The sequence below is a fragment of the Streptomyces sp. NPDC028907 genome, from assembly GCF_055564995.1.
Genome location: NZ_JBVHVE010000003.1, coordinates 1 through 226,813 on the forward strand (window position 1 = coordinate 1; position 226,813 = coordinate 226,813).

Here is a 226,813-nt window from a genome sequence, read left to right on the forward strand (position 1 = left end):
GGCTTTCCTCCGGGCGCTTCCCTTCGGTCTTGCGTTTCCGACTCTATCAGATCCTTTTCCGATCCGATTTCCTCGGTGCTTTCCAGGTTCCCGCTTCCGCGTTTCCCTTTCCGGCGACTCCGACTCTATCAGATCCTTTCGGGCCTGACCCCCAGTCAGCGGGGCTTGTCTTCGCGGCCGTTGGGCCGTTCCGACGAGTGAGACTTTAGCGGATTCCCTGCTCCCGAGCTAATCGGGGGCGGCGTTCTGTCGAACGCGGATTCCTCATTCCGTAAATACGCATACCAATGAAACGACGGCAGACTGATCGACTGTCGTCGAATGGTGGTTGGTACTTGCGGAGTGGCTGTCCGGGGACCGACCGAAGTCGGCGCTCACGTCGGACAACTCGGAGAACACTACGGACCGGGTCAGGGCGTGTCAACTTCACGCCGGGCGGCACCCTCGGGGCGTACTCTGGGACGCATGACGACGCGTACGTGCACCCAGCTGTGGTGGGCCGCCTGACGGCGGCCGTAGTCACGTATGCACTCAACGGCCGCCGCCTCGGCGGCCGTTCTCGTTTCTCCCTCCAGAGGTTCTGAGGGTCGGCCGGCCGGGGTCGGCGGCCTCGACCAGGAGGTGGAGAGATATGAAGCGGGTTTTCAGTGGGGTCAAGCCGACCGGGCATCTGACGCTGGGGAACTACCTGGGGGCCATGCGGCGGTGGGCGACCGTCGATCAGCACCAGGCCGACGCGCTGTTCTGCATCGTCGATCTGCACGCGCTGACCGTGGACCACGATCCGGCACGGGTGCGCAGGCTCAGTCGGCAGGCGGCGACGTTGTTGCTTGCGTCGGGGCTGGATCCGGAGCTGTGCACGGTGTTCGTACAGAGTCATGTGGATGAGCACGCGCGGCTGTCGTACGTGCTGGAGTGCGTGGCCACGGACGGTGAGATGCGGCGGATGATCCAGTACAAGGAGAAGGCCGTGCGGGAGCGGGAGCGCGGGGGGAGTGTGCGGCTGTCGCTGCTGACGTATCCCGTGCTGATGGCGGCGGACATCCTGGCGTACGGGACTGATGAGGTGCCGGTCGGGGACGATCAGACGCAGCATGTGGAGCTCGCGCGGGATCTGGCGGTGCGGTTCAACCAGCGGTACGGGCATGCGTTCGTGGTGCCTCGGGCGACGCCTCCGCAGGTCGCGGCTCGGGTGATGAATCTGCAGGATCCGGCGTCGAAGATGGGTAAGAGCGATGACTCCGGGCCCGGGATCGTCTATCTGCTCGATGAGCCGGATGTGGTGCGGAAGAAGGTCATGCGGGCGGTGACCGACAGCGGGCGGGAGGTCGTGTACGACCGGGCCGCGCAGCCTGGGGTGGCCAATCTGCTGGAGATCCTGGCTGCCTGTACGGGTGGGAACCCATCGGAGCTGAGCGGTGTATATGAGTCGTACGGCTCTTTGAAGTCGGCCACCGCGGAGGCCGTGGTCGAGGTTCTCAGGCCCGTGCAGGAGAGGCACAGGGAGCTGTGCGCGGATCCTGGCTATGTGGAGGGGGTGCTGCGGGATGGTGCGGAGCGAGCTCGGGCGATGGCCCGGCCGACCGTGGATGCCGCGTATCGGGCGATCGGTTTGCTGCCGGCGGCAGCAGCCGATACGGGGGCGGCTGCGACTGCGGCTGCCGATATCGAGATGACCGTCTAGGGGTGTGCTTGGGCCGCCCCTGGGCTGGGGCGGCCCTGGGCGTTACTTCGTGTTGCTGCCGGCGGCCAGTTCGCGGCTGCGGTCGCGGGCGGCTTCGAGGGCGGCGATGAGGGCGGCTCGTACGCCGTGGTTCTCGAGTTCGCGGATGGCGTTGATGGTGGTGCCGGCGGGGGACGTCACGTTCTCGCGGAGCTTGACGGGGTGTTCGCCGCTGTCGCGGAGCATCGTCGCGGCGCCGATCGCGGACTGGACGATCAGGTCGTGGGCCTTGTCGCGGGGCAGGCCGAGCAGGATGCCGGCGTCGGTCATGGCTTCGACCAGGTAGAAGAAGTACGCCGGGCCGGAGCCGGAGAGAGCGGTGCAGGCGTCCTGCTGTCCCTCGGGGACTCGGAGTGTCTTGCCCACGGCGCCGAAGATCTCCTCGGCGTGGGCGAGGTCGGCTTCGCTGGCGTGGCTGCCGGCGGAGATGACGGACATGGCCTCGTCGACGAGGGCGGGGGTGTTCGTCATGACGCGGACGACCGGGGTGCCGGCGGCGAGGCGGGACTCGAAGAAGGAGGTGGGGATGCCTGCGGCTCCGCTGATGACCAGGCGGTCGGCGGGGACGTGCGGGGCGAGTTCGTCGAGGAGGGTGCCCATGTCCTGCGGCTTGACCGTGAGGATCAGGGTGTCGGCGGTCTTGGCGGCTTCCGCGTTGGTGACCGGGGTGACTCCGTAGCGGGTGCGGAGTTCTTCGGCTCGTTCCGCGCGGCGGGCCGTGACCAGGAGGTCGGCCGGGGCCCAGCCGCCGCGGATCATTCCGCTGAGCAGGGCTTCGCCGATCTTGCCGGTGCCGAGGACTGCGACTTTCTGGGTCATGGCTGGGGTGCCCTCCGGGGGTTGCGTCGTCCGGGTTCATCCTCGCACCGGGGGCGGCTTCGGAGGGGGCGTGTCCGCTGGGCGGGACGAGCACGCCACCGGAGCGGTCATGACGTCCTGCGCCTCAGGGTCGCCGCGCCGAGCCCGAGGACCAGCAGGGCGCAGCCGGCCACGATCAGGACGTCGCGGACGAAGGCGGCGGTCATGTCGGTGTGCTTGAGGACTTCGTTCATGCCGTCGACCGCGTAGGACATGGGGAGGACGTTGGAGATGGCTTCCAGGGCGGGGTGCATGTTGTCGCGGGGTGTGAAGAGGCCGCAGAGGAGGAGCTGGGGGAAGATCACGGCCGGCATGAACTGGACGGCCTGGAATTCGGAGGCCGCGAACGCCGAGACGAAGAGACCGAGCGCGGTGCCGAGCAGTGCGTCGAGCAGGGCCACGAGCAGGAGCAGCCAGGGACTGCCGGTGACGTCCAGGCCGAGGAGCCAGAGAGCGAGTCCGGTTGCCAGGGCGGACTGGATGATCGCGAGAGTGCCGAAGGCCAGGGCGTAGCCGGCGATCAGGTCGCCCTTGCCCAGGGGCATGGCGAGGAGGCGTTCGAGGGTGCCGGAGGTGCGTTCGCGCAGGGTGGCGATGGAGGTGACCAGGAACATCGTGATCAGCGGGAAGATCCCGAGGAGGGAGGCACCGATGTTGTCGAAGGTGCGCGGGCTGCCGTCGAAGACGTAGCGCAGCAGGAACAGCATCACGCAGGGGACGAGGAGCATCAGCGCGATGGTGCGCGGGTCGTGGCGGAGCTGGCGGAGGACCCGGGCGGCGGTGGCGGCGGTGCGGGCCGGGTTCAGCGCGCCGGTGGGGGCGGGCCGGAGTGTGGTGGTCGGGCTCGTCGTCGTGGTCATCGCGTGGTCTCCTTCGCGCCGGCGGCCGCGGTGGCCTCGTCGACCAGGTGCAGGAAGGCCGCTTCGACCGTCTCGGAGTTCGTACGGGTGCGGAGGGCGTCCGGGGTGTCGTCGGCGAGGATCCGGCCCTCGCGCATGAGAAGGAGGCGGTGGCAGCGCTCGGCCTCGTCCATGACGTGGGAGGAGATGAGGAGGGTGGCGCTGCGGGAGGCGGCGATGTCGTGGAAGAGGTTCCAGAGGTCGCGGCGCAGGACGGGGTCCAGGCCGACTGTCGGTTCGTCGAGGACGAGGAGTTCGGGGGTGCCGAGTAGGGCGACGGCGAGGGAGACGCGGCTGCGCTGGCCGCCGGAGAGGTTGCCGGCCAGGGCGTCGGCGTGGCTGGTGAGGTCGACGTCGTCGATGGCGCGGGTGACGTTTTCGTGGCGGCGGTCGCCTGCCGCGCGGCCGGGGTCGAGGATCGCGGCGAAGTAGGCGAGGTTCTGGCGGATCGTCAGGTCGTCGTAGACGGAGGGGGCTTGGGTGACGTAGCCGATGCGGGTGCGCAGGGTGGGGTGGCCGGCGGGGCGGCCGAGTACGTCGAGGGTGCCGGTGACCTTGGCCTGGGTGCCGACGATGGCCCGCATGAGAGTCGTCTTGCCGCAGCCCGACGGGCCGAGGAGGCCGGTGATCTGGCCGCGGGGGACGGTGAAGTCGAGGTCGCGGAGGACCTGGCGGGTTCCGCGTACGACGTTCAGGGTTTCGGCTCGGATGGCGGCCTCGTCGGGAGGGTCGGATCGGACGGCAGAGTAATTCATCATGCGATGAATAATCCTCCGATGGGTGGGCGGCGTCAAGCGGCGGGCATGGGCTGGGGGCCGAGGTATGGCGAGACATGGCTCGCCCGCCGTCGCCGGGTCGTGGCGGGGCGGGCGGAGGCGAGAAGAGAGCGGCGAGGGCCGGTGTCGCTGGTCGAGAGGGTCAGGAGGTGGTGGCGACCAGGAGGTCGACGTCGTAGGTCTCTTCGATGATTCCGTCGGGGAAGGCGCCGAGGAGGTGTTGCTTCTCCTCGGTGAGGAAGGCGGTGCTCGCCTCGGTGCCGTGGACCAGGAAGATCGAGTGGCTGCCGAGGTTCGCGAGGTGCATGTCTATGGGGACGCGGCGGCTCCAGCGGACCTTGCGGCGGGTGAAGTCGAGGCGGCCGGTGGGGTCGGCCAGGGCGGCTCGGGCGCCGCTGCCGTTCTGTTCGACGACGGGATGGTTGCCGAAGCGACGCTCGATGCGCTGGGCCTGCGCGATGTGCCAGGGGATGTCGAGCGGGGTGGTGTTCCACCACAGGGCCAGTGCGCCGCCGGGGCGTAGGACGCGCAGGGCCTCCGGCGTCGAGCGGGTCGGGTCGGTCCAGTGCCAGGCCTGGGCGTAGGTGACGAAGTCGGCGGAGGCGGTGGCCAGGGGGAGGGCGTTGCCGTTGCCGCGGACGATCGGTATGTCGGGGTGGTTGAGGCGGAACTGGGCTGCCATGCCGTCGCCGGGCTCCACGGCGAGTACGTCGGCGCCGCGCCCGCGCAGGAGGGCCGTGCCGATGCCGGTGCCCGCGCCGACGTCGACGACGCGTGCGCCGGTGAGTGAGCGGCCGGCCAGTTCCTCGATGGCGTCGAAGAGGGCGGACGGGTAGGAGGGGCGGTTCGCCGCGTACTGGGCTGCGGCAGCGTTGAAGGAGTGGGCGCGGTCGGTGTGGGAGGGGGCCGTCATAGGGCCATGGTGACCCTGGTCGGTGCGACGTGCACCGAGTTTGGCGGGAGGGGGTCGGAGGGGGCGCGGCGGTGTGAGGGGGTGAGGGTTGGGCGCGGGGTGCTCTTGCCCGAGAGCAAGGGGGAGGGCGCGACTGGGCGGGAGGCGGCGGGAGCTCAGGGGATGAGGAGAGGTCGGGTCGTCGGCGCTAGGGGGTGTTTCGAAAGTCCCGCGCGGTGCCCGCGCCCGCCGCGGCAGCGGCTGATGCCACAGCCGGTGCGTGCCCTCGGCGCGCCGCACGAAGGCCCTCGTGCTGGACGTACTTGGGCCTTTGGCCGGTGCGGCGCGTGGGGGTGCCCCCTCTGGGGGAGCGTGCCGGGCGCCGTGGGTGCTGTGCGGGACTTTCGAGACACCCCTAGCTGCGGCGGCGCTTCTTCGAGGGGTTGCCTGTGCGGCGGGTGGTGCGGTTCTCGTGTTGCTTGCGTGCTGCCTCGTATTCCGCGCGGTGGAGGTTCTCGCCGGGGGCCTCGGTGAGGGAGCGGAAGAAGTAGGCGAGGAGGGAGCCGACGAAGCCGACGGCCAGCAGGCCGCGGAGGGAGGCCTGGCGGTCGGGGTCGGGGCGCTTGCTGAAGCCGTCCCAGGTGTGGCGGTAGGCGAGCGCGCTGCAGACCGCGAACATCACGACCATCAGGACGGTGACGAAGCCGCCGATGTCGGAGAGCTGGAGCCCGTCGTAGGCGAGGCGCAGCACCAGGCAGGAGACGGCGGCGGTGATCAGCGATCCGACGGACACCGCGATGCGGCGGGCGGTGTAGCCGTTGTCGTGGTCGACCCAGGTCGTGCCGAAGAAGCGGAGGGGCTCGGGGCTGGGGCCGCTGGAGCCCGCGGGGGTGGCCGGGGTGCCGTTCTTCTCGCTCACGCGTCGATTATGGCTCCGGCGTGTCCGCGGGCTCCTTTCGGGATGCGTACGTGTTTGCTACGCGGTCCGGCGATCAGAAGGAGCAGCGCGGGCGGACGTAGCCGTCGCTGCCCGTGTGCACGTAGGCGTCCGAAACGAACTCGCCGTCGTCGATGTTGTCCCAGATGTTCGAGGTGCCGTACGGACCGGTCACGTTGGTGCCCGGTGTCTGGCAGAAGATCTGGATCTGGGCGCCCTCGGGCAGGACGCGGACGACGGAGTAGTTGGTGCCGGGGCCCCTGCGGACGTTCAGGCGGACGCCCGGGGCGACCGAGTAGTAGCGCAGCTCCGAGGCGCTCGCGGTGGCCGTCATCGTCGCCACGGCCTCCTCGGTGTCTGCGCCCCCGACTTCTTCGGCTCTTTCGACACCTTCGACGCGATCTGCGGACATGGCAAAACCTCCCCCGTTGATCCCCATGGCTGCCATGGGGTCCCGTTGATTCCCCTAAATCACGCCACGCACACATGTGCGTGTTGGGAACACGGAGGCTAGCAAGTCGCCTCTGTCTCGTACGAGTCATCGACTAGGCTCCGTGCGTCGCGCGAGCGGACGAACAGCACGGGGGTGGTCCCATGGCGCCACAGCAGAACGCCGGAGCGGGCGCGGAAGCGGAACTTCCCGAGTACGCCGGTCACTACCGCCTGGAGTCGCGCCTGGGGTCCGGCGGCATGGGCATCGTCCATCTGGCCCGGAGCACTTCGGGCATGCAGCTCGCGGTGAAGGTCGTGCATGCCGAGTTCGCCAGGGATCCCGAGTTCAGGGGGCGGTTCCGGCAGGAGGTGGGGGCGGCGCGCCGGGTCAGCGGGGCCTTCACCGCGCCGGTCGTGGACGCCGACCCCGAGGACGCACGGCCCTGGATGGCCACGCTGTTCATCCCCGGTCCGACGCTCTCCGACCATGTGAAGCGGAACGGGCCGATGGAGCCCGCGCAGTTGCGGCGGTTGATGGCCGGACTGGCGGAGGCGCTGCGTGACATCCACCGCGTCGGCGTCGTGCATCGGGACCTGAAGCCCAGCAATGTGCTGCTCGCCGACGACGGGCCGAAGGTCATCGACTTCGGCATCTCTCGGCCAAAGGACAGCGAACTGCGCACCGAGACCGGGAAGCTGATCGGTACGCCGCCGTTCATGGCGCCCGAGCAGTTCCGGCGGCCGCGTGAGGTCGGGCCCGCAGCCGATGTCTTCGCGCTCGGGTCCGTGATGGTGCACGCGGCGACGGGGCGGGGGCCGTTCGACTCGGACAGTCCGTATGTCGTCGCCTACCAGGTCGTCCATGACGAGCCGGATCTGACCGACGTACCGGCGAATCTCGCCCCGCTCATCGCGCGTTGTCTGGCCAAGGAGCCCGAGGACCGGCCCACGCCCGACGAGTTGATGCGGGAACTGCGGTCGGTTGCGGCGTCGTACGACACCCAGGCGTTCATACCGGCGCAGCGGAGCACCGAGGAGCAACCCGTGCCGGGCGTCGAACCGGGCATCGAACCGGGGGCCGTGTCGGAGTTCGAGTCGAGGGCCGAACCGAGGGCCGGGGTGAAGGCCGAGCGGAAGCCGCGTGTCGAGGGGCAGGCCGGGCGGCTGCCCGGCGAACGCCGCCGCCGGAGAAGGCTGCTGGCCCTCGCGGCCGGGAGCGTCGCGCTCGCCTCGGTCGCCGCGCTCGTCTCCGTACAGTTGCTCGACGGTCTGGAGCCGACGCCGGAGCCCAGAAGCTCGCGGACCACGGCCGCTTTCGGCGGGTGGGCGACGCCGGGGCCCGAGAAGGACACGCCGCTGTGCTCCCACAGGGCGGGCAAGCTGGTGTGCGCGCAGGACGGGCTCGTCTTCGCGCTCGACCCGCTGGACGGCCGGCTGCTGTGGCGGCACCCCGTCGACACGTCGCAGGTGGGCGGCGCGCCGGCCGTGGCGGGCGGCCTCGTCCACCCGTGGTCCGGGCAGGGGCGGCGGCTGGAGGCGCTCGATCCGGCGACGGGCAAGGCGCGTTGGCAGCGGGACGTGCCCGCGCACGGCGATTCGGTGGCCGTCGCAGGCATGCTGCTGCTCACCGGCGCCGACGGCACGGTCACCGGCGTGGACGCCGGGTCGGGGGAGACCAAGTGGAGCCGACGCGTACCGGGTGTCCAGGCGCCGAACTTCGTTTCGTTCGCCGGAGACTCTCTGGCGTACGCGACGAGCGCGTCCGTCGACGGTTCGGGCACGCGGGTCGTCGCGGTCGATCCGGCCACGGGTGACGTGCGTTGGGACGCCCGGCTGGAGGGGACGCTGGAGCCCGTCGGCACGTCGGACGGCTCGGTCTTCTTCGTCTCCATCGAGGGCGTCTACAGCGATGCGCGGGCCCTGGTCCGCTACTCCCCCGCCGACCGGACCTCGCGACGGGTGCCGCTGCCCCTGCCGCTCTCGCGTGTGCACGGCACCGTGCGCGGGGATGTCGTCTACCTCGTGGGCGGCGAAGGGAAGGTGAGCGCCGTCGACATGGAGGCGGGCAAGCAGCTGTGGAGTCTGGAGACGTCCGTGCTGCGTACGTCGTCGCCCGTCAGTGACGGCCGTCATGTGTACGTCAGTGCCCCTGACGGCCGGCTGCTCGCCGTGGACGCCGACGACGGTCGGCTCGTGGGCCAGACGCCCCCGCGGCTCGGTGCGAGCTCGGACCGGGTGGCGGCCGATCTGCCCGAACCTGTGCTCGACGACGGCCACGTCTACGCGACCGCCCCCGACGGCACCGTGTTCGCCGCCGACACCGAGGACCCGTCGGCCTGGTGACAGACGCAGGGGCCGTCCCCTGAGGAGACGGACCCTGCGATACGTGCGCTTACGTCAGCCCAGCCAGGTCATCAGCCCAGCTTGGTCACATCCCGGACCGCGCCCTTGTCCGCGCTGGTCGCCATCGCGGCGTAGGCCCGCAGTGCCGCGGACACCTTACGCTCGCGGCCCTTCGGGGCGTACGCCCCGTTCAACGCCTGCTCACGGCGGGCGAGTTCCGCGTCCTCGACCAGCAACTCGATCGAGCGATTCGGGATGTCGATGCGGATACGGTCGCCGTCCTCGACGAGGGCGATCGTGCCGCCGGACGCGGCCTCCGGGGAGGCGTGACCGATGGACAGGCCGGAGGTGCCGCCGGAGAAGCGGCCGTCGGTGATCAGGGCGCAGGTCTTGCCGAGGCCGCGGCCCTTGAGGAAGGACGTCGGGTAGAGCATCTCCTGCATACCGGGGCCGCCCTTGGGGCCCTCGTAACGGATGACCACGACATCCCCGTCGGTCACCTGCTTGTTGAGGATCTTCTCGACGGCCTCTTCCTGCGACTCGCAGACGACCGCCGGGCCCTCGAAGGTCCAGATGGACTCGTCGACGCCCGCCGTCTTCACCACGCAGCCGTCGACGGCGAGGTTGCCCTTGAGGACCGCGAGGCCGCCGTCCTTGGAGTACGCGTGCTCGGCGCTGCGGATGCAGCCGCCCTCGGCGTCCTCGTCGAGGGCCGCCCAGCGCTCGGACTGCGAGAAGGCCTCCGCCGACCGGACACAGCCGGGGGCGGCGTGCCACAGCTCGACGGCCTCCGGCGAGGGCGAGCCGCCGCGCACGTCCCAGGTCTTCAGCCAGTCCGCCAGGGAGGGGCTGTGGACGGCGTGGACGTCCTCGTTCAGCAGCCCGGCGCGCTGCAGCTCGCCCAGCAGGGCGGGGATGCCGCCGGCTCGGTGCACGTCCTCCATGTAGTACGTGCGGTCCTTGGCGACGTTCGGAGCGACCTTGGCCAGGCAGGGGACCCGGCGCGAGACCGCGTCGATCTCGTTCAGCCCGAAGGGGACGCCCGCCTCCTGGGCCGCGGCCAGCAGGTGCAGGATCGTGTTGGTGGAGCCGCCCATCGCGATGTCGAGGGCCATGGCGTTCTCGAAGGCCGCGAAGGTGGCGACGTTGCGCGGGAGGACGGTGTCGTCGTCCTGCTCGTAGTAGCGGCGGGTGATGTCCATGACCGTGCGGGCGGCGTCCTCGTACAGGGCCTTGCGGGCCGTGTGCGTGGCGAGGACCGAGCCGTTGCCGGGCAGGGAGAGACCGATGGCCTCGGTCAGGCAGTTCATCGAGTTGGCGGTGAACATGCCGGAACAGGAGCCGCAGGTCGGACAGGCGTTCTCCTCGATACGGAGGATGTCCTCGTCCGAGATCTTGTCGTTCACGGCGTCGGAGATCGCGTCGACCAGGTCGAGCGTGCGGACCGTGCCGTCGACCAGCGTGGCGCGGCCGGACTCCATCGGGCCGCCCGAGACGAAGACGGTGGGGATGTTGAGCCGCAGGGCGGCGTTCAGCATGCCCGGGGTGATCTTGTCGCAGTTGGAGATGCAGATCAGGGCGTCGGCGCAGTGTGCCTCGACCATGTACTCCACGCTGTCGGCGATGAGATCGCGGGACGGCAGGGAGTAGAGCATGCCGCCGTGCCCCATGGCGATGCCGTCGTCGACGGCGATGGTGTTGAACTCGCGCGGGATGCCGCCGGCCTCCCTGATCGCCTCGCTGACGATCCGCCCGACGGGCTGGAGGTGGGTGTGGCCGGGCACGAACTCGGTGAACGAGTTCGCCACCGCGATGATCGGCTTCCGGCCGATGTCCGCACCGGGTACACCGGAGGCGCGCATAAGGGCGCGGGCGCCCGCCATGTTGCGGCCGTGGGTGACTGTGCGGGACCTCAGCTCGGGCATCGTCGCTCGCTCCTTAGGGACTGCAGAGACTGCGATCAGAGACTTCTGACTGCTAACGAGCGTACGCCGGTCATCCAGAGGGCGGGACGAGGTGTCCGTAATACGGGACGAATGTCTCGCGGAGCAGCCATCCGGGGTCGGCCGACCGCCGAAATTCCCCCGGCAGCGCAGGGCGAGACCGGCCTGCCGCGCCGTCACCGCCCGGTGAGATGCCCCTGCACCACCGGCGCCACCCGCCCGATGATCTGCTCCACGTCCACCGAGGCGATCGGCTCGATCTTGATGACGTACCGCATCATCGCGATGCCCACCAGCTGCGCGGCCGCCAGCTCGGCGCGCAGATCCGCGTCCGGGGCGTCGATCTCGCCGGCGATACGGCGGAGCAGCTGAGCGGAGACGAGGCGTCGGAAGACGGCGGCCGCGGCGTCGTTGTTGACCGCGGACCGCACGATCGCCAGCAGCGGCTTTCGCGTGACGGGGTTCTCCCAGAGCCCGAAGATGACGCGGGTCATACGTTCCCCGACATCATCGAGGGGTCCTTCCAGCACGACGTCCCGCACCTTCAGGGCGGGCGCGAAGGCGACCTCCACCGATGCCTCGAAGACCTGCTCCTTGGTGCCGAAATAGTGGTGCACGAGCGCCGAGTCCACCCCGGCCGCCTTGGCGATCCCCCGCACGGACGTCTTCTCGTAGCCCCGCTCGGAGAACTCCTCGCGGGCCGCGGCCAGGATGCGGTCGCGGGTGTCGGCGGATTCCGTACGCGGGGGTCGGCCGCGGCGTCGGGAGCTCACCCCGCCCGGTCCGGAGGTGGTGTCGGTCACGGCCGGGGAACCTTCACCGCGGAGGCCAGGTGCAGCCGCGTGAAGGCGAGGGCCTCGGCGAGGTCGGCCTCACGTTCGGCGCTGGACATCGCGCGGCGGGTGTTGACCTCGATGACGACGTGCCCGTCGAACCCGGTCAGGGCGAGCCGCTCCAGCACCTCGGCGCAGGGCTGGGTGCCGCGGCCGGGAACGAGATGCTCGTCCTTGGCCGACCCCCTGCCGTCGGCGAGGTGGACGTGCCCGAGCCGGTCGCCCATGCGGTCGACCATCTGGAGCGCGTCGCTGCGGGCGGTGGCGGTGTGGCTGAGGTCGATCGTGAAGTGCCGGTAGTCGTCGTTCGTGACGTCCCAGTCGGGGGCGTACGCGAGCATCTCGCGGTCGCGGTAGCGCCAGGGGTACATGTTCTCGACGGCGAACCGCACATCCGTCTCGTTCGCCATCCGCCAGATTCCCTCGACGAAGTCGCGGGCGTACTGGCGCTGCCAGCGGAACGGGGGGTGTACGACGACGGTGCCGGCCCCCAGCTTCTCGGCGGCCGCCTGGGCGCGCTGGAGCTTGGTCCAGGGGTCGGTGGACCACACACGCTGGGTGATCAGCAGGCATGGGGCGTGGACGGCGAGGATCGGGATGCGGTGGTAGTCGCTGAGCCTCCGCAGGGCCTCCATGTCCTGGCTGACCGGGTCGGTCCACACCATGACCTCGACGCCGTCGTACCCGAGGCGCGCCGCGATCTCGAAGGCCGTCGCCGTCGACTCCGGATAGACCGAGGCCGTCGACAGGGCGACCTTCGCATCCGGGATGCGCACCACTGGTTCTGCCACGGGGACAGCGTACGGGGCGGGGGTGGGGGCGGGGGAACCGATGGCTTTGTGGCTGGGGGGAGGGGTTGCAATCGGCCAAGGGTGCGAACTGGGGTTATGCCGGGGGTGGGGGTGGAGCGGTGCGGGGTGGTGTGTGGCGGGCCTCACGCGCCCCCCGGCCCCCGCTTTCCTCGCCCCCGCCGCCCCTACCCGTCCCATCCCCAGGGGCTCCGCCCCTTCGACCCCGCCAAGGGGCTCCGCCCCCTGGACCCCCATCGGCCTCAACGGCCTCGTCCTCAAACGCCGGACGGGCTGAGGGGTGCCTTGGGCAGCGAAGCCCCCTGCGGGTGGGTGGGGGCTTGGGACGGCCTTGTCCTCGGACACCGGGTGGGCTGAGGGTCACTGGAGACCGGCGAAGCCACCTGCGGGTGGGTGGGGGCCTGGGACGGCCTTGTCCTCGGACACCGGGTGGGCTGAGGGTCACCGGACCGGCGAAGCCACCTGCGGGTGGGTGGGGGCCTGGGACAGCAATGGCCCGTCCTCGAATGCCGGGCGGGCTGGGGGTGCCTGGGGTGGCGTAGCGCCTGTGGGTGGGTGGGGGTCGGGACGGCAATGCCTCGTTCTCGAATGCCGGGCGGGCTGGGAGCGCCCGAACCGGCGTGGCACCTGCGGGGGGGCGGGACGGCAATGGCCCGTCCTCGAATGCCCGGCCGGCTGGGACGCCCGGACCGGCGAAGTCCTGCGGGGGGCCGGGCGGCAATGCAACGGGCCGCCGCAGGCATCAATCCACTGACAAGTGATCCAACTTCCGCAGGATCACGCCCTCCCGCAGCGCCCAAGGACAGACCTCGAGCGTCTCCACCCCGAACAGATCCATCGCCCCCTCGGCCACCAACGCGCCCGCCAGCAGCTGCCCCGCCCGTCCCTCGGAGACCCCGGGGAGTTCCGCGCGCTGGGCCACCGTCATCCCCGCAAGGCGCGGGACCCACGCCTCCAGGGACTCCCGCTTCAGCTCGCGCTGGGTGTACAGGCCCTCCGCGGAGCGGGCGGCGCCGGCGATGCGGGCCAGTTGTTTGAAGGTCTTGGACGTCGCGACCACATGGTCCGGCGCACCGAAACGGCTGAATTCGCCGACCGTGCGAGCGATCTGCGCCCGGACGTGCCGCCGGAGCCCACGTATGTCCTCCGCCTCCGGCGGATCGCCCGGCAGCCACCCCGCCGTCAGCCGTCCGGCCCCGAGCGGCAGCGACACCGCCGCGTCCGGCTCCTCGTCGATGCCGTAGGCGATCTCCAGCGACCCGCCCCCGATGTCCAGCACGAGCAGCTTCCCGGCCGACCACCCGAACCACCGCCGAGCAGCGAGGAAGGTCAGCCGAGCCTCCTCGGACCCGGTGAGAACCTGCAGCTCAACGCCGGTTTCAGCCTTCACGCGCGCGAGCACGTCATCGGCGTTGTCGGCCTCCCGCACCGCGGACGTCGCGAACGGCAGCACTTCCTCGACGCCCTTGTCCTCGGCAGCCTGGAGCGCGTCGTGAATGACGCCGATCAGCTTGTCGACCCCCTCGGGACCGATGGCGCCGCTGTCATCGAGGAGTTGGGCAAGACGCAGCTCCACCTTGTGCGAGTGCGCGGGCAACGGGCGCGCGCCAGGGTGCGCATCCACCACCAGCAGATGCACCGTGTTAGATCCCACGTCGAGGACACCGAGTCTCATGTACGGAACGCTACTGCCACCGGCCGTTCCTCCGACCCTCAAGGTCCTCGAAGCCGCAGGTACGGACGCCGTACCCTGGACCCGTGCCAAAGACGAAAAAGGCGAAGAACGGTAAGACGCCCAAATCCGACAAGGGTTCTTCGCAGGCGAAGGCGGCCACCAAGGCGAAGAAGCCCCAGAAGGACTCCCCGGAACCGGACGAGAAGGGGCTCGACTTCGCCCGCGCATGGGTGGAGTTCCCTGATCCGGCGGACGACGAGCAGGTCTTCCGCTGCGATCTGACATGGCTGACCTCCCGTTGGAACTGCATCTTCGGCAGCGGCTGCCAGGGCATCCAGGCGGGCCGCGCGGATGACGGCTGCTGCACGCTGGGGGCCCATTTCTCGGACGAGGACGACGAGAAGCGCGTCGCGGAGCATGTGGCGAGGCTCACGCCGGAGATCTGGCAGCACCATGACGAGGGCATGGAGCACGGCTGGATCTCGGAGGACGAGGACGGCGACCGCCAGACCCGCCCGTTCAACGGCTCGTGCATCTTCCAGAACCGCCCCGGCTTCGCGGGCGGCGCGGGCTGCTCGCTGCACATCCTCGCCCTGAAGGAGGGCCGCGAGCCGCTGGAGACCAAGCCGGATGTCTGCTGGCAGCTGCCGGTCCGGCGGACGTACGACTGGATCGACCGGCCCGACGACACCCGTGTGCTCCAGGTGTCGATCGGTGAGTACGACCGCCGAGGCTGGGGTCCGGGCGGCCATGACCTGCACTGGTGGTGCACGTCGGCGACCTCGGCGCACGGCGCGGGCGACCCGGTGTACGTGTCCTACCGGCCGGAGCTGACGGAGCTGATGGGCAAGGCGGGATACGACCGCCTGGTCGAGCTGTGCGAGCAGCGGCTGGCCTCGCAGCTGCCGATGGTGGCCCCGCACCCGGCGGATCCCGTCGACTAGCCACCCTGGCCACCCAGCGGATCCCGCCCACCCGGCGGATCCCGTCGACCACGGCCTCCCTGGCCACCCGGCGGCACCGGCGCCTACGACCCCGCCGGGCTCGGGTCGCCGCTCCCGCTCGGCGGCGGCGTCGAGCCCCCCGGGCCGGACGGACCTGACGGACCTGACGGATCCGACGGGCCGGACGGCGACGGATCGTCGGCCGTGGGCGACGGATCGGGGTCGGGAGACGACGGCGGCGGCTCGCTCGGCGTCCCAGGGTCGGTCGGGGCCGGAGTCGTCGGCGTCGGGTCGGGTCCGGAGGACGAGGGCGGCGGCTCGCTGGGCGTCCCGGGGGCGGTCGGGTCGGTGGGGTGTGGGGCCGGACCGGGGCCATGGCCCGGGTCGGAGGGGCTCGGGGCGGTGCCGTAGCCCTCGATGGAGACGAGGGCGCCGGCCGGTGAGATCGCCACGCGCGCGCTCCAGTGCCCGGACGGCTCGCGCAGATGGTCGACGTACACCCTGATCGTCAACGACTCGCCGGGCGCCAGCGTTCCCGCCGACTGGCTCAGATAGAGCCAGTGCGCACCGGTGCTCGCGGACCAGCGCACCGGCGTACGCCCCGTCGCCGTGAGGGTGACGGACGTCGTGTCACCGCTGTTGCCGGCCGACACCTCCAGCCGCCCGGCGCCCGCCGCGTGCGCGCCGCTGACGCTGATGACCTCCACGGAGACGTCCGGTGTGCCGCGCTCGCCGAGACTCTCCCCCCGCTTGGCGCTCGCGTTCCCGGCGTTCTCGTAGCCGTCGCCCGCGGCGTCGCCGTCGAGGGCGCCCGGGCCGTGTGCCTCGCTCGCGCTGGCCGAGTGTCCGTCGACGCCTTCGCCGGTCGCGGTGCCCCGGTAGGCCGCCCACAGGGCGAGGACCGGGGCGGCGACGACGGTGGCGACGACGGTCGTGGTGACGGCACGCGCGCGCAGACGGTCCCTGCGGGCGGCGCGGTCCTTCGGATCCATCGGGAAGCCGCGCCGGTCGAAGCGCGGTACGGCCACGCCCCGCGCGCGTGGGGCGTGCGCGAGAGCCATGTGGAGGGCCGCGCGAGGTGCCTGGAGGACGGGCAGTTCGGCGGGGGTGACGGCCGCGCCGGGCCACCGGCCCGGGATGGCGCGCTCGGCGGTGCGGCGGCAGCGCGGGCAGTCGTCGACGTGCCGGACGAGTTCGCGGCGCAGGGCGGTGCCGAGGACGACCTGGTTGTCGCCGGTGAGGCGGGCGACGCTCGGACAGGCTCCGGTCTCGACGACGGCGAGAGCCGCGCGCGTGCGCTCGACCTCGCAGGCGGCGGAGGCGAGCAGCTCGCGGGCTGCGGCCAGGTCGAGGCCGAGGACGGCGGCGACCTCGTGGGCGGCGAGGTGGTGGCGTACGGCGAGTTCGAGGGCCTCGCGCTGCTCCGGGGTGGTCCCGGCGGCCTCCGGCCAGGCCAGCAGGGCCAGTTCGCGGCGCCGCTGCTCCTGGACCTCCTCGGAGACACCCGGCCGGGCGGACTGCGCCCCCGCCTGCCGATGGACGCCGGGGCGGCCCGCCGCATGGCTGCCCTGACGTTTCTGCTTGGCCTCGGCCAGCTTCCGCAGACACGCCCAGCGGGCCAGCGCGTACAGCCAGGGCCTGCGGTCCGCGGCGGTCTCCGGCACCCGCTGCCCGCGCCGCTCGGCGAGCGCGAGGGCGTCGCCGAGAGCGGCGGTCGCGGTGTCGTGGTCGCACAGCACGGACAGGCAGTAGGTGAACAGCCCGTCCAGATACGGCTCGTAGCGCGCGGGCGGCCGCTGCGCCATGGTGCGCGCCGCCGCACGATCACGCGCCTCCCGATGCGCCCGATGCGCGCCGGCGGTGCGGGTCGAGGTCTCCGGACTGCTGCTCGTCATTGGTGGACCGTAGGCGGCCCGGCGTGGCGCCTTCTGCCTGCTTGAGCAGTTTTAATCCGTACGGGTGAAACGATCCCTCAATGGGGTACGGGAACCCGGGATTCCATGGCTTGTGCATGACGAGTGGCCCCCGCGGAAGCGCGCCGAGCGCCCCCTGCGCCGTCCCGGAGAGCAGCGGTGTGCGCGACCGTACGGCGTTGTCAGTGGGCTCGGTTACGGTTCTTCGCATGGCTGCCCGTACCAAGACCACGAAGGACCGCCCGTCCTACCGCTGCACGGAGTGCGGCTGGCAGACGGCCAAGTGGCTCGGCCGCTGCCCCGAGTGCCAGGCATGGGGGACGGTCGAGGAGTACGGCGCGCCCGCGGTCCGTACGACGACACCGGGCCGGGTGACGAACTCCGCGCTGCCCATCGGACAGGTCGACGGACGGCAGGCCATCGCGCGGTCCACCGGCGTGCCCGAGCTGGACCGGGTGCTCGGCGGCGGCCTGGTGCCCGGCGCCGTGGTCCTCCTCGCGGGCGAGCCCGGCGTCGGCAAGTCCACCCTGCTGCTGGACGTGGCGGCCAAGTCGGCGAGCGACGAGCACCGCACCCTCTATGTCACCGGTGAGGAGTCGGCGAGCCAGGTCCGGCTGCGCGCCGACCGCATCGGCGCCCTCGACGACCACCTCTACCTCGCGGCCGAGACCGATCTGGCCGCCGTGCTGGGCCACTTGGACGCGGTGAAGCCGTCGCTGCTCATCCTCGACTCCGTGCAGACCGTGGCCTCCCCGGAGATCGACGGTGCGCCCGGCGGCATGGCCCAGGTCCGCGAGGTCGCCGGCGCCCTCATCCGGGCCTCCAAGGAGCGCGGGATGTCCACACTCCTCGTGGGACACGTCACCAAGGACGGCGCCATCGCCGGGCCCCGGCTCCTGGAGCACCTCGTGGACGTGGTGCTCCACTTCGAGGGCGACCGGCACGCGCGCCTGCGCCTCGTACGGGGCGTCAAGAACCGCTACGGCACGACGGACGAGGTCGGCTGCTTCGAACTGCACGATGAGGGCATTACGGGCCTTACCGACCCAAGCGGACTTTTCCTGACCCGTCGCGCCGAACCGGTCCCAGGGACCTGCCTGACGGTCACGTTGGAGGGCCGCCGCCCCCTGGTGGCCGAAGTCCAGGCACTCACCGTCGACTCGCAGATCCCCTCCCCCCGCCGTACGACGTCCGGCCTGGAGACCTCACGCGTCTCGATGATGCTGGCCGTACTCGAACAGCGCGGGCGGATCAGCGCGCTCGGCAAGCGGGACATCTACTCCGCGACGGTCGGCGGGGTGAAGCTCTCGGAGCCCGCGGCGGACCTCGCCGTCGCCCTCGCGCTGGCCTCCGCCGCGAGTGACACACCTCTCCCCAAGAACCTCGTCGCGATCGGCGAGGTCGGCCTCGCGGGCGAGGTCAGACGGGTCACGGGCGTGCAGCGCAGACTGGCCGAGGCGCACCGGCTGGGCTTCACCCACGCCCTCGTACCGGGCGACCCGGGCAAGATCCCTCCGGGCATGAAGGTGCTGGAAGTGGCCGACATAGGGGACGCGCTCCGGGTCCTTCCGCGGTCGCGTCGGCGAGAGGCCCCACGGGACGAGGAGCAGCGCCGGTAGACTTTGCCCTGGTCTCGCCCGTGCGTACGAACCAAGTGTGCGAAACGGGAGCGCCCCAGAACCTGCGACCGGAGGAGTGCAGTGGCAGCCAACGACCGGGCAGCAGCTCCCGGAAAGTCCGGTGGGAGCTCCGGTGCCGATGGCCTGATGCGCGCCTCACTGAGCGCCGTGGCACCCGGCACGGCCCTGCGCGACGGCTTGGAGCGGATCCTCCGCGGCAACACCGGCGGACTCATCGTGCTCGGCTCCGACAAGACCGTCGAGGCGATGTGTACGGGCGGATTCGTCCTGGATGTCGAGTTCACGGCGACGCGGCTGCGGGAGCTGTGCAAGCTCGACGGCGGCATCGTGCTGTCGTCGGACCTGTCGAAGATCCTGCGCGCCGGTGTCCAGCTGGTCCCGGACCCGACGATCCCCACGGAGGAGACCGGCACCCGGCACCGTACGGCGGACCGGGTCAGCAAGCAGGTCGGCTTCCCCGTGGTGTCCGTCTCCCAGTCGATGCGGCTCATCGCGCTCTACGTCGACGGTCATCGCCGCGTCCTGGAGGACTCGGCGGCGATCCTCTCCCGCGCCAACCAGGCCCTGGCGACCCTGGAGCGCTACAAGCTCCGCCTCGACGAGGTCGCGGGCACGCTGTCGGCGCTGGAGATCGAGGACCTGGTGACGGTCCGCGACGTCTCGGCGGTGGCCCAGCGGCTGGAGATGGTGCGCCGTATCGCGACCGAGATCGCCGAGTACGTGGTGGAGCTGGGCACCGACGGCCGTCTCCTGGCACTCCAACTGGACGAGTTGATCGCGGGCGTGGAGCCCGAGCGCGAGCTCGTGGTGCGTGACTACGTGCCCGAGCCCACGGCCAAGCGCTCCCGCACGGTCGACGAAGCGCTGTACGAGCTGGACGCCCTCACCCACGCCGAGCTCCTGGAACTGCCCACGGTGGCACGGGCGTTGGGCTACACCGGCTCCCCGGAGGCGCTGGACTCGGCGGTCTCCCCGCGCGGGTTCCGGCTGCTGGCCAAGGTGCCGAGGCTGCCGGGCGCGATCATCGACCGTCTGGTGGAGCACTTCGGCGGCCTGCAGAAGCTGCTCGCCGCCAGCGTGGACGACCTCCAGACGGTGGACGGCGTCGGCGAGGCCCGGGCGCGCAGCGTGCGGGAGGGGCTGTCGCGGCTGGCGGAGAGCTCGATCCTGGAAAGGTACGTCTGATAGGCACCCGGCATTGACGCCGAGGCCGGGGCGTTGCGCGGACCAGCGCTGCGGGGTGCCGCCTTTCCTTTCTGCGGGCCGGGAGCGGCCCCCAGCGGCACGACTGCCCGCAGACTGCGCCTGTTACTAGTCGTTCTCCAGTACGAACGACGTCTGTGCCGTCCCGAACCCCGGCGCTTTCGCCTCCACCAGGTAGGTGCCCGCTGCGGCGGCCCCCGCGGGCGGTGTCGCGCACTGCGGGGCGCTCGCCTTGCGGTCCCACTTCACGGTGTAGGTGATCCTCTCCCCGGCGGGCACCCGGAACTTCAGGCTGCCGGCCACCTTCGGGCAGTCGGCGGAGGACCAGAAGTCGTCCTCGGATCCCGCCTGAGTGACCGTCACCACCGTGTTCTTCGGGCCGAGATCGATCTTGCAGTCGTAGCTGGAGGAGTTGGTCGCGGTCAGCAGGAGGGCGGGCTTCTCGCCGGGCTCGTAGGCGTTGTGGAGGCTCTTCACCGTCACCTTCACCGCGCCCGCGACACAATCGGGCAGCGCGGAGCCGGCGTCGACCGTGTCGTCCACCCCGACGCCACTGCCCGAGCCGCCGCCCGCGGATCCGCCGCCCGAGCCGTCCGAACCGCCGGAGTCCCCGGAACCGTCCCCGGACCCGCCGTCCTCACCGGACCCCGTGTCCGACCCGGAGCCGCCGCCGGCTCCCGAGCCGCCGGGCGACTCGTCGCGCCCGCCCGGCGCCTGACTGATCGCCGGACCCGAACCCGAGGGTCCCGGGGTGATCGTCGAGGGCGCGGGATTCTTGCCGTCGGACCCGCCCGCGTTGTTGTTCTTTCCGCCACCGCCGCCCGAGGTCAGTACCCAGGTGACCAGTAGCGCCAACAGGGCGACCACAGACAGCAGTACGACCCTCCGTCGCCAGTAGATGGTGGAGGGAAGCGGCCCGACCGGATTGCGCAGAGATCCCACGGCGCAAACTGTACGAGAGATCGGTGCGCCAACAGGCTCCACCCGCCGCCCTGGGCCGCAACTTTTCCGGATCATCATCCTGGAAACCGCCCCGTGAGGTCCGCGCCACCCCTGTCTTCCGTCAGGTGCGGCCCCTGCCGATCGCAGGATGTGACGGGATCGGCCCGCCGCCTACGGTCCGTGACCATGGACTTCGAGGACGCCGAGCTCTACCGCGACATCACCGACTTCGCCCGCGACACCCCAACGTGGGTACAGCACACCGCCGAGACAGGGACGGAGGCCGGGCTGCTCCTGTTCGGCGCGCTGTTCGTCACCACCTGGTGGCGGGCCAGGCGGGGCACCTCCCGGGCGTTCGCGATAGCGGTCCTTGCACCTCTGGCCACGGCTGTGGCGTATGTGTGCAGTGAGCTCCTCAAGTCGGTTGTCACACAGGAACGTCCGTGCCGGGCGGTACCGGGAGCGACCGCCTCGCTGACCGCCTGCCCGCCGCCCGGCGACTGGTCCTTCCCCAGCAACCACGCCACCATCGCGGGCGCCGCGGCGCTCACCCTGGCCCTGGCCAGGCACACCCTCCTGTGGCTGACGGCTCCCCTGGCCCTGCTGATGGCCTTCTCCCGCGTGTTCGTCGGCGTCCACTACCCGCACGACGTCGCCGCGGGCCTCGCCTTCGGCGCGCTGGTCGCGGTGGCGGCCGTACGACTGACGACGGGCCCGGCGACTCGGCTGGCCGAGGCGATGCGCACCACGTCGATGCCGGCGTTCGTACGGTGGCTGACGGGGCCGGAGGGGTCCCGGCCGCCGTATCGCCGCTGACCAGCACGGCCGCTGGACGCGACTACTCCACCAGCCCCGCCTCGTACGCCACGATCGCCGCCTGTACCCGGTTGCGTACGCCCAACCGGTCGAGTACCGCGCTCACATACGCCTTCACCGTGCCCTCGACGAGATGCAGCCGGGCGGCGATCTCCGGGTTGGACAAGCCGGTGCCTACCAGGCCGAGCACCTCACGCTCGCGCGGGCTGAGCTCGGCCACGCGTGCGCGTGCGGCGGCCTCACGGCCGAGTCGGCCGTCGCTGCCGCCCAGTCCGTCGATGACGTACCGGGCCACCCTCGGCGACAGAAAGGCGGCGCCGCCCGCCACCGCCCGTACTCCCGCGATCAGTTCGTACGGGTCCCCGGACTTCAGCAGGAAGCCGGTGGCGCCACCGCCGAGCGCGCGGGCCACGTAAGCCTGTTCGGAGAAGGTGGTGAGCATCGCCACGGCGGTGCCGGGGACGGTCCGTACGATCTCCTCGGCGGCGGCGAGCCCGTCCAGGCGGGGCATACGGATGTCCAGCAGGGCCACGTCCGGGCGGTGGGCCCGGGTCAGCTCGACCGCCTCGCGCCCGTCACCCGCCTCGGCGACGACCTCGGTCTCCCCGCCGCTCGTCAGGATCGCGCGCACACCGGCCCGCACCATCGCCTCGTCGTCGGCCAGCAGTACGCGGATCACTGTGCGAACTCCTCATTCGGGGAGGGGTGTTGGGAAAGGCCCGCCCGCCCTCGGGATCACGTCCTTGGCGACGAGGTGTCCCTCGCCGTCGAAGCACAGCCTGAAGTGGTCGACGGAGACGAGGAGTTCGCCGCTCGCGCGGTAGTAGCGGCAGTCGCTGCCCGGCGGGGGCGGCGCGGGGGCGCGCTCCACGGGCGCGTCCCGGACGGTGCGGTCCGGCAGGACGCCGGCGAGGTCGTGGTCCGACATCCCGAGCCGCAGCCCGGCGTAGGCGGCCGGCGACAGTACCGAGTGGGTCTCCGTGTACGCGTACCAGGCGAAGGCTCCGCCGACGAGCACGACGCCCGCGCCCACGGCGGCCGCGGCGGCGAGGGCGACGCGGCGGCGGGCGTGGGTGAAGGGGGCGTACGGCGCCGGGGACGGCCGTACGGCCACGGCGGCGGGCTGGTCGGGGACGTAGGCCCGGACGCGGAAGCCGTCCGGGTGCGGGCCGGCCTCGAAGTCGCCGCCGACCGAGGTGACGGCGGCCCGCATGGCCTGCAGGCCGGTGCCGCCGGAGGACGGGGCGGGGGCGTCGCCGCGCCCGCTGGTCACCGTGACCGTCGTGCCCTCGGCCTCCCGGCCCGCCGCCACGGTGACCGAAGCGCCCGGCGCGTGCCGGGCCGCGTTGGTGAGCGCCTCGCGGACCACCCGGTACAGGACCCGTTCGGCGACGCCGCCCGGCTCCGGCACGGCGCGGACCGCCTCGTCCCACCGCACGGGCAGCCCCGACTCCGCGGCACGGGCGACGAGTTGCTCGACGGTCTCCCCCGGCGGGGCCAGGGGCACCGGCTCGTCCTCCTCCCGCAGGACGCCGATGACGCGGTGCAGCCGGTCGGTGGCGTCGGAGGCGGCCGCGCGCAGGTCTGCGGCGGCGGCGCGATGGTGGTCCGGGAGGTCGGGCGCGATCTGGAGGGCGCCCGCGCGCAGCGCGATGAGGCTCAGCTCGTGGCCCAGGGAGTCGTGCATGTCCTGGGCGATCCTGGCCCGCTCGCGCAGCCGGGCCCGCTCCTCGGCGAGGCGCTGCTCGCCCTCCAGCCGCGCCGCCCGGCTCCAGCCGGCCTCGGTCAGCCGACGGCTCTGCCGCCAGTAGCGTCCGCCGAGCCACGGGAAGACGCACCCGAACAGCAACGTGCCTGTCAGCACGGCCCATTCCGGCACCGGGTCGACCCCGACGAGCGCGATCCGCGCCGTGCCGAGACAGCCGACGGCCCCGAACAGCACCGCCGCCGCTCGCACGCCGTCCGCGCGCAGCCCGAGCAGCAGCGCGAAGACGCTGAGCGCGGGACCGTAGGAGACCGTGAACAGGGCGGGGGCGGCGGCCAGACTCAGTACGGCCGTCAGCGCGAACGCCGCGGGCGGCTGCCGTCGGCACACGACGACCGCGGCGGCGAGCACGACGAGCCCGGTCGCCTGCTGCCACCCGGCACGCGGCTCGTTCATCCCGAGGCGGTCGGCCGTGAGCGCGGGCAGCGCGAGGGCGGCCCAGAGCAGACAGGCCCGCCAGGTGCGAGGACGTTCCATCCGTCCGACGCTACAAGCGAGGGGCGGGGCGCCACTGCTGCCGATCGTCAGGTGGGGCGCGACCTTTCTGCCGTGGAGGTGCACCCCCGAGGCCGCAAAACGCACCGCCACCGCCGCCTACCCACCCGGCCGCCACCGGCATGGCAGGATCGGAAGGCCATGACTGCGCCCACAAAGCCCTCACCGAACAGTCCCGACGCTTCCGCCGACGCCGCCTCCTGCGGCTCCGCTGTCGGAGCGGACCTACACAGCCCCGTAATCGACTGGTTCGACGAAAACGCCCGCGACCTGCCCTGGCGGCGCCCCGAGGCGGGCCCCTGGGGCGTGATGGTCAGCGAGTTCATGCTTCAGCAGACGCCGGTGAACCGGGTCCTGCCCGTCTACGAGCAGTGGCTCGCCCGCTGGCCCCGCCCCGCCGACCTGGCCAAGGAGGCCCCCGGCGAGGCGGTCCGGGCCTGGGGCCGGCTCGGCTATCCACGCCGCGCGCTGCGGCTGCACGGCGCCGCCGTCGCCATAGCGGAACGGCACGGCGGGGACGTACCGACCGACCACGCCCAGCTGCTCGCGCTGCCCGGCATCGGCGAGTACACGGCCGCGGCGGTCGCCTCCTTCGCCTACGGTCAGCGGCACCCGGTCCTGGACACCAACGTCCGCCGGGTCCTGGCCCGTGCCGTCAGCGGCACGCAGTACCCGCCGAACGCCACGACCGCCGCCGAACGCAAGCTCGCCCGCGCCCTGCTCCCCGAGGAGGAGCGCACCGCCGCTCGCTGGGCCGCGGCCTCCATGGAACTCGGCGCACTGGTGTGCACGGCGAAGAACGAGTCCTGCCACCGCTGCCCGATCACCGCGCAGTGTGCCTGGCGGCTCGCGGGCAAGCCGGAGCACGAGGGCCCGCCGCGGCGCGGTCAGACGTACGCCGGTACCGACCGTCAGGTGCGCGGCAAGCTGCTCGCCGTCCTGCGCGAGGCCCATGTGCCCGTGCCGCAGACCGCCCTGGACCGGGTGTGGCACGAGCCGGTGCAGCGGGCCCGTGCGCTGGACGGCCTGGTGGCGGACGGTCTGGTGGAGCCGCTGCCCGGCGGGATGTACCGGCTGCCGCTGAGCTGACGCCAAGACACATCACAGCCGTGGGGCCTCCGCAACATCCAGACGCACAGCCACCCTAGGGACAACTCGGACAAACCATCACATACAACCCTCAACTCCCTTGTCGTTTTACCCCTTTCCTTCTTCCGTTACACAACCGACGGACAGCCGAGCGCTAGCCGCAGGCTGCTTCGGACAGCCCCGTGACAACGCCTCCGTAGCTTCATTTCCGTACCCGACAGACGGGGACGACTACGAACCACAGGCAAGTGACACCGACGGCGAACGAGCCGGCCGGGAACGGGGAATCGGGAGGCGGTCAGCATGGCGCAGGGAGAGGTGCTCGAGTTCGAGGAGTACGTCCGCACCCGGCAGGACGCGCTGCTGCGCAGCGCCCGCCGGCTGGTCCCGGACCCGGTGGATGCCCAGGACCTGCTGCAGACCGCGCTGGTACGGACGTACCACCGCTGGGACGGCATCGCGGACAAGCGGCTCGCCGACGCCTACCTGCGCCGCGTGATGATCAACACGCGGACCGAGTGGTGGCGGGCGCGGAAGCTGGAGGAGGTGCCGACCGAGCAGCTCCCGGACGCCTCGGTCGACGACTCCACCGAGCAGCACGCGGACCGCGCCCTGCTGATGGACATCATGAAGGTTCTGGCGCCGAAGCAGCGCAGCGTCGTGGTGCTGCGACACTGGGAGCAGATGTCCACGGAGGAGACGGCCGCCGCCCTCGGCATGTCGGCCGGAACGGTCAAGAGCACGCTGCACCGGGCGCTCGCCCGGCTCCGCGAGGAGCTGGAGAGCCGCGATCTGGACGCACGCGCGCTGGAGCGTGAGGAGCGGGAGCGTTGCGCGGCCTAGGCACGACAACGGGCGGCACCGGGCACAGGGACAGGGGTGACAGGCACAGGCACACGGACCCGGACGGGGACTCCGAGTCCGCGGACACGGGCTTCGCCCCGCCCGGACCCACGCGGGTCCGGGGGAACTTGCAGGCGGCGTTCACGGCGGTGGCCGTGGTCGTCGCCCTCGCCCTTTTCGCCTCCGCCTGCGCCACCGGCGGCACCGGCGCCCGCGACGAGGGGCCGGCCCACGCCGACTCGGTGAGCGGCGCGGACGCCTTGTCCTCGCTCGCCCCCACGCCCGCCGCCTCCGCGTCGGCCTCGGCGGTCCCGGACCGGAGCGAGGCCGTCCGGCTGGTCAAGGCCGATCCCGCGGTCTCGGCGGAGGTCAAGCGGGCGCTGCGACCGTGCGTGTCGGACGACTATCCCGTCGACGTGTCGTACGGCGATCTGACCGGCGGGCCGGTCGACGACATCGTGGTCAACGTCCTGTCCTGCGGCGACGCGGTCAGTGTCGCCTCGTATGTGTACCGGGAGCAGGGCGGCGCGTACCACAATGTGTTCAAGACCGAGGAGCCCCCGGTCTACGCAGAGATCGACCGTGGCTACCTGGTGGTGACGAAGCAGGTGTACGCCAAGGATGATGCGTTGTCGAACCCGTCCAGCGAGAACGTGCTGTCGTACCAGTGGGTGTCCGGCCGCTTCGTCCAGCGGGACGACACACGCACCGACTACGGCAACCTCGGCGGCGACGAGGAGTCGGCGGCGCCCGACGGCTGAGGACCGGCCGGGGCGTCAGTGAACGCTTCGCCCGGTCCACGCGTCCCCCAAGTGGGCACCCTCCATGGACATGTCCCACGCACCCCCAGCAGAACACGAGGACTGAGAGCACCGGGATGGCAGACCAGACCCACGTCCTGTTCGTCGAGGACGACGACGTCATCCGCGAGGCCACCCAGCTCGCCCTGGAGCGGGACGGCTTCGCGGTCACCGCCATGCCCGACGGGGTGTCGGGCCTGGAGGCGTTCCGGACGAACCGGCCGGACATCGCGTTGCTCGACGTCATGGTCCCCGGCATGGACGGCGTCAGTCTGTGCCGCCGTATCCGCGACGAGTCGACCGTGCCGGTGATCATGCTGTCGGCGCGCGCCGACTCGATCGACGTGGTGCTCGGCCTTGAGGCGGGCGCGGACGACTACGTGACCAAGCCGTTCGACGGTGCCGTGCTGGTCGCGCGGATCCGGGCGGTGCTGCGCCGGTTCGGGCACGCGAGCGGCGGCGACCGGGGTGTGGACCAGGGCGACGCGGCCGCCGCCGGCGGCGTGCTGGCCTTCGGGGACCTGGAGGTCGACACCGAGGGCATGGAGGTGCGCCGGGGCGGGCAGCCGGTCGGTCTCACGCCGACCGAGATGCGGCTGCTGCTGGAGTTCTCCTCGGCGCCGGGCACCGTGCTCTCGCGGGACAAGCTGCTGGAGCGCGTGTGGGACTACGGCTGGGGCGGGGACACGCGGGTCGTCGACGTCCATGTGCAGCGGCTGCGGCAGAAGATCGGCCAGGACCGGATCGAGACGGTCCGTGGCTTCGGCTACAAGTTGAAGGCCTGAGCGGGGCGGCATGAGGGGGATGTTCAGACGCGCGGCTCCGTCCGGGATGGCGCACGCGGCGGGCCTGACGGACGCGACCGACGTGGGCGATGCCACGGGCGGCGCCGCTGTCGCGGGCCGACGCACAGGGGTCCGTACGCGCACGGACACGGGCGGTGACATGGGTGACCGGAGGGGCGCGGGCCTCGGCACGAGTGGTCGCACGGGCCTGCGGGTACGGCGGCTCAGGGGCAGCCGGGTGGCGATCCGCACGGGTCTGCGGTGGAAGCTGAGCGCGGCCATCGCGCTGGTCGGCGCGCTGGTGGCGGTCGTGCTGAGCCTGGTGGTGCACAACGCGGCCCGGGTCTCGATGCTCGACAACGCGCGCGACCTCGCCGACGAGCGGATCCAGATCGCCCAGCGCAACTTCGAGCAGTCCAAGCGGCTGAACTTCCCGAACGCCACGATCGACGACCCGGAGCTGCCTCCGGCGCTGCGGGAGAAGGTCGAGGAGGGCCGGCGGGCCACCTACGTGGCGGACTCGCCGAACGGCACACCCGACATCTGGGCGGCCGTGCCGCTCAACAACGGGAAGGTGATGTCGCTGCACACCGGGTTCACCGACCGCAGCGAGGACATCCTCAAGGACCTCGACCAGGCGCTGATCATCGGCTCCATCGCGGTGGTCCTCGGCGGCAGCGCGCTCGGCGTGCTCGTCGGCGGGCAGCTGTCGCGCCGGCTGCGCAAGGCGGCGGCCGCGGCGCACCAGATGGCGAGCGGGGAGCCGGACGTCCGGGTGCGGGACGCCATCGGGGGTGTCGTACGGGACGAGACCGACGACCTGGCGAGCGCGGTGGACACCATGGCGGACGCGCTCCAGCAGCGGCTGGAGGCGGAGCGCCGGGTGACGGCGGACATCGCGCACGAACTGCGGACGCCGGTGACGGGCCTGCTGACGGCGGCGGAACTCCTTCCGCCCGGCCGGCCCACGGAACTGGTCCTGGACCGGGCCAAGGCCATGCGCACACTCGTCGAGGACGTCCTGGAGGTGGCCCGTCTGGACAGCGCTTCGGAGCGGGCCGAGTTGCAGGACATCCTGCTGGGCGAGTTCGTCAGCCGGCGGGTCGCGGCGAAGGATCCCGCCATCGAGGTGCGGGTCGTCCACGAGTCGGCGGTCACCACCGATCCGCGGCGGCTGGAGCGGGTGCTGTTCAACCTGCTGGCGAACGCCGCGCGGCACGGAAGGCCGCCGATCGAGGTCACCGTCGAGGGCCGGGTCATCCGGGTCCGCGACCACGGGCCCGGTTTCCCCGAGGCCCTGCTCGCCGAGGGCCCGAGCCGCTTCCGCACGGGCAGCAGCGACCGCGCGGGCCGCGGCCATGGCCTCGGCCTGACGATCGCGGCAGGTCAGGCCCGGGTCCTCGGGGCCCGCCTCACCTTCCGCAACGTACGTCCGGCAGGCGCCGCCGACCATGTCCCGGCGGAGGGCGCGGTGGCCGTCCTCTGGCTCCCGGAGCACGCGCCGACGAACACGGGCAGCTACCCGATGCTGCCGTAGCGGCGCCGGGGCGGGCTCACCCGAACGACTTGGAGAAGTCGAGCTCCGCGCTGCGCTCGGTCAGCGAGTACCAGTTGCCGTTGTCGTCGCGGAAGATCGCCTCGATGCCGTAGGGCCGCTCCTGCGGCTCCTGGATGAACTCCACGCCGCGCGCCTTGAAGGTCTCGTAGTCCCCCCGGCAGTCATCGGTCCTGAACGCCCCGGCCCCGATGACCCCCTTCCCCACGAGCGTCTTCAACGCCTCGGACGACTCCGGATCGAGCCCGGGCCCGTCCAGGCTCATCAACGCCAGCTCGACGTCCGGCTGGTCCTTGGCGCCCACGGTGACCCACCGCATATCGCCCATCGAAAGATCGTTCCGCACCTCGAAGCCGATCTTCTCCGTGAAGAACGCCTTGGTGCGCTGCTGGTCGAACGTCCATACGGTGGTGATGCCGAGACCCTTGATCATGACCCTGCTCTCCGTACTCCTCCGCCTGCCGCCTCTTGCGGTTGCTTCCTGCCGCCAAGGTAGGCAGAGGCGCTCTCAGCGCGCTTCTCCGGAGTTGCTCTCCCGCCGCCGGAACCCCCCGGCCCACAGCATCGCGTAGCACCCCGGAATCAACGCCGCCCCACGCCCGACGTGCTTCTCCCGGTACTGCGTCGGCGACAGCCCGGTCCGCGCCTTGAACTTCGCCGAGAACGTCCCGACGCTGCTGAACCCGACCAGATGGCATATCTCCGTCACGGTCAGATTCGCCCCCCGCAGATACTCCTCGGCCCGCTCGATCCGCCGATGCGTCAGGTACTGCCCCGGCGTCTCCCCGTACACCGCCTTGAACGCCCGCACGAAGTGATACCGCGAATACCCCGCCCGCCCGGCAACGGCATCCAGATCCAGCGCTGAATCGGCCCACTCCCGATCCATGGCGTCCTTGGCCAACCGCAACTGCCGCACCTTGCCCATGGCTCCGATGGTGGCACGGGCCACTGACATTCCAGCGGGTAGGGGCGGCGGGGGCGAGACAAAAGGCGGGGCCCCGGGCGAAACTCCACCCGAAGACCCCGCCCGCACCACCGACTCAGACGGCCTCCACCACCGAGACCTTGGCCGCGACCCCGGCATCGTCCCCCTTGGGTCCCGCCCCCCTCAGCGGCACCTCCTTCACGAACACAGCCGCGACCAACGCCACCACAGCCACCGCAGCCCCCAACAGAAACGCCGAATGCGTCCCCGCGGACACCGCATGCTGATACGCCTCCCGCACAGCCGCCGGCAACTGCGCCAACCCCGCCGCGTCCACCTGCGCCGACTGCTCGGTCACCTTCGCCCCCAGCTCACCGCCCCGCTCGGCCATGACGTCCTGCACCCGGCTGTTGAACAACGCCCCCATGATCGCGACCCCGAACGAGGACCCGAGCGTACGGAAGAGCGTGGTGGACGACGACGCGACCCCCATGTCCTTCATCTCGACACTGTTCTGCGCGACCAGCATGGTGATCTGCATCAGACAGCCCATGCCGAACCCGACCACGGCCATGTACACCCCGGAGGTGAACCGGCTCGTGTCGGTGTCCATCAACGACAGCAGATACAGCCCGACGACCATCAGCACACTGCCGACGACGGGGAACGCCTTGTACCGCCCGGTGTTCGTGGTCACCCGGCCCGCGACCATCGAGGTGACGAGCATCGCCCCGAGCATCGGCAGCAACAGCAGTCCGGAGTTCGTGGCGGAGGCACCCTGCACCGACTGCTGGTACAGCGGCAGGAACAGCGTCGCCCCGAACATCACGAACCCGGTGATGAACCCGATCACGGACATCAGCGTGAAGTTCCGGCTGCGGAAGATGTGCAGCGGCACCACCGGCTCCGCCGCCTTGGTCTGCCAGAACACGAACCCGACGAGCGCCGCGACCCCGATCCCGATGAGCTCCATGATCCGCGCGGAGGTCCACGCGTACTCCGTACCGCCCCAGGTGGTGACCAGCACGATCGCGGTGATGCCCACGGTCAGCAGCGCCGCACCGAGATAGTCGATCCGCGCCTGCGCCCGCTTCTTCGGCAGATGCAGTACGACACTGATCGCGGCGAGCGCCACGACACCGAGCGGCAGGTTGATGTAGAACGCCCAGCGCCAGCCCCAGTGGTCGGTGATGGTGCCACCGACCAGCGGCCCGGCGATCATCGCGAGCGCCATCACGCCGGCCATCATGCCCTGGTACTTGCCGCGCTCCCGCGGCGGAATCAGATCGCCGATGATCGCCATGACGCCGACCATCAGACCGCCGGCGCCCAGCCCCTGCACGGCCCGGAACGCGATCAGCTGCCCCATGTCCTGCGCCATGCCACTGAGCGCGGACCCGATCAGGAACAGCACGATGGACGCCATGAAGACGCCCTTGCGGCCGTACATGTCACCGAGCTTGCCCCACAGCGGAGTGGAGGCGGCGGTAGCCAGGGTGTAGGCCGTCACGACCCACGACAGATGCTCCAGGCCGCCCAGCTCACCCACGATCGTCGGCATCGCGGTGCCCACGATCATGTTGTCGAGCATGGCGAGCATCATCGTGACCATCAGCGCGAGCAGGACGACCCGTACGTTCTTCGGCTGTTTCGCGCCGCCGGGCTCTTCGGCCCCCGGTCCAACTGTCTTTGTCTCCGCCATCGTTCCCACTCCCCCGGCCGCTCCCCGGCCACTTACTCGCACTTACTTGCCGCCCGGCTAGTTGTCTACACTCAGGGAAGGTAGATGCGTAACTAGCCGGGCGTCAAGTAAGTTTTGTGGAAAGTCAAGAGGTACGAGGATGGGCGGCACCATGGACGGCACCAAGCAGCGGCGCCGCGGGAACACCCGCCAGCGCATCCAGGACGTAGCCCTCGAACTCTTCGCCGAGCAGGGCTACGAGAAGACCTCCCTGCGCGAGATCGCCGAGCGCCTGGACGTCACGAAAGCGGCCCTGTACTACCACTTCAAGACCAAGGAAGAGATCATCGTCAGCCTCTTCGAGGATCTGACGCAGCCGATCGAGGACCTGATCGAGTGGGGCAGGCGCCAGCCGCACTCCCTGGAGACCAAGCAGGAGATCGTACGGCGTTACCACCAGGCCCTGATCGATGCGGAACCACTGTTCCGGTTCATGCAGGAGAACCAGGCGACCGTTCGCGAACTGAGCATCGGCGAGATGTTCAAGAACCGCATGATCGGCATGCGCGACATCGTCATCGACCCCGACGCCGACCTGGTCGACCAGGTGCGCTGCATCAGCGCCCTGTTCACGATGCACGCCGGGATGTTCGTGATGAAGGACGTCGAAGGCGACCCCGAGGAGAAGCGCAAGGCCGTCCTCGAGGTCGCCATCGATCTGATCACCCAGGCGCACAAGGGCGCCTGACCGACTCCGGGTCTCAGATCTTCAGACCCTTGGCCCGCAGGAAGGCCACCGGGTCGATGGCGGAGCCGTAGTTGGCGGTCTTACGGATCTCGAAGTGCAGGTGCGGGCCGCTGGAGTTACCGGTGTTGCCGGAGCGGGCTATGTGCTGGCCGGTCTTGACGACCTGGCCGATCTTCACGTCGATGCGCGACAGGTGGGCGTACTGGGAGTACGTGCCGTTGCCGTGCTTGATGACGATGGCGTTGCCGTACGCGGGGCCGTCACCGGCGCCGTTGCCACCGGCCTTGACGACCGTGCCGCCGTGCGCGGCCATGACGTCGGTGCCGCTCGGGACGGCGAAGTCCTGACCGCTGTGGGTGGACTGCCACATGCCGCCGGCCTGCGCGAAGCTGGCGGACTTCGTGTACTTCTTCACCGGGCTGACCCAGGACGCGGCCTTCTTCGCGGCGGCGCTCTGCGCCTGCACGGCGGTGGCGGCACCGGGGGCGGAGGTCATCTCGGCGGCGACCGCGCCTCCGGCGCCCAGCACGACCGAGGCCCCCAGGCCGGCGGCCAGCACAGCGGCACGGGTGCGGAAGGTGGACGTACGGGACGAACGGAAGGAGAAGCGCGGGGACATGCGAAACCTCATGGGGAAGACGACAGAGGGAACCACCCGACGCACAGGCATTCGCCGGATGGCCATCCCTTGGTAACCCCGACCCCGCCGCTGACCAAAACCCTCTATCTACGACGGAAGCTAGTACTCCCCCATAAAAATCGCTGCATCTTGACAGGGCAGCCATTCCGGACGAACCAGTACGGATACCGAAACCTACGGACGACTTCGGCGTAAAAAGTCCGTTTTCTCCCGGCGGCCGTTTCCACTATTCCCACTAGTAACGGACAAATCGCCTGTGCGGCATGTCACCGCTGAGTGCAATCGCGGGACCCCGGAATGTGACGGGCGCTACGCCGCCGAACGCGGCTCCCGCAGCGCCCCCCGCGGCAAGTTCAACGACGTCATGTGACGCACGCCTCTAGCGACTTACCGCCCAGTAACCCTATCTTTCCCCTCACGCCATCCCCACCCACGAACATGCACGCGACAACAACACAGCGCACCGTGACGTGAGAGGACCCCACATGACTCTTCGCCGCCCCTGGGCGCGCCGGATAGCGGTCGGCACCGTCTCCGCAGCCGCCCTCGTGGCCCTCGCGGTTCCCGCCGAGGCCGCGACGACCGCCAGCGCGACGAGCACCTCCACCGCCACCACCACGGCCGCCACGGCGTCCTCGGCGGATGTCGACTACGACACCTGGCAGAAGGACTGCCAGGCGGTCATGGACCAGGCGCTGCCCTATCTGAAGCAGCGGATCGCCGACACCGCGCCGGGAGAGAAGCAGGCGATCGTCTTCGACATCGACAACACCACCCTGGAGACGGACTTCGGCTTCAGCTACCCGCAGCCGGCCAACGGCCCCGTCCTGGAGGTCGCCAAGTACGCCCAGGAGCACGGCGTCTCCCTGTTCTTCGTCACCGCCCGCCCCGGGATCATCTACTCGGTGACCGACTACAACCTCAAGCACGCCGGCTACCAGGTCTCCGGCCTGCACGTGCGCAACTTCCTCGACCTGTTCAAGAACGTCGCCGACTACAAGACGGCCCAGCGTGTCGCCATCGAGAACAAGGGCTACACGATCATCGCGAACATCGGCAACAGCGCCACCGACCTGTCGGGCGGCCACGCCGAGAAGACATACAAACTCCCGGACTACGAGGGCCAGTTGTCCTGATCCACGAGCGCTGGATCCGCTTCGGGCAGAGCGTGTACGCGCACGTCGTGGGGCCGGTACCTTCGGGTACCGGCCCCATCACGCATTCCGGCAGGAAGAGGATCCATGAGCGCTGCGGACGAGTCACGCATCGAACTCGCGGACGCCGTACAGACCATCCGCGACGAACTGCTGACCGCGACCCGGCGCTCCGCGGGACAGGACGTCGTCTTCGAGCTCGGCGACATCCAGATGGAGTTCACGGTGGAGATCCGTAAGGAGGTCAAGGTGGGCGCGAGAGTGAAGGCCTGGGTGGTCGACGCGGGCGCGGACGGCGCGAGGACCGACAGCCGTACCCACAAGGTCTCCTTCACTTTGCGCGCCCAGGACGCCCGCACCGGCGCTCCTCTGAAGGTCGGCAACGAGACCGAGGGAAGCGTCCGGGCCTTCGGCCGGGGCACCCCCGCGTCGCGGTGATGCTGCGCTCGGCGGTCGAGCGATCCGTGGTCGTGCTGGCCGGATCGCAGGGCAGCGGAATCATGCTGTCGCCCCGGCTGGTACTGACCAGCGCCCACGTGCTGCGCGACAAGGAGTGGATCCGCACGGTCCACCCCGAGAGCGAACAGCCCCTGCCCAGCCGGGCGGTGTGGCAGGACGAGGAGAGCGACGTGGCTCTCCTGCTCACCGGCGAGGAGCTGGTGGATCCGGAGCGGTGGGCACTGGCCAGGCTGCGGTGGGGGGTCGTCGGGTCGCCCGATCCGCTCCCCGGCTGCCAGGTCGTCGGGTTCCCCGCCGTCCAACGCTACGGTCCGGACGGCCAGTTGGAGTACGACCAGCTCACCGGCACGGTCCTGCCGATGGCGGGACGGCTCAGATCGATGCTGGTCTGCGAGTTCGACCGGGCCCCGGTCGCCGCCCCGAGGCCGGGCGAATCACCGTTCGCGGGACTGTCCGGTGCCCCGGTGTTCGCCGGCTCCGTGCTGATCGGTGTGGTCACCCAGGTGCCGGAGGGCCGGGACCATCGCCGCATCGAAGCGGTCCCGGTACAGCGCATTCTGGAGGCGCATGGCTTCCCCCAGCATGTGATGGGTGCCGAGCCGGGCCATGTGCCCCCGGTGCTCGAGAACGTCGTATGCGGTCATCACCTTGCGGACGAAAGGTTCGAGCGGCACTACGCACGGGCTCTGAAGACCCGGTACCGCAAGATCGAGATCTTCGGGATCGACGAACTGGGCACGACCGAGACCAACTGGGACCTCGACACCGCGTATCTGAGTCTGGAGGCCCTGTCCGTCTCGGAGGCGAGGGACGACGCACCGGTGTCCAAGACCGTCTCAGCACCCCGCCGGATCAACGACCTGCTCGCCGACCGGCCGCGGGCGGTACTGCGCGGGGAGGCCGGCGCGGGCAAGACCACGCTGGTGTGGTGGCTCGCCTCCCACGCCGCCTGTGGTGCCCTCGACCACGAACTCGCCGAGCTGAACGGCCTGGTGCCCTTCGTCATCCCCATGCGCAGCCTGCTCGCCCGGACGATGGCCTTCCCCAAGCCACACGAGCTGGCCGCGGTCGCCGAGCTGCAGATCGACGAGATCCCCGAGGGCTGGGCCCGACGCGTCCTGGAGGCCGGGCGGGCTCTGCTCCTGATCGACGGCATGGACGAGGTGCCGCCCGCGGACCGGGAGGAGGCCCGCCACCGCCTCGCCGATCTCCTGGCGATGTATCCGCACAACCGCTGCCTGGTCACCGTACGGCCCCTGGCAGTGGCCGCCGACTGGCTCGCCGCCGAGAACTTCGAGGAGTTACGGCTGCTGCCCATGCGGGACGAGGACGTCCTGGCCTTCTCGAAGGCCTGGCATGCCGCCGCCCGCCTGGAGTGCGCGGGCTTCCGCGACCCGCATCGGGCCGCCGCCGAGGACGAGAACCTCCATGCCCTGGAACTGGCCCTGGAACGGGAACTGGGCCACAATCCGACCCTGCTGAACCTGTCCCGTACTCCGCTGCTGGCCGCCGTGGTCTGTGCGTTGCACCGCCGCCGCCGCGGCTTTCTGCCCGAGACTCGCTGGTCGCTGTACAACGCGGCGCTGACCATGCTGCTGGGCAGCAGGGACATCCTGCGCCGGGTGGCGGCGCCCGAGGGCATCACCCTGGGGGTCGAGGAGCACCAGCAGTTACTCCAGCGGATCGCGGCCTGGCTGGCCCGCAGCGGCTACGCGGAGTTCAACCACGAACAGGCACGGCATCAGATAGAGCTGGCCATGCGGGGCATGCCCCAGGTGCACCGTCAGGGCTCCGCCGAGGCCGTGCTGACCCATCTCCTCAACCGCAGTGGTCTGCTGCAGGAACGCAACGACACGGCCATCCAGTTCATCCACCGCACCTTCCAGGACTATCTGGCGGCGAAGGAGCTCCAGGAGAGCGATGGTCTGGGGGAACTGCTGAGCCACGCGACCGACGAGGAGTGGCAGGACATCATCCTGCTGGCCGTGGGCCACTGCCACCGGGGCGAGGTGCGCAGGCTGATCGAGGCGATGATCGCCAAGGGCGACCAGTGCGCGGATCTCCGCACCCGTGGCGACATCCACGTGCTCGCCGCGCGGTGCGCTCTCAGCGCGGTGGTACTGGAGGAGGAGATACGGGAGCAGATCGCGGACCGCATCCGGGCGCTGATACCACCGCCCGACGACACCGCTGCCGCCAAGCTGACGTCTCTGGGCTCCTACGTCCTTTCCCTGGTCCCGGGTCCGGAGGGGCTCACCGACCGGGAGGCGAGGGCGGTCGTCCAGGTGATCCGGGACGTAGGCGGCCTTGCATCCCTGCCGCTGCTACGGCGCTTCGCCGGGCACCCGTCCCGCGACGTCCGCGGAGTTCTCCTCACCGCCTGGCCTCGTCATCCAGCCGAGGAGTACGCGCGTGAGGTCCTCTCGCATGTGCCGCTGCACGACGCCCAGATCATCGTGGTCAACCGGGCGGAGGCTGCGGCGCTGCGGTACTGCGTTCCGCTCGGCCACGTGATGATCGACATGCCCATCAGCGGCACGGATCTGGCAAAGCTGCTGCCTGAGCAAGGCATTCATGCCCTGACGCTGATCGGCAACTCCCTGCTCGGCGACCTTTCCTTCGCTCGCAAGCTGTCCGGGCTGACCGCCTTGGCCCTTACTCTCTGCCCCAGGGTCCGGAGTTTCTCAGCGCTGGAAGGGCTGCCTCTCACCTCACTCCGCCTGGAGCTCAACGAGATCGAGAAGTCCGAACTGGGCTCTCTCCAGCGACTCGACCGGCTGACCGATCTGTCCCTGGACGGGACGCTGTTCGACAGCAGCATCCCGCTGCCCTCAGGGCACCCGACCGTCGAGCGGCTCCAGGTGAGCAGTCCGACGAAGATGATGATCAACGACCTGTCCCAGTGGCCGGCCCTGCGCGAACTGGCCGTCCACGGCGACTGCCACGCGCATTCCCTCCTGCTCGCGGCCTCGCGGGCCCCGTCGCTGAGCAGTCTGGAGTTCTCCATCACCTCACTCCACCTGCCCCGCCAGATCGTGCCGCCGGCCGTCGACAAGGACGGACGGCTACGACGCCGCCCCCGCGAGCTCGAACCCCTGCCGACGATCCGCAGCCTAACGCTGCGGGAAGTGAGCCGGGGCGGATCCACGAGGGATCTCGCGCGGGTGTTCCCCAACCTCACCTTCCTCGCCCTGGAGTACGCAGAGGACACCGCCCTCGATCTGACCCCGTTGCGCCACCATGCCGGGCTGTCGATCGTGGTCAACGGCCGACAGGTGCAACCGGAGGAGCTCTCATAGCGTTGGACATGGCGAAAGGGGCCGGTACTCGAAAGCACCGGCCCCTTCAGCTGTTGACGCCTACGCGTCCTTGCTCAGGTTCGGACCGCCCGAAGGACCGGCCGCCTGCTCGATCGGCGGGACGTCCGGCAGGGCCGCCTTCTCCTCACCGCGGAAGGTGAAGGTCTTGGTCTCGCCCTCGCCCTCGGTGTCCACGACCACGATGTGACCGGGGCGCAGCTCGCCGAAGAGGATCTTCTCCGACAGGGAGTCCTCGATCTCGCGCTGGATGGTCCGGCGCAGCGGCCGGGCGCCCAGCACGGGGTCGTAACCCTTCTTGGACAGCAGCTCCTTGGCGGACTGGGAGAGCTCGATGCCCATGTCCCGGTCCTTCAGGCGCTCGTCCACCTTGCCGATCATCAGGTCGACGATCCGCAGGATGTCGTCCTGGGTCAGCTGCGGGAAGACGACCACGTCGTCGACGCGGTTGAGGAACTCGGGACGGAAGTGCTGCTTGAGCTCGTCCGACACCTTGTTCTTCATGCGCTCGTAGTTGGTCTTCGTGTCACCCGAGGCCGCGAAGCCCAGGTTGAAGCCCTTGGAGATGTCCCGGGTGCCGAGGTTGGTCGTCATGATGATGACCGTGTTCTTGAAGTCCACGACCCGGCCCTGGGAGTCGGTCAGGCGACCGTCCTCCAGGATCTGCAGCAGCGAGTTGAAGATGTCCGGGTGGGCCTTCTCCACCTCGTCGAAGAGGACGACGGAGAACGGCTTGCGGCGGACCTTCTCGGTCAGCTGGCCGCCCTCTTCGTAGCCCACGTAGCCGGGGGGCGAACCGAAGAGACGCGAGACCGTGTGCTTCTCGCTGAACTCCGACATGTCGAGGGAGATCAGCGCGTCCTCGTCGCCGAAGAGGAACTCGGCGAGCGCCTTGGACAGCTCGGTCTTACCGACACCGGACGGGCCGGCGAAGATGAACGAACCACCCGGACGCTTCGGGTCCTTCAGACCGGCACGCGTACGGCGGATCGCCTTCGACAGCGCCTTGACGGCGTCGTTCTGGCCGATGACCCGCTTGTGGAGCTCGTCCTCCATGCGCAGCAGGCGGCTGGACTCCTCCTCGGTCAGCTTGAAGACCGGGATGCCGGTGGCCGTGGCGAGGACCTCGGCGATCAGCTCGCCGTCGACCTCGGCGACGACGTCCATGTCGCCGGCCTTCCACTCCTTCTCCCGCTTGGCCTTGGCGGCCAGGAGCTGCTTCTCCTTGTCGCGCAGGGAGGCGGCCTTCTCGAAGTCCTGCGAGTCGATCGCGGACTCCTTGTCGCGGCGCACGCCGGCGATCTTCTCGTCGAACTCGCGCAGGTCCGGCGGCGCGGTCATCCGGCGGATGCGCATCCGGGAACCGGCCTCGTCGATCAGGTCGATCGCCTTGTCCGGCAGGAAGCGGTCCGAGATGTACCGGTCGGCCAGGGTGGCGGCCTGGACCAGCGCCTCGTCGGTGATGGAGACGCGGTGGTGGGCCTCGTACCGGTCACGCAGACCCTTGAGGATCTCGATCGTGTGCGGCAGGGACGGCTCGGCGACCTGGATGGGCTGGAAGCGGCGCTCGAGGGCCGCGTCCTTCTCCAGGTGCTTGCGGTACTCGTCCAGCGTGGTCGCACCGATGGTCTGCAGCTCACCGCGGGCCAGCATCGGCTTCAGGATCGAGGCCGCGTCGATGGCGCCCTCGGCGGCACCCGCACCGACCAGCGTGTGAAGCTCGTCGATGAACAGGATGATGTCGCCGCGGGTGCGGATCTCCTTGAGCACCTTCTTCAGGCGCTCCTCGAAGTCACCGCGGTAGCGGGAGCCGGCGACCAGCGCGCCGAGGTCCAGGGTGTAGAGGTGCTTGTCCTTGAGGGTCTCGGGCACCTCGCCCTTGACGATGGCCTGGGCGAGGCCCTCGACGACGGCGGTCTTGCCGACGCCGGGCTCACCGATCAGGACCGGGTTGTTCTTGGTACGGCGGGACAGCACCTGCATGACCCGCTCGATCTCCTTCTCGCGCCCGATGACCGGGTCGAGCTTGGACTCACGAGCGGCCTGGGTGAGGTTCCGGCCGAACTGGTCGAGGACCAGGGACGTCGAGGGGGTGCCCTCGGCAGGCCCGCCGGCGGTGGCGGTCTCCTTGCCCTGGTAGCCGGAGAGCAGCTGGATGACCTGCTGCCGCACCCGGTTGAGATCTGCGCCCAGCTTGACCAGGACCTGGGCGGCGACGCCCTCGCCCTCACGGATCAGGCCGAGCAGGATGTGCTCCGTGCCGATGTAGTTGTGGCCCAGCTGAAGGGCCTCGCGGAGCGACAGCTCCAGGACCTTCTTGGCACGGGGGGTGAAGGGGATGTGCCCGGACGGGGCCTGCTGCCCCTGCCCGATGATCTCCTCCACCTGCTGGCGGACCGCCTCGAGCGAAATCCCGAGGCTCTCAAGGGCCTTGGCGGCGACACCCTCACCCTCGTGGATCAGGCCCAGGAGGATGTGCTCGGTGCCGATGTAGTTGTGGTTGAGCATCCGGGCTTCTTCCTGAGCCAGGACGACAACCCGCCGCGCGCGGTCGGTGAACCTCTCGAACATCGTTAATCGCTCCTCAGAGCGGTCAGGCAGTGGGGGGAACTTCCCCTCCCTGTCCTTCCGCAGCTTAGTCCCGCAAGCGGGGACCGCTCATTCCAACTGCCGACACCGTCGATGGCCTCCTGACCCGTGACGCCGACATCTGCTCCAACCCGATGGTGCGAGACGATGTTCCCGCAGGCCAGGTGGTTACCCTCACCATCAGTACGCCGATGGCGAACGTGAGACCCACTGTCCTGCGTGTCGCCCCCTCCCACTAGGGATGTCTTACCCGCTGGGACTGACACTCCATGCCGCGCCCCCCGGTTCCCTCCGCTACGGGCGAACAACCTTGCGCCACCCCACACCCCCGCGCGCCCCCGCTTTCAATACTCTGCGCATACGCCAGAACACCCAGCGTAACCCGTACGCCTTTTCGGTGGTTTCACTTGGCATGGCTGGCACGCGCCCCGCGACTCTCACGGACTCCGCCACGATCCCCCTCCCCCGTCCGCCGCTCGATCCGAGCGATCAGGTCCGCCGGTGGTACGAGAACGAACTGGGCTGGCCGGTGGTGCCCGGTGCACCCGGATCGCCGCCGCTGCTTCACGTGGGCCCGTGTTTCGACGTCCTGGACGTCCCGACCGAGGCGGGCCTCGCGGCACTGCGGCATCTGACGGCGCGGTCGCCGGTGGCGGTCCAGGGCGACCGGATGCGGCTGCTCCTGGCAGCGGGCAGCGCGCAGGAGGTTCCGGGGGTGCTGGACTGGCTGGAGTGGGGCGCACTGCCCCTGGACCTGACGGCGCTCGGCGAGGGCGATCTCATGGACGCGCCCCTGCCACCCGAGCAACGGCCGCTGTCGGCCTTACGGCGTCCTGTCGACCAGGCGCCGAGGGGGGCCGTACGGCAGTGGCGGGCCGGCCTGCCGGGGCCCCGCGGGGTGCGGCCGCTCCCCCTGGACCGGTCCGCTTCAGTACAGGGGGCCGCCGTGTGGCTGCGACCCCCCGAGCCTGGGGGCGAGGTCGAGGCCTCGCTGCCGACGCTGTCGGCCCTGGGGGGCGGTGGGGGCGCCCCCGATCTCGTGCGGGTTCTGGACACGGTGGCAACGCGGTGCCACCGACTGTGGCTGCGACGTGCGTGCGCCCAGCCGTCGGCCTGTCCGTAGATCAGGCGTTGGCCTTCTCGTACGCCTCGCGAATGGTCGCCGGGACGCGGCCGCGGTCGTTGACCTCGTAACCGTTCTCCTTGGCCCACGCGCGGATCTGCGCGGTGTCCTGGCTGCCACCGGAAGCGGCGCGCGCCTTTCCACGCCCACCCGAAGCGCGACCTCCGGTACGACGGCCACCCTTCACGTAAGGGTCGAGAAGGCCGCGGAGCTTGTCCGCATTGGCAGTCGTGAGATCGATCTCGTACGTCTTGCCGTCCAGCGCGAACGTCACGGTCTCGTCCGCCTCGCCGCCGTCGAGGTCGTCGACAAGAAGGACCTGAACCTTCTGTGCCACCGGATTTCCTTTCATCGATAACTTGAGGGCCGGGGGTCTGCGGCGTCCGCCGTTTCGCCGTCCCCTGTTATATGCAGTACTGCAGTACGTCGGAAAGCAAACCGCTTTTGCTGGAAAAACACAAACCCCCGGGAGAGACCCACAGGCCGAGTGCGGTCCGGAAACATACGCGTTTCGGACATAGGGCACCTGGGCACGGGCGGCCCGGGCGGAATACGCCTTCCGGAAGCTTGACGAAGCTTCCGGAACCCTTGGCGAAGGGGTGGTGAAGCTTGCGGACGTTGCGGAACGTCGAGGAACCTCGGCGATCACAGATGCAGAAGCATGCGGCTGTTGCCCAAGGTGTTCGGTTTCACTCGTTCGAGACCGAGGAACTCCGCGACGCCCTCGTCATAGGAACGCAGCAGCTCCGCGTAGACATCGGTGTCCACCGGTGTCTCGCCGATCTCGACGAAGCCGTGCTTGCCGAAGAAGTCCACTTCGAAGGTCAGACAGAAAACCCGTCGAACGCCGAGCCAGCGCGCGGTGTGCAGCAACTTCTCCAGCAACTGATGACCGACGCCGGCGCCCTTCAGGCCTGGCTTCACCGCGAGAGTGCGGACTTCCGCCAGGTCTTCCCACATCACGTGCAGGGCGCCGCAGCCGACGACCTCGCCGTTGTCGTCCCGTTCCGCGATCCAGAACTCCTGGATGTCCTCGTAAAGCGTCACCGTGGCTTTGTCGAGCAGGATGCGACGCCGGACGTACTCGTCAAGGAGACGACGCACCGCGGCGACATCGCCGGTACGGGCCCGCCGGACGGTGATGGCTTTAGCGGTGACTTCCGGGCTCTCCGCCGCGGGGCTCTCGGCCGAGTGACTCTCTGCTGACATGAGCGGACGCTATCGCCCGTCGGGCTCCTGCGCCGAGGCGGGGTTCTCATGGGCGGTATCGGGACGGGTATCCGGGGCGGTATCGGCGCGGGTATGCGCGGTGGCCGTATCGGGCCCGGTATCGGCGCCGCGCGTATCCGGCCTGCCCGTATCTGCGCTGCCGGTATCCGGCCTGGCGGTATCCGGCCTGCCAGTATCCGGCCTGGCGGTATCTGCGCTGCTCGTATCGGTACCGCTCGTATCCGTACTCGTAACGCCTCGTGTATCGGGCGGTTCCGTGGGCTCGGGTGTTTCGGGGCCCTGGACGATGCGTACGGCGTCCCGCAGGGCGTTGCGCTGTTCGTCGCTCATCATGCCGAAGAAGGCGACGAGTGCCGCTGCGGGGTTGTCGCTCTGGGACCAGGCGTCGTTCATCAGGGCCGCGGCGTAGGCGGCTCGGGTGGAGACCGCCTCATATCGATAGGCCCGGCCTTCCGCTTCGCGGCGTACCCAGCCCTTCTGATGGAGATTGTCCAAAACGGTCATCACCGTGGTGTACGCGATGGACCGTTCCTGCTGGAGATCTTCCAGGACTTCTCGAACGGTCACCGGGCGGTTCCACTTCCACACCCGCGTCATGACCGCGTCTTCGAGTTCTCCCAATGGGCGAGGCACAACTCAGCACAATAGTGGGAGATCTGGGTGTTGGCGTGCCGGACGGGCACTTTCTCCAGAAAACAGGAACAAAAAGGGCGTACGACTCGGAAAGCGTTGCGGCTTGAGTCGTACGCCGGGTTCGGGCGCCTGGGTCTGGGCGTCCCGGTCTGGGCGCGCCGGTCTAGGCGTCCGGGGTCGGGGAGGCCTGACGGGGGGCCTCCACGCGCGCGAGGGCGGCGTCCACGACCGCGTCCTCCTTGGCCTTGTTGGCTCCGCCCTGCGTCTTCACGATCACCCTGATCACACCGATGAAGAACACGGCCATGACGACCGGGGGGAGGAGTGCGGAGACGTAGTCCATGCGTCCAGAGTAGCCAGGGCTCAGCCTGCGGCCAGCTGCTGGGGCGGGGTTTCGGAGGGTGGGGTCGGTTTGCGGCGGGGGAAGACCTCGCCGGGGGTGGGGATGGGGCGGGGCGGTTTGGGGGCGGGCTGGGTACCCGGGCCTGGCCCTGGGGCCGGGGAGGGCTTGGGGGCGGCCGGGCGTTCGGCGGGCTTCTTGCGGGGCTGCTTGGCGGGGTCCTGGCCGCCCGCGGCCTGGGCAGGGAGGTCGACCGGGGGGTGGGGGGTGGCGGTCGGCTCGGAGAGGCCGCCGGGGAGGGCCAGGAGGTGCGTACGGGACGCGGGGATGGCCGGGCGGGCGGCGCTGGGGGCGCCGGGCGCGAGGCGGGCTCGTACGTCCTGGAGGAGGGTGGCCGCGGTGGGGTTGCCGCGCAGGGCGCGGAGGGCGGTGAGGTCGGCGGAGTGGGGGTGGTAGCCGGCGCCGAGGGCCTCCTCGAGGAGGGCGAGGTAGCCGGCCGCGGTGCCGGGGAGGGCGGCGCGGTAGCGGGCGAGGTCGGCCACCAGGAAGGCACGCAGCCGGGCGCCCTCGCGCATCGCCTCGTCGAGGGACTCGGCGAGGCGGAGACAGGCCTGGACCTCCTCGGGGGAGGCGGGGCTGGGGTTGAGGGCGAGGGCGAGAGCGCGGCGGAGCACACGCAGCTCCTCCGCGCCGAACGCCATGCCGCCGCGGGATCCGTAGGGCGTGGGCATGCGGTGACGATACGCGCTAATCAGACAAACGCGGCATAGGGGGGTGGGTGTGGCGTGGGGTGCCACTCGGGTGGAGGCGGGATGCCTGCGGCGGCCTGCTGATGTTGGGTGGGGTTCGCGTAGCGCGGTTCGGTGGGGTGGTGGGTCGGGGCCGTGGGCGACCGCCGGTTCGCGGGGTACGCGATCCAGCGCCGCACGCCCTCCAGCCCGTCCGGCGTTTGAGGACGAGGCCCCTTCAGGGCCGACAGCGGGGCCTGGGGCGGCAGCCCCGGTGGGGTCGAAGGGGCGGAGTCCCTGGGGGTGGGACGGGCAGGGGCGGCGGGGGCGAGGTCACATTCGGGAGACGTTGCGTTCGTAGACGAGGCGCAGGCCGATCAGGGTCAGCCACGGCTCGTGCTCGTCGATGACGGAGGATTCGCCGAGGACCATGGGGGCCAGACCACCCGTCGCGATGACCGTGACCTCGTCGGGATCGTCGGCCAGCTCGCGGGCCATGCGGTTGACCACGCCGTCGACCTGGCCGGCGAAGCCGTAGATGATGCCGGACTGCATGGCCTCGACCGTGTTCTTGCCGATGACGCTGCGAGGACGGGCCACCTCGATCTTGCGGAGTTGGGCGCCACGGACGCCGAGAGCCTCGACGGAGATCTCGATACCGGGGGCGATGACACCGCCGATGTACTCGCCGCGCGCGCTCACCGCGTCGAACGTCGTCGCCGTACCGAAGTCGACGACGATCGCCGGACCGCCGTAGAGGTCGACGGCCGCCACCGCGTTGATGATGCGGTCGGCGCCGACCTCCTTGGGGTTGTCGGTGAGGATCGGTACGCCCGTCTTCACCCCGGGCTCCACGAGCACCGCGGGGACGTCACCGTAGTAGCGGCGGGTGACCTCGCGGAGTTCGTGGAGGACCGAGGGGACGGTCGCGCAGATGGCGATTCCGTCGATGCCGTCGCCGAGTTCGTCGCCGAGGAGCGGATGCATACCCATCAGGCCCTGGAGGAGGACCGCGAGCTCGTCGGCGGTGCGGCGGGCATCCGTGGAGATGCGCCAGTGCTCGACGATGTCCTCGCCGTCGAACAGGCCGAGGACGGTGTGCGTGTTGCCTACGTCGATCGTGAGGAGCATGCCCGTTCCTACTCCGCCGCTCGCAGGTCCAGGCCGATGTCCAGGATCGGCGAGGAGTGGGTGAGGGCACCGACGGCGAGGTAGTCGACGCCTGTGTCGGCGTACGCCTTGGCGTTCGTGAGGGTCAGGCGGCCCGACGCCTCCAGGGCTGCCCGGCCGTGCACGATCGCCACCGCCTCCTCGCACTCGCCCGGCGTGAAGTTGTCCAGGAGGATCAGGTCCGCGCCCGCGTCCACCACCTCGCGGAGCTGGTGGAGGGTGTCCACCTCGACCTCGATGGAGAGGTCGGGGAAGGCTTCGCGGACCGCCTCGAAGGCCGCCGCGACGCCGCCGGCGGCCACCACGTGGTTGTCCTTCACCAGGGCCGCGTCGGACAGGGACATGCGGTGGTTCACACCGCCTCCGCAGCGCACCGCGTACTTCTCCAGGGAGCGCAGGCCCGGCGTCGTCTTGCGGGTGTCGCGGACCCTCGCCCCGGTGCCGTCGAGTACGTCCGCCCACGCGCGCGTGGCCGTCGCGATGCCGGAGAGGCGGCAGAGGATGTTCAGGGCGCTGCGTTCCGCGGTCAGGAGGTCACGGGTGCGGGTGGTGACGGAGAGGAGCTTCTGGCCCGCCTCCACCTTGTCGCCGTCCTCCACGTGGCGCTCCACCTCGAACTCGTCCTCGCAGACGATCGAGACGACCGCTTCGGCGACCCTGAGGCCCGCCACGACGCCCGCCTCGCGCGCGACGAAGTCGGCGGTCGCGGTCGACTCCTCCGGGATCGTGGCGACGGTCGTGACGTCCACGCCGTGGGCGAGGTCCTCCTGGATGGCCACGTTGGCGATGTCCTCGACCTCGACCGGGTCGAGACCGGCGTCGGCCAGGAGCTGGGCGAGCGCGGGGTCGAGCCCGCACTCCAGGTACTCCTCGTCGGCACCGCAGGCGCAGTCGTCGCCGCAGCCGCCGCTCGAGGCGAGGGGAAGGTCGGGGGTGGTCACTTCTGTCACTGCTCCTGCTGTGGCTGCCGGGTCGGGGGGAAGTCTGCGGTTTCGGTGGTGTGCACGGCCAGTGTGCGGTCGGGGTTCAGGCGTACGACGATGTGGCGCCGCCAGGTCGCGTCGTCGCGGTCGGGTTCGTCCTCGCGCCAGTGGCAGCCTCGCGTCTCCTCGCGGAGCTGTGCCGCGGTGACCAGGACCCGGGCCACGCACAGGAGGTTGGTGGCCTCCCAGGTGTCGACGCCGGGCTCGGCCGTCTTGCCGTTCTCGGTGAGGGCGTCCCGGGCCTCGGTGTGCAGCTTCTGGAGCTGGTCGGCGGCCTGGGCGAGGGAGGTCGCGGAGCGCAGGACCCCGGCGCCGTTGGCCATGATCCGCTGGATCGTGAAACGGGCCTCGGGGGCGAGCAAGGGGTGCTCGGGGGTCTCGGGGTACGGCACCGGGTGCGGCACGCGTGCGTGGAGGCCGTTGGCCGCGCGGGCGGCCGCGATGTCGGCCACGATGCGCTCGGCGTAGACCAGGCCTTCGAGGAGCGAGTTGGAGGCCAGGCGGTTGGCGCCGTGCACGCCCGTGCAGGCGACCTCTCCGCACGCGTACAGCCCGGGGACGGTCGTACGGCCGTGGGAGTCGGTGCGGACGCCGCCGGAGGCGTAGTGGGCGGCCGGAGCGATCGGGATGGGGGCGGTGACCGGGTCGATGCCGTTGGCGCGGCAGGCGGCCAGGATCGTCGGGAAGCGGTGCTCCCACATGTCGGCGCCGAAGTGGCGGGCGTCGAGGAACATGTGCTCCGCGTCCCGCTCCTGCATGCGGCGCATGATGCCCTTGGCGACGATGTCCCGGGGGGCGAGTTCGGCGAGTTCGTGTTGGCCGAGCATGAAGCGGACGCCGTCGGCGTCGACCAGGTGGGCGCCTTCGCCGCGCACCGCCTCGGAGACCAGGGGCTGCTGGCCCTCCGCGTCCGCGCCGAGGAACAGGACGGTGGGGTGGAACTGGACGAATTCGAGATCGCTGACCTCGGCGCCCGCGCGGAGCGCGAGGGCCACCCCGTCGCCCGTGGACACGGACGGGTTCGTCGTCGCCGAGAAGACCTGGCCCATGCCGCCGGTCGCCAGGACCACGGCAGGGGCGTGGACCGCTCCTACGCCGTCGTGCTGGCCCTCGCCCATGACGTGCAGGGTGACGCCCGCGGTACGGCCCTCGGCGTCCGTCAGGAGGTCGAGGACGAGCGCGTTCTCGATCGTGCGCAGCCCACGCGCGCGTACCGCCTCGACAAGGGCGCGGGAGATCTCCGCGCCGGTCGCGTCGCCGCCCGCGTGGGCGATACGGCGGCGGTGGTGGCCGCCCTCGCGGGTGAGTTCCAGGCCGCCTTCCTCGGACTCGTCGAAGTGGGCGCCGGTCTCGATGAGGCGGCGTACCGCGTCGGGGCCCTCGGTGACGAGGATGCGGACCGCGTCCTCGTCACACAGCCCCGCGCCCGCCACCAGGGTGTCGTCGAGGTGCTGCTCGGGGGTGTCGCCCTCACCGAGGGCCGCGGCGATGCCCCCCTGGGCCCAGCGGGTGGAGCCGTCGTCGAGACGGGCCTTGGTGACGACGACCGTCGTCAGGCCCGCGGCCTCGCAGCGCAGGGCCGCGGTGAGGCCCGCGACGCCGGAACCGACGACCACGACGTCCGCGGAGATTGACCACCCGGGCGCGGGCGCGTGCAAACGGGGGCGAGCGCGAAGCGCTCTCGTTTGAGGGTGGTGGCGGGCGACGGGCGGGCGTATGCCTGTGCTGGTCACGAGGCGGCTCCGAAGGTGAGGGGGAGGTTGTCGATCAGCCGGGTCTTCCCGACCCGGGCGGCGACGGCGAGGACGGCCTCGCCGGTGAAGCCGTCGTCGATCTCGGTGAAGTCGGACGGGTCGACCAGCGCGAGGTAGTCCAGTTCGAGCGGCGGGTCGAGGCGGGCGGCCTCGTCGAGGACCAGGCGGGCGGCGGCGCGAACGGCCGCCGGGGAGCCGGGCACGGCCTTGGCGACGGCGTGCGCGTCGGCGGCCGCGCGGGACTCCCCTATGGCGCTGAGCGCCTCGGCACGCGCACGCGTGGCGGGCACTTCGCGGGCCCGCGCGCGCAGTGCCTCCTGTGCCGCGTGCCGGTCGCGGCCGGCGAACAGGGACTGGGACAGGGCGAGTGCCGTGCGCCGCTCCTTGGGCGCGAGGTAGCGGTTGCGGCTGGACAGTGCGAGGCCGTCCTCCTCGCGCACGGTCGGGACGCCCACGATCTCGACGCCGAAGTTCAGGTCGCGCACCATGCGGCGGATCAGGGCGAGCTGCTGGGCGTCCTTCTGTCCGTACAGGGCGACGTCGGGGCGGGTGAGGTGGAGCAGCTTGGCGACGACGGTGAGCATGCCGTCGAAGTGGCCGGGGCGGGAGCCGCCTTCCAGGCGCTCACCCATGGGGCCGGCGCTGATACGGACCTGGGGCTCGCCGCCCGGGTAGACCTCGTCGACCGAGGGGGCGAACACGGTGTCCGCGCCCGCCTGTTCGGCGATCTTGAGGTCGGCCTCCAGGGTGCGCGGGTAGCGGTCGAGGTCCTCGCCCTTGCCGAACTGCAAGGGGTTCACGAAGACGGTGACGACGACCTCGCCCTCCGGTCCGGCGATGGTGCGCGCGGTGCGGATCAGGGTGGCGTGGCCCTCGTGCAGGGCGCCCATGGTCATCACCACGGCACGGCGGCCGGTACGCGTGCGTGCGTGCAGTTCGTCGGCGGTGCGCAGCAGGGTGGTCGTCATCGGGCCCCTCCCTCGGCGCCGTCGGATCCATGGGCGAGTACCCCGAGGAGGTCCTCGGCGAGCTCCGGCTTCAGCAGCCCGTGGGCGAGCGCCCGGTCGGCGGTAGCGCGGGCCATCGCGAGGTAGCCCGCGACGGTCTGCGGGGCGTGCCTGCGCAGCTCGGTCACGTGCGCGGCGACGGTGCCCGCGTCCCCGCGCGCGACGGGGCCGGTCAGGGCGGCGTCACCGGAGCGCAGAGCGTTGTCGAGGGCGGCGCCGAGCAGCGGGCCGAGCATGCGGTCGGGGGCCGTGACGCCCGCCTCGCGCAGCAGCTCCATGGACTGGGCGACGAGCGTGACCAGGTGGTTGGCGCCCAGCGCGAGCGCCGCGTGGTAGAGCGGGCGCATGTCCTCGGCGACCCATTCCGGTTCGCCGCCCATCTCGATGACGAGGGCCTCGGCGGCCAGTCGCAGCTCGTCGGGCGCGGTGACCCCGAAGGAGCAGCCGGCCAGGCGCTGGACGTCCACGGGGGTGCCGGTGAAGGTCATCGCCGGGTGCAGGGCCAGCGGCAGGGCGCCCGCGCGCAGGGCCGGATCGAGCACCTTGGTGCCGTAGCGCCCGGAGGTGTGCACCAGGAGCTGCCCCGGCCGGACGGCCCCGGTGTCGGCGAGGCCCTCGACCAGCCCCGGCAGGGCGTCGTCGGGGACGGTCAGCAGCACCAGTTCCGCGCGCGCGAGGACTTCGGCGGGCGGCACGAGCGGCACGTCGGGGAGCATCTGCGCGGCTCGCCGCCGGGAGGTCTCGGAAACCCCGGAGACGGCCACCGGACGGTGCCCGGCGAGCTGGAGGGACGCGGCGAGCGCGGGGCCCACGCGGCCGGCGCCGACGACGCCGACGGTGAGGCGTGCGGGGCGGTCCCTGGGGTCTGGCTGTTGGCTTGTACTCACTCGACGGCGGCCTTCCCGTTCCAGTCCGCTCTGGGTACCGGACGATTTCTCGTCATGTTAACGCGATCGGTTCGGGAGGGGTTCGGTTGTCCACAGGCTGTGGGTTATCGCACGGACCGGACTGTGGAGAAGATGCGGGCAGGCGCACGGAAAATGCGAGTGCTTGGGCGCGCCCATGCGAGGCATCATCCGGGGATGAGTGATACGGCGCCGCAGAGCGGCCACCAGCTGGATCAGGCGTCCGACGAGGAACGGCGCGGGCAGCTCCGCGACCGGCGCATCGCCGCCCAGCGCAGCGCCCGGCGGGTGTTCGCCCGCCACGGTTTCCAGAAGACTCTCCGCGAGCGCCTGGCCCTGCTGGACGACGCCAAGGACGTGTACGACCTGGACGAGCCGTCGGACATCTACGGCAACGGCGTCGTCGAGGTGCTGGAGGAGAAGGTCGCCGCACTGCTCGGCATGGAGGCGGCCGCCTTCTTCCCGACCGGCACGATGGCCCAGCAGGTGGCCCTGCGCTGCTGGGCGAGCCGGACCGGCGACCCGACGGTCGCCCTGCACGCGCTGAGCCACCCCGAGGTGCACGAGCGCCACGCGTTCAGCCAGGTGAGCGGCCTGCGTCCGGTGCGGGTGACGAGCGAGCCCAGGATGCCGACCGCCGCCGAGGTGCGCGACTTCGCGGAGCCCTTCGGGACGCTCATGCTCGAACTCCCCCTGCGGGAAGCCGGTTTCGTGCTGCCCACGTGGGAAGAGCTCACCGAGGTCGTGGAGGCGGCGCGCGAGCGGGACGCCGTGGTGCACTTCGACGGCGCCCGCCTGTGGGAGTCCACCGTCCAGCTCGGCCGCCCGCTGGAGGAGATAGCGGGCCTGGCGGACAGTGTGTACGTGTCGTTCTACAAGTCGCTCGACGCTTTCGGGGGTGCGGCCCTGGCGGGCCCGAAGACCCTGGTCGAGGAGGCCAGGACCTGGCGGCACAGGTACGGCGGCCAGGTCTTCCAGCAGTTCCCCACCGCGCTGTCGGCGCTCGTCGGCCTGGACAGGCAGCTGCCCCGGCTGCCGGAGTACGTGGCGCACGCGCGCGTGGTGGCCACCGCGCTTCGCGAGGGCTTCGCGAGGGCCGGCCTGCCGTGGGCGCGCGTGTACCCGGAGGTGCCGCACACCCACGACTTCCAGATCTGGCTGCCGTACGAGGCCGACGTGCTCACCGAGGCGGCGGTGCGCCAGGCCGAGGAGACCGGCACCATGCTGTTCATCTCCCCCTGGGACCCACGCGGGCCCGGCCTGTCCTTCACCGAGGTCCATGTACGGGCCCCCGGCCTGGAGTGGAGCGAGGAGGACGTGAAGGCGGCGGTCGCGCGGTTCGTGGCCCAACTGCCCCCGCAGATCACCCCGTAGAACGCCGCAGCCCACGCAGCCACCGCCCCAGGGCCTCCCGGGCCGTCCCCCGGGCCGGCCGCCCGGCGACGACGGCCGCCCTGAACTGCCGGTGGTCGCGCCACTCGCGGACGACCTGCCAGTCGTGCGCGCCCGGCGCCGGAGGGGCGGGCTCGCCGAGCTGCCGGGTGCGGTAGACGTCGAGGAGGTGGTGCTGCGTGATGCTCATGGTGGATCGCCTTCTCGGGACGTTGGAGACATGACGTAGGGATCGGGCTCCGCGGCTGCCCCGGTGGTCCCAGGCTGCGTCCGATGCCCTGGTCGCGTCGCGTGGATTGACGGCCGCCGTCAATCGACGGCCGCGTTGTCAGTGGCGGGGTGCACCATGAGGGCATGAGCGTGAGCATCGACATCGCGGGGCTGCGGCCGGAGAGGGTCGTCGTGGTCCCCTCGCCCCTGGCCGAGCTCGGCACGGCGCTGCACGCGCTGTCGGAGTCGGGGCATCATCCGGGGCTGCGGGGCTGGGCCACGAGCGTCACCACGCGGCTCGATCCGCATCTGGCCGACCGGATGTGCGAGGCCGACTTCCTGTGGCGGACGACGTTCTCGGATCTGTTCCTGCCCTACGCGGGCGTCCCGGGCGGGGCCCTGCCCGGGACGACGCTCGCCGAGGAGCTGGATCTGCTGGACAAGCTGACGGACGAGCAGTTCGTGGACGCGGCCCTGGAGTTCACCTGCGCCCTGCCCTACGCCACGCCGAGCCGGGACGTGCTGGCCGACGGGGAGCTGCGCCGCCGCGCCCTGGAGCTGGCCGCCGCGCGCGGCCCGCAGCAGTTGCGGTTCAGTCAGCGGCTGCTCGACGACCCACCGCGGATCCGGGCCTGGCTGCGGCAGTTCCTGGAGGACTGCGACAAGGCGTTCTTCGCCGACACCTGGTCCCGGCTGCGCCACCAGCTCGCCGCGGACGCCCGTCACCGGACCGACCTCCTGCGGCACAAGGGGCTGGCCGAGGCGCTGACCTCGATCTCCGCGGCGGTGGTGCTCGACGAGGCCGCCGGACGGATCACCATCGACAAGCTCCGCCAGGGCCACAGCCTGATCAGGAACGGCAGTCTGCTCCTGGTGCCGACAAGCCTGGGCTGGCCGCATCTGATGGTGCTGCACCGGCACGGCTGGCAGCCCGTGCTGCACTACCCCGTCAGCTCCCCCGAGCTGGCGTCACCGCCCTCGGTCGAGCAGCTCACCCTGCGTATGACCGCCCTGTCCCACCCCGTGCGGATGCAGCTGTGCCGCAACCTCGCCCGCAGCACGTACACCACGAGCGAGCTCGTACAGATCCACGGCATGACCGCCCCGGAGATATCCCGGCACCTGAGCGTCCTCAAGAAGGCGGGCCTGATCAGCACCCGGCGCCGGGGGCGCTACGTCCTGTACCAGTTGGACGTCACCGCGGTGGCCCGGCTCGGCAGCGACTTCCTCGAAGCGCTCCTGAGGTGACCGTCAGTCGAACCGGATGTGCCTGATCCCGACCCGCACCTGTCGCAGCCGTGTCCGCAGCGCGCCCTCGTTGTTGGGCCGGAGCCTCAGTCCGGCCAGGACGGCGATCCGGTCGGCGATCTTCGGCACGGTCGAGTGGTCGGTCCACAGATGCTCGGCGAACTCCGGCTCGCTCAGCCGCTCCAGACAGTGGTCGAGCTGCTGCACGGCCCAGCTCTCCCGGCGCAGCCCGGCGTTCTTCCCGGCGACGACCTGCGCAAGGTGCCCGAAGCCGCGCTCCCGAAGCCGGTTCAGGACGGTCTCGCGCTCGGCGAGGAGGGTGAAGTGCCGTACGTCGTGGCCGAGTTCACGCAGTCGGCCGACGGTCTCGGCGAAATGGCCGGAGTTCGTGACCGTCATGGGCGCGATCACCACACCCTCGTGCTTGGCGAGGGCGAGGTCGAGGACCTCCACGACGCCCTGCCGCCAGGACAGCAGGTCCTGGAAGTCCCCGCGCAGGTCGGGCGGGAGCATGCGACGCAGGCCGAAGCCCGGGTGCTCGGGGTCGCAGATGACGCTGCCGGGCAGGCGCCGCTGGATCTCGTGTGCGGTCTGTGTCTTGCCGCCCCCGAAGGGGCCGTTGATCCACAGGAGCATGCGCAGACCCTAGTGGCCGCGGGTCACGCCCGTGTGACAAGGGCGGGTTCAGCCGTGCCCGCCGGCCCGCACCAGCCCCGTCTCGTACGCCAGGACCACCACCTGGACCCGGTCGCGCAGCCCCAGCTTGGTCAGGATGCGGCCGACGTGGGTCTTCACCGTCGCCTCGGACAGGACCAGCCGGGCGGCGATCTCGCCGTTGGACAGGCCCTGGGCGACCAGCACCATGACCTCGCGCTCGCGGTCGGTGAGCCGCTCCAGCTCCTTGTGCTGGGGCTCCTTGCCGGCGGAGGGCAGCATGGGCGCGAACCGGTCCAGCAGCCGCCGGGTCGTCGAGGGGGCCACCACGGCGTCGCCGCTGTGCACGGAGCGGATGGCGGCGAGGAGTTCGCCGGGCGGCACGTCCTTGAGCATGAAGCCGGAGGCGCCGGCCTTCAGCCCGGAGAAGGCGTACTCGTCGAGGTCGAAGGTGGTGAGGATCAGCACCTTCGGCGGCTCGGGCTCGGAGCAGATGCGGCGGGTGGTCTCCACGCCGTCCAGCTTCGGCATGCGCACGTCCATCAGCACGACGTCGACGGGGGTCTCGCGCAGCACCTGGAGGGCCTCGACGCCGTCGCCCGCCTCCGCGACGACCTCCATGTCCGGCTGGGCGGCGAGCACCATCCGGAACCCGGTGCGCAGCAGCACCTGGTCGTCGACGAGCATCACGCGGATCGTCATCAGGTCCTCTTCCGTGTCTTCCGTATCCGTCTACTTGGCCGTTCTACAGGGCCGTCGGCACGCCGTGACAGGTGTCAACGAGGGGCATGCGCAGGCGTCAGTGTGCTGGTTTGAGCGGCAGCAGCGCACTGATGCGGAATCCTCCGCCCGGGCGCGGTCCCGCGTCCAGGGTGCCGCCGACCATGCCGACGCGCTCGCGCATCCCGATCAGGCCGTGCCCCTCGCCGTCGGCGCCGCCGTCCTCGTACAGCTCGTGCGGGGCGCCCTTGCCGTCGTCCTCGACGAGCAGGCCGAGCCCGTCGTCGAAGTAGACCAGGCGCACGCTGGCGCCCGCGTTCGGTCCGCCGTGCTTGCGGGTGTTGGTGAGCGCCTCCTGCACGATGCGGTACGCCGTGAGTTCGACGCCGCTGGGCAGCGGGCGCGGGGTTCCCTCGACCTTGAAGTCGACCGGCAGGCCGGAGCTGCGGCACTGCTGGACGAGGTCGTCGATCTGTTCGACGTCGGGCTGCGGGACGTACTCGCCGCTCTCCTGGTGCTCGCCGGTGCGCAGCACGCCGAGCAGGCGGCGCATCTCGGCGAGGGCCTGGCGGCCGGTGGAGGAGATGGTCTCCAGGGCCTTCTTGGCCTGGTCCGGGGCGGAGTCGAGGACGTAGGCGGCGCCGTCGGCCTGCACCACCATCACGGAGACGTTGTGCGCGACGACGTCGTGCAGTTCCCGCGCGATCCGGGCGCGTTCGGCGGCGACCGCGACCTTGGACTGCGCCTCGCGCTCCTTTTCGAGCCGGGTCGCGCGCTCCTCCAACTGCTCGTAGTAGGCGCGGCGGGTGCGGATCGAGTCGCCGAGCACCCAGGCGAGGGCGAAGGGCACCGATGTGAAGATCATCAGGACCACCGTGCCCAGGACGCTGGAATCCTGCTCCGGCCAGCGCAACTGCGCCACGGGCGCCGCGCACAGGCCGACGGCCAGGGCGACCCGGGAGGCCCAGCGGGCGCCGGTCGCGGCCACGGTGTAGACGATCACCAGGAAGGCGAAGTTGGCGGCCGTGGTCGCCACGTCCAGCGCCAGCTGGGCGAGCCCGACCCCGATGGCCAGCAGCAGCATCTTCTCCGGCATGCGCCGGCGCAACGCGATCACCAGGCACAACAGGAGGATGACCGGGACGATGACCGCCTCGGAGCGGATGCCCGGAACGTCCTGCCCGCCCTCCTCCTGGACGGCCACGGTCAACACAGAGATCCCGAACAGGAAGACGGCCCAGAAGCTGTCGACCCCTGTCGGGTGCCTGCGGAGGAAGTCATAGAGGCGCTGCACGTAACCCAGCGTAGGGAAGCGAGATGCGTGCAGGGGTCAACCGGAGGGCCGATCCGCACCACCCGCGTGTACTCCGCAAGGTGGAGGCTGCGTTCCCCTGTGCGCTTACGCCCTGTCTAGCCTGGGCCGGTGAGAGCAGAGGCGACGGGTGAGTGGCGCGGGTGGCGTGCGGCGGCGGAAGCCGCTCTCTACGGTCCGGACGGCTTCTACCGCCGGCCCGAGGGACCGGCCGGCCACTTCCGTACGTCCGTCCACGCCTCGCCGCTCTTCGCCGGTGCCGTGGCCCGGCTGCTGTGCCGGGTCGACGAGGCGCTGGGCCGGCCCGGCTCGCTCGACTTCGTCGACATGGCGGCGGGGCGCGGCGAGCTGGTGACCGGCGTCCTGGCCGCCCTGCCCGCCGAGGTGGCGGCACGCACGCGTGCGTACGCCGTCGAGCTCGCCGACCGGCCGGAAACCCTCGATCACCGGATCGAGTGGCTGCCCGAGCCGCCGCGCCGGATCACGGGCCTGCTGTTCGCCAACGAATGGCTGGACAACGTGCCGCTGGAGGTCGCGGAGGTGGACTCCGCGGGCGTGCCGCGCCTGGTGCAGGTACGGCGGGACGGGGCCGAGCGCCTCGGTGAGCCGGTCAGCGGTGCGGAGGCGGAGTGGCTCGCGCGGTGGTGGCCCTCGGCGAACGCCCCGGAGGGCACGCGGGCCGAGATCGGGCTGCCCCGGGACGAGGCCTGGGCCGGCGCCGTGTCGGCCCTCGACCGGGGCCTGGCCGTCGCCGTGGACTACGCGCACACGGCGGCGACGCGGCCGCCTTTCGGCACCCTCACCGGCTTCCGTGAGGGCCGTGGGACGGCGCCCGTGCCGGACGGCTCGTGCGACATCACGGCGCATGTGGCGCTGGACGCGTGCGCGCTGCCCGGGGCGCGCCTGCTGTCCCAACGCGACGCCCTGCGCTCCCTGGCCCTCACGGGCGCACGCCCCCCGCTCGAACTGGCCTCGACCCGCCCCGCCGAGTACGTACGAGCCCTCGCGACCGCGGGTGAGGCCGCCGAGCTGACGGCGACGGGCGGACTGGGGGACTTCGGGTGGCTGGTACAGCCGGTTGGAATTCCGGACCTACTGGCGGACTGAGGGGTCGAGCCGGTTGGAATTCCGAACCGACCCCTACTTACCGAACGGGCGGACCCCTGCTTTCCGAACGGTCGGACCCCTACTTGTCGATGTCCCCCACCACGAAGAACATCGACCCCAGGATCGCCACCATGTCCGCGACCAGCGTCCCCGGCAGCAGCTCGACCAGCGCCTGGATGTTGTTGTACGAGGCCGAGCGCAGCTTCAGCCGGTACGGCGTCTTCTCGCCCTTGCTGACGAGGTAGTAGCCGTTGATGCCGAGCGGGTTCTCGGTCCACGCGTACGTGTGGCCCTCGGGTGCCTTGAGCACCTTGGGCAGCCGCTGGTTGATCGGTCCGGGCGGCAGCTCGGCGAGCCGGTCCAGGCAGGCGTCGGCGAGGTCGAGGGCGTTGTGGGTCTGCTCCAGCAGGCACTCGAACCGGGCGAGGCAGTCACCCTCGTCCCGGGTCACCACCTTCAGGACGTCCCCGAGCTCTCCGTAGCCGAGATAGGGCTCGTCCCGGCGCAGGTCGAAGTCCACGCCGGAGGCGCGCGCGATCGGCCCGCTGACGCCGTACGCGTGCACGGCCTGCGGCGTGAGGGCTCCCACGCCCCGGGTGCGCCCACGGAAGATCTCGTTGCCGAGGACCAGGTCGTCGAACCGGTCCATGCGGGAACGCACGTCGGCGACGGCGGTACGCGCGCGTGTGGTCCACCCGGCCGGGAGGTCCTCCTTCAGGCCGCCGACCCGGTTGAACATGTAGTGCATCCGGCCGCCGGAGACCTCCTCCATGACGTGCTGGAGTTCCTCGCGCTCGGTGAAGGCGTAGAAGATCGGCGTGATCCCGCCCAGCTCCAGCGGATACGACCCCAGGAACATCAGATGGTTGAGCACCCGGTTGAGCTCCGCGAGCAACGTCCGCGTCCACACCGCCCGCTCGGGCACCTCCATGCCCAGCATGCGCTCCACGGCGAGCACGACGCCCAGCTCGTTGGAGAAGGCCGACAGCCAGTCGTGGCGGTTGGCGAGCATGATGATCTGGCGGTAGTCGCGGGCCTCGAAGAGCTTCTCGGCGCCGCGGTGCATGTAGCCGATCACCGGCTCCGCGTGCTGGATGCGCTCGCCGTCCAGGACGAGCTTGAGGCGCAGCACGCCGTGCGTGGACGGGTGCTGGGGACCGATGTTGAGCACCATGTCGGTGCTCTCCGCGGCGCCGCCGATACCGACCATGGTCTCCGTCGTAGGAGTCATGGACACAGTCTCTCCTACGTACGCTGGCCTCATGGAGACGGGGAGCCCACAGAACACGGGGACGACGGGGGACGAGCGGGCGGCGGACGAGCCGGGGTGGACCGGGCTGCCACCGGGGCTGCTCCGGATGCGCCGCCTGCTGCTGGTGGTGTGGCTGGGGCTGCTGGCGGTCGGGCTGGGCCTGCTGCTCGGTCTGCTCGTCGGCCCGGGCTGGGCCGCCTTCGCGCTGCTGCCGCTGGCGCTGATCGCCTGGGGCTGGGTGATGCTCGGCCGCAACTGGCGTTCGTGGCGGTACGCCGAGCGCGCCGACGACCTGCTGATCAGCCGGGGCGTGCTGTGGCGCGAGGAGACGGTCGTGCCGTACGGCCGGATGCAGCTGGTCGAGGTCACGTCGGGGCCCGTCGAGCGGCACTTCGGACTGGCCAGCGTGCAGTTGCACACGGCCGCCGCCGCGACCGACGCCACGATCCCCGGTCTCGACCCGGCGGAGGCGGAACGGCTTCGCGACCGGCTCACCGAGCTGGGCGAGGCCCGTTCGGCGGGCCTGTGACGGCGCCGGGCGTCGATGACGCCATGAGCGGGAAGCGACCCGTGACGGATCGGCGGCTGCACCCCGTGACACCGCTCAGACGCGCGTGGGCGCCGGTCGCCGTGCTCATCGGGTGGGCGGTGCACGACCCCGACCAGGCGCAGCGCCAGCTGACCCGGCTGACCACCACCACGATCCTGATCGCCCTCGCCGTGCTCATCCCGGCGGCCGCCCTGTACGGCTTCCTGACCTGGTGGTTCACGCACTTCGCGGTGACCGACAGCGAGCTGCGGATCCGTACCGGACTGGTGTTCCGACGCACCGCGCACATCCGGCTGGAACGCATCCAGGCCATCGACATCACCCAGCCGCTGCTCGCGCGCGTGGCGGGCGTCTCGAAGCTCAAACTGGACGTCATAGGAACGGACAAGAAGGACGAACTCGCCTTCCTGGGCGCGGACGAGGCGCGTGCGCTGCGCGCGGAACTCCTCGCGCGCGCCGCCGGTTTCGCGCCCGAGACGGCGCACGAGGTGGGCGAGGCCCCGGCACAGGAGCTGCTGCGCGTGCCGTCGGGCGTCCTGGCCGTCTCCCTCCTCCTGACCGGCGCCACCTGGGGAACGCTGGCCGCCGCGGTCGTCGTACCGACGATCCTCTGGCTGATCACGGAGAGCCCGTGGTCGGTCCTGGCGACCGCCGTACCGCTGTTCGGCGCGGCGGGAGCGAGCAGCGTGGGGCGGTTCGTCGCGGAGTACGACTGGACGGTGGGCGAGTCCCCGGACGGGCTGCGCCTCGACCACGGTCTGCTCGACCGCGCCCACGAGACGGTGCCGCCCGGCCGCGTCCAGACCGTGCGCATCGTCGAGCCGCTGCTGTGGCGGCGGCGCGGCTGGGTTCGAGTGGAGCTCGACGTGGCGGGCTCGTCCAACTCGGTCCTGCTGCCGGTCGCCCCGCGCGAGATCGCCGCCTCGGTCGTCGCACGCGTGCTGCCCGGCGCGACCGTCCCGCCGCGCGCCGCCCTGTCGCGTCCGCCGCGGCGGGCGGGCCGGTGCGTGCCGGTGTGGTGGCGCGGGTACGGCCTCGCCGTCACGGACGCGGTCTTCGCCGCCCGGACCGGCCTCCTGCGCCGAAGCCTGGCGCTCGTGCCGCACGCGAAGGTCCAGAGCGTACGACTGTCCCAGGGGCCGTGGGAGCGGCTGTGGGGCGTCGCCGACGTCCACCTGGACACCGGGGCCGACAAGACCGTGACCGCCCGTCTGAGGGACACCCAGGAGGCCGCGGAGCTGCTGCGGGCGCAGGCGGAGAGGTCCCGCACGGGCCGCAGGGACGCACGGCCGGACCGGTGGATGGCCTAGGGCCGGCCGGGGACGTCAGGAGACCGCGCTGCGCAGCCCCTGCACGTCGATCTGTTCCGTCTCGTCGTGCGCCGTCAGATCGATGACCTGGCCGATGCCCCGGGACTCCTCGTCCGCCGGCTTGAACTCCGCCTCGGCCTCGGCCTTGTGGAGCGCGAGGGCCTCCTGGCCCACGACGTCGGCGAGGTCCTCGTTCTGGACGGACTCCAGCGCGGAGGGCGCGGCCCCCTTCTTCGTACCGAAGAAGTCGAAGTCACCCTCGACCGCCGGACGCCGTGCGGGCGTCGCCGGTACGACGGCCACGGCGGTCGGCGCGATGAAGTGCCCCGAGGGCTGCTGGGCCGCGGGCAGGGCGGGCTGGGCGGCCGGGGTGGGGGTGCCTGCCGGGGTGATGGCGGCCGCGCGCTCGTGCCCGTCGACCGCCTCGGGCTTCCCCTGGGCGTCGTCCTCCAGTGCGGGTTCCTTCTCGGACTCGCCGGTGCCGGCGGGCTCGGTGGCGCGGACCTCGGTGGCGCCCGGACCGGCCTTCACGGACTCGCCGTCGGAGGGTGCGTCGCCCTTCGGGGGGTCGTTCTTCGGCGGGTCGTCCTTCGGGAACTCGCCCTTGGGGCCGTTGGAGTCCTTAGGAGCGTTCGAGCCCTCCGGCTCCTTCGAGGACTCGGCGTCCCGCTCGGAGCCGTCCTGGTCGGAGCCGTCCTGGTCGGAACCGTCCTGGTCGGAACCGTCCGCCTCCAGCGTCACCGGGGCCTCGTCATCGAACCGCGCCAGCGCCTCCTTGGCCCGCAGGAACAGCCGGGACCCCTCCGGGGAGAAGACCGCGGGAGCCGCCGCCTTGTCCTCGGCGTTCTCGGCGCTCTCAGCGCTCTCGGAGACCTCCGCGTCGCCCCCCGCGTTCTCGGCGACCTCGGTCACCTCGGCGGCGTCCGCCGTCTCCTTCACCGTCCCGGCGGAAGGCTTCGCGGCGACCGGAACCGGCGGCAACGCACGCGCGGGCGTGGCCGCCTCTATCTCCAGGACCCGGCGCTCCTCCAGGACGCTCGCCCGCTCGGTCTCCGCGGTGGCGTACCGGCGCAGCAGCGACGCGTGCTCGTTGCGCAGCCCGGCGAGCTCCGTCCGCTTGGCCCGCAGCCGCTGCTCCAGCTTCACGCGCAGTTCGCGCGACTCGTCGAGGTCGCTCTCCAGCTCCGCGACACGCTCCTCGTGCCGCCACTCGTCGCTCGCACGCGCGCGCGTGAGGTCGGCGACCTGCTTGCCCGCCTGCGTGTCCCAGCGACGCATGACGACCGCGCCGACGACCGCCGTCGCCGCGGCGGCCGCGGCAAGGCCGCGCAGCACCAAGGGCTCGGTGAACACCCACGGCGCAAGGGCGCAGACGACGGATACGCCTGCTATCGCCGACGGGGGCAGCAGCCTGTGCAAGGGCGGTGAATGACGGTGACGTCCACGTGGCATGGCCAGAAACTTACCGCGCGTAGGCGAATCTTGGCGCCCCGCCCCGTAAAAACACAGCCATCCCGAGTCGTTCATCCGGCATCAGGAATCAGATCTGTCCTCGAATTGACCAAGAACCAAGATCAAAAAGCCTCGCGGGCCGGGTCACCTGCCGCCCAGCCGCCCGCTCATCCACTCCAGCGTCCCCGGAATCTCACGCCGCCAGGTGTTGAAGTTGTGCCCTCCGCTTTCGAGGATGATCGACGAGATCCGCGTCAGCTTCGTGGCCTTCACGCGTTCAATGAACTTCAACGTGGCCTTGTAGTTGGATTCTCCAACTTTGCTGCTGCTGACAAGCAGTGAAGTGTCCGGAGCCGGCATGTGCTTGAGGTACCACCACAGGTTCGCGCGATTGCGCAGTTCCTTGTCGCCGTGGAAGAGATCGCCGGTGGTGGGGTCGATCGGCGCGTTGTAGTAGGCGGAAAGACCCGCCCCGGCGGCGTACACACGCGGGTGGTGCATGGCGAGCTTCAGCGCGCAGTAGCCGCCCGTGGAGTCGCCGATGATGCCCCAACTGCCCTGCCCGCGGGCCACCCTGTAGTGGCCGCTCACGGCATCGGGCAGGTCCTTGGCGAAGAACGTCTCGGTCTGCGGGCCGCCCGGAATGTCCACGCACTCCGTGTCCCTGGGCGGCGCCACCGTCGGCCGCATCATCACGAGGATCATCGGCTGCATACGGCCGTCCTCGGCGAGCTTCGCGGCCGTACGCGGATAGTCGAGCTTGTCCACCAGCGCCTGGGCCGTTCCGGGATACCCGGTCAGCACGACCGCCGCCGGGAACGTGCGGGTGCGGTACCGCGGCTGGAAGTACTCGGGCGGCAGATACACGTACGCGGGCGTGGCGATGTGTGTCGTACGGCCCACGACGGCGATCTTCTGGATCTGTCCGCCCGACTGCGGCCGCGCACTGGCCGCCCCCGGGACCCGTCGGGTCTCCACGACCTTCAGCGGCGCGTCGGTCGGCGTGTGGTCCACCACCACGCCCTGGCCCTTCTCCTGCCCGAACAGGTCGGCCCAGGTCGCATAGAAGCCGAAGGCCTGGTTGGCGGCGAGACCGACCGCCGTGAAGAGCATCAACTGTGTGGACAGCAGCAGGCCGACGCGGCCGCTCACGGCCCGCCAGCCGCGCCGCGCCAGCCGTGGCCACAGCCAGACCGTGCCGACGAACAGCCCTAGGGCGGCCAGCACCGCCAGCGCCAGCACCTTGTCGCTCGTGAGACCCATCGATGGTTACCTGTTCGCGCTTTCCGCCCGGTCCCACGCTTCCCCCGCGCTGCCTCCCCTGCTCCTTCGCAAGGGCTTGCCCCGGACTTTCCTTGGCCTTTGAAATGGTTTTGGGGAGCCGAGTGAACCTCTCCCCTCCAGACACCGTCCTAGAGGGCGCAATGTCGCCGGATGCCCGAATCGGCACCGGATCCAAGGTCTCTCGCAGAACTAATGGGATGCGATGTCTGTCAGGACAGATGTGGAAATGTCGGGTGTGGTTCCCCAGCGATCAAGTCAGACGCGGCACCTGCCGGGCCGAGTACGGCATCTGCTCCGCGGCCCGCGCCCGGAGGCCGTGCCGGTCCTCGTCGGCAGGGCCTGCGCCCTGGTGGGGCTGCTGGACATCGCCGCGGGCGTCTTCCCACGGTTTCGGCACAGCCGTATGCACGCCATCGCCGAGGTGCTGCCGGGCTCCACGGGCCCGTTCGCGGCCGCGCTGTCGCTGAGCGCCGGTGTGCTGCTGCTCCTGCTCGCCCACGGCCTCAAGCGGGGCAAGCGGCGGGCCTGGCGGGCCGCCGTCGTCCTGCTGCCGGCCGGCGCGGTGGCACAGTTCACGTACCGCCACTCCGTGGTGGGCGTCCTCATCTCACTGGCGCTGCTGGCCCCCCTGCTCATCCACCGCGACCAGTTCAGGGCCCTGCCCGACCCGCGCAGCAGGTGGCGGGCGCTCGCCAACTTCATCCTCATGAGCGCCGGTTCGCTCGCCCTCGGCCTGATCATCGTCAGCGCCCACCCGAACACCCTGGTCGGCGACCCCAGCCTGGCCGACCGCATCACACACGTCCTGTACGGCCTGTTCGGCTTCGAGGGCCCCGTCGACTACCAGGGCAACACCTCCTGGACCGTCGCCTTCTCCCTCGGCGCCCTCGGCTGGATCACCGCGGTCACCACGATCTACCTCGCCCTGCGCCCCGAACACCCCGCCGCACGCCTCACCGAGGACGACGAGGCACGCCTGCGCGCCCTGCTGGAGAAGCACGGCGCCCGCGACTCCCTCGGCCACTTCGCGCTGCGCCGCGACAAGGCCGTCGTCTTCTCCCCCAGCGGCAAGGCGGCCGTGACCTACCGCGTCGTCTCCGGCGTGATGCTCGCCAGCGGCGACCCGATCGGCGACGTCGAGGCCTGGCCCGGCGCCATCGAGCGCTTCATGGACGAGGCCCGCGCCCACTCCTGGACCCCGGCCGTCATGGGCTGCTCCGAGACCGGCGCCGAGGTGTGGACCCGCGAGACCGGGCTCGACGCCCTCGAACTGGGCGACGAGGCGGTGGTGGACGTCCCGGATTTCTCGCTCACCGGCCGCGCGATGCGGAACGTACGACAGATGGTCAAGCGCATCGAGCGCGCCGGTTACGAGACCCGGGTACGGCGCGTCCGTGACCTCGGCGAGACCGAGTTGGAGCGCATACGCCTCGCCGCCGACGACTGGCGCGGCACCGACACCGAGCGCGGCTTCTCCATGGCGCTCGGCCGCATCGGCGATCCCACCGACGGCGACTGCCTCATCGCCACCGCCCACAAGGCCGACGAGGAGCCGGGACCTTACGGCGACCTCAAGGCGATCCTCCACTTCGTGCCCTGGGGCACCGACGGGGCCTCCCTGGACCTGATGCGCCGCGACCGCTCCGCCGACCCCGGCATGAACGAACTGCTCATCGTGGCCGCCCTTCAGGCCGCCCCGAGGTTCGGCATCGCGCGCGTGTCCCTCAACTTCGCCATGTTCCGCTCCGCCCTGGCCCGCGGCGAGAAGATCGGCGCGGGACCGGTCCTGCGCGCCTGGCGGGGCCTGCTGGTCTTCCTGTCCCGCTGGTTCCAGATCGAGTCCCTGTACAAGTTCAACGCCAAGTTCCGGCCCCGCTGGGAGCCCCGCTTCGTGGTCTACCGGGCCTCCGCCGACCTGCCCCGGCTCGGCTTCGCCGCCATGCAGGCGGAGGGCTTCGTGAACCTGGCCCTGCCCCTGCCGCGCTTCCTGCGCCGCCGTACGACCGCCCCGCACCCATGCGCCCACGCGGTGGCGGAACGCGACGTCCGGGCCGCATAGTGGCAGACCGTTCGGCAGCGTCCCGAAGGGGCGCGGGGCTGTGTCTGACGTGCGGCTCCACCGCGTGGGCGCGACCAGCACAACGGGCCCGCAGCCGCCCACCGACCTGTTCCGGCACCTACAGTGGAGCGCTCAGCCCCCCAGCGGAGCGCCTACGCTGAACGTATGAGCAAGCAGAGCGGACGCGGGCGCGTCACGGGCCTTCCGCAGTGGGACCGGTGCGCGGTCATGGGAGTCGTCAACGTGACCCCCGACTCCTTCTCCGACGGCGGCCGCTGGTTCGACACGACGTCCGCCGTCAAGCACGGCCTCGCCCTGGTCGAGGAGGGCGCCGACCTGGTCGACGTCGGCGGCGAGTCCACCCGCCCCGGCGCCACCCGGGTCGACGAGGACGAGGAACTGCGCCGGGTCGTCCCCGTCGTCCGCGGCCTCGCCGCCGAGGGCGTCACCATCTCCGTCGACACCATGCGCGCCTCCGTCGCCGAGCAAGCCCTCGCCGCCGGCGCCGCCCTCGTCAACGACGTGAGCGGCGGCCTCGCCGACCCCGCGATGATCCCGGTCGTCGCGGACGCCGGCGCCCCCTTCGTCGTCATGCACTGGCGCGGCTTCCTGGAGGGCGGGAACGTCAAGGGTGTCTACGCCGACGTCGTCGCCGAGGTCGTCGACGAACTGCACGCGCGCGTGGAGGCCGTGCTGGCCGGCGGCATCGCCCCCGACCGCATCGTCGTCGACCCCGGACTCGGCTTCTCCAAGGACGCCGAGCACGACCTCGTCCTCCTCGCCCACCTCGACCGCCTCATCGCCCTCGGCCACCCCCTGCTCGTCGCCGCCTCCCGCAAGCGGTTCCTCGGCCGTGTCCTCGCCGGACCGCAGGGCGCGCCGCCGCCCGCCCGCGAGCGCGACGCCGCCACGGCCGCCGTCTCGGCGCTCGCCGCGCACGCCGGCGCCTGGGCGGTGCGCGTGCACGAGGTGCGCGCCACAGCGGACGCGGTGCGCGTCGCACGCGCCATCGAGGAGGCGCGCACTCCGGCGAGCACTCCGGGGACCACTCCCGGCGCGGACACCGCGGAAGGAGCCCGGTGAGCGCCCCCCACACCGACGTCGAGCAAGTCGAGGCCGCCAACACCGCCTTCTACGAGGCACTGGAGCGCGGCGACTTCGAGGAGCTCTCCTCGCTCTGGCTCACCCCGTCCGACCTGGGCGTCGACGAGACGTACCACGACCCGGCCGACGCCGGCGTGATCTCCTGTGTGCACCCCGGCTGGCCGGTACTCACCGGACGCGGCGAGGTGCTGCGGTCGTACGCGCTGATCATGGCGAACACCGACTACATCCAGTTCTTCCTCACCGACGTACATGTCTCCGTCACCGGCGACACCGCCCTGGTGAACTGCACCGAGAACATCCTCAGCGGCGGCCCCGCCCCCGACGGCGACGGGGAGCTCGGACCGCTCGTGGGCCAGCTCGTGGTCGCCACGAACGTGTTCCGGCGCACGCCCGACGGCTGGAAGCTCTGGTCGCACCACGCCTCACCGGTTCTGGCCGAAAACGACGAGGCCGAGGACGACGACACCCCGTCCTGAGTGGGTAGGCGACGGACAGGTACGACGCGAGAGCCGACGCGCGGGAGCCACCCGCAAGGAGGCCCGCGGGACCCCGCCGGGACCAAGAAGTGGTTGGAATCACGCCTGCGCGGGTAGGCGCGGCTACCAACCCATGAGGCGCCGGGTTCCCCAGGGGAAACACGCGATGAATCCTCTGGCCCCGGCCCGGACCCACGCCCCCGTGGCCCGGCCCTGTCAGTGCCCGCAGGTAGATTCGTTCGAGGCCGGTGTGCCGCCCGCACACGGCATCGACCGGCCGTCACCGACGATTGCAGGAGTGATTCGCGTGGATCGTGTCGCGCTGAGCGGCCTGAAGGCCCGCGGGTACCACGGCGTGTTCCCCGAGGAGCGCAAGGAGGGCCAGACCTTCGTCGTGGACCTCGTCCTCGGCCTGGACACCCGACCGGCCGCCGCCGACGACGACCTGGCGAAGACCGTGCACTACGGCGTCGTGGCGGAGGAGGTCGTGGCCGTCGTCGAGGGCGAACCGGTCAACCTCATCGAGACGCTCGCCGAGCGCATCGCCCAGGCCTGTCTGAAGCACGAAGGGGTCCAGGAGGTCGAGGTCCGCGTCCACAAGCCGAACGCGCCGATCACGGTCCCCTTCGACGACGTGACCGTCACCATCACCCGGAGCCGAGTATGACTGCACCCTTCATCAAGGGCCCCAGCGACCCGACCGTACAGCCGGTACCCGCCTCCGTCGTCGAGCAGGTCGACGCCGCCGACACCACCCTCCACAACCCGAAACGGGCCGTGATCTCCCTCGGCGCCAACCTCGGCAACCGCCTGGAGACCCTGCAAGGCGCCATCGACGCCCTGGAGGACACCCCGGGCGTACGCGTCAAAGGCGTCTCCCCGGTGTACGAGACGGAGCCCTGGGGCGTGGAGCCGGGCACCCAGCCCTCCTACTTCAACGCGATCGTGGTCCTCAAGACCACCCTCCCGCCGTCCTCCCTCCTGGAGCGGGCACACGCGGTCGAGGAGGCCTTCCACCGCGTACGGGACGAGCGCTGGGGCGCGCGCACCCTCGACGTCGACATCGTCGCGTACGCCGACGTCGTCTCCGACGACCCCACCCTGACGCTCCCCCACCCCCGCGCCCACGAACGGGCCTTCGTCCTCGCCCCCTGGCACGACCTGGAGCCCGAGGCCCAGCTGCCCGGCCGCGGCGCGGTCGCCGACCTGCTCGCCGTCGTCACCCGGGACGGCGTCAACCCGCGCATGGACCTGGAACTCCAGCTCCCCGAATAGTCGTTAAGGTCAAGACGGCCCACACTCCGTGGGCACCCGGGGGAGCTGAAGGGACACCGTGAGAGAGCTGCGCATCAGGATGCTGGCGGGCGTGTTCGTCGTCGCCGGCGTCCTGTCCTGGGCGGGTGCCCGCCTGTGGAACTCCGTCGGGACCCTGCCCAGCGTCCCCCTGGCCGCCCCCATCGTCCTGGCGGTCATCGCCGTGGTTCTGCTTGCCACGGCCCTGTCGATCCGCGCCCGCCTCAAGGCCCAGCGCGAACGCCGCCCCGAGGCCAAGGGCGTCGACCCCCTGATGGCCGCCCGTGCGGTCGTCTTCGGCCACGCCAGCGCCCTGGTCGCCGCCCTCGTCGCCGGCATGTACGGCGGCACCGGCGTCTTCCTCCTGGAGTCCCTCGACATCCCCGCCCGCCGTGATCAGGCCATCTACGCCGGCTTCTCCGTCCTGGCGGGCATCGGCGTGATAGCGGCGGCGATGTTCCTGGAGCGCGTGTGCAAGCTCCCGGAGGACGACGAACACGATGGGGCGGGGACGGCGCCTACGGTCTGACAGCGCCCGGTTCACCAGGGCCGGCGGACGAGGTGGCCGTTCACCAGGAAGCCGGGGTGGGGGTCGAGGCGGTAGCTGTAGAGGGTGAAGGGCTTAGCGCCCTCGGCCCTGCGTAACTGAACGTCGCGATGATCTGGGCCGGGGACGTCACGCTTGAGGTATCCAGAAGGGCGCGTGACCGGCTCCAGCCGAGCGGGGAGTCCATTGGCTTTGGTCAGGCACTCGGCGTACCGCGCCGCGAAGTGCTCCTCGTTGACGACGAGGGACACGCAGTTCTTGCCGACTGTCCCGTCAGCGCACGTGGCCCCGACGAAGTAGCCGAACTCATAGCCGGGCCGGATCGTCAGCCGCTCTCGGCACAGCTTCTTCGTATGAGTCCACGCAAGCACGCACCCTGCCGCGTCTACCGCAGGCATCCAGCCATCTGCGTGCTCAGCTCCTGATTCGCGGCCACAGTGAACGTCACGCGATCGGTCACCACATCGACGACCTCGCGCGCCTTGACCGCCGTCACCTCAACGACGGCCGTCTGCACCGTCCGCGTACCGTCCAGGCTCCAGAGCTTGGAGCCCACTTCGACGTTCCTCGCCGCGATCCCCCTTGATCAGCGATCAACTCACTGATCAAGGACGGTATCGGGCACCACTGACAATCGGGTCAGCGTGCCAGTATCAGGCTCATTGCCTCGGCCCGGGTCGTAGCGTCTCGAAGCTGACCGCGCACCGCCGACGTCGTGGTCTTGGCACCTGGCTTACGAATGCCGCGCACCGACATGCACATGTGCTCGGCCTCGATGACGACGATCACGCCCCGGGCTTCGAGAATCTTCATGAGGGAGTCGGCGACCTGCGTGGTGAGTCGTTCCTGCACCTGGAGGCGACGGGCGAACACCTCAACCAGCCGCGCCAGCTTCGACAGGCCCGTAATCTTGCCGCTTTCCGCCGGAATGTACCCAATGTGAGCTACGCCATGGAATGGCAACATATGGTGTTCACAGAGGCTGACGATTTCAATGTCCTTGACCAGCACCATCTCGTCATGCCCGATATCGAACGTAGTCGTCAGGACATCCTCAGGCTGCTGCGTATGTCCCGCCAGAAGCTCCCGATAAGCCCGCGCCACCCGCGCCGGCGTCTCCTTCAACCCCTCCCGATCGGGGTCCTCGCCGACCGCGATCAGCAGCTCACGCACGGCGTTCTCGGCGCGCTTCTCGTCGAACTCTCCGATGCGGCCCTCGCCGTCCAGCGTCACGGGGTCGGTCATGTGGTGCCTCGTTCCTCTGCGGGTCGCGCGCGTGTGGGCCACGTGCGCGTCTGAACTGCGGGCATACGAAAATGCCGCGCCCCCCAGGCTAAAACCTGGGGGGCGCGGCATCCATTCCGGGCCTGGTGGGGGTACCAGGGCCTGGGCGTCAGCTCTCCGGACGGTCCTCGGGGGCCGGCTCGGCCGCCGGGGCGGGCTCCGTGAGCGTGGACTTGGCGGTGGAGATCGCCGGGGTCGCGCCGTTGGCGCCGTTCGTCAGTGCGAGCTCCTTCGGGGAGAGCACCGGCGGACGGGTGGACGGCGTGCGGCGGGAGGAGCCGGTCCAGGCGGGACGCGGCGGACGCTTGACGATGGGGGCGAAGATCTCGGCGATCTCCTCCTTGCCCAGCGTCTCCCTCTCCAGCAGCTGAAGCACCAGGTTGTCGAGGACGTCGCGGTTCTCGACCAGGATCTCCCAGGCCTCGTTGTGCGCGTTCTCGATCAGCTTCTTGACTTCCTCGTCCACCAGCGCGGCGACCTCTTCCGAGTAGTCGCGCTGGTGAGCCATCTCACGTCCGAGGAACGGCTCGGTGTTGTCGCCGCCGAACTTGATGGCTCCGAGACGCTCGGTCATGCCGTACTGCGTGACCATCGCGCGGGCCGTGGTCGTGGCCTTCTCGATGTCGTTCGCAGCGCCCGTGGTCGGGTCATGGAAGACGAGTTCCTCGGCCGCGCGGCCGCCCAGCATGTAGGCCAGCTGGTCCAGCATCTCGTTGCGGGTCGTGGAGTACTTGTCCTCGTCCGGCAGGACCATCGTGTAGCCGAGGGCACGGCCTCTGGAGAGGATCGTGATCTTGTGGACCGGGTCGGAGTTCGGGGAGGCCGCCGCGACCAGGGCGTGTCCGCCCTCGTGGTACGCGGTGATCTTCTTCTCCTTGTCCGACATGATCCGGGTCCGCTTCTGCGGGCCCGCCACGACGCGGTCGATGGCCTCGTCCAGCATCTGGTTGTCGATGAGCTTCTTGTCCGAGCGGGCCGTGAGCAGCGCGGCCTCGTTCAGGACGTTCGACAGATCGGCACCCGTGAAGCCGGGGGTGCGGCGGGCGACCGCCGACAGGTCGACGTCCGGGGCGACCGGCTTGCCCTTCTGGTGGACCTTGAGGATCTCCAGACGGCCCTGCATGTCCGGGCGGTCGACCGCGATCTGGCGGTCGAAGCGGCCGGGGCGCAGCAGCGCCGGGTCGAGGATGTCGGGGCGGTTCGTGGCGGCGATCAGGATCACGCCGCCCTTCACGTCGAAGCCGTCCATCTCGACGAGCAGCTGGTTCAGGGTCTGCTCGCGCTCGTCGTGACCGCCGCCGAGGCCGGCGCCGCGGTGGCGGCCGACCGCGTCGATCTCGTCGACGAAGACGATCGCCGGGGCGTTCGCCTTGGCCTGCTCGAACAGGTCTCGGACTCGGGAGGCACCGACACCGACGAACATCTCGACGAAGTCGGAACCGGAGATCGAGTAGAAGGGGACGCCCGCCTCGCCGGCGACGGCGCGCGCGAGGAGCGTCTTACCGGTGCCGGGAGGCCCGTAGAGCAGTACGCCCTTGGGGATCTTGGCACCGACGGCCTGGAACTTCGCCGGTTCCTGGAGGAACTCCTTGATCTCGTGGAGTTCCTCGACCGCCTCGTCCGAGCCGGCGACGTCCGCGAACGTCGTCTTCGGGGTGTCCTTGGTGATGAGCTTGGCCTTGGACTTCCCGAAGTTCATGACTCGGGAGCCGCCGCCCTGCATCTGGTTCATCAGGAACAGGAACACGACGACGATGAGAACGAAGGGCAGCAGGGAGAGCAGGATGCCGACGAACGGGTTCTGCTTGGACGGCGAGACCGTGTAGCCGTCGGGGATCTGCTTCTGCTGGTACTTGTTCTGCAGCGTGTTGGCGATGTCGACGCCCTGGTCGCCGATGTAGCTCGCCTGGATCTTGGTGGCGCCCTCGACCTTTTGGCCGTCCTTGAGTTGCGCCTTGACGATCTGTTCGTCGCCGGTGGTCAGCTTGACCGACTCGACCTTGTTTTCATTGATCGCCTGAACGACCTGGCCGGTGTCCACCGTCTTGTAGCCGCCGGACGAGCCGACGACCTGCATCAACACGACCACGGCAAGGACGGCCAGCACGATCCACATGACCGGCCCACGGAAGTATCGCTTCACGTCCATCCATACGGAGCGGTGTCGCCCCGTCCCTCCTGCCATAGTGAGTTTGATAAGACAGTTCTTCTGACGGTACCCCAGCTTCGACGACCGTAGCCGCACGGGAGGGCTGGCAAGCCCGTCTGCATGCTCCAACGGCGCGAGGCCCGCCGGGGTTCCCGATCTTCGTACGGTGCTTGGGCCCTTCGGGTCCGGTCGCCCGGACCGGCGGGCTCAGCCTCCGTAGACGTGGGGCGCGAGCGTACCGACGAACGGGAGGTTGCGGTACTTCTCGGCGTAGTCGAGGCCGTAGCCGACGACGAACTCGTTGGGGATGTCGAAGCCCACCCACTCCACGTCGATGGCGACCTTCGCGGCGTCCGGCTTGCGCAGGAGCGTGCACACCTTCAGGGAGGCGGGCTCGCGGGAGCCGAGGTTGTTGATCAGCCAGGACAGGGTCAGGCCGGAGTCGATGATGTCCTCGACGATCAGGACGTGCCGGCCCTTGATGTCGGTGTCGAGGTCCTTGAGGATCCGCACGACCCCGGAGGACTGGGTGCCGGCCCCGTAGGACGACACCGCCATCCAGTCCATGGTGACGGGGGTGGACAGCGCCCGGGCGAGGTCCGCCATGACCATCACCGCGCCCTTGAGGACGCCGACGATGAGCAGGTCCTTGCCCGCGTACTCCGCGTCGATCTTCGCGGCCAGCTCGACCAGCTTGGCGTCGATCTCTTCCTTGGTGATGAGTACCTCTTGGAGGTCGGCACCCATGTCTTTCGCGTCCACCCGCATCACTTTCGGTCGTCCCACCGGCCGGTCCGGCCGCTCCCGCGACCCCGCTGGAGGGGGCCGGTGGGAGGTCCGGTTTCAGCCTTGCCGAATCACCAGTCTGCCACCCTGACGCTGGGCGACGACTTTGCCGGGGAGATTGATGGCTCCCTGGCCGCGCCAGCCGGTGATCAGGCGGTCGACTTCCTCGATGTGGCGGGCGAACAGCGCACCGGCGGGTGCTCCGGCCTCGATGGCGGCGCGGCGCAGGATCCGGCGGCGTACGGCGGGCGGCAGCGCGTAGAGCTTGGCGCATTCCAGGAGGCCGGCCGAGTCGCGTACGGCGGCCTCGGCCTGGCGGGCCCAGGCGTCGAGGGCGTCGGCGTCGTCGCGGGAGAGCTGGGCCGTCCGGGCGAGGGCCTCGACGACGCCCTTGCCGAGGGCCTTCTCCAGAGCCGGCAGGCCTTCCTGGCGCAGCCGCGAGCGGGTGTACGCGGGGTCGGCGTTGTGGGGGTCGTCCCAGACCGGCAGGGACTGGACCATGCAGGCTTTGCGGGCGGTCTGCCGGTCGAGTCCGAGAAAGGGGCGCCGGTAGCGGCCGCCGGCCCCCGAGACCGCGGCCATTCCGGACAGGGAGCGGATGCCGGAGCCGCGGGCGAGGCCGAGCAGGACGGTCTCGGCCTGGTCGTCGCGGGTGTGGCCGAGCAGGACGGCGGTGGCGCCGTGGCGGACGGCGGCGTCGTCGAGGGCGGCGTAGCGGGCGTCGCGGGCGGCGGCCTCGGGTCCGCCCGCGCGGCCGACGGTGACGGCGACGGATTCGGCCGGTTCGAGGCCGAGTTCGCGCATGCGCAGGACTACTTCCTCGGCGCGTAGGTCGGAGCCGGGCTGAAGGCCGTGGTCGACGGTGATGCCACCGGCGCGGATGTCGAGTTTGCGGGCCTCGAAGGCGAGGGCGGAGGCGAGGGCCATGGAGTCGGCGCCGCCGGAACACGCCACGAGCACGAGCGGGGAGGGGGGTCGCTCGTGCGGGGCGGCGCGCGGGGGCTCCTGCGGGGTGGCGCCGGGGAGCTCGTACGACGGTTCGGGCGCCGTGTCGTGCGCGGCGGGTGTGGCGCCGGTCGAGGGCGCGGGCAGCACCGCGGGCGGCGTGGCGTGCGCGAGCTCGTACGAGGTCGCGCGCGGGCGGCCGGGCGCGGGGGCGTCGGCGGTGCGGCTGTGTTCGGTGAGGATGTCGTGGAGGACGCGGCGGACCGCCAGGCGTATCGCCGCGACCGCAGGATGGGGACCCATGTCCGGTTCCCTTCATGAAATTGTCGGGGGGTGAGCCCGAGCTCGGTCACTCAGAGTGTGTAGATGGTGACAGAACCGGGCGGTTCCCCGAGCATTGCACGCCTACCCATGGCTCACGGTCCCTCGGACGGGTGATTGGAGGGGCGTTCGCCTGCCGTCGGCCGGATTCGGTTCACGACGTTCGTATGAGATGCACGCCGCGGCGCGGGATTCACGACTCCGCCTTGCGGTGCACCCGCGCGATCCAGTCCGCGGGTTTGGCGATCTCCGCCTTGGTCGGGAGGGTGTTGGGGGAGGTCCACACGCGGTTGAAGCCGTCCATGCCGACCTGGTCGTGGACGGCCCGTACGAAGCGTTCGCCGTCGCGGTACTGCCTGAGTTTGGCGTCGAGGCCGAGCAGTTTGCGCAGGGCCATGTCCAGCCTTGAGGCGCCCTTGGCCCGTCGCTGCTGGAACTTCTCACGGATCTCGGCGACGGTCGGGACGACCTGGGGGCCGACGCCGTCCATCACGAAGTCGGCGTGGCCCTCCAGGAGGGACATCACGGCGGTGAGGCGGCCGAGGATCTCCCGCTGGGCCGGGGTCTGCACCAGTTCGACGAAAGAACGTCCGCCGTCGTCCTCCTCGGCCTCGGGGCGGCCGCCCGAAAGGGACTGCGCGGCCTCGCGGATGCGTTCGAGGACGGTCATGGGGTCGACGTCGGTCTCCCCCAAGAAAGACTGGATTTCGCCCTCCAGGTGGTCCCGCAGCCACGGGACGGCGCTGAACTGCGTGCGGTGCGTCTCCTCGTGCAGGCACACCCAGAGGCGGAAGTCGTGGGGCTGTACGTCCAGTTCGCGCTCCACGTGCACGATGTTGGGGGCGACGAGGAGGAGTCGGCCGCCGCCGTTCTCGCCCGCCGGGAGTTCGCGGGTGGCGGGGGCGAAGGTCTCGTACTGGCCGAGGACGCGGGAGGCCAGGAAGGACAGCAGCATGCCGAGTTCGACGCCGGTGACCTTGCCGCCGACGGCTCCGAGGACCGCGCCGCCGGTGCTGCCGCTGCGCCGCTCCTGCATCTTTTCGAGCAAGGGCTTGAGGATCTGGCGGAAGCCGGCGACGTTCGCCCGTACCCAGCCGGGGCGGTCGACGACGAGGACGGGGGTGTCGTGGGTGTCCTCCGTGCCCATACGAGTGAAGCCCCGGACGTGTTCCTCCGAGGCCTTGGCATGTCGGCGCAGCTCGGCGACGACGGCCCTGGCCTCGTCGCGGCTCACCTCGGGGCCCGGCCGCACGAGCCGGGTCGCGGTCGCCACCGCGAGATTCCAGTCGACCATCTCGGCACCACCGATGCTCGTCATGTGTCAACCGTACGTGAGCGTTACCACTTGGGGCAGGCCGTGGGGGTTGGTGGGGGCACGGGGTGTTTGACGGGGCTCGGCGTCGTGGCGGGCGTCCCGGGTCGGCAGGGGCCGGGGCTGCCAGGGCGGCGGTCGGCGTTGCAGGCCGTGCGGGTCGGTGGGCCCGGGCCACAGGTGTTGGGAGGCGACTCGGCGTCCTGAGCGCCGCGATCGGGTCGGCAGGCGCCGAGGGATGGTCGAGCGGTGCCCGGGGCCGCAGGCCGTGCCCACCCGTTCCGCCGTGCGGAACGACTGCCCGCGGCGGGGGACGGCAGCGGGGGCGCGCGGTGGACGGCGGCAGGGGGCGTGGGCGGGTGGCGGCAGGCGGCGGCTGGCGGCAGCAGGGGGCGTGGGCGGACGGCTGAGAGCTGACGGCTGACGGCTGACGGCAGCAGGGGCGTGGGCGGACGGCGGGGGTCGGAGCCGGACGGCGGGGGTGGACGACGGCCGGCGGGCGGGGGCCGCTAGGCGCAGCCGCAGGACGCCAGGGCCGTTGCCGTTCTGTCGAGGGCCGCTCGGGCCGCTTCCGTGTTGGCGCCGGTGGACAGGAAGGCGAAGGCGAGGAGGTGGCCGTCCTGGTCGACGACTGTGCCGGCCAGGGAGTTCACGCCGTTCAGGGTGCCGGTTTTCGCTCGGACGACGCCGGCCGCGCCGTCTGTGTAGCGGGTGGTCAGGGTGCCGGTGAAGCCGGCGACGGGGAGGCCGGTCAGGACCGGGCGGAGTTCGGGGTGGGCCGGGTCGGCCGCCTTGGCGAGGAGGGCCGTGAGCAGGTCCGCGGTGAGTTTGTCGTCGCGGTCGAGGCCGCTGCCGTCCTTGAAATCGGCTCCCGTCACCGGCAGCCCGAGCTTCTTCAGCCGGTCCTCGATCGCCTTGCCCGCGCCGTCGAAGTCGGCGCGCGCGCCGCTCGCCACGGCGGTCTGGCGGGCGAGGTGCTCGGCGATGTCGTTGTCGCTGTTGGTGAGCATCCGCTCCACCAGGGCGGACATCGGCGGTGAGGTGACCTCGGCCAGCGACTGGGCCCGGTTGGTCGCCTTCGACGGGCCCGGCGCCGTGGTCTTGACCCCGCGGTCCGCGAGGAGCGCCGCGAACTGGGTCGCCGCGTCCTTGGCCGGATCCTCCACGCGCCTCACCGGCCCGCTGGTGGAGTCGTTCGTACGGGCCTCGTCGACCATGAGGGCGCTGACCGGGGCCAGGTTGCCGTTGACGCCGATGGGGTGCAGTTCGGGGCCGGCGTAGAGCGTCTTGTCGTACGAAAAGGTGACCTCGCGTACGTCCCGTTTCTTCAGGGACTCGGCCGTGCGGTCGGCGAGGTCGCGCAGGCTCGCCCAGCCGTCGGCGTCCTTGCGTGCGGTCAGCGTGGGGTCGCCGCCGCCGACCAGGACGAGTTCCTTGGTGTCGGGTTCCAGGACCGTGCGGGTGGTCAGGCGGTGGTCGGGGCCCAGTGCGGTGAGCACGGCCACGGCGGTGGCGATCTTCGTCGTGGAGGCGGGGGTGAGGGGCTCGTCGGCGGCCTCGCCGTAGAGCCGCTTGCCGGTGGCCACGTCGACGACCGCCGCCGTCCTGCGGTCACCGAGCTCCGGATCGTCCAGGAGCGGTTCCAGGAGGCCGGCGAGGGCCTTGGCGCTCGGGGCGGCCTGGGCGGTGCCGACGCCGCCGCCCAGGCCGGGCAGGACGGAGGCCGCGCTGGGGGCGGGACGGGGCGTGTCGGCGGCCGTATCGGACGTATCGGAATTACGGCCGTGATCTGCGCCACCCGTGCGCTCCTGGACGGCCGCCCGGTCCCGCTCGGCCGTACGCTGACCGCTGGAGTCCCAGGGGCCGGCGACGGTCACCACTCCGGCGGCCAGCGCCAGTCCGGCGGTGGCGGCACCGGCGGTGTACTGCCAGGTCTTCGGCTTGCGTGTCCGCGCGACCTGCGGGGAAGCGGCTCGCGCGAGCCGTACGACCCGCGGTTTCACGGCCGTCGCGGCGCGTGCGAGACGTGGCCGTACTGCCTCCGCGGCCCGTGCCAGACGGGGTCGTACGGCGCCCGCGACCCGCGTCACATGCGGTTTCGCGGCTCGCCACGGCCTCAGCTCTGGCACGACCACCAGCCCCTTTCGCGATCACACACCTGCGTGAGGGACACTTAACCACCAGAACTATGTGCTGATCATGGAGGAGCCACCGGTGGAGTTCGACGTCACGATCGAGATCCCGAAGGGTTCGCGGAACAAGTACGAGGTGGACCACGAGACCGGTCGGATCCGCCTGGACCGTCGACTCTTCACCTCGACCGCCTACCCGACCGACTACGGCTTCGTCGAGAACACCCTCGGCGAGGACGGCGACCCGCTGGACGCGCTGGTCATCCTGGATGAGCCGACCTTCCCGGGCTGCCTCATCAAGTGCCGCGCGATCGGCATGTTCCGGATGACGGACGAGGCCGGCGGCGACGACAAGCTGCTGTGCGTCCCGGCGACGGACCCGCGGGTGGAGCACCTGCGTGACATCCACCACGTCTCCGAGTTCGACCGCCTGGAGATCCAGCACTTCTTCGAGGTCTACAAGGACCTGGAGCCCGGCAAGTCCGTCGAGGGCGCCAACTGGGTGGGCCGGCAGGACGCCGAGATCGAGATCGAGCGGTCCTACAAGCGCTTCAAGGAGCAGGGCGGCCACTGAGCCGTGCTCCCGGCCACGGTCCTGAGCGGCCGTCGGCTCTCAGCCATGTGAACAGGCTGCACGCGTGCGCGTGCAGCCTGTTCGCGTGTGTGTGCGCATACTGAGTGCGGCAGGAGGTGTCGTACAGGGAGTGCTGCGCACGTGACGGACGCGGAGGACCGCAAGCCGCAGTCGGACGAGGCGAGGATGGCGTTCATCCCGCCCGCCGGTGTGGAGGTGGGGGACAGCGAGTCGGAGACCACGTCCGAGTTCGCCCTCCCCCAGGGCCTGGGCGTGCCACAGCCGCCGGTCCAGGAGCCCGAGGGGTCGGCGTTCAGCACGCCGAGCGGCTACAGCGTCGAGGACGCATCGCCCGCTTTCACGCCCGCCGGTGGCATACCGCGGATCAGCCTGACCAAGGACCTGCCCTGGCAGGACCGGATGCGCACCATGCTGCGCATGCCGGTGGCCGAGCGGCCCGCGCCGGAGCGGATGCCGAGGGCGGAGGAGGAGGGTCCGGCCGTCCCGCGCGTGCTGGACCTGACCCTGCGTATCGGCGAGCTGCTGCTGGCGGGCGGCGAGGGCGCGGAGGACGTCGAGGCGGCGATGTTCGCGGTCTGCCGGTCCTACGGCCTGGACCGCTGCGAGCCGAACGTCACCTTCACGCTGCTGTCGATCTCGTACCAGCCGTCGCTGGTGGACGACCCGGTCTCGGCGTCCCGCACGGTACGGCGGCGCGGCACCGACTACACGCGTCTGGCCGCCGTGTACCAGCTCGTAGACGACCTCAGCGACCCGGAGAGCCATATCTCCCTGGAGGAGGCCTACGGGCGGCTCGCGGAGATCCGCCGCAACCGGCACCCGTACCCGACCTGGGTGCTGACCTCGGCGAGCGGGCTGCTCGCGGGCGCCGCCTCCGTGCTGGTCGGCGGTGATCTGATCGTGTTCGTCGCGGCCGCGCTGGGCGCGATGCTCGGCGACCGGCTGGCGTGGCTGTGCGCGGGGCGCGGGCTGCCGGAGTTCTACCAGTTCACGGTGGCCGCGATGCCGCCGGCCGCGATCGGCGTCGCGCTGACGCTGGCGCACGTCGACGTGAAGGCGTCCGCGGTGATCACCGGTGGACTGTTCGCGCTGCTGCCCGGGCGGGCGCTGGTGGCGGGTGTGCAGGACGGGCTGACCGGGTTCTACATCACCGCCTCCGCGCGGCTGCTGGAGGTCACGTACTTCTTCGTCGGCATCGTCGTCGGCGTGCTGGTGATCCTGTACTTCGGCGTCAACCTCGGCGCCAAGCTCACCCCGGACGAGGCGCTGGGGGCCTCCGACCGGCCGTACTGGCAGATCGCCGCGTCGATGCTGCTGTCGCTGACCTTCGCGGTGCTGCTCCAGCAGGATCGATCCACCGTGACCGCCGTGACCCTCAACGGAGGTGTCGCGTGGGTGGTGTACGGCGCGATGCACTACGCCGGTGAGTTCTCGCCCGTGGCCTCCACGGCTGTGGCGGCCGGATTGGTGGGCTTGTTCGGGCAGTTGATGGCGCGGTATCGGTTCGCGTCGGCGTTGCCGTACACCACTGCGGCGATCGGGCCCCTGTTGCCGGGTTCGGCCACGTATTTCGGGCTGTTGGCGATCGCGCAGAACGATGTGAACAAGGGGCTGGTGTCGTTGGCCACGGCGGCTTCGTTGGCCATGGCCATCGCTATTGGGGTGAACCTCGGGGCCGAGATCTCGCGGATGTTCTTGCGGATCGGGTCGCCGGAGAAGCGGCGGGCCGCCAAGCGGACGCGGGGGTTCTGAGCGCCTGCCTTCCGGCCCCGCACTCCTAAGGGCGTTTCAGTAGCCCTCGTTGTAGGGGTACTGCTGGTTTCGCTGGGCGTTGTACTGCTGGTGGTCGCCGTAGCCCTGGGGATATTGCTGGGCGTACGGCTGCTGCTGGGGCTGCTGGTCGTAGTACTGCTGGTCGTAGCCGTACTGCTGCTGGCTGCCCTGCCCGCCCTGGTTGCCGTACTGCTGCTGGGGCTGGGGCTGGGGCTGGTCGTCGGACGGGATGCGGCGGAGTTGGGTCGTGGCGTCGTCCATCATCATGTGCTGCTGGGCCGACGCCGGGGCCGCCGGGGTCTCGGTCGCCGCCCGCTTCTTCTTGGCGCGCTCGCGCAGGTACTCGATGATGATCGGGACCACGGAGACGAAGACGATCAGGACGAGGATCGCCTCGACGTTCTTGTTGATGAAGTCGATCTGTCCGAGCCAGTAGCCCGCGAGGGTGACGCCGATGCCCCAGGCGATGCCGCCGATGATGTTGTACGTGAGGAACGTGGCGTACCTCATGCGGCCGGCGCCGGCCACGATGGGCGCGAAGGTGCGCACGATCGGCACGAAGCGGGCGAGGACGATCGCCTTGGGGCCGTACTTCTCCATGAACTCGTGGGCCTTGTCCAGGTTCTCCTGTTTGAAGAGCTTGGAGCCCGGCCGGTTGAAGATCTTCGGGCCGAAGAACTTGCCGATCATGTAGCCGACCTGGTCGCCGATGACGGCGGCCAGCACGATCAGGGTGCACACCAGCCACAGCGGCTGGCTGATGTACTGCCCCTGGGCCACGAACAGACCCGCCGTGAACAGCAGGGAGTCCCCGGGCAGGAAGGCGAAGAGGCCGGACTCGGCGAAGACGATCAGCAGGATGCCAGGCAGGCTGAACGTCTCGATCAGATAGTCCGGGCTGAGCCACTCGGGGCCGAGCGCAAGCGTGGTCACGGGATCGTGGCTCCTGCGGGGAGGGGGCGGGGGGTTGAAGCTGGCTGCTCAAATTATCAACGCTGCACCGGCCGCCCAGGTTCCATGGACCCCCTCAGGATGCACTGTGCCCCGGCTGGGACAAAGCTGTGGTTCATGGGCATCGAAGAGTTCGGCGGCGGTCAGGGACCCCGGCCCGACGTTCTGGTCGTGACCACGAACGACGTCCCCGGCCACCGCGTCACAGAGGTCGTCGGCGAGGTCTTCGGGCTGACTGTGCGCTCCCGGCACGTCGGCAGCCAGATCGGCGCCGGGCTGAAGTCGCTGGTCGGCGGTGAGCTCAAGGGGCTCACCAAGACGCTCGTGGAGACCCGCAACCAGGCCATGGAGCGTCTCGTGGACCAGGCACGCGCGCGTGGCGCGAACGGCGTGCTGGCCTTCCGCTTCGACGTGAGCGAGGCGGCCGACGTGGGCACCGAGGTGTGTGCCTACGGGACGGCGGTGGTCCTGGCCCGGGAGTAACCCGTACGGGGTCCGGCCCGGGAGTAACCCGTACGGGGTCCCGGGCCGGGCGCTATGCGGCGTGTCGGGCCGCGTTCGCGAGGATGGCCCCCCTGAGGTGTTCAGCGAGGCCCTCGTGCATCGAGTCGTAGTACGCCTTGAAACGCTCGTCGGAGACGTACATCTCGGCGAGACCCTTGTGCATCTCGTACGGGCACTCGAAGTACCACGTGCCGATGTGCCCGCGGTGTTCCTCGGCCATGTCCATGGCCCGCTCGCCGGTGGGCGGCTCGCCCGCGGCCACCAGGGCCGTGTAGCGCTCGCCCCAGTCGTTGACCTCGGCCTGGATGCGTTTCCAGTCCTCCTTGGTGTAGCGGGCGGCCCGGCGCTGTGACTCGGCGTACGCCTCGGTGCCGCCCCAGCGCTGCTCCGCCTCCTCGGCGTACTGCTCGGGGTCCTTGTCCCCGAACACCTCGAACTTCTCCTCCGGCGTCAGATTGATCCCCATCTTGCGTGCCTCCATGGCGTGCTCCACGGCCGCCGCCATCTTCTGCAGCTTCTCGATCCGTGCGGTCAGCAGTTCGTGCTGCCGGCGCAGATGTGCGCGCGGGTCCGCGTCCGGGTCGTCGAGCAGGGCGGCGACCTCCTCGAGCGGGAAGCCGAGTTCGCGGTAGAACAGGATCTGCTGCAGCCGGTCGAGGTCGGCGTCGCTGTAGCGCCGGTGGCCCGCGTGGCTGCGCTCGCTGGGTACGAGCAGGCCGATGTCGTCGTAGTGGTGCAGGGTGCGCACCGTCACCGCGGCGAATCCGGCGACCTGTCCCACGGAGTAGCTCACTTCCGCTCCCTTCTGTGTTACGCACTCCACGGTGAGTCCTCACGTGGCGTGAGGTGCAAGCCGGTTTCCCTTCCGGATGTACCGCCCGTTTTGCCCGCTTATCGTGAGCCTGTGGCCCAGGACACCGCGCAGTTACCCGCCCCGGCAACCCCGGCCCGCACCTTGCTGCCGCTGATCCTCCCCGCGCTCGTGGTGGGCGTGGGCGCGAGTCTGCTCCTTCTCGGGGTGGAAGCGGCGGCCGAGGAGCTCCAGGGTGTGCTGTGGCGGAACCTGCCGGACGCGCTGGGGGTGGGCCGGTACTCCGTGCTCTGGATGATCGTCATGCTCACGGCCACCGGCGTGGCCGTGGGGCTGGTGGTGTGGAAGGTGCCGGGGCATGCCGGGCCCGACCCGGCCACGACCGGGCTGGACACTCCCGTGCTGCCGCTCGCCGTGCTGCCGGGGCTGCTGCTGGCGACCGCGCTGATGCTCGCGGGAGGGCCCAGTCTCGGCCCTGAGAACCCGATCATCGCCGTGAACGTGAGTCTCGCCTTCTGGCTGGGCCGGCGACTGCTTCCCCGCGCGCCGGGCGGCGTGTGGGCGGCACTGGCGGAGGCGGCGACGATCGGCGCCCTGTTCGGTACGCCCGTGGCGGCGGCGCTGCTCCTCTCCGAGGCCCTGGCCGGGCGGCAGCTGAAGGGGGCGCTGTGGGACAACGTCTTCGCGCCGCTCGTCGCCGCCGCCGCGGGGTCGTTGACGACGACCCTGCTGGCCCGTCCGACCTTCGACCTGCACCTGCCCTCGTTCGGTCGGCCCGGCTGGGGGGATCTGCTGGCGTCGATGGTGATCGCGTCCGTCGCCGCGCTGCTCGGCATGTGCGCCGTCCGCGCCTTCCCGTACGTCCACGGCGCGTTCAAGCGACTGCGGCACCCGATGGTGGCGCTTCCGGTGGGCGGGCTGGTGCTGGGTCTGCTCGGCGCGCTGGGCGGCCATCTCACCCTCTTCAAGGGGCTGGACGAGGTCGGGGAGATCGCCGCCGACCCCGACGGCTGGTCGGCCGGGGAGTTCGCGACGATGACGGTGGTCAAGCTGGCCGCGCTGCTCGTCGCCGCGTCCTGCGGCTTCCGCGGCGGGCGGATCTTCCCGGCCGTGTTCGTCGGCGCCGCCCTCGGGCTGTGCGCCCACGCGCTCGTGCCCGGCGTCCACCCCGCCGTCGGTGTCGCCGCGGGCGTGCTGGGCGTGCTCCTCGCCATCACCCGGCAGGGCTGGGTGAGCCTGTTCACGGCCGCCGTGCTGGTCGCCTCTCCGGCGATCATCGCCCTGCTGTGCATGGCCTCGCTGCCGGCCTGGCTGCTGGTGACCGGACGCCCCCAGATGCAGCTGCGCGAGGACGGAACCCCGGTCCGCTGACCCCCGCTGACCCCGCTGACCCGTTCAGGAGACTCGGAAGACTCAGGAGAAGAGCCCATGCCGCTGCACAAAGGCCCCGAGGGGCCCGACGAGCGCCCGCTGGCCGTCAACCCCTTCTACGGGGAGGCGAATCCGGTCGGCGGCATGACGGAGGCACCGCCCGAACACCGGCTGCCGGACGCTCCCATGTCGCCCTCGACGGCGTACCAGCTCGTCCACGACGAGCTGATGCTGGACGGCAACTCAAGGCTCAACCTCGCCACGTTCGTCACCACCTGGATGGAGCCGCAGGCCGGGGTTCTGATGAGCGAGTGCCGGGACAAGAACATGATCGACAAGGACGAGTACCCGCGCACCGCCGAGTTGGAGCGCCGCTGCGTGGCGATGCTCGCCGACCTGTGGAACGCCCCCGATCCGTCGACGGCCGTGGGGTGCTCGACGACCGGGTCGAGCGAGGCGTGCATGCTCGCCGGGATGGCGCTCAAGCGGCGCTGGGCGCAGCGCAACGCCGACCGCTATCCCGCGCACGACGTCCGCCCCAATCTGGTCATGGGCGTCAACGTCCAGGTCTGCTGGGACAAGTTCTGCAACTTCTGGGAGGTCGAGGCCCGGCAGGTCCCCATGGAGGGCGACCGCTTCCACCTCGATCCGCAGGCGGCGGCCGCCCTGTGCGACGAGAACACCATCGGCGTCGTCGGTGTCCTCGGCTCCACCTTCGACGGCTCCTACGAACCGATCGCGGAGCTGTGCGCCGCCCTGGACGAACTGCGGGAGCGCACCGGCCTCGACGTCCCGGTGCACGTCGACGGCGCGTCCGGAGCGATGGTCGCGCCCTTCCTGGACGAGGATCTCGTCTGGGACTTCCGGCTGCCCAGGGTGGTCTCCATCAACACCTCCGGGCACAAGTACGGACTCGTCTACCCCGGAGTCGGCTGGGCGCTGTGGCGGGACAGGGCGTCCCTGCCCGAGGAACTCGTCTTCCGCGTCAACTACCTGGGCGGCGACATGCCGACCTTCGCGCTGAACTTCTCCCGGCCGGGCGCCCAGGTGGTCGCGCAGTACTACACCTTCCTGCGGCTCGGCCGCGAGGGTTACCGGGCCGTGCAGCAGACCACCCGGGAGGTCGCGCTGGGCATCGCCGAACGCGTGGCGGACCTCGGCGACTTCCGGCTGCTGACCCGGGGCGACCAGCTCCCGGTGTTCGCCTTCACGACCCGGCCTGAGGTGACGGCCTACGACGTCTTCGACGTCTCGCGGCGACTACGGGAGAACGGCTGGCTGGTCCCGGCCTACACCTTCCCGGCGAACCGGGAGGACCTGTCGGTCCTGCGGGTCGTCTGCCGCAACGGCTTCTCCGCCGATCTCGGCGAGCTGTTCCTGGAGGACCTGGGCCGGGTGCTGCCGGAGCTGCGCCGGCAGCCGCACCCCTTCACCCGGGACAAGGGGGCGGCCACCGGCTTCCACCACTAGGGGGTGGGCGGTGGCTAGCGGCTGAGGCGGGCGAACCGTCGTACCGCCAGCGGGAAGAAGACCGCGAGCAGTACCAGCGGCCAGATGACCGCCGCCCCGACGGTGTCCGCGGCCGTGCCGCCGAACAGGTCCCGTACGGCCGTCGCCGTCTGGGACATCGGGTTCCACTCGACGACCGTGCCCAGCCAGCCGGGCATGGAGCCGGGCAGGGCGAGGGCGTTGGAGAGGAAGCCGACCGGCCAGACCAGGATCTGCACCGCCTGGACCATCTCCGGCTTGCCGGCCACCAGCGCCAGGTGGATGCCGATCCACAGCATGGCGAAGCGGAAGAGCAGGAGCAGGCCCACGGCACCCAGGAAGGCTCCCGGGCCGCCGTCCGCCCGCCAGCCCAGCGCGTGTCCGACGGCCATGAGGACGAACAGGGCGAGCGCCGACTGGAGCATGTCGGCGGCCGAACGGCCCACCAGGACCGCCCCGTTGGCCATGGGCATGGACCGGAAGCGGTCCACGACGCCCTTGTTGAGGTCCTGGGTGACCGCGATCATCGTGCCCTCCAGGCCGAAGGCCATGGTGAGCGCGAGCATGCCGGGCAGCAGATAGTCGACGTAGGAGCCCTGGACGCCCCGGCCGCCGCCGACGAGGTAGCCGAACATCAGCAGCAGCATCACGGGGAAGACCAGGTTGACCACGACCTGCACGGGTTGCCGTGCCCAGTGGGCGAGTTCGCGGCGGGTCATGGTCCAGGAGTCGGTCAGGGCGTGGGCGCTCATGCTCATGCGGGCTCCTTCGCTCGGTGCTCGTCCCCCGTGAGATGCAGGAACACCTCGTCGAGCGTCGGTCGGCGCAGTGCGACGTCCTCCGCCTCGATTCCGGCGGCCTCCAGGGCCCGTACGACGCCGGAGAGCGCCGCCATCCGGTCGGTGACCGGGGCACTGAGCAGGCGCCGGTCGGGGTCGACGGAGACGTCGTCCTTCGGTACGGGCAGCAGGGCGACGGCCGCGCCGAGCTGTCCGGCGTCGCGCAGGACGACGTCGATGCGGGAGCCGCCGGTCAGCGCCTTGAGCTGGTCCGCCGTGCCGTCGGCGATCACACGGCCGGCGTCGACGACCGAGATGCGGTCGGCGAGCTGGTCGGCTTCCTCCAGGTACTGGGTGGTGAGCAGGACCGTGGTGCCGCCGCCGACCAGGGTGCGGACCGCGGACCAGACCTCGGTGCGGCCGCGTGGGTCGAGGCCGGTGGTGGGTTCGTCCAGGAAGAGCACCTCCGGGTCGGTGATGAGTGACGCCGCCAGATCCAGCCGCCGGCGCATGCCGCCGCTGTACTGCCTGACCGGCTTGCGGCCGGTGTCGGCCAGGCCGAAGCGCTCCAGCAGTTCGTCGGCGCGCACGCGCGCGTGGCGGGCGCCGAGGTGGTGGAGGCGGCCGAACATCTCCAGGTTCTGCCGGCCGCCCAATTCCTCGTCCACGGCCGCGTGCTGGCCGAGCAGTCCGATGCGCAGACGCACCTCGTACGCCTGGCGCACCACGTCGTGTCCGGCCACCTCGACCCGGCCGCTGTCCGGCCGCAGCAGGGTGGACAGGACGCGGACCAGGGTCGTCTTGCCCGCGCCGTTCGGGCCGAGCACTCCGTGCACGGTGCCGCGCGCGACCGTGAGGTCGAGTCCGTCCAGTGCGTTCTTTCCGGCTTTGCCGCCGTACTTCTTTCGTGCCTTTTCGACGGTGATCGCCGCGTCGGCCACTGAGACCCCCTCGCTAGTCAAACTTGACTACAAGCTCAAAGTAGACCAGGGCCTGGGATTGGTCAAACTTGATTAGAGGGCATCCCCGGGATGGGATTCCCCCGTCGCGTACGGGTTCTCCGCACCCTCGGCCAGCACGCCGACGAACGGGTCCCCCTCGTCGGCGAAGGTGTAGGCGCCCCCTTCGAGCCGTTCGATCAGCCCGCTGGTCCAGTCCCGCTCGGAGTCCGCCGTGTGGACCCACATGTTCATGATCTCGCCGATGTGACCGAGCTGCCCGGGGCCGTCCTCGGGCACGTAGTGGGCCACGACGGAGGCCCGCCACTCCTCGATCCGCCGGGTCCGCTCCTTCAGCAGCGTCACGGCCTCGGCCCTCGGCAGGTCGACCATGAAGCCGAGGGCCGCCGTCTTCACGTCTCCGCGCTGGTCGTACGTGACCAGCGCGTCGCGCAGCAGCGTGAAGTACTCCTCGGTGCCCGCGTCCGTGAGTTCGTACTCCGTACGCGGGGGGCCGCCGGCCGTGGACGGCGCGATCTCGTGCGCGTGCAGCAGGCCCTGCTTCGCCATCTGCTTGAGCGCGTGGTAGATCGAGCCGGGCTTGGCGTTGGACCACTCGTGCGCACCCCAGTACTCCAGGTCGTTGCGCACCTGGTAGCCGTGGGCGCGGCCGTGCATACGGACCGCGCCGAGCACGAGGAGACGGATCGCTGACATGCGGTCCAGGTTATGACCTGGGTTCGTGGCGGGAGCGGCCAGGAAGCCTCAGAACGGGAACCCGCTCCGGCCGTGCTGCACCGAGATCCACTTGATCGTCGTGAACGAGTCCAGCATCGTCTCGCCGTTCAGGCGGCCGAGGCCGGAGTGCTTCTCCCCGCCGAAGGGGACGATCGGCTCGTCGTGGACCGTCCCGTCGTTCACATGGAACATGCCGGTGTCGATCTGCTTGGCGAAGTTCACGCCGCGCTCGACGTTCCCCGTGTGGACGGCGCCGCTCAGGCCGTACGGGGTGTCGTTCACGAGACGTACGGCCTCCTCCTCGCCGTCGAACGGGATGAGGAAGGCGACCGGGCCGAAGACCTCCTGCTGGAGCAGGGGGGAGCCGGCGGGGACGCCGGTGAGGACCGAGGGCTCGACCAGGTTGTCCGTCGTCGTGCCGCGCACCAGGGCGGTAGCGCCCTCGGCGATGGCCTGCTCCACCGTGGCCGAAAGGGCGTCCGCCTGCGAGGAGTTGATCACCGGGCCGATGACGGTCTCGGGGTCGCGCGGGTCGCCCGCCTTGAGGGTCCGCACCTTGGCGACGAACTTCTCCGTGAACTCGTCCGCCACCGAGCGGTCCACGAGGACCCGGTTCGCGGCCATGCAGACCTGGCCCTGGTGGACGTAGCGGCTGAATACCGCCGCGTCGACCGCGTAGTCGATGTCGGCGTCGTCGAGGACCACGAGCGCGCTGTTGCCGCCGAGTTCGAGGACCGAGCGCTTGAAGAGGGAGGCGCAGACGGTGGCGACATGGCGACCGACCTTGTCGGAGCCGGTGAAGGAGATGACCTTCGGGACCGGGTGCTCGATGAAGGCGTCGCCGATCTCCGCGATGTCCGTGACGACGACGTTCAGCAGGCCGGCCGGGAGGCCCGCGTCCTCGAAGATCTTCGCGACCAGGGTGCCGCCGCAGACCGGGGTGTTCTGGTGCGGCTTGAGGACCACGCCGTTGCCCAGCGCGAGAGCCGGGGCGACCGACTTGATCGAGAGGAGGAAGGGGAAGTTGAAGGGGCTGATGACGCCCACGACGCCGACCGGGACGCGATAGACGCGGTTCTCCTTGCCGTCCGTCGGGGACGGGATGATCTTGCCCTCGGGGCGCAGCGACAGATGGACCGCCTCGCGCAGGAACTCCTTGGCGAGGTGGAGCTCGAAGGCCGCCTTCAGCCTGGTGCCGCCGAGCTCGGCGATGATCGCCTCGGTGATCTCCTGCTCGCGGTCCTCTATCAGGCGCAGCGCCTTCTCGAAGACGGCACGGCGGGCATACGGGTTGGTGGCGCCCCACTGCTTCTGCGCACGGGCGGCCGCCCGGTAGGCGTCGTCGACCTCGTCGACCGTGGCTATGGTGATCGACGCCAGCTTCTCGCCGTCGTACGGGTTGAAGTCGATGATGTCCCAGGAACCTGAGCCCGGGCGCCACTCACCGTCGATGTACTGCTGAGCCAGGTCGGTGAAGTAGGACGACATGTGATCCCTCAATCCCTAGCGGACACCCGCTCGACTGATCACGGACGCCTTGATCGCCTTGGATCGCCTTGATCGGGCGTGATCGGGCTCGCTCGGCCTTGATCGTCTTCACGGTCTGATCACACGTCATCGTACTTGTGATTCAAGAGAGTTGAAGGAGTCCCCTGAGAAGATCCCGGCTCTCGTCCGGTCCCGGGCTGTCCTGCTGGAGCTCCTTCAGCGCCGTCTCGTACTGGGTGACGTCCTCGTGCTTGTCGAGATAGAGCGCGCTGGTGAGCTGCTCCAGGTAGACGACGTCGGAGAGGTCGGACTCGGGGAAGCTGAGGATCGTGAACGCGCCGGACTCGCCGGAGTGGCCGCCGAAGCTGAACGGCATGACCTGGAGCCGCACGTTGGGGCGCTGGGAGATCTCGATCAGGTGGTGGAGCTGGCCGCGCATCACCTCGCGGTCGCCGTACGGGCGGCGCAGGGCGGCCTCGTCCAGGACGATGTGGAACTCGGGGGCGCCGCTCTCGTCGAGCAGGTACTTCTGCCGCTCCAGGCGCAGCGCCACGCGCTTTTCGATGTCGGCCGCGCTCGCGCCCTTCATGCCCCGTTTGACGACGGCGCGGGCGTACGCCTCGGTCTGCAACAGGCCGTGCACGAACTGCACTTCGTAGGCCCTGATGAGGCTGGCGGCGCCCTCCAGGCCGACGTACGTGGGGAACCAGCTCGGCAGGACGTCGGAGTAACTGTGCCACCAGCCCGCCACATTGGCCTCGCGGGCGAGAGAGAGGAGCGAGGCGCGCTCCTGCTCGTCCGTGATGCCGTAGAGCGTCAGCAGGTCCTCGACGTCTCGCGTCTTGAAGCTCACCCGGCCCAGCTCCATCCGGCTGATCTTCGATTCGGAGGCGCGGATGGAGTAACCCGCCGCCTCGCGCGTGATCCCTCGCGCTTCCCGCAGTCGCCTCAGTTGCGAGCCGAGCAGCATGCGCCGCACCACCGATCCGGGCTCTCCCGCGCTCACGTTCGCCAGCCTCCCCAACCGTCTTCAGGGCCCGCAGTCTGCCACTAAATCACTTCGAGCAGTACTCGTCCGATTACAGAGATGGAAAGAAGACAAGGGTTACTGACAGATGGGAGACCAGGAAAGCGGTTGAAGTTGGCGGAAAAAATGGCCAACAAGCGGTACGGGAGCGTCCAATTCGGTCACGTGCACGTGCATCTGCCCTTGCATCTGCCCTGCGCATCGGAAACCATGGTCCCGCGCAACCGCTGCATCGCAACGACCGCGAACTCCCGGGAGTGCCTCGCATGGGGACGAATGGATCGACCATGCTCGAGCCGTTACGGCAGGGCCTTCCGCCGTTGGATCCCGCAGCTGTCTCCAATGCCGCCTCCTGTGCGCTGCCCGCCCGCTATGAAGCGGTGCGTGAGGCGCGGAAGTTCACGCGCCGGACGCTGGAACAGTGGGAACTGGGCGATCGCTTCGACGATGTGTGTCTTGTCGTCTCCGAGTTGGTGACCAACGCGTTGCGGCATGCGTTGCCGGCGGGGGCGCAGTGGGAGTGTGAGCAGGTGGCGCCGCCTGTCCGGCTGCATTTGATGCGATGGACCGAGCGGCTGGTGTGCGCGGTGCGTGATCCCAGTCATGACAGTCCCGTCGCTCGCGATTCCGACGACTTCTCCGCGGAGTCCGGGCGGGGGTTGTTCCTTGTCGACTCCTTCAGCGACAGCTGGGGGTGGCAGCCGCTGGCCGGGGCGCTCAGCGGGAAGGTCGTCTGGGCGTTGTTCCGGCTTCCGGCGCGGGGGGCTGTCGCGGGGGCATCGGGGGAATAGGCGCCGGCGGTCGGCACTCGCCTGCGCCGCGAGTCGTGGGGGCGTTTGTCTACGCGCGTTGCGAGATGAATCGGCGCTGGTGGGGCGAGGGTGGCGGTGGGTGATCAGCCGACGACCAAGTGGTCGAACTCGCCGTCCTTGATACCCAGGAGCATGGCCTCGATCTCGGCTCTGGTGTAGACGAGCGCGGGGCCGTCGGGGAAGCGCGAGTTGCGTACCGCCACATCGCCGCCGGGCAGGCGGGCGAATTCGACGCAGGAGCCCTGCGAGTTGCTGTGCCTGCTCTTCTGCCAGGCCACCCCGTTCAGATCCGTGGCTGCCATGCCGTTGTACACGTCGTGGTCCACAGATCGCTCCCCGGTGGTGCGGCGGTCAACTGCTTCCGGATCATAGCTCTGTTTCACGTGCAGGTGCATGAGCGGATGCACGTGCACGGGGGGTGTTCCTGTGGTTACTCCTGTGACGTATGGGGGCGGGGATGGGTTCCGGGGTGTTTGGGGAATGCCTGCGGCGACGGCCCGCTGGGGTTTGGTGGGCGTTCGCGTAGCGCGGTTCGGTGCGTTGTGGGCCGGGGCCGTGCCGGGGGGTGTGTCCGTCCTCGGGCGGCTCGGTTGCCTGTAGAAGTGCGCTTGCGTTGACGCCCGCCGCTGCGGCCGGACACCCCCCGGCACGTCCCCTTCCCGCCGTACGCGACCGCGGCCCGGCGGGGGGTACGCCGCCGCCCTGGTGGGCTCAGCGGGTGGCGTAAGGGAGGAGGGCCATCTCTCTGGCGTTCTTGATGGCCTTGGCCAGCTGGCGTTGCTGCTGGGACGTTACGCGGGTGACGCGGCGGCTGCGGATTTTGCCTCGGTCGGAGAGGAAGCGTCGCAGGAGGTCGGTGTCCTTGTAGTCGATGTAGGTGATGCCGGCCTGGTCCAGGGGGTTGGGGCGGGGCTTGATGGGCTTGCGGGCGGGGTGGCGGGGCACGGGTCAGACCTCCAGGAGGGTGTCGAAGGCGGGTGGGAGTTGTTTCCAGGCGTCACGGCCGGCGGCGTACTCGGCGTCGGTGAGGAGGCACGATTCGAGGAGTTGCTCCAGGCCGTCGCGGTCCAGGGCGGGGGACGTGAAGACCAGGTGCTGGCAGCAGTCGCCGTGCTCGGGATGCCAGTCCAGCGCGGCGGCGGCGCGGCGGATCGGCGGGACCATGTCCCAGGCCGCGTCGGGGAGGGAGACGAGCCAGGGGCCCGCGCTCTCCACGCACAGGGCGCCGCCCGCGGCGTCCCAGTGGAGGAGGACGTCCGGTTTGTCGGCCAGCCAGAAACGGCCCCGACTGCGGGCCGCCGCACAGGTCAGGTCCTCCAGGGCCGCGTAGAGGCGCTCGGGGTGGAAGGGGCGGCGGCGGTGCCAGACGACGGTGCTGACGCCGTGCGCGTCGGCCTCGGCGGGGAGCAGGGCGCAGGCGGGGTGCTGGGCCGCGTCGGCCGACTCGACGTCGAAGCCGGACAGGGCCGCGCGGGCGAGGGGGGATGGGGGGCGGGTACGCGGTGGCGGCACGGTCAGGTCGTCGTGGGTGATGGGGACCTGGCGGGCCGTCGGATGGAGTTGGGTCAGGAGTTCACGGTCCTCGTCGTCGGCCTCCGGGGAGTCGGTGACGGCGAGGACGGGGGCGTACTCGAGCTGCCGGGCGAAGGTGTCGGCGACCGTGCGCTGGTCGGTCGCCGCGGCCGCGAGGCCCCGTTCGGCGAGGTCGTCGCCGTTGCCCAGGTACGGCAGGACCAGCGCCGGGTCGACCGCGGTGATCACGCCGGTGAGCGTCAGTCCGCCCGCCGTGACCACCTCGGCCATCGCCTTCGGTTCGACCGAGTCCCAGAGTTCGACGACCGCCATGCGTGTGCCGCCGGCCTCCTGGATCCTCAGGAGTTCCGGCACCAGGTCCTCGCGCAGGGCGCAGCAGGCGCAGTCGTTGACGAGGGGGGCCTCGCCGGTGCTGACGAGGCCGGTGGCGTCGCGGATCGTGCGGACGACCGTGCCCGCGGCGGCCGTCGCGAGGTCGTGGTGGAGTACGACGCTGTCGGGGACGTCGGCGAGCAGTTGGGCGACTGTCGCCGTGCGGGCGTCCGCGTGCAGGCCGGCGACGATCACGACGGACAGCATCAGCCCTTCTTTCCGTAGCGGCGTTCGAAGCGCTCCACGCGGCCGGCCGTGTCCAGGACGCGGGCCGTGCCGGTGTAGAAGGGGTGGCTCACGTTCGAGATCTCGACGTCGACGACCGGGTAGGTGTTGCCGTCCTCCCACTCGATCGTCTTGTCGGTGGGCACGGCGGCGAGCGTCGAGCGGGTGAGGAAGGCGTGGCCCGCGGCTCGGTCGCGGAAGACGACCGGGCCGTATGCGGGGTGGATTCCGTCGCGCATGATCAGCGCTCCTCTCGGAAGTCGACGTGGCGGCCGGCGACCGGGTCGTACTTGCGCAGGGTCATGCGGTCCGGGTCGTTGCGGCGGTTCTTTCGGGTCACGTAGGTGTAGCCGGTGCCGGCGGTGGACCGGAGCTTGATGACCGGGCGGAGTTCGTTGCGTGCCATGCTGCTATCTTACTGAAAATGAATTCCATTAACAGAAGCCAGCGAGGAGAGGTTCGTCACCTGTGTCCGCCCACTGCATGCTGACCGGCGCCCAGCCCGGTTTCGGCAACTCCATTTCCCATTCGCATCGGCGGACCTCCCGCCGGTTCGACCCGAACATCCAGACCAAGCGCTACTGGCTGCCCAGCGAGGGCCGGTATGTGCGGCTGCGGCTGAGCGCCAGGGGGATCAAGACCGTCGACGTCATCGGCGTCGAGGCGGCCGTCGCCCGGATCCGCGCTCGGGGGGTGAAGGTCTGATGGCCAAGAAGAGCAAGATCGCGAAGAACGAGCGGCGGCAGGAGATCGTCGCCCGGTACGCCGCCCGGCGGGCCGAGCTGAAGGAGATCATCCGTCGGCCGTCGTCCACCGACGCCGAACGGCTGGCCGCGCGGCGGGAGCTGAGCAGGCAGCCGCGGGACGCGAGCGCCACGCGGGTGCGCAACCGCGACCAGGTGGACGGGCGGCCGCGCGGCTACCTCCGGACCTTCGGGCTGTCCCGGGTGTCGTTGCGGGAGCAGGCGCACGCCGGGTATCTGCCGGGGGTGCGCAAGGCGTCCTGGTAGAGGTGGTGAGGCCGGGGGCGCCGGTGAGTCCTGCCCGTGGAAAGGACTCCCTGGTAACTTGCTGCGGTCGTTTCGGCCGACATGGCCGACTCGGCCGTATGCCGACCGCTACAGCTTGGGAGCTTCCAGTGACCTCGGCGACTTTCTCGCGTACGCGCACGATGTCGGGCCGGCGGATGCGGGTCGTGACGGTGGCCGCGTCCCTGGTCGGCGCGCTCGCCCTGACCGCGTGCAGCGGCGGCGACTCCGATGCCAAGCCCACGGACGGTCCCTCGGCCGGCTCCTCCGCGACCGCCAGTGCCGACACGGGCGGCGGTACGGGCGGGTCGGCCTCGGCCTCCGACGAGTTGGAGGGCAGTTGGCTGGCCACGACCGACGGCAAGGCGGTCGTGCTGGTCGTCACCGGCGCCAAGGCCGCGCTCTTCACGACGGGCGGGACCGTGTGCAGCGGGACCGCCGGTGAGCAGGACGGGATGCGGATGATCCGCCTCAAGTGCCCGGACGCCCGCAAGGACCGGGCCGTCGGGATGGTCGACTCCGTCGGCGAGGAGCAGCTGAAGGTCACCTGGGAGGGCGGCATCGGCGCGGAGACGTACACCAAGGCGGAGGGCGGGAAGCTGCCGACGGGGCTGCCTACGGGCGGTCTGGGTTCGTGATGTTTGATCGGTGACCGTCCGCCCCACCTGTGCGGTGATCGACACCCGGTCGCCGACGTCTCCTCCAGAGGACCCATGCGCGCAACTTCCCTCACTGTCGCCGCCCTCGCCGCGGCCCTCCTCCTGACCGCCTGCGACGACGGGGGTGAGGACGAGGACAGCAAGGCCGGCTCCTCCTGCGCCGAGTTGAGCGTGCGCTTCGGGCCCGGCAACGCCGCGCCCGCCACCGGGGACACCGGGAACGTGCCCGTCACGATCACCAACCGCGGCGACGCCGAGTGCGTCCTGGAGGGGTTGCCCGGCGTCGAGTTGGACTCGGGTGACGCCATGACCGGCGTCGCGGCCGACGAGGCGGCCGAGGCCGCCGGGGTGAGGAAGACGACCCTCACGAAGGAGGCCTCCACCTCCTTCACCCTCACCTATGTCCGGGGCGAGGGCGGTGGCACCAAGAGCCTGGGCGTGCGGCGGGTGAAGATCCAGCTGCCCGGAGTCGACGGGACGCGCGACTTCAAGTGGTCGTACGGCGATGTCGCGCTGAAGAGCGACGGGCAGACGCCGGACGCCTCGGTGAGCGGGTTCCAGCAGTCCGGCGACTGAGGTCTCCCGGGGTCAGCGCAGCGGGCGGCGCGGGGCTACCTGTGCCCTGTCGGCCGCCTGCGAGCCCTCGACCCAGCCCGCCTCGTCGCTGACGCCGCGCAGGCGGGTCGTGGTCGTCTCCGGGAACATACGGTCCAGGCGGTCGGTGACGGCCACCTCTCGGGAGGCCAGGACCGGGAGCAGGTCCTGGGTGACCTGGGTCTGCGCCGCTTCGGCCAGGCGGGCGCCGATGCGGTGGGCGTAGGCCGCGAGGAACGACTGCCGGAAGGTCTTCGTACGCTTGCGGCCGCCCGCACGCTGGGCCGCCTCCGCCCTGGTCATCGCGGTCTGCGCCTGCACGAGCAGCGAGGTGTGCAGGAGCTCGACCACCTCCAGGTCGGCCTCGAAGCCGACGACCGTGGAGAAGGCGAAGGGTTCGTTCCACACGGCGCGGCAGTGGTTGGCGGTCGCCACCGCGTCCAGCAGGACGGCCTTCGCCTGCTCGTACGGCGGTTCGACACCGATCCGGCAGGCGCCGGGGACGTCCTTCGTGGCGTGCGGGGCGTGCGTACGGCTCGCGAGGAGGGCGTCGTCGATGCTGTGCCGGGCCATCAGTTCCTGTGCCTTGGCGCTGAGCGCCTCCGCCTCCTCCGGAAAGCCGGTCGCCTCCGCCTTCGCCAGCAGCGCCCGGATACGGCCGAGCATGCGGGACTCGGGCCGGGGCTGCCCTGCGGCCGACGTGACCGGCTCGTCCAAGGGCTCCAGCGCGGGCAGGCGCAGCAGCAGGCGGTACAGCTCCAGGACGGCGGTCGCGTGCGAGAAGCGGTCCGTGCGGGGCGGCGCCTCGGTGGGCAGGTCGTCGAGCTGCGCGGTCCAGCGGGGGCCGCGGGGTCGGTCGTCCGGCCGCTGTGCCCGGATCAGCGCCGAGAGCAGCCGTACGTGCACGTCGTCCAGCTCGCGCCGCGCCAGCCGTACGACATCGGCGGGCTGCCAGCCCCGCCGCCAGGCCGCCGCCACGAACTCCAGCCCACGCCGATCGAGCTCCGCGTCCGCCTCGGGGGCGGCGGCAAGGAGAGAGGCACCGGTGTCGAGGGCGTCGTCGCTGTCGGCGTAGAGGGCGTGCCGGAAGGCTCGGTCGACGGGGCCGGGAGTGTCGCTCCGACTGTTCGTGCTGCTCACTCGGTGATGGTGCCATGGGGTGGGATCGGGGCGGCTCGGCGCCTGTGGCGTTGGTGGGCGGCGGCGTTGATGGACGGGCTGGATTGATGGACGGGCGGGGTTGATGGACGGGCTGGGCTCGGACGGGTGCGTGCGGCGGCAGCGGGCGCGTGGAGCCAAGGACGGGGTGGCGTAGGCGGGCCGGGAAATCCGGTTGGGCCAGGACGACATGACCCCGTCGCAGATGTCAACTGAAGGTTGACAGTCCAGGAGTGTCAACTTATGGTTGACACATGTCGACGAACCCGAGCATCACGTCATCCGTACGTCTCGACGAGCTCATCGCGGCCATCAAAAAGGTCCACGACGAGCCGCTCGACCAGCTCCAGGACGCGGTGATCGCCGCCGATCACCTCGGTGAAGTGGCCGACCACCTGATCGGTCACTTCGTGGACCAGGCCCGGCGTTCCGGTGCCTCCTGGACCGACATCGGCAAGAGCATGGGCGTCACCCGGCAGGCCGCGCAGAAGCGGTTCGTGCCCAAGGAGTCGGTCGACCTCGACCCGCAGCAGGGCTTCGGCCGCTACACGCCGCGTGCCCGCAACACGGTGATGGCCGCCCACAACGAGGCCGTCGCGGCGCGCAACACCGAGGGCCGCCCCGAGCACCTGGTCCTCGGTCTGCTGGCCGAGCCGGACGGGCTGGCCGCGAAGGCGATCACGGCACAGGGTGTCCTGCTGGACTCGGTGCGCCAGGCCGCCACCGCAGCCCTGCCGCCGGCCGCCGACGACGTCCCCGAGCTCGTCCCCTACGGCTCCGACGCCAAGAAGGTGCTGGAGCTGACGTTCCGCGAGGCCCTGCGCCTCGGCCACAACTACATCGGCACCGAGCACATCCTGCTCGCCCTGCTGGAGTTCGAGAACGGCACCGGCGTGCTGTACGGGCTCGGGCTCACCAAGCAGACGGTGGAGGAGTACCTCGTCGAGATGCTCTCCCAGTTCCTGAACAGCGGTGTGCAGACGGTCAAGGAGGCCGGCGGGGAGAGCGGCGAGGAGGGTGGGGCGCAGAGCTGAGGGCGTTGTCAGACCCGGGTGCCACACTCGCCGCATGACCGATCGGTGGGCGCTCGCTCCGGCCGAGGACGGTGGCGTGGAGTTCGCCCCCCTCGGCCCGGACGGGCTGCCCGCGGGGCCGGTGCGCCGGGAGGCGGACCTGGGTGCGGCCGTGCGGGGGCGGCCGGAGGTCGCGCGGTGGGTGTGGCGGTCCACCGCCGAGGTCTATCCGCGCCTGCTCGCCACGGGAGTGCGAGTGGAGCGGTGCTACGACATCGAGGACGCCGAGACCCTGCTCCTCGGCCACGAGGGGCGGCACGGCGAACCGAGGTCGGCCGCCGCCGCCCTCGCCCGGCTGCGCCGCCTCCCGGTGCCGCCCGACCCGCCCCAGCGGGCCGCCGAACCGGGCGCGCAGTCCCCGCTGTTCGAACCGCAGGCGGTCCATGTGCCGCTGGCCGACCTCGTCGAGGTCTACGCCGCCCAGCAACGCCGGCACGACGCCACCGCCCACCCGGAACGGATGCGGCTGCTCACCGCGGCCGAGTCGGCGGGGATGCTCGTCGCCGCCGAGATGAACCGGGCGGGGCTGCCGTGGAGCGCCGAGGCTCATCGAGGAGTCCTGCACGAACTGCTCGGCGAGCGGTACGCCGGGGGCGGGGAGCCGCGGCGGCTGGCCGAGCTGGCGGACGAGGTGTCGGCCGCGTTCGGGCGCCGGGTGCGGCCCGATCTGCCGGCCGATGTGATCAAGGCCTTCGCACAGGCCGGGATCAAGGTCAGATCGACCCGCCGCTGGGAGATCGAGTCCCTCGACCATCCGGCGGTGAAGCCGCTGATCGAGTACAAGAAGCTGTACCGGATCTGGGTGGCCCACGGCTGGTCCTGGCTCCAGGACTGGGTGCGGGACGGGCGGTTCCGGCCGGAGTTCCTCGCGGGCGGGACGGTCACCGGACGGTGGGTGACCAACGGCGGGGGCGGGCTCCAGATCCCGAAGGTCATCCGGCGTGCCGTGGTCGCCGACCCCGGCTGGCGGCTCGTCGTGGCCGACGCCGACCAGATGGAACCCCGGGTGCTGGCGGCGATCTCCCGTGACCCCGGGCTGATGGAGGTGGCCGGCCGGGAGACCGACCTCTACCAGTCCGTCTCCGACCGCGCCTTCTCCGGCGACCGCGCCCAGGCCAAGCTCGCCGTGCTGGGTGCCGTGTACGGCCAGACGTCCGGGGACGGGCTCAAGAACCTCGCCGCGCTCAGACGCCGGTTCCCCCGGGCGGTGGCCTACGTCGACGATGCGGCGCGGGCCGGTGAGGAGGGGCGGCTCGTGCGAACCTGGCTGGGGCGGACGTGTCCGCCGGCGGCCGGGGCGAGCGACGACGCCGCCGAGGAGGCGGGCATTCCGGTGCCGGACGCCGAGGACGAGCCGGGCGCAGGCTCCGGTCCGCAGGAGTGGGTGCCGGGCTACGCCTCCACCAACGCCCGCGCCCGGGGCCGCTTCGCCCGGAACTTCGTCGTCCAGGGCAGCGCCGCCGACTGGGCTCTGCTGCTGCTCGCCGCGCTGCGGCGCACCTGTGCGGACATGGCGGCCGAGCTGGTCTTCTTCCAGCACGACGAGGTGATCGTGCACTGTCCCGAGGAGGAGGCCGAAGCGGTCGTGGCGGCGATCCGGGAGGCGGCGGAGCTGGCGGGGCGGCTGACGTTCGGGGAGACGCCGGTCCGGTTTCCGTTCACCACGGCGGTGGTGGAGAGCTATGCCGACGCGAAATGATCAGCGCGGCACGGCGTCGGTGCCGGCGCTCAACTCGACGGACCCGTTGGCCAGATGTCAACGATCCGCCGACATGGCTTATTGTGATCATCTCATCGGATCCGGCACGACGGCGCGCGCGTACGACGCGCAACTCGGGGGAGTGTCGCCGCCGCGCCGGATCCTGGGACGCATGTGGGTCCCGGTCGGCGGAGGTGAACGACCGGGACCCGCGTCCCTCCCCCGGCCCCCCACTTCGATGACCGGCCTCTCAGATGACCGGCGGCCGGCCGAGTCGGCACAGCCCCCACACCGTGCGCCAGCGCATGGGACGCCGCTCGCCCGCCGGTTCCCGCAGGCCCTCCAGGAAGCCGCCGAACCAGGCGCGCAGCCCGGCCGGCGAGTTCCGGTTGCGTACGACGGTGAGGAGCATCCACACCCCGAGGTGCACCGGGATCAGCGGGAGCGGCAGTCTGCGGCGGGTCAGCCAGACGCGGTTGCGGGCGTTCACCCGGAAGTAGATGGCGTGCCGGGCGGGCGAGGTCTTCGGATGCCGCAGGAGCAGTTCGGGCGCGTAGAGAATGCGCCAGCCGGCGTCGGCGGCCCGCCAGGCCAGGTCGGTCTCCTCGTGGGCGAAGAAGAACTCGGCGGGCCAGTCCCCGGTCTCCGCCAGCATCGCCATGCGCAGCGCGTGCCCGCCGCCGAGGAAGCCGGTGACGTACCCGCCCCGCATGGGGTCCGACCTGCCGATCCTCGGCACGTGTCGCTGCTGGGTCTCGCCCTGCTCGTCGGCGATGCGGAAGCCGACGATGCCGAGCCGGTCGTCGGCCGCGTACAGATCGCGTACGCGGCGCAGGACGTCGGCGTCGACGAGGAGCCCGTCGTCGTCCAACTCGACCACGACGTCGACGTCGCCGAAGGCGCGCAGCCTCGCGAGGGCCGCGTTCCGTCCACCCGGACAGCCCAGGTTCTCGTCGAGCTCGATCGGCGTGACCGCGCCGGGGAGCCCCAGCCGCGCGGCGAACTCGGGGAGCGGGCAGCCGTTGCCGACGACGACGATCCGGTCGGGGGCGAGATCCTGCTTGGCCACGGACTCGAGCAGCGCGTCGACCTCGGCGGGGCGGTTCCCCATGGTCACCACGGCGACAGCGATCCTCGGTTCCGTCATACCCCGCCCTGCCCTCACCTCGTACCGGCTGCGATTACCGGCGCGATGCTAGTCGTTCACGGTAAGGACGTCTCAAGTTCGCCGGTTCGCGCGGTTCTCCCTACGTCTGACGAACTTCAGGCCCGACCAGTCCGTCCCCAGCGCCGCGACCTTCACGTCGACGACACCGAGCGGGAGGAAGAGGTCCCGCAGTCCGTTCTCGGTGATGTCGCTGACGTGGCCGGCCGCCCGTCTGGGCCAGGCGATCCAGAGCATGGCGTCATCGGCGAGGTCGTCGACCAGGCCGGGGGCCTCGGCGACGAGTTCGACGTAGGACCCGTAGAACGCGACGGCGACGTCGGCGCCCCGCGGGCCTCCCTCGGCCAGGTCGCAGCCCTCCGGCAGCCCGGGGATGGCCCAGCGTGCGGGGGCGTGACAGAGCCGGATGCGGTGGCCCGGCCGTACACCGATCTTCCGGGCGAGCGGCGTACCCGTGGCGCCCGCGCCGGCGGCACCCGTACCGGAGTCGGACACGGTGACCTCCTCTCGTACCTGCACAGGTTATGCATGCACAGGAATCCGACTTGTCCGATTCTCCCGCGACGCGCACGCTAGGAACCGTGTGGTCACCAGATGCCGCTACCGCCACCATCAGCCTTGAGGGCATCGTCACGGGGTGGAGCGAGGGTGCCCGGCGGCTGCTGGGATACGTCGCCGCCGAGGTGGTGGGGCGGGCCGCGGCCGATCTGCTCGTGGACCGCGAGGCGACGGGCTTCTCCCCGGTCGACTCCGAGGAATGGAGCGGTACGGCGGTCCTCAGGCACCGCGACGGACACCGCGTCGAACTGACCCTGCACGCGCATCCCTCGCTGGACGGCGGCGGCGCGACCCAGGCGTTCGTCGTCACCGCGACCACGGGCACCGCCGCCTCCGACCGCGACCGGCGGATGGTGGAGTGGGCCTTCGCCCAGTCCTCGATCGCCCTGTCGACCTACAGCGCCGCGTCCGGCTCGTGGCGGCTGAACGCGGGCGCGGAGACCGACCCGCTGGGTGAGGCCCGTTCCGACGAGGGCTTCCTCAGGTGTGTGCGGCGGGTCGCCGAGGAGGCCATGCCGATGCGGTACGAGGGGTTCGCCCCGGCGCCGCCGGCCGCAGCGGGCCGGCAGCGCTCCTGGATCGTCGAGCTGTGGCCCGTCCGGGACCCGGTGTCCGGCGAGGTGGCCGGGGTCGGCACCGCCGCCTTCGACAGCAGCGAGCAGTACGCCGCGCGGCAGCGGCTGGCGCTGCTGAACGAGGCGGGCTCCCGTATCGGCACCACGCTGGACGTCGCCCGCACCGCCCAGGAACTCGCCGATCTGGCCGTACCGCGGCTGGCCGACTTCGTCAGCGTGGACCTGCTCGACTCGGTGATGCGCGGGGAGGAACCGGTGCCGGGGACGGTCGACGCCGCCGTGATGCTGCGCCGGGTCGCCCATCAGTCGGCGGCGGAGGGCGGGGGTGTGCCGGAGGCCGCCGTCGCCCTCGGCGGGATCGACACCTATCCGTCGTTCTCGCCGCCGGCCCGCTCCCTGACCAGTGGGCGGCCGGTGCTCAGCGGGGCGGACGACCCCGACTTCGCCCGCTGGGTCGGCGAGCACGAAGCACGGGCCGCCGTGGTCCGGGAGCACGGCTTCCACTCGGTCATGGCGACCCCGCTGCGGGCCCGGGGCATCACCCTCGGCGTCGCGGTCTTCGTCCGCGGCAAGGGCTCCCCGCCCTTCCAGCAGGACGACCTGATCCTCGCCGAGGAACTCGCGGGCCGGGCCGCCGTCGGTGTGGACAACGCCCGCCGCTACACCCGCGAGCGCACCAACGCGCTCACCCTCCAGCGCAGCCTGCTCCCCCGCGACCTGCCGAGACAGGCGGCCGTCGAGGTGGCGTACCGCTATCTGCCCGCCGGTACGGGTGCGGGCGTGGGCGGCGACTGGTTCGACGTCGTCCCGCTGTCCGGCACCCGGGTCGCCCTGGTCGTCGGCGACGTCGTCGGGCACGGCATCCACGCCTCCGCGACCATGGGGCGGCTGCGCACCGCCGTACGCACCCTCGCCGACGTGGACCTGCCCCCGGACGAGCTGCTCACCCACCTCGACGACCTGGTCACCCATCTCACCTCGGACGACGACAGCACCGTCCGCGACCTGCCGTACACCGGCGGGATCGGCGCGACCTGTCTGTACGCCGTCTACGACCCGGTCTCCCGGATCTGCACCCTCGCCAGCGCCGGCCATGTCCCACCGGTGCTGCTGCTGCCCGACGGCACGGTCAGCGTCGTCCGGCTCACGCCCGGTCCGCTGCTCGGCGTCGGCGGGCTGCCCTTCGAGGCGACGGAGCTGGAGCTGCCCGAGGGCAGTCTCCTCGCCTTCTACACGGACGGTCTGATCGCCCGGGACCGCGACATGGGCCTCGGTCTCGAACGGCTCTGCGAGGCCATGTCCGCCCCGGTGCCCTCGCTGGAGATCACCTGCGACGCCGTCCTGCGGGCCATGCTCCCCGAGAGCCCCGCCGACGACGTGGCGCTCCTGCTGGCCCGCACCCGCGCCCTGCACGCCGACCAGGTCGCCGCCTGGGCCCTGCCGTCCGACCCGGCGATCGTGGCCGACGCCCGCGCGCAGGCCACCCGGCAGCTCGCGGCATGGGGGCTTCAGGAGGCGGCGTTCGTCACCGAGCTCGTGGTGAGCGAGCTGGTCACCAACGCCATCCGCTACGGCGACGTGCCGATCGGCCTGCGGCTGATCCGGGACCGCACCCTGATCTGCGAGGTGTCCGACGCCAGCAGCACCGCCCCGCATCTGCGCCGGGCCCGCACCTATGACGAGGGCGGCCGCGGGCTGCACATGGTCGCCCAGCTCACCCAGGGCTGGGGCACCCGGCAGACGCCCACCGGCAAGACGATCTGGGCCGAGCAACCCCTCCCGGTCGGCTGACCATGCCCGAGCACCCGCGCGCCCCCACGAGGCCATCGGCCGGGGGAGACCACGCCACGCACACCCTCGGGCTGCTCTACCCGCCGTCCGGCCGCAAGGGCGACTACACCACCATGCAGCTCGCCTTCATCGGCGGCGTCGCCGAGGCCGCCGCGGCGCACGGCTACGACATGCTGCTCTCCCCCGCCGAGACGGCCGACGACGAGTCGTTCCGGCGGATGGTCAGGCCGCGGGCGGAGCAGGTCGACCGGCACGGGGGCGGCGGTGCTCCGCGGGTGGACGGTGTGATCGTGATGGAGATCCGCCGCGAGGACAGCCGGGTCGAGCGGCTGGCCGGGGCGGGCTTCCCGTTCGTGGCGATCGGCCGCAACCACAGCTGCGACGGGGTCGGCTGGGTCGATCTGGACTTCGCCGGGCTGGCGAGTGGCTGTGTACGGCACCTCGCCGACCTGGGCCACCGACGGATCGCCTTCGTCAACCGCTCCGAGCAACTGTTCAACGTCGGCTACGGCTTCGCCCGGCTCGGCCACGAGGGCTACACCACCGCGATGACGGACCTGGGCCACGAGCCGCGCACCTACCTGTGCGGCGACGACCTCGCCTCGGGCGAGGAGGTCGTGGCGCGGATCCTCGCGGACGACCCGGCGACCACCTCGCTGGTCACCATGAACGAGGCGGCGCTGGAGGGCGTCTACCGCGGCCTGACCCGGCACGGCCGCAGCGTCCCGCGCGACTTCTCGGTCGTCGGGGTGGCGGCGAGCCCCTGGGCCGAGCAGGTGTCGCCGCAGCTGACCGCGGCCGAGATCCCTGCCAAGGAGATGAGCCGGGTCGCCGTCGAGCTGATGGTGGAACGCCTGCGCGCACCCGGCTCCACGCCCCGGCACGTCCTGCTGAAGCCGCTGATCACCCTGCGGGCCAGCACAGGACGGTGCCATCCGGTGCCCGGTTCGGAACCCGAGCCGGAATTCCCCGATTTCGACCTGGATTTCTGATACGTCGAGGTATGCCGAGCCACCACCTCGAACACCCCCGGGAGGGGAGCATGCCGTACCCGGTCGACCGCCGCCGGTTCCTGCGTACCGTCGGCGCGGGCGCCGCCGCCCTCGGCGCCGGCGGGACGCTGGCCTCCTGCGGCGGCGGGACGCTGGCCTCCTGCGGCGGCTCCGACGAGCCGAGCACGACCACCCTGACCTGGTGGGACTACTTCACGCTGGACAACTTCCAGCCCGGCATGACCCGGCTGATCAAGGACATCGAGGCCGGGGTGCCGGACGTACGGATCGAGCGGCGGACCTTTCCGTTCGCGGAGCTGGAGCGGCAGATCACCCTGGGCGCGATCTCCGGCGACCTGCCCGACATCGCGATCGTCGACAACGTCTCCATGAACACCCTCGGCGGCAGCGATCTGCTCGCCGACCTCACCGAACGGGTCGAGGAGTGGGGTCAGGCCGGGCAGTACTACAAGGGCCCGTGGGACGGCTGCCAGGTCGACGGCAGGACGCTCGGCATCCCCAACCAGAGCAACTGCCTTGCCCTGTACTACAACACCCGGATGCTCCAGGACGCCGGCGTGGAACCGCCCACCACCTGGGGCGAGCTGGCCTCCGCCGCCGAGCGGCTGACCCGGGGGGACCGGTACGGCCTCGCGCTGAGCGCGATCCGGACCGAGGAGGGCGTCTTCCAGTTCCTGCCGTTCCTCTGGCAGGCGGGCGGTGACCTGGACACCTTCGCCACGTACGGCGCCACCGCCCTGTCGTTCCTGGACGACCTGGTCGCCAAGGGCTCCCTGTCCGAGCAGTGCGTGGGCTGGACCCAGCAGGACGTCAACACCCGGTTCCTCAACCAGCGTGCGGCCATGCAGATCAACGGCCCCTGGCAGATCCCCACGCTGAAGGAGGCCGACTTCGACTGGGCCGTCGTCGCCCTGCCCCGCGACAAGGAGGCGGCCACCTGTCTGGGCGGCGAGAACTGGGTGCTGATGAAAAGCAGTGACCATCTGGACAAGGCGTGGGAGGTGCTGGAGTACACCCAGCGCCCCTCGGTGCTGACGCCGTACCTCGTCTCCTTCGGCAACCTGCCCGCCCGCAAGGACCTCGCCGACCGGGGCGCCTGGGCCTCGGACCCGGCGCTGCGGCTCTTCCTGAGCCAGCTGCCGCTGGCCCGGCCACGCCAGTACGGCCCGCACTACGCCGATGCCTCGCAGGCCGTCGCGGAGGCGGAGCAGGCCGTACTGACCGGGTCGGCGGCGGCCTCGGCCGCGGCGCGAACGGCGGCCGGCAAGATCGACAAGGCGCTGGGCGAGCGGTGAGAGGGCGTCAGGCCCTCGCGCTGGAGCTCCGCCGAAGAAAGGCCGGTCTCCCGTCGGCCGACCCCGGCCCGGTGCGCGGACCCTCCACGCGCCGTCGCCGCACCGGCTACCTCTTCTGCCTCCCGGGCCTGGCCTTCCTCGCCCTGTTCCTGGCCTATCCGCTCTTCTACAACGTCTGGACCTCGGTCCACGACGTCCGGCTGAGCGGACTGCTCGGCGGGGCGGAACGCTTCAACGGCCTCGACAACTACCGGGTGGTCCTCGACGACCCGGCGTTCTGGCACTCCGTACGCCTTTCGCTGCTGTTCACCCTGGGCTCGCTGGCCTGCCAGTTCACCCTCGGCTTCGCCCTGGCCCTGCTCTTCGCCCGCCCGTTCCCGCTGAACGGTCTGCTGCGGTCCCTGCTCCTGGTGGCCTGGCTGCTGCCGCCCATCGTCAGCGGCACCCTCTTCCGCTGGCTGCTGGACGCGGAGTCCGGCGCGTACAACGCGCTGCTGAGGGCGGTCGGCCTGGACGCCCTCGCCCACCACTGGCTGACCGACCCGTCCACCTCGCTGGCCGGCGTGATCCTCGCCAACATCTGGGTCGGTGTGCCCTTCAACATGCTGCTGCTCCTGGTCGGCCTGCACACCATCGACCCCGAGCTCCACGAGGCCGCCGCCCTCGACGGAGCGAACGCCTGGCAGCGCCTGCGCCGCATCACCCTGCCCCTGATGCGCCCGGTCTGCGTGACCGTCCTCCTGCTCGGACTGCTCTACACCTTCAAGGTCTTCGACCTGATCTTCGTGATGACGGGCGGCGGCCCGGTCGACGCCACGCGCGTGCTGTCCCTCTACGTCTACGAGGTCTTCTTCCGCTTCTTCCGGTTCGGCGAGGGCGCGGCCGCCGGCCTGCTGCTGCTCGTCGTACCGCTGCTCACGGGCGTCTTCTACGTACGTCGACTGCGCCGCGAGGACGCGGTGGGAGGTTCCACGTGAAACCTCCCCGCCACCCCTGGCTGCTCACGGCCGTCGCCACCCTGATCACCGCGGCCTTCCTGCTGCCGGTGTACTGGATGGTCAAGACCAGCCTGACCCGCCCGGACCACATCCTCGCCCCGACCCCGCAGTGGCTGCCCGCCCCGCTCACCACCGAGAACTACCGGACGGCCCTGGCCTACGCGGGCCTGCCCCGGGCCCTCCTCAACAGCCTGGTGATCTCCAGCGGCGTGGTGGCCCTCACCCTCGCCCTCGGTGTGCCGCTCGCCTACGCGCTCGCCCGCGTCCGGCTGCGCGGCTCGGGCGCGATGGTGCTGGCCCTGCTGGTCGCCCAACTGCCGCCCGCCATCGTGCTGGCGGCACCCCTGTTCATCCTGGAGCGCCGGGCCGGTCTCGACGACAGCTACCTCGGTCTGATCGCCGCGGACACGACCCTCACCCTGCCGTTCGCCGTGATCGTGCTGCGCCCGGTGCTGCGGTCCTTCCCGCCGGAGCTGGAGGAGGCCGCGCTGGTCGACGGCTGCGGGCTGCCCGGCGTGCTGCTGCGGGTCGTCCTGCCGGTCATGGCGCCGAGCCTGGTCGCCACGGCCGGGCTGTGCTTCCTGATCGGCTGGGGCGAGTTCCTGTTCGGCCTCACGCTGGCCGAGGGTCCGGACATCCAGCCCGTCACCGTCCTGCTGAACGCGTTCGTCGGGCAGCACGGCACGGCGTGGGGCGCCCTGATGGCCACCGCCACGCTCATCAGCGTCCCGGTGGTCTGTGTGTTCGCCCTCTTCCAGCGCTTCATCGTGGGCGGGTTGACGGCGGGCAGCGGGCGGGGATGAGGTGCCGGCCGACCGGCGCGTCAGACCCGCAGCGGGTTGGCGCGCACGGCGGCCATCAGATACCAGGCGGTCGCCCCGAGGTGCCGGTACGGGTAGTAGCCGAACCCGAAGCCGGTGTCTAGCGGGCTGCTGGCCGACACGACCCCGGACCGCTCGGGCAGCGCCCGCCCGCCGACGGTCTGACCGCCACCGAGCAACTCCTGCGCCCGCTCGATGGAGTCGAGCAGCCGCCGCGCCCGCGCCTCGTCCCCACGCCCGTGCCGCTCCCGCAGGGCCAGCGCGAGATGAGCCGTCCCCTCGAACCACACGCCGTTGCGGTCGGGCTTGGGCTGGCCTTCGGCGATCGGGGCGTCCTCGTTCGCGAGGAGCCCGGCCGAGCTGAAGGTGACACCTTCGTACGACTGCCCCGCGGGAACCGTGCTGTTGCGCCGCTCGGCATGGTCGAGGACGGCCAGCTCCCGCGCGGCCCAGTCCAGCGAACGGGCATGGGCGCGAGAGTCGAGAGCCAGATAGGTCCAGGTCTGGGTGTCCGCGGGAATCGGCGACTTGTTGACGGTCACCCCGTCATTGGTCCCGGTGTAGAAGAACCCGCCGTCCGCGTCCCACATGTGGCTGAGGAAGGCCCGGGCACGAGCACGCCGCTCCAGCCAGACCCCGTCCCCCGTCAACCGGGCCAGCCGCCCGAACAGGCAGACGAGGTCGGTGTTGTGCTCGGTGGAGGTGAAGGGCAGCCTCTGGTTGGCCCCGTCGACCCCGAACTTGTATCCGCCGAGGGGTTCGTCGGTACGCCCGGTCCGCTCGATCCACTCCCCGATCCGCACCGCCCCGGCCAGGAACCGCCGCTCCCCGGTCCGCCCCGCGAGGGCGCTCAGCGCGATCCCGGCCCAGGCCATGTCCCCCACGGCCGTCCCCGTGAACCCGAACTGGGTCCCCACGTTGGCGCTGCCGTCCGCCCGCACGAACCCGTCCGGCTGGAGCGAGCCGTCGTAGAAGGTGTACGGCCCGACGTTGTACGCCTGCCGCAACCGGCCGTCGCCGTACGCCGGGTCGTGCTCCTGCGCGTACAGCAGTGCGTCCCCGAGCGCCACGGCCCGGGCCCGCCCGTCGGCGGTGCGGGCGGCGAGGTGGGCGAGGATCGCGAGGGCGTTGTCGTAGGTGAAGGCGGTGCTGAACAGGCCGGCCTGGTCGGCGTAGCTCTGGGCGAGGCGGACGGGGCCGTGGTCGGGGTAGGCGTCCATGGCGGCAGCGAGGAAGGCGTGGCCGCGGCGCCGGGCGGAGGCCGCGTGCGGGTGAACGGCACCCGCCCCGGCCTGCGCCGACCCCACCCCGGCCGCGGTGAGCACCGCGGCGCCGAGCCCGGCCCCCAGAATCCCACGGCGACTGACCGACGGGCCCCGCCCTGGTCCCTGTCCGTCGGTCACGTGGTTCACGCGGGTCACGCCGGTCATGCCGTCCATGGGTCTCCCTCGCCGGGCCTTGAGAGCGCTCTCACAAGTGCGGAGTCATTCTGCTGGGCAGGGTGGGGTGGGTCAACGTCCGCGCGAGGGCGAGCAGTTGAAGGTGGCACCACGCCCGAAGAACCTGATGAAACCAGACTGCCTCCCGGTGGCCGCCTGCCAGTAACCTGGCGTAGACAGAGCGCATACATTGCGTCAGACGGAGGGGGCGTTGTGGCGCTGCGGTACTACGTCTACATCAGCGATGCCAAGGTCGACATGCTGCTGCCGCAGGTCGACGCCGGGTTCACACGCCGGCGCGCCACCGAGGTCGGGATCAGCCTGAAGTTCGTCAGCGCCCGGCGGAGCGTGGAGTCAGCCGCGTCGGACCGGGTGGCACGGCTGGAGCGGGTGGTGCGGCACCTGGATGACTTCGGCGACGTGGGCACCGTGGATGCCCCCGGCCAGTACGTCCGGGGGCGGCTTCCGATGCGCTGGGGGCCGCTGCCGCTCGGGCCGTCGCCGCTGGTCTACTTCGGTGGCCGTACCGAGCGGACGATCGTCGGGCTCGGCGGGGCGAGCGGCCATGTGCTGGGCGCCCCCGTGCCCACGCAGGGGACCGCGCCCGCCGAGCAGGAGCTGCCCTTCGCACCCTCCACGGCACCGGGACTGCTGGCCGGGCTCACCGCGGCCGTGACGGCGGACGGTGCGGACGGAGCCCCCCAACCCGACGCACTCGCCTCCGTCCAGCTCGCGAACCGGACGCTGCGCGGCGCCGAGCAAGAAGTGGAGTTCCTCGCCAAGCGCCTGCTGCACGGCCCGATCCCCTACCCCGAACTCGACGGCCACGACGGGGTGACGGTGCTGCTCGGCAGCCCGCTCTTCGTCGCGCTCGCCGACTGACCCCGTGGCCGCCGAGCGGGCCCGGACCTGGCAGCCGGGCGAGGTGGTCCTCGGTCTGTACGAAGTGCTCGACGTGGTGCACAGCGGCGGCATGGGCCTGGTGCACCGGGTCCGGCACCGCGACTGGCAGGTGGACCTGGCGGTGAAGACACCCCGCCCCGAACAGGTGCGCACCACCGAGGGTCGCCGCCGCTTCGAGACCGAGGCCGGTACCTGGGTGGGGCTCGGGCTCCATCCGCACACCGTCAACTGCGTGTACGTCCGCACAGTCGACGGTCTGCCCCGGGTGTTCGCCGAGTGGGTCGACGGCGGCAGCCTGTCCGACGCCGTGCGTGGCGGCGGCCTCTACGCGGGCGGCCCCGACCCCGCCCTGAGCCGCGTTCTCGACATCGCCGTGCAGATGGCGTGGGGGCTGGCGCACGCGCATCACAGCGGGCTCGTCCACCAGGACGTCAAACCGGCGAACGTGATGCTCGAACCGGACGGCACCGCCAAGGTCACCGACTTCGGTCTGGCCGGGGCACGAGGGAACAACGAGGCCCGGCAGGACACCGAGAGCCCGGCGGACGAGCCGCTGACCGTCACCTTCGGCGGCATGACCCTCCCCTACTGCTCCCCGGAGCAGGCGGCCGCCGCCGCGGGACACCGGGGCATACGGCTGACCACCGCGACGGACGTGTGGTCCTGGGCGGTGAGCGTGCTGGAGATGTTCGCCGGTCGTCGGCCCACCCCCTACGGCCAGGCGGCCGGGGCGGCTCTGGAAACGTTCCTGCGCGACGGCGGGCCCGACGACGCTCGCGTGCCGCCCATGCCGCCGCAGGTGGCCCGCCTGCTGCGGCGATGCTTCGCCGAGGACCCCGCGCACCGCCCGGCCGGGCTCGCGGAGGTCGCGGCGATTCTGCGCGACCTGCACCGCGACTTGCTGGGCACCCCGCATCCGCGCCCCGCCCCCAAGGCGGTACGCCTGCTGGCGGACGGCCTGTCCAACCAGGCCCTCTCCCTCCTCGACCTCGGCCGTTCGGAGGACGCCGAGGAACTGTGGCTGGCGGCGATCCAGGCAGACCCCCACCATCTGCCCTCGGTCTACAACTTCGGCCTGCACAGATGGCGTTCGGGACGGCAGACCAGCGAGGAAGTCGTCTCCAACCTGGAGGCGGCCCGCGCCGCCGACACCGGCGCCCCGCCCGGCCTCGGCGCCCAGCTCCTGGGCTCCGTGGAACTGGAACGGCACGAGAACGCGCGGGCCGGTGCCCTGCTGCGGGAGGCGGCCGACGCCGACCCCGGCTCCCCGGACACGGCCGCCGCCCTGGCCGAGTGGGAGCGGCGCCCGCCCCGGATCCGTGCCGACCTCGAAGGGCATACCGAGGATGTCCGCGCGGTCGCGATCACCGCGGACGGCGGCGCGATCCTGTCCGGCGACCAAGCGGGCAGGCTGCTGCTGTGGACGCGGCGGGAGGCCACCGGCCGCTGGGCCAAGCGCACCCTGACCCGGCGCGGCGAACCGGTCACCGCCCTCGCCATGGACGCCGGCGGCATGCTCGGCGTGGCTCTTCGGGGCGAGGGCCGCCCGGAGGTGTGGGACCTGTCCCGGGGCCGCCGCCACAGCCGCACCCTGCCGTCCGGACGCGATTCCCCGGCCGCCCGCGCGGTGGCGGTCAGCGGGGACGGCCGGTACGTGGCGACCGGCCACGGCGACGGCGTGATACGCGTCTGGGAACCGGGGGAACGGGGCCCGACGGCCGTACTCCCCGGCCATTCAGGTCCGGTCACCGCCCTGGCACTCAGCCGCGACGGCCGCCGGGCGCTGTCCACCTCCGCCGACCGCCACGACGGCACCGTCCGCTCCTGGGACGTGTTCGGCAGCCGTGGCATCGGCACCCTCGTCGGACCGGTCAGAGGGACGCTGCACGGCCGGGAGGTGCGTGCCCACCCCCTCGACCATGTCGCGCTCGCCACGGACGCCCGCTGCGCGGTGGCCGTCTGGCGGGACGGCCCGCTCGCCGTGTGGGACGCGCGGCGGAACACGGTCGTCAGCGAGGTGCCGCACCGGCTGCGGACGGCGGCGTCCCTCGCGGCCGCCACGGCCGGGCCCACCCTGCTGACCGGGGGTCTGGGCGAACCGACGCAGGTGTGGCATGCGCCCACCGGCCGCTGTCTGCGCACGCTCGACCAGGACCTGCCCGCCGACGCCCACCGGGTGCACTCCCGCGCCATCAGCGCGGACGGCCGCGTCGCCGTGCTCGGCGCGGGCCGCGGCGGACTCCTGGTGCGGTCGCTGCCCGCCGCGGACTTCCTCGCCCCCTGGTGCTACGCGCGACCCCGGCCCGCCGGCGAACTCACGCGTACGGAGGAGGAGTTCGGGCAGCTGATGGACCGCGCCCGCGCCCACACCGAGCACGGCGACCTCGCGCAGGCGGCCGAGGCGCTGCGTGCCGCCCAGCGACTGTCCGGCTTCGCCCGCCACCCGGAACTGCGCCGGGCCTGGGTGCGGGTGGCCCCGCACGGCCGCCGTTCCACCCTGCTCGGCGCCTGGGGGCTGTACGAGTTCGACGGGCACGGGGAGCTGACCCAGCCGGTGAGCCTGGCCGTCGGCCGGGACGGCGCCTACATGGTGACCGGCCGGTGGACCGGCGAGGTGGACGTCTGGGACTTCGCCGCCGGGGAGCGGCTGCACACCTTCGACCACGGTGAGGGTGGCAGCGCCAGGGACATCCAGTTCGCCGTCGGCGGACGGCTGCTGACGGTACGGACCAACAAGGGCACGATCCGCCAGCTCAGCCTGGAGACCGGCAGCAAGCGGATCTTCACCGACGACGACGGAGCCCTCACCGCCCACGCCCTCGACGAGACGGGCGACCGGATCCTGATCGGCAACGAGCACGGCACCCTGAAGCTGCGGAACCTGCCCCAGGGCGAGATCCTGCGCGAACTGCCCGCGCACGGCGGCAAGGTCCACGCCGTAGCCCTCAGCCGGGACGCCCGGTACGCCGCGTCCCACGCGGGCACCCACCCGCGGGCGAACCAGTTCGGCGGCCCGTCGAACGAGAACGAGATCTGCCTCTGGCCGCTCGACGCGGATCGCCCCGCCTGGACGCTGGAGGGGCGCCCGTCCGACGAACGCCTGGACTTCAGCCCGGACGGCCGCCTCCTGTTCGTCTCCGGCGGCCTGTACGCGACCGCCTGGGACGTCGCCACCGGCGAGCTGCTCCATTCCTTCAGGGACAGCGGGGTGTACGGCAGCGGGCAGAGCGTGGTGGCCTTCACCGCCGACGGCCGGCTCGGCGCCACACCGAACGGCCGTGCCCTGCAGATCTGGGACACCGGCACCGGCCGGGTGCTGCACTCCCTGTCGCTGCCCGACAAACCGTGGGCCTTCACGCTCAGCGCCGACGGCGCGTTCGCCGTCACCGGTGGTCACGACCGCCTGGTCCACCTGTGGGACGTGCGCTCCGGCCGTCGCCTGCGCACCCTGGAGGGCCATCGCACCACGGTCGGCCACGTGGCACTGAGCGAGGACGGCAGCCTGCTCGCCACCGCCGACCTGGGCTCGGGGGTGTGGGTGTGGGAACTGGCCTGGGATTACGATGTCCCGCCCGGGGCCGGTGGCTGACGGTGCCGTGGTCCCTGGGGATGCTGGTCACCACCGGCCGCGCGGACGATGGAGCGGAGATCACCGAGGAGTACGTCTTCGAGAGCCCTGGCGCGTTCCTGCTCGGGCGTGGCCGGGAGTGCCGGATCCGCTTCGCGGCCGAGCAGCGCAAGGTCTCCCGTCGGCACTGCCAGGTGGAGGTCCGGCCGCCGGACGCGTATGTCCGCGACCTGGGCAGCCACAACGGCACCCGTCTCAACGGCGAACGGTTGCGCGGCGAACGCCGGTTGGCCGACGGCGACGAACTGCGCCTCGGCGGCGTGACGGTGCGCGTCGTCCTGGGCACCGGACCCCGCCCCGAACCCGTCCCCGGTCTGCGGACCCTGCGCGAACTGGGCAGCGGTGGACAGGGCGTGGTGCGGCTGGCCCGGCACACGGACTCCGGCAGGCTCGTCGCCGTCAAGACACTGACCCCGCAGTGCCGCGTCGACCCCGCCGCGCGCGAGGCCTTCCGGCGCGAGATGGACTGCGTGAAGGCGCTACGGCACCCGAACATCGTCCGCTTCCACGGCAGCGCCGCCCCGGACGGCACTCTCTGCCTGGTCTGCGAGTACTGCGCGGGGGGCAGCGTCGCCGACCTGGTGGTGCGGCGCGGCGGCCGCCTCCCCGTCGACGAGACCGTACCGCTGGTGCTCCAGGCCCTCGACGGGCTCGCCCACGCCCACCAGGCGCCGATCCCGGTGCGGCTCGCCGACGGGACGACGGCGATCGGGCGCGGACTGGTGCACCGCGACATCAAGCCGCAGAACCTGCTGCTCGCCGGGCCCGCCCGAAGACGGGTACTGAAGGTCGGCGACTTCGGACTCGCCAAGGCCTTCGACCAGGCGGGCCTGTCCGGGCGTACCCACACCGGCGCGATCGGCGGCAGCGTCGCCTTCATGCCGCGCCGTCAGCTCATCGACTACAAGTACGTGCGGCCGGACGTCGACCTGTGGGCCGTCACGGCCTGTCTGTACTGGATGCTGACGGGCAGCACACCACGCGACTTCCCGCCCGGCGCGGACCCGGTCGCCGTGGTGCTGCGCGAGCCGCCCGTGCCGGTGCGGGACCGACTGCCGTCGCTGCCCCGACGGCTTGCCGAGCTGATCGACGCGGCGCTCGACGAAAGCACCGCACCGGAACCCTCCTCGGCGTCCGCCCTCTCCCAGGCACTGCGCGAGACAGGCTGACGACCCCTTCTGCGGCAGAAGGCCGACCGCCTCGTGAACGAGCTCGGTTACGACGAGGCCATCATCCGCGGTGCCGGACCACTCACCGAACAGCTGGCGAAGGCCGCGCCGGAAGGCATCGACGTCTTCTTCGACAACGTCGGGGGCGAGCAGCTCCAGGCAGCCGTGGAGGCCGCGCGTCCGGGCGCCCGGTTCGTCCCGATCGGCGCCCTGGCCGGGCAGCTCTCCGAGCACGGCACCGGTACCACGGCACCCGTCCAGCTGGACTCCATGCCGCTCATCCGCAAAACGGATCGTGATGCGTGGCTTCAGCTCGGACGACTTCGACGACGAGTCGGAGTGGACCGAGCGGTTCGCTGCGTGAACCTGGAGCGGGACACGGCAACCCGCGGTCTGCCGGTGCTCGCCACGTCGATGAGGTCAAGCAGTTCGGCTGACGAGGGTTGCCGATCAGGCCTTCCGCCAGCGTGACAGCACGGCGGCGGGGGTCAGCCGGCTACTGATGGCCCGTTGAGGTTCAGCGGCGGGGCGTAGCGGGGCGGGTTCAAGTCCGGCTTCCCAGCAGAAGGAGGACCGGAAGTTCACCAGGGTCTGGCGGCGGATGACGGTGTCGGAGCGGACCTGGAGGCAGGGCCGTCGGATCGCTGGTGGCCAGCACAAGCCGGGTAGTGCTGTCCGGCCCCTCAGAAGCCCGAAGTGGCGACCGAGGCCGTCGCGTGCGATGCGACGTCTATGACGTCGAATCGCGTGGTCGTCAACGTTCTCGGCGGGTGAGTCCTCTCGGGAGCCCAGCGGCGGTACGCGGTGGCCTGCCCACCCCAGGTCGAACTGCCCCTCGCCGCCGGTCGCCACGCTCGCGGTCAGTTTCGGCCTCGCCATGTCCTCACGCGCTTGTAGATACTCGACAGAAAGCTCTGTACTCCCGATCTTCATAGATCACATGTCACAGGTGCCCCACCGCCAAGAAAACTACGCGTCCGTCACTGATCACGCCCAGGATCCGGTGCATGTGCCACGGGCTCGCTCGACCCCGACCACAATCCCAGCCACCGACACGCCGACCGGCCGGTGCGACCGGCCCCCGCGCTGCCGATCGAGAGTCACTCTCCGTGGTAGAGGCGGGCCAGGTCGATCAGTTGAATCGTGGGGTCGTTCTGTGCGAGGTGGTTCAGCTCATCGGTGAAGCCGGTGCCGCTGAAGCAGTGGAGCCTCGTTGCCTCGGTAGCAGTACCGCTTCTGATCAGGAGGGAACGGATGTGCCGGAGGCGTTCCAGGTGGCCGGCCCCCATCACCTCACTCCACTTCGCTTCGCCGATGGCGAGCAGCATCTGGCGACCCTCTTGGCTCTCGCCGTGGACTGCGACGTCGACCTCGTGGCTGGTCCTGGCAGCCGGGTCGTTGACGGTCCCGCCGGCAACGCGTGTGACGTGTCCTCCCTGGGTGTCGGGTGCCGCATGCCAGCGGGCCCATTCCCGGCAGACCTGCTCGAAGTGCGGACCGACGACCTTGCTGCGGAAGGTGGACTGGGTTCGGCGCCACACGTCGGGCGCCCGCCCGGGGCGTTCCAGATCACCCCAGGCCGGGCGCATGACCGCGTGGTAGAAGGTGACGAGCGGTTCGGCAATGCGGTAGGCGGAGCGGTTACGGCGAAAGGCATCGGCTTCGTGGGTGATCATGCCGACGTCCTGGAGAACGCTCAACGGGTGGGCGAGGTCGGTGGACTTGCGCCCCAGGTAGTCGGCGATGCCGCCACGAGCAGCGTTACCGGCGGCGATCGCTGCCAGTACCGAGTGGTACAGCGCGGTGTCGTGAAGTTCGGGCTCCTCGGCGAGAAGGTAGCGGGCTTCCCGGAAGAGCGGACGCGCCGGGTTGAGGACGGCTCGGACGACCCAGGCATCGAAGTCGTCCGGCCCGGCAGGAGTGTCCCCCTGGGTGAACTCACGGCGGTAAGCGGGGGTACCCCCGACGATGGCATTGGTCAGCAACGCCGTGCGCGGGTCGTCGATCTGCCAGAACTCGGCCGCGAGCCGGAAGTCCAGGGTCGGGACCACGAGTTCGAGGCCGGCCCGGCCACGCAGCGGAGCATTGCCGGACAGCAACCGGCCCATGAACGACAGCGCGGAGCCGCACAACAGCAGACGCACAGGAGTGTTGGTGTGCTGGGCAGCAGGATCCAAGGCGCGCTGGATGATCGAAGGCAGGGAGGGAGATGCCTTCGCGAGGAAGGGAAACTCGTCGATGACCGCCACGGTGGGGCCGCCCGCGTCGGCGATGCGCATGAGTTCCGCGACCGCCTCGTCCCAGTGCGCGAACCGGAACGGAGTGGGCTGCCCGCGATACCGGGCCAGCGCCTCACCGAACTGACGCAGGGCGTCGGCCTCGGTGGTCTCAGTGGCGGTGAACATGAAGCCGCCACTGGCACGAGCGACGGCGTCGAGCAGGAAGGTCTTGCCCTGCCGGCGACGACCGGAGACCACGCCCAGCGTGGCCCGCAGGCCCGGGAGGGTGGCGAACCGGGTCAGCTCGGCCCATTCGAAGGCACGGTCGAACATCTCGGCGGGCTTGTCCACAGCACCAGCTCCCACATATAGATGCAGTTATTATAGCTGGACTTATTCTCCACATCGAGCCGCCATACCGACTCCGGATCCCGCGAGGCGAACACCCCGGACGGCACCGCCGGGTCGACGGAACCGCACCCACCTTCCTGCACAGGATTGTGCGACATCGACAACCTGGCCGAAGTCAGCACTTCCCGCCCGGACACCCGCCATCAACGCCGGCTGCCGCACCGCAGTTGCACCGATGCGCTCCCCTCCTGCACTCCATTGCCAGCCAGAACCGATCAGGCAGCGGCGAATTTTGAAACCACAATGGCCAGAGGGGAATAACAGAAAACCCCAGGTCAGATACCTGACCTGGGGTTTGAAAAGAGCCGCCTTCGGGATTCGAACCCGAGACCTACGCATTACGAGTGCGTTGCTCTGGCCATCTGAGCTAAGGCGGCGCGCCGTCCGCACTATGGTGCGATCAGCAACGTCGGTAAGTCTACACAGTTTCCGAGGTGCTCCGTACCAACCCCTTCCGGGCCCTCCCCGGCCCGCCCAGGCGCCCCGGCTGCCCCGGAGCGAGGTGCTCCGGGGCAGTTCAGGGCGGCTGTCGGCGCCCACCTTGCGCCCACCTTCAGCACCCGGCGTCAGGGCCCGCCGTCAGCGAAAGCCGTCAGGGCCCGCCGTCAGGACCGGGAGTCAGCCACACCCCTCAGCACCGCTTGTCCCGCGCCGGCGGCGTCCCCCGCACGAGATACGCGTTGATCGTCCTGTCGATGCACTTGCTCCCCCGCCCGTACGCCGTGTGCCCGTCGCCCTCGTAGGTGAGGAGGCGGGCGGAGGAGAGCTGGCGGGAGAGGGCCTGGGCCCAGCGGTAGGGGGTCGCCGGGTCGCGGGTGGTGCCGACCACGACGATCGGGGCCGCGCCCGCCGCCTCGATGCGGTGCGGCTCGCCCGTGGGTGCCACCGGCCAGTACGCGCAGTTCAGGGTGGCCCAGGCGAGACCCTCGCCGAAGACGGGGGACGCCTTCTCGAAGGCGGGGAGGGACTTGCGGACCTCGTCGGGCGTGGCGAAGGCCGGCGGAAGGTCCAGGCAGTTCACCGCCGCGTTGGCGAACATCAGGTTCGTGTAGCGGCCCTCGGCGTCGCGCTCGTAGTAGCTGTCGGAGAGGGCGAGGAGGCCCGCTCCGTCGTTCTCCCGCATCGCCGCGGACAGCGCGTCACGCAGATGCTGCCAGGCACCCTCGTCGTACATCGCCGCGATCACGCCCGTGGTGGCGAGGGATTCGCCGAGTTCACGGCCGTCCGCGTCACCGGTCGGGATGGGGCGCGCGTCGAGCTTCTCGAAGAAGGCCTTGAGGTTGCTGCCGACGGCACTCGCCTTCGTGCCCAGCGGGCAGTCCCGGTGGTGCACGCAGTCCCGGGCGAACGCCTGGAACGCCGTCTCGAAGCCCGCCGTCTGGTCGAGGTTCAACCGGCGGGCGGGCAGGGACGGGTCCATCCCGCCGTCCAGGACCAGCCGGCCGACCCGGTCCGGGAAGAGCCCGGCGTACGTCGCCCCGAGCAGGGTGCCGTACGAGGCCCCCACGTACGTCAGCTTCTCGTCCCCCAGCACCGCGCGCAGGATGTCCATGTCGCGGGCCGCCTCGGTGGTGGAGACGTGCCGGAGCAGGCCGGCCGCGTCCTCGCCGCAGCCCTCCGCGAACTTCTTGTACGCGTCGACGAGCCGGCCCGTCTCCTTGGCGTCGTCGGGCGTGAAGTCCGTCTGCGTGTACGCGTCCATGGCCCGGCCGTCGAGGCATTCGACCGGCTCGCTGCGCGCGACGCCGCGCGGGTCGACCGCGACCATGTCGTACTGGGCGCGCACCTCGACCGGGTAACCGATCCCCGCGTACTGCTGGAGATAGCCGATCGCAGAGCCGCCGGGGCCGCCCGGGTTCACGAGCAGTGAGCCGAGCCGCTTGCCCGGACCCGTCGCCTTCTTGCGGGCCACGGCGAGCCGCGTGTCCCCGGCGTCCGGCTTCGTGTAATCGAGCGGCGCCTTCATCGTGGCGCACTGGAAGCCGGGCACCCCGCAGCTGCGCCAGGTCAGCTTCTGCGCGTAGTACGGCGCGAGGGTGGTCGGCGTCGCCCGCGGCAGCGCGGCCAGCGCCGCCCCGGCCGCCGGGCTCCCTGACTTCGTCGCGCTGGTCGTCGTCACACCGCCCGAGGTGCAGGCGGAGACGAGCAGCGCGGCGGCGGCGAGGAAGGCACCGATCGTGCTGGTTCGCCGGCCGTTCGAGCGACGGTCGCGTGGGCCCTGTCCACAACGGTTGCGAGGGCCCTGCCCGCTGGAACTCGGGGCTGGGCCGGCTGGAGAGCTGCGCCTGGTGTACATCAGGCGAGGGTAACTCTGCGCAGCCGTTTGAATGCCGTGCGTGCACGCCACGGCTCGTACGTGTTACATGGTCAACCTCCCGTTGATCACCTGTGAACGACTACCGGGCCGGTCCCGGGCCCCGCCCGGCTCAGCCCGCTCTCAGCGCCATGGTCATCGCCTCCACCGCCAGCAGCGGCGCCACATTGCGGTCGAGGGCGTCACGGCAGGCGGCGATGGCCTCGATCCGGCGCAGGGTGGACTCCGGGGCGCTGTCGCGGGCCAGACGCTCCAGGGCGTCCTCGGCGTCGGTGTTGGCGAGGGCCACACGAGAGCCCAGCTGGAGAGCGAGGACGTCGCGGTAGAAGGCGGTGAGGTCGGTCAGGGCGAGGTCGAGGCTGTCGCGCTGCGTGCGTGTACGGCGCCGCTTCTGCTTGTCCTCAAGGTCCTTGATCACGCCCGCCGTGCCGCGCGGCATGCGACCGCCCTGGGCCGCGCCCAGTGCCGCCTTCAGCTCCTCCGTCTCCTTGGCGTCGATCTCCTCGGCGAGGTGCTTGGCGTCCTCGGCCGCGGCGTCCACGAGTTCCTGCGCGGCCTTGAGGCAGCCGCCGATGTCGCCGAGACGGAGGGGCAGCTTGAGGACGGCGGCCCGGCGCTCGCGGGCGGCCGGGTCGGTGGCCAGGCGGCGGGCCCGGTCGACATGGCCCTGCGTGGCGCGGGCCGCGGCGGCGGCGACCTCGGGCTCGATGCCTTCGCGCCGTACGAGCATGTCGGCGACGGCGTCGACGGAGGGCGTGCTCAGGTTCAGGTGGCGGCAGCGGGAGCGGATGGTCGGCAGGACGTCCTCGATGGAGGGGGCGCAGAGCAGCCAGACCGTGCGGGGAGCGGGCTCCTCGACCGCCTTCAGGACGGCGTTGGCCGACTTCTCGTTCAGCCGTTCGGCGTCCTCGACGAGGATGATCTGCCAGCGGCCGTTCGCCGGTGAGGTGAAGGACTTGCGGACGGTGTCCCGCATGTCGTCGGCGAGGATCTGGGTGCCGACGGCCGCCACGGTGGTGACGTCGGCGTGCGTGCCGACGAGCGCCGTATGGCACCCGTCGCAGAACCCGCATCCGGGGGCACCGCCCAGTGCCCGGTCAGGGCTCACGCATTGAAGCGCCGCGGCGAAGGCCCGCGCCGTCTGGTTCCGGCCCGCGCCGGGCGGGCCCGTGAACAACCAGGCGTGGGTCATCTTGGACGCCTCGGGGGGCGGCGCGTCGGTGGCAGCGGCGGTGACAAGGGCGTCGGCGTCCCGGGCGGCGGCATCCAGCTGCTCGCTCACCCTCGCCTGCCCCACCAGGTCGTCCCACACGCTCATGGGTCCCGCCGCCCTTCGTTCACATTTCGCGGTGCGGGATCCATTGTGCGGGGCGGCACTGACAACGGGTGCCGGTCCGGGCAGCGGGCGTCACAACGGGCACGGGTGCCGGACCGGCCGGTACGGGTTCCGGAACAGGCGGCACTCATGCCGGAGCATGCGGCACGGAAGCCGGAGCAGGCAGAGCCGACCAGCGGCCCTGCCGAGCCTGGCCTCAACGCCTGCGGCCCCGACCCCGGCCCCCGTCCTCGTCGTACTCGTCCTCGTGCGGGCCCAGCAGTTCGTCGGCCAGCGTGGGCAGATCGTCCAACGGCGTCTCCTCGGCCCAGTCGGACCGAGCCCTGCGCCGCGGCGTCCCCGTCTCGTCGACCTGGGGCATCTCGCGCGTACGTTCCTCGGCGCGGACGTCGTCACGGAAGTACCCCGGCGGAGCCTGATCCGCCCGGTCCCGATCCACCCGCCCCTCGCCCGACACGGCAGGCAGCACCGCCGTCTCGTCGGCGGCACCCGGCACCACCGGTGGCAGCACCGCCGTCTCGTCCGCGGCCCCCGGCACCGGCGGCTGCGGCAGCTTCGTCGTCACCTCGGATTCGGACTCCTTGGCAGCACGGCCACCGCGGGCCCGGTTGCCCGCAGAAGTGCCGTCGGAAGTGCCGTCTGCGGAGGCGCCGTCCCCGGCTCCGGAGGAGGGCGCACCGCCGGTCTCGCGCCGCTCCTCGTCGCGCACCGGCCGCAGCACAGTCGTCTCGTCCGACGCCCCGCCCGGCGCAGTCCCCGGCGTCACCACCGGCGTGGGTACCGTCATCGCGTCCGCGGGGGCGGCCCCGGCCCCGGGCGCCGACGGCCTCGGGCCCGCCTGGGCCTGCGCGGCCGCCTGCTCCGCGAGCCGTCGTGCCTCCTCGGCGCGCAGCAGAGCCTCCTCGGCCTTGCGCTGCTTCTCCAGGCGGAGCGCCTCCGCCTCGGCGCGCAGCCGGGCCTCCTCCTCGGCCTCCTTGCGGCGGCGGTCCTCTTCGGCCTTGCGGCGCGCTTCCTCCTCGGCGCGCGCCTTCTCCTCCGCGAGGAGGCGCTGGCGCTCCTCCTCGGCCCGTCGGCGCGCTTCCTCGGCCCGCAGCCGGGCCTCCTCCGCCTGCCGTTCGGCCTCCCGGCGCTGCGCCTCCTCCAGCTCGCGCCGCTTGCGCTCCTCCTCCTCGGCGCGCAGCCGGGCGAGCTGCTCCTGGCGCTCACGCTCCAGGCGCTCCTCCTCGGCCTTGCGGGCGGCCTCTTCCTCGGCCTTGCGGCGGGCCTCCTCCTCGGCCTGACGGCGCGCTTCCTCCTGGGCCTGGATCTCAGCCTCGGACAGCGGCAGCATCTGGTCGAGCCGGTGTCGGACGACCGTGGTCACCGCCTCGGGCTCCTGCCCCGCGTCCACCACCAGGTAGCGGCCCGGGTCGGCGGCGGCCAGCGTCAGGAAGCCGGAGCGCACGCGCGCGTGGAACTCCGCCGGCTCCGACTCCAGCCGGTCCGGCGCCTCGGTGAACCGCTCGCGGGCGATCTCCGGCGAGATGTCCAGCAGCACGGTCAGGTGGGGGGCCAGTCCGTTCGTCGCCCAGCGGTTGATCCGGGCGATCTCCGTCGGCGACAGGTCACGGCCCGCCCCCTGGTAGGCGACGGAGGAGTCGACGTAGCGGTCCGAGATGACGACCGCGCCGCGCTCCAGCGCGGGCCGGACCACCGTGTCGACGTGCTCCGCGCGGTCCGCCGCGTACAGCAGCGCCTCCGCGCGGTGCGACAGGCCCGCGCTCGACACGTCCAGCAGGATCGAGCGCAGCCGCTTGCCGACCGGTGTCGCGCCCGGTTCGCGGGTGACGACGACCTCGTGGCCCTTGCCGCGGATCCACTCGGCGAGCGCCTCGGCCTGGGTGGACTTCCCGGCGCCGTCACCGCCCTCCAGGGCGATGAAGAAGCCGGTCGTCGCGGGCACCTGCTCCGGATCGTCCCCGCCGAGCACCGCGTCCCGCAGGTCCTGGCGCAGCGGCACGCCGGAACGGTCGTCGACCTTGGCCAGCACCAGCGCGGCCACCGGCAGCAGCAGCGCCCCGGCCAGCATCAGCGTGAACGCCGCGCCGCCGTGTGCGAAGACGAACTTGCCGCTCTCCAGGCGGTGCGGCCCGATCAGCGCGGCCACCAGCGGCGCGATCACGGCGCCGAGCGCCACGCACACGCGTACGACCGCGTGGAGGTGCTCCGTGGTGCGCGGACGCCGGAATTCCTCAGCCTCCTGGTCGAGCAGGGTGTGCCCGGTGTTGGCGGCCATGCCCGCGCCGATCCCGGCCAGGGCGATGATCAGCAGCACGGTGGTGACGTCCGGGACGAGTCCCGCGGCCAGCAGGGCGACGCCGGTGAAGGCGATCGCCAGGGCCAGCAGCCGGCGCCGCGACAGGGAGGGCAGCACGGAGGGGGCCGTACGGATGCCGACGACCACGCCGCCGGTCAGCGCGAGCACCAGCAGGCCGTACAGCACCGGGCCGCCGCTCAGGTCCTTGGCATGCAGCACGGCCACCGCGACCCCGGCGGACACGGCCCCGGCGACGGCCGCGCACGCTGTCACCAGCAGCGGGATCGCACCAGTACGGCCCTTGTCGACGCCCGAGCCGGTCTTGGGCCGGCGCAGGCCCTCCAGCGGCGACCGCGCGCGCGGGGTGCGCGTGTCGGGCAGCTCCAGGAAGGTCAGCACGGAAAGGGAGGCGGCGAACAGACCGGCCGCGACATAGGAAGCGAGGGCCGCCTGGTGCTGGTCGAACCAGTCGAGTCCGGTACCGAGCAGATTGTTGAGCAGCGCGGCGGCGACGAGCGCGGCGGCGGCCAGGGGGATCGCGACGAAGCCCGTACGCAGCGACAGGCGGCGCAGCGCGTCCATGTGGTCCGGCAGCGGTCGCACGGTCGCGCCCTCGGGCGGTGGGGGCGGCAGCAGCGCGGGCGCCGCGCTCTCCCGGCACACCGTCCAGAAACGCTCGGCGACGCCGGAGACGAAGCCGGTGACCAGCAGGACGGCCAGCGCGTTGTCCGGCGTCCAGTCGATCCACAGAGGCGCCACGATCAGCAGGCCGGCTCGCAGGCCGTCCGCGCCGACCATGGTCCAGCGCCGGTCGAGCGGGCCTTCCTGGGAGGTGAGCGACGTCAGCGGGCCGAGGAGTACGGCGCCGAAGAGCAGCGTCGCGAGGATGCGGACGCCGAAGACGGTCGCCACTGCGAACGCCACGCCCCGGTACCCACCGCCGAACGACCCTTCGGTGATCGCCGCCTGAAGGGCCAGCAGGACCAGCACCAGGAGGGCGAGGATGTCGCCGACACCGCCCACCAACTGCGCGCTCCACAGCCGCTTGAGCTGCGGTCGGCGCAGCAGGGCGCGGACGGCGCGCTCGCGGGAGTCCACGACCAGGGTGTCGTCGGAGGCCGGGTGGTGGGCCGTTGGCTGCTCGGCTCGCGTCATGCTTTCAGCCTATCGGGATGCACTGACAGCCCGACGCGCCCGCCCGAACGTACGCACGCCTCGACACCAAACTGATGCCGAGGCGTTCGTTTTGCGAACCGAAAGTGAAGAACCAGGCCCTCAACCGGACCCCGAAAGAGCCCGGTTGGACCTCACGCCGACCGATCGACCCCGTGCGGAGTGGCGTGGCGTGGCCCGAAGGCGACGGCTCAGGACACGGAGAGGACGGTTCAGGAGGAGAGGGGACGATTCAGTCATCGCTCGCCGACTTCGAAGCCGCCGTCTTCTTCGCGGTGGTCTTCTTCGCCGTCGTCTTCTTCGTGGCCGTCGTCTTCTTCGCCGCGGTCTTCTTGGCAGCCGTCTTCTTGGCCGGGGCGGCCTTCTTGGCGGCCGTCTTCTTCGCCGGCGCCTTCTTCGCCGTCTTCTTGGCGGGCCCCTTCGCCCGCTTCTCGGCGAGCAGCTCGAAGCCGCGCTCCGGGGTGATCGTCTCGACGCTGTCGCCCGAGCGCAGGGTCGCGTTGGTCTCCCCGTCGGTCACGTACGGCCCGAAGCGACCGTCCTTGACGACGACCGGCTTCTCGCTCACCGGGTCGGTCCCCAGCTCCTTCAGCGGCGGCTTGGCGGCCGCGCGGCCACGCTGCTTGGGCTGGGCGTAGATCGCCTGGGCCTCTTCCAGCGTGATCGTGAAGAGCTGCTCCTCGGTCTGGAGCGACCGCGAGTCCGTGCCCTTCTTCAGATACGGGCCGTAGCGGCCGTTCTGCGCGGTGATCTCCACGCCCTCCGCGTCCGTGCCGACGACGCGGGGCAGCGACATCAGCTTGAGGGCGTCCTCAAGGGTCACCGTGTCGAGCGACATCGACTTGAACAGCGAGGCCGTGCGCGGCTTGACCGCGTTCTTGCCGGTCTTCGGGGTGCCCTCGGGAAGCACCTCGGTGACGTACGGGCCGTAGCGGCCGTCGCGGGCGATGATCTGATGGCCGGTCTGCGGGTCTGCGCCGAGCTCGAAGTCGCCGCTCGGCTTGGCGAGCAGCTCCTCCGCGAGCTCCACGGACAGCTCGTCCGGGGCCAGGTCCTCGGGCACGTCCGCCCGCTGGTGCTGCTCGGTGTCCTTCTCGCCGCGCTCGATGTACGGGCCGTAGCGGCCGACCCGCAGCACGATGTCGTTGCCCACCGGGAACGACGACACCTCGCGCGCGTCGATCGCGCCCAGGTCGGTCACCAGCTCCTTGAGCCCACCGAGGTGGTCCCCGTCGCCGTTGCCGGCGTCGGCCGCGCCGCCCTCACCTGTGCCCTCACCGAAGTAGAACCGCTTCAGCCACGGCACGGACTGGGCCTCGCCGCGGGCGATGCGGTCGAGGTCGTCCTCCATCTTGGCGGTGAAGTCGTAGTCGACGAGCCGCCCGAAGTGCTTCTCCAGGAGGTTGACCACGGCGAAGGACAGGAAGGACGGGACGAGTGCCGTGCCCTTCTTGAACACATAGCCGCGGTCGAGGATCGTGCCGATGATCGACGCGTACGTCGACGGGCGGCCGATCTCGCGCTCTTCGAGCTCCTTGACCAGGCTGGCCTCGGTGTAGCGGGCCGGGGGCTTGGTGGCGTGCCCGTCGACCGTGATCTCCTCGGCGGAGAGCCGGTCGCCCTCGCTGACCTGCGGCAGCCGGCGCTCGCGGTCGTCCAGCTCGGCGTTCGGGTCGTCGGCGCCCTCGACGTAGGCCTTCAGGAAGCCGTGGAACGTGATCGTCTTGCCGGACGCGCTGAACTCGACGTCCCGGCCGTCGGCCGCCGTGCCGCCGATCTTGACGGTGACCGAGTTACCGGTCGCGTCCTTCATCTGAGAGGCGACGGTTCGCTTCCAGATCAGCTCGTACAGCTTGAACTGGTCGCCGGTCAGTCCGGTCTCGGCAGGGGTGCGGAAGCGGTCGCCGGAGGGGCGGATCGCCTCGTGCGCCTCCTGCGCGTTCTTGACCTTGCCGGCGTAGGTGCGCGGGGCGGACGGCAGGTAGTCGGCGCCGTACAGCTGCGTGACCTGGGCGCGGGCGGCCGCGACGGCGGTGTCGCTCAGCGTCGTGGAGTCCGTACGCATGTACGTGATGTAGCCGTTCTCGTACAGCTTCTGCGCGACCTGCATGGTGGCCTTCGCGCCGAAGCCGAGCTTGCGGCTGGCCTCCTGCTGCAGCGTCGTCGTACGGAACGGGGCGTACGGCGAGCGGCGGTAGGGCTTGGACTCGACGGACCGGACGGCGAACTGCGTCTGCTCCAGGGCGGCGGCGAGGGCGCGGGCGTTCGCCTCGTCGAGGTGGAGGGTGTTCGCGCTCTTGAGTTGTCCCAGGGAGTCGAAGTCGCGGCCCTGCGCGACTCGCCTGCCGTCGACGGTCTGCAGGCGCGCGACCAGCGACGACGGGTCCGACGAGTCCCCAGCGCGGCCGGTCGCGAAGGTGCCCGTCAGGTCCCAGTACTCAGCAGAACGAAACGCGATGCGCTCGCGTTCCCGCTCCACGACAAGACGTGTGGCGACGGACTGGACACGGCCGGCCGACAGGCGCGGCATGACCTTCTTCCACAGGACCGGCGAGACCTCGTAGCCGTAGAGGCGGTCGAGGATGCGGCGGGTCTCCTGGGCGTCGACGAGCTTCTGGTTGAGCTGGCGCGGGTTGGCCACGGCGGCCTGGATCGCGGCCTTGGTGATCTCGTGGAAGACCATCCGCTTGACCGGGACCTTGGGCTTGAGCACTTCCTGGAGGTGCCAGGCGATGGCCTCGCCCTCGCGGTCCTCATCGGTGGCGAGGTAGAGCTCGTCGGACTCCTTCAGCAGGTCCTTGAGCTTCTTGACCTGCGCCCTCTTGTCGGCGTTGACGACATAGATCGGCTCGAAGTCGTGCTCGACGTCGACGCCGAGGCGGCGGACCTCGCCGGTGTACTTCTCGGGCACCTCCGCGGCGCCGTTGGGAAGGTCGCGGATGTGCCCGACGCTCGCTTCGACTACGTAGCCGGGGCCCAGGTAGCCCTTGATCGTCTTCGCCTTGGCAGGCGACTCGACGATGACGAGTCGGCGGCCGCCCTGTGCGGTCTCGCTGGTCGGGGACAACTTCGCTCTTCTCTCCGGTCGACGCTTGGGCCTTCCCAGGGTCAAACGGCTCCGGGGAGATGCAGGTGCGGTCCCGCGCCCGCCGCGGCGGCGGCTGTGTTCACAGCCGGTGCGTCCTCTCGGTGCCGGACGAAGGCTCTCGTAGCGGGGCTACCAGGGCCTTCGGCCGGTGCGGCGAGAGTGCGTGCCGGGCGGCGCGAGGTCGTGCCTGCATCTCCCCGGGGTCGCTTGGGCCCGGGGTCGGGTGGTGGTGACGCTGCGGAGTGTGACGGTACATCCCGCCCCGTTGTCAAACGGGAAAAGCCCGCAACGGCCACTCGAACGGTAACCCGACTTCCGCCATTCCTGCCGCCCGGAGTGCTCACCGGCCTTTTCGAGCCTTTCCGGAAGAGGCCCTCCCAAATATCGGCCGCGCAGCTCGCAGGCGGTTCTCAGAGTCGGGTGAAGCACCATGTTCCGAGGCTCAGCGCGATCACCGAGACAAGGCCCGCGACCGTCGCCGATGCGACGGGACTCACACCCTGGGCGACGGGCAGTCGCTGTCGGACCCGTACCGCGGTCCACGTCAGCAGCCCGCCTCCGAACAGGGCGAACACGAGCCCGGCGAAGATCGCCGGTCCACTTTCCATGGTTCCGCTTGCCCCTTTTCTCCTGTCCGCGAGCGCCCAGCCCGGCGAGGCTGTCACGCACGGGCGGCGCGCAGGCGAACCTCGGGTGAACGCGGGACCGACTCGGGGCCGACGCGGGGCCGACGCGGCGGTGGACTCTCCGTGACCGAGGTCCCGGCGGTCACGGCAGCCCCTCAGGGCTCGGCGCCCTCACAGACCTCTGTAGCCGAACCACGCCGCATCCGTCGCCGGAGATCGTCTGAATTTGTCGCCCCTCGGCTCGGCGACGTACTCGAACCGGTCGCGCGGCACATTTCTTTCCGACGCAAGCATGATCCCCAGCGACGGAACCCCGGCAAAGTCACCGTGCCGGTTCGAGGAACCCCTGCTCCACCAGTAGCCGAATCTGCGCGGGCGTACGGTCGCGCAGCAACACCGGATCCTCGCCCATCAGCTGGGCGATCGCGTCGAGAATGCGGCCCGCGCTCAGCGAGCCGTCGCAGACGCCCGCGAAGCCCGCGCCGACCGTGTCCACCTGGGTGGCCCGCCGCATGCCGCGATGCTGGCGCAGCACCACATGCTCCGGGTCCTCGGCGCCGGGCAGCCCGACCTGCTCCTGCACGACCTCGCCGACGAGCCTGAAGTGGTCCTCCAGCAGGGCCGCGTCGTCGCGGGCACGCAGATAGTCGAGCCGGGCGAAGTGCGCCAGGACCGTGTCGCCGAGCGGCTGCTCGACGGGGTGCGGCCACTCCTCCACGGTGATCGAGGGCACGGCGGCCGACGCCTTGCGCAGGGTGATCCACCCGAAACCCACGGCCTTCACCTTGCGCGCCTCGAACTCGTCCAGCCACGCGTCGTACCGCGCCTGGTACTCGGCCACGTCACCCCGGTGGTCGCCGGCGTCCCGGAGCCACAACTCGGCGTACTGCGTGACGTCCTGGACCTCGCGCTGCACGATCCACGCGTCGCACCCACGCGGCACCCATGACCGCAGCCTGTCCTGCCAGTCCTCCCCTTCCACGTGCTGCCAGTTGGCGAGGAACTGCGCGAACCCGCCCTCGTTCAGCCGCTCCCCCGCCCCTTGAACGATCGAGCGGCACAGATCGTCCCCGCCCATCCCGCCGTCGCGGTACGTGAGCCGGGCGCCCGGCGAGATGACGAAGGGCGGGTTCGACACGATCAGGTCGTACGTCTCGCCGTTCCTGAGCGGCTCGAACAGCGAGCCCTGGCGCAGATCCGCGGCCGGGGCGCCGGACAGCGCGAGGGTGAGCGCGGTGATGTGCAGGGCGCGCGGGTTGAGGTCGGTCGCCGTCACGCGCGTGGCGTGCTGCGCGGCGTGCAGCGCCTGGATGCCGGAACCGGTTCCGAGGTCGAGGGCGGCCGCGACGGGCGTGCGGACGGTGATGCCGGCGAGGGTCGTGGAGGCGCCGCCGACGCCGAGGACGACCCCTTCGTCCTTGCTGCCGATGCCGCCCGCTCCTCCGACCGCGCATCCGAGGTCGGACACGATGAACCAGTCCTCGCCGTCGGGCCCGCCGTACGGCCGTACGTCCACGGTCGCGGCGACGTCGTCGGAGTCGTGGCCGGCCCGGACCAGCCACCCGCTGTCCAGGCAGGCGGCGACGGGCAGGACGTCCGCCACGCGCGCGTGCGGCACGGGCTGCTGCAGCAGGAAGAGCCGTACGAGCGCCTGGAGCGGGGTGTCTCCCCGGGTCGCCCGGAGCGCGGGCACGGTCTCGCTCCGGGCGAGCGCCGCGTACGCGGGCGCATCGAGCAGTTCGAGCAACCCGTCCGCGGTGAAGGAGGCCGCTAGCAGGGCCTCCCGCAGCCGGGCGGCGACATCGGGACGGTCGGAGGCGGGCAGGGCAGACAGGCTGGAGTCACTCACGCCCTCATTGTGACCCGCGCCCGCCCCGAAGGTGGGTCAGCTGTCGGTGGCCGACGTGGACGCGGAGGCGGCTGCCTGCTTGCAGCCCTCCTGCTTGAGCAGCGCCTGCTTGGTGTCGCCGCTCGACTCCAGCTTCTTCAGCGCGTCCAGCGCGCTCTTGCGCTGGCTCACCACGTCCTTCATCTCCTTGCCGACATCGCTCAGCCCGGACGCGAACTTCGCCTGGTCCTTGGTGTTGAGCCCGTCCATCTGCTTCTTCAGGTCGGCGTAGCTCGCGGAGAGCGCGGTGAGCTTCTTGATGGCGTCCTGCTGCTTCTGCGCGCCGTCCTCGACCCCGGGGGGCGCCCCGGCACTGTCGAGGAGGGTCGCGCGCGCCTTGAAGCCTTCGGCGAGGTCCTGGAAGGCCTTGGCGTCGACCTTCTGGAGCTCCGCGGGCGGGCTGTCCTTGGCGGCCTTGGTGATCGCGGCGTCGGCCGCCGCGATCTTCGCGTTCTGCGTCGGCGCCGTGTCACAGATCTTCTTGGCCCAGGCGTCCAGCTCCGGGTTGCCCTCGTCGCTCGTGCATCCCGTCAGCGCCAGCACCAGCACCGCACCGCCGGACAGTGCGGCCGTGAGCTTCTTGTTCACCGGTTCGGTCCCTTCCGTGGCTCTCGGCCAACGGACCTTACACGCCGTACGGAAGACAGCCATGCACCGAATGCAGCATTAGTGGCGTTATAAGACTCTTTACACCATGTGAGAGAAGGGTCACGGCTGGGGCGTGAACACGCACGAGGCGGGCGGGCGGCACGTCAACGCGCGCCGCCCGCCCGCCTCTTGAGCTGGGCCGTCCTGAGACCGCCTACGAAACCACCGCGGGATCGGCCGGTTTGGCAACCCTGTCGGCGTTGCCTTCGTCACCCATGGCGATGCCCCGCCGCTTGGAGACGTAGACCGCGCCGACGATCACGAGGAGCGACAGCACGGCGATCGTGACCCGAACGCCGACGTTCTTGTCCTCGCCGTAGCTGAACTGGATGACCGCGGGCGCGATGAGCAGCGACACCAGGTTCATCACCTTCAGCAGCGGGTTGATCGCGGGACCGGCGGTGTCCTTGAAGGGGTCACCGACCGTGTCGCCGATCACCGTCGCGGCGTGGGCCTCGCTGCCCTTGCCGCCGTGGTGGCCGTCCTCGACGAGCTTCTTGGCGTTGTCCCAGGCGCCGCCGGAGTTGGCGAGGAACACCGCCATGAGGGTGCCCGCGCCGATCGCGCCCGCCAGGAACGCGCCGAGCGCGCCGACGCCGAGCGTGAACCCGATGAAGATGGGCGCCATCACGGCGAGCAGACCGGGCGTGGCGAGCTCGCGCAGGGCATCCCGGGTGCAGATGTCGACGACCTTGCCGTACTCCGGCTTCTCCGTGTAGTCCATGATCCCGGGCCGCTCACGGAACTGCCGCCGCACCTCGTACACCACGGCACCCGCCGACCGCGACACGGCGTTGATGGCGAGTCCGGAGAAGAGGAAGACGACCGCGGCGCCCGCGATGAGGCCGACGAGGTTGTTGGGCTGGGAGATGTCCATCATCAGGCTCATCGGCGCGCCGTCGCCGCTGAGTTTCTCGCCCACGTCCCGCGCGCCGGTGGTGATGGCGTCCCGGTACGACCCGAAGAGCGCCGCCGCCGCGAGGACGGCGGTGGCGATGGCGATGCCCTTGGTGATGGCCTTGGTGGTGTTGCCGACCGCGTCCAGGTTGGTGAGCACCTGGGCGCCCGCGCCCTCGACGTCGCCGGACATCTCGGCGATGCCCTGCGCGTTGTCGGAGACCGGCCCGAAGGTGTCCATGGCGACGATCACGCCGACCGTGGTGAGCAGGCCGGTGCCGGCCAGCGCCACCGCGAACAGCGCCAGCATGATCGACGTGCCGCCGAGCAGGAACGCCCCGTACACGCCGAGCCCGATCAGCAGGGCGGTGTAGACGGCCGATTCGAGACCGACCGAGATGCCGGCGAGTACGACGGTGGCGGGACCGGTCAGCGAGGTCTTGCCGATGTCCATGACCGGGCGTCGGTTGGTCTCGGTGAAGTAGCCGGTCAACTGCTGGATGACGGCGGCCAGCAGGATGCCGATCGCCACGGCGACGAGCGCGAGGATCCGCGGGTCGCCGTCCTTGGCCGCGATGGCGGCGTCGGTGATGCCCTCCAGGTCGGCGTACGACGACGGCAGGTAGGCGAACACGGCGATGGCGACCAGCACGATGGAGATCACCGCGGAGATGAAGAACCCGCGGTTGATCGCGGTCATGCCGCTGCGGTCGGTCCGGCGCGGGGCCACCGCGAAGATGCCGATCATCGCGGTGATCACGCCGATCGCGGGCACGATCAGCGGGAACGCGAGGCCGGAGTCACCGAACGCCGCCGAGCCGAGGATCAGCGCGGCGACCAGGGTCACGGCGTACGACTCGAAGAGGTCGGCCGCCATGCCCGCGCAGTCGCCGACGTTGTCGCCCACGTTGTCGGCGATGGTCGCGGCATTGCGCGGATCGTCCTCCGGAATGCCCTGCTCGACCTTTCCGACCAGGTCGGCGCCGACGTCGGCGGCCTTGGTGAAGATGCCGCCGCCGACACGCATGAACATCGCGATCAGCGCGGCACCTAGACCGAATCCTTCGAGCACCTTCGGCGCGTCGGCCGCGTACACCAGCACCACACAGGAGGCGCCCAGCAGACCGAGCCCCACCGTGAACATGCCGACGACGCCGCCCGTGCGGAAAGCGATCTTCATGGCTTTGTGCGAGACGGCGGTGAGATCCTTTTCCGGTTCACCCTCCGCCGGGGTCGCTTCCCGTGCGGCCGCGGCGACGCGCACATTGCTGCGCACGGCGAGCCACATGCCGATATAGCCGGTGGCCGCCGAGAACGCGGCACCGATCAAGAAGAACACCGATCGGCCGATGCGCTGATTCCAGTCGTCCGCGGGCAGCAGCATGAGCAGGAAGAACACGACGACGGCGAATACGCCGAGCGTGCGCAACTGCCGGGCCAGATAGGCGTTGGCGCCCTCCTGGACCGCGGCCGCGATCTTCTTCATGCTGTCGGTGCCCTCGCCGGCCGCGAGCACCTGGCGCACCAGGACACCGGCGACCACGAGCGCTGCCAGTGCGACAACGCCGATGACCGTGATGATGACCCGGTTGTCGTCGGTGAGCACCGCGGCCGCGAGGGTTGTGGGGTGGTCGAGCTGATGAGGGGTAGAAAGCCCCGCCATTCGTCCTCCTTGACGCTTGGGCTGAGCTCAAGATGTGGACGGATTCTAGGTACCGGAACCTGATCAAAACAGAGCGCGGCAAACGGAATTAGCCTTCACATGCCGTTCAGCAAATGATCGACAGCACGCCACTCAACCCGAAAGTGCTAATGCCTCAAAACCATTGACGCTCGCATTTACTTGATCAAATTATCGGCCGATTGATCGTGAATTCCTTCACGAATTCCCCGGCGCTGATGGCGCAAACGCGAAGGGGCCCTGCTGAGCAGGGCCCCTTCGCGTCGAGTCTGGTTCGGGTTCGGCGGTTCGTCAGGTGAGCACCGCGGCCGGCGGTGTGGTCGGCCAGGTCATACGGATCAACCCGCCGTGCTCCCCCGCGGAGACCTCCACGTCGTCGACGAGGCCGCTGATGACCGCGAGGCCCATCTCATCCTCCTCGGCCTCCACTTCGGCCTCGTCGCCCGCGGCGCCGCCTGCGCGCTCACCGGGAACGGCGCGCGGCGCCTCGTCGCCGACCTCGATGGAGAACTGTTTCTCCTCCTCGATCAGCGACACCTTCACCGGCGCCGTGATGCCGACGCTCTGATGCAGTCCGACGGCACGGGTGCATGCCTCGCCGACAGCGAGCCTGACCTCGTCCAGGACGGCCTCGTCCACTCCGGCCCTGCGCGCCACCGCTGCCGCCACCAGACGGGCGGTCCTGACGTGCTCGGGCAGCGCGCTGAAGCGGAGTTCAACGGTGGCCATGCATCCCCCTCCGAACTACGGGCGTGCTGTCCGGAGGACCGGGCTGCCGAAAGCCCGGTCCCCCTTCTCTTTCAACTTCTGCCGCCCCGGACCCGCCCTGCGACGGGCCCGGGTCCGGTGGTCAGTCGGTCGCCGCCACCGCTTCCTCGACCGAGGTGTGGATCGGGAACACCTTGGTGAGGCCGGTGATACGGAAGATCTTGAGAATGCGCTCCTGGTTGCAGACCAGGCGCAGGGAGCCCTCATGGGCACGCACACGCTTCAGGCCGCCGACCAGCACGCCGAGCCCGGTGGAGTCGAGGAAGTCCACGCCCTCCATGTCGACGACGAGGTGGAAACTCCCGTCGTTCACCAGCTCGACCAGCTGCTCGCGCAGCTTGGGCGCGGTATATACGTCGATTTCGCCACCGACCTCGACGACCGTACGATCGCCGACGGTACGGGTCGACAGGGACAGGTCCACGGATCCTCCAGCACCTTGCTAATCGAGCGGTCGTCCCTCGGGACACCTCGGCTTACAGCCCCCAGGACGGTTCGCCAGCCGCGATGGCATTCAATCACTTACCGGCAGGCGTGCACGACGCCTTGGGTCCCATTGTCCGTCACGCCAGTGACACACTCGGTGCCGATGGCCAAGAATCACCGATCCGATCGATCCCCGACGGGCCCCGTTTCCCGGGTGGACCCGGGCACGGTGCTGGGCCGACTCGCCTCGGGTCCGAGCCGAGCTGCGCGCATCACTCATACGGAGCATGTGCCCCCGCGGGCGGGTCGCCATGCCGTCTGGCCCGACCGGATCCGCGCGGAGGTCATCGCCGCGGTGCGGACCGCGGGAATCGAACATCCCTGGGCCCACCAGGCACGCGCCGCCGAGCATGCCCTGGACGGCGACTCGGTGGTCGTCGCCACGGGCACGGCGTCCGGCAAGTCGCTGGCCTACCTCGTACCGGTCCTCTCGACGCTTCTGGAGGGCTCCGAGGCGCCGAACGGCCGCGGCGCCACCGCCCTCTACCTGGCTCCGACCAAGGCCCTTGCGGCGGACCAGTGCCGTTCGGTGAAGGAACTTTCACATCCCCTGGGCAATTCCGTACGGCCGGCTGTGTACGACGGCGATACTCCGTTCGAGGAACGCGAGTGGATCCGCCAGTACGCCAACTACGTCCTCACCAACCCCGACATGCTGCACCGGGGCATACTCCCGTCCCACCCCCGCTGGTCCTCCTTCCTGAAGTCGCTGAAGTACGTCGTCATCGACGAGTGCCACACCTACCGCGGTGTCTTCGGCTCGCACGTCGCCCAGGTACTGCGCCGGCTGCGCCGCCTCTGCGCCCGCTACGGCGCCTCTCCCGTCTTCCTGCTGGCCTCCGCGACCTCCGCCGAGCCCGCGGCGGCCGCCCGCCGTCTCACCGGCCTCCCGGTGGTCGAGGTCGCCGACGACGCCTCCCCGCGCGGCGAACTGGTCTTCGCCCTCTGGGAGCCCCCGCTCACCGAGCTCCAGGGCGAGAAGGGCGCACCCGTACGGCGTACGGCCACCGCCGAGACGGCGGACCTCCTCACCGACCTGGCCGTGCAGGGCATCCGCTCGGTCGCCTTCGTCCGCTCCCGGCGCGGCGCCGAGCTGATCTCGGTCATCGCCCAGGAGCGCCTCGCCGAGGTCGACCGCTCCCTCACCCGGCGTGTCGCGGCCTACCGGGGCGGCTACCTCCCCGAGGAACGCCGCGCCCTGGAACAGGCCCTCCACTCCGGCGAACTCCTCGGCCTGTCGGCCACCACCGCCCTCGAACTCGGCATCGACGTCTCCGGCCTGGACGCCGTGCTGATCGCCGGCTACCCGGGCACCCGCGCGTCCCTGTGGCAGCAGGCGGGCCGGGCCGGCCGCTCCGGACAGGGCGCGCTGGCCGTCCTGATCGCCCGCGACGACCCGCTGGACACCTACCTCGTCCACCATCCCGAGGCCCTGTTCGACCGTCCGGTGGAGTCGACGGTCCTCGACCCCGACAACCCGTACGTCCTCGCCCCGCACCTGTGCGCGGCGGCCGCGGAGATCCCGCTGACCGAAGACGACCTGGCGCTGTTCGGCCCCGAGGCCGAGGGCCTGCTGCCGCAGCTGGAGGCCGCGAAGCTGCTGCGCCGTCGCACGAAGGCCTGGCACTGGACGCGCCGGGAGCGGGCCGCCGACCTGACCGACATCCGCGGCGAGGGCGGCCGCCCCGTCCAGGTCGTCGAGGCCGGGACGGGGCGGCTGCTCGGCACGGTCGACGTGGGTGCCGCGCACGGCACGGTGCACGAGGGCGCGGTCCATCTGCACCAGGGCCGCACCTACCTCGTGCGCTCCCTCGACCTGGAGGACTCGGTCGCCCTGGTCGAGGAGGCCGCCCCGCCGTACTCGACGGTGGCCCGGGACACGACGGCCATCTCCGTGCTGGAGACGGACATCGAGATCCCGTGGGGCGACGGCCGCCTGTGCTACGGCTCCGTCGAGGTCACCAACCAGGTGGTCTCCTTCCTGCGCCGCCGGCTGATCACCGGCGAAGTACTGGGCGAGACGAAACTCGACCTCCCTCCTCGTACGCTGCGCACCCGCGCTGTGTGGTGGACGGTCACCGAGGACCAGCTGGACGAGGCCCGGATCAACCCGGAGATCCTCGGCGGCGCCCTGCACGCCGCCGAGCACGCCTCGATCGGTCTGCTGCCCCTCTTCGCGACCTGCGACCGCTGGGACATCGGCGGCGTGTCGATCCCGCTGCACCCCGACACACTGCTCCCCACCGTCTTCGTCTACGACGGTCACCCCGGCGGCGCGGGCTTCGCGGAACGCGCCTTCCACACGGCCCGCACCTGGCTCACGGCCACCCGCGAGGCCATCGCCTCCTGCGAGTGCGACGCCGGCTGCCCGTCCTGCATCCAGTCCCCGAAATGCGGCAACGGCAACGATCCGCTGCACAAGCGGGGGGCGGTGCGGCTGCTGACGGTGCTGTTGCGCGGGGCGCCGCAGGAGGGGGAGATGGCGGAGGCGGCCGGTCTGAACGGGGAGGGGGAGCCCGTCCAGGAACCTGAGCGGGAGGGGGAGCCGACAAGGGCCGCGCAACCGGTCAATGGCCCGGCATCGAACGGTTCGCCGCCGCTGGGCCGAACGGCGGACTCCCCGTCGGCGGGGCGTCCTTCCCCGTAGGGCCGGAGAGGGGAGGCCCGGTCGGCGTGATCGGCCCCGCAGGTCCTGCTGGGCCTGCTGGGCCTGCTGGCCCTGCTGGGCCCGATGGTGGCCCCGGTGGCCCGGGTGGCCCGGGTGGCCCCGCCCGCGCCCTGACCTCCGCTGCGAACGGCCCCCGCCCCGACGCCGCCGTCACGTCCGACACCTCCCCGACCAAGGCGCACCGCACGAGCCGCACGCCCTGCGCCCCAGCCACCCGTTCCGCACGGTCGCAGGCCGCCGCGGCGCCCTCCGCCCAGTGGTCAGCCGCCGCGAGCGCCGCCAGATCCGCACCGCCGGCCGCGCGGTGCCGGGTCGTGACGGCATGGCCCAGGGCGAGTACGACGCCGAAGACGACACAGAGCACGGCGATGGCACCGACGCTCCAGACCGTGGCGGAACCTCGGTCGGAACGCAGGCCGGCACCAGGGCCTCGGGCGGCTGCACGCAGGCCGGCTGCCCGACGGCCGAGGGTGCGCCGCCAGGCCCGGGCCCAGCCGGCGGAACGCCCCTGTGAGGAACCCCCTCTCATGTCCCCTCCCCCACCATCTCCTCCGCCGCCGCCACGGCCTCCTCCCGTACCTCGAAGGGAAGCCCGCTCAGCACCGGCGGTTTGGCCACGACGACCACGCGCACCTCGTCCCCCTTCCGGCCCACCGTGACCGTCGCACCGCGCGGTGCCGCCTCGCGGGTCACCCTGATCACCGCGTCGGCCGGATCCTGCCGGGCCGCCGCGCGGGCGCCTGTCCGGGCCGCGTCCACGCACTGGATCTGCGCGGCCATCACAAGCAGCGCCCACACCAGCGCCATCGCGAACATCACCAGCACGGGCAACACGACGGCCGACTCCGCCGTCACGAACCCCCGGTCCGACTGTCGACCTGCCCACCAGCGCTCACATTTCCGCATTGAGCGCCCGTTTCACGATGTCCTGAAGCTCCGCGCTGACCTGCCCGCTCGTCACGACCTTGTAGAGCACCACGGCGAACGCCACCGCCGCGACGATCCCCATCGCGTACTCGGACGTGACCATCCCCGCGTCGCCTCGCGCCGCCCGTGCCCTGCACACCAGGGCACGCATCCGCGCCCGTACTGCCTTGTTCATCTCAACCCCCGTAAGGTTCGGTTCTGTTACTCCAGCTGCTGACCAGCGGCGCTTGCCGTCCCTCAGTCCGCCAGTCCGCCAGTCCGCCAGTCCGCCAGTCCGTCAGTCCGTCAATCCGTCCCGCGTCACCCCTCACCCGTCATCCGTCCCCCGTCACCGACCACCCCCTCCCAGCACCCCGCCCGCCAGCCCGATCACCACTGGCGCCACGCCGACCGCGATGAACGCGGGCAGGAAGCACAGCCCCACCGGGGCGGAGACCATGACGGCCGCCCGTCTGGCCCGTTCCGTCGCAGTGCGCGTCCGGTCGGCGCGGGCGTCCGTGGCGAGCCGCGCGGCCGGGCCGGCCGCGGGAAGTCCGGACACATCGGCCCGTTCCAGCAACCGCGCCAGCGCCCCGGCCCGTGGCAACGACGCCAGCCGCTGCCACGCCTCACCCGGCTCACCACCGAGCCGCACCTCCGCGGCGCCTCGCGCCAGCCCTTCTCCGACGGGACCGCCCAGAGCCTCGCCGACGGCCTGCGCCGCGATCACCGGACCAGCTCCCGCGGCGATGCAGGCCGCCAACAGGTCCGCCGCAAGCGGAAGTTGCCGCGCGACCTCGTCGGCATCGGGCTCCTGCACCGGGCCGGCGGCCTCCTGTCGTCGCCGCCACAGCCACAGCCCTCCCGCGGCGATCGAACCCACCGCCATCCCGGCTACACCGCCGAGCAGCGCCCAACCGGCGCCCACGACAGCCGCCATGGGCAGCACGCGCCGCACGCCGGGCCGAACGTCGTACCGTCGGCGGTTCGACCCCACGTCCGCTGTCGCCATCAACTCGGCGAGCCGCCGCCGTGCTGCGCGCTCACGCCGAGCCACGATCGACCAGTGCGCCAGCCACCCGACGGCCAGCGCCGCTCCCAGCACCATCCCCAACCTGTGGACAACGTCCGCGCTCACACCGTCACCTCCCTCTCCCGCCCCGAGCGGCCCGAATCCCTCATGCCGCCTCCGCTCCCCGCACGATCCGCACGGCCCACCACATCCCGAGCCCCTCCAGGGCGCCACCGACGACCAAGCACGCCATCCCAGCCCCGGTGTGCAGCAGCACATGCAGTGGCTCAGCCCCCATCGCGGCGCCGAGCAGCAGCCCGAGGACCGGCAGACCGGCGAGCATCACCACCGTCGACCGCGCCCCCGCCAACTGGGCTCTCAGGTCGGCGCGCTGGTCCCGCTCGGCTCGCAACGCCCCTTCCAACCGGTCGAGTCCGGCCGCGAGCCCCGCGCCCTGGCCCACGGCCACTCGCCAGCACGCCGCCAGGCCCAGCAGGCCCTCGGCGCCCGGCTGCCGTCCCGCCGACGCGAGCACCCCCGGCACATCCCCGCCGAATCGCGCCGCCGCCAGCACCGCGGCCTGCGCCTCACCGAGCCCACCCGAGTCCCGTGCCGCCCACTGCAACGCCTCCGCCGGCTGCCGTCCGGCCCGCACCTCCCCCGCAAGCGCCGCGCACAGCACGATCACCGCGTCCCCGCGGCGTTCGCGTGCCCGCCGCGCCTCCCGGGCCAGCCGTACCCGCCGCAGCAACGGCACCCCGGCCGCCCCCGCGACAGCTGGCAACACCGACGACCCCAGCACGGCCAGCACCAGTCCGATGGCCGGCGCCCACCACTCGGCCCGCAGCCGCCCCCGCAGCGGCCGCAGTTCCCCGGCCAGCCGCCGCCAGTCGGGCGGACCGGCCCCCACCGCCCCGCCTCCCGCGAGCAGCAACTGCGCCCTGCGAGCCCCGGAGTTCGGCCCGCCCAGCAGCCAGACGGCCGCCCCGAGGCACACCACGGCGGCGCCCAACGACATCTCACCCACACAGATCACCCGTTCCTTTCGCGCCCCGGCCCTCATCGCCTTCGTCGCCCTCACCCCGAAGCAGCCCCCGCAGCCGCTCCCACCCGCGCTCGTGAACGAACCCCTCATCGCCCCACCGCAGCGCCGGCGCCGTCCGCACCCACCCCGCCGGGTCTCGCTCCAGCACATGCACCTCGGCGATCCGCCGCCGCCCGGTCCGGTCGCGTACGAGATGGATCACGACCGACAGCGCGGCCGCCAACTGGCTGTGCAGCGCGGCCCGGTCCAGCCCGGCCGCCGTGCCGAGCGCCTCCAGCCGGGCCGGGACATCGGCCGCCGCGTTGGCGTGGACGGTCCCGCAGCCTCCTTCGTGGCCCGTGTTCAACGCGGCCAGCAGATGGACCACTTCGGCGCCGCGCACCTCTCCCACGACCAGCCGGTCCGGGCGCATCCGCAGCGCCTGCCGCACCAGGTCCTCAAGGGTGACGAGCCCGGCGCCCTCCTGGTTGGCGGGTCTGCTCTCCAGCCGTACGACATGCGGGTGTTCCGGCCTGAGCTCCGCCGAGTCCTCCGCCAGCACGATCCGCTCACCCGCACCGACCCGTCCGAGCAGCGCGCTCAGCAGCGTGGTCTTGCCGCTTCCGGTTCCGCCGCTGATGAGGAACGACAGCCGCGCCTCGACCAGTGCCCGCAGCACCCGGTCCCCGCCCGGTGGCACGGTGCCCGCGGTGACCAGCTCGTCGAGCGTGAACGCCCGCGGCCGTACGACCCGCAGCGACAGGCAGGCGCAGCCGACGGAGACGGGTGGTAGCACCGCGTGCAGCCGGGTCCCGTCGGGCAGCCGGGCGTCCACCCAGGGCCGCGCGTCGTCCAGGCGCCGCCCTGCCACCGCGGCCAGGCGTTGCGCAAGGCGTCGTACGGCCGCCGCGTCCCGGAACGACACCGAGGTCAGCTCCAGACCACCGCCCCGGTCCACCCAGACCCGGTCCGGCGCCGACACCAACACGTCCGTCACCGATGGGTCGGCGAGCAGTGGCTCCAACGGACCGCTCCCGACCAGCTCGGACCGCAACTGCTCGGCGGCCCCGAGGACTTCGGCGTCCCCCAGCACCCTGCCCTGCTCCCGCAACGCCTGTGCCACGCGCGCGGGTGTCGGCTCGCCTCCGCTTTCGGCCAGCCACTGCCGCACCCCGTCCAGCAGCCCCACCGGCATACCCGCTCCGACCGTCGTCCCGTTCGACGCCCATGCCCCAGCCGAGGGACCGACGCGATCGGCCGAAGCCCTCCGCGCGGTGGCCGTACCAGCCGGGACCTCCGGCACCCGCCGCGTCACCATGGCGCCCGCATCACCGGCCGGCACCCGCTGCCCCACGCTGGCGCTCACCGAACCGTCCGACACCCGCTGCCCCACGCCGGCGCTCAGCGAACCGTCCGACACCCGCTGCCCGACAGCACCACTCCCCGAACCCTCCACCGCCCATCGCGGCACGGCCCTACGCCCCCTCCCGTCCGTCCTGCCCTCCGACCTCCCGTCCGTCCTGCCATCCGCGCTCCCGTTCACCGTCCCGCCCGACCGCCACCGCGCAGGGACCACCCGCACCGAACCACCCGTGCCACCGCTCACCCGGTCGAGCCCCGAAGCCGTACTCACACCCACGCTCGTCCCGTCGGTCATGCCGCCCTCGCCTCTAGCAACGCGCCCTCCCAGAACTCCCGGCAGAACCGCGCCAGCGGCCCCCGCCCCGCCGCCCCCGGCGGTTCCTTGCTCTCGTGCGGTCGTGACAGACCTGACTCCAGGGGGACCTCGCCCACCAGCGGCAGCTCCAGCAGCCGGGCCACCTCACGGTCGTCGAGCCCCGGTGCGTACGGTCCGCGTACCGCCACCCGTAGATCCCGCAGGACCAACTGCACCGCGGAGGCCACCTGTCGAGCCGCCGCGACGGCGCGCAGTTCGGCGGGGACCACGAGGATGCCGACGTCGAGCTGGGCGAGGGCCTCCGCCACCCCGTCGTCGATACGGCGGGGCAGGTCGACGACGACTGTGCCGCCCCGGCGCCGGGCCGCTGCGAGCACCGCGCGCATCGCCTGTGGCGGGACCGCGACGCAGTCACCGCGATCCCAGCTCAGGACCCGCAGCGAGTGCAGCTTCGGCAGCGACTCCTCCAGGGCGCCGCTGCCGAGCCGCCCGCGCGAGCCGGCGAACGCGGGCCAGCGCAAACCGTCGGCCGCCTCGCCGCCGAGGAGTACGTCGAGTCCGCCGCCCAGCGGATCGCCGTCCACCAGCAGGGTGCGCAGCCCCTCCCGCGCGGCGGTCACGGCGAGGGCACACGCGAGCGTGGAGGCTCCGGCCCCGCCACGGCCGCCGATGACGCCCACGGTGAGGGCGGGCCGGCCGACGCCCTCGGCGACATCGGCGATACGGTCGACCAGCCACTGCTCGCCGTCGGGCAGCATCAGCACGTGGTCGGCGCCGATCTCGACGGCCCTGCGCCAGACCCCTGAGTCGTCCTGGTCCCGGCCGACGAGCACTACTCCGCGTCTGCGCGCGACCCCGCGCACGCGGCGTGCGGCGTCGTCGCCGACCAGAACGAGCGGCGCGGCCTCCCAGCTGCCCCTGGGTTCGGGCACTCCGTGGTGGACCTCGGGTGTGGCCCCGGCCGCCGCGCACAGGCGCAGCAGATCGTCGAGCAGTCCGGCGTCTTCCGTGACGATCAACGGCTTGCCCGGCCGCCCGGAGGCGGCGGGTGGATCGTGAGTGACGACTGCGGTCACGGTTTTCGTCCCCCTTCGCTGCATGACTCGCGCAGCCCTGCGGCCCCGCGATTCCCAAACATGTGAAGAACCGGCAACCGGCCTCCATATGAACGGCCGATACGAACCGGCCAAACACGCCCGACTAACCAGAACCGGCCATGAAGTCGGCCCTCGGCGGTGCGCGTTGGAATCACGGTGCAGCGAACCCGGAAATCGTGTGGATCTTGGTCGATAACTGTGGACAACTCGGCGGTTGTGAATATCGCCGTCACCCATACCGGTGACCCCCGCACCGACCCCTGTGCGACTTCCGCAGAGCAGCGCGACGACTACACACAGTCACGGATCATGGGCATGCCGAAAAGGCGGCCGCAGCCGCCTCGTCGCGACCCCGCGGCCGCGTTTGAATGAGGAAAACCCACCCGGACGTGCGACGACCCCCGCCGGGGGGGAGAGCGGGGGTCGTCTCCACGGCCGACTCGGGGGGGGAGGAGTCGGACCGGGTTAGCACGGTCGCGAACGATCCGTGACTTCCATGGTGTACCCGAGAGCCCTCTCAGGCAAACCCACGCGCCCACCTTACGCCGAATGGGCTGCGCCTATGCTCAGGGTCGTGGAAAACCACTCCTTGCCCCGCACAGCCGCCTTCTTTGACCTGGACAAGACGGTCATTGCGAAGTCGAGCACGCTCACGTTCAGCAAGTCCTTCTACCAAGGCGGTCTGATCAACCGCCGGGCCGCCTTGCGGACCGCATATGCCCAGTTCGTCTTCCGACTGGGCGGTATGGACCATGACCAGATGGAGCGCACACGCGAGTACCTCTCCGCGCTCGTCCGCGGCTGGAACGTCCAGCAGGTCAAGGAGATCGTCGCCGAGACGCTGCACGACCTGATCGACCCGATCATCTACGACGAGGCCGCCTCGCTCATCGAGGAGCACCACACAGCCGGCCGCGACGTGGTCATCGTCTCCACGTCGGGCGCCGAGGTGGTCGAGCCGATCGGCGAGCTGCTCGGCGCCGACCGCGTGGTGGCGACTCGCATGGTCGTGGGCGAAGACGGCTGCTTCACGGGCGAGGTGGAGTATTACGCCTACGGCCCGACGAAGGCCGAGGCGATCAAGGAGCTGGCCGCGTCCGAGGGTTACGACCTCTCCCGCTGCTACGCATACAGCGACTCGGCCACCGATCTGCCGATGCTTCAGTCCGTCGGCTATCCGCACGCCGTGAACCCCGATCGCGCGCTGCGTCGCGAGGCACTCACACGCGGATGGCCGATTCTCGACTTCCATCGCCCGGTCCGGCTCAAGCAGCGGCTTCCGTCGTTCTCCGTACCGCCGCGGCCCGCCCTTGTCGCGGCGGCCGCCATAGGAGCCGCCGCGGCCACCGCGGGACTCGTCTGGTACGCGAGCCGGCGCCGATCAGCGCTCGCCTGAACTGCGCTTATCGGATTCCACGCACCTCGGCCGGCATAGCGATGACCGTTTGTCTCCGATTTGCGACCAAAAGTAAAGAAGTGCAGCCAGGCCTTCCGCTTGGTTGGGTCCTGGAGTACAAAGGACTCAACGGCCCGCGAGACCAAGGACATCCGAGAGGATCACCTTTAATACGCATTTGGCCCCACGGACCGAGCATGAACATCGGGCACCCACGCGACGTCGACCCGTCGATTACGGGCCAGCCGCACCAGGTGACGGGCAAAGTTCCCGACCTGATGGGCAACATATCGAGGACGCTTGGTAACCCGGTGAACGTGCCAGCGGCGGTACGAACCCTCGTACCGCCGCAACTTGTATGAGCCCTCCCTCGCAGAGCCCCCACAGGGGGCTTTTCGCGCCTTACGCCTTTCGAACCCCTCGACGACGCCCCACGCGCGCGTGGATCACGCCGCGCCGCGCTGCAGCGCCTCGCACACGGCCGTCGACTCGCGCGCGCCAAGTTCGACCGCCTTGCCGCAGTGGGCGATCCAGGCGGCCATGCCTTCGGGGGTCCCGGAGACATAGCCGTCGAGCGCCGCCAGATAGGCCGCGCGCCCCAGTTCGGCGTGGCCGACCTCGGCCGCGCAGACGGACTTCGGGTCGAGGCCGCTGCCGACCAGCACGACACGCTCGGCCGTGCGTGCGATCAGACCGTTGTGCGAGGTGAAGGGGCGCAGCGCGAGGAGTTCGCCGTGCACGACCGCGGCCGTCACCAGCGCGGGCGCCGAACCACCGGCGATGATCAGCTCGGACAGCCCTTCCAGTCGGCCGTGCACCTCCGCCGCGCCCGGCAGCGGCAGCTCGACCAGCGGCTCGTCGACCGCCTCGCCCTCCTGACGCGGCCGTCCCACGCGGTCGTCGTCCTTGCCGGCTGCCGCCACGAGGTGCAGCCGGGCCAGCACCCGCAGGGGGGACTGCCGCCAGATGGACAGCAGTTGGCCCGCCTCGGCCGTCAGCCGCAGGGACGCGCCCATGACGCGTGCCTCGTCGTCACCGCTGAAATCGGTACGCCGACGCACCTCTTCGAGTGCCCAGTCGGCCCCGGACAGCGCGGCCGAGCCGCGCGCGCCGCGCAGGGCCGCCTCGGAGGTGATCGCGTTGCTGCGGCGCCGCATGATCCGGTGCCCGTACACCCGGTCCACGGCCTTGCGCACGGACTCCACGGACTCGGGGACTCCGGGCAGTGAACCGAGGGCCGCGAGCGGATCGGCGGCCGCGCCTGTCGTACTCATGAGTACGACACTACGCACCCCGGACCCGTACCCCACGATCGAGTGGCCTTCTTCACGCCCACCTGCCACGTACAGCTATCACGCGACTACGCTTCGTGAACATGAAAATTGGTTTCGTCGGAAAGGGCGGCAGCGGCAAGACGACCCTGTCCTCCCTGTTCATCCGCCACCTCGCGACGACCGGCGCGCCGGTCGTCGCCGTCGACGCCGACATCAACCAGCACCTGGGTGCCGCACTGGGCCTCGGCGACACCGAGGCCGCCGCGCTGCCCGCGATGGGCGAGCGGCTGTCTCTGATCAAGGAGTACCTGCGCGGCACCAATCCGCGGATCGACTCCGCCCGGACGATGATCAAGACGACGCCGCCCGGCGAGGGATCGCGACTGCTGCGGGTGTGCGAGAGCAATCCGGTGTACGACGCCTGCGCCCGGCCGGTGGAACTCGACGGCGGCGCCGTCCGTTTGATGGTCACCGGCCCCTTCACCGACTCCGATCTGGGGGTCGCCTGCTACCACTCCAAGACGGGGGCGGTGGAGCTGTTCCTGAACCACCTGGTGGACGGCCCCGACGAATACGTCGTGGTCGACATGACGGCGGGCTCGGACTCCTTCGCCTCCGGCATGTTCACCCGTTTCGACATCACGTTCCTCGTCGCCGAGCCGACCCGGAAGGGGGTCTCCGTCTATCGCCAGTACAAGGAGTACGCCTGCGACTTCGGCGTCATCCTGAAGGTCGTCGGCAACAAGGTGCAGGGCCGGGACGACCTCGACTTCCTCCGCGCCGAGGTCGGGGACGACCTGCTGGTGACCATCGGGCACTCGGACTGGGTGCGCTCCATGGAGAAGGGCCGCCCGCCCCGGTTCGAGCTCCTGGAGGACGCCAACGAGCTCGCCCTGCGACGGCTGCGCACGGCCGTGGACGCGACGTACGAACTGCGCGACTGGGAGCGCTACACCCGCCAGATGGTGCACTTCCACCTGAAGAACGCCGGGTCCTGGGGAAACGAGCGCACCGGGGCCGACCTGACGGAGCAGATCGACCCCGGGTTCGTACTGGGCGAGAGCGCCATCGCCTGTCCGGGCGACAACTCCCGCCTGACTCCTACTGCTTGACGGCCGGTGCCCCGGGCACGCCCTTCGGGGCCGGGGCCGGGCCGGCCGACAGGAAGGACGCCCAGCCCTCCTTCGGGGCCTCGCCGACCCCCAGAGTGCGCAGCTTCTTCAAGGTCGCCGGGTCCTGGGCGTCCAGCCAGTCGGCGAGCTGGCGGAAGGAGACGCAGCGCACGTCGGGCTTGTTGCAGACAGCTTCGACGACGTCCTCGACGGCGCGCATGTAGGTGCCGCCGTTCCAGGACTCGAAGTGGTTGCCGATGATCAGGGGCGCGCGGTTGCCGTCGTAGGCCCGCCGGAAGCCCGCGAGCAGACCGTCCCGCATCTGGTCGCCCCAGAAGTCGTGCTTGGCGGGATCCCCCTGGGTCGTGGTGCCCGACTGGTTGACCATGAAGTTGTAGTCCATGGTCAGCTGCTCGTAGGAGTGCCCGGGGAAGGGCACGAGCTGCATCGACAGGTCCCACAGGCCCCCCTTCTTCGCCGGCCACAGCTGGTTGTTGACGCCGCTGGAGTCATAGCGGAAGCCCAGCTGGCGCGCGGCCTTCATGAAGTTCTTGCGGCCCTCCAGACAGGGGGTGCGGGCGCCGATGAGTTCCTTGTCGTAGTCGAAGGGCAGGGGGGCCGCCTTCGTCATGCCGGTGGTGCTCTTCCAGGACTTCACGAACTTCTTCGCCTGGGTGATCTCGTCCTTCCATTCCTCCACCGACCATTCGCCGACTCCGCCTTTGCCGCAGAAATGGCCGTTGAAATGCGTACCGATCTCGTTGCCCTCGAGCCACGCGAGGCGCAGTTGCCTCACGGTGGCGGCGATGCCCTCCTCGTCGTTGAAGCCGATGTCGGAACGGCCCGGGGAGTGCTGGGGCGGCCGGTACAGATCGCGTTTGTGGTTCGGCAGCATGTACACGCCGCTGAGGAAGTACGTCATCGTCGCGTTGTTCGCCTTGGCGACCGCACGGAAATGGGAGAACAGCTTCTGGCTGTCCTCACCGGCGCCGTCCCAGGAGAACACCACGAACTGCGGTGGCTTCTGACCTGGCTTCAGGCGCTCGGGTCTGGGCAGATGCGGCTGCGCCCCGGTATAAGCGGTGGATCCGTCGCCGATCAGCCGCACCACGCTCTGCGGTGCCGGTGCCGCCGGCTTCGCCTTCTCCGGCCCCGGCACCCCCTGCCGGGCATCGTCGCCGGTCGAGCATCCGGCGAGCGATGCGGCACAGACCGCCGCGACCGCAGTGCCGGCGGCGATCCGGTGCGCCGGGGCAATCCTGTGGGGGGTGATCCGCCGCGTCTCGGCGGCCCTGTGCCTCACGGCAGCCCGGTGCGTCGCGGCGGTCATGCGGGGGGCGGCGTTCCTGCGGGTGGCGGCCATGTCCGTCCACCTTCTTCCTTCTCTCGGGAGCCGACAGCGCCGCCAAGGTCGCATGAGACCGAGAAGGAATTAGTACGACAAGCCGACTAATCAACCACTTCACCCTTCAGGGGGATTTATTAGTCCATTTGCTCGGAAAAACTATTCCTGCCCTTTACTCTGCATTACGGTCTGTTTACCGACTGTTGATGCATCCCGCCGCTGCATGCCGTGACCACACGGCCGCGACCCGACCCCTCGCCCGAGAGCGGGGGACCACCAGATCCGCGACCGCGCTGCCCCGGAGGAGACGGGAAGACATGTCAGCCTTCGTTCCCACCCGCGCCGACGAACCGAGTCGAGAGAAGCGCATCCACGAACCCCACAGCCCACCGCCGACCCGACCCCGCCGACCCCGCGTCGAGAGCGCCGACCTGTCGGCCTCGATCGCGGTCTTCCTGATCGCACTCCCCCTGTCCCTGGGCATCGCCCTCGCCACCGGCGCGCCCCTCCAGGCCGGCCTCGTCGCAGCCGCCGTCGGAGGACTCGTCGTCGGCTATCTCGGCGGCACCCCGCTCCAGGTCAGCGGCCCCGCCGCCGGCCTCACGGTCGTCACCGCCGAGCTCATCCACCAATACGGATGGCGTACGACCTGCGCCATCACGGTCCTCGCGGGCATCGCCCAACTGGGCCTCGGCTTCGTGCGCGTGGCACGCGGCGCGCTCGCCGTCAGCCCCGCCATCGTGCACGGCATGCTCGCCGGCATCGGCGTCACCATCGCCGTGGCCCAGCTGCACATCGTCCTCGGCGGCACCCCGCACAGCTCGGTCCTGGACAACATGCGCGAGCTGCCCGCCCAGCTGGCCGGCGTGCACCCGGCCGCCCTGTCGGTCAGCCTCCTGACCCTGGCCCTGCTGCTGATCTGGCCCCGGCTGCCCGGCCGCCCCGGCCTGTTCCTGCGCAAGGTTCCGGCCCCGCTCGTCGCCGTCGCCGGCGCCAGCACCACCGCATCCCTCGCCGGGCTCAGCCTGCCCAAGGTCGACCTGCCCTCGTGGAGCAGCCACGCGCTGGCCACGCTGCCCGAGGGCCCGGTGCTCGGCCTCGTAGCCGCCGTACTGACGATCACGCTGGTGTGCAGCGTGCAGTCGCTGCTCGGCGCGGTCGCCGTGGACAAGCTGGTCGCCACCCGACCCGAGCTGTCCGCCCGCGTCGGACGCTCCGACCTGGACCGCGAGTTGCTCGGCCAGGGCGCCGCCAACGTCGTCTCCGGCATGCTCGGCGGGCTGCCCGTCGCCGGGGTGGCCGTACGCAGTTCGGCGAATGTGCAAGCCGGTGCCGTCAGCCGGAACTCCACGATGCTGCACGGCGTTCTCGTAGTAGTCGCCGCGCTGCTGATGGTCCCGATCCTGGAGCTCATCCCGCTCGCCTCGCTCGCCGCCCTGGTGATGGCCGTCGGCATCCAGATGGTGTCCCTGCACCACATCCGCACGGTGACCCGCCACCGAGAAGTGCTGGTGTACGCCATCACGACCCTCGGCGTGGTGTTCTTCGGCGTCCTGGAAGGAGTGACGCTGGGGATCGCCATGGCCGTCGCTGTGGCCCTGCACCGGCTCACCCGCACCCGGATCACCCATGACGAGAAGGAAGGAGTCCATCACGTACGTGTACGAGGGCAGTTGACGTTCCTCGCGGTGCCGCGGCTCAGCCGGGCCCTGCATCTCGTACCCCAAGGCGCCCACGCCGTCGTGGAGTTGGACGGATCGTTCATGGACCACGCGGCGTACGAGTCACTGCAGGACTGGCAGAACACACAGAACGCGCACGGCGGCACCGTCGAGCTGATCGGCCGCAGGGCCGGGGTCAGGATCGGCGAGCCGACAGGGCCGGTCGGCCTCCACCTCGACACGGAGACGGCCACGGCCGACGCGGCCGACTGCCGTTGCCACCCCTGGACGCCCTGGCGCAACCACCAGTGCGAGATCCCGGACTCCGTCGCATCCGGCGCCGGGCACCCCGGGGCAACGCCCGCGACCGGGTCCGACGGCACGGTCACGGCCGACGGAGGCGGGGCCCTGAGCACTGCCGACGCTGCCGACGTCACGGGCATCTCCGACAGCACCGGTGAACCCGACACGGCCGGCGGCACCGAAGGACCCACCGGGTCCGGCCGATCCGGCGAAGGCTCTGTCGACGGGTCCAGCGGCACCGACGGCACCGACGGAAGTCGGCCGAGCGGACACCAACTGGCCCGGGGCATCAGCGCGTTCCAGCGCAACACCGCGCCCTTGGTGCGGGGCGAGCTGGCGCGGCTGGCTCGCGAGGGACAGCAGCCCTCCCAGCTGTTCCTCACCTGCGCGGACTCCCGGGTGGTCACGTCGATGATCACCTCCAGTGGCCCCGGTGACCTGTTCGTGGTGCGCAACGTGGGCAACCTCGTGCCGCTGCCCGGCCAGGAGAGCGGGGACGACTCGGTGGCGGCCGCGATCGAGTACGCGGTCGACGTCCTGGAGGTGCGGTCCATCACCGTGTGCGGGCACTCCGGGTGCGGGGCGATGCAGACCCTGCTCGGCTCCGAACCGGACGGCACGCAGACCCCGCTCAGAAGGTGGCTGCGACACGCGCACCCGAGCCTGGAGCGGTTGTCCGACGAGAGCCGGCCGTGGGCCAGGCTCGCCGGGCGCGCACCCGCCGACGCGGTCGAGCAGCTCTGCCTGACCAACGTCGTCCAGCAACTGGAGCATCTGCGCGCCCACGAGTCGGTGGCCCGAGCACTGCGGGAGGGGGCGCTGGAGTTGCACGGGATGTACTTCCACGTGGGCGAGGCGCAGTCGTATCTGCTCGCCGAGGAGGGCGGGGACGACGACGTGTTCGATCACGTGGGGGTGGCGGACCTGTCGGCCTGACGTCCAGAGAGCGAGCGCGGCCCCGTTCGGTGCGGGGCCGCGCTTCCCGTGGCGGCGACGCGCCTGGCAGGGGCTGGAATGTGAAAGGGATTACAGAGCTGAACCGCGTCCGTCCGGCGTCCGTGGGAACGGATGACCCCGGCGCCGAAAGAACCTCCGGGCCACCCCCGGGCCAACCCCCGGCCCAACCCCGCCGACAGGTCTAAACCAATTTTCCGTCGACCCTTGTCATCGGACCCCCGGGTCTGATGAGCTGTGGCCTGGGACACAACGGACACCCTGGGAAAGGGAGATGTCGTGAGCAACGAAAGCCTGGCCAACCTGTTGCGCGAGGAGCGCAGGTTCGCGCCGCCCGCCGACCTGGCCGCGAACGCCAACGTCACCGCGGAGGCGTATGAACAGGCCAAGGCTGACAGGCTCGGCTTCTGGGCCGAGCAGGCCCGCCGGCTGACCTGGGCCAAGGAGCCGACTCAGACGCTGGACTGGTCGAACCCGCCGTTCGCGAAGTGGTTCGAGGACGGCGAGCTGAACGTCGCGTACAACTGCGTGGACCGGCATGTGGAGGCCGGGCACGGCGACCGCGTCGCCATCCACTTCGAGGGCGAGCCCGGCGACAGCCGCGCCCTCACCTACGCCGAGCTCAAGGACGAGGTCTCCAAGGCCGCCAACGCCCTGCTGGAGCTGGGCGTTCAAAAGGGCGACCGGGTCGCCGTCTACATGCCGATGATCCCCGAGACGGCGGTCGCGATGCTGGCCTGTGCCCGCATCGGCGCCGCGCACTCCGTCGTCTTCGGCGGCTTCTCGGCGGACGCCCTCGCCACCCGGATCCAGGACGCGGACGCCAAGGTCGTCATCACCTCCGACGGCGGCTACCGGCGCGGCAAGCCGTCCGCGCTCAAGCCGGCCGTGGACGAGGCGATCGGCAAGGTGGACAACGTCGAGCACGTGCTCGTCGTCCGCCGCACCGGCCAGGACGTCGCCTGGGACGACAGCCGTGACGTGTGGTGGCACGAGATCGTCGAGCGGCAGTCCGCCGAGCACACCCCCGAGGCATTCAACGCCGAGCAGCCGCTCTTCATCCTCTACACCTCCGGGACGACGGGTAAGCCGAAGGGCATCCTGCACACCTCCGGCGGCTACCTCACCCAGACCGCCTACACCCACCACGCCGTCTTCGACCTCAAGCCGGAGACGGACGTGTACTGGTGCACGGCCGACGTCGGCTGGGTCACCGGGCACTCGTACATCGTGTACGGGCCGCTGGCGAACGGCGCGACGCAGGTGATGTACGAGGGCACGCCGGACACGCCGCACCAGGGCCGGTTCTGGGAGATCGTGCAGAAGTACGGGGTGACGATCCTGTACACGGCACCGACCGCCATCCGTACGTTCATGAAGTGGGGCGACGACATCCCCGCGAAGTTCGACCTCAGCAGCCTGCGGGTGCTGGGTTCGGTGGGCGAGCCGATCAACCCCGAGGCCTGGATCTGGTACCGCAAGCACATCGGCGCCGACAAGACGCCCGTCGTGGACACCTGGTGGCAGACCGAGACCGGCGCGATGATGATCACACCGCTGCCGGGAGTCACCGCGACCAAGCCCGGTTCCGCGCAGACCCCGCTGCCCGGTATCTCCGCGACCGTCGTCGACGACGAGGCGAACGAGGTCCCGAACGGCGGTGGCGGCTACCTGGTCCTGACCGAGCCGTGGCCGTCGATGCTGCGCACCATCTGGGGCGACGACCAGCGGTTCATCGACACGTACTGGTCGCGGTTCGAGGGCAAGTACTTCGCCGGTGACGGGGCGAAGAAGGACGACGACGGGGACATCTGGCTCCTCGGGCGCGTCGACGACGTCATGCTCGTCTCGGGCCACAACATCTCCACCACGGAGGTCGAGTCGGCCCTGGTCTCCCACCCGTCCGTCGCCGAGGCGGCGGTCGTCGGTGCCGCCGACGAGACGACCGGTCAGGCCATCGTCGCCTTCGTCATCCTGCGCGGCACGGCGAACGCCGACGACGAGAACCTCATCGCCGACCTGCGAGGCCACGTCGGCGCCACCCTCGGCCCGATCGCCAAGCCGAAGCGGATCCTGCCGGTGGCCGAGCTGCCGAAGACCCGCTCCGGCAAGATCATGCGCCGTCTGCTGCGCGACGTCGCCGAGAACCGCCAGCTCGGCGACGTGACGACGCTGACCGACTCGACCGTCATGGACCTCATCCAGGCGAAGCTCCCGGCGGCGCCCAGCGAGGACTGAGCCCGGCCGAAAGCCGAGCACAGCTGACGACCGCATACGGCCGGCCGACGACTGAGTACGGCCACCGAGGGCACCCGGCGACAAACGCGCCGGGTGCCCTTCGCGTACGTACGGTGGACCTCAAGGGGGCTCGACGGATGCACCACGGCGCACCCTTAGGTAAGCTAACCAAAACAGTCTCGATCTCAGGTGCGCCGGGAAGTCTGGTCGGCATGTGTTCCGTCCTGCCCACCGACCGGAGGTCTTCCCCGTGACCGCGCCCCGCAGCAGCACCCCCGTCCGCAAGCTCTTCGGACGGCTGTCCCTCCCCGAGCGGAACTTCGTCGCGGAGGCGCTGCGCACCGAGACCGTCGGCGGTGTACTGCTGCTCGTCGCCGCGATCACCGCGCTGGTCTGGGCGAACGTCCCCGCGCTGCACGACAGCTACGAGAGCGTCGGCCACTATCACCTCGGCCCCGAGGCCCTCGGCCTGAACCTCTCCGTCGAGCACTGGGCCGCCGACGGGCTCCTCGCGATCTTCTTCTTCGTCGCCGGGATCGAGCTCAAGCGGGAACTGGTCGCCGGCGATCTCAAGGACCCCAAGGCGGCCGTACTGCCGGTCGTGGCCGCCTTGTGCGGCATGGCCGTGCCCGCGCTCGTCTACACGCTCACCAATGTCACCGGCGGCGGCTCACTGGCGGGCTGGGCCGTCCCGACCGCCACCGACATCGCCTTCGCGCTCGCCGTGCTCGCCGTCATCGGCACTTCACTGCCGAGCGCTCTGCGCGCGTTCCTGCTCACGCTGGCCGTCGTCGACGACCTCTTCGCGATTCTGATCATCGCGATCTTCTTCACCGAGCAGATCGACTTCGCGGCGCTCGGCGGTGCCGTCGTCGGCCTCGCCGTCTTCTGGCTGCTGCTGAGGAAGGGCGTACGCGGGTGGTACGTCTACGTCCCGCTCGCCCTCGTCATCTGGGGGCTGATGTACAACAGCGGCATCCACGCCACCATCGCGGGCGTGGCGATGGGTCTGATGCTGCGCTGCACCCGGCACGAGGACGAGGAGCACTCTCCCGGCGAGCGCATCGAGCACCTCGTACGGCCCCTCTCGGCGGGCCTGGCCGTACCGCTGTTCGCGCTGTTCAGCGCCGGTGTGGCGGTCTCCGGCAGTTCGCTCGGCGGGGTGTTCACCCAGCCGGAGACGCTAGGCGTCGTACTCGGGCTCGTGGTCGGCAAGACGATCGGCATCTTCGGTGGCACCTGGCTGGCGGCACGTTTCACCAGGGCCTCGCTCAGTGACGATCTGAAGTGGGCCGACGTGTTCGCCGTGTCCACCCTCGCCGGCATCGGCTTCACCGTCTCGCTGCTCATCGACGAGCTCGCCTTCAAGGGCGACGCGGCCCTCACCGACGCGGTCAAGGCCGCCGTACTCGTGGGCTCCTTCATCGCGGCGGTGCTCGCGACGGTGCTGCTGAAGATACGGAACGCCAAGTACCGCCGGTTGTGGGAGGCCGAGGAGCGCGACGAGGACGCGGACGGCATTCCGGACATCTACGAGGAGGACGATCCGGAGTACCACCTGCGGATGGCCGCCATCCTCGAACGCAAGGCCGCCGAGCACCGCCGTATCGCCGAGGAGAAGGCCGCCGCACGCCACAGGCTTGCCGAAGTGGCGGGCGGGGCAGGCGAGGAGGAGCATCGTCGGGCATGATCTGACGGGACGGTACAAAAGACGGAACCGTACGCAGTCAGGCAGAAGACGGAACCGTATCTACGAGGGAGACCGCGATGAGCGCACCCGACGGCAGCCCGGTCGGCGCCGAACGCAGCATCGGCCAGCTGTTCGCGTCGGCGACGACCGAGATGTCGGCGCTGGTGCACGACGAGATCGCACTGGCGAAGGCTCAGCTCAAGCAGGACGTCAAGCGCGGCGCGACGAGCGGCGGCGCGTTCATGGTGGCCGGCGGGTTGCTGTTGTTCTCCCTGCCGATGCTGAACTTCGCCCTCGCGTACGGCATTCGGACCTGGAGCGACTGGAACCTGGCGCTCTGCTTCCTGCTGTCCTTCGCGGCGAACGTCCTCATCGCCCTCGTCCTCGCGCTGATCGGCGTCGTCTTCGCCAAGAAGGCCAAGAAGAGCAAGGGCCCGCAGAAGGTCGCCGCCTCGGTGAAGGAGACGGCGGGCGTCCTGCAGAAGGCCAAGCCGCATCCGCGTCCGGCCCCGGTGACGGCACCGGAGCTGGAGGACCGGGCACCCGCGGCCATCGAGGCTGTGGCACGCTCGTCGTCATGACGGATCCCGCCACCCCCTCGGCGCAACCTGCCTCGGTCGTACGACTGGACGTCCCCGGCGGGAAAGAGGTGACCCATCGGGACGTGGCCGCCAACGGTGCGCGCTTCCACATCGCGGAGATGGGTGACGGCCCGCTGGTGCTGCTCCTGCACGGCTTCCCCCAGTTCTGGTGGACCTGGCGGCATCAGCTCGTCGCCCTCTCCGACGCCGGGTTCCGGGCCGTGGCGATGGATCTCAGGGGCGTCGGCGGCAGCGACCGGACGCCGCGCGGTTACGACCCCGCCAACCTCGCTCTCGACATCACCGGCGTGATCCGCTCACTCGGCGAGCCCGACGCCGCGCTGGTCGGCCACGACCTGGGCGGATATCTGGCGTGGACGGCGGCCGTGATGCGCCCCAAGCTGGTACGGCGGCTCGCGGTCGCGTCCATGCCGCACCCCCGGCGCTGGCGTTCGGCGATGCTCTCGGACGTCAAGCAGACGAGTGCGAGTTCCTACATCTGGGGGTTCCAGCGCCCCTGGATCCCCGAGCGGCAGCTGACCGCCGACGACGGCGCGCTCGTCGCCCGGCTGATCCGGGACTGGTCCGGCCCCCGCCTGCCCGACGACGAGGCGGTGGAGACGTACCGCCGTGCGATCTGCATCCCGTCGACGGCGCACTGCTCCATCGAGCCGTACCGCTGGATGGTCCGCTCCCTGGCCCGACCCGACGGCATCCAGTTCAACCGCCGTATGAAGCGGCCGGTGCGCGTGCCGACCCTTCACCTGCACGGCTCACTCGACCCCGTGATGCGCACCCGCAGCGCGGCCGGCTCCGGCGAGTACGTCGAAGCACCGTACCGCTGGCGGCTGTTCGACGGCCTCGGGCACTTCCCGCACGAGGAAGACCCGGTCGCTTTCTCCACCGAACTGATCAATTGGCTGAAAGATCCCGAACCCGATCGGTGACCGCGTCGATGCGCCCGGTATCCGGATCTGAACACGTGTCCTACGAACAGCCAATTGCCTGGCGCATAGGCCAATTGGGGGCCCTGGGGGCGGTTATCGACCTTGGGGCAGGGGCAGACGTCGGGGTATGGGCTGGACGCACGACTACAGTGACGCAGCACGCAATCGACGCTCGGCCGGAGGCCTGAGCTCCCACCAACGAGGCAGCGCCCCGCAGATGCCGGGCTCGGACCTGCGGGTGGGCATTCCGCGCATCCTGCGCCGCCGGGCCCGCTGGGTCTCGGTACGGCTGCGCCACCCGCGCGGCTGAGCTCGACCGACCGTCAGAGCGCGCAGCTGTCGCTGTCCACCTGCTGGTTGGCGGTACGCCCCTTGACGATGTCCTCCTGGATCTCGTCCGCGGTGAGCGCGTAGCCGGTGTTGGCGTCGTCGAGGGACTTGGCGAAGACCACGCCGTACACCTTGCCCTCGGGCGTGAGCAGCGGACCGCCGGAGTTGCCCTGGCGGACGGTCGCGTACAGCGAGTAGACGTCGCGGCGCACGGTGCCGCGGTGGTAGATGTCCGGACCGTTGGCCGGCAGCCGCCCCCGCACCCGCGCGGCCCGCACGTCGTACGCCCCGTTCTCCGGGAAGCCCGCGATGATCGCGCCGTCGCCGCTCTCGGCGTCGGTCGCCGTGAACTGCAGGGCGGGCGCGCGCAAGTCCGGCACGTCGAGCACGGCGATGTCGCGCTCCCAGTCGTAGAGGACGACGGTCGCGTCGTACTTCCTGCCCTCGCCGCCGATCTGGACGGTGGGTTCGTCGACACCGCCGACGACATGCGCGTTGGTCATGACGCGACGGTCGGCGAAGACGAAGCCGGTGCCCTCCAGGACCTTGCCGCAACTCGGCGCCGTTCCCATGACCTTGACGATGGATCGCTGGGCGCGGGTGGCCACCGGGCTGCCCGCCAGGGCCGGGTCGGGTGGCTGGACCTCGTTGATCGGCTCGTTCGAGAACGGGCTGAAGACCTGCGGGAAACCGTTCTGCGCGAGCACGGAGGAGAAGTCCGCGAACCAGGTGTCGGCCTGGTCGGGCAGCGCCCGCGAGACACCGAGCAGCACCTTGGAGTTGCGGACCTCCTTGCCGAGCGTCGGCAGCGTCGTCCCGGCGAGGGCGGAGCCGATCAGCCAGGCGACGAGGAGCATCGCGACGACGTTGACGAGGGCGCCGCCGGTGGCGTCCAGGGCGCGGGCCGGGGACCAGGTGATGTACCGGCGCAGCTTGTTGCCGAGATGGGTGGTCAGCGCCTGACCGACCGAGGCACACACGATGACGACAACGACCGCGACGACGGCCGCCGTCGTGCTCACCTCGGCGTTGTCGGTCAACGCGTCCCAGATGACCGGGAGGAGGTACACGGCCACGAGGCCGCCGCCCAGAAAGCCGATCACCGACAGGATGCCGACGACGAAGCCCTGGCGGTAGCCCACGATCGCGAACCACACGGCTGCGACCAGCAACAGGATGTCCAGCACATTCACGGCAGACACCCTGTCATGACCGCCAGTCGAGCGGGACCTGCTTCCCCCGGTCCCAAGGCCGCTCCCAACCCGAGAAATGGAGCAAACGGTCGATGATCCCGGCGGTGAAGCCCCACACAAGCGCCGATTCGACCAGAAATGCCGGACCTCGGTGACCGCTCGGATGGACCGTCGTGGCGCGGTTGTCCGGATTCGTGAGATCCGCCACGGGGACGGTGAAGACGCGTGCCGTCTCGTTCGGATCGACGACGTCGACCGGGCTCGGCTCGCGCCACCAGCCCAGAACGGGCGTGACGACAAAACCGCTGACCGGGATGTACAGCTTGGGCAGCACGCCGAAGAGCTGGACGCCGCTCGGGTCGAGCCCGGTCTCCTCCTCGGCCTCCCGCAGCGCGGCCCGCAACGGCCCGTCGCCCTGCGGGTCGCCGTCCTCGGGGTCGAGGGCACCGCCCGGAAACGACGGCTGACCGGCATGGGACCGCAGCGAACTGGCCCGCTCCATCAGCAGCAGCTCGGGCCCGCCCGCACCCTCACCGAAAAGGATCAGCACGGCGGACTGCCGCCCCGCGCCGTCCTCCGGTGGCAGAAACCGGCTCAGCTGCAGCGGCTCGACCGTCTCGACCACCCGCACCACCGGGTCCAGCCAGTCCGGCAGCCCGTCCTTGCTCAGTACCACCGGCCCGTCCTGCGTCTCACTCGCCCGCGTCATCGCCACCCCCGTCGTCCTGCCCGGTCCAACGCCCGACGCCACCTGGATCGTTCCGCCCCCCACTCTCCGATCATCCGGCCCCCAGCGGCGGAGCCGCCTTGCCACCCGCGTCCAGGTAGGCCTTCGGCGGATTGAGCCGCTGACCGGGGAAGCCGCCCTTCTCGTACTTGAGGAGCTTCTTCGCCTTCTCCGGGTCCGTCTCGCCTTCGCCGTACGCCGGGCAGAGCGGCGCGATGGGGCAGGCGCCGCAGGCGGGCTTGCGGGCGTGGCAGATACGGCGGCCGTGCCAGATCACATGGTGCGAGAGGTCCGTCCAGTCGCTCTTCGGGAAGAGCGCGCCGATCTCGGCCTCGATCTTGTCGGGGTCCGTCTGCCCGGTCCACTGCCAGCGCCGCACGAGTCGCTGGAAATGCGTGTCCACGGTGATCCCGGGCCGGCCGAAGGCGTTGCCGAGCACGACGAAGGCGGTCTTGCGCCCGACACCGGGCAGCTTGACCAGGTCCTCAAGCCGCCCCGGAACCTCCCCGCCATGGTTCTCGACCAGCGCTTTCGACAGTCCCATGACCGACTTGGTCTTGGCCCGGAAGAACCCGCACGGACGGAGGATCTCCTCGACCTCCTCCGGATCGGCGACGGCCAGGTCCTCGGGGGTCGGGTACTTGGCGAAGAGCGCCGGGGTCGTCTGGTTGACCCGCAGATCGGTGGTCTGGGCGGACAGCACCGTGGCGACCAGCAGCTGGAACGGGTTGTCGAAGTCCAGTTCGGGGTGGGCGTACGGATAGATCTCGGCGAGCTCGCGATTGATCCGCCGGGCACGACGGACGAGAGCGGTGCGGGACTCACCCGCAGGGGGCTTGGCGGCGACGGTTTTGACGGCAGAGGCACCCTTCACCGAGGCGGCGGCCTTCTCGGGCGCGATGACAGGCTTCTTCTTGATCGCCTTCTTCGCGCTCACCTTCTTCACCGCCGATTTCTCGCCACCAGCAGCCACCGCACCGACCTCACTCTTCGTCGCTTTCGTCCCTTTCCTGCCACCACCAGGGCCCTGTTCGCCCACAGCGGAATCCCGACGTACAACCACCCGCCCAGCCCCCTTGGCCTGTGCTCTCACCGGCGATTTGGACACTCGGCCAGCCTAAAGCCCGACACTGACATCCGCCCCGGACCCTGAAGATCGGCCCCCAATTGGACCCCTGCCGCTTACCTCGGGACACCTGTGCGGCATCCTTGTGACAGATCACACTGTTTGGACCGTCCGGCAAAATGGGGAGCACGGTCCCCTGGTACGCAGGGGAAAGATCCCCTGAGCAGGTCGACAAGGAGAGAACTCGTGGACGACCCTCTGCGGCGCAATCCGCTCTTCGCGGCTCTCGACGACGAGCAGTCCGCGGAACTGCGCGCCTCCATGAGTGAGGTGACCCTCGCCCGTGGCGACTCGCTGTTCCACGAGGGCGACCCCGGCGACCGGCTCTACGTGGTCACCGAGGGCAAGGTCAAGCTCCACCGCACGTCTCCCGACGGCCGCGAGAACATGCTCGCCGTCGTCGGCCCCGGCGAGCTCATCGGCGAGCTGTCCCTGTTCGACCCGGGCCCGCGCACGGCGACCGCCACCGCGCTGACCGAGGTCAAGCTGCTCGGCCTCGGCCACGGCGACCTCCAGCCCTGGCTGAACGTCCGCCCCGAGGTGGCCACCGCCCTCCTGCGCGCCGTGGCCCGCCGACTGCGCCGCACCAACGACGCGATGTCCGACCTCGTCTTCTCGGACGTCCCCGGCCGCGTGGCCCGCGCACTCCTGGACCTCTCGCGCCGCTTCGGCGTGCAGTCCGAGGAAGGCATCCACGTGGTCCACGACCTCACGCAGGAAGAGCTGGCCCAGCTGGTCGGCGCCTCCCGCGAGACGGTCAACAAGGCCCTGGCGGACTTCGCCCAGCGCGGCTGGCTCCGCCTGGAGGCCCGAGCGGTGATCCTCCTGGACGTGGAACGCCTGGCCAAGCGCTCGCGCTAGCCACACACGCCCCCGGGGCCCCACCTCACCACGAGGCGGGGCCCCTCGCGTTTACCCACCAGACCGCCCCACGGCGCGTCAGCCGCGTACCGCCCCGCCCCCACTCCGCGCCCAAGGCGCTACGCGAACCCCCACCGAACCCCAACGGGCCGCCGCAGGCATCCCACCCCCACCACCCCGACGCACAGACCACCCCTCGAACATCCACGCACCAGGAGATAGCCTCCGCCCATGGCAAACGGGCAGTGGTACCCACCGGAATGGCCGGACCGCATCCGCGCACTGGCGGACGGAAGCCTCACCCCCGTAGCCCCGAAACGAGCGTCCACAGTCATGCTGCTCAGGGACGCCGAACCCGGCACAGCCACCGACGCCGGCCCCGCGGTCCACATGCTCCGCCGCCGAGCATCCATGGCCTTCGCGGGCGGCGCCTACGCCTACCCCGGCGGCGGCGTGGACCCCCGCGACGAGCACCCGATCCGCTGGGCGGGCCCCACGCGCGCGTGGTGGTCGGAACGGCTCGGCGTCGACGAGGCGACAGCCCAGGCGATCGTCTGCGCGGCCGTGCGCGAGACGTACGAGGAGGCAGGTGTCCTGCTCGCCGGGCCCACCCCCGACTCCGTCGTGGGCGACACGACCGGCGAGGACTGGGAGGCCGACCGCGCCGCCCTGGTCACCCGGGACCTGTCGTTCGCCGAGTTCCTGGACCGCCGGGGCCTGGCCCTGCGCTCCGACCTCCTGGGCGCCTGGACCCGCTGGATCACCCCGGAGTTCGAACCCCGCCGCTACGACACATGGTTCTTCGTCGCCGCCCTCCCGAAGGGCCAGCGCACCCGCAACGCCTCGACGGAGGCCGACCGCACGGTGTGGATCCGCCCCGCGGACGCCGCCGCCTCGTACGACAAGGGCGAGCTGCTGATGATGCCGCCCACCATCGCGACGCTCCGTCAGCTGACCCCGTACGACAGCGCCGCCCAGGCCCTCGCAGCCGCCCCCGCCCGCGACCTCACCCCTGTCCTGGCCCAGGCCCGCCTGGAGGACGGCGAGATCGTGCTCTCCTGGCCCGGCCACGACGAGTTCACCAAGCACGTCCCGACCGACGGAGCCTCGGCATGACGGCGCCCAAGACTCCCGCACGACCTACAGCCCTGAGCCCGAACCCGAACCCGGACCCGGACTTGGACCCGGACCTGGACCTGGACCTGGAAGGCCCCCTCGCATGACGGACGCAGCAGCCCTCCCCGGCCAGCCGCGAGGCGCGGTCCTCTCCGGCCCCGCCACCCCCCGCGCCGTCAACGTCCTCGCGCCCAACCCCTCCGCGATGACCCTGGACGGCACCAACACCTGGCTCCTGTCCGAGCCGGACTCCGACCTGGCGGTGGTCGTCGACCCCGGCCCGCTGGACGAGGGGCATCTGCGCAACGTCGTAGCGACGGCCGAGCAGGCCGGCAAGCGCATCGCCCTGACCCTGCTCACCCACGGCCACCCGGACCACGCCGAGGGCGCCGTACGCTTCGCCGAACTGACCGGCACACGTGTGCGTGCCCTCGACCCGGCGCTGCGGCTCGGCGACGAAGGGCTGGCCGCCGGGAACGTGATCAGTGTCGGCGGACTGGAGCTGCGGGTCGTACCGACGCCCGGCCACACCGCCGACTCGCTCTGCTTCCACGTCCCGGCGGACCGGGCCGTGGTGACCGGCGACACGATCCTGGGCCGCGGCACGACGGTCGTGGCGCATCCCGACGGCCGCCTCGGCGACTACCTGGACTCGCTGCGGCGGCTCAGGTCCCTCACGGTCGACGACGGCGTCCACACCGTCCTCCCGGGCCACGGCCCCGTCCTGGAGGACGCCCAGGGCGCCGTCGAGTTCTATCTCGCCCACCGCGCCCACCGCCTCGCCCAGGTAGAGACGGCCGTGGAGGACGGCTACGGCTCACCGGCCGAGGTGGTCGCCCACGTGTACGCGGACGTGGACCGCTCCCTGTGGCCGGCGGCCGAGCTGTCCGTACGGGCACAGTTGGACTACCTGGAGGAGCACGGGCTCATCTAGGGCCGGACGCGGGCCCATCAGGCGACAGCACCGGACAGACTGCAGCTCCACGGCTTCGGCCGCCGGCACGCGACGACCGGTCACCACGAGCGGACACCACGTCCGACACCCGGCGACCGGCACCCGACGACCGCACCGCCGAAGGCCTACGCCCCCGTCAGCTCCACCTGAACCTCGACCTCCACCGGCGCGTCCAACGGCAGCACGGCGACGCCCACCGCGCTGCGCGCGTGCACGCCCTTGTCGCCGAGGACCTCAGCAAGGAGCTCGCTGGCGCCGTTGATGACACCCGGCTGCCCCGTGAAGTCGGAGGCCGACGCCACGAAGCCCACGACCTTCACCACGCGCGCGATGCGGTCCAGATCGCCGGCCACCGACTTCACGGCGGCGAGAGCGTTGAGGGCACAGATACGGGCGAGGTCCTTGGCCTCCTCGGCGGTGACCTCGGCGCCGACCTTGCCGATGACCGGAAGCTTGCCCTCCACCATCGGCAGCTGCCCGGCGGTGTACACGTACACCCCCGACTGGACGGCCGGCTGGTACGCGGCCAGCGGAGGGACGACCTCCGGAAGCGTCAGGCCCAGCTCGACGAGTTTCGCCTCGACCGCGCTCACGCCTGCTTCTCCCGCTTCAGGTAGGCCACGAGCTGCTCGGGGTTGTTCGGCCCGGGCACGACCTGGACGAGCTCCCAGCCGTCCTCGCCCCAGGTGTCCAGAATCTGCTTCGTGGCGTGGACGAGCAGCGGCACGGTTGCGTATTCCCAAGAACGATGGCGAGAATCAGCCATGATGACACCCCAGGTGGTGAGCGGTATGAACTTGCACTGCGCAGGATACGGGCGGCAGTCCTACGGACGGCTCAACGGCAGCGAAGCAAGCCCGACAGCCCAGCGCGAAGCCAACTCCGCCCGGTTCGACACGTTCGCCGCTGAGGCTGCGCGCCAGGGTCGTGAGGCTGTCTGGTGTGGCCACTATGAGGACGTCGGTATCTCCGCGTACAGCGGGACCGAGCGCCCCGATTTCGAACGCCTGCTGCGGGATTGCCGCATGGGCCGGATCAACGTCCTCATCATCTACAACATCAGCCGCCTTTCCCGGCTCGAACCGCGTGACGCTATCCCGATCGTCAATGAGCTCATGTCGCTGGGGGTAACGCTCGTCTCTGTCGCTGAAGGCGTGTTCCGTCCCGGCGAAGTGATGGACTTGATCCACCTGATTTTCAGGCTCGATGCCGCCTATCAGGAGTCCAAGAACAAGAGCACGGCCGTCCGCGACACTGCTGCGCTGGCTCGCTCCCTGGGTGGTTACGTGGGTGGTAAGGCGCCTTACGGCCGTCGACTGAAGCAAGAGACCCGAGCTGCGGACAGCGGCAAGCCTGTAGCCATTCAGACGCTCGTAACGCAGCCCGATGAGGCAGCAGTTATCCAGCGCATCGTTAAGGCTCTGATCGCCGGTAAAGACTCCGTTCACTCGATGTGCGCGACGCTGAACGCGGAGGGTGTGGCCACGTTGGGCGCATCGCGCGGCAAAAAGACAGCGGGTAGTGCATGGCACCCCAAGACGCTGATCCGGATGCTTCGGCACCCGCACCTTGCTGGTTTCGACGCTGAGGCGGTCTACGACGCTAACGGGCGCGTAACCGGTCACCGTGTCCGCCGTGACGCTGAGGGCAAGCCAGCGCGCGTATGGGACCCGATCCTTAGCGATGCTGATTGGTACGCCCTGCAAGACTGGCTGGACGCGCGGACGGTCCGAATGAACGCACACAGGACTACGGCGCTGCTGTCGTCCCAAGGAATCCTCGTCTGCGCATGCGGATGTTCTAAGAGCGCGAACAATGCAGCGCGCCCTAGCTACTTCTGCAATCGCCCAGCGGGAAAGCCGGTAGACCCGAACAAGCCCGGCGACCATGAAGGGCGGAGCTACATCAGCCGCACGGCTCTTGATGACTACGTGGTCCGCCGGATTTTCGGGCTGATCTCTGCTGCGGAGTGGGATGCGGAATCGCGGGAAATCCTCGTTCGCGTGGCTGCTCACTACGCCGAGGTAAACGAGACGCCCGAGACAGCGCAGGAGCGGCAAACGGTGCTGCATGACCGCGCTGATGCGTTGCTTGCCCTGCGGCAGCTCTACGACGACGCCGACTTGTACCGGGGCGATGAAATCGGCCGTGCTCGCTGGCAGGAAGACATCAAGACTCAGCAATCCCGCGTAGGCGCCGCAGACCGACGACTTGAGGAGCTCGGCCAGGCTGGTTCGCTGGATCTTCCGATCCTCGCGTGGACCGAGTCCGACAACGGCGACCCGATGGGCCCCGGTTCCTGGTGGGAGTCGACCAGCCTCGCCCAGCGCCGTGAATTCGTCGCGCTGTTCGTCAAGCGCATTGTTGTGCGGAAGGCACTGCCCAGCGAGAAGAGCCGGGGAAACAAGGCGGGTGCCGTTATTGATGGGCGAGTGACCATCGAGTGGGTGTAGGCGCCCCACCTAACTAAGCCACTGCGGGAAGCACCGCAGGAATCATGGCAGCGCTCCGGCCACATCTTGGCGGAAGTACCGGAGCGCTGTCCTTCTCATCACAGAAGGCAGGATCAATGTACCTCCAGCACGAGCAGAGCGTTCACGCGACTGTCACGGCAGCACGAGCACAGCGGCAGGCGGCCGAACGCCACCGCGCGCAAGAGGCGGACCAGTGGGCCAGCGATGAGGCGGCGAAGTGCCGCGCTGATGAGATATCGGAGCTGTGCGCCATTCTCGACGCGCTCTATGCCGCTGTACGGGCCGGGGACCGCACGATACGTACGCGGGATCGGATACGGCGATGGGAAGCTGTGGTAGGTGCCCTCCAGGGCGACGTGGCGGCATTGTCGCGGTAGCCAGCAGCGGATCACGAGGGTCGTCCTGGGGAAACCCGGGGCGGCCCCTTTGCTGTGCGTTCTCGTTATACGTATTACTCCTACATGCTCACGTGAGTGGGTTGCGCACATCTGATGCAGTGTCAGGACTTGCTGACTGCATGTCATATGTGGCCTTGATCACGCCCCATTGCCCGATTGTGTCGTTGGTCACAGCAGGCGCGCTACAGCAGGAGAGGCGGTTTTACACAGTCGCCGAAAAACACAAGCCTCTGACCAGCAATAATGTAGAGATGTAAGTTTCACACAACATTCTTGTATCCAACCCCCGCATATAGGGCCGATACCGAGGTGTAAGCCGAGTTCTGCACTTTTACACACTGCGCTCCGGCCCTTCCCGCTGTGCCGCTCCGCCTGCTGACGCCCGCTCCGCCCGCTGTACCCCTCAGAAGCTCTCAGCGCCCCTCTGGCAGCCTTTGGGGGCGCTCTGGTGTCCTGGCCCGGAGACGGCCCCTGAGAGGCTCTAAGGGACCTTTCTGGCCGTTCTGGCGTGCCACGCGTTCGAGGCACTTCGCGTTCAGCGGGCCTCCGGCAGCGAGGGCGGAGTGCCACCGACTCACTCTCTCCTTTACGTAGGCGTTTTCGGCTGCCGCGCACTCCGCTTGGTAACCGACTCGCTTACTGATAGGCGAGCGCACTTCGGTGCCTCACAGCGGGACCGCGACAGCGAAGCCATGGGCGACGCTTTCCCCGCTCACTCAGTCTCCCTCGCACGCAGGGATGGGCATTGCCCTAACGCGCGTGCAACGACAAGGGCCTCCGGGTGCTGGTCGAGTCTCTAAACAGCGTGTCGCGGCGCTGTGCAGAGTCTCCCAGCCCCGGAGGCCTTTTTTTTGTTATCCGCGACAAGGAGACTCATGGCCGAATACAAGAACGCCCACAACGCGGTGAGGCGCCGTTTCGGGCCCGCTTCGCTGTATGTGTGCACGTGGTGTGGGATCAAGGCCACCCATTGGGCCTACACGCATAGTTCAGCGGATGAGCGGTGCGAGCCCGGTAAGGGACCGTACTCGCTCGATGTGCGGGGCTATCAGCCGATGTGCGTCCGCTGCCATAAGGCGCTTGACGGCCTGATTCGCCGTAAGGCTCCGGTACAGCATTTCGCCAACGCCGCCGTTGCAGCCTATAAGCGCCGACCGTTCCTGCTGAAGATCATTTCGCAGCTTCAGGCTGCCGGAGATCAGCGCGATTATGTGCGGCACTCCGGGCACCAAATCGACGTATGGGAGCGACCGGAAAGCGCGCCCCGACCCGCTGAGGAGACCGAATGAACACGCCTGCCGCAATGCCCGGGGCGCGCCTTACCCCCGCTGGAGCCGTGGCCAAGCTAATCACCGACTTGGCCGATATTGCAGACGATGGCTCCAGCGTGGATTTGGACGTGTGCAGCACCGTTGCTGAGCTCACGTCCGCACTGGCCGCGCTGATAACGGCCCAGACCGATCGTAAGGCCGCGCGTAATGGGTAGGCGCCGCAGTCCCGCAGGCCAGTGGCAGAACATCGTTATTCGCGTCACGGCCGCCAAGATGCACGCCGCTGACTACACGGCCGTCCAACTTGCCGATCCCGCGCTTCGCGACCGTGTTTACGCGGAGATTGTTGAGGCGTTCACAGCCCCGGACAATCTGCCCTACGAAGTGGCTGCCGAGATAACCCAGCGCGAAGTGTGGCGACTCGTCAGTACCTGGGATCCGCGCGGTCCGCACGTAATCCGGCAGGTCTGAGCCGGCTCAGACCGTAACCAACCTACTCACCGTGAGTAGGTTGAATTCGCAGAGGAGAAATTGAATGCCCACCTACCGTTCCGAAGATCTCGCCAAGGACGCCAAGGACGTAGATCCGGTCCTGCTGGTCGCCCGCGATGCTGTTGTGAAGTACAGTGCCGGGCTCGAAACCGCTGGGGCGCCCGCGCTGGCGAATTCCATGATTCAGGCCGTCCTGGACGCTCAGGCCGCGCTGGCCCGGGTGAGCGAGTTCCCGCCTAGCCGCAGGGAGCGCGCGAACGCCATTTTGGCCGAGGCGGCTAAGCGATACAGCGAGTGGACGACTGATATCGGCACGGCCGAGCTGATCTACATGGCTGAGCAGGAAATGGCCATCCGAAAGTCGCTGGCTCCGCAGGAAGCGCTCGTAGCCCGTGAGGATGCAAAGCTGTTCCTGAATGGAGAGCGCACCCTTGGGGAGGCTGTCGCCAAGATGGTGGCCGCTGGCGGAATTGTGGCGAAGCTGGCCATGAGCGACTGGCTGGAGACCGTGTGTGCCGCGAATGGCGGGGACGCGAAGCTGGTGCGCGCTACTGCTCTGGGGGCGTACCTTCGCGCCAATCCAAATGATGAGGCTGCTAAGCGCCTATTGGCTGCCCCGTCGGCTTACGGCAAAATCAAGGCCGCCCTGCAGCATATTTCGTCTCGCCTGCCCGGCACGATGGATTCGCAGTTCGCTAAGCGTGCCATCGCCTGGAACAACGATTCGGCCGCCAAGGACCGTGAGATTGAAGCGCTGAGGGCTCAACTGAAGCGCAAGCAGGGCTAACACACATTCGGCGGGTCATCACAGCAGTGGTGGCCCGCCCCGCCTTTTCAACCACCAGGAGTTACCCCTTATGGCCCGCTTGCTTTTGCCTGTAATCGCGGTCGGCAAGGCCGCCCTAGAACCGTCCATCCCCGCTGTCATTCTCGCCGCTGATGGCGCCGCATGGGTTTCTCAGCCCGGTGACATGCTGCGGCTCACTAACTCGACAGAGGCAGCGGTGAATGTCCGTGTGCCCGCTACCTATCCGCCCGACGAGCCCTATGCGCGCGCCTTCACTATGCTGCCCGGCTCAGTGTGGTACACGAGAGTCGAGTCGGCACACTGGACGCAACCCGATGGGACGGTACACGTCGATACGGATTCTGACGGAGTGTCAGGCTTGGTGTTGACGCCAGGCCATGTCGATTTGTCCGCCGGATGAGAGTACGGGTCGCGGCCATGCGGCGCCTGCTGTATCAGGGCGTGGAGTATGTGGCTGGCGACGACATTGATATACCCGACGAGAACGCCCCCGGGTGGCTGGCTAACGGCCTAGTCGTTCCCGCTGATAATGACTGGCGCGGCGTGATTCCCGGAGCGCCTACAGCAGCGCCTACGGCCGCCCTAGAAGCGCTCCCAGGACCGCGCAAGGCACCACAGCAGCGCGCTAGGCGAAAGTCATGGACGCCATGCACGTGGAAACAGTGCCCCACCCTGGTATACGGCGGCGGGCGCTGCGATGAGCACAAGGGGTTGAACGGGACCACTGGCAAGAAACACGCACGGTCAAGCGCTGGGTACACGGATAAGCAGTGGGCGACCACACGGAAGCGAAAGCTCAAGGCTTCGCAGTGGTGTGAGAACAGCAAGGCGCATCCGCAATTGTCTGCGCCGCTGGCTACTGAGGTTCATCACATTGATGGGCTAGGCCCGTTGGGACCGAAAGGCCACGACCCTGCCAACCTGCTGAGCCTTTGCAAGTCGTGCCATTCACGGATCACAGCGCGAGAGCAACCGGGCGGTTGGAATGACCGCGAGTGATATCACGCAGCGTGATCAACGCACCCCCTCCCCCAGGGGCGGGAACCCGGTGACCACGGGGAGCTACACGCGGGGGAGGGCGGTCAGAGGTGCGCCCGGTTCAAAGAGTCCCTGAGCCGCAAAAATCGCTACGCAAAGTGAGGACCATTGGACATCGATAGCCCATATACAGGTCGTGGCCTGCTGCATATCGAAGACCAGCGGGCATACAACGAGGAGGCTCGCCGTGTTGGCTGGCCGATGCGTATATGCAATTTCTGCGGCCTTGAGGCTCGTACCCCCTGCCCACAACCCGATGGTGGCGCCCATGGCTGGTACTCGAATGCCGAAACGGTTAGCTGCGGCCCATGCCGAAACAGCGAATGGGCATCGGATTCCGAAATCCGCGCAGCCAAACGCGGACTGTCTGACAAGCCGTTCCGCCCCGGAGAGGACATGCATGACTAGCCAACCTATGCTCGCCGCGCTGGCCTGGCTCGAAGCGCACTGCACCGACGGGGAGTTGCCGCCTTACGCGCTGCGTGCCCTGAGTGGGCTTCTAAGCGTCCCTCATGGCCGTGTTAGCCCCGAGGCTGAGTCCATCCTTGCTGGCGTCCTACAGCGGCAATCAGCAGGCGGAGAGGCCCCGTTGCGCTTCGCCGGGTACGCCGAGGGTGGCGAAGTGCTTCGCGACCCATTGAGCGGCTGGAGCTACACATACGCGCCGGGTGAACCGATGGTGCGTATCTAGCGCGCATTCACGTCCATGAACGAATGCGCGCCAAATGCGCACACGAATGCGCCCCTCTTGTTCCCCACAAAGGGATCAGGAGGGGCGCATTTCGCGTCTGTTGGCGGGTGAAAATCCAAGGTCTTCGCCGGCTCGGGGTGCCAGGTGCGCTGACCTGCATGTTTCCTCGGACGTATGTTTGCAGTCACCTGCACAGACGCCAAGCCTTCCGGCGCCAGTAACTCCCGCTTGACCTATCGGCGTTGCTCAGGTACGGGGACGCCGTACGCTGGACAGCGAGGTGGTGTCGATGTCCGCAGGGTTGGCAGAGAACGTCCGCAAGTACCGGCGCCAACGAGGTTGGAGCCAAGAGCGGTTGGCCGAGGAATCAGACCTCTCGCTGAGCACCGTCCGGAAGGTCGAGCAGGGCGGACACGTCAGCATGGACACCCTTGCTGCGCTGGCCCGTGCGCTGGGGGTTGAGACTTCCGCCCTGTTCGCCAGCGAGTCGCCTGAGCCGGTACTAGGCCAGCAGGACGAAGCCAACCGGCGCCACCTTGCAGAGCTACGCCGTGCCCTGATGCCCCCTGTTGGCCTCTCTGCGCCTCTTGCGGCGCCCTCTGAGGCTGCGGAGCCATCGGCCGTCCGCCAGGGCGTAGCTGACGCTCACGCGCTGTATCAGGCAGATCGGTATACGTCTGTCGCCCGGAAGTTGCCCGGCTTGCTGCGCTCAGCTGAAGCGGCCGTAGGCATCCTTGAGGGCGAAGAGCAGCAGTACGCCATGGTTGCGCGGGCTCATGCGCTGCTGTTGGCGGGCAAGTACCTCACTCAGGTTCGCCAATACGACATGGCGTACCTCGCTCTCGCTGAGGCAATCCGGCTTGCCCGCGAGACTGGCCAAACTCAGTTGGCGGCAACGGGAGTTGTGGGCTTGTGCTGGTTGCTGCTGAGGCAGGACCGATTCGACGAGTCGGAGATTCTCGCAGCGCAGACAGCGACGGAGGTTGAGCCACGCATGTCTGAGGCCACTCCGGCGCAATTGGCTGTCTGGGGTGAACTCTGGCTCCGCGTTGCTGCTGCTGCTCGGCGGAACAATCGGCCGGACGTGGCCAAACATGCCCGGCGAATGGCAGGAACAGCCGGTGGCGCCCTTGAGAGGGAACACACCGACTTCCCGACTCATTGGTCGGCATTCGGCCCTGTGACCGCTGAGGCAAAGGCAGTCGAGGATCTTGCCCTTATCGGCGATGCGCGCGGTGTTCTCCGGCGTGCCGACGACGGACCACTCAGCGCAAAGGCCGTGAAGAACTTGGGTCGGCTCAGCACGAACAATTACGGCCGTCATCGGCTGGACGTTGCCCGCGCTCACACGCTGCTCGGCTCTCATCAGGATGCGATGGACGAACTAGTGAACCTGCGCGAGACGGCCGATGTATGGCTGACTCATCAGCCCATGGCACGGCGCGTAATGGTGGACATTCTGAAGACTCGCAAGCGCACGCTGACCGAGGAAATGCGGAGCATGGCGACACACCTTGGGGTAGCTGGGTGAACTACTGCGGAGCGTGTTAGTTCGTCGCGCGGCGCTGTCCAACTACCGCTCTGCGCACGTGGATTGGCGCTGGCGTCGCTCGTACGGTCCCCTTACCGATCAGCGACGAGGGGCGGACGATCATGTGCGCAAGCAGCGCGAGAGCACAGCTGTCGGAGGCAATGGAGCGCTTCGGCGAAGATGGAAAGCTGTTGGTCTTCAAAGACACCGCCGACCCGACCGCTGAGGGCGCCGACCTTACGTCGCTGCGCGAGCGGGTCTCTGAGGCCAATGCGCGCAGCAGGGGCGAAATCCTGTGAGCGAGAGAAGCGCTGAGTGCGCCTTGGCTGGCAAGCCTGGCTACCAAGGGCTTCACAGCGCGTGCAGGCGTACGAGGGACGTGCCCCTTCCCCACTCTTACGGCATCCTGCTGCTGCGTCGGTGCGGCTGTCCCTGTCACCGTAGGCCGAGCGCTTCGTAGCCTGCCCCGAGACTGCCCCCGTCCCCGTGGCGCCGGACGGGGGCTTCGTGCTGTCCGCATCCGCTGGTCAGACGGCCGACTAGTCTTGCCATCGTTCGTGGCGTAAGGTTTGCGTATTCCCACTTGGTCATGTGGCCGACTTTATCCGTTGCCCGCAGGGGGCCATGCGGCCGACCACGTCCAAGTTATCCACAGGCTGCCGCGTGACTCGCGCCGCGACTGGTTAGGCTCGAAGACGTGAGCAGGCTCCAGGTCGTCAGCGGCAAGGGCGGGACCGGAAAGACCACGGTCGCCGCCGCGCTCGCGCTCGCCCTCGCGACGGAGGGGAAGCGGACGCTTCTCGTCGAGGTCGAGGGCAGGCAGGGCATCGCGCAGCTCTTCGAGACAGAGGCGCTGCCTTATGAGGAGCGGAAGATCGCCGTCGCTCCAGGGGGCGGGGAGGTGTACGCCCTCGCCATCGACCCGGAACTGGCCCTTCTGGACTACCTCCAGATGTTCTACAAGATGGGCGGTGCGGGCCGGGCCCTGAAGAAGCTCGGCGCCATCGACTTCGCCACCACCATCGCGCCGGGCCTGCGTGACGTGCTCCTCACCGGCAAAGCCTGTGAGGCCGTACGCAGGAAGGACAAGGCAGGCCGGTTCGTCTACGACTACGTCGTCATGGACGCGCCGCCCACCGGACGCATCACCCGCTTCCTCAACGTGAACGACGAGGTCGCCGGGCTCGCCAGGATCGGGCCGATACACAATCAGGCGCAGGCCGTGATGCGGGTGCTGAAGTCGTCCGAGACGGCCGTGCACCTGGTGACGCTGCTGGAGGAGATGCCCGTCCAGGAGACCGTGGACGGGATCGCCGAGCTGCGGTCGGCGCGACTGCCGGTGGGGCGGATCATCGTGAACATGGTGCGGCCCGAGGTGTTGGACGCCGCCGATCTGGAACTCGTACGCAGTGTGCCGCGCGCCGCCGTCGCCAAGTCACTGTCCTCGGCCGGGCTCGGCGGGGCGCGGCGCGGCGGGAACGCCGAGCGGCTGGTGGACCCGCTGCTGACCCAGGCCGACGAGTACACCGAGCGGTACACGCTGGAGCACGAGCAGCGGGCGGTCCTGGCGGAGTTGGGGCTGTCGGCGCACGAACTGCCGCTGCTCGCCGAGGGCATGGACCTGGCAGGCCTGTACGAACTCGCGGGCGAGCTGCGGGAACAGGGCCTCACATGAGTCCGTTCACAAGTCGGGAGCCGTACGCGGTACGTCGGAAGCAGGGGATGTCATGAGTCGTCCGGAACCGGCCCAGGCGCAGGTCGCGACCCGCCACCACGCCCCGCACCTCTCCCCCGCGCGCGTCCTCGACCTCGACCCGCTGCTCGACGACCCGAAGACCCGCATCGTGGTGTGCTGCGGCTCTGGCGGCGTCGGCAAGACGACGACCGCGGCGGCGCTGGGGCTGCGGGCGGCCGAGCGGGGCCGCAAGGTGGTCGTGCTCACCATCGACCCGGCGCGCCGGCTCGCCCAGTCGATGGGCATCGACTCGCTGGACAACACCCCGCGCCGGGTGAAGGGCGTGGAGGGCGACGGCGAGCTGCACGCGATGATGCTCGACATGAAGCGCACCTTCGACGAGATCGTCGAGGCGCACGCGGACGGCGAGCGGGCGGCCGCCATCCTGGGCAACCCCTTCTACCAGTCGCTCTCGGCGGGCTTCGCGGGCACGCAGGAGTACATGGCGATGGAGAAGCTGGGTCAGCTGCGGGCCAAGGACGAGTGGGACCTGATCGTCGTCGACACGCCCCCGTCCCGCTCGGCACTGGACTTCCTGGACGCGCCCAAGCGGCTCGGCTCGTTCCTGGACGGCAAGCTGATCCGCGTCCTGCTGGCCCCGGCGAAGGTCGGCGGGCGCGCGGGGATGAAGTTCCTGAACGTCGGCATGTCGATGATGACGGGCGCGCTCGGCAAGCTGCTCGGCGGGCAGTTGCTGAAGGACGTACAGACCTTCGTGGCCGCCATGGACTCGATGTTCGGCGGCTTCCGCACGCGCGCGGACGCGACGTACAAGCTGCTCCAGGCGCCCGGGACGGCGTTCCTGGTGGTGGCGGCACCGGAGCGGGACGCGCTGCGGGAGGCCGCGTACTTCGTGGAGCGGCTGGCCGCCGAGGACATGCCGCTGGCGGGTCTGGTGCTCAACCGGGTCCACGGCAGCGGCGCCGACCGGCTGTCGGCCGAGCGGGCGCTCGCCGCCGCGGAAAATCTTGAAGAGCCCCGCATTGTGGATCAGGAGGGCGGGAAAGCTGGACTTCGTAACTCCCCCGACACGTACGACAGTTCAGAACCGGCCGCTTCCGAGGCACCGGCTCCCGACGCAGGCTCCCCCGCCGCCACGGACCCCGAGCGCACCGCGGCCACGGACGAACCGCACCCCGCCACCCCGCATGTGGAGCGGTCCGTCGACCAACTCACCGCAGGCCTGCTGAGGCTGCACGCCGAGCGCATGCGGCTGCTCTCCCGCGAGCAGCGCACACGCGACCGCTTCACCGCGCTGCACCCCGAGGTGGCCGTCGCCGAAGTGGCCGCGCTGCCCGGCGATGTGCATGACCTCGCGGGACTGCGGGACATCGGCAACCGGCTCGCGGCCCATCGGCCGGAGCTGCCTGGCGCCGCGGTCGACGCCTGAGGTCCGAGCGGGTCCGAGTCCGAGTGAGTCCCGCGCGGGCCTCGCCCGAGGAGGCCCGGGAGTCCCCGGAGTCCCGGGCCCTCAGCTCACCGCCGCATAGTTCTCGTACACCTCGTCGTCATCGAGCGGCAGGATGCCTGCCCCCCGCTCGTACTCCGTACGCGCCGTCTCCAACAGCCGGCGCCAGGAGGTCACGGTGGGCCGCCTGCGCAGCAGTGCGCGGCGCTCGCGCTCCGTCATTCCTCCCCACACGCCGAACTCGACGCGGTTGTCCAACGCGTCCGCCAGGCACTCCGTGCGCACCGGGCAGCCGGTGCACACCGCCTTGGCCCTGTTCTGCGCTGCTCCCTGAACGAACAGTTCATCCGGATCGGTAGTGCGGCAGGCCGCCTGCGCACTCCAGTCGACTACCCAGCCCATACCGGCGCCGTCCTCTCCCGAATCGAGGCTCCCCCACGGCGGCAGCGGCATATTCACCGCCGCCAGTTGAGGACGTTACGGAAGGTGGGCACAGCGCAACACCCCCTTCGGGCCCAATCTTGAATGGCCCGAACGGACTATGCGTAAGCGGCAGATCACCCGGGGGAGTGAGCTGGCGACATACGTGACCTTCCCGGCAAACCGGGACAGTTCTGTTGAGTCACAACGGACGCCGGATGACACACAAGGCGGATTCGGACACGCGCCCACCAAAAAAGTGGGGAACCTCCGCAACGATTCGGGGTCGCCGGACGTATTGATACGTGGCCGCACTGCTGTGACAGTTGAGAGCAGCTTAGGCCAAGGCCTGCACGCCTGTCCGGAAAATGGGAAGGTAAGCGGCTGACTTTGCCGTGCCATGGCTCACCTCGGCCCGCCGTGCCCTTCGCGGCTCCCGCACGGTCGGCCCTCGGTTCGCTCATCTCTACGGTTTAGGCTGCCTCCATGCCAAAGAAGCGCTCCGGCGGTGGTCTGTCGCCAACGCAGCAGGCCGCCAAGTTCCTCGGTGTCAGTGTGCTCGCGGGAGCCGTGCTGGCCGGTATCGCACTGCCCGCCGTAGGCGCGCTGGGACTCGCGGCCAAGGGTTCGGTCGAGAGTTTCGACGAGCTACCGGCCAACCTCAAGACGCCACCGCTGAGCCAGCGCACCACGATCCTCGACGCCAAGGGCGGCACGCTCGCCACGGTCTACTCACGCGACCGCACGGTGGTCGACCTCAAGGACATCTCGCCGTACATGCAGAAGGCGATCGTCGCGATCGAGGACGCCCGCTTCTACCAGCACGGCGCGGTCGACCTGAAGGGCATCCTGCGCGCCCTCAACCGCAACGCCCAGAGCGGCGGGGTCAGCGAGGGCGCGTCGACGCTGACGCAGCAGTACGTGAAGAACGTCTTCGTCGAGGAGGCCGGCGACGACGCGACGAAGGTCCAGCAGGCCACCCAGCAGACCCTCGGCCGCAAGATCAAGGAGCTGAAGTACGCGATCCAGGTCGAGGAGGAGCTCGGCAAGAAGAAGATCCTCGAGAACTACCTGAACATCACGTTCTTCGGCCAGCAGGCGTACGGCGTCGAGGCCGCCGCCCAGCGCTACTTCTCCAAGTCCGCCAAGGACCTCAAGCTCCAGGAAGCCGCGCTGCTCGCGGGCATCGTCCAGTCGCCCAGCCGCTACGACCCGGTCAACGACGAGGCCGAGGCCACCAAGCGGCGCAACATCGTCCTCCAGCGCATGGCCGACCTCGGCGACGTCTCCCAGGCGGAGGCCGACAAGGCCAAGGAGACGCCGCTGGGGCTGAAGGTCAGCAAGCCCAAGAACGGCTGCATCACGGCGGTCAAGGGCGCCAGTTTCTTCTGCCAGTACGTCGAGAAGGTCTTCCTCAGCGACCCGGTCTTCGGCAAGAACCGCGAGGCCCGCGCCAAGATCTGGAACCAGGGCGGCCTGACCATCACGACCACCCTCGACCCGCAGGCCCAGGAATCGGTCCAGGCCTCGCTCAAGGAACACGTCTACCAGGACGACAAGGTCGCCGCCGCGACCACCCTGGTCGAGCCCGGCACCGGCAAGATCCTCGGCATGGGCCAGTCGAAGCCGTACGGCTTCGGCAAGAACGAGACCGAGCTCAACTACTCCGTCGACAAGGCGTACGGCGGCTCGAACTTCGGCTTCCCGACCGGTTCGACGTTCAAGCCGTTGGTCGCGGCGGCCGCGCTGGAGGAGGGCCGGCCGCCGACGCAGGAGTACTCGTCGCCGTTCGAGATGCCGTACCCGAGCCCGGTGCAGACGTGTGACAGCACGCCGTGGACCAACATCAACAACGAGAAGCTGGAGAACGAGAGCGAGTCGGAGCGCGGCCCCTACCGCCTGAAGAAGGCGATGGAGCTGTCGGTCAACACCTACTTCGTGCAGATGATCGCCGACATCGGCCTCTGCCCGGTGGTCAACGTCACCGACAAGCTCCAGGTCCGCCAGGGCAACGGCGACAAGCTCCCGGAGAAGCCCGCCATCGCCCTCGGCTCCATCGGCCTCTCCCCGCTGACGATGGCGAGCGCGTACGCCGCCTTCGCCTCCCGGGGCATGTACTGCACGCCGATCGCCATCGAGTCGATCTCGCAGAAGGTCGGCGGCCAGCAGAAGTCCCTGGAGGTCCCGAAGTCGACCTGCTCGCGCGCGATGTCCGAGCAGACCGCGGACACCATCAACAACCTCCTCCAGGGCGTGGTCGACTCCGGTACCGGCAAGGAGGCCGGTCTCACCGACCGCGACAGCGCCGGCAAGACGGGTACGACGGACGAGCGCCGCAACGCCTGGTTCGTCGGCTACACGCCGAACCTCTCGGGCGCCGTCTGGGTCGGCAGCGCCACCCAGAAGGTCAAGATGCGCAACATCTACATCGGCGGCGTGTACAACGACCTGGTCTACGGCGGCCGCGTCCCCGGCCCGATCTGGCGCGACGCCATGATCGGCGCTCTGGATGGCAAGCCCGTCGAGAACTTCAAGCGCGTGCACATCCCGGACGACGAGGACAAGGGCCGGGGTGACGACGACGGCGACGACAACGGCAACGACGACGGGAACAACGGCGACGGCGGCGGCCTCATCGGCGGTCTGATCGGCGGCGGAGACGGTGGCAACAACGGCGGCGCCGACGGCGGCACGGACGGCGGTACGTTCCCGACGCCCACCTTCTCGATCCCCGAGGGCTGGTGGCAGGGCCAGTCGAACGGGAACGGCAACGGGGGGCGCGGCTGAGGCGGCGGCCCGGCCCGCCCGGCCTGAAGGCCGGCGTGACACGGAGAACGGCCCCTGGCGCCTCGTACGTACGAGGCGCCAGGGGCCGTTTCCGACGGGGCCGCTGGTCCCGCTGCCTGAGCGTCAGCCCGCCAGCAGCTTCTTGACGGCCGCGGCTACCCGGCCGCCCTCGGCGAGCCCGGCGACCTTCGGGTTCACGATCTTCATGACGGCGCCCATGGCCCGCGGGCCCTCGGCGCCGGCCGCCCTGGCCTCCTCGACGGCCTGGGCGACGATGTCGTTCAGCTCGTCGTCGCTGAGCTGCTTCGGCAGGTACGTGGCGAGGACCTCGCCCTCCGCCTTCTCCCGCTCGGCCTGCTCGGCACGACCACCCTGCGCGAACGCCTCGGCCGCCTCACGGCGCTTCTTCGCCTCGCGGGTGATCACCTTCTGCACCTCGTCGTCGGAGAGCTCGCGCTTCTCCTTGCCCGCGACCTCCTCCTTGGTGATCGCGGCGAGCGTCAGCCGGAGCGTCGAGGAGCGGAGCTCGTCGCGCTCCTTGATCGCGGCGTTGAGGTCTTCCTGAAGCTTCGACTTGAGCGTGGTCATGGGGTGATTGTCGCAGGTGTGGGGGGCGGAACGCCCGTTGATTTCAAGGGGGGTGCGGGGAGTGCGCCGAGGCTGCCCGGTACGTGGCCCTCCCCCGGTCTGACACGATGGTCGTATGCGTGCGCGATACGGAGTACCCCTGGGAATCACGGCGGTTGGCGCCGCCGGTCTGCTGTACTCGGCGGGTTTCGAGGCCCGTTCCTTCCGCCTGCGACGGGTGACGATCCCCGCCCTGCCCACGGGGATGCGCCCGCTGCGTGTGCTCCAGGTCTCCGACATCCACATGGTCGGCGGCCAGCGCAAGAAGCAGCGCTGGCTGCGCTCGCTGGCCGGCCTGCGCCCGGACTTCGTGATCAACACCGGCGACAACCTGTCCGACCCGGAGGGCGTGCCGGAGGTGCTGGACGCGCTGGGCCCGTTGATGGAGTTCCCGGGCGCGTACGTCTTCGGCTCGAACGACTACTACGGCCCGAAGCTGCGCAACCCCGCCCGCTATCTGCTGGAGAAGACCCAGGGCCGCCACGGCCTGAACGGCAACCCGCCTGCGGTCGGCGCGATCCACAACCCGTGGGAGGACCTGCGGGACGGTTTCGACGCGGCGGGCTGGCTGAATCTGACGAACACGCGGGGGACGCTCAAGGTCGAGGGCGTGTCCGTGGAGCTCACCGGCCTGGACGACCCGCACATCAAGAGGGACCGCTACCAGCAGGTGGCGGGCGGCCCGTCCGGCGCCGCGGACTTCGCGATGGGCGTGGTGCACGCGCCGTACCTGCGCGTCCTGGACGCGTACACGGCCGACGACTACCCCCTGATCCTGGCCGGCCACACCCACGGCGGCCAGCTCTGCATCCCCTTCTACGGCGCCCTGGTCACCAACTGCGACCTGGACGCGGACCGAGTGAAGGGCCTGTCCACGCACACGGCGGAAGGCCGTACGTCCTACTTGCATGTCTCGGCAGGCTGCGGCACGAACCGCTACACGCCGTTCCGGTTCGCGTGTCCGCCGGAGGCTACGTTGCTGACGCTGGTGGGGCGGGAGTAGGAACAGAGGAAACAGAGGGACCGGGGCCGCTAACGCCGCGCGGCGACGCGCTCATGGCCAGGGGGACGCGATCAGGGGGACGGCACGGCCATTCGGCCATGACGTGGTCCTGATCACGCCCCCCTCCCTCTAACCCGCACGGACCACCCATATCGCCCGTTTCGCCCACGCTGCTTAGCGTGAGGGCATGACCGCCCCGATACCCAGGGACATCCCGGACCTCCCCGCGATACCGGGCATCCCCGCGCTGCTGCCCTCCCACGTCCCCGCCACGGCGGTGGTGCCTCCGGTACGCCGCCCCCTGGCCGCCACGTACCGCCTGCTGGTCGCCCTGACCGCGGCGGCGGCGGTGTCACTCGAACTGGCCCTCGGCAGCCCTCTGCGCACCTTGAGTCACTTCGCGATCCAGAGCAACATCCTGCTGGCCGCGGTCCTCACCCTCTCCGCCCGCCGCGCCTGGACCGCCCGCCGGCCCCTCCCGTCCTCACTCACGGGCGCCGCTCTGCTCTACGTCATCGTCACGGGCCTCACCTACCACGTGCTCCTGGCCAACGAGGCGAGCCCCTACACGCTGCCCGGCGTCCTCACGAGCGAGGCCGCCGACCCGACGGGCTGGCACGCGATCACCACCCAGGTCCTGCACACGGCGACGCCCATCGCGGCCCTGCTGGACTGGCTGCTCCTGACGGCCCCCGGCCGACTGCGCCTCCGCCCGACAGCCACCTGGATGCTCTACCCCCTCACCTACCTGGCGTTCACCCTGGTCCGGGGCGAGCTCCTCCTGCCCGGCACGCCGGCCCGCTACCTCTACCCCTTCCTCGACGTGGCCCAGCACGGCTACCGCAGCATCCTGGCGAACGCCCTCCTCATCGGCCTCGCCAGCTACGCCCTGGCCATCGTCCTCGTGGCCCTCGACCACGCCCGCCCCAACCCACTCCGCCACCGCCTGCGCCACCGCGCGAAAACCGGATTTCGTCTCCAGCCACCGGTGGGCTAAAGTAAACGTCGTCGCCGCGACAAGCAGTGACATCGGGGTGTAGCGCAGCTTGGCAGCGCGCTTCGTTCGGGACGAAGAGGTCGTGGGTTCAAATCCCGCCACCCCGACAGTGAAGTACCAGGTCAGGGGCCTGATCCGCTTAGCGGGTCGGGCCCCTGAGTGGTTCCGGGGGCCATTCCGGGTGCTATTTGGGAGCCGCCCGGAATCCGGCTCCCGAGCGCGAACTGCGCCAGGGACTGGCCGGAGGCCGCCGAGCCGATCTGTCTTCGCAGCTCCGTTTCGAAGGTCACGACGGCTCTGCTCAGCAAGTCCGGTCCACCAGGGGTCAGCTCGACAACCGCGGAGCCCCGGGCTTTCGGATGAGGGCGACGCCGGCGATACCCGGCCGCCTCGATGCGGTCGACGACCTTGCTTGTGCCGCCTTGCCGTGATGCCGCACTCCTGGGCGATGTCCTAGCTCTCCGGTAGGCGCGGAGGAGGACCGCCAGACCTTCGCGGACAACATCCTCACCGCCGTCCGTGCGCCCGGGTGGGACGTGGCCTTCGAGCCGATCAGCCCCGAGGAGATGCGTACCTCGATCGCACCCTTGATCGGCGAAGGTCCCGCAGTGGCCGGCGGACATGGGTCTTGCCTGATCACTCGTACGCCGTTCGGGTCGACGAGTTCCCCCCAAGGGCCCGTCCGAAGCGCACACCCGGCGCGCCCTTCGCCGACCTCGTGGCCTTTCGACGACGGCTCGGCCGGGTGCCACGCGCCGTTGTGGGAGCCGTATCGAGGGCCGAAAACGGCGATGGGGTGAAGGTCCTGGAAGGCCTTCACCCCATCGCCAGGGAGAGGATGGATCACACCGCGCCCTCGGCGACCGGGGCGTCCACGGCCGGGGCGTCCTCGACCGGGGCTTCGTCCACCGGAGCGTCGTCAGCCGGGGCCTCGTCAGCCGGGGCTTCCTCGACCGGGGCCTCCTCGACCGGGGCTTCCTCGACCGGGGCTTCCTCCGCGGGCTCCTCCTCCACGGGGGCTTCGTCGGCAGGCTCGTCCTCGGCGGGGGCTTCCTCCGCCGGGGCCTCGTCAGCCGGCTCCTCCTCCGCGGGAGCCTCGTCCGCGGGCTCCTCCTCAGCCGGGGCCTCCTCCGCCGGCTCCTCCTCGTCCTTGTTCTCGTCCTCCTTGTTCTCGTCCTCCTTGTTCTCCTCGTCCTTGTTCTCGTTCTCGTCCTTGTTCTCGTCCTTGTTCTCCTCCTCCTTCTCGTCCTTCTTGTCCTCGTCCTTCTCCTCCAGCTCCTCGGCCTTCTTCTCGTCCTTGAACTGGTTGTTGTTGTTGATGTTGATATTGATGATGTTGATGTTGATGTTGTTCTGGACGAAGAAGTTGGCCTTGTTGTGGCTCTGGACGAAGTAACGGGGGTGGCCGTCCTTCATCGCGTAGAAGCAGTCGTGGTCGTCGTCCCAGTAGAACTTGATCTCCTTCCACCAGCACGAGTACTTCTCGTCCTTGTCCTCCTTGAAGTGGTCCTTGTAGTACTTCTTGTCCCAGCAGTACTTCTTCTTGTCCTTCTTCTTGTCCTTCTTCCCCTTCCCCTTGTGCTTGTCCTTGCCCTTTTGCTCCAGGGTCTTGGTCACGCCCGAGTCGGGCATTGTGGTCGCCGATGCCGCGCCGGCCGGCAGGATTACGGCGCCGCCGATCACTACGGCGGATGCGGTCAGGGTTGCCAGGCCCAGCGCTCGCTTGCCGACGACGCCGTCACGCTTGCGGGTAATGCGGTTCATGGTTTTCTCCTCGTGAATCGAAAGGCGCTTTTCTCACGCCCGGGGCCTCGGTCTCTTTGCGGTGTTTCCGGTGAGGCCCGCACTTCAATGAAGCCGGAGTTTCGGAGCAGGGTCATGCTCCGAAGACTCGGGACTTGACGGAGGAGAAAAAGGTGCGTAAAAGGGGGCCCGCTCCCGCCCTGCGGGCGCCCCGCACTTGCGCGCGTGCAGTCGGTCTTCCAACACGTCCAGGCGGGCACCGGAGAGCCGGACCGCGCGCAAGGGTCGGCTGTTGTCCGAGGGGGGGCCGGTCCGGCTGCTGGTCGGGCTCGCCAGCTCGGTCGACGCGGGGTCGGGGGCGCCGGCCCGTCCGCGGCGCCCGGGTGGCGGAGTGGGAGTACGGGCATCAGCTCGCCCAGTTCGACGCGGCGCTGGCGGACGGTACGGCCGCGCGGCGCGGTGCGTTCGGCCGGCGCCGGGGTGGGCACCGGCCGATCGAGCCCGGCGTCCTGCCGCGGTACTCGACCACCTCTGCTCCATCGGGCTGCCGATCGGCGTCGCGGTGTTCGCCCCGGGCGCCCTGCAGGCGTGCGCCGGCCGGGTGCACGTCACCGACCGGACCGTCGGCGGGAGGGTGTTCGCGGCGGTCGTGATCAGCCCGACGCGGACGGGCGCCGCGTCGGGCTGATCACGCAGTTCGGAATCGTCGGCAGCGAGGTGCACACGGCGTGGGAACACCTCGCGGCATCACTGCCCGGCGTCCGGGCGTCTGGGCCGGGCTTACCGCGTCGTCCGGCACCGGTCCCTCCCCTCGTGGGGACCGGTGCCGGACGGCGGCGAGGTGTCGATCCGTACCGTCCGTGCGGACGGGTCAGCGCGGATCGAGCAGGACGGGGGCGGCGCCGGGTGCGGGTGACGGTTGCGGAAGGTGATCCTTCGGAAGGTGTCCGAGAACATGCGGCGCCATGAGTGGTCTCTCCGGGCTCTGGGCTGGTGGCCTGCCTGAGTGACGCGCGGGAGGTGCGCACTGCCGTCGTGATCCTGCCAGTCGAAGGGTGCGCGCGAGGAGCATCCGGTCTCCGGAGGCCACTCTTACCGCAGGTCAGCCGTATAAAGTGAGTTTTCCGGTCCGGATGTCCAGGTGTGGCGGAGTGAGGAGTGGAGGCCTTGAGTTCCGACTCGGCGGCGCGCACAGCCTTCGCGGAACGGCTTGCGCTGCTCTACAAGGAGGCCGGTAACCCTCCCCTCAAGAGCGTGGCCGAGGCGGTCGTCCGGCTTCAGCGGGTGGACGAGCGGGGGCGGCCCGTACGGGTGTCCGCGCAGCGGATCAGTGACTGGCGTCGGGCCAAGAACGTGCCCGCGCAGTTCGCCGCGTTGTCGGCCGTCCTGCACGTCCTGATCCCGCAGGCCCGGCGGGCGCGGCCCACGCCTGTCTCCGCCGGACTGTACGAGCTGGGCCAGTGGCAGCGCCTGTGGGAGCGGGCGACGTCCGGGGAAGAGGAGGAGCAGACTCCGGCGGTCGAGGCCCCTGCCGTGGCCGGCGGGGTGTGTCCGTATCGGGGGCTGGCCTCGTACCGGCAGGAGGACGCCCGCTGGTTCTTCGGCCGGGAGCGGAGCACCGACGCCCTGGTCGCCCAGCTGCGTGCCGTGGAGAAGACCGGCGGCCTCGTGATGCTCGTCGGCGCCTCGGGCGCAGGGAAGTCCTCCCTGCTGAACGCCGGTCTGGTGCCCGCCCTGCGGAACGGCGTGCTGGGCAGGGAGAACGGCGGCCCGGTCGGCCCGGTGGTGCAGCTGGTGCCGGGCGCCGATCCGCTCGGCGAGCTGACGCGCCGCGTGCCGGAGCTCGCGAAGGTCGTCTCCACCTCCGGGTCGAGAGTGTCGGAGACGTCGCAGGAGCCGGACGGCGCGAGCAGCCCGGCGGGGCCTGGCGGCCTCGACGGGGCGTACGAGACCCGCGTCGACGCCCCCGCCACGGGCCTCGCGGACGCCACCCGCGCCGCCGTCCTCGCCTGGGCCCGGCGCGAGGCGTCCCCGTCCGCGGCTCCGACCACCCCTCCGGTCCTGATCGTCGACCAGTTCGAGGAGACCTTCACCCTCTGCGCCGACGAAGCCGACCGCCGTACCTTCATCCAGCTCCTGCACGCCGCCTGCACCCCCGCCCAGCCCGGAGACCTCCCGCCCGTCCTCGTCGTCCTCGGCATCCGCGCCGACTTCTACGAGCAGTGCCTGGCCCACGCCGAGCTGGCCGACGCCTTGCAGCACCGGCACATGGTGCTCGGCCCGCTGACCACGCCGGAGCTGCGCGAGGCGGTGACCGGGCCGGCGAAGGCGGTGGGGCTGGAGCTGGAGCCCGGACTGGCGGAGCTGATCGTGCGGGAGGTGACGGCGGACGGGCCACGCGGGACACATGACGCGGGGGTGCTGCCGCTGCTGTCGCACGCGCTGCTCGCCACCTGGCAGCGGCGCAAGGCCGGGCGGCTGACGCTGGCCGGGTATCGCGCGGCCGGCGGGATCCAGGGCGCCGTCGCCGCCACCGCCGAGCGTGCCTGGTCCGGCCTCGACCCGGCGGCCCGGACCGCTGCGCGGCTGCTGCTGCTGAGGCTGGTCCGGCTCGGCGAGGACACCCAGGCGACCCGGCGGCGCGGGACGCGGCGGCAGCTTGCGGCGGAGTCGACGGATCCAGGCAAGACGGAGGAGTCCCTCGAAGCGCTGGTGCGGGCCCGGCTGGTGACGCTGGACGCGGAGACCGTGGAGATCACGCACGAGGCGCTGCTGCACGCCTGGCCCCGGCTGCGGGACTGGATCGACGAGGACCGGCAGGACAACCTGCTGCGCCAGCGGCTGGAGGAGGACGGCCGGGCCTGGGAGGGCTCGAACCGTGACTCGTCGCTGCTGTACCGGGGGTCCCGGCTGGAGCAGGCCCACGGCTGGGCACGGTCCGCGGGAGACACCTTCCTGACCCGGAGCGCGGTGGAGTTCCTGGCCGCCTCGGTCCGGCTGCGCCGGCGCACGGTGTGGATCATGCGGAGCGCGGTCGCCGCGCTGGTCGCGCTGGCGATGCTGGCCGTGGGTGCGGCGGTGGTCGCCTGGCAGCAGCGGGACGACGCCATGTTCGCGCAGGTCCTCGCCGAGGCCGACCGGTTCCAGTACACCGACCCGTCGCTGTCCGCCCAGCTCGACCTGGTCGCCCACCGGCTGCGCCCGGACGACGAGGACGCCACCAGCCGGCTGATCTCGATCGTGAACGCGCCGCTGGCCACACCCCTGCTCGGCCACACCGGCGCCGTCTACCTGACCACGTTCAGCCCGGACGGCAAGCTCCTGGCCACCGCCAGCTACGACCGGACCGTACGGCTGTGGGACGTGTCCGACCCGGAGCGCCCCAAGCCTCTGGGCAAGCCGCTGACCGGGCATGAGAGCTGGGTGAGCAGCGCCGTCTTCAGCCCGGACGGCGACACCCTCGCCAGTGCCTCGGACGACGGCACGGTACGGCTGTGGGACGTGCGGGACCCGAGCCGGCCGCGTCCTCTCGCCACGCCGCTGACCAAGCACGGCGGCACGATCTACCTGGTCGCGTTCAGCCCGGACGGCCGCACCCTCGCCTCCGTCAGCGAGGACCGCACAGTACGCCTGTGGGACGTGTCCGATCCGCGGCGGCCGGGGGCGCTCGCCACGCTGACCGGAGCCGGCGCCGCCGTGCGGTCCGTGGCGTTCAGCCCGGACGGCGACACACTGGCGGCCGGGGGCGACGACAAGAAGATCCGGCTCTGGGACGTGTCCGAACCGGGTCGGCCGCAGGCGCTTTCCACGCTGACCGGGCACACCGCCCTGGTGCACTCCGTCGCGTTCAGCCCGGACGGCCGCACCCTCGCCAGCGGCGGCGCGGACGACACGATCCGGCTGTGGGACGTGACCGACCCGCGCCGCGGCAGCCAGCTCGGCGCCCCGCTCACCGGGCACACCGGCCCGATCTGGTCGGTGGCCTTCAACCCCGCCGGCACCATGCTGGCCGCCGCCAGCGCCGACAGCACCGCGAGCCTGTGGAACGTCAGCGACCGTTCGTACCCCTCGCAGGTCGGCGAGCCCCTCGCGGGTGCCAGCGGCGAGATGTACGCGCTCGGGTTCAGCCCCGACGGCCGTACCCTCGCCACCGGCAGCGGCGACAGCAAGGTGCGGCTGTGGTCGATCCCGACGTCGGACATGATCGGCGGCAACGGGGCGTTCCGCCCGGACGGCAAGGTGCTCGCCACGGCCGCGCGCGACGGACGGATCCGGCTGTGGGACGTACGGCATCCCGCCCGGCCGGTGGCGCTGAGCAAGCCGTTCCTGCCCGGGGACACCGGCCAACGCTCCCAGGTGTTCTCGCCCGACGGCAGGACGCTCGCGGTGACGACGGGCCAGCAGAGCGTGCGCCTGTGGAACGTCGCCGACCCGGCCCACCCGGTCTCCTACGGCTCCCCGATCACGCTGCGCACCCGCTTCATGGGGCCCGACGCGCTGGCGTACAGCCCGGACGGCCGCACGCTGGCCACGGCCTACGACGAGCGCACCATCCGGCTGTGGGACGTCAGTGACCCCGCCCATGTCGTACCGCTCGGCCCGCCCGTCACCGGGCACGGCGGCTACATCAACTCGCTCGCCTTCAGCCCGGACGGCCGCACCCTCGCCAGTGGCAGCGCGGACGCCACGATCCGGCTGTGGAAGGTGACCGACCCCCGCCGTCCCACGCTGCTCGGCAGCCCGCTCACCGGTCACACCGGGCCGGTCAACGCGCTCGCCTACAGCCCGGACGGCCATACGCTGGCCAGCGGCAGCGACGACGACGACGTACGACTGTGGGATGTCACCGACCCGAGCGCGGCGGCCCGGCACGGCGACCCGCTCAGCGGCCACACCGAGGCGGTCGTCTCGCTGACGTTCAGCAAGGGCGGTCGCTATCTGGCCAGCGGCGGCAACGACAACACGGTCCGGCTGTGGAACGTCGCCGACCCGTCCGACGCCTCGCCCATCGGCCAGGCGATGAGCCCCAACGCCAAGACGGGCAACTTCCTGTCGTTCAGCCCCACGAGCCACATGCTCGGCGTCTCCAGCGGCACGGACACCGTCCGGCTGTGGAACCTGGACGTCGACCAGGCGGTCCGCCGCGTCTGCGGGACGACGGAGGGCGTACTGACCCGGGAGAAGTGGCACGAGTACCTGCCCCGGTTGTCGTACGAACCGCCGTGCGCGGGATAGCGGGACCAGCTCCGCACGGTCCGTGACAGGGTCGGAACGCTGTGACACGACAGGGGCTCGCCGGACAGCGGTTTCCGTGATCCCGATCACAACCCCTCCTCACAGCGGATCAGGCGGCTCCCGTGAGGCAGGCAGCCTTGTTACTGTGGGCGCAGCCCGATCGCTGGTGCATCCCCCGTCGCCAGCGGTCGGGCCTTCTCATGCCTCCGGGCAGGAGTCGTGAGGGGTCGTGAACAGTCGTACGCTGATCCTGTCCGACCCCGGACAACAAGCCGGTGACCGCCAGTGCCGAAGGCGTACGAAGTGATCACGGACGACCTGCGAGGCCCCCGCAGTGCGCTGCTCCGCGACAACCACCGCCACCAGTGGGAGAAGGACCGGGCCCGCCGCCCCCTCACCACGCGGGCCGCGACCGGCGCCACGGAACGCGATTGCGGCCTTCGGGTGGGGGACCTCGTCTTCCACGCGTGCTACCGCGAGGTCGCCGCGCCCCCGCGACTCGCGGCCGCCTTCGGCGTACCGGAGGGGATCCCCCTGCTGGAGCGCACCTACCGGACCCGGTGCGCCACCGAGAGCGCCCCGTTCAGCCTGGTGACGTCCTACCTGGTGCGCGAGATGATCGCCGCCAACCCCGACCTGCTGGACGACGCCAACGAGCCCTGGCCGGGCGGCACCCAGAACCAGCTCTACACGGTCGGCATCGAGGTGGGCCGCGTCGAGGAACGGGTCACCGCGCGCCCGCCGACGCCGCGCGAGGCCCGGGAGCTGGACCTGCCGCCGGGGACGTCGGTGATCCTGCTGCGCAAGACGTCGTACGACATCACCGAACGCGTCGTGGACCTCTCCGAGGTCACGCTGCCCGGCGACCGCGCCGAGCTGCTCTTCACCACATCCCTGGAAAGGTGGTGAGCGCGGCCTTGACCCGGCGCATCACCGTCGTCACCGCTGTCCACGGCCCGTCGGCGGTGTTCCTGCCCGATGCCCACAAGTCGCTGTGCGAACAGCAGTTGCCGGCCGGCTGGGAGTGGCAGTGGGTGATCCAGGAGGACGGACAGACGGACGCGGTCCGCCCCTACGTCCCCGACGACACGCGGGTGACCTTCCGACAGGGCCGTCCCGGGGGTCCCGGCGTGGCGCGCACCATCGCGCTCGCGCACACCGAGGGTGAGTACGCGAAGATCCTGGACGCCGACGACCAGCTCACCCCGGGCGCCCTCGCCCGCGACCTCGCGGTCCTGGAGGCCGACCCCGACATCGGCTGGACGACCTCCCGGGTCCTGGACCTCCTGCCGGACGGCTCGACGGCCGGCTTCCCGGGTGACCCGGCCGACGGGCCGATCGAACCGGGCGCCGTACTGGACTTCTGGACGGCGAACGACTTCCGCGCCCCGGTCCACCCGGCGACCCTGTGCGTACGCCGCGAACTGCTGCTCGCCCTCGGCGGCTGGATGGCCCTGCCCGCCTCCGAGGACACCGGCCTGCTGCTCGCGCTGGGTTCGGTGAGCCGGGGCTGGTTCTCGGCGGAGGCAGGGCTGCTCTACCGCAAGTGGGACGGTCAGATGACCGGCCAGCCGGCCCACGTGGACCCGGCGGAGCGGCGGGCCCGGATGGCCGTGGTGGCGGCGCGGGCCCGGGCGCTGGCGTCCTTCGGGTGGCGGTGGCCGCCCGCCACTCGCTGAGGGCGCCTCAAGGACCTCTCAACGCCCTTGGTCGAAGGGAAGGTCGAGCATCCGGATCGCGTTTCCGCGCAGCAGCTTGTAGGCCACCTCGTCGGAGAGCCCGCCGACGTGCTCCTCGGCCACCCGTTTGGTCTCCGGCCAGGTCGAGTCGACGTGCGGATAGTCCGTCTCGAAGGTGGCGTTGTCGACGCCGACCGTCTCGATCGCCTCGATGCCGTGCTTGTCACGGAAGAAGCAGCAGAAGATCTGGCGGTAGTAGTACGTCGACGGCGGCTCCGGGATCAGGTCCTTCACCCCGCCCCACGCCCGGTGCTCCTCCCAGACGTCGTCCGCGCGCTCCAGTGCGTACGGGATCCAGCCCATCTGACCCTCGCTGTACGCCAGTTTCAGCCGGGGGAACTTCACGAGCACCCCGGAGAAGAGGAAGTCCATCATCGACGCCATGGCGTTGTTGAAGGACAGGGACGCCTGGACGGCCGGCGGGGCGTCGGGCGAGGCGGCCGGCATCTGCGAGCTGCTGCCGATGTGCATGTTGACCACCGTGCCGGTCTCCTCGCAGGCCGCGAAGAACGGGTCCCAGTAGCCGGAGTGGATGGACGGCAGCCCGAGATAGGTGGGGATCTCGCTGAACGTCACCGCCCGCACCCCGCGCGCCGCGTTCCGGTGGATCTCCGCGACCGCGAGGCCGATGTCCCACAGCGGGATCAGACACAGCGGGATGAGCCGGCCGCCGCTGTCGCCGCACCACTCCTCGACCATCCAGTCGTTGTAGGCCCGCACACAGGCCAGCCCGACCTCCTTGTCCTTGGCCTCCGCGAAGGTCTGGCCGCAGAACCGCGGGAAGGTCGGGAAGCAGAGCGAGGCCTCGACATGGTTGACGTCCATGTCCGCCAGCCGCGCCTTCGGATCCCAGCAGCCGCGCCGCATCTGCTCACGCGTGATCCCGTCGAGCGTCATCTCGTCCCGGGAGAACCCCACGGCCGCGATGATGCGCTTGTACGGGAAGAGGTCCCCCTCGTACTCCCACCAGTCGGTGATCTGGCCGTCCGGGTCCGTGGTGAACCGGTACTTCCCGCCGACGTACGCGAGTTCCCCGATCCCGGCGGTGAGGGGCTTCGGGCCCCGGTCCCGGTACTTGGCCGGGAGCCAGGTCTCGAAGAGGTGCGCGGGCTCGATCACGTGATCGTCCACGCTGATGACCCTGGGCAGGTCCTTGGTGCCGCTCTCGGTACTGGCCACGCCACGCCTCCCGAATCTGACGGTCCATCAGATTCAGGGTAGGGGGCGTCCCCGGGGGCGGCAAGAGACGGTCCTCGTCAGCTGTTCCAGCTCTCGTCGTACGGATCCGTCGGCTCCGGCACCGGCTTGGCCTCCGTGACCTCGATGAACGGGATCGGACCGCCGTTGACCGGGTCCTCGGCGCGGCGCGGCGTGTACGTGCCGGTGACCCGGAGCCAGGTGTCCGGCTGGAGGACGGGTGGGACCTGGCCGGTGAGGGCGACCTTGACCGGCTGGGCGTCGGCGGCGCAGCAGTTGAGGGCCATGCGGACGAGGTAGGGGGTGCCGTCGCGGTCCACGGCCAGGAAGCCGGTGAGCCGGACGTGGCGGCCCCGCAGGGTGCGGCCGTGGTCGTAGACGGCGCGGCCCGCGTAGTCGACGACGCTGAGCGGCAGAGGGTCGGCGGCGGGGAGGTCAGGGTAGGCGAGGGGTTCCTGGAGGGCCGTGCCGGTGCGGGTGGCGCTGTAGGAGCCGAGGGCGGGCGGGGCGACGAGGATCAGGGCGAGGAGGGGGAGGACGAGGAGCCAGGAGACCCGGGGTTCGGGGTGGGGATGGGCTTCGGAGGGGGCGGGGGCTTCGGAGTCGGCGCGGGCTTCGGAGCGGGCGTGGGTCGGCTCCTCCCCGCTCCGCTTGTGCCGTCGCGCACGCTTCCGCTCGTACCAGACCGTCGCCACCGCCGCCGCGATCAGTACCGCGCCCGACACCAGCACCAGCGGGCGCAGGCCCTGTTTGACGTACCGCAGATAGAGGTCGGTGCTGCCCGCGTGCAGCAGGGACGCGCCGAGCAGGAACAGGACTGCCGACTGTGCCTGGCGGTTCACAGGATCACCCATCCCGTCAGTACCGACACCACCACGGCCAGCGTGAAGGTGGCCGGGGCGAAGCGCAGGGCGAAGGAGCGACCGAAGGTGCCCGCCTGCATCGCGAAGAGTTTGAGGTCGATCATCGGGCCGACGACGAGGAAGGTGAGCCGGGCCGTGAGCGAGAACTGGGACAGCGAGGCCGCCACGAACGCGTCCGCCTCCGAGCAGATCGACAGCACCACCGCGAGGATCGCGAGGGCGAGAACCGACAGCACCGGGTTGTCGGCGGCGGCGCGCAGCCAGCTCTCGGGGGCGACCGCCTTGAGGGTCGCCGCCGCCATCGCGCCGACCACCAGGAAGCCGCCGGCGTGCATCACGTCGTGCCGGACGGAGTTCCAGAAGGCCTCGCCCCTGCTCTGGCCGTCGTGGGACGGGTGGGAGGGCGGCTTCAGCCAGTCGGTGCGGCCGAGGCGCAGCCACAGCCAGCCCATCGCGCAGGCCACCAGCAGGCTCGCCACTGGACGGGCGAGGACCATCTCCGGGTTGCCGGGGAAGGCGACGGCCGTCGCCGTCAGCACGATCGGGTTGATCGCGGGGGCGGACAGCAGGAACGCCAGCGCCGCGGCGGGCGTCACCCCGCGCCGGACCAGCGCCCCGGCCACAGGCACCGAAGCGCACTCGCAGCCGGGCAGCACCGCGCCCGCCGCCGAAGCGACCGGGACGGCGAGGGCGGGGCGGGCGGGCAGGGCGCGGGCGAAGAAGGACGGCGGCACGAACACCGCGATGGCCGCCGAGAGCAGCACGCCCAGCACCAGGAAGGGCAGTGCCTGCACCATCACCGCGACGAACACCGTCGTCCAGCTCTGCATGACCGGCGCGGACAGCGCACGGCGGATCGGGCTCTGGAGCAGCACCAGGACGACCATGAGCATGGTGAGCAGGAGGGGGGAGTTGAGGTGCCGGCCCTCCTGCCCGGCTCCCTCGGTCTCCGGCCCGGCCCCCTCGGTCTCCTGCGGGGCCGCTTTGGTGATCGCCACGGGCGAGGTACCTCCGGTGGTGCGGTAGGGCGCTGGTTTCCCTCCCCTCAAGTACGGGCGGCGGGGCGGGACTGTTCAGTCGAGGAGGTTCGGGGGAGGTTCGGGGACGGCGGGCCGCCGGTGGAACCACCCGTCACTATGAGGCAGTCTTTTCCCTCGTGGGGAGCGTTCCGCAGCAGCGGTTGGGGAGTGACACGGCCGCGCACATGGTGGTGTGCGGCGACGACGGTCTTGCGCACCGGCTGGCCGCCGAGTTGCGCGGGGTGTACGGCGAACAGGTCACGCTCGTCGTGCCGCCCTCCGAGCGCACGGTACGGCCGCCCGTGGTGGGCCGGGCCCGGGCCGCGTCGGCGGCGCTGCTCGGGGCGGTGACCGCGGCCGTCAACCGCGCGAACGGCGGGACCGGCGGCGGCAGCGAACCCGCGGGAAACGTCCGGGTGGTGGAGGCCGGCGAGGCCACCGAGGCCGCCCTCGCCGACGCCGGTGTCGAACACGCCGCCGCCCTCGCCCTCGTCTACGACGACGACGAGACCAACATCCGCGCCGCCCTCACCGCCCGCCGCCTCAACCCCCGCCTGCGGCTCGTCCTGCGCCTGTACAACCGCCGGCTGGGCCAGCACATCGAGGAACTCCTCGACCAGGCGGCCGCGTTGGCGACAGGTGCGGGAGACGCCGGTCTGGACGCCTCCACGACCGTGCTGTCCGACGCCGACACGGCCGCCCCCGCACTGGCCGCGACGGCCGTCGTCGGCACCACCAAGGTCGTCCAGACGGACGGCCTGTTGCTGCGCGCGGTCGAACGCCCGCCCCTGCGCCCCGGGCAGTCACCCGCCGCCGGGCTGGCCACGCTCGCGCTGCTGTCCACGACCAGCAACGACCCGGCCGGCGCCGACGGTTCGGAGGGCAGCGGCGAGCAGGGGCCACTGCTGCTGCCGGACGCGGAGGCCGTCCAGGAGGCCAGGGGCCGTGGCACGGTCGTCCTGGAACAGGTGTCCTACGCGGGGCCGTCCCTGCCGTCGGGACGCGGCGTCGTACCGTCCTTCGCCTCGCTGTTCTCACGGCGGCTCCGCTGGTCGCTGGCCGGCCTTGTGGGCTGTGTCGCGGCACTGGCCGTCGCGCTGACGGTGGTGACCGGTGAACACCCGCTGTACGCCACCTACATGACCCTCCTCGACCTCTTCGCCATCAACGAACCCGCGCTCCACCAGTCCCTGGCCCGCCAGATCCTCCAACTGCTGTCCGGGCTGACCGGGCTGTTGCTGCTCCCCGTGCTGCTGGCGGCGGTGCTGGAGGCCCTCGGTACCTTCCGCACCGCCTCCGCCCTGCGCAAACCGCCGCGCGGGCTCGGCGGCCATGTCGTCCTGCTCGGCCTCGGCAAGATCGGCACCCGGGTGCTGACCCGGCTGCGGGAACTGCACATCCCCGTGGTGTGCGTCGAGTCCGACCCCGAGGCCCGCGGGATGGCGACCGCGCGGCGGTTGCGGGTGCCGGTGGTGCTCGGAGACGTCACCCAGGAAGGCGTCCTGGAGGCCGCCAAGATCCACCGGGCGCACGCCCTGCTGGCGGTGACCAGCGCGGACACCACGAACCTCGAGGCCGCCCTGTACGCCCGCTCCGTCCGCCCCGACCTACGCGTGGTCCTGCGGCTGTACGACGACGACTTCGCCACCGCCGTCTACCGCACCCTGCGCGCCGCGCACCCCCACGCCCTGACCCGCAGCCGCAGCGTGACCCACCTGGCCGCGCCCGCCTTCGCCGGCGCGATGATGGGCCGCCAGATCCTCGGCGCGATCCCCGTCGAGCGCCGCGTGCTGCTGTTCGCGGCGGTCGAGGTGGCCGGCCAGCCGCAGTTGGAGGACAGGACCGTCGGCCAGGCCTTCCGGCCGGGCGCCTGGCGGGTGCTGGCCCTGGACCGGGGCTCCCGCGACGAGCGCCGCGAGGAACCCGCCGTCGAGGAGGCCTACGAGGACAGCCGGGCGGGCGGCGCGTCGGGGTGGGTGTGGGACCTGCCCGACTCGTATGTCCTGCGGAAGGAGGACCGCGTGGTCCTGGCGGCGACCCGCCGGGGGCTGGCGGAACTCCTGGGCAGACGGTCACGGGAGCGGGAGGGCGCGTAGCGCGCGGGCGGCGCGCGAGCTCCCTCGGGGCGGCCCACGGCGGAGCCTCCGCGCAAGGGCGCCCCCGCTATGAACCGCCGCCGATCCTCACCTCCCCCTCCTCGACGACGCGGATCGCCACGTCGAGCCACTCGAAGTCGTAGTCACCGTTGGTGCACGAGAAACTGAGGCTCTGGCAGTAGTAGCCGGTGTCCCGGCCGGGCTCGGCGGTGAAGATCTCCGGGAGCTTGTCGCAGCGTGGTTCCTTCGGGGCCGAGAGGCTGTCCGGCCCATTCTTCCCGGCCTCCCAGGCGAACCAGTCGTAGACCTCCTGGGCGAGCACCACGGTTCTCAACGGCCGGGCGGTGTACTGGTAGTCGATGCCGTAGGGCGTGCCCAGTCCCTGCGGGACCGCGTTGGTGATCTTCACCTGCCAGGGCACCTCGACGTCCTCGTAGGTGACGGTGCAGCGCGTGGTGGCCCCCACCTCCAGGGCGAGCTCACCGCCCTCGCACCGGCCGGGCTCGATCTCGCCCAGCTCGCCCACCATGTCGAGCGTCTTCTTCTGAAGGTCGTACAGCGCCTGCGCGGTGGGGCCGGCGTCCCGGTCGGGGCGCTGAGGCAGCGCGGCCGTCACCTCGCGTCCGCCCAGCCCGGGATGATGCTCACTGGGCCGGATCCGCACAGGCCGCTTCTCGCCCTCGATCGGGAAGCTCTTCGGCCGCTCCTCCCAGCCGCAGCCGGGCACGTCCTCGCCGCACCCGCTCATCAGCACCAGGGCCGCCGCCACGGCCGGAACCACCACACGCCTCATTCTCCGGACCTCCCCCGCGCCGGGCGTTCGTGCGACGAAGCACAGACGAGGCACAGCCGCGCCTCGCCGCACGAACGTATCCGCCCTACTTCGGGACCCCACCCGTCAAGTGCCGCTCCGCGAAGTCCAGTTCCAGTCCGACCTGCTTGATCCGCTCGTCCACCACCAGCGAACCGTGTCCCGCGTCGTACCGGTACACCTCGTGCACCGCGCCGCGGGCCTCCAGGCGCTTCACGTAGTTGTCGACCTGGCGGATCGGGCAGCGCGGGTCGTTCACGCCCGCCGAGATGTACACCGGGGCCTTCACCTGGTCGACGTAGGTCAGCGGTGACGACGCCTCGAAGCGCTCGGGGACCTCCTCGGGGGTGCCGCCCAGGAGGGTACGGTCCATGGCCTTCAGCGCCTCCATCTCGTCGTGGTACGCGGTGACGTAGTCGGCGACCGGGACCGCCGCGATGCCCAGCGTCCACGCGTCCGGCTGGGTGCCGAGGCCGAGCAGGGTGAGATAGCCGCCCCACGAACCGCCGGTCAGGATCAGCCGGGCCGGGTCGGCCAGCCCGGACGTCACCGCCCATTCCCGGACCGCCGCGATGTCCTCCAGCTCGATCAGCCCGACCCGGTGCTTGAGCGCGTCCGTCCACGCACGCCCGTAGCCCGTCGAACCGCGGTAGTTGACCCGCACCACCGCGTACCCGTGGTCCACCCAGGCCGCCGGGCCGGCCGCGAACGAGTCGCTGTCGTGCCAGGTCGGGCCGCCGTGGATGTCGAACACGGTCGGCAGCGGCCCCTCGGCGCCGGCCGGCCGCTGCACCAGCGCGTGGATGCGGCCGCCCGGCCCCTCCACCCACACGTCCTCCACCGCGACCGAGCCCGGGGACTTCATGCCGGGCGGATCCAGCACCACCCGCCCCGTCGTCGACCGCACCGCCGACGGCTCCGCCGCCGACGACCACAGGTACTCCACGCTGCCGTCCGGGCGGGCCGTCGCCCCCGACACGGACCCGGTCGGAGTCGGGACGCGCACCAGCTCGCGTCGCGCCAGGTCGTACCGGAACAGCTCGCTGCGGGCCTCGAAGCTGTGCACGATCAGCAGCCCGGCCCCGTCCGGGTACCACTCCGCGCTGACGTCACCCGGCAGCTCCAGCGCGAGGTCGGTCTCCTCGCCCGTCGCCACGTCCCACACCAGTGGCTCCCAGCGGCCGCGCCGCTGATGCCCGACGAGCAGCCGCGCGTCGCCGGTCACCGGGGCGAAGCCGAGGACCTCCAGGCCCAGTTCCTCGGTGCCGCCCTTGGTGTCGTCGAGCTCGGCGACCGCGCTGCCGTCGGGGCGCAGGACGCGCAGCGCCGAGTGCATCGCGTCGCCGTGCTCGGTGTGCTCGACGGCGATCAGCGTGCCGTCGTGCGAGAGGTCGCCGACGCCCGCGGACTCGCGGTGGCGGTAGATCTCCACCGGGGGCTCGCCGACGCGGGCCACATGGATCGTCGTACCGTCCTCGTCCGTCGAGCGGCCCACGATCGCCGTACGGCCGTCCCGGCCCAGGGCGAGGCCGGCCGGGTACGAGGGGTCGAGACCGGGCGCCGCGAGCTCGTCCTCTCCGCCGGTGAACGGCTGGCGGCGCCACACGCCGAACTCGTCGCCGTCCTTGTCGTCGAACCACCAGATCCACGCGCCGTCCGGGGAGAGCACGCCGTCCGTCGTGCCGTTCTGCCGGTCGGTCACCTGGCGCTGTTCGCCCGTCGCACGGTCCCAGGCGTACAGCTCGTACGTCCCTGTGGCGTTCGACACGAACAAGGAGCGGTCCGGGGCGTCCTCCGCCCAGTCGGGCAGCGACACCCGGGGCGCCCTGAAGCGCTTCTCCCAGTCCGGCATGTCCTTGTCCGCAATGGCCTTGTCCTGCATGTGGTGATCCCGCGAATCGGACCCGTGGCTCTCAGTCATGGCCCCATAGTGCCTGGCCGCGCCGACAATCCGCTGGCGAGGCCCCCAGCCTGTGGACAACTTCCGGGCCCGTTGTCAGTGCCGGGGTGCACACTGCTCGGCATGACGGATCTGCGCAAGACAGTCGAGAGGTTCTGGGCCACCGCTGAGGCCCGGGACTGGGACGCGTTCGCCGGGACGCTCGCCGAGGACGTCGTGTACGACCTGCCCCAGACGCGGGAGCGGATCAGCGGGCGGGAGCGGTACGTGCGGTTCAACCGGGAGTATCCGGCTGACTGGCACCTGCGGATCGAGCGGATCGTCGTCGAGCCCGGTCAGGTGGTGACCTGGGCCCACGTCACGGTGGGAGTGGAGGAGATGTACGCCATCTCGTTCTTCACGGGGGACGAGAACGGCCGTATAGCCGCGGTGACGGACTTCTGGCCGGAGCCCTACGAGCCCCCGGCGGGCCGCGAGCACCTCGTCGAGCGGTACTGAGACGGGGACCCGACCCCGCGGCCCGGCGTCCGGCACGGCACCGTACCGTTGAGGGCGTGTACCGGTTTCTGCTGACGCCCCGTTGGTGGGGGATCAACGTCTTCGTGCTGCTCGCCATCCCTTTCTGCGTGTTCATGGGGTCGTGGCAGCTGAGCCGGTTCGAGGCACGGGTGCAGGACCATCGCACCGCCGGTGAGCTGGCCGAGAAGGCCGAGCACGAGGCGGCCCGCCCGCTCGCCGAACTGCTGCCGGTGGACAAGGCGACCTCCGGCAGGCAGGTCACCGCGAGCGGCCGGTACGGCAAGCAGCTGCTCGTGCCGGGCCGGGAGCTGGACGACCGGCAGGGCTACTACGTCCTGACGCTGCTGCACACCGACGACGGCAAGGCCCTGCCGGTGGTGCGGGGCTGGCTGCCGGGCGACGCCGACCGCGCCGAGGCCCCCGCCGCACCGACCGGCGAGGTCACGGTCACCGGCGCGCTCCAGGCGTCCGAGGTGCCCGGTGAGAACGGCGTGCCGGCGCGCGGCGGCCTGCCCTCCGGCCAGACGGGTGCGATCAGCGCGGCGACGCTGGTGAATCTGGTGCCGTACGACGTGTACGACGCGTGGATCACCCTCGACAAGGCCGACTCGGGCATGAAGCCGGTCCCGGCGGCCGCCGCCAGCGACACCGGCCTCGATCTGAAGGCGTTCCAGAACCTCGGCTACACCGGCGAGTGGTTCGTCTTCGCGGGCTTCGTGGTCTTCATGTGGTTCCGTCTGCTCCGCCGCGAGGTGGAGTCCCTGCGGGACGCGGAACTGGGGCTGCTGCCGGACGGGGAGCCCAGCGAGGGTCCGGCGGCGCAGGAGAAGGCCAACGCCTGAGCGCAGGCCCGGGCGAAGGCCTCGGCGCGACACCGGTCGCCCGCCGGGCACGCCCTCACACCGTCTGGAGCACGCCCGTCCAGTACACGACGCCCGCACACGCGTTGGACACGACCACCGAGGCCGTGGGCGCTCCCGCCTCCGGGGTGAGGGAGATGGTGACGCTTCCTTCGGCCGTGGTGTCCTCGGTCATCAGCTGGGTGGAGGTGCCGGTGTCGCCGCCCGTGGAGGTGCCCTCCGTCGTGCTGGTGGTGTTCTCGGTCGGGGTCGGCGTGGGTGACGGGTCGGGGCCCCCCGTGCCGCCGCCGTTGTTCGTACCCGTGGTGGGGCAGGTCTCCGACGGGACCCAGGCGAACTTGACCTGGTAGGAGTCGCCGGGCTTGAGGACGAGGGCGGTGAGTTCCTGGGACGGGTCGGGCAGGCTGACCGCCGCGTCCCCGGCGGCATGCCGGGCCTGGGAGATCTTCGAGCCGTCCGCCGCTCCGCCCGCGGCCAGGGCCACCGAGCCCGGGCCGCTCACCGTGCAGTCGGCGGTGGAGACATTGCTGAAGGTGAACGTGCCGTACACCGTGCCGGAGGAGTCGGGGAGGTCGGTGGTCCCACCGGACGTGCCGAGCTGCTCGGCGGTGCAGGCGGCGACGCCGGCCGGGGTCGCCAAGGGGTCGGTGGGACTTCCGGAGCCGACACCCGGACCGGTGCTGGTGCCGGTGCCCTTGTCCTCGTCCTTCTCGCTCCCCTTGCCCTTGTCCTCGGCCTTGCCCGAGCTGCCGCCGGACGTGCTCTCGCCGCCCTCCGTCTCCTTGCCCTGCCCGGAGCCGCCCTGCGCCTGCTCGCCATGGCCGGCGTTCGAGGAGTTGACGTTGGAGCCGGTGGAGTTGGAGACGTGCACCAGGGCCGGGACAGCGGTGCCGACGAAGAGCACCGCGGCCGCCGCACCGACGAGCGCCTGCCGTTTGCGTGCCCGCCGTGCGGGCACCGCCCGCCGCAGATGGTCCAGCGTGCCCTCGCGCGGCTCGATCTCCTCGACCGCGTGGTGCAGCATGCGGCGCAGTGCCAGCTCGTCCGAGTCGAACCCCTCGGGGCCCTGGTCGTCGGGGCCGTCGTTCACAGTTCCGTTCCCAGCGTGCGATTGCTTCGGCTGTTGCTTGTCCGGCCGCTCGTCATGGTCCCCGCTCATGCCGGCGCCTCCATGGCGACCCGCAGCGCGGCGATGCCACGCGAGCCGTACGCCTTCACCGAGCCCAGTGAGATGCCGAGCGTCTCGGCGACCTGTGCCTCGGTCATGTCCGCGAAGTACCTGAGGACCAGCACCTCGCGCTGCCGGCGCTGGAGGCCCTTCATCGCCTTGATGAGGGAGTCCCGCTCCAGCTGGTCGTACGCGCCCTCCTCCGCGCTCGCCATGTCGGGCATCGGCTTGGACAGCAGCTTCAGGCCGAGTATGCGGCGGCGCAGGGCGGAGCGGGAGAGATTGACGACGGTCTGGCGGAGGTACGCCAGCGTCTTCTCCGGGTCCCGGACGCGCTTGCGCGCGGAGTGGACCCGGATGAACGCCTCCTGGACGACGTCCTCGCAGGAGGCGGTGTCGTCGAGGAGGAGCGCCGCGAGACCCAGCAGCGAGCGGTAGTGGGCCCGGTAGGTCTCGGTGAGGTGGTCGACGGTCGTGCCGGCCGCCGCGGCGTCTTCGGCCTCGGCACCGTCACGCTGACTGGGTATGCGGGCGGGCCGCGCTGCGGGCATGGGCGCGATCACCGGCATGCCGCCGGGCGCGCCGGGCATGCGGGATCGGACGGGCCGGCGGGGCGGCCGTAGGGCCGTGCCGCGGGCTGCCGATGGGGGTCCCCCCGCTCGGGCGGAGCCGAGAGCGGGGGAGAAGTCGAGTACCTCTGCCACGCCTGTTGGACACGCGTCCACCCGTGAGGGTTGTACATGCCGGACGTCACTTTTGCGTCAGTCCTGACAGCAACAGCCGGCCCTCCGGCCACCGCGACCGAGACTCTCGCGCCAGGCAGCACAGCTGACCGTGCGTCAAACGCCCACATGCCTACCCGCTCTTCCCTTATGTCCCATATGGTCAGAGCGTCCCCACGCCCCGCCCATTCGGCGTCCCCACGCCAGAAAAACGTGTCCTCACGTCCCCTGAAGGCGACCGCAAAGACGCTCCCCGCCCTGCAAGCGGTTGCAGAGCGGGGAGAAAAATCTTCGACCGCCGACAGTGTCCGGTTCAAGTGGTCCGGACCATCGATCGGCTCACACTTCTCACACAGATCCTACAAAGCAATCCGTCGGGTCCCAGGAGATTTCCGGCACCACCCGGTGCTTCACCGGAACTCCGCCGCCACCAGCTCCGCGATCTGCGCGGTGTTGAGGGCCGCGCCCTTGCGCAGATTATCGCCGCAGACGAAGAGTTCGAGCGCCGTCGGATCGTCGAGCGCGCGCCGCACCCGGCCGACCCAGGTCGGATCCGTGCCCACGACGTCGGAGGGCGTCGGGAACTCCCCGGCCTCCGGGTTGTCGTACAGCACGACCCCCGGTGCGGTGGCGAGGATCTCGCGCGCCTTGGCGACCGTGACCTCGCCCTCGAAGCGGGCGTGCACGGTCAGCGAGTGCCCGGTCAGCACCGGCACCCGCACACAGGTCACCGCGACCGGCAGCTGCGGCAGCCCGAGGATCTTGCGGGACTCGTCCCGCACCTTCATCTCCTCCGACGACCAGCCGTCCTCGCGCAGCGACCCGGCCCACGGCACCACGTTCAGCGCGACCGGCTCCGGGAACGGCCCGGTGTCGTCGCCGACGGCACGCCGTACGTCACCGGGGCTGGTGCCCAGTTCCGTACCGGCGACCAGGGACATCTGCCGGCGCAGCGTCTCCACGCCGGCCCGCCCGGCCCCGCTCACCGCCTGGTACGAGGAGACCACCAGGGAGCGCAGCCCGAACTCGGCGTGCAGCGCGCCCAGCGCCACGATCATCGACAGGGTGGTGCAGTTCGGGTTGGCGACGATCCCGCGCGGCCGCATCCGGACGGCGTGCGGATTGACCTCGGGGACGACGAGGGGCACCTCCCGGTCCATACGGAAGGCGCCCGAGTTGTCCACCACCACCGCGCCCTTGGCGGCGGCGATCGGCGCCCAACGGGCGGCCACCTCGTCCGGCACGTCGAACATCGCGACGTCGACCCCGGCGAAGGCCTCCTCGGTGAGCGCCAGCACCTCGACCTCCTCCCCGCGCACGGCCAGCTTGCGGCCGGCCGAGCGCGGCGAGGCGATCAGACGGATCTCACCCCAGATGTCCGCGCGCTGGGACAGGATCTGGAGCATGACCGAGCCGACGGCTCCGGTCGCACCCACGACCGCGAGCGTCGGGCGACGGGTCATCGCCCGGTGCCTCCGTAGACCACGGCCTCGTCACTGTCGGAGTCGAGTCCGAAGGCGGAGTGCACGGCGCGGACGGCCTCGTTGACGTCGTCGGCGCGGGTGACGACCGAGATGCGGATCTCGGAGGTCGAGATCAGCTCGATGTTCACGCCCGCGTCGGAGAGCGCCTTGAAGAAGTCGGCCGTGACGCCCGGGTTGGTCTTCATACCGGCGCCGACCAGGGAGATCTTGCCGATCTGGTCGTCGTAGCGCAGCGAGTCGAAGCCGATGCCGCCCTTGTTCTTCTCCAGCGCGTCGATGGCCTTGCGACCCTCGGACTTCGGCAGCGTGAAGGAGATGTCCGTCAGACCGGTGGAGGCGGCGGACACGTTCTGCACGATCATGTCGATGTTGATCTCGGCGTCGGAGATCGCGCGGAAGATCGCGGCGGCCTCGCCCGGCTTGTCCGGCACACCGACGACCGTGACCTTGGCCTCGGAGGTGTCGTGCGCGACACCGGAGATGATGGCCTGCTCCACCTGCTTGTCCCCTTGCTCGATCGGCTCGCTGCTGACCCAGGTGCCCTGCAGCCCGCTGAAGCTGGACCGGACGTGGATCGGGATGTTGTAACGACGGGCGTACTCCACACAGCGGTGGAGCAGCACCTTCGAGCCGGACGCGGCCAGCTCCAGCATGTCCTCGAAGGCGATCCAGTCGATCTTCTTCGCCTTCTTGACCACGCGCGGGTCGGCGGTGAACACGCCGTCGACGTCGGTGTAGATCTCGCACACCTCGGCGTCGAGAGCGGCGGCCAGCGCCACCGCCGTGGTGTCCGACCCGCCACGCCCCAGGGTGGTGATGTCCTTGGAGTCCTGGCTCACGCCCTGGAACCCGGCGACGATGGCGATGTTGCCCTCGTCGACGGAGGTGCGGATCCGGCCCGGCGTGACATCGATGATCCGGGCTTTGTTGTGGACCGAGTCGGTGATGACACCTGCCTGGCTGCCGGTGAACGACTGGGCCGAGTGGCCCAGGTTTTTGATCGCCATGGCCAGCAGGGCCATGGAGATCCGCTCTCCCGCGGTCAGCAGCATGTCGAGCTCGCGTCCGGCAGGCATCGGGGAAACCTGCTCGGCGAGATCGATCAGCTCGTCCGTCGTGTCGCCCATCGCGGAAACCACGGCGACCACCTGGTGGCCGTTCTTCTTGGCTTCCACGATCCGCTTGGCGACGCGCTTGATGCCCTCGGCATCGGCTACGGAGGAGCCTCCGTACTTCTGCACGACAAGGCCCACGTGCGCTCCTCGCTCAGTCCGTGTGTGTCGGCTCAGTTTACCGAGCGTCCGAAAACGACCTTGGGGTTCCCAGATGGTGAGATTCGGGCGCTCGGGGTGGTGTCTGCCCGGTCGGGGGTGGGGCAATCGGTTTAGTGGTGCAGGTCACTAGGTGCGACGCGAACGCGCACCCGTTCCGACGCGGGCGCGCACCCGCCCCGACGCGGGCCGCGTGTCCCACAGCGCGAAATCGGCCATTGACGCTCTCCGTAGTCGAACGCTAACTTCGCGTCGTCGTCGCCACACCAGGAGCACAAGGCTCCATCGGGACTCGCGACGCGAAGGATTCTCCTCCTTTGACGACTGTGACCGCTTCAGAGATCCAGCACGTCACGCAAGCCGATACGGATTCCCCGGCCGGCCTTTTCAAGATCCAGCCCTTCACGCCCCACTGCGAGGTCATCCGCGTCGCCGGCGACCACGCCGTCATCGGCGTCTCACCCGGCAACAGCTACTTCTCCGCACCCCGCGTCCACGACCTCGCACGCTGGGGCCTCGCCCGCTTCGAGCGGGTCGACTTCGTCTACACGGACCTGTACGTGGCCGAGATGTACGCGGCGTCCGGCTATCCGCCCGACGACGCGCGCCGCAAGGCGGTGAAGAACCTGCGCGGGGTACGGGCCAAGGTGCTCGGCGCCGTCCAGGCCGTCGACCCGGCCGGCACCCGCCTCCGTGCCCACGCCATGTCCGACTTCCGCGGCAACCCGGCCTACCGGGAGATCCACGACCGTCTCCAGGCCCGCCTCGCCACCGACGACGAGTTCCGCACGACCTGCGAGAAGCTCGTCGACTCCTTCCTCGCCGGCAAGGCAGGACGCGCGAGCGCCGCCCAGCGCGAGGTGTGCCTCGCCTACGTCTGCGCCGAGGCCCCCCTCTTCCTGGACACCCCCGCCATCCTCGGCGTCCCGTCCTCCCTCAACTGCTACCACCAGCTCCTGCCGATGGCCGAGCTGCTCTACTCCCGCGGCGCCGGTCTGCGCGCCTCCCGAAACCAGGGTCACGCCATCGTGACGCCGGCCGAGGGAACCGACACGGAGGGACCGGACACCGATGTCCACTGACACACTCACGCCGATCGACTTCCCGTTCTCCTGGCGCGGCGACCAACTCCCGGACGAGGTCGAGGAGTTGCGCACCGGCACCCCCGTGCGCAGGGTCCGCACCATCGCCGGCGACGAGGCCTGGCTCGTGTCGTCGTACGAACTGTGCAAACAGGTCCTGGAGGACCCGCGCTTCAGCCTGAAGGACACCTCGGCCCCGGGTGTGCCCCGCCAGTACGCGCTGACGATCCCGCCCGAGGTCGTCAACAACATGGGGAACATCACCGGCGCCGGACTGCGCAAGGCCGTCCTGAAGGCGCTGAACCCGAAGAGCCCGGGCCTCGCGGAGTGGATGCGCTCCTACGCCGCCGAACTCGTCGGCGGACTGCTGCGCGAGGGCGCCCCGGCGGACCTGCGCGGCGGCTTCGCCGACCCGTACTCGGCGGGCATGCACTGCCGGATCCTCGGCATCCCGCAGCAGGACGCGCCCCGCCTGATGCGGAGCCTGGACATCGCGTTCATGAACTCCGCCTGCCCCGTCGCGGGCGCCCGGCTCAACTGGGACCGGGACATCGCGTACATGGCCGAGCGGCTCGACGACCCGGCGACGACGGGCCTGATGGCCGAGCTGGCCGCCCTGCGCGCGGACCCCGAGTACGGCCACCTCACCGACGAGATGCTCGCGACGGTCGGGGTGACGATGTTCGGCGCGGGCGTCATCTCCACCGCGGGCTTCCTGACCATGGCGCTGGTCTCCCTCATCCAGCACCCCGACCTGCACGCCCGCCTCCTCGCCGACCGCACCCTGGTCCCCGCGGCCGTGGACGAACTGCTGCGTATCAACCTGTCCATCGGTGACGGACTGCCGAGGCTGGCGACGCAGGACGTACTCCTCGGAGAGGTGGAGGTGAAGGCGGGCGACCTGGTCCTGGTCCTCGTCGAGGGCGCCAACTTCGATCCGGCCGCCTTCCCCGACCCGCACACGGTCGACCTCGCCCGCGAGAACGCCACCGCCCACCTCTCCTTCGGCGGCGGCCGTCACTACTGCCCCGCCACCGCCCTCGGCCGCAAGCACGCCGAGATCGCCCTGGAGACCCTGCTGGAGCGGATGCCCGGGCTGCGGCTCGCGGTGCCGATCGAGCAGCTGGTGTGGCGGACGGGCTTCATGAAGCGGATCCCGGAGCGGCTTCCGGTCATGTGGTAGCAACCGGGTAAGCAGTCGAGCAGCGGTTGATTTCGCCGCATATCGCCTGTTCACAGGCTCGGCGGCCAGTCGTCTTCAAAGTTCAAGCACTATGGTTCGCCTGTGCGCGTACTTCTGGTGGAAGACGACGAACCGGTCGCCGAGTCGCTCCGGCGTGGACTGCTGCGCTACGGCTTCGAGGTGGCCTGGGTCACCACGGGCGCCGCGGCGCTCAGCCACGCCGAGCCCTACGACGTCGTACTGCTCGATCTCGGCCTGCCCGACACCGACGGTCTCGACGTCTGCAAAGCGCTGCGCGAACGCGGCGACGTGCCGATCATCGTGATCAGCGCGCGCAGCGACGAGACGGACCGGGTGGTCGGGCTGGAGCTCGGCGCCGACGACTACGTCTCCAAGCCGTTCGGGGTGCGCGAGGTCATCGCGCGGATACGAGCGGTCATGCGCCGGATGCAACCGCGCACCCCCGCCGCTGCCGCCGAGGCCGGCCCCGACCGCTACGGCGGCCGCCTCACCATCGACCGCAAGGCGGCCCGGGTCCGCCTGGACGGCGCGGAGGTCGCCCTCGCGCCCAAGGAGTACGACCTGCTGGCCTTCCTCACCGAGGAGCCCGGGGCGCTGATGTCGCGCGAGCAGATCATGGAGGCGGTCTGGGACGCGAACTGGTTCGGCCCGACGAAGACGCTGGACGTCCATGTGGCGGCACTGCGGCGCAAGCTCGCCGGGGCGATCACCATCGAGGCGGTGCGCGGGGTCGGGTTCCGGCTGGAGATCGTCAAGGGTGACCCGGCCCGCACGGGCGACAGCCGTGGCGGCACGTCATGATCCGTCAGCTCACCCGCAGTTACGTCGCGCTCGTCGCCGGTGCCATCGCCGTGTTCACCGTGCCCGTGGCCTTCTCGCTCACCCACCAGCTGCGGGGCGACACCGCGGCGTCCGTCGAGCGTGAGGCCGAGACCATGGCCCTGCTGCTCGGCAACGGGAACCCTCCGTCGTGCGCGGCGCTGCTGGAGATGGCCGACGCGTTCGAGGGTGAGACACCCGGCGAGGTCGAGGTGACCGAACGCTGCGACACGGACCTGCGGAGCCCGCAGCAGGACGCCGCCCTGACCAGGACCCTGGAGACGGGCGAGCCCACGACCGACTGGGGCTCGTCCTTCATCTGGGGCCCGGAGCTGACGATCACGGTGGCCGCCCGCGAGAGCAGGACGGACCTCGACGGCCGCAACAGGGGCCCGGTCGTCGGCGCCGTACGCATCGTGTACCAGACCAACGAGCTGACCAACCGGCTGTGGACGATCTGGGGCTTTCGCGCGGGCCTCGCGGTGATCGTCCTCGCCGTGGCCGCCGTCGTCGGCGCGGGTGTGGCCCGTCGGCTCACCCGTCCGCTGCGCCAGCTCAACGAAACGGCGAGCAAGTTCAGCGACGGCGACCTGACGGCCCGCTCCCCCGTGACGGGCCCGCGGGAGACACAGACCCTCGCCCGCACGCTCAACCAGGCGGGCGAGCGGCTGGACACACTGATCGCCGCGCAGCGCATCTTCGTGGCCGACGCCTCGCATCAACTCCGTACCCCTCTCACCGCGTTGCGGCTGTCGCTGGACAACATCGCCGACGGCGTGGACGACGAATTCGTCAAGGAGGACGTGGAGCAGGCGACGGCCGAGGTGGTCCGGATGAGCCGCCTGGTCAACGGCCTGCTGGTACTGGCGCGGGCGGAGGCGAAGGTGACCGTGGCGGAGCCGCTGCCCCTGCTGGACATCGTGCGGGAGAGGCTGGACGTGTGGAGGCCGGCCGCCGACGAGCGCGGAGTCACCATCACGCTCAGGGGGAGTGCCGACGGCCGGCTGCTTGTACTGACCAGTCCCGGTCAGTTGGAGCAGGTGCTGGACAACGTGCTCTCGAACGCCCTGGAGGTGTCACCGGACGGCGGCACGATCACCGTCCGGGTCGAGTCGAGGGGCGACGAGGTGACCCTGTCGGTGAACGACCAGGGGCCCGGTATGTCGGACGCGGAGAAGTCCCGCGCCTTCGACCGCTTCTGGCGCGGCCAGGGCCTGACCGGGAAGGCCGGCTCCGGCCTCGGTCTCGCCGTCGTCAAGCAACTGGTGACCGACGACGGCGGGACCGTGTCCCTGGGCGACGCTCCAGAGGGCGGACTGTCCGTACGGATCAGCCTTCGGGCATCAACGAGGAGTGGTGGTTGACGATCTTCCACTCGCCGTCCCGCTTCTCCCACTCGTAGGTGTAACGGGCCTTGGCGACGCTCTTCTCGCCGGTGTCGTGGTCGGTGAGCGCGAACTCGTAGAGACCCGCGTCCAGCACCGAGTTCGAGTCGAGGACGTTGATGTGCGTCTCGATCTTCTTGCCGACCGGCTTGTTCGCGAGGAAGTGCTCGAAGTAGTCGACACGGCTCTCGCGGTCGGCCCGGACCTGGTTGGAGAGGGTGGGCAGCAGGACCGCGTCGTCCCAGTAGAGATCGGCGACCTTCTCCGCGTCCCGGGTCTTCAGTGCGGCGTTCCACTCGTCGAACAGGGCGGCCACCTGCTTCTTGGTGGGCTTCTTCGCCGACTTCTCCGGCCCGGCGACGGCGCCACCCGCGGCGATGGTGCCGACGGCGACGAGAGCGGCGGCGGTGACGACGGCCACGCGCTTGCGTATGGAACGACGGGTCATCGCGAACTCCCAGTGCTGTGCGATCGGGTGGGTCTCCCTCCGCTTTCCGTGTTCTCTGCGGTGGAGGTGACTCCAGATTCGCGTGGCACCGGTTAGGGCCCGTACAAGGCAGATCCAGGGTCGGGCCAGCACGTACCCAATTCACGCCGGGCGACCGGAGGGTTACGCCACGTTCGCCTCGGCTTGGCGTAGCAGGGCCGACCCGTCCGACCCGTCCGACCCGTCCGGCCCGTCCGACCCGTCCGGCCCGTCCTGCTCCCCGGCCACGCTCGCCAAGGGATCCGCGGCGTCGACATTCAGCACACCGCCGACGATCAGCCCCACGGCCCCTGCGACGCAGAGCCCGACTCCCGTCCCCGCCTACGTCTTCGACCGAGTCGCCATGGCCCCGTCATGGAGCAGTTCAGACGTGACGGATGAGGGGCTCCCCGGACACCGCACATCACACCCGCCCGCCGAACAACGCCGCGAGCCCGTGGTCCAGTTCGGCCCCCACGGTCTCCTCGCCGGGCGCGATGACGGTGTAGGTACGGGCCAGGAAGCGGAACAGGTCCGAGGTGGCGAACCGCAGCACGGCCGGCCCGACCGGCGAGCGGTACTCGACGTACGTGTGCGCCGCCCCGCACGGCCGCACCCGCACCGTCCCGAGCCCGGCCGGCCCCCGCAGCCCCTCGCCCAGCAGCACCCGGGCGAACGTCCAGGTCGTGCCCTCGCCGTCGAGCGTGACATGGGGCGGGAAGTCGATGTGCACGGCCAGCGGGTCGGCCGAGGTGTAGCGGAGGGTGGCCGGTATCGCGATGTCCTTGTCCGCGGCGGTGATCAGACGGGCGCCGGTCGGCTGCTCCAGGGTGACGTGCATGGGCGGGCTCCGATTCGAGGGGCGGGGGGCACCGGCCAGGGGCGGCCGGGGTGCGGGTGCGCCTGTGAGACCGGCCGAGGGGCCCGCGCATTACGCCACTTCAGAAGCCTTTTCCTGTAACCCGCGTCACCTTCTGCCCCTCCCGCACTCCCCGAGCGGCCCGCACGGCTACGGTCCCGGGATGGAGATCTTGCGATACGTGGCCTTCAGCAGTGACCCCGCCGGAGGCAACCCGGCAGGCGTGGTGCTCGACGCGACCGGGGTCGACGACGCCACGATGCTCGCGACGGCCGCCGACCTCGGCTACTCGGAGTCGGCGTTCGTCGTCCCGGCCGGCGATGACGGCACCCTGGGCATCCGGTACTTCAGCCCGCTCGCCGAGGTGCCGTTCTGCGGCCACGCGACGATCGCCACGGCCGTCGCCTACGCGGAACGGCACGGGACAGGCCGGCTGCTGCTGCGCACCCAGGCGGGCCCGGTCACCGTCACCACCGACCGGACGGCGGACGGCGCCGTGGTGGCGACCCTGGTGAGCGTCGCACCGAGTACGGCGCCGGTCGGCGAGGCCGACCTGGCCGAGCTGCTGGCGATCCTGGGCTGGTCGGCCGCGGACCTGGACCCGGCGCTGCCGCCGCGGGTCGCCTTCGCCGGGGCCTGGCACCCGGTCCTCGCCGCCTCGACGCGGGAGCGGCTGGCCGACCTGGAGTACGACATGGCCGCGCTCGGCGCGCTCATGGCCCGCGAGGACTGGACCACCGTCGACCTGGTCTGGCGGGAGTCCGCCACGGTGTTCCACGCCCGTAACGCGTTCCCGCCCGGCGGCGTGGTCGAGGACCCGGCCACGGGCGCGGCGGCGGCCGCGTTCGGCGGCTATCTGCGTGAGCTGCAACTCATCGCCCCGCCCGCCACCCTGACGATCCATCAGGGCGTGGACATGGGCAGGCCGAGCACGATCACGGTGACGGTACCGGCCGAGCCGGACACGGGCATCGGCGTGACCGGCACGGCCGTACGAATCTGACGGGCCGACGCTTCTGACGGGCCTGACGGGTCCGAGACCGACGGGTCCGACCGTCTGACGGATCCGCGCTAGCGCCGCTGGGCGGGCCGCATGCCCAGCGGTCCGCCGATCTCCTCCGCCATGACCTTGCCCGCCTCGAACTCCAGCGTCTCGTCGCCCATCATGCCCTGGTCCGTGTCCAGGCCGTCCAGCTCCTCCAGGGGCTGGTTCAGGCGGACGTGGGCCAGGACCGAGTGCAGGGCGCGCAGGGTCGCGGAGGCCGTCGTGCCCCAGTTGGAGAAGTACGAGAACTGCCACCACCACAGGGCCTCGGTGGTGCGGCCGGCCCGGTAGTGGGCCATGCCGTGGCGCAGATCGGTGATGACGTCGGCGAGGTCGTCGGAGATCCGGGCCGGAACGGGGGCCTTGCGGGGCTCGTAGGGGTCGAAGACCTCCGAGTAGACGTCCACCGGGTCCAGCAGGCGGGCGAGGTTCTCGCGGAGTTCGTCGACGTCCGGCTCCGGGCCGAGGTCGGGCTCGTAGCGCTCGTCGGGAACGATGTCCTCGTGCGCGCCCAGCCTGCCGCCGGCCAGGAGGAGTTGGGAGACCTCCAGGAGGAGGAAGGGCACGGTCGAGCCCGGCTCGTCGCCCTTCGCGACCTCCGTGACGGCGACCAGGAAGCTCTCGATCTGGTCCGAGATCTGGACCGCGAAGTCGTCCGGGTCCGGCTCGGTCGCGTGCAGCGTGGCGTCAGACATCTAGGAGTCGTCTCCCCTCGAAGGCGCGGCCGAGGGTGACCTCGTCCGCGTATTCCAGGTCGCCACCCACCGGGAGGCCGCTGGCCAGGCGGGTGACCTTCAGGCCCATGGGCTTGATCATGCGGGCGAGGTACGTGGCCGTGGCCTCGCCCTCCAGATTCGGGTCCGTGGCCAGGATCAGTTCCGTGACCGCCCCGTCGGCCAACCGCGCGAGAAGTTCCCGTATCCGCAGGTCGTCCGGGCCGACACCCTCGATGGGGCTGATCGCGCCGCCGAGGACGTGGTAACGGCCGCGGAACTCACGGGTCCGCTCGATCGCCACGACGTCCTTCGGCTCCTCGACCACGCAGATCACCGCCGGATCGCGGCGCGTGTCCCGGCAGATGTTGCACAGCTCCTCCTGCGCGACGTTGCCGCACGTCGCGCAGAAGCGGACCTTCGCCTTGACCTCCATCAGGGCCTGGGCGAGACGCCGTACGTCCGTCGGTTCCGCCTGGAGGATGTGGAAGGCGATCCGCTGCGCGCTCTTGGGACCGACGCCGGGCAGCCGCCCCAGCTCGTCGATGAGGTCCTGGACCACGCCTTCGTACAACGGACTGCCGTCCCTTCCTGGGGTTCCTTACGGTACGTACGGTAGTTGGCGGCGGCCCCTCTTAGAAAGACAAGCGGGGAACGCCCGGACGCCGGGACGTCAGAACGGCAGACCGGGGATGCCGCTGCCGCCGCCCAGGCCCTGGGCCAGCGGGCCCAGCTTCTGCTGCTGGAGCGTCTGCGCGTTCTCGTTGGCCGCCTGTACGGCCGCGATGACCAGGTCGGCGAGGGTCTCGGTGTCCTCCGGGTCCACCGCCTTCGGGTCGATCTTGAGCGCCCTGAGTTCGCCGGAGCCCGTCACGGTGGCCTTCACCAGGCCGCCGCCCGCCTGGCCCTCGACCTCCGTCTGAGCCAGTTCCTCCTGCGCCCGCGCCAGGTCCTGCTGCATCTTCTGGGCCTGCTGGAGCAGCTGCTGCATGTTGGGCTGGCCACCACCGGGGATCACGATCAGCTCCTTGCGTATGACGGGTACTGCGCGGGGTTTCCGCTCGGCTTTGCCGTTCAGCACGAGCCTACGTGGTCGGCGTGGCCGTCGCCCCAGCACTTCTTTCGAGTGAGAGGAACTGGCGTCCTATATCTGACCAAGACCTGATCAAGACCCTCTTCTGGGCGGAAAAGAGGCGAAAGGCATCTCTTCGCCACCCATTGGGCGGTAGGAAGGGTGCGGCGCGTCAGCCTCAGGTGTGGCGGGACGTTCCGTGCGCCGCGGGGGTCGTACCCGGGTCGCACGCGAGGTCACGCACCGTGATCAGTAGGGAGTGCCGGGTGGGTCAACCGGAGATGCAGCCCGACAGGTCGCCGCAGGACAGGCGGGGCGGTGAAGGGACGGCCGGGCTGGGGCCGGGCGATCTGCGGGGGCGGGCGTTTCCGCTCGGGGACTGGGGGGAGCCCGCGGTACGGCTGCACGAGCTGTACCGGTGGGTGGAGCGGGGGGCGCTGGACACGGCGGCGTGGTATCTCGCGGATCGGGTGTGGAAGCGGCGGGGGGCCTGGGCGTTGCGGGGTGGGGCGGCGGCCGGGGCGGTCGTCGGGGCCGCGTTGCCGCTGCTGGATCTGACGGGGGTCGCGCGCGGGGCGGCGCCGTGGGGGTATCTGGCGTTGCTGCTGGCGGTGGCGTGTGTGGCGGCCGATCGGTTCTTCGGGGTGACGTCCGGGTGGATAAGGGACGTCGCCACGGCTCAGGCGGTGCAGCGGCGGCTGCAGACGCTGCAGTTCGACTGGGCGACGGAGAGTGTGCGGGAGGTGTTGGGGCCGGCGGAGGGGACGGCGAGTGAGGCGGCTGAGCGGTGTCTCGGGGTGTTGCGGCGGTTCTCGGAGGACGTGGCCGAGTTGGTGCGGGCGGAGACGGCGGACTGGATGGTGGAGTTCCGGACTGGGGCCGCGCCCATGGGGATTCAGTCGGCTGTGGCCGGGGCGGCTCGGCAGGATGTCGGGGTGGGTTCGGGACGGTTCGGTGTGGCGCCGGGTAACGGGGCGCGGCCGAACATGCCTCGGCAGCGGCCGCCGGAGCCCCGCTGAGGGGTTCTCGCCCCCGCCGCCCCTACCCGTCCCATCCCCAGGGGCTCCGCCCCTTCGACCCCGCCAAGGGGCTGCCGCCCCCTGGACCCCCGCTATCGGCCCTCCGGGCCTCGTCCTCAAACGCCGGACGGGCTGGGGGGGGGACGGCCCTGTCCTCGGACGCCGGACCGGGTGGAGGTTCCGGTGTCACTGTCTGGTGTACGTCAGCTTCTCGCCGCTGCTGGTGTTCACCCGCTCCAGCCGTCCGTCCGGCAGCAGCGTGATCTCGGTGGCCTCACCGGGTGAGCAGGAGGTGGCGGGCTCGCCTGCGGTCACGGAGGACGGGCCGATCTCCAACGGGCCGTCCGCGCTGGGCGCTTCGGCGAGGGAAGCCGTGAACTCGCAGTGGTAGGTGCCGGTGCCGGCTGGACCGTCGGCGACGAGTGTGAGCACCTTGTCGCCGACCTCGCCCTGCCGGATGGTCAGTCGGCGGGAGTTCCTGCCGGTGGCGTTGTCGATGGAGGCGGTCCAGGTGCCCAGGTAGCGGGGCGGGATCGCGCCGTCGGTGGGCGGGGAGTCGGTCGGGTCCGGGGGCGGGGAGGTGGCCGGGTCGGTCGGGCCGGAGGTCGTGGAGTGGGTCGCGGTACCGGGACCACCCGTCGGACCGCCCTGCGCACCGTCGTCCCCGCCGCCGTTCATGAGGGCGTACACCGAACCACCGGCCGCGAGCGCGACGACCAGCGCGACGAGGACGAGCGCCACCGTGGAGCGGCCGCTGCGCTGGGGGGCTTCCGGCCGGGGCGCGGGGAGGTACGGCAGAGGCGGGCCGTAGGGCGGGGTGGGGTTGTACGGCGGGGTCGCGCCGTACGCGGGGGTGGGGCCGTGGGGCGGGGCCTGCGGATAGCCGTACCCCGGCTGCCGTGGATGTTGTTGCGGGTGCTGCTGCGGGGAGCCGTATGCCGGGTGGGCCGGGGTACGGCCGGGCGCGGCGGCCTCTCCGAAGGGTCCGGCGGGAGGGGTGCCCGGGGGCGGCGGCGGGGTCGGGCCGGTCTGGGGCGCGGCCACGGTGGGGAGCTGGTCGGGCGGCGTCGCCTGGGCGGCCGGGGCGTGTTCGGGGGAGGCCGCGGGGGTCGGCTCGGCGGCACCCGGCACGCCACCGGAGCCCGGTACCCCCGGACCGTCGCCACGTGCCGGGACCTGCGCTCCCCCGGCCCCTGCCGCCGGACCCTCCCGCCCCGCGGGTCCCTCCGGGTCCTCGGTGTCCAGCAACCGCACCGCGTGCCGACCCAGCTGTGCCACCAGCGCGCTCGGCAGCCACGGGTCCCGGGACCGGCCGCCGGAGACGGTGTCCTCGGCGCCCGTGCGCTCCAGGATCCGGTCCAGCGTCGGCCGACCGCCCGGGTCCTTGCGCAGACAGTCCCGCACCAGGTCGGCGATGCCCTCGGGCACGCCCTCCAGATCGGGTTCCTCCTGGGCGATCCGGAACATCACGGCGTGCGCGCCGCTGTCGACCGAGCCGAAGGGCAGCGCGCCGGTCGCGGCGTAGGCGAGCACCGAGCCCAGGCAGAACACGTCGCACGCGGGCGTGATCCGGTCCCCGCGCACCTGCTCGGGCGCCATGAACCCCGGCGATCCGACGAGCGCGCCGGTGCGGGTGAGCCCGGTCTCGTCGACGGTCTCCAGGGCGCGGGCGATGCCGAAGTCGATGACGCGCGGGCCGTCGATGGTGACCAGCACATTGGACGGCTTCAGGTCCCGGTGCACGATCCCCGCGGCATGGATGTCCTTGAGAGCGTGCGCGAGGCCCGCCGCCAGGATCCGGACCGACCGCTCGGGCAACGCCCCGTGGTCCCGTCCGACGACCTGCTGGAGGCTGGGCCCGGCGACATAGCCGGTGGCGACCCAGGGCACGTCGGCCTCGGTGTCCGCGTCGAGCACCGGTGCCGTCCAGAACCCGCCGACCTGCCGCGCGGCCTGCACCTCCTGCCGGAACCGGGCGCGGAACTCCTCCTGCGCGGCCAGCTCCCGCCGTACGAGTTTCACGGCGACGGTACGGCCCCGGTCCGACCGGGCGAGATAGACGTCCCCCATGCCACCCGCGCCCAGCCGCGCCAGCAGCCGATAAGCCCCGATCTGCTGTGGATCACCCGACCCCAGCTTCTCCATGCCACGCCCCCCAACCCCGCCGACGCACCCCCGCTTACGCAACGGCCCCACGATAGTGCGGCATATGGGGAGGTGAGCGGGTGGGCGTCTACGGTTCCGTAACAGGAACGGCGATCTGGTCGAGGGCCTTCGACAACCGTTCCAGAACCCGTACGGCCTCGGCGAGTTCGGCCTCCCCGACGGCCTCCGCCAGCCGGTCGGCGAGGGCCGCGTGGCCGGGGCCGATGCGGGAGATCGCCGCCCGCCCCCGCTCCGTGGGCGCGAGGAGCTTGGCACGGCGGTGGGCGGGGTTGGGCCGGTACTCGGCGAGCCCCTTGTCCACCAGCAGATCGGCGATGCGCTGCACGCTCTGCCGGGTGATGCCCATGGCGCGGGCGATGCCGGAGACGGGCAGGGGCTCGCCCAGGACCGCGCCGAGCACCTGCCACCAGGCCGCCGTCAGCCCGGCGGGCCTGGCCAACTCCTCGGCGACCGCGAGGAACTGGCCGTTGAGCCGGAAGACACCGAGCGCGCCGCGGCTGAGCAGATCCTGTCGTTCCCGGCTCACACGACACCGGCCTTCTCCAGCACGGCGTACGCCTCGGCGTCGGAGTCGTGGAACAGGCGGTACCAGGCGTCGACGGCCTCGTCGTCGTACACCTTCAGCAGCCGCAGGATCTCCCGGGCGAAGGCGACGGGTTCGGTGGGACCGGCGGTGACGAGCCCGCCGTCGGTGACCGCGTCGGCCTCGACGTACCGCTCACCGCCGGCGTACCCGGTCGCGGCCAGATAGAAGGAGACCGCGCTGGTGTGGTCCCGGTCGTCGAGCAGCCCTTCGCGGGCCACGCCGACGGTCGCCCCACAGATCGCGGCCACCGGCACCCCGGCGTCCAGGAAGGCGCGGGCGGTGCGGGCGAAGGGGGCGAGGTCGTCGCCCGCGTCCCAGAGGTCGGCGCCGGGGAGGATCAGCAGGGCCGCGTCGGAGGGCCGTAGGTCGGCCAGGGCCAGGTCGGGCTGGATGCGCAGGCCGCCGACGGTGGTGACGGGTTCGCGGGTCGGGCCGACGGTACGGATCTCGTATCCGGCACGGGCCAGCTGGGCGGTGGCGTGGCCGGGCTCCCAGTCGGCGAGGGTGTCGTAGACGGCGAGGTGGACGGGCTTGCGGGTGTTCGTGGTGGTGCCGGTGGTTCCGGTGGTGCTCTCCATGGCTCCTCCTGGGGGACCTGGGCCTCAAGAACGCCGCCCTCGAAGGCGATTCCGTTGACAACATGCTGTCACTTAGACAGCACACTGTCAATGCTCCCCTCGGAGCTCAATCAACACCAACGGTGCATAACAGGACATCCTCTCGCCGTCGCGGTCGTTGGGTCGGGCATGAAGATCATCGCTGCCGCCGCGCTCGCCGGCGCGGCCCTCCTCACCGCCGCCCTCCCCGCCTCAGCGGACGACGGGCCCCTCGACTTCGGCATCTTCCAGGGCGTCAACGACACCAAGGGCTCGAACTCCACGGGCTCCGGTTCGGCCTGGGGACAGACGGACGGCGAAACGAACGGAACCGTCCCCCGCTCGGCACTGGGCCTGCTGGTGGAGAAGCTGGTCTAGCCCGACCGGCGCCAGCACTTCGCCAGGACGGGTCGACAACCTGTCGCGGAAAGCCACCGACCGCAGACAGGACGCCGATATCGCGTCGCGGCGCCGGTTCCTACGCTCGGCTGTATGACCCCTCAGCCTGATCCAGAGACCGGCGCCGCCGTGAAGGCCGCGGACCGTGCGCACGTGTTCCACTCCTGGTCCGCGCAGGAACTCATCGACCCGCTCCCCGTCGCCGGTGCGGAGGGGTCGTACTTCTGGGACTACGACGGCAAGCGCTACCTCGACTTCACCAGCGGGCTCGTCTACACGAACATCGGCTACCAGCACCCGAAGGTCGTCGCCGCGATACAGGAGCAGGCCGCACACCTGACCACCTTCGCGCCCGCCTTCGCCGTCGAGGCCCGGTCCGAGGCGGCCCGGCTGATCGCCGAACGAACGCCGGGCGACCTGGACAAGATCTTCTTCACCAACGGCGGCGCGGACGCCGTCGAGCACGCGGTGCGGATGGCCCGGCTGCACACGGGCCGCCCCAAGGTGCTGTCGGCGTACCGCTCGTACCACGGCGGCACCCAGCAGGCCGTGAACATCACCGGCGACCCGCGACGGTGGGCCTCCGACAGCGCCACGGCCGGGGTCGTGCACTTCTGGGCGCCCTTCCTCTACCGCTCGCGTTTCTACGCCGAGACCGAGGAGCAGGAGTGCGCGCGGGCGCTGGAGCATCTGGAGACGACGATCGCCTTCGAAGGGCCGTCGACCGTCGCCGCGATCATCCTGGAGACGATTCCGGGGACGGCCGGGATCATGCTGCCGCCGGCCGGCTATCTGGCCGGGGTCCGCGAGATCTGTGACAAGTACGGGATCGTCTTCGTCCTGGACGAGGTCATGGCGGGGTTCGGGCGGACCGGAAAGTGGTTCGCGGCGGACCTGTACGACGTCACCCCCGACCTCATGACCTTCGCGAAGGGCGTGAACTCCGGCTATGTCCCGCTGGGCGGCGTCGCCATCTCCGGGGCCGTCGCCGAGACCTTCGCGAAGCGGCCGTACCCCGGCGGTCTCACGTACTCCGGTCACCCGCTGGCCTGCGCGGCCGCCGTCGCGACGATCAACGTCATGGCCGAGGAGGGCGTCGTCGAGAACGCCGCCCGACTGGGAGCCGAGGTGGTGGCACCCGGGCTGCGCGAGCTGGCCGAGCGGCATCCCTGCGTGGGCGAGGTGCGGGGGGTCGGGATGTTCTGGGCCGTCGAGCTGGTCAGGAACCGGGAGACCCGTGAGCCGCTGGTGCCCTACAACGCGGCCGGTGAGGCCAACGCCCCCATGGCGGCGTTCGGCTCCGCCGCGAAGGCGGGGGGCATCTGGCCGTTCATCAACATGAACCGCACCCATGTCGTACCGCCGTGCAACGTGACCGAGGCAGAGTTGAAGGAGGGCCTGGCCGCGCTGGACGCCGCGCTGGCTGTGGCGGACGAGTACACGGAGTAGGCCCCGCGGCGGGCCGAAGTCCGGGCCGTCGCGGAAACCTGCCCCGGAACCCGAACGCGTAAGGTGGCGTGCTCGTAGACATATACGTGTACGCACAGACACACACGCCACCACATCGCGACGACGGGAGACGCACCGACCATGCCCGGCCCCGGCGGCAACGGCTCCGTAACCCGGAGCACCCTGCGGCAGCAGATCGCGGACGCCCTCCGCGACGAGGTGCTGGCCGGCCGGCTGCAGGCAGGACGGGAATTCACCGTCAAGGAGATCGCCGAACAGTACGGCGTCTCCGCGACCCCGGTCCGCGAGGCCCTCGTCGACCTCTCCGCTCAGGGCCTGCTGGAAGCCGACCAGCACCGCGGCTTCCGCGTGCACGAGTACTCCGTGGAGGACTTCCGCGGCATCGTCGAAGCCCGCGGCCTGGTCACCAACGGCATGTTCCAGGTCCTGGCCACCGACACCGCCCGCCACCGGGACCCCGACGACCCCCAGGTCCACGCCGCCGTGGTCGGGGTGCGCCGTCGCGCCGAGGAGGCCCAGCGCGCCGCGACGGCAGGCGACCTCACCGTGCTGATCGGCTACGACCTGCGGTTCTGGCGTGAACTGGGCGCCCTCTTCGGCAACCCCTACCTCTCCGACTTCCTGCACAGGCTGCGCGTGCAGTCCTGGGTCTGCGCCGTCCAGCACCTGCGCCACATCGACGATCTCCGCGGCCACCTGTGGTGCGGGCACACCGACCTGGTCGACGCCCTGATGCGCCGCGACCTGCCCAAGGCCCGCTCGATCATCGCCGACCACGACGCGGGCTCCCTTGCCCTGATCGAGCGACTGGCAGCCGAATGAGCCCGGAGCGGGAGCCACCGGCGGCGCCCGCGAGGCCTTGGGACCGTGGAGAAGCTGGTGGGCCGCCCGGTGAGGTGGGTGGACGGAGTGTGGGTATGGGACCTGCACGAGCGGGGACTTGTCCGAGGGTCCGCACGAGACAGGGCCTAGGGGGTCCGCCCCCGAGCCGCACCGACTACCCTTCCCTGACCGATGTGCTACGCGACTGTGCGAGGAGCCCTCTTTTGGCCTGTGACCTGTGGCTGGTACCGCTTGTCGACGTGTTGTGCCACACCCCCGACAACCCCTTCGCCGAGGAACTCGCGCAATACAACAAGGTGCTGGCCGAGGCGGGGCTACCGCCGGTGCCGGTGTACCAGTACATGCCGGGCCTGTCCGGGGACGTCGCACCGGTCGCCGGCTTCGACTACGACGCGCTGCACTTCCTGCGCCGCGCGTATCTGCTCCAGGTCTGCGGTCTCCCGGTGACCCCGGTCGACGAACTGGGCGGCGACTACGAACAGCTCCTGGAGATGTTCGAGACCACCGCCAAGCAGTCCCACCTGGTCTGGCACTACGACCACGCGGGCGCCTACGTCCCCGTGGACTTCCCGGGCCCGCTCTCCAACGACGAGCTCCTCGCGGGCGGCGGCCCGCTGGGCTCCTCCCAGGCGCTGCTGCGCGAGCTGGAGTTCGTGGCCCCGGTCATCGGTATCGATCCGGCCAACCCCCCGTCGGCCCCCCAGGCTCCGCTGGCCCCGACGGCCTTGGAGGAACCGGCGGTTCCCGCTCCCTACGACCCGAGCCCGTTCGCCCGTGAACGGCATGTGTGGCTGGGGCTGCACGCGGCTGCGACGCGGAGTCTCGCACAGGGGTCGATGATCGTCTTCAGCTGAGTCCTCATGACCCCTCAGCCTTACTTCAGCTGGGACAGGCCCTTCTGGACGTCGTCCAGGTTCATCACCGGCGTGTAGTTCACCTCCGCGCCGAACCTCTCGAAGAGCGGCTCGGTGAGCGGCGGCATCTGGGAGGAGTCCTGCATGTCGAAGACCAGGAACATACAGCGGACCCCGCCGTCGGCCGTGAAGTACGAGGACTCCGGCTTGAAGGCCCCGACGATCTCCTGCATCACCTGGGGCATCTTGCCGCTGCGGATGATGTCGTTCGTCTTCTCGGTGTCGAGATGAGCCTGGAGCAGCACACGCATGACGCACCTTCTTCTGATCGCCGCGGAACGTACGGCCTCACGCTAGGGGCGGTATGCGCGTTTCGCCTGTTGACTGCTCCACCCGGGGCAAGAGAGGGAGGGCACCCGGCGGGAGCCCTCCCTCCGGAAACACCGTCAGCTCTGCTCGACGATGCGGATGGTGCGGATGCCTGTACCCCGATAGCGGGTGGGCGCCCAGAACGTGGGCTCCGCTCCAGTCCAGCTCGTCCTTGCCCTCGTCTGCCGGGTCCGCGGTCCGTAGACGCTTGCCCACGGCGGCAGCGGCCGAGAAGTCGAGCCCCTCGATGTTGACCGATGGCAGCGCGCCGAGGTCCTCGGCGACACCGGCCCGCTCGCGCTCGGCCGCGGCGAGGCTGAGGGCCGGAATGTACACGCGCAGGGCGGGGCCCGTCTCGGCCTCGACGACGAGCCGCGAGGCCATGCTGTTCCCGGCGCCGAGGGCGAGGGCGGCCGTGTCGTCGAAAATGACGGCACGCGGCAGCGGATACCAGCAGAAGCGCGAGGAACTGGTCGAGGCACGGCTGGCCCGCCGGGCGCTCTTCGACCGGAAGCCGGCCCCGCTAATCGAGCTGATCCTCGAAGAGAGCGTGTTGCGGCGGCCGTTCGGAAGCTGGGAGATTCTGCGCCAGCAGCTGCGCTCGCTCGCCGAGGACGCGCGGAGGGAGAATGTCTGTGTGCAGGTGCTGCCCCTGGACCGAGGACTGCGGGGAACGTACGCAGGCGCTCGCGGCGCCATGAAGCTCGTGGAGACCGCGGACCACGAGCACGTCGTCTACATGGAGATCGAGGACCAGGGCATTCTGGTCAGCGACCCGTCGGAGGCGTCCCAACTCGCGCACCGCTATGCGAGGATCCGTTCACAGGCCCTTCGCTGGTTCAAGTCGAGCTACAGCGACGACGGCGGCGGAAACTGCCTCGAAGTCGCCCCATGCCCCCACACCCCCACCACCATTCACATCCGCGACTCAAAGCACCCCGACGGGCCCATAGTCACCGTGTCCGGCGGTGCCTGGGCGGCCTTCCTCCCCACCGCCCCCCTCACCCCTTAGCTCGAAAAACTGCAACACCTTCTCCTTATCTGTCGCACTTTTCGCCGAAAGGCGGCATGCCTCGGTCTGCCATGCTCCCCGGCATGAGCGGATCGCCCCCTTCCGTCTGGCAGCCGGGCCGGGCCACGGTGTATCGCGCGGTCCTTGACGCGCTGACCCAGTACGGCCCCCGGCGGACCGGAGTGACACACATCGCGCGACTGGCCCGCTGCAACCGCTCGTACCTCTACCGGAACTGGGCCGACCCGCAGGCGCTGCTCCGCGAGGCCACGCTCTCCGAACTGCGACGCGTGCTGTATGTGGCCCGTGAGGTGCGGGAACCCTTGCCGGCCGGGTGTCTTGAGGCGCGCGTCGTGGTGCGCGCGGCGCGTCTGGTGCGGGAACACCCGGTCGTGCGGACCATGGCCCGTGCGGATCCGGAGCTGGTTCACGCCGCGATCCTGCGACCGGCCACCGCCTGGCACACGCTGACGTGGTCCTGGCTGCACGAGCATGTGACGGGACGTCTCACGGGAGCCGCGGAACGGGACCGCACCACCCTGGCCGTCCTCACCACGGCACTCCCCTACGCCCTCACTCCCCCCGCGGACTCCTCAGACACCGAGGAACGCGCCAAGATCGACGCCCGCCTGAACACGACCGTCCATCTCTGCCTCACACTCCCCTTACCCTGCACCGACTGCAGCCTCTGGACATGCTCCGAGGGTCCGGGCCGGCCGTCGAGGGAGTAACGCGGCGCTGCACCGCCATACGCGTACAGACCTCGTACAAGTACCCGCACGCGAGGCCGAGGAAGCCAGGCTGAAGGAAGAACTGGAGCATGCCAGGGGCGACACCTCCGCGACCGCTGGCAGGCGCTCACCGGGCGTCGTCCGCCCGGTGAGCGCCTGCCGCAGCGGGAGCTACAGGAACGAGTTGATCTCGATCGTCTCGTCCCGGCCCGGCCCCACGCCGATCGCGGAGATCGGCGCGCCGGACATCTCCTCCAGCGCCTTGACGTACGCCTGGGCGTTCTTCGGGAGGTCGGAGAAGGACTTGGCCTTGCTGATGTCCTCGCTCCAGCCCGGCAGCATCTCGTAGACCGGCTTGGCGTGGTGGAAGTCGGTCTGGGAGTACGGGAGTTCCTCGACGCGCTTGCCGTCGATCTCGTAGGCCACGCAGACCGGGATCTCCTCCCAGCCGGTGAGGACGTCCAGCTTGGTGAGGAAGAAGTCGGTCAGGCCGTTCACGCGGGTCGCGTAGCGGGCGATCACGGCGTCGAACCAGCCGCAGCGCCGGTCACGGCCGGTGGTGACGCCCCGCTCGCCGCCGATACGGCGCAGCGCCTCGCCGTCCTCGTCGAAGAGCTCGGTCGGGAACGGGCCGGAGCCGACGCGGGTCGTGTACGCCTTGAGGATGCCGATGACGCGGCTGATCTTCGTCGGGCCGACGCCGGCGCCCGTGCAGGCTCCGCCCGCGGTCGGGTTCGAGGACGTGACGAACGGGTACGTCCCGTGGTCGATGTCGAGGAGGGTGCCCTGGCCGCCCTCGAAGAGGACCACCTTGTCGTCCTCAAGGGCCTGGTTGAGGATCAGGACCGTGTCGGCGACGAACGGCTCGATCTTCTCGGCGTAGCCCAGCAGCTCCTCGACCACCTGGTCGACGGCGATGGCCCGCCGGTTGTACAGCTTGGTGAGCAGCTGGTTCTTGACGTCGAGGGCCGCCTCGACCTTCTGGGTGAGGATCGACTCGTCGTACAGGTCCTGGACGCGGATGCCGACGCGGTTGATCTTGTCGGCGTAGGTCGGGCCGATGCCGCGACCGGTGGTGCCGATCTTCCGCTTGCCGAGGAAGCGTTCCGTCACCTTGTCCACCGTCACGTTGTACGGCGTGATGATGTGCGCGTTTCCGCTGATGAGGAGCTTGGACGTGTCGACGCCACGCTCGTTCAGACCGCTCAGCTCGGAGAGCAGGACCGACGGGTCGACGACGACACCGTTGCCGATGACCGGGGTGCACCCCGGGGACAGGATTCCGGAAGGGAGCAGGTGGAGGGCGTACTTCTGATCACCCACGACTACCGTGTGGCCGGCGTTGTTGCCGCCCTGGTAGCGCACCACGTAGTCGACGGATCCGCCTAGCAGGTCCGTCGCCTTTCCCTTGCCTTCGTCACCCCACTGAGCACCGAGCAGCACAAGTGCGGGCACGCGCGTACACCCCTTCCGGGCGGGGCATGTCCAAGGTCAGGGGTGTACACGGAGGGTCTGGACCGTGTACACCACGACAGGTCGCGACCGTCGTTGGCCGCGAACCGTCGGACCGGATGGCCCCGGAATAGACGAAGCCCCTGGCGCAATAGCGCAAGGGGCTCTTGCACAAAGATGCTACCCGAGGAAGCGAGGCATGGCCGAGGTGGCGACTTTCGCGATGTCCGATCAGCTGCTGGTGGTGATCGATCCGGTTGCCCGGCGCACGGACGGGGAGTCCGTCAGGATCGCGAAAGACGTGCTCAGCGCGGGTGCGGCGACGAAGGTGTGTCTGCCGGACGATCCGGAGGAGTTCGCCCGCGCGCTGACCCGCAGGGGTTCTCGGCGGCCCGTGGTCGTGGGCGACGACCGGGCGCTGACCCGTGCGGTGGCCCTGCTGCACCGGCAGCGGGAGCTGGCCGAATGCGTGCTGTCGGTGGTGCCGGTGGGCGCCGCGCTGTCGCTGGCCGAATCCCTCGGGGTGCCGACGGGGGCGGTGGCGGCGGCCCGGGCCGTCCTGGACGGCGCGGAGCGACGCCTGGATCTCCTCGTGGACGACAGCGACGGCGTGGTCCTCGGCGGACTGCGGATCCCGCCGATACGGGACCCCGCCGCGCCGGCCGGGGCCACCGCGGTGGGGGCGGGTGCGGGGCGGCCCTGGTTGCGGACCTGTCAGTCCCTCGTACGGACCCTGGTGCCGGCGCGGGGCGACTCCCCGCCCCCGTCCGGGCCGGCCCGCCTGCGCGTCGAGGTCGACGGCGCGACCCTCGTGGACCTCGACCAGCCGGTGGAGGCGGTGTCGGTGGCACCGGGCGCCGACGGGGTGGCCGAGGTCGAGGTACGGCCGCTCTCGGTGGGCGCGGAGGCCTCGCCACTGCTGGCCGCGGGACGGACCGTGACCGTGTCGGGGGCGCATTTCCGGTACCGGGCGGACACGGCGGTCTCCGGACCGGTGCGCAGACGGACCTGGACGGTCGGGCAGGGCGCGCTGCGGTTGGTGCTGCCGGGGCGCTGAGCGGCGCCTTGCGGAATCGGGGCGCGTTCGCGGGGCTCAGCCCTGGCCGAACGTCTTCTCCCGGTGTACCCGCCAGCGCTCCATCATCGACGCGACCTCGACCTCGACGAACTCGAAGAAGGCGAGCGTCTCGGCCAGGCGGCGGCCTGCCGGGGTGTCACCGCCGAGGCTGTTGACGCCCTCGCGCAGGGCCGCCTCCCACCGCTTGAGGACGGCTTCACGGTTGGTCAGTGCCTCGTACCACTGGTCGCCGTGCACCCGGTAGCGCTCCCGGCGCGAACCGGGCTCCCGCTCGCGGGACACCATGTGCGTCTGGGCCAGGTAGCGCACGGCCCCGGAGACCGCGGCGGGGCTGATCTGCAGCTGCTCGCTCAGTTCGGCGGAGGTCAGCACGCCCTTGTCGGAGGCGAGGAGGGCGGCGAAGACACGAGCGGCCATGCGCTGCATGCCGGCCTCGACGAGCTGTGCCGCGAAGGACTCCACGAACTTCGACACGGACTCCGCGTCCCGGCCGGCCCTGGCTGATTCCGTCATGCGCGTATCCGTGTGCCCATCCATGCCGCCCACCCTATCGAGGTTTCATACGCTTCCTTAACTTCACAAATTTCTGAAAGAAGCGTACGTTCTGAAGCATGACGAAGGCAATCACCGTCTCCGGACTGCACAAGTCGTTCGGCCGGACGCATGCGCTCGACGGCCTGGACCTGGAGGTCGAGACGGGCGAGGTCCACGGTTTCCTCGGCCCCAACGGCGCCGGAAAGTCCACCACCATCCGCGTCCTGCTCGGCCTGCTGCGCGCCGACTCGGGCGGCGCGCAGGTACTCGGCCGCGACCCCTGGGCGGACGCGGTGGAGGTGCACCGCCGCATCGCCTACGTCCCGGGTGACGTGACGCTGTGGCGGAACCTGTCCGGCGGCGAGGTCATCGACCTCTACGGCCGGCTGCGCGGAGGCCTCGACAAGCAGCGGCGGGCGGACCTGATCGAACGGTTCGAACTGGACCCCACGAAAAAGGGCCGCACCTACTCCAAGGGCAACCGGCAGAAGGTCGCCCTCGTCGCCGCGTTCGCCTCCGACGTCGACCTGCTGATCCTCGACGAACCGACCTCCGGTCTGGACCCGTTGATGGAGGAGGTCTTCCAGCGCTGCGTCGAGGAGGAGCGCGAGCGCGGCCGTACGATCCTGCTCTCCTCGCACATCCTCAGCGAGGTCGAGGAACTCTGCGACCGGGTCAGCATCATCCGCAAGGGCCGTACGGTCGAGAGCGGTTCGCTCGCCGACCTGCGCCATCTGACCCGGACGAGCGTCACGGCCGAACTGGCCGGCCCGCCCAACGGGTTGTCGCACCTCCCCGGGGTCCACGACCTGGACGTCCAGGGCCGTCGCGTCCGCCTCCAGGTCGACACCGACAAACTCGACGCCGTACTGCGCTCGCTCAGCGAGTCCGGCGTACGGTCGCTGACCTCGACGCCGCCGACGCTGGAGGAACTGTTCCTGCGGCACTACCAGGCGGACGCGAACGTGACCGGGAGCATGAGCGAGGTGGCCAAGTGACCGCCACGGCTTTCGCGGTACGGCCAGGCGGGACCCGCCAACTGGCGGGCACCGCGACCCTGTTGCGCTTCGCCCTGCGCCGCGACCGGGTGATGATCCCGGTCTGGGTCGCGGTGAACGCGCTGATGATCCTCTCCATGCCGAACACCCTGGAGAACCTCTACGACAGCCCCGCCGACCGCGCCGACCTCGTCCAGGACACGGCCGCCAACGCCTCCTTCCGCGCCCTGATCGGCCCGGTCTTCGGCGACTCGATCGGCGCGCTGACGGCCTGGCGCGTCGGCGTGTACGCGGGCGCCCTCGCGGCCGTGCTGAGCATGCTCCTCGTCGTACGGCACACCCGGGACGAGGAGGAGAGCGGCCGTCAGGAGCTGGTGGCCTCCGGGATGGTGGGCCGCAGGGCCTCCCTGACGGCGGCCCTGCTGACGGCGGTCGTCGCGAATGCCGTACTGGCACTGCTGGTCACGGCCGGACTCGCCGGCCAGGGCGTCGCCGGGGCGCTGGCCCTCGGGCTCGGGCTCGCCGGGGTCGGCATGGTCTTCGCCACGCTGGCGGCGATCGTCGCCCAGTTCACGGAGAGCGCGCGGCTGGCCCGAGGGCTGACGGCGGGGCTGGTGGGCGCCGCGTTCGTGCTGCGCGCGGCGGGCGACTCAGTGTCGGACGACGGTTCGTCGGCGCTGACGTGGGCGTCGCCGTTGGGCTGGCTGGAGAACCTGCGGCCGTTCGCGGGCGAACGGTGGTGGGTGCTGCTGCTGTTCGCGGGGGCGGCCCTGGTGCAGGGTGCGGTGGCGTACGAGCTCGCCGGGCGCCGGGATGTGGGGATGAGCTTCCTGCCCGCCCGTCCGGGCCCGGCTTTCGGCCGCCTCGGCACGGCGGGCGCGCTGGCCTGGCGCCTCCAGCGGGGCAGCGTCCTCGGCTGGTCGATCGGCTTCTTCCTCGCCGGGGTCGTCTACGGCGGGCTGACCGACGGGGTGGCCGATCTGGTCGGGGACAACGACAACGCGCGGGAGATCTTCGAGCGGATGGGAGGTCAGTCGGGTCTGACGGACGCGTTCCTCGCCTCGATGGTCGGCATGCTGGGCCTGATCGCCGCGCTGTACGTGGTGGCGTCGGTGCTGCGGCTGCACGGCGAGGAGACCTCGGGGCGGGCGGAGCCGATCCTCGCGAACGCGGTCGGCCGCCTGCGCTGGGCCGCGGGCCACCTGGTGATCGCCTTCGCCGGGTCCGCACTGATCATGCTGCTCGCGGGTCTGGGCTTCGCGGCCGGCTACGGCAAGCAGGTGGGCCCGATCCTGGGCGCCTGCCTGGTGCAACTCCCCGCGGTGTGGGTCGTCGGCGGGCTGGCGGTCCTGCTGTACGGGGTGCTGCCGCGGGCGGCGATGGCGGCGTGGGGAGTGGCCGGGGCGGTGCTGCTGATCGGCTGGGTGGGCCCTGCGCTGGATGTTCCGCAGGTGGTGCTGGACCTGTCGCCGTTCGGGCACCTGCCGAAGTTGCCGGGCGGGGGGATGGAGTGGGGGGCGGTGCTGGTGCTGCTGGCGCTGGCGGCTGCGCTCACCG

At 70.7% G+C, this 226,813-nt stretch carries 200 protein-coding genes, 2 tRNA genes and 2 pseudogenes (1 of these 204 cut by a window edge); 93 read left to right on the forward strand and 111 right to left on the reverse strand.

All coding sequences use genetic code 11. The annotated features are described in order from the left end of the window. Window positions 1-631 precede the first annotated feature (631 nt). On the forward strand, window positions 632-1,684 hold the full coding sequence (gene trpS, locus ACZ4UU_RS08980; protein ID WP_468037923.1) for a tryptophan--tRNA ligase: 1,053 nt from the start codon (window positions 632-634) through the stop codon (window positions 1,682-1,684). A gap of 42 nt (window positions 1,685-1,726) precedes the next feature. Here the strand turns inward: trpS and proC are convergent, their stop codons facing one another. The 6 genes from proC to ACZ4UU_RS09010 all read right to left on the reverse strand — a co-directional run bounded on the left by proC (window position 1,727) and on the right by ACZ4UU_RS09010 (window position 6,497). Next, complete coding sequence (gene proC, locus ACZ4UU_RS08985) at window positions 1,727-2,542, reverse strand: pyrroline-5-carboxylate reductase (protein ID WP_468037925.1); 816 nt, start codon at window positions 2,540-2,542, stop codon at window positions 1,727-1,729. A 107-nt stretch (window positions 2,543-2,649) separates the two neighbouring features. Beyond that, entirely contained in the window at window positions 2,650-3,441 is a 792-nt protein-coding gene (locus ACZ4UU_RS08990) for an ABC transporter permease (RefSeq protein ID WP_468037927.1), read from the reverse strand. Beyond that, complete coding sequence (locus ACZ4UU_RS08995; protein ID WP_468037929.1) at window positions 3,438-4,238, reverse strand: ABC transporter ATP-binding protein; 801 nt, start codon at window positions 4,236-4,238, stop codon at window positions 3,438-3,440. The genes ACZ4UU_RS08990 and ACZ4UU_RS08995 overlap by 4 nt, the downstream gene beginning before the upstream one ends. Before the next feature lie 160 nt (window positions 4,239-4,398). Beyond that, window positions 4,399-5,169: a class I SAM-dependent methyltransferase gene (locus tag ACZ4UU_RS09000; RefSeq protein WP_468037931.1), complete on the reverse strand. Its 771-nt coding sequence runs from the start codon at window positions 5,167-5,169 to the stop codon at window positions 4,399-4,401. Window positions 5,170-5,563: 394 nt separating this feature from the next. Then, window positions 5,564-6,067, reverse strand: a complete 504-nt coding sequence (locus tag ACZ4UU_RS09005; protein ID WP_468037933.1) for an EamA/RhaT family transporter — start codon at window positions 6,065-6,067, stop codon at window positions 5,564-5,566. A gap of 73 nt (window positions 6,068-6,140) precedes the next feature. Continuing rightward, window positions 6,141-6,497 carry an SH3 domain-containing protein gene (locus ACZ4UU_RS09010; protein ID WP_468037934.1) on the reverse strand — a complete coding sequence of 119 codons (357 nt, stop codon included), beginning with the start codon at window positions 6,495-6,497 and terminating at the stop codon, window positions 6,141-6,143. 182 nt (window positions 6,498-6,679) lie between these two features. Between ACZ4UU_RS09010 and ACZ4UU_RS09015 the strand changes: the two genes are divergently transcribed. Beyond that, window positions 6,680-8,860, forward strand: coding sequence for a serine/threonine-protein kinase (locus ACZ4UU_RS09015; RefSeq protein WP_468037936.1), 2,181 nt, complete (start codon window positions 6,680-6,682; stop codon window positions 8,858-8,860). Between the two features lie 71 nt (window positions 8,861-8,931). On the opposite strand, the gene ilvD is transcribed toward ACZ4UU_RS09015, so the two are convergent. The 4 genes from ilvD to ACZ4UU_RS09035 all read right to left on the reverse strand — a co-directional run bounded on the left by ilvD (window position 8,932) and on the right by ACZ4UU_RS09035 (window position 14,120). Then, complete coding sequence (ilvD, locus tag ACZ4UU_RS09020) at window positions 8,932-10,785, reverse strand: dihydroxy-acid dehydratase (RefSeq protein WP_468037938.1); 1,854 nt, start codon at window positions 10,783-10,785, stop codon at window positions 8,932-8,934. 194 nt (window positions 10,786-10,979) lie between these two features. Continuing rightward, a complete protein-coding gene (locus ACZ4UU_RS09025; RefSeq protein ID WP_468037940.1) occupies window positions 10,980-11,606 on the reverse strand; it encodes a TetR/AcrR family transcriptional regulator in 627 nt (208 codons plus the stop codon). After that, entirely contained in the window at window positions 11,603-12,427 is an 825-nt protein-coding gene (locus ACZ4UU_RS09030) for a sugar phosphate isomerase/epimerase family protein (protein ID WP_079056554.1), read from the reverse strand. Before ACZ4UU_RS09030 ends, ACZ4UU_RS09025 begins: the two co-directional genes overlap by 4 nt. Window positions 12,428-13,187: 760 nt before the next feature. After that, the gene (locus tag ACZ4UU_RS09035) at window positions 13,188-14,120 is read right to left on the reverse strand and encodes a Ppx/GppA family phosphatase (protein WP_468037942.1); all 933 of its coding nucleotides are present in this window, start codon (window positions 14,118-14,120) and stop codon (window positions 13,188-13,190) included. Between the two features lie 83 nt (window positions 14,121-14,203). Between ACZ4UU_RS09035 and ACZ4UU_RS09040 the strand changes: the two genes are divergently transcribed. After that, window positions 14,204-15,064 (forward strand): DUF3109 family protein, encoded by an 861-nt coding sequence (locus tag ACZ4UU_RS09040; protein ID WP_468037944.1) that lies wholly within the window; start codon window positions 14,204-14,206, stop codon window positions 15,062-15,064. An 83-nt stretch (window positions 15,065-15,147) separates the two neighbouring features. On the opposite strand, the gene ACZ4UU_RS09045 is transcribed toward ACZ4UU_RS09040, so the two are convergent. Continuing rightward, window positions 15,148-16,959: a BACON domain-containing protein gene (locus tag ACZ4UU_RS09045; RefSeq protein ID WP_468037946.1), complete on the reverse strand. Its 1,812-nt coding sequence runs from the start codon at window positions 16,957-16,959 to the stop codon at window positions 15,148-15,150. Window positions 16,960-17,186: 227 nt separating this feature from the next. Here ACZ4UU_RS09045 and radA point away from each other — a divergent pair, with 227 nt between their 5' ends. Beyond that, window positions 17,187-18,596 (forward strand): DNA repair protein RadA, encoded by a 1,410-nt coding sequence (radA, locus tag ACZ4UU_RS09050; protein ID WP_468037948.1) that lies wholly within the window; start codon window positions 17,187-17,189, stop codon window positions 18,594-18,596. An 81-nt stretch (window positions 18,597-18,677) separates the two neighbouring features. Then, window positions 18,678-19,802: a DNA integrity scanning diadenylate cyclase DisA gene (disA, locus tag ACZ4UU_RS09055; protein ID WP_062725632.1), complete on the forward strand. Its 1,125-nt coding sequence runs from the start codon at window positions 18,678-18,680 to the stop codon at window positions 19,800-19,802. A gap of 126 nt (window positions 19,803-19,928) precedes the next feature. Here disA and ACZ4UU_RS09060 read toward each other — a convergent pair whose 3' ends face one another. Further along, the gene (locus ACZ4UU_RS09060; protein ID WP_468037950.1) at window positions 19,929-20,762 is read right to left on the reverse strand and encodes a hypothetical protein; all 834 of its coding nucleotides are present in this window, start codon (window positions 20,760-20,762) and stop codon (window positions 19,929-19,931) included. 186 nt (window positions 20,763-20,948) lie between these two features. On the opposite strand from ACZ4UU_RS09060, the gene ACZ4UU_RS09065 reads away from it, so the two are divergent. Further along, complete coding sequence (locus tag ACZ4UU_RS09065; protein ID WP_468037952.1) at window positions 20,949-21,578, forward strand: phosphatase PAP2 family protein; 630 nt, start codon at window positions 20,949-20,951, stop codon at window positions 21,576-21,578. A 22-nt stretch (window positions 21,579-21,600) separates the two neighbouring features. Here the strand turns inward: ACZ4UU_RS09065 and ACZ4UU_RS09070 are convergent, their stop codons facing one another. Both ACZ4UU_RS09070 and ACZ4UU_RS09075 read right to left on the reverse strand, forming a co-directional pair. Then, window positions 21,601-22,257, reverse strand: coding sequence for a response regulator transcription factor (locus tag ACZ4UU_RS09070; protein WP_468037954.1), 657 nt, complete (start codon window positions 22,255-22,257; stop codon window positions 21,601-21,603). 12 nt (window positions 22,258-22,269) lie between these two features. After that, window positions 22,270-23,820 carry a sensor histidine kinase gene (locus ACZ4UU_RS09075; protein WP_468037956.1) on the reverse strand — a complete coding sequence of 517 codons (1,551 nt, stop codon included), beginning with the start codon at window positions 23,818-23,820 and terminating at the stop codon, window positions 22,270-22,272. 159 nt (window positions 23,821-23,979) lie between these two features. On the opposite strand from ACZ4UU_RS09075, the gene ACZ4UU_RS09080 reads away from it, so the two are divergent. The 5 genes from ACZ4UU_RS09080 to cseC all read left to right on the forward strand — a co-directional run bounded on the left by ACZ4UU_RS09080 (window position 23,980) and on the right by cseC (window position 28,892). Then, entirely contained in the window at window positions 23,980-24,927 is a 948-nt protein-coding gene (locus ACZ4UU_RS09080; protein WP_468037958.1) for an HhH-GPD family protein, read from the forward strand. A 303-nt stretch (window positions 24,928-25,230) separates the two neighbouring features. Next, entirely contained in the window at window positions 25,231-25,770 is a 540-nt protein-coding gene (locus ACZ4UU_RS09085) for a SigE family RNA polymerase sigma factor (RefSeq protein WP_003999062.1), read from the forward strand. A 128-nt stretch (window positions 25,771-25,898) separates the two neighbouring features. Then, window positions 25,899-26,531, forward strand: coding sequence for a hypothetical protein (locus ACZ4UU_RS09090; RefSeq protein WP_468037961.1), 633 nt, complete (start codon window positions 25,899-25,901; stop codon window positions 26,529-26,531). Between the two features lie 116 nt (window positions 26,532-26,647). Beyond that, on the forward strand, window positions 26,648-27,355 hold the full coding sequence (cseB, locus tag ACZ4UU_RS09095) for a two-component system response regulator CseB (RefSeq protein ID WP_468037963.1): 708 nt from the start codon (window positions 26,648-26,650) through the stop codon (window positions 27,353-27,355). Window positions 27,356-27,365: 10 nt separating this feature from the next. Next, window positions 27,366-28,892 (forward strand): two-component system sensor histidine kinase CseC, encoded by a 1,527-nt coding sequence (gene cseC, locus ACZ4UU_RS09100; protein WP_468037965.1) that lies wholly within the window; start codon window positions 27,366-27,368, stop codon window positions 28,890-28,892. A gap of 16 nt (window positions 28,893-28,908) precedes the next feature. Here the strand turns inward: cseC and ACZ4UU_RS09105 are convergent, their stop codons facing one another. From ACZ4UU_RS09105 to ACZ4UU_RS09115, 3 genes are all read right to left on the reverse strand, one after another. Next, the gene (locus ACZ4UU_RS09105; protein ID WP_391408427.1) at window positions 28,909-29,343 is read right to left on the reverse strand and encodes a VOC family protein; all 435 of its coding nucleotides are present in this window, start codon (window positions 29,341-29,343) and stop codon (window positions 28,909-28,911) included. A 75-nt stretch (window positions 29,344-29,418) separates the two neighbouring features. Next, complete coding sequence (locus tag ACZ4UU_RS09110; RefSeq protein ID WP_468037968.1) at window positions 29,419-29,838, reverse strand: helix-turn-helix transcriptional regulator; 420 nt, start codon at window positions 29,836-29,838, stop codon at window positions 29,419-29,421. 115 nt (window positions 29,839-29,953) lie between these two features. Further along, window positions 29,954-31,540, reverse strand: coding sequence for an MDR family MFS transporter (locus tag ACZ4UU_RS09115; protein ID WP_468037970.1), 1,587 nt, complete (start codon window positions 31,538-31,540; stop codon window positions 29,954-29,956). A 139-nt stretch (window positions 31,541-31,679) separates the two neighbouring features. Here ACZ4UU_RS09115 and ACZ4UU_RS09120 point away from each other — a divergent pair, with 139 nt between their 5' ends. After that, window positions 31,680-32,267, forward strand: a complete 588-nt coding sequence (locus tag ACZ4UU_RS09120; RefSeq protein ID WP_468037972.1) for a TetR/AcrR family transcriptional regulator — start codon at window positions 31,680-31,682, stop codon at window positions 32,265-32,267. Window positions 32,268-32,280: 13 nt separating this feature from the next. On the opposite strand, the gene ACZ4UU_RS09125 is transcribed toward ACZ4UU_RS09120, so the two are convergent. Beyond that, window positions 32,281-32,886, reverse strand: a complete 606-nt coding sequence (locus tag ACZ4UU_RS09125) for a M23 family metallopeptidase (RefSeq protein WP_468039152.1) — start codon at window positions 32,884-32,886, stop codon at window positions 32,281-32,283. Window positions 32,887-33,392: 506 nt separating this feature from the next. Here ACZ4UU_RS09125 and ACZ4UU_RS09130 point away from each other — a divergent pair. The 3 genes from ACZ4UU_RS09130 to ACZ4UU_RS09140 all read left to right on the forward strand — a co-directional run bounded on the left by ACZ4UU_RS09130 (window position 33,393) and on the right by ACZ4UU_RS09140 (window position 37,819). Next, on the forward strand, window positions 33,393-34,043 hold the full coding sequence (locus ACZ4UU_RS09130) for an HAD family acid phosphatase (protein WP_468037974.1): 651 nt from the start codon (window positions 33,393-33,395) through the stop codon (window positions 34,041-34,043). A gap of 105 nt (window positions 34,044-34,148) precedes the next feature. Further along, window positions 34,149-34,499, forward strand: coding sequence for a trypco2 family protein (locus tag ACZ4UU_RS09135; RefSeq protein WP_468037976.1), 351 nt, complete (start codon window positions 34,149-34,151; stop codon window positions 34,497-34,499). Further along, window positions 34,499-37,819, forward strand: coding sequence for an NACHT domain-containing protein (locus ACZ4UU_RS09140; protein WP_468037978.1), 3,321 nt, complete (start codon window positions 34,499-34,501; stop codon window positions 37,817-37,819). Before ACZ4UU_RS09135 ends, ACZ4UU_RS09140 begins: the two co-directional genes overlap by 1 nt. A gap of 60 nt (window positions 37,820-37,879) precedes the next feature. On the opposite strand, the gene ACZ4UU_RS09145 is transcribed toward ACZ4UU_RS09140, so the two are convergent. After that, complete coding sequence (locus ACZ4UU_RS09145; protein WP_062725611.1) at window positions 37,880-40,408, reverse strand: ATP-dependent Clp protease ATP-binding subunit; 2,529 nt, start codon at window positions 40,406-40,408, stop codon at window positions 37,880-37,882. 430 nt (window positions 40,409-40,838) lie between these two features. On the opposite strand from ACZ4UU_RS09145, the gene ACZ4UU_RS09150 reads away from it, so the two are divergent. Next, complete coding sequence (locus tag ACZ4UU_RS09150; RefSeq protein ID WP_468037981.1) at window positions 40,839-41,549, forward strand: SCO3374 family protein; 711 nt, start codon at window positions 40,839-40,841, stop codon at window positions 41,547-41,549. A gap of 1 nt (window position 41,550) precedes the next feature. Here the strand turns inward: ACZ4UU_RS09150 and ACZ4UU_RS09155 are convergent, their stop codons facing one another. From ACZ4UU_RS09155 to ACZ4UU_RS09200, 10 genes are all read right to left on the reverse strand, one after another. Then, on the reverse strand, window positions 41,551-41,886 hold the full coding sequence (locus ACZ4UU_RS09155; RefSeq protein ID WP_062725607.1) for a histone-like nucleoid-structuring protein Lsr2: 336 nt from the start codon (window positions 41,884-41,886) through the stop codon (window positions 41,551-41,553). 308 nt (window positions 41,887-42,194) lie between these two features. Then, the gene (locus tag ACZ4UU_RS09160) at window positions 42,195-42,758 is read right to left on the reverse strand and encodes an amino-acid N-acetyltransferase (protein ID WP_468037984.1); all 564 of its coding nucleotides are present in this window, start codon (window positions 42,756-42,758) and stop codon (window positions 42,195-42,197) included. A gap of 9 nt (window positions 42,759-42,767) precedes the next feature. Then, complete coding sequence (locus ACZ4UU_RS09165; protein ID WP_468039154.1) at window positions 42,768-43,376, reverse strand: BlaI/MecI/CopY family transcriptional regulator; 609 nt, start codon at window positions 43,374-43,376, stop codon at window positions 42,768-42,770. Window positions 43,377-43,575: 199 nt separating this feature from the next. Continuing rightward, on the reverse strand, window positions 43,576-43,755 hold the full coding sequence (locus ACZ4UU_RS09170) for a hypothetical protein (RefSeq protein ID WP_468037986.1): 180 nt from the start codon (window positions 43,753-43,755) through the stop codon (window positions 43,576-43,578). A gap of 20 nt (window positions 43,756-43,775) precedes the next feature. Beyond that, window positions 43,776-44,453, reverse strand: coding sequence for a hypothetical protein (locus ACZ4UU_RS09175; RefSeq protein ID WP_468039155.1), 678 nt, complete (start codon window positions 44,451-44,453; stop codon window positions 43,776-43,778). Between the two features lie 360 nt (window positions 44,454-44,813). After that, on the reverse strand, window positions 44,814-45,611 hold the full coding sequence (locus ACZ4UU_RS09180; protein WP_217207191.1) for a type III pantothenate kinase: 798 nt from the start codon (window positions 45,609-45,611) through the stop codon (window positions 44,814-44,816). 8 nt (window positions 45,612-45,619) lie between these two features. Further along, a complete protein-coding gene (nadC, locus tag ACZ4UU_RS09185; RefSeq protein ID WP_468037988.1) occupies window positions 45,620-46,591 on the reverse strand; it encodes a carboxylating nicotinate-nucleotide diphosphorylase in 972 nt (323 codons plus the stop codon). Between the two features lie 5 nt (window positions 46,592-46,596). Beyond that, window positions 46,597-48,351, reverse strand: coding sequence for an L-aspartate oxidase (locus ACZ4UU_RS09190; RefSeq protein WP_468039156.1), 1,755 nt, complete (start codon window positions 48,349-48,351; stop codon window positions 46,597-46,599). 11 nt (window positions 48,352-48,362) lie between these two features. Further along, window positions 48,363-49,355 (reverse strand): pantoate--beta-alanine ligase, encoded by a 993-nt coding sequence (gene panC / locus ACZ4UU_RS09195; protein WP_468037990.1) that lies wholly within the window; start codon window positions 49,353-49,355, stop codon window positions 48,363-48,365. After that, on the reverse strand, window positions 49,352-50,281 hold the full coding sequence (locus tag ACZ4UU_RS09200; protein WP_468037992.1) for a Rossmann-like and DUF2520 domain-containing protein: 930 nt from the start codon (window positions 50,279-50,281) through the stop codon (window positions 49,352-49,354). The genes panC and ACZ4UU_RS09200 overlap by 4 nt, the downstream gene beginning before the upstream one ends. A gap of 195 nt (window positions 50,282-50,476) precedes the next feature. Here ACZ4UU_RS09200 and ACZ4UU_RS09205 point away from each other — a divergent pair, with 195 nt between their 5' ends. Further along, a complete protein-coding gene (locus tag ACZ4UU_RS09205; RefSeq protein ID WP_468037994.1) occupies window positions 50,477-51,673 on the forward strand; it encodes a threonine aldolase family protein in 1,197 nt (398 codons plus the stop codon). Here the strand turns inward: ACZ4UU_RS09205 and ACZ4UU_RS09210 are convergent. Next, entirely contained in the window at window positions 51,663-51,881 is a 219-nt protein-coding gene (locus tag ACZ4UU_RS09210; protein WP_468037996.1) for a hypothetical protein, read from the reverse strand. The two genes, ACZ4UU_RS09205 and ACZ4UU_RS09210, sit on opposite strands and share 11 nt — an antisense overlap. A 164-nt stretch (window positions 51,882-52,045) precedes the next feature. Between ACZ4UU_RS09210 and ACZ4UU_RS09215 the strand changes: the two genes are divergently transcribed. Further along, window positions 52,046-53,149, forward strand: a complete 1,104-nt coding sequence (locus ACZ4UU_RS09215) for a DUF5937 family protein (protein WP_468037998.1) — start codon at window positions 52,046-52,048, stop codon at window positions 53,147-53,149. Window positions 53,150-53,152: 3 nt separating this feature from the next. Here the strand turns inward: ACZ4UU_RS09215 and ACZ4UU_RS09220 are convergent, their stop codons facing one another. The 3 genes from ACZ4UU_RS09220 to ACZ4UU_RS09230 form a co-directional block, all read right to left on the reverse strand. Further along, complete coding sequence (locus ACZ4UU_RS09220; RefSeq protein WP_468038000.1) at window positions 53,153-53,785, reverse strand: AAA family ATPase; 633 nt, start codon at window positions 53,783-53,785, stop codon at window positions 53,153-53,155. Between the two features lie 48 nt (window positions 53,786-53,833). Beyond that, window positions 53,834-54,505: a response regulator transcription factor gene (locus tag ACZ4UU_RS09225; RefSeq protein WP_062723382.1), complete on the reverse strand. Its 672-nt coding sequence runs from the start codon at window positions 54,503-54,505 to the stop codon at window positions 53,834-53,836. A 97-nt stretch (window positions 54,506-54,602) separates the two neighbouring features. After that, a complete protein-coding gene (locus ACZ4UU_RS09230; protein ID WP_468038002.1) occupies window positions 54,603-55,817 on the reverse strand; it encodes a sensor histidine kinase in 1,215 nt (404 codons plus the stop codon). A gap of 129 nt (window positions 55,818-55,946) precedes the next feature. On the opposite strand from ACZ4UU_RS09230, the gene ACZ4UU_RS09235 reads away from it, so the two are divergent. Further along, window positions 55,947-56,942 (forward strand): SAM-dependent methyltransferase, encoded by a 996-nt coding sequence (locus ACZ4UU_RS09235; protein WP_468038004.1) that lies wholly within the window; start codon window positions 55,947-55,949, stop codon window positions 56,940-56,942. 79 nt (window positions 56,943-57,021) lie between these two features. On the opposite strand, the gene ACZ4UU_RS09240 is transcribed toward ACZ4UU_RS09235, so the two are convergent. Further along, window positions 57,022-58,173 carry an NADH-quinone oxidoreductase subunit D gene (locus tag ACZ4UU_RS09240; RefSeq protein ID WP_468038006.1) on the reverse strand — a complete coding sequence of 384 codons (1,152 nt, stop codon included), beginning with the start codon at window positions 58,171-58,173 and terminating at the stop codon, window positions 57,022-57,024. Window positions 58,174-58,204: 31 nt separating this feature from the next. Here ACZ4UU_RS09240 and ACZ4UU_RS09245 point away from each other — a divergent pair, with 31 nt between their 5' ends. Together ACZ4UU_RS09245 and ACZ4UU_RS09250 are read left to right on the forward strand one after the other, a co-directional pair. Continuing rightward, window positions 58,205-58,723 (forward strand): PH domain-containing protein, encoded by a 519-nt coding sequence (locus ACZ4UU_RS09245; RefSeq protein ID WP_468038008.1) that lies wholly within the window; start codon window positions 58,205-58,207, stop codon window positions 58,721-58,723. After that, window positions 58,720-60,054, forward strand: coding sequence for a PH domain-containing protein (locus ACZ4UU_RS09250; RefSeq protein WP_468038010.1), 1,335 nt, complete (start codon window positions 58,720-58,722; stop codon window positions 60,052-60,054). Before ACZ4UU_RS09245 ends, ACZ4UU_RS09250 begins: the two co-directional genes overlap by 4 nt. Before the next feature lie 15 nt (window positions 60,055-60,069). Here ACZ4UU_RS09250 and ACZ4UU_RS09255 read toward each other — a convergent pair whose 3' ends face one another. Together ACZ4UU_RS09255 and ACZ4UU_RS09260 are read right to left on the reverse strand one after the other, a co-directional pair. Continuing rightward, the gene (locus ACZ4UU_RS09255) at window positions 60,070-61,473 is read right to left on the reverse strand and encodes a prolipoprotein diacylglyceryl transferase (RefSeq protein WP_468038011.1); all 1,404 of its coding nucleotides are present in this window, start codon (window positions 61,471-61,473) and stop codon (window positions 60,070-60,072) included. A gap of 177 nt (window positions 61,474-61,650) precedes the next feature. After that, the gene (locus ACZ4UU_RS09260) at window positions 61,651-62,769 is read right to left on the reverse strand and encodes an alpha/beta hydrolase (protein WP_468038013.1); all 1,119 of its coding nucleotides are present in this window, start codon (window positions 62,767-62,769) and stop codon (window positions 61,651-61,653) included. 247 nt (window positions 62,770-63,016) lie between these two features. On the opposite strand from ACZ4UU_RS09260, the gene ACZ4UU_RS09265 reads away from it, so the two are divergent. From ACZ4UU_RS09265 to ACZ4UU_RS09290, 6 genes are all read left to right on the forward strand, one after another. Then, window positions 63,017-64,849 (forward strand): phosphatidylglycerol lysyltransferase domain-containing protein, encoded by a 1,833-nt coding sequence (locus ACZ4UU_RS09265; protein ID WP_468038015.1) that lies wholly within the window; start codon window positions 63,017-63,019, stop codon window positions 64,847-64,849. 165 nt (window positions 64,850-65,014) lie between these two features. After that, window positions 65,015-65,932 carry a dihydropteroate synthase gene (gene folP, locus ACZ4UU_RS09270; RefSeq protein WP_468038017.1) on the forward strand — a complete coding sequence of 306 codons (918 nt, stop codon included), beginning with the start codon at window positions 65,015-65,017 and terminating at the stop codon, window positions 65,930-65,932. Further along, window positions 65,929-66,432: a nuclear transport factor 2 family protein gene (locus ACZ4UU_RS09275; RefSeq protein WP_468038019.1), complete on the forward strand. Its 504-nt coding sequence runs from the start codon at window positions 65,929-65,931 to the stop codon at window positions 66,430-66,432. The genes folP and ACZ4UU_RS09275 overlap by 4 nt, the downstream gene beginning before the upstream one ends. A gap of 307 nt (window positions 66,433-66,739) precedes the next feature. Continuing rightward, entirely contained in the window at window positions 66,740-67,099 is a 360-nt protein-coding gene (gene folB / locus ACZ4UU_RS09280) for a dihydroneopterin aldolase (protein WP_468038021.1), read from the forward strand. After that, window positions 67,096-67,707, forward strand: coding sequence for a 2-amino-4-hydroxy-6-hydroxymethyldihydropteridine diphosphokinase (folK, locus tag ACZ4UU_RS09285; protein WP_468038023.1), 612 nt, complete (start codon window positions 67,096-67,098; stop codon window positions 67,705-67,707). The genes folB and folK overlap by 4 nt, the downstream gene beginning before the upstream one ends. 58 nt (window positions 67,708-67,765) lie before the next feature. Next, a complete protein-coding gene (locus ACZ4UU_RS09290; RefSeq protein WP_468038025.1) occupies window positions 67,766-68,254 on the forward strand; it encodes a DUF3180 domain-containing protein in 489 nt (162 codons plus the stop codon). An 11-nt stretch (window positions 68,255-68,265) separates the two neighbouring features. Here the strand turns inward: ACZ4UU_RS09290 and ACZ4UU_RS09295 are convergent, their stop codons facing one another. The 8 genes from ACZ4UU_RS09295 to dacB all read right to left on the reverse strand — a co-directional run bounded on the left by ACZ4UU_RS09295 (window position 68,266) and on the right by dacB (window position 77,204). Next, complete coding sequence (locus ACZ4UU_RS09295) at window positions 68,266-68,643, reverse strand: hypothetical protein (RefSeq protein ID WP_468038027.1); 378 nt, start codon at window positions 68,641-68,643, stop codon at window positions 68,266-68,268. 14 nt (window positions 68,644-68,657) lie between these two features. Further along, complete coding sequence (locus ACZ4UU_RS09300; RefSeq protein ID WP_468038029.1) at window positions 68,658-68,828, reverse strand: hypothetical protein; 171 nt, start codon at window positions 68,826-68,828, stop codon at window positions 68,658-68,660. 83 nt (window positions 68,829-68,911) lie between these two features. Then, a complete protein-coding gene (folE, locus tag ACZ4UU_RS09305) occupies window positions 68,912-69,517 on the reverse strand; it encodes a GTP cyclohydrolase I FolE (RefSeq protein WP_356574481.1) in 606 nt (201 codons plus the stop codon). Window positions 69,518-69,665: 148 nt separating this feature from the next. Continuing rightward, window positions 69,666-71,705, reverse strand: a complete 2,040-nt coding sequence (ftsH, locus tag ACZ4UU_RS09310) for an ATP-dependent zinc metalloprotease FtsH (protein ID WP_468038031.1) — start codon at window positions 71,703-71,705, stop codon at window positions 69,666-69,668. A 207-nt stretch (window positions 71,706-71,912) separates the two neighbouring features. Further along, on the reverse strand, window positions 71,913-72,473 hold the full coding sequence (gene hpt, locus ACZ4UU_RS09315; protein WP_062723367.1) for a hypoxanthine phosphoribosyltransferase: 561 nt from the start codon (window positions 72,471-72,473) through the stop codon (window positions 71,913-71,915). A gap of 75 nt (window positions 72,474-72,548) precedes the next feature. Next, window positions 72,549-73,739, reverse strand: coding sequence for a tRNA lysidine(34) synthetase TilS (gene tilS / locus ACZ4UU_RS09320; protein ID WP_468038033.1), 1,191 nt, complete (start codon window positions 73,737-73,739; stop codon window positions 72,549-72,551). 211 nt (window positions 73,740-73,950) lie between these two features. After that, on the reverse strand, window positions 73,951-75,075 hold the full coding sequence (locus ACZ4UU_RS09325; RefSeq protein WP_468038035.1) for a zinc-dependent metalloprotease: 1,125 nt from the start codon (window positions 75,073-75,075) through the stop codon (window positions 73,951-73,953). Between the two features lie 503 nt (window positions 75,076-75,578). Then, the gene (gene dacB, locus ACZ4UU_RS09330) at window positions 75,579-77,204 is read right to left on the reverse strand and encodes a D-alanyl-D-alanine carboxypeptidase/D-alanyl-D-alanine endopeptidase (RefSeq protein WP_468038037.1); all 1,626 of its coding nucleotides are present in this window, start codon (window positions 77,202-77,204) and stop codon (window positions 75,579-75,581) included. Between the two features lie 79 nt (window positions 77,205-77,283). Here dacB and ACZ4UU_RS09335 point away from each other — a divergent pair, with 79 nt between their 5' ends. Together ACZ4UU_RS09335 and ACZ4UU_RS09340 are read left to right on the forward strand one after the other, a co-directional pair. After that, on the forward strand, window positions 77,284-77,775 hold the full coding sequence (locus ACZ4UU_RS09335) for an inorganic diphosphatase (protein ID WP_217207198.1): 492 nt from the start codon (window positions 77,284-77,286) through the stop codon (window positions 77,773-77,775). A 141-nt stretch (window positions 77,776-77,916) separates the two neighbouring features. Beyond that, complete coding sequence (locus ACZ4UU_RS09340; RefSeq protein ID WP_468038040.1) at window positions 77,917-79,548, forward strand: threonine/serine exporter family protein; 1,632 nt, start codon at window positions 77,917-77,919, stop codon at window positions 79,546-79,548. 36 nt (window positions 79,549-79,584) lie between these two features. On the opposite strand, the gene ACZ4UU_RS09345 is transcribed toward ACZ4UU_RS09340, so the two are convergent. Next, window positions 79,585-80,502, reverse strand: a complete 918-nt coding sequence (locus ACZ4UU_RS09345; RefSeq protein ID WP_468038042.1) for a DedA family protein — start codon at window positions 80,500-80,502, stop codon at window positions 79,585-79,587. Between the two features lie 135 nt (window positions 80,503-80,637). On the opposite strand from ACZ4UU_RS09345, the gene ACZ4UU_RS09350 reads away from it, so the two are divergent. After that, on the forward strand, window positions 80,638-81,003 hold the full coding sequence (locus ACZ4UU_RS09350; protein ID WP_468038044.1) for a YbjQ family protein: 366 nt from the start codon (window positions 80,638-80,640) through the stop codon (window positions 81,001-81,003). A 52-nt stretch (window positions 81,004-81,055) separates the two neighbouring features. On the opposite strand, the gene ACZ4UU_RS09355 is transcribed toward ACZ4UU_RS09350, so the two are convergent. After that, window positions 81,056-81,817, reverse strand: coding sequence for a MerR family transcriptional regulator (locus ACZ4UU_RS09355; protein ID WP_468038046.1), 762 nt, complete (start codon window positions 81,815-81,817; stop codon window positions 81,056-81,058). A gap of 111 nt (window positions 81,818-81,928) precedes the next feature. Between ACZ4UU_RS09355 and ACZ4UU_RS09360 the strand changes: the two genes are divergently transcribed. Both ACZ4UU_RS09360 and ACZ4UU_RS09365 read left to right on the forward strand, forming a co-directional pair. Continuing rightward, window positions 81,929-83,206, forward strand: coding sequence for an ion channel protein (locus ACZ4UU_RS09360; RefSeq protein WP_468038048.1), 1,278 nt, complete (start codon window positions 81,929-81,931; stop codon window positions 83,204-83,206). A 57-nt stretch (window positions 83,207-83,263) separates the two neighbouring features. After that, a complete protein-coding gene (locus tag ACZ4UU_RS09365; protein ID WP_468038050.1) occupies window positions 83,264-84,676 on the forward strand; it encodes a glutamate decarboxylase in 1,413 nt (470 codons plus the stop codon). 14 nt (window positions 84,677-84,690) lie between these two features. Here ACZ4UU_RS09365 and ACZ4UU_RS09370 read toward each other — a convergent pair whose 3' ends face one another. The 5 genes from ACZ4UU_RS09370 to ACZ4UU_RS09390 all read right to left on the reverse strand — a co-directional run bounded on the left by ACZ4UU_RS09370 (window position 84,691) and on the right by ACZ4UU_RS09390 (window position 89,607). After that, window positions 84,691-85,446, reverse strand: a complete 756-nt coding sequence (locus ACZ4UU_RS09370) for an ABC transporter permease (RefSeq protein ID WP_468039159.1) — start codon at window positions 85,444-85,446, stop codon at window positions 84,691-84,693. 2 nt (window positions 85,447-85,448) lie between these two features. Further along, window positions 85,449-86,414, reverse strand: a complete 966-nt coding sequence (locus ACZ4UU_RS09375; RefSeq protein ID WP_468038052.1) for an ATP-binding cassette domain-containing protein — start codon at window positions 86,412-86,414, stop codon at window positions 85,449-85,451. 72 nt (window positions 86,415-86,486) lie between these two features. Continuing rightward, entirely contained in the window at window positions 86,487-87,128 is a 642-nt protein-coding gene (locus tag ACZ4UU_RS09380; RefSeq protein WP_468038054.1) for a PadR family transcriptional regulator, read from the reverse strand. Window positions 87,129-87,176: 48 nt separating this feature from the next. Next, complete coding sequence (locus tag ACZ4UU_RS09385) at window positions 87,177-88,637, reverse strand: aldehyde dehydrogenase family protein (RefSeq protein WP_468038056.1); 1,461 nt, start codon at window positions 88,635-88,637, stop codon at window positions 87,177-87,179. Between the two features lie 142 nt (window positions 88,638-88,779). After that, window positions 88,780-89,607, reverse strand: coding sequence for a helix-turn-helix domain-containing protein (locus ACZ4UU_RS09390; RefSeq protein ID WP_468039161.1), 828 nt, complete (start codon window positions 89,605-89,607; stop codon window positions 88,780-88,782). Between the two features lie 323 nt (window positions 89,608-89,930). Between ACZ4UU_RS09390 and ACZ4UU_RS09395 the strand changes: the two genes are divergently transcribed. Further along, complete coding sequence (locus tag ACZ4UU_RS09395; protein ID WP_468038058.1) at window positions 89,931-90,455, forward strand: ATP-binding protein; 525 nt, start codon at window positions 89,931-89,933, stop codon at window positions 90,453-90,455. 104 nt (window positions 90,456-90,559) lie between these two features. Here ACZ4UU_RS09395 and ACZ4UU_RS09400 read toward each other — a convergent pair whose 3' ends face one another. The 5 genes from ACZ4UU_RS09400 to rpmG all read right to left on the reverse strand — a co-directional run bounded on the left by ACZ4UU_RS09400 (window position 90,560) and on the right by rpmG (window position 93,012). Then, entirely contained in the window at window positions 90,560-90,778 is a 219-nt protein-coding gene (locus ACZ4UU_RS09400; protein ID WP_062723414.1) for a DUF397 domain-containing protein, read from the reverse strand. Window positions 90,779-91,187: 409 nt separating this feature from the next. Next, window positions 91,188-91,421 (reverse strand): 30S ribosomal protein S18, encoded by a 234-nt coding sequence (rpsR, locus tag ACZ4UU_RS09405; protein WP_468038060.1) that lies wholly within the window; start codon window positions 91,419-91,421, stop codon window positions 91,188-91,190. A 3-nt stretch (window positions 91,422-91,424) separates the two neighbouring features. Then, entirely contained in the window at window positions 91,425-92,588 is a 1,164-nt protein-coding gene (locus tag ACZ4UU_RS09410) for a CobW family GTP-binding protein (RefSeq protein WP_468038062.1), read from the reverse strand. After that, entirely contained in the window at window positions 92,588-92,845 is a 258-nt protein-coding gene (locus tag ACZ4UU_RS09415; protein WP_468038064.1) for a type B 50S ribosomal protein L31, read from the reverse strand. The genes ACZ4UU_RS09410 and ACZ4UU_RS09415 overlap by 1 nt, the downstream gene beginning before the upstream one ends. Window positions 92,846-92,847: 2 nt before the next feature. Beyond that, window positions 92,848-93,012, reverse strand: a complete 165-nt coding sequence (gene rpmG / locus ACZ4UU_RS09420; RefSeq protein WP_030573688.1) for a 50S ribosomal protein L33 — start codon at window positions 93,010-93,012, stop codon at window positions 92,848-92,850. Between the two features lie 62 nt (window positions 93,013-93,074). On the opposite strand from rpmG, the gene rpmB reads away from it, so the two are divergent. From rpmB to ACZ4UU_RS09440, 4 genes are all read left to right on the forward strand, one after another. Beyond that, complete coding sequence (gene rpmB / locus ACZ4UU_RS09425; RefSeq protein WP_062723352.1) at window positions 93,075-93,311, forward strand: 50S ribosomal protein L28; 237 nt, start codon at window positions 93,075-93,077, stop codon at window positions 93,309-93,311. Further along, window positions 93,311-93,616, forward strand: a complete 306-nt coding sequence (rpsN, locus tag ACZ4UU_RS09430; protein ID WP_468038066.1) for a 30S ribosomal protein S14 — start codon at window positions 93,311-93,313, stop codon at window positions 93,614-93,616. Before rpmB ends, rpsN begins: the two co-directional genes overlap by 1 nt. A 176-nt stretch (window positions 93,617-93,792) precedes the next feature. Then, entirely contained in the window at window positions 93,793-94,272 is a 480-nt protein-coding gene (locus ACZ4UU_RS09435) for a hypothetical protein (RefSeq protein WP_468039163.1), read from the forward strand. Window positions 94,273-94,347: 75 nt separating this feature from the next. Then, window positions 94,348-94,869 carry a DUF4232 domain-containing protein gene (locus tag ACZ4UU_RS09440; RefSeq protein WP_468038068.1) on the forward strand — a complete coding sequence of 174 codons (522 nt, stop codon included), beginning with the start codon at window positions 94,348-94,350 and terminating at the stop codon, window positions 94,867-94,869. A 12-nt stretch (window positions 94,870-94,881) separates the two neighbouring features. On the opposite strand, the gene ACZ4UU_RS09445 is transcribed toward ACZ4UU_RS09440, so the two are convergent. Further along, complete coding sequence (locus ACZ4UU_RS09445; protein WP_468038070.1) at window positions 94,882-96,027, reverse strand: DUF2786 domain-containing protein; 1,146 nt, start codon at window positions 96,025-96,027, stop codon at window positions 94,882-94,884. A 272-nt stretch (window positions 96,028-96,299) separates the two neighbouring features. On the opposite strand from ACZ4UU_RS09445, the gene ACZ4UU_RS09450 reads away from it, so the two are divergent. Next, the gene (locus ACZ4UU_RS09450; protein ID WP_468038072.1) at window positions 96,300-97,079 is read left to right on the forward strand and encodes a Clp protease N-terminal domain-containing protein; all 780 of its coding nucleotides are present in this window, start codon (window positions 96,300-96,302) and stop codon (window positions 97,077-97,079) included. A gap of 34 nt (window positions 97,080-97,113) precedes the next feature. Further along, window positions 97,114-98,817, forward strand: coding sequence for a bifunctional 3'-5' exonuclease/DNA polymerase (locus tag ACZ4UU_RS09455; RefSeq protein WP_468038074.1), 1,704 nt, complete (start codon window positions 97,114-97,116; stop codon window positions 98,815-98,817). 250 nt (window positions 98,818-99,067) lie between these two features. On the opposite strand, the gene ACZ4UU_RS09460 is transcribed toward ACZ4UU_RS09455, so the two are convergent. Together ACZ4UU_RS09460 and ACZ4UU_RS09465 are read right to left on the reverse strand one after the other, a co-directional pair. Next, window positions 99,068-99,964, reverse strand: a complete 897-nt coding sequence (locus tag ACZ4UU_RS09460) for a glycosyltransferase family 2 protein (protein ID WP_468038076.1) — start codon at window positions 99,962-99,964, stop codon at window positions 99,068-99,070. 72 nt (window positions 99,965-100,036) lie between these two features. After that, window positions 100,037-100,477: a DUF3052 domain-containing protein gene (locus ACZ4UU_RS09465; protein ID WP_468038078.1), complete on the reverse strand. Its 441-nt coding sequence runs from the start codon at window positions 100,475-100,477 to the stop codon at window positions 100,037-100,039. Between the two features lie 29 nt (window positions 100,478-100,506). Between ACZ4UU_RS09465 and ACZ4UU_RS09470 the strand changes: the two genes are divergently transcribed. The 5 genes from ACZ4UU_RS09470 to ACZ4UU_RS09490 are packed head-to-tail and all read left to right on the forward strand — an operon-like array spanning window position 100,507 to window position 107,015. Further along, window positions 100,507-102,906 (forward strand): ATP-binding SpoIIE family protein phosphatase, encoded by a 2,400-nt coding sequence (locus ACZ4UU_RS09470; RefSeq protein WP_468038079.1) that lies wholly within the window; start codon window positions 100,507-100,509, stop codon window positions 102,904-102,906. Between the two features lie 2 nt (window positions 102,907-102,908). After that, a complete protein-coding gene (locus tag ACZ4UU_RS09475) occupies window positions 102,909-103,898 on the forward strand; it encodes a substrate-binding domain-containing protein (protein WP_468038081.1) in 990 nt (329 codons plus the stop codon). A gap of 50 nt (window positions 103,899-103,948) precedes the next feature. Further along, a complete protein-coding gene (locus ACZ4UU_RS09480) occupies window positions 103,949-105,214 on the forward strand; it encodes an ABC transporter substrate-binding protein (RefSeq protein ID WP_468038083.1) in 1,266 nt (421 codons plus the stop codon). Continuing rightward, on the forward strand, window positions 105,211-106,191 hold the full coding sequence (locus ACZ4UU_RS09485) for a carbohydrate ABC transporter permease (RefSeq protein WP_468038085.1): 981 nt from the start codon (window positions 105,211-105,213) through the stop codon (window positions 106,189-106,191). Before ACZ4UU_RS09480 ends, ACZ4UU_RS09485 begins: the two co-directional genes overlap by 4 nt. Continuing rightward, window positions 106,188-107,015, forward strand: coding sequence for a carbohydrate ABC transporter permease (locus tag ACZ4UU_RS09490; RefSeq protein WP_468038087.1), 828 nt, complete (start codon window positions 106,188-106,190; stop codon window positions 107,013-107,015). The genes ACZ4UU_RS09485 and ACZ4UU_RS09490 overlap by 4 nt, the downstream gene beginning before the upstream one ends. A 20-nt stretch (window positions 107,016-107,035) precedes the next feature. On the opposite strand, the gene ACZ4UU_RS09495 is transcribed toward ACZ4UU_RS09490, so the two are convergent. After that, entirely contained in the window at window positions 107,036-108,463 is a 1,428-nt protein-coding gene (locus ACZ4UU_RS09495; RefSeq protein WP_468039164.1) for a Tat pathway signal sequence domain protein, read from the reverse strand. A gap of 222 nt (window positions 108,464-108,685) precedes the next feature. Between ACZ4UU_RS09495 and ACZ4UU_RS09500 the strand changes: the two genes are divergently transcribed. Genes ACZ4UU_RS09500 through ACZ4UU_RS09515 form a run of 4 tightly spaced genes read left to right on the forward strand, consistent with a single transcriptional unit; the run spans window position 108,686 to window position 114,643 of the window. Then, a complete protein-coding gene (locus tag ACZ4UU_RS09500; RefSeq protein WP_468038089.1) occupies window positions 108,686-109,354 on the forward strand; it encodes a DUF7019 family protein in 669 nt (222 codons plus the stop codon). A gap of 4 nt (window positions 109,355-109,358) precedes the next feature. Beyond that, window positions 109,359-112,964, forward strand: coding sequence for a protein kinase domain-containing protein (locus tag ACZ4UU_RS09505; RefSeq protein WP_468038091.1), 3,606 nt, complete (start codon window positions 109,359-109,361; stop codon window positions 112,962-112,964). A 2-nt stretch (window positions 112,965-112,966) separates the two neighbouring features. Continuing rightward, window positions 112,967-114,172 (forward strand): protein kinase domain-containing protein, encoded by a 1,206-nt coding sequence (locus tag ACZ4UU_RS09510; protein WP_468038093.1) that lies wholly within the window; start codon window positions 112,967-112,969, stop codon window positions 114,170-114,172. 33 nt (window positions 114,173-114,205) lie between these two features. After that, a complete protein-coding gene (locus ACZ4UU_RS09515) occupies window positions 114,206-114,643 on the forward strand; it encodes a zinc-binding dehydrogenase (protein ID WP_468038095.1) in 438 nt (145 codons plus the stop codon). 629 nt (window positions 114,644-115,272) lie between these two features. Here the strand turns inward: ACZ4UU_RS09515 and ACZ4UU_RS09520 are convergent. The 12 genes from ACZ4UU_RS09520 to bldG all read right to left on the reverse strand — a co-directional run bounded on the left by ACZ4UU_RS09520 (window position 115,273) and on the right by bldG (window position 133,941). Beyond that, window positions 115,273-116,724, reverse strand: coding sequence for an AAA family ATPase (locus ACZ4UU_RS09520; RefSeq protein ID WP_468039166.1), 1,452 nt, complete (start codon window positions 116,722-116,724; stop codon window positions 115,273-115,275). A gap of 381 nt (window positions 116,725-117,105) precedes the next feature. Further along, window positions 117,106-117,179 (reverse strand) — tRNA-Thr (locus ACZ4UU_RS09525). Between the two features lie 254 nt (window positions 117,180-117,433). Continuing rightward, window positions 117,434-119,098 (reverse strand): alpha/beta hydrolase, encoded by a 1,665-nt coding sequence (locus ACZ4UU_RS09530; RefSeq protein ID WP_468038097.1) that lies wholly within the window; start codon window positions 119,096-119,098, stop codon window positions 117,434-117,436. 130 nt (window positions 119,099-119,228) lie between these two features. Continuing rightward, window positions 119,229-120,434 carry a DNA polymerase III subunit delta' gene (locus tag ACZ4UU_RS09535; protein WP_468038099.1) on the reverse strand — a complete coding sequence of 402 codons (1,206 nt, stop codon included), beginning with the start codon at window positions 120,432-120,434 and terminating at the stop codon, window positions 119,229-119,231. A 214-nt stretch (window positions 120,435-120,648) separates the two neighbouring features. Beyond that, the gene (gene tmk, locus ACZ4UU_RS09540; RefSeq protein ID WP_468038101.1) at window positions 120,649-123,903 is read right to left on the reverse strand and encodes a dTMP kinase; all 3,255 of its coding nucleotides are present in this window, start codon (window positions 123,901-123,903) and stop codon (window positions 120,649-120,651) included. Between the two features lie 250 nt (window positions 123,904-124,153). After that, complete coding sequence (gene topA / locus ACZ4UU_RS09545; RefSeq protein WP_468038103.1) at window positions 124,154-126,988, reverse strand: type I DNA topoisomerase; 2,835 nt, start codon at window positions 126,986-126,988, stop codon at window positions 124,154-124,156. Between the two features lie 431 nt (window positions 126,989-127,419). Then, window positions 127,420-127,617, reverse strand: a complete 198-nt coding sequence (locus ACZ4UU_RS09550) for a hypothetical protein (RefSeq protein ID WP_468038105.1) — start codon at window positions 127,615-127,617, stop codon at window positions 127,420-127,422. A gap of 340 nt (window positions 127,618-127,957) precedes the next feature. After that, on the reverse strand, window positions 127,958-129,484 hold the full coding sequence (locus ACZ4UU_RS09555) for a DUF7059 domain-containing protein (RefSeq protein WP_468038107.1): 1,527 nt from the start codon (window positions 129,482-129,484) through the stop codon (window positions 127,958-127,960). A 36-nt stretch (window positions 129,485-129,520) separates the two neighbouring features. Next, on the reverse strand, window positions 129,521-130,111 hold the full coding sequence (locus ACZ4UU_RS09560; RefSeq protein WP_468038109.1) for a small secreted protein: 591 nt from the start codon (window positions 130,109-130,111) through the stop codon (window positions 129,521-129,523). 214 nt (window positions 130,112-130,325) lie between these two features. Continuing rightward, window positions 130,326-132,731: a sodium-translocating pyrophosphatase gene (locus tag ACZ4UU_RS09565; protein ID WP_468038111.1), complete on the reverse strand. Its 2,406-nt coding sequence runs from the start codon at window positions 132,729-132,731 to the stop codon at window positions 130,326-130,328. A 309-nt stretch (window positions 132,732-133,040) separates the two neighbouring features. After that, window positions 133,041-133,478, reverse strand: coding sequence for an ATP-binding protein (locus ACZ4UU_RS09570; protein ID WP_468038113.1), 438 nt, complete (start codon window positions 133,476-133,478; stop codon window positions 133,041-133,043). Window positions 133,479-133,599: 121 nt separating this feature from the next. After that, on the reverse strand, window positions 133,600-133,941 hold the full coding sequence (bldG, locus tag ACZ4UU_RS09575) for an anti-sigma factor antagonist BldG (protein WP_003975386.1): 342 nt from the start codon (window positions 133,939-133,941) through the stop codon (window positions 133,600-133,602). 165 nt (window positions 133,942-134,106) lie between these two features. Here bldG and ACZ4UU_RS09580 point away from each other — a divergent pair, with 165 nt between their 5' ends. Continuing rightward, the gene (locus ACZ4UU_RS09580) at window positions 134,107-136,650 is read left to right on the forward strand and encodes a DEAD/DEAH box helicase (protein WP_468038115.1); all 2,544 of its coding nucleotides are present in this window, start codon (window positions 134,107-134,109) and stop codon (window positions 136,648-136,650) included. Window positions 136,651-136,756: 106 nt separating this feature from the next. Here ACZ4UU_RS09580 and ACZ4UU_RS09585 read toward each other — a convergent pair. The 7 genes and pseudogenes from ACZ4UU_RS09585 to ssd all read right to left on the reverse strand — a co-directional run. Then, window positions 136,757-137,119: pseudogene (locus ACZ4UU_RS09585) on the reverse strand (Rv3654c family TadE-like protein); the annotation flags it as partial. Window positions 137,120-137,196: 77 nt separating this feature from the next. Further along, complete coding sequence (locus tag ACZ4UU_RS09590; protein WP_468038117.1) at window positions 137,197-137,577, reverse strand: TadE family type IV pilus minor pilin; 381 nt, start codon at window positions 137,575-137,577, stop codon at window positions 137,197-137,199. Further along, window positions 137,564-137,773: a DUF4244 domain-containing protein gene (locus ACZ4UU_RS09595; protein ID WP_468038119.1), complete on the reverse strand. Its 210-nt coding sequence runs from the start codon at window positions 137,771-137,773 to the stop codon at window positions 137,564-137,566. Before ACZ4UU_RS09595 ends, ACZ4UU_RS09590 begins: the two co-directional genes overlap by 14 nt. A 153-nt stretch (window positions 137,774-137,926) precedes the next feature. Next, window positions 137,927-138,715, reverse strand: a complete 789-nt coding sequence (locus tag ACZ4UU_RS09600) for a type II secretion system F family protein (protein WP_468038121.1) — start codon at window positions 138,713-138,715, stop codon at window positions 137,927-137,929. Window positions 138,716-138,755: 40 nt separating this feature from the next. Next, window positions 138,756-139,607 (reverse strand): type II secretion system F family protein, encoded by an 852-nt coding sequence (locus ACZ4UU_RS09605; RefSeq protein WP_468039168.1) that lies wholly within the window; start codon window positions 139,605-139,607, stop codon window positions 138,756-138,758. Between the two features lies 1 nt (window position 139,608). Continuing rightward, the gene (locus tag ACZ4UU_RS09610) at window positions 139,609-140,808 is read right to left on the reverse strand and encodes a TadA family conjugal transfer-associated ATPase (RefSeq protein WP_468038124.1); all 1,200 of its coding nucleotides are present in this window, start codon (window positions 140,806-140,808) and stop codon (window positions 139,609-139,611) included. A 458-nt stretch (window positions 140,809-141,266) separates the two neighbouring features. Further along, window positions 141,267-142,391, reverse strand: a complete 1,125-nt coding sequence (ssd, locus tag ACZ4UU_RS09615) for a septum site-determining protein Ssd (RefSeq protein ID WP_468038126.1) — start codon at window positions 142,389-142,391, stop codon at window positions 141,267-141,269. A 559-nt stretch (window positions 142,392-142,950) separates the two neighbouring features. On the opposite strand from ssd, the gene ACZ4UU_RS09620 reads away from it, so the two are divergent. Further along, on the forward strand, window positions 142,951-143,784 hold the full coding sequence (locus ACZ4UU_RS09620) for an HAD family hydrolase (RefSeq protein WP_468038128.1): 834 nt from the start codon (window positions 142,951-142,953) through the stop codon (window positions 143,782-143,784). A 446-nt stretch (window positions 143,785-144,230) separates the two neighbouring features. Here ACZ4UU_RS09620 and ACZ4UU_RS09625 read toward each other — a convergent pair whose 3' ends face one another. Beyond that, window positions 144,231-145,058 carry a Fic family protein gene (locus tag ACZ4UU_RS09625; RefSeq protein ID WP_468038129.1) on the reverse strand — a complete coding sequence of 276 codons (828 nt, stop codon included), beginning with the start codon at window positions 145,056-145,058 and terminating at the stop codon, window positions 144,231-144,233. A gap of 101 nt (window positions 145,059-145,159) precedes the next feature. Here ACZ4UU_RS09625 and ACZ4UU_RS09630 point away from each other — a divergent pair, with 101 nt between their 5' ends. Continuing rightward, on the forward strand, window positions 145,160-146,170 hold the full coding sequence (locus tag ACZ4UU_RS09630) for an ATP-binding protein (protein WP_468038131.1): 1,011 nt from the start codon (window positions 145,160-145,162) through the stop codon (window positions 146,168-146,170). On the opposite strand, the gene ACZ4UU_RS09635 is transcribed toward ACZ4UU_RS09630, so the two are convergent. Next, window positions 146,160-147,428, reverse strand: a complete 1,269-nt coding sequence (locus ACZ4UU_RS09635) for a polysaccharide deacetylase family protein (protein WP_468039170.1) — start codon at window positions 147,426-147,428, stop codon at window positions 146,160-146,162. The two genes, ACZ4UU_RS09630 and ACZ4UU_RS09635, sit on opposite strands and share 11 nt — an antisense overlap. Before the next feature lie 404 nt (window positions 147,429-147,832). On the opposite strand from ACZ4UU_RS09635, the gene ACZ4UU_RS09640 reads away from it, so the two are divergent. From ACZ4UU_RS09640 to ACZ4UU_RS09665, 6 genes are all read left to right on the forward strand, one after another. Next, window positions 147,833-150,415, forward strand: a complete 2,583-nt coding sequence (locus ACZ4UU_RS09640; RefSeq protein ID WP_468038133.1) for a bifunctional SulP family inorganic anion transporter/carbonic anhydrase — start codon at window positions 147,833-147,835, stop codon at window positions 150,413-150,415. A 297-nt stretch (window positions 150,416-150,712) separates the two neighbouring features. After that, window positions 150,713-152,671: an acetate--CoA ligase gene (gene acs / locus ACZ4UU_RS09645; RefSeq protein ID WP_468038135.1), complete on the forward strand. Its 1,959-nt coding sequence runs from the start codon at window positions 150,713-150,715 to the stop codon at window positions 152,669-152,671. Window positions 152,672-152,921: 250 nt separating this feature from the next. After that, window positions 152,922-154,361, forward strand: coding sequence for a Na+/H+ antiporter NhaA (nhaA, locus tag ACZ4UU_RS09650; protein WP_468038137.1), 1,440 nt, complete (start codon window positions 152,922-152,924; stop codon window positions 154,359-154,361). Window positions 154,362-154,438: 77 nt separating this feature from the next. After that, a complete protein-coding gene (locus ACZ4UU_RS09655; protein WP_468038139.1) occupies window positions 154,439-154,942 on the forward strand; it encodes a phage holin family protein in 504 nt (167 codons plus the stop codon). Further along, window positions 154,939-155,889: an alpha/beta fold hydrolase gene (locus ACZ4UU_RS09660; protein WP_030046013.1), complete on the forward strand. Its 951-nt coding sequence runs from the start codon at window positions 154,939-154,941 to the stop codon at window positions 155,887-155,889. Before ACZ4UU_RS09655 ends, ACZ4UU_RS09660 begins: the two co-directional genes overlap by 4 nt. A gap of 127 nt (window positions 155,890-156,016) precedes the next feature. Then, window positions 156,017-156,199 carry a hypothetical protein gene (locus tag ACZ4UU_RS09665; RefSeq protein ID WP_078662374.1) on the forward strand — a complete coding sequence of 61 codons (183 nt, stop codon included), beginning with the start codon at window positions 156,017-156,019 and terminating at the stop codon, window positions 156,197-156,199. A gap of 13 nt (window positions 156,200-156,212) precedes the next feature. Here ACZ4UU_RS09665 and ACZ4UU_RS09670 read toward each other — a convergent pair whose 3' ends face one another. The 3 genes from ACZ4UU_RS09670 to nth all read right to left on the reverse strand — a co-directional run bounded on the left by ACZ4UU_RS09670 (window position 156,213) and on the right by nth (window position 159,247). Further along, window positions 156,213-157,412: a MarP family serine protease gene (locus tag ACZ4UU_RS09670; protein WP_468038142.1), complete on the reverse strand. Its 1,200-nt coding sequence runs from the start codon at window positions 157,410-157,412 to the stop codon at window positions 156,213-156,215. Window positions 157,413-157,425: 13 nt separating this feature from the next. Continuing rightward, window positions 157,426-158,121, reverse strand: a complete 696-nt coding sequence (locus ACZ4UU_RS09675; protein ID WP_468038144.1) for an NUDIX hydrolase — start codon at window positions 158,119-158,121, stop codon at window positions 157,426-157,428. Between the two features lie 70 nt (window positions 158,122-158,191). Further along, window positions 158,192-159,247, reverse strand: a complete 1,056-nt coding sequence (nth, locus tag ACZ4UU_RS09680; RefSeq protein WP_468038146.1) for an endonuclease III — start codon at window positions 159,245-159,247, stop codon at window positions 158,192-158,194. 204 nt (window positions 159,248-159,451) lie between these two features. Here nth and ACZ4UU_RS09685 point away from each other — a divergent pair, with 204 nt between their 5' ends. The 3 genes from ACZ4UU_RS09685 to ACZ4UU_RS09695 all read left to right on the forward strand — a co-directional run bounded on the left by ACZ4UU_RS09685 (window position 159,452) and on the right by ACZ4UU_RS09695 (window position 162,176). Further along, window positions 159,452-160,126, forward strand: a complete 675-nt coding sequence (locus ACZ4UU_RS09685) for a Crp/Fnr family transcriptional regulator (RefSeq protein WP_468038148.1) — start codon at window positions 159,452-159,454, stop codon at window positions 160,124-160,126. Between the two features lie 231 nt (window positions 160,127-160,357). Then, the gene (locus ACZ4UU_RS09690; protein ID WP_468038150.1) at window positions 160,358-161,242 is read left to right on the forward strand and encodes an NUDIX hydrolase; all 885 of its coding nucleotides are present in this window, start codon (window positions 160,358-160,360) and stop codon (window positions 161,240-161,242) included. 103 nt (window positions 161,243-161,345) lie between these two features. Continuing rightward, window positions 161,346-162,176, forward strand: a complete 831-nt coding sequence (locus ACZ4UU_RS09695) for an MBL fold metallo-hydrolase (protein ID WP_468038152.1) — start codon at window positions 161,346-161,348, stop codon at window positions 162,174-162,176. A 146-nt stretch (window positions 162,177-162,322) separates the two neighbouring features. Here the strand turns inward: ACZ4UU_RS09695 and ACZ4UU_RS09700 are convergent, their stop codons facing one another. Next, on the reverse strand, window positions 162,323-162,790 hold the full coding sequence (locus ACZ4UU_RS09700; protein ID WP_468038154.1) for a RidA family protein: 468 nt from the start codon (window positions 162,788-162,790) through the stop codon (window positions 162,323-162,325). Next, complete coding sequence (locus ACZ4UU_RS09705; RefSeq protein WP_359401980.1) at window positions 162,787-162,963, reverse strand: DUF4177 domain-containing protein; 177 nt, start codon at window positions 162,961-162,963, stop codon at window positions 162,787-162,789. The genes ACZ4UU_RS09700 and ACZ4UU_RS09705 overlap by 4 nt, the downstream gene beginning before the upstream one ends. Between ACZ4UU_RS09705 and ACZ4UU_RS09710 the strand changes: the two genes are divergently transcribed. The 7 genes from ACZ4UU_RS09710 to bagB all read left to right on the forward strand — a co-directional run bounded on the left by ACZ4UU_RS09710 (window position 162,962) and on the right by bagB (window position 174,025). Then, window positions 162,962-164,650: a recombinase family protein gene (locus ACZ4UU_RS09710; protein WP_468038156.1), complete on the forward strand. Its 1,689-nt coding sequence runs from the start codon at window positions 162,962-162,964 to the stop codon at window positions 164,648-164,650. The two genes, ACZ4UU_RS09705 and ACZ4UU_RS09710, sit on opposite strands and share 2 nt — an antisense overlap. A 1,294-nt stretch (window positions 164,651-165,944) precedes the next feature. Beyond that, complete coding sequence (locus tag ACZ4UU_RS09715; protein WP_468038158.1) at window positions 165,945-166,358, forward strand: hypothetical protein; 414 nt, start codon at window positions 165,945-165,947, stop codon at window positions 166,356-166,358. A gap of 517 nt (window positions 166,359-166,875) precedes the next feature. Beyond that, complete coding sequence (locus ACZ4UU_RS09720) at window positions 166,876-167,619, forward strand: hypothetical protein (protein ID WP_468038160.1); 744 nt, start codon at window positions 166,876-166,878, stop codon at window positions 167,617-167,619. A 2,039-nt stretch (window positions 167,620-169,658) separates the two neighbouring features. Then, complete coding sequence (locus ACZ4UU_RS09725; protein WP_468038162.1) at window positions 169,659-170,900, forward strand: helix-turn-helix domain-containing protein; 1,242 nt, start codon at window positions 169,659-169,661, stop codon at window positions 170,898-170,900. A 122-nt stretch (window positions 170,901-171,022) separates the two neighbouring features. Then, complete coding sequence (locus ACZ4UU_RS09730) at window positions 171,023-171,199, forward strand: hypothetical protein (RefSeq protein WP_468038164.1); 177 nt, start codon at window positions 171,023-171,025, stop codon at window positions 171,197-171,199. Window positions 171,200-171,597: 398 nt separating this feature from the next. Next, complete coding sequence (bagA, locus tag ACZ4UU_RS09735; protein WP_468038166.1) at window positions 171,598-172,575, forward strand: ATPase BagA; 978 nt, start codon at window positions 171,598-171,600, stop codon at window positions 172,573-172,575. Between the two features lie 52 nt (window positions 172,576-172,627). Then, window positions 172,628-174,025, forward strand: coding sequence for an ATPase BagB (gene bagB, locus ACZ4UU_RS09740; protein ID WP_468038168.1), 1,398 nt, complete (start codon window positions 172,628-172,630; stop codon window positions 174,023-174,025). A gap of 81 nt (window positions 174,026-174,106) precedes the next feature. Here bagB and wblA read toward each other — a convergent pair whose 3' ends face one another. Then, window positions 174,107-174,445, reverse strand: coding sequence for a transcriptional regulator WblA (wblA, locus tag ACZ4UU_RS09745; protein WP_062697668.1), 339 nt, complete (start codon window positions 174,443-174,445; stop codon window positions 174,107-174,109). Between the two features lie 504 nt (window positions 174,446-174,949). Here wblA and ACZ4UU_RS09750 point away from each other — a divergent pair. After that, window positions 174,950-177,250 carry a transglycosylase domain-containing protein gene (locus ACZ4UU_RS09750; protein ID WP_468038171.1) on the forward strand — a complete coding sequence of 767 codons (2,301 nt, stop codon included), beginning with the start codon at window positions 174,950-174,952 and terminating at the stop codon, window positions 177,248-177,250. A gap of 123 nt (window positions 177,251-177,373) precedes the next feature. On the opposite strand, the gene ACZ4UU_RS09755 is transcribed toward ACZ4UU_RS09750, so the two are convergent. Then, entirely contained in the window at window positions 177,374-177,838 is a 465-nt protein-coding gene (locus tag ACZ4UU_RS09755) for a GatB/YqeY domain-containing protein (protein WP_383449422.1), read from the reverse strand. A 115-nt stretch (window positions 177,839-177,953) separates the two neighbouring features. Between ACZ4UU_RS09755 and ACZ4UU_RS09760 the strand changes: the two genes are divergently transcribed. The 3 genes from ACZ4UU_RS09760 (at window position 177,954) to ACZ4UU_RS09770 (ending at window position 179,984) form a co-directional block, all read left to right on the forward strand. Beyond that, window positions 177,954-178,880, forward strand: coding sequence for a metallophosphoesterase (locus ACZ4UU_RS09760; protein WP_468038173.1), 927 nt, complete (start codon window positions 177,954-177,956; stop codon window positions 178,878-178,880). 187 nt (window positions 178,881-179,067) lie between these two features. Beyond that, entirely contained in the window at window positions 179,068-179,877 is an 810-nt protein-coding gene (locus ACZ4UU_RS09765; protein ID WP_468038175.1) for a Pr6Pr family membrane protein, read from the forward strand. A gap of 33 nt (window positions 179,878-179,910) precedes the next feature. Then, window positions 179,911-179,984, forward strand: a tRNA-Pro gene (locus ACZ4UU_RS09770). A gap of 736 nt (window positions 179,985-180,720) precedes the next feature. On the opposite strand, the gene ACZ4UU_RS09775 is transcribed toward ACZ4UU_RS09770, so the two are convergent. Further along, the gene (locus ACZ4UU_RS09775) at window positions 180,721-181,641 is read right to left on the reverse strand and encodes a hypothetical protein (RefSeq protein WP_468038177.1); all 921 of its coding nucleotides are present in this window, start codon (window positions 181,639-181,641) and stop codon (window positions 180,721-180,723) included. A 1,137-nt stretch (window positions 181,642-182,778) separates the two neighbouring features. Between ACZ4UU_RS09775 and ACZ4UU_RS09780 the strand changes: the two genes are divergently transcribed. The 3 genes from ACZ4UU_RS09780 to ACZ4UU_RS09790 all read left to right on the forward strand — a co-directional run bounded on the left by ACZ4UU_RS09780 (window position 182,779) and on the right by ACZ4UU_RS09790 (window position 188,534). Beyond that, the gene (locus ACZ4UU_RS09780) at window positions 182,779-186,855 is read left to right on the forward strand and encodes an nSTAND1 domain-containing NTPase (RefSeq protein ID WP_468038179.1); all 4,077 of its coding nucleotides are present in this window, start codon (window positions 182,779-182,781) and stop codon (window positions 186,853-186,855) included. A 285-nt stretch (window positions 186,856-187,140) separates the two neighbouring features. Then, the gene (locus ACZ4UU_RS09785; protein ID WP_468038181.1) at window positions 187,141-187,764 is read left to right on the forward strand and encodes a UTRA domain-containing protein; all 624 of its coding nucleotides are present in this window, start codon (window positions 187,141-187,143) and stop codon (window positions 187,762-187,764) included. Between the two features lie 8 nt (window positions 187,765-187,772). Next, window positions 187,773-188,534, forward strand: coding sequence for a glycosyltransferase family 2 protein (locus ACZ4UU_RS09790; RefSeq protein ID WP_468038183.1), 762 nt, complete (start codon window positions 187,773-187,775; stop codon window positions 188,532-188,534). 18 nt (window positions 188,535-188,552) lie between these two features. Here ACZ4UU_RS09790 and ACZ4UU_RS09795 read toward each other — a convergent pair whose 3' ends face one another. The 3 genes from ACZ4UU_RS09795 to ACZ4UU_RS09805 all read right to left on the reverse strand — a co-directional run bounded on the left by ACZ4UU_RS09795 (window position 188,553) and on the right by ACZ4UU_RS09805 (window position 191,652). Continuing rightward, window positions 188,553-189,773 carry an amidohydrolase family protein gene (locus tag ACZ4UU_RS09795; RefSeq protein WP_468038185.1) on the reverse strand — a complete coding sequence of 407 codons (1,221 nt, stop codon included), beginning with the start codon at window positions 189,771-189,773 and terminating at the stop codon, window positions 188,553-188,555. A gap of 77 nt (window positions 189,774-189,850) precedes the next feature. Further along, entirely contained in the window at window positions 189,851-190,633 is a 783-nt protein-coding gene (locus ACZ4UU_RS09800; protein WP_468038187.1) for a TIGR03943 family putative permease subunit, read from the reverse strand. Next, a complete protein-coding gene (locus ACZ4UU_RS09805; protein ID WP_468038189.1) occupies window positions 190,630-191,652 on the reverse strand; it encodes a permease in 1,023 nt (340 codons plus the stop codon). The genes ACZ4UU_RS09800 and ACZ4UU_RS09805 overlap by 4 nt, the downstream gene beginning before the upstream one ends. Window positions 191,653-191,858: 206 nt before the next feature. Between ACZ4UU_RS09805 and ACZ4UU_RS09810 the strand changes: the two genes are divergently transcribed. Further along, the gene (locus ACZ4UU_RS09810) at window positions 191,859-193,769 is read left to right on the forward strand and encodes an NAD-binding protein (RefSeq protein WP_468039171.1); all 1,911 of its coding nucleotides are present in this window, start codon (window positions 191,859-191,861) and stop codon (window positions 193,767-193,769) included. A 67-nt stretch (window positions 193,770-193,836) separates the two neighbouring features. Here ACZ4UU_RS09810 and ACZ4UU_RS09815 read toward each other — a convergent pair whose 3' ends face one another. Together ACZ4UU_RS09815 and ACZ4UU_RS09820 are read right to left on the reverse strand one after the other, a co-directional pair. Further along, complete coding sequence (locus tag ACZ4UU_RS09815) at window positions 193,837-194,562, reverse strand: hypothetical protein (RefSeq protein ID WP_468038191.1); 726 nt, start codon at window positions 194,560-194,562, stop codon at window positions 193,837-193,839. Between the two features lie 85 nt (window positions 194,563-194,647). Beyond that, the gene (locus ACZ4UU_RS09820) at window positions 194,648-196,501 is read right to left on the reverse strand and encodes a S9 family peptidase (RefSeq protein WP_468038193.1); all 1,854 of its coding nucleotides are present in this window, start codon (window positions 196,499-196,501) and stop codon (window positions 194,648-194,650) included. 102 nt (window positions 196,502-196,603) lie between these two features. On the opposite strand from ACZ4UU_RS09820, the gene ACZ4UU_RS09825 reads away from it, so the two are divergent. Both ACZ4UU_RS09825 and ACZ4UU_RS09830 read left to right on the forward strand, forming a co-directional pair. Then, on the forward strand, window positions 196,604-196,978 hold the full coding sequence (locus tag ACZ4UU_RS09825; RefSeq protein WP_468038195.1) for a nuclear transport factor 2 family protein: 375 nt from the start codon (window positions 196,604-196,606) through the stop codon (window positions 196,976-196,978). 56 nt (window positions 196,979-197,034) lie between these two features. After that, the gene (locus tag ACZ4UU_RS09830; RefSeq protein WP_468038197.1) at window positions 197,035-197,841 is read left to right on the forward strand and encodes an SURF1 family protein; all 807 of its coding nucleotides are present in this window, start codon (window positions 197,035-197,037) and stop codon (window positions 197,839-197,841) included. Window positions 197,842-197,896: 55 nt separating this feature from the next. On the opposite strand, the gene ACZ4UU_RS09835 is transcribed toward ACZ4UU_RS09830, so the two are convergent. From ACZ4UU_RS09835 to ACZ4UU_RS09850, 4 genes are all read right to left on the reverse strand, one after another. After that, a complete protein-coding gene (locus tag ACZ4UU_RS09835; RefSeq protein WP_468038199.1) occupies window positions 197,897-198,949 on the reverse strand; it encodes a hypothetical protein in 1,053 nt (350 codons plus the stop codon). 65 nt (window positions 198,950-199,014) lie between these two features. Next, a complete protein-coding gene (locus ACZ4UU_RS09840) occupies window positions 199,015-199,731 on the reverse strand; it encodes a SigE family RNA polymerase sigma factor (protein WP_468038201.1) in 717 nt (238 codons plus the stop codon). Between the two features lie 428 nt (window positions 199,732-200,159). After that, the gene (locus tag ACZ4UU_RS09845) at window positions 200,160-201,212 is read right to left on the reverse strand and encodes an aspartate-semialdehyde dehydrogenase (protein WP_468038203.1); all 1,053 of its coding nucleotides are present in this window, start codon (window positions 201,210-201,212) and stop codon (window positions 200,160-200,162) included. Next, window positions 201,209-202,486 carry an aspartate kinase gene (locus ACZ4UU_RS09850; RefSeq protein ID WP_383449384.1) on the reverse strand — a complete coding sequence of 426 codons (1,278 nt, stop codon included), beginning with the start codon at window positions 202,484-202,486 and terminating at the stop codon, window positions 201,209-201,211. Before ACZ4UU_RS09850 ends, ACZ4UU_RS09845 begins: the two co-directional genes overlap by 4 nt. 344 nt (window positions 202,487-202,830) lie before the next feature. On the opposite strand from ACZ4UU_RS09850, the gene ACZ4UU_RS09855 reads away from it, so the two are divergent. The 4 genes from ACZ4UU_RS09855 (at window position 202,831) to ACZ4UU_RS09870 (ending at window position 206,973) form a co-directional block, all read left to right on the forward strand. Then, window positions 202,831-203,586, forward strand: coding sequence for a cyclodityrosine synthase (locus ACZ4UU_RS09855; protein ID WP_468039172.1), 756 nt, complete (start codon window positions 202,831-202,833; stop codon window positions 203,584-203,586). Further along, window positions 203,576-204,769 (forward strand): cytochrome P450, encoded by a 1,194-nt coding sequence (locus ACZ4UU_RS09860; protein ID WP_468038206.1) that lies wholly within the window; start codon window positions 203,576-203,578, stop codon window positions 204,767-204,769. The genes ACZ4UU_RS09855 and ACZ4UU_RS09860 overlap by 11 nt, the downstream gene beginning before the upstream one ends. 102 nt (window positions 204,770-204,871) lie before the next feature. After that, the gene (locus tag ACZ4UU_RS09865; RefSeq protein WP_468038208.1) at window positions 204,872-205,591 is read left to right on the forward strand and encodes a response regulator transcription factor; all 720 of its coding nucleotides are present in this window, start codon (window positions 204,872-204,874) and stop codon (window positions 205,589-205,591) included. Then, complete coding sequence (locus tag ACZ4UU_RS09870; protein WP_468038210.1) at window positions 205,588-206,973, forward strand: sensor histidine kinase; 1,386 nt, start codon at window positions 205,588-205,590, stop codon at window positions 206,971-206,973. Before ACZ4UU_RS09865 ends, ACZ4UU_RS09870 begins: the two co-directional genes overlap by 4 nt. Here ACZ4UU_RS09870 and ACZ4UU_RS09875 read toward each other — a convergent pair. From ACZ4UU_RS09875 to ACZ4UU_RS09885, 3 genes are all read right to left on the reverse strand, one after another. Beyond that, window positions 206,939-207,442 (reverse strand): SgcJ/EcaC family oxidoreductase, encoded by a 504-nt coding sequence (locus ACZ4UU_RS09875; RefSeq protein ID WP_468038212.1) that lies wholly within the window; start codon window positions 207,440-207,442, stop codon window positions 206,939-206,941. The two genes, ACZ4UU_RS09870 and ACZ4UU_RS09875, sit on opposite strands and share 35 nt — an antisense overlap. A 162-nt stretch (window positions 207,443-207,604) precedes the next feature. Further along, window positions 207,605-207,766 carry a hypothetical protein gene (locus tag ACZ4UU_RS09880; RefSeq protein ID WP_468038214.1) on the reverse strand — a complete coding sequence of 54 codons (162 nt, stop codon included), beginning with the start codon at window positions 207,764-207,766 and terminating at the stop codon, window positions 207,605-207,607. Window positions 207,767-207,884: 118 nt separating this feature from the next. Beyond that, complete coding sequence (locus tag ACZ4UU_RS09885; protein WP_468038216.1) at window positions 207,885-208,301, reverse strand: SsgA family sporulation/cell division regulator; 417 nt, start codon at window positions 208,299-208,301, stop codon at window positions 207,885-207,887. 181 nt (window positions 208,302-208,482) lie between these two features. On the opposite strand from ACZ4UU_RS09885, the gene ACZ4UU_RS09890 reads away from it, so the two are divergent. Next, on the forward strand, window positions 208,483-209,322 hold the full coding sequence (locus tag ACZ4UU_RS09890) for a PhzF family phenazine biosynthesis protein (RefSeq protein ID WP_468038218.1): 840 nt from the start codon (window positions 208,483-208,485) through the stop codon (window positions 209,320-209,322). Window positions 209,323-209,390: 68 nt separating this feature from the next. Here the strand turns inward: ACZ4UU_RS09890 and ACZ4UU_RS09895 are convergent, their stop codons facing one another. From ACZ4UU_RS09895 to ACZ4UU_RS09905, 3 genes are all read right to left on the reverse strand, one after another. After that, the gene (locus ACZ4UU_RS09895; RefSeq protein ID WP_468038220.1) at window positions 209,391-210,059 is read right to left on the reverse strand and encodes a DUF5063 domain-containing protein; all 669 of its coding nucleotides are present in this window, start codon (window positions 210,057-210,059) and stop codon (window positions 209,391-209,393) included. Then, complete coding sequence (recR, locus tag ACZ4UU_RS09900) at window positions 210,052-210,651, reverse strand: recombination mediator RecR (RefSeq protein ID WP_093908684.1); 600 nt, start codon at window positions 210,649-210,651, stop codon at window positions 210,052-210,054. Before recR ends, ACZ4UU_RS09895 begins: the two co-directional genes overlap by 8 nt. 99 nt (window positions 210,652-210,750) lie before the next feature. Then, the gene (locus ACZ4UU_RS09905; RefSeq protein ID WP_048585591.1) at window positions 210,751-211,095 is read right to left on the reverse strand and encodes a YbaB/EbfC family nucleoid-associated protein; all 345 of its coding nucleotides are present in this window, start codon (window positions 211,093-211,095) and stop codon (window positions 210,751-210,753) included. Window positions 211,096-211,415: 320 nt separating this feature from the next. Between ACZ4UU_RS09905 and ACZ4UU_RS09910 the strand changes: the two genes are divergently transcribed. Continuing rightward, window positions 211,416-212,168 carry an SLATT domain-containing protein gene (locus ACZ4UU_RS09910; RefSeq protein ID WP_468038223.1) on the forward strand — a complete coding sequence of 251 codons (753 nt, stop codon included), beginning with the start codon at window positions 211,416-211,418 and terminating at the stop codon, window positions 212,166-212,168. A 186-nt stretch (window positions 212,169-212,354) separates the two neighbouring features. On the opposite strand, the gene ACZ4UU_RS09915 is transcribed toward ACZ4UU_RS09910, so the two are convergent. The 3 genes from ACZ4UU_RS09915 to ACZ4UU_RS09925 form a co-directional block, all read right to left on the reverse strand. Further along, window positions 212,355-214,313, reverse strand: a complete 1,959-nt coding sequence (locus ACZ4UU_RS09915) for a serine/threonine-protein kinase (RefSeq protein ID WP_468038225.1) — start codon at window positions 214,311-214,313, stop codon at window positions 212,355-212,357. Window positions 214,314-214,401: 88 nt separating this feature from the next. Next, complete coding sequence (locus tag ACZ4UU_RS09920) at window positions 214,402-214,860, reverse strand: MarR family winged helix-turn-helix transcriptional regulator (protein ID WP_468038227.1); 459 nt, start codon at window positions 214,858-214,860, stop codon at window positions 214,402-214,404. Beyond that, window positions 214,857-215,498: a type 1 glutamine amidotransferase family protein gene (locus tag ACZ4UU_RS09925; protein ID WP_468038229.1), complete on the reverse strand. Its 642-nt coding sequence runs from the start codon at window positions 215,496-215,498 to the stop codon at window positions 214,857-214,859. The genes ACZ4UU_RS09920 and ACZ4UU_RS09925 overlap by 4 nt, the downstream gene beginning before the upstream one ends. Before the next feature lie 168 nt (window positions 215,499-215,666). On the opposite strand from ACZ4UU_RS09925, the gene ACZ4UU_RS09930 reads away from it, so the two are divergent. The 4 genes from ACZ4UU_RS09930 (at window position 215,667) to ACZ4UU_RS09945 (ending at window position 219,082) form a co-directional block, all read left to right on the forward strand. Then, window positions 215,667-215,894 (forward strand): hypothetical protein, encoded by a 228-nt coding sequence (locus ACZ4UU_RS09930; RefSeq protein WP_468038231.1) that lies wholly within the window; start codon window positions 215,667-215,669, stop codon window positions 215,892-215,894. Window positions 215,895-216,008: 114 nt separating this feature from the next. After that, on the forward strand, window positions 216,009-217,364 hold the full coding sequence (locus ACZ4UU_RS09935) for an aminotransferase class III-fold pyridoxal phosphate-dependent enzyme (RefSeq protein ID WP_468038233.1): 1,356 nt from the start codon (window positions 216,009-216,011) through the stop codon (window positions 217,362-217,364). Window positions 217,365-217,505: 141 nt separating this feature from the next. Further along, window positions 217,506-218,207, forward strand: coding sequence for a GntR family transcriptional regulator (locus tag ACZ4UU_RS09940; protein WP_468038235.1), 702 nt, complete (start codon window positions 217,506-217,508; stop codon window positions 218,205-218,207). 224 nt (window positions 218,208-218,431) lie between these two features. Next, entirely contained in the window at window positions 218,432-219,082 is a 651-nt protein-coding gene (locus tag ACZ4UU_RS09945) for a hypothetical protein (protein ID WP_468038237.1), read from the forward strand. A 20-nt stretch (window positions 219,083-219,102) separates the two neighbouring features. Here the strand turns inward: ACZ4UU_RS09945 and ACZ4UU_RS09950 are convergent, their stop codons facing one another. Both ACZ4UU_RS09950 and ACZ4UU_RS09955 read right to left on the reverse strand, forming a co-directional pair. Next, window positions 219,103-219,393 carry a hypothetical protein gene (locus ACZ4UU_RS09950; protein ID WP_468038239.1) on the reverse strand — a complete coding sequence of 97 codons (291 nt, stop codon included), beginning with the start codon at window positions 219,391-219,393 and terminating at the stop codon, window positions 219,103-219,105. Between the two features lie 37 nt (window positions 219,394-219,430). Next, complete coding sequence (locus ACZ4UU_RS09955) at window positions 219,431-219,835, reverse strand: PIN domain-containing protein (protein ID WP_468038241.1); 405 nt, start codon at window positions 219,833-219,835, stop codon at window positions 219,431-219,433. A 67-nt stretch (window positions 219,836-219,902) separates the two neighbouring features. Between ACZ4UU_RS09955 and ACZ4UU_RS09960 the strand changes: the two are divergent. From ACZ4UU_RS09960 to ACZ4UU_RS09970, 3 genes and pseudogenes are all read left to right on the forward strand, one after another. After that, window positions 219,903-220,283 (forward strand): annotated as a pseudogene (locus tag ACZ4UU_RS09960) (Scr1 family TA system antitoxin-like transcriptional regulator); the annotation flags it as partial. Beyond that, window positions 220,266-220,463, forward strand: a complete 198-nt coding sequence (locus tag ACZ4UU_RS09965; protein WP_468039174.1) for a DUF397 domain-containing protein — start codon at window positions 220,266-220,268, stop codon at window positions 220,461-220,463. The pseudogene ACZ4UU_RS09960 and the gene ACZ4UU_RS09965, both read left to right, overlap by 18 nt. Before the next feature lie 83 nt (window positions 220,464-220,546). Continuing rightward, on the forward strand, window positions 220,547-221,194 hold the full coding sequence (locus tag ACZ4UU_RS09970) for a TetR/AcrR family transcriptional regulator (RefSeq protein ID WP_468038243.1): 648 nt from the start codon (window positions 220,547-220,549) through the stop codon (window positions 221,192-221,194). Window positions 221,195-221,365: 171 nt separating this feature from the next. Here the strand turns inward: ACZ4UU_RS09970 and ACZ4UU_RS09975 are convergent, their stop codons facing one another. Beyond that, window positions 221,366-222,649, reverse strand: a complete 1,284-nt coding sequence (locus tag ACZ4UU_RS09975; protein WP_468038245.1) for an adenylosuccinate synthase — start codon at window positions 222,647-222,649, stop codon at window positions 221,366-221,368. 196 nt (window positions 222,650-222,845) lie between these two features. Between ACZ4UU_RS09975 and ACZ4UU_RS09980 the strand changes: the two genes are divergently transcribed. Then, window positions 222,846-223,703 (forward strand): diacylglycerol kinase family protein, encoded by an 858-nt coding sequence (locus ACZ4UU_RS09980; RefSeq protein ID WP_468038247.1) that lies wholly within the window; start codon window positions 222,846-222,848, stop codon window positions 223,701-223,703. Between the two features lie 36 nt (window positions 223,704-223,739). Here ACZ4UU_RS09980 and ACZ4UU_RS09985 read toward each other — a convergent pair whose 3' ends face one another. Next, on the reverse strand, window positions 223,740-224,237 hold the full coding sequence (locus ACZ4UU_RS09985) for a GbsR/MarR family transcriptional regulator (protein ID WP_468038249.1): 498 nt from the start codon (window positions 224,235-224,237) through the stop codon (window positions 223,740-223,742). 98 nt (window positions 224,238-224,335) lie between these two features. Between ACZ4UU_RS09985 and ACZ4UU_RS09990 the strand changes: the two genes are divergently transcribed. Both ACZ4UU_RS09990 and ACZ4UU_RS09995 read left to right on the forward strand, forming a co-directional pair. Further along, a complete protein-coding gene (locus tag ACZ4UU_RS09990; protein WP_468038251.1) occupies window positions 224,336-225,256 on the forward strand; it encodes an ABC transporter ATP-binding protein in 921 nt (306 codons plus the stop codon). After that, on the forward strand, window positions 225,253-226,813 hold the 5' portion of the coding sequence (locus ACZ4UU_RS09995; RefSeq protein ID WP_468038253.1) for an ABC transporter permease. 44 nt of this gene lie beyond the right edge of the window; only the first 1,561 of its 1,605 coding nucleotides appear in the window; the start codon lies at window positions 225,253-225,255; its stop codon lies beyond the right edge, outside the window. Before ACZ4UU_RS09990 ends, ACZ4UU_RS09995 begins: the two co-directional genes overlap by 4 nt.

Excerpts from the sequence above, each read along its gene's own strand:
- ACZ4UU_RS09160 (WP_468037984.1), bottom strand. The coding sequence starts at position 42,758 with ATGTCAGCAGAGAGTCACTCGGCCGAGAGCCCCGCGGCGGAGAGCCCG.
- ACZ4UU_RS09390 (WP_468039161.1), bottom strand. The coding sequence starts at position 89,607 with ATGCTGCTCGGCTCGCAACTGAGGCGACTGCGGGAAGCGCGAGGGATC.
- ACZ4UU_RS09080 (WP_468037958.1), top strand. The coding sequence starts at position 23,980 with ATGACTGCGCCCACAAAGCCCTCACCGAACAGTCCCGACGCTTCCGCC.
- ACZ4UU_RS09565 (WP_468038111.1), bottom strand. The coding sequence starts at position 132,731 with ATGGCGGGGCTTTCTACCCCTCATCAGCTCGACCACCCCACAACCCTC.
- ACZ4UU_RS09825 (WP_468038195.1), top strand. The coding sequence starts at position 196,604 with ATGACGGATCTGCGCAAGACAGTCGAGAGGTTCTGGGCCACCGCTGAG.
- ACZ4UU_RS09535 (WP_468038099.1), bottom strand. The coding sequence starts at position 120,434 with ATGAGCGTGTGGGACGACCTGGTGGGGCAGGCGAGGGTGAGCGAGCAG.
- cseC (WP_468037965.1), top strand. The coding sequence starts at position 27,366 with ATGAGGGGGATGTTCAGACGCGCGGCTCCGTCCGGGATGGCGCACGCG.
- ACZ4UU_RS09045 (WP_468037946.1), bottom strand. The coding sequence starts at position 16,959 with ATGACGAGCAGCAGTCCGGAGACCTCGACCCGCACCGCCGGCGCGCAT.
- ssd (WP_468038126.1), bottom strand. The coding sequence starts at position 142,391 with ATGCAGCGAAGGGGGACGAAAACCGTGACCGCAGTCGTCACTCACGAT.
- ACZ4UU_RS09220 (WP_468038000.1), bottom strand. The coding sequence starts at position 53,785 with ATGCTCCTGTGGATCAACGGCCCCTTCGGGGGCGGCAAGACACAGACC.
- ACZ4UU_RS09940 (WP_468038235.1), top strand. The coding sequence starts at position 217,506 with ATGCCCGGCCCCGGCGGCAACGGCTCCGTAACCCGGAGCACCCTGCGG.
- ACZ4UU_RS09710 (WP_468038156.1), top strand. The coding sequence starts at position 162,962 with ATGATGACACCCCAGGTGGTGAGCGGTATGAACTTGCACTGCGCAGGA.
- radA (WP_468037948.1), top strand. The coding sequence starts at position 17,187 with ATGGCTGCCCGTACCAAGACCACGAAGGACCGCCCGTCCTACCGCTGC.
- folK (WP_468038023.1), top strand. The coding sequence starts at position 67,096 with ATGACTGCACCCTTCATCAAGGGCCCCAGCGACCCGACCGTACAGCCG.
- ACZ4UU_RS09815 (WP_468038191.1), bottom strand. The coding sequence starts at position 194,562 with ATGAGGCGTGTGGTGGTTCCGGCCGTGGCGGCGGCCCTGGTGCTGATG.
- ACZ4UU_RS09035 (WP_468037942.1), bottom strand. The coding sequence starts at position 14,120 with ATGAGACTCGGTGTCCTCGACGTGGGATCTAACACGGTGCATCTGCTG.
- ACZ4UU_RS09365 (WP_468038050.1), top strand. The coding sequence starts at position 83,264 with ATGCCGCTGCACAAAGGCCCCGAGGGGCCCGACGAGCGCCCGCTGGCC.
- ACZ4UU_RS09480 (WP_468038083.1), top strand. The coding sequence starts at position 103,949 with ATGCCGTACCCGGTCGACCGCCGCCGGTTCCTGCGTACCGTCGGCGCG.
- ACZ4UU_RS09350 (WP_468038044.1), top strand. The coding sequence starts at position 80,638 with ATGGGCATCGAAGAGTTCGGCGGCGGTCAGGGACCCCGGCCCGACGTT.
- ACZ4UU_RS09810 (WP_468039171.1), top strand. The coding sequence starts at position 191,859 with ATGGTGGTGTGCGGCGACGACGGTCTTGCGCACCGGCTGGCCGCCGAG.
- ACZ4UU_RS09245 (WP_468038008.1), top strand. The coding sequence starts at position 58,205 with ATGGAGACGGGGAGCCCACAGAACACGGGGACGACGGGGGACGAGCGG.
- cseB (WP_468037963.1), top strand. The coding sequence starts at position 26,648 with ATGGCAGACCAGACCCACGTCCTGTTCGTCGAGGACGACGACGTCATC.
- ACZ4UU_RS09695 (WP_468038152.1), top strand. The coding sequence starts at position 161,346 with ATGACGGACGCAGCAGCCCTCCCCGGCCAGCCGCGAGGCGCGGTCCTC.
- wblA (WP_062697668.1), bottom strand. The coding sequence starts at position 174,445 with ATGGGCTGGGTAGTCGACTGGAGTGCGCAGGCGGCCTGCCGCACTACC.
- ACZ4UU_RS09610 (WP_468038124.1), bottom strand. The coding sequence starts at position 140,808 with ATGCCGGTGGGGCTGCTGGACGGGGTGCGGCAGTGGCTGGCCGAAAGC.
- trpS (WP_468037923.1), top strand. The coding sequence starts at position 632 with ATGAAGCGGGTTTTCAGTGGGGTCAAGCCGACCGGGCATCTGACGCTG.
- ACZ4UU_RS09395 (WP_468038058.1), top strand. The coding sequence starts at position 89,931 with ATGGGGACGAATGGATCGACCATGCTCGAGCCGTTACGGCAGGGCCTT.
- ACZ4UU_RS09925 (WP_468038229.1), bottom strand. The coding sequence starts at position 215,498 with ATGGAGAGCACCACCGGAACCACCGGCACCACCACGAACACCCGCAAG.
- ACZ4UU_RS09690 (WP_468038150.1), top strand. The coding sequence starts at position 160,358 with ATGGCAAACGGGCAGTGGTACCCACCGGAATGGCCGGACCGCATCCGC.
- bagB (WP_468038168.1), top strand. The coding sequence starts at position 172,628 with ATGAGTCGTCCGGAACCGGCCCAGGCGCAGGTCGCGACCCGCCACCAC.
- ACZ4UU_RS09570 (WP_468038113.1), bottom strand. The coding sequence starts at position 133,478 with ATGGCCACCGTTGAACTCCGCTTCAGCGCGCTGCCCGAGCACGTCAGG.
- ACZ4UU_RS09655 (WP_468038139.1), top strand. The coding sequence starts at position 154,439 with ATGAGCGCACCCGACGGCAGCCCGGTCGGCGCCGAACGCAGCATCGGC.
- ACZ4UU_RS09890 (WP_468038218.1), top strand. The coding sequence starts at position 208,483 with ATGGAGATCTTGCGATACGTGGCCTTCAGCAGTGACCCCGCCGGAGGC.
- ACZ4UU_RS09000 (WP_468037931.1), bottom strand. The coding sequence starts at position 5,169 with ATGACGGCCCCCTCCCACACCGACCGCGCCCACTCCTTCAACGCTGCC.
- ACZ4UU_RS09760 (WP_468038173.1), top strand. The coding sequence starts at position 177,954 with ATGCGTGCGCGATACGGAGTACCCCTGGGAATCACGGCGGTTGGCGCC.
- ACZ4UU_RS09180 (WP_217207191.1), bottom strand. The coding sequence starts at position 45,611 with ATGCTCCTCACGATCGACGTAGGCAACACGCACACCGTCCTCGGCCTG.
- hpt (WP_062723367.1), bottom strand. The coding sequence starts at position 72,473 with ATGCGGGTGGACGCGAAAGACATGGGTGCCGACCTCCAAGAGGTACTC.
- ACZ4UU_RS09165 (WP_468039154.1), bottom strand. The coding sequence starts at position 43,376 with ATGACGCGGGTGTGGAAGTGGAACCGCCCGGTGACCGTTCGAGAAGTC.
- ACZ4UU_RS09915 (WP_468038225.1), bottom strand. The coding sequence starts at position 214,313 with ATGGAGAAGCTGGGGTCGGGTGATCCACAGCAGATCGGGGCTTATCGG.
- ACZ4UU_RS09895 (WP_468038220.1), bottom strand. The coding sequence starts at position 210,059 with ATGTCTGACGCCACGCTGCACGCGACCGAGCCGGACCCGGACGACTTC.
- ACZ4UU_RS09170 (WP_468037986.1), bottom strand. The coding sequence starts at position 43,755 with ATGGACTACGTCTCCGCACTCCTCCCCCCGGTCGTCATGGCCGTGTTC.
- folE (WP_356574481.1), bottom strand. The coding sequence starts at position 69,517 with ATGACCGACCCCGTGACGCTGGACGGCGAGGGCCGCATCGGAGAGTTC.
- ACZ4UU_RS09640 (WP_468038133.1), top strand. The coding sequence starts at position 147,833 with ATGTCAGCCTTCGTTCCCACCCGCGCCGACGAACCGAGTCGAGAGAAG.
- ftsH (WP_468038031.1), bottom strand. The coding sequence starts at position 71,705 with ATGGACGTGAAGCGATACTTCCGTGGGCCGGTCATGTGGATCGTGCTG.
- ACZ4UU_RS09590 (WP_468038117.1), bottom strand. The coding sequence starts at position 137,577 with ATGCGGAAATGTGAGCGCTGGTGGGCAGGTCGACAGTCGGACCGGGGG.
- ACZ4UU_RS09470 (WP_468038079.1), top strand. The coding sequence starts at position 100,507 with ATGCATGCACAGGAATCCGACTTGTCCGATTCTCCCGCGACGCGCACG.
- ACZ4UU_RS08990 (WP_468037927.1), bottom strand. The coding sequence starts at position 3,441 with ATGACCACGACGACGAGCCCGACCACCACACTCCGGCCCGCCCCCACC.
- ACZ4UU_RS09130 (WP_468037974.1), top strand. The coding sequence starts at position 33,393 with ATGACTCTTCGCCGCCCCTGGGCGCGCCGGATAGCGGTCGGCACCGTC.
- ACZ4UU_RS09135 (WP_468037976.1), top strand. The coding sequence starts at position 34,149 with ATGAGCGCTGCGGACGAGTCACGCATCGAACTCGCGGACGCCGTACAG.
- ACZ4UU_RS09010 (WP_468037934.1), bottom strand. The coding sequence starts at position 6,497 with ATGTCCGCAGATCGCGTCGAAGGTGTCGAAAGAGCCGAAGAAGTCGGG.
- folP (WP_468038017.1), top strand. The coding sequence starts at position 65,015 with ATGAGCAAGCAGAGCGGACGCGGGCGCGTCACGGGCCTTCCGCAGTGG.
- ACZ4UU_RS09985 (WP_468038249.1), bottom strand. The coding sequence starts at position 224,237 with ATGACGGAATCAGCCAGGGCCGGCCGGGACGCGGAGTCCGTGTCGAAG.
- ACZ4UU_RS09415 (WP_468038064.1), bottom strand. The coding sequence starts at position 92,845 with ATGCGCGACGGAATCCACCCCGCATACGGCCCGGTCGTCTTCCGCGAC.
- ACZ4UU_RS09455 (WP_468038074.1), top strand. The coding sequence starts at position 97,114 with ATGACCGATCGGTGGGCGCTCGCTCCGGCCGAGGACGGTGGCGTGGAG.
- ACZ4UU_RS09385 (WP_468038056.1), bottom strand. The coding sequence starts at position 88,637 with ATGTCGTCCTACTTCACCGACCTGGCTCAGCAGTACATCGACGGTGAG.
- ACZ4UU_RS09115 (WP_468037970.1), bottom strand. The coding sequence starts at position 31,540 with ATGGCGGAGACAAAGACAGTTGGACCGGGGGCCGAAGAGCCCGGCGGC.
- ACZ4UU_RS09605 (WP_468039168.1), bottom strand. The coding sequence starts at position 139,607 with ATGTCGTTGGGCGCCGCCGTGGTGTGCCTCGGGGCGGCCGTCTGGCTG.
- ACZ4UU_RS09400 (WP_062723414.1), bottom strand. The coding sequence starts at position 90,778 with ATGGCAGCCACGGATCTGAACGGGGTGGCCTGGCAGAAGAGCAGGCAC.
- rpmG (WP_030573688.1), bottom strand. The coding sequence starts at position 93,012 with ATGGCACGCAACGAACTCCGCCCGGTCATCAAGCTCCGGTCCACCGCC.
- ACZ4UU_RS09715 (WP_468038158.1), top strand. The coding sequence starts at position 165,945 with ATGGCCGAATACAAGAACGCCCACAACGCGGTGAGGCGCCGTTTCGGG.
- ACZ4UU_RS09205 (WP_468037994.1), top strand. The coding sequence starts at position 50,477 with ATGAGTGATACGGCGCCGCAGAGCGGCCACCAGCTGGATCAGGCGTCC.
- ACZ4UU_RS09460 (WP_468038076.1), bottom strand. The coding sequence starts at position 99,964 with ATGACGGAACCGAGGATCGCTGTCGCCGTGGTGACCATGGGGAACCGC.
- ACZ4UU_RS09660 (WP_030046013.1), top strand. The coding sequence starts at position 154,939 with ATGACGGATCCCGCCACCCCCTCGGCGCAACCTGCCTCGGTCGTACGA.
- ACZ4UU_RS09725 (WP_468038162.1), top strand. The coding sequence starts at position 169,659 with ATGTCCGCAGGGTTGGCAGAGAACGTCCGCAAGTACCGGCGCCAACGA.
- ACZ4UU_RS09435 (WP_468039163.1), top strand. The coding sequence starts at position 93,793 with ATGCGGGTCGTGACGGTGGCCGCGTCCCTGGTCGGCGCGCTCGCCCTG.
- ACZ4UU_RS09150 (WP_468037981.1), top strand. The coding sequence starts at position 40,839 with ATGGCTGGCACGCGCCCCGCGACTCTCACGGACTCCGCCACGATCCCC.
- ACZ4UU_RS09980 (WP_468038247.1), top strand. The coding sequence starts at position 222,846 with ATGGCCGAGGTGGCGACTTTCGCGATGTCCGATCAGCTGCTGGTGGTG.
- ACZ4UU_RS09210 (WP_468037996.1), bottom strand. The coding sequence starts at position 51,881 with ATGAGCATCACGCAGCACCACCTCCTCGACGTCTACCGCACCCGGCAG.
- ACZ4UU_RS09530 (WP_468038097.1), bottom strand. The coding sequence starts at position 119,098 with ATGTACACCAGGCGCAGCTCTCCAGCCGGCCCAGCCCCGAGTTCCAGC.
- ACZ4UU_RS09875 (WP_468038212.1), bottom strand. The coding sequence starts at position 207,442 with ATGACCCGTCGTTCCATACGCAAGCGCGTGGCCGTCGTCACCGCCGCC.
- ACZ4UU_RS09380 (WP_468038054.1), bottom strand. The coding sequence starts at position 87,128 with ATGTCAGCGATCCGTCTCCTCGTGCTCGGCGCGGTCCGTATGCACGGC.
- ACZ4UU_RS09410 (WP_468038062.1), bottom strand. The coding sequence starts at position 92,588 with ATGCTGTCCGTCGTGATCGTCGCCGGCCTGCACGCGGACGCCCGCACG.
- ACZ4UU_RS09450 (WP_468038072.1), top strand. The coding sequence starts at position 96,300 with ATGTCGACGAACCCGAGCATCACGTCATCCGTACGTCTCGACGAGCTC.
- ACZ4UU_RS09755 (WP_383449422.1), bottom strand. The coding sequence starts at position 177,838 with ATGACCACGCTCAAGTCGAAGCTTCAGGAAGACCTCAACGCCGCGATC.
- ACZ4UU_RS09720 (WP_468038160.1), top strand. The coding sequence starts at position 166,876 with ATGCCCACCTACCGTTCCGAAGATCTCGCCAAGGACGCCAAGGACGTA.
- ACZ4UU_RS08995 (WP_468037929.1), bottom strand. The coding sequence starts at position 4,238 with ATGATGAATTACTCTGCCGTCCGATCCGACCCTCCCGACGAGGCCGCC.
- ACZ4UU_RS09225 (WP_062723382.1), bottom strand. The coding sequence starts at position 54,505 with ATGACGATCCGCGTGATGCTCGTCGACGACCAGGTGCTGCTGCGCACC.
- ACZ4UU_RS09550 (WP_468038105.1), bottom strand. The coding sequence starts at position 127,617 with ATGGAAAGTGGACCGGCGATCTTCGCCGGGCTCGTGTTCGCCCTGTTC.
- ACZ4UU_RS09775 (WP_468038177.1), bottom strand. The coding sequence starts at position 181,641 with ATGAACCGCATTACCCGCAAGCGTGACGGCGTCGTCGGCAAGCGAGCG.
- ACZ4UU_RS09370 (WP_468039159.1), bottom strand. The coding sequence starts at position 85,446 with ATGAGCGCCCACGCCCTGACCGACTCCTGGACCATGACCCGCCGCGAA.
- ACZ4UU_RS09145 (WP_062725611.1), bottom strand. The coding sequence starts at position 40,408 with ATGTTCGAGAGGTTCACCGACCGCGCGCGGCGGGTTGTCGTCCTGGCT.
- ACZ4UU_RS09015 (WP_468037936.1), top strand. The coding sequence starts at position 6,680 with ATGGCGCCACAGCAGAACGCCGGAGCGGGCGCGGAAGCGGAACTTCCC.
- ACZ4UU_RS09140 (WP_468037978.1), top strand. The coding sequence starts at position 34,499 with ATGCTGCGCTCGGCGGTCGAGCGATCCGTGGTCGTGCTGGCCGGATCG.
- ACZ4UU_RS09665 (WP_078662374.1), top strand. The coding sequence starts at position 156,017 with ATGGGCTGGACGCACGACTACAGTGACGCAGCACGCAATCGACGCTCG.
- panC (WP_468037990.1), bottom strand. The coding sequence starts at position 49,355 with ATGACGACCACCCTGCTGCGCACCGCCGACGAACTGCACGCACGCACG.
- ACZ4UU_RS09110 (WP_468037968.1), bottom strand. The coding sequence starts at position 29,838 with ATGGGCAAGGTGCGGCAGTTGCGGTTGGCCAAGGACGCCATGGATCGG.
- ACZ4UU_RS09175 (WP_468039155.1), bottom strand. The coding sequence starts at position 44,453 with ATGGCGTTCGGCGCGGAGGAGCTGCGTGTGCTCCGCCGCGCTCTCGCC.
- tilS (WP_468038033.1), bottom strand. The coding sequence starts at position 73,739 with ATGGGTCCCCATCCTGCGGTCGCGGCGATACGCCTGGCGGTCCGCCGC.
- ACZ4UU_RS09580 (WP_468038115.1), top strand. The coding sequence starts at position 134,107 with ATGGCCAAGAATCACCGATCCGATCGATCCCCGACGGGCCCCGTTTCC.
- ACZ4UU_RS09935 (WP_468038233.1), top strand. The coding sequence starts at position 216,009 with ATGACCCCTCAGCCTGATCCAGAGACCGGCGCCGCCGTGAAGGCCGCG.
- ACZ4UU_RS09885 (WP_468038216.1), bottom strand. The coding sequence starts at position 208,301 with ATGCACGTCACCCTGGAGCAGCCGACCGGCGCCCGTCTGATCACCGCC.
- ACZ4UU_RS09705 (WP_359401980.1), bottom strand. The coding sequence starts at position 162,963 with ATGGCTGATTCTCGCCATCGTTCTTGGGAATACGCAACCGTGCCGCTG.
- ACZ4UU_RS09495 (WP_468039164.1), bottom strand. The coding sequence starts at position 108,463 with ATGACCGGCGTGACCCGCGTGAACCACGTGACCGACGGACAGGGACCA.
- ACZ4UU_RS09065 (WP_468037952.1), top strand. The coding sequence starts at position 20,949 with ATGGACTTCGAGGACGCCGAGCTCTACCGCGACATCACCGACTTCGCC.
- ACZ4UU_RS09860 (WP_468038206.1), top strand. The coding sequence starts at position 203,576 with ATGTCCACTGACACACTCACGCCGATCGACTTCCCGTTCTCCTGGCGC.
- ACZ4UU_RS09325 (WP_468038035.1), bottom strand. The coding sequence starts at position 75,075 with ATGACGAGCATCGGTGGTGCCGAGATGGTCGACTGGAATCTCGCGGTG.
- ACZ4UU_RS09620 (WP_468038128.1), top strand. The coding sequence starts at position 142,951 with ATGCTCAGGGTCGTGGAAAACCACTCCTTGCCCCGCACAGCCGCCTTC.
- ACZ4UU_RS09630 (WP_468038131.1), top strand. The coding sequence starts at position 145,160 with ATGAAAATTGGTTTCGTCGGAAAGGGCGGCAGCGGCAAGACGACCCTG.
- ACZ4UU_RS09595 (WP_468038119.1), bottom strand. The coding sequence starts at position 137,773 with ATGAACAAGGCAGTACGGGCGCGGATGCGTGCCCTGGTGTGCAGGGCA.
- ACZ4UU_RS09820 (WP_468038193.1), bottom strand. The coding sequence starts at position 196,501 with ATGACTGAGAGCCACGGGTCCGATTCGCGGGATCACCACATGCAGGAC.
- ACZ4UU_RS09750 (WP_468038171.1), top strand. The coding sequence starts at position 174,950 with ATGCCAAAGAAGCGCTCCGGCGGTGGTCTGTCGCCAACGCAGCAGGCC.
- proC (WP_468037925.1), bottom strand. The coding sequence starts at position 2,542 with ATGACCCAGAAAGTCGCAGTCCTCGGCACCGGCAAGATCGGCGAAGCC.
- tmk (WP_468038101.1), bottom strand. The coding sequence starts at position 123,903 with ATGACGCGAGCCGAGCAGCCAACGGCCCACCACCCGGCCTCCGACGAC.
- ACZ4UU_RS09675 (WP_468038144.1), bottom strand. The coding sequence starts at position 158,121 with ATGACGCGGGCGAGTGAGACGCAGGACGGGCCGGTGGTACTGAGCAAG.
- ACZ4UU_RS09105 (WP_391408427.1), bottom strand. The coding sequence starts at position 29,343 with ATGATCAAGGGTCTCGGCATCACCACCGTATGGACGTTCGACCAGCAG.
- ACZ4UU_RS09475 (WP_468038081.1), top strand. The coding sequence starts at position 102,909 with ATGCCCGAGCACCCGCGCGCCCCCACGAGGCCATCGGCCGGGGGAGAC.
- ACZ4UU_RS09085 (WP_003999062.1), top strand. The coding sequence starts at position 25,231 with ATGGCGCAGGGAGAGGTGCTCGAGTTCGAGGAGTACGTCCGCACCCGG.
- ACZ4UU_RS09950 (WP_468038239.1), bottom strand. The coding sequence starts at position 219,393 with ATGCGTGTGCTGCTCCAGGCTCATCTCGACACCGAGAAGACGAACGAC.
- ACZ4UU_RS09240 (WP_468038006.1), bottom strand. The coding sequence starts at position 58,173 with ATGACTCCTACGACGGAGACCATGGTCGGTATCGGCGGCGCCGCGGAG.
- ACZ4UU_RS09215 (WP_468037998.1), top strand. The coding sequence starts at position 52,046 with ATGAGCGTGAGCATCGACATCGCGGGGCTGCGGCCGGAGAGGGTCGTC.
- ilvD (WP_468037938.1), bottom strand. The coding sequence starts at position 10,785 with ATGCCCGAGCTGAGGTCCCGCACAGTCACCCACGGCCGCAACATGGCG.
- ACZ4UU_RS09955 (WP_468038241.1), bottom strand. The coding sequence starts at position 219,835 with ATGGCCTCGCGGCTCGTCGTCGAGGCCGAGACGGGCCCCGCCCTGCGC.
- ACZ4UU_RS09730 (WP_468038164.1), top strand. The coding sequence starts at position 171,023 with ATGTGCGCAAGCAGCGCGAGAGCACAGCTGTCGGAGGCAATGGAGCGC.
- ACZ4UU_RS09870 (WP_468038210.1), top strand. The coding sequence starts at position 205,588 with ATGATCCGTCAGCTCACCCGCAGTTACGTCGCGCTCGTCGCCGGTGCC.
- ACZ4UU_RS09930 (WP_468038231.1), top strand. The coding sequence starts at position 215,667 with ATGAAGATCATCGCTGCCGCCGCGCTCGCCGGCGCGGCCCTCCTCACC.
- ACZ4UU_RS09625 (WP_468038129.1), bottom strand. The coding sequence starts at position 145,058 with ATGAGTACGACAGGCGCGGCCGCCGATCCGCTCGCGGCCCTCGGTTCA.
- rpsN (WP_468038066.1), top strand. The coding sequence starts at position 93,311 with ATGGCCAAGAAGAGCAAGATCGCGAAGAACGAGCGGCGGCAGGAGATC.
- ACZ4UU_RS09520 (WP_468039166.1), bottom strand. The coding sequence starts at position 116,724 with ATGTTCGACCGTGCCTTCGAATGGGCCGAGCTGACCCGGTTCGCCACC.
- ACZ4UU_RS09260 (WP_468038013.1), bottom strand. The coding sequence starts at position 62,769 with ATGGGTCTCACGAGCGACAAGGTGCTGGCGCTGGCGGTGCTGGCCGCC.
- ACZ4UU_RS09120 (WP_468037972.1), top strand. The coding sequence starts at position 31,680 with ATGGGCGGCACCATGGACGGCACCAAGCAGCGGCGCCGCGGGAACACC.
- ACZ4UU_RS09970 (WP_468038243.1), top strand. The coding sequence starts at position 220,547 with ATGAGCGGATCGCCCCCTTCCGTCTGGCAGCCGGGCCGGGCCACGGTG.
- ACZ4UU_RS09990 (WP_468038251.1), top strand. The coding sequence starts at position 224,336 with ATGACGAAGGCAATCACCGTCTCCGGACTGCACAAGTCGTTCGGCCGG.
- ACZ4UU_RS09765 (WP_468038175.1), top strand. The coding sequence starts at position 179,068 with ATGACCGCCCCGATACCCAGGGACATCCCGGACCTCCCCGCGATACCG.
- ACZ4UU_RS09440 (WP_468038068.1), top strand. The coding sequence starts at position 94,348 with ATGCGCGCAACTTCCCTCACTGTCGCCGCCCTCGCCGCGGCCCTCCTC.
- ACZ4UU_RS09265 (WP_468038015.1), top strand. The coding sequence starts at position 63,017 with ATGTCGGGTGTGGTTCCCCAGCGATCAAGTCAGACGCGGCACCTGCCG.
- ACZ4UU_RS09125 (WP_468039152.1), bottom strand. The coding sequence starts at position 32,886 with ATGTCCCCGCGCTTCTCCTTCCGTTCGTCCCGTACGTCCACCTTCCGC.
- ACZ4UU_RS09845 (WP_468038203.1), bottom strand. The coding sequence starts at position 201,212 with ATGACCCGTCGCCCGACGCTCGCGGTCGTGGGTGCGACCGGAGCCGTC.
- ACZ4UU_RS09075 (WP_468037956.1), bottom strand. The coding sequence starts at position 23,820 with ATGGAACGTCCTCGCACCTGGCGGGCCTGTCTGCTCTGGGCCGCCCTC.